188 protein-coding genes and 28 pseudogenes are annotated in these 208,970 nt (G+C 71.8%); 97 read left to right on the forward strand and 119 right to left on the reverse strand.

The genetic code is table 11. The annotated features are described in order from the left end of the window. Nucleotides 1-97 precede the first annotated feature (97 nt). Together ACH4F6_RS30085 and ACH4F6_RS30090 are read left to right on the forward strand one after the other, a co-directional pair. Nucleotides 98-673, forward strand: a complete 576-nt coding sequence (locus ACH4F6_RS30085) for a transposase (RefSeq protein ID WP_397963520.1) — start codon at nt 98-100, stop codon at nt 671-673. A 151-nt stretch (nt 674-824) separates the two neighbouring features. Then, on the forward strand, nt 825-2,768 hold the full coding sequence (locus ACH4F6_RS30090) for a hypothetical protein (protein WP_397963521.1): 1,944 nt from the start codon (nt 825-827) through the stop codon (nt 2,766-2,768). Between the two features lie 890 nt (nt 2,769-3,658). Here the strand turns inward: ACH4F6_RS30090 and ACH4F6_RS30095 are convergent. Beyond that, a complete protein-coding gene (locus ACH4F6_RS30095; protein WP_397963522.1) occupies nt 3,659-4,348 on the reverse strand; it encodes a FadR/GntR family transcriptional regulator in 690 nt (229 codons plus the stop codon). Between the two features lie 190 nt (nt 4,349-4,538). Between ACH4F6_RS30095 and leuA the strand changes: the two genes are divergently transcribed. The 3 genes from leuA to ACH4F6_RS30110 all read left to right on the forward strand — a co-directional run bounded on the left by leuA (nt 4,539) and on the right by ACH4F6_RS30110 (nt 7,569). Further along, nucleotides 4,539-6,344 carry a 2-isopropylmalate synthase gene (gene leuA / locus ACH4F6_RS30100; protein ID WP_397963523.1) on the forward strand — a complete coding sequence of 602 codons (1,806 nt, stop codon included), beginning with the start codon at nt 4,539-4,541 and terminating at the stop codon, nt 6,342-6,344. After that, nucleotides 6,341-7,162 (forward strand): ABC transporter ATP-binding protein, encoded by an 822-nt coding sequence (locus ACH4F6_RS30105; RefSeq protein ID WP_397963524.1) that lies wholly within the window; start codon nt 6,341-6,343, stop codon nt 7,160-7,162. The genes leuA and ACH4F6_RS30105 overlap by 4 nt, the downstream gene beginning before the upstream one ends. 128 nt (nt 7,163-7,290) lie before the next feature. Further along, nucleotides 7,291-7,569, forward strand: coding sequence for a hypothetical protein (locus ACH4F6_RS30110; RefSeq protein ID WP_397963703.1), 279 nt, complete (start codon nt 7,291-7,293; stop codon nt 7,567-7,569). Between the two features lie 872 nt (nt 7,570-8,441). On the opposite strand, the pseudogene ACH4F6_RS30115 reads toward ACH4F6_RS30110, so the two are convergent. From ACH4F6_RS30115 to ACH4F6_RS30125, 3 genes and pseudogenes are all read right to left on the reverse strand, one after another. Further along, a pseudogene (locus tag ACH4F6_RS30115) lies at nt 8,442-8,816 on the reverse strand (WG repeat-containing protein); the annotation flags it as partial. A gap of 72 nt (nt 8,817-8,888) precedes the next feature. After that, nucleotides 8,889-9,104: a hypothetical protein gene (locus ACH4F6_RS30120; RefSeq protein WP_397963525.1), complete on the reverse strand. Its 216-nt coding sequence runs from the start codon at nt 9,102-9,104 to the stop codon at nt 8,889-8,891. A gap of 179 nt (nt 9,105-9,283) precedes the next feature. Then, on the reverse strand, nt 9,284-10,252 hold the full coding sequence (locus ACH4F6_RS30125) for a proline dehydrogenase family protein (RefSeq protein ID WP_397963526.1): 969 nt from the start codon (nt 10,250-10,252) through the stop codon (nt 9,284-9,286). Nucleotides 10,253-10,423: 171 nt separating this feature from the next. On the opposite strand from ACH4F6_RS30125, the gene ACH4F6_RS30130 reads away from it, so the two are divergent. The 4 genes and pseudogenes from ACH4F6_RS30130 to ACH4F6_RS30145 form a co-directional block, all read left to right on the forward strand. Then, a complete protein-coding gene (locus ACH4F6_RS30130; protein WP_397963527.1) occupies nt 10,424-11,191 on the forward strand; it encodes a helix-turn-helix domain-containing protein in 768 nt (255 codons plus the stop codon). Between the two features lie 193 nt (nt 11,192-11,384). Further along, a pseudogene (locus ACH4F6_RS30135) lies at nt 11,385-12,917 on the forward strand (hypothetical protein); the annotation flags it as partial. Between the two features lie 404 nt (nt 12,918-13,321). Next, nucleotides 13,322-14,098, forward strand: coding sequence for a BlaI/MecI/CopY family transcriptional regulator (locus tag ACH4F6_RS30140; protein WP_397963528.1), 777 nt, complete (start codon nt 13,322-13,324; stop codon nt 14,096-14,098). Between the two features lie 369 nt (nt 14,099-14,467). Further along, nucleotides 14,468-14,626: pseudogene (locus tag ACH4F6_RS30145) on the forward strand (transposase); the annotation flags it as partial. A gap of 139 nt (nt 14,627-14,765) precedes the next feature. Here the strand turns inward: ACH4F6_RS30145 and ACH4F6_RS30150 are convergent. Continuing rightward, a complete protein-coding gene (locus tag ACH4F6_RS30150) occupies nt 14,766-15,632 on the reverse strand; it encodes a helix-turn-helix transcriptional regulator (RefSeq protein WP_397963529.1) in 867 nt (288 codons plus the stop codon). A gap of 114 nt (nt 15,633-15,746) precedes the next feature. Between ACH4F6_RS30150 and ACH4F6_RS30155 the strand changes: the two genes are divergently transcribed. Next, on the forward strand, nt 15,747-16,445 hold the full coding sequence (locus tag ACH4F6_RS30155) for an SDR family NAD(P)-dependent oxidoreductase (protein WP_397963530.1): 699 nt from the start codon (nt 15,747-15,749) through the stop codon (nt 16,443-16,445). A gap of 685 nt (nt 16,446-17,130) precedes the next feature. Here ACH4F6_RS30155 and ACH4F6_RS30160 read toward each other — a convergent pair. The 5 genes and pseudogenes from ACH4F6_RS30160 to ACH4F6_RS30180 form a co-directional block, all read right to left on the reverse strand. Further along, nucleotides 17,131-17,820 carry a type 1 glutamine amidotransferase domain-containing protein gene (locus ACH4F6_RS30160; RefSeq protein ID WP_397963531.1) on the reverse strand — a complete coding sequence of 230 codons (690 nt, stop codon included), beginning with the start codon at nt 17,818-17,820 and terminating at the stop codon, nt 17,131-17,133. 88 nt (nt 17,821-17,908) lie between these two features. Continuing rightward, nucleotides 17,909-18,502 carry a TetR/AcrR family transcriptional regulator gene (locus ACH4F6_RS30165; RefSeq protein WP_397963532.1) on the reverse strand — a complete coding sequence of 198 codons (594 nt, stop codon included), beginning with the start codon at nt 18,500-18,502 and terminating at the stop codon, nt 17,909-17,911. 753 nt (nt 18,503-19,255) lie between these two features. After that, nucleotides 19,256-19,510, reverse strand: a complete 255-nt coding sequence (locus ACH4F6_RS30170) for an antibiotic biosynthesis monooxygenase family protein (RefSeq protein WP_397963690.1) — start codon at nt 19,508-19,510, stop codon at nt 19,256-19,258. A gap of 13 nt (nt 19,511-19,523) precedes the next feature. Continuing rightward, a complete protein-coding gene (locus ACH4F6_RS30175; RefSeq protein ID WP_397963691.1) occupies nt 19,524-19,982 on the reverse strand; it encodes an SMI1/KNR4 family protein in 459 nt (152 codons plus the stop codon). A gap of 134 nt (nt 19,983-20,116) precedes the next feature. Then, nucleotides 20,117-20,263: pseudogene (locus ACH4F6_RS30180) on the reverse strand (IS5/IS1182 family transposase); the annotation flags it as partial. 606 nt (nt 20,264-20,869) lie between these two features. On the opposite strand from ACH4F6_RS30180, the gene ACH4F6_RS30185 reads away from it, so the two are divergent. Beyond that, on the forward strand, nt 20,870-21,688 hold the full coding sequence (locus ACH4F6_RS30185; RefSeq protein ID WP_397963533.1) for a DUF4253 domain-containing protein: 819 nt from the start codon (nt 20,870-20,872) through the stop codon (nt 21,686-21,688). A gap of 95 nt (nt 21,689-21,783) precedes the next feature. Here ACH4F6_RS30185 and ACH4F6_RS30190 read toward each other — a convergent pair whose 3' ends face one another. Further along, on the reverse strand, nt 21,784-22,227 hold the full coding sequence (locus ACH4F6_RS30190) for a transposase (protein WP_397963692.1): 444 nt from the start codon (nt 22,225-22,227) through the stop codon (nt 21,784-21,786). A gap of 175 nt (nt 22,228-22,402) precedes the next feature. On the opposite strand from ACH4F6_RS30190, the gene ACH4F6_RS30195 reads away from it, so the two are divergent. Beyond that, the gene (locus ACH4F6_RS30195; protein ID WP_397963534.1) at nt 22,403-23,923 is read left to right on the forward strand and encodes a hypothetical protein; all 1,521 of its coding nucleotides are present in this window, start codon (nt 22,403-22,405) and stop codon (nt 23,921-23,923) included. A gap of 1,008 nt (nt 23,924-24,931) precedes the next feature. Then, nucleotides 24,932-25,677: pseudogene (locus ACH4F6_RS30200) on the forward strand (transposase family protein). 251 nt (nt 25,678-25,928) lie between these two features. Here ACH4F6_RS30200 and ACH4F6_RS30205 read toward each other — a convergent pair. Continuing rightward, a complete protein-coding gene (locus tag ACH4F6_RS30205; protein ID WP_397963535.1) occupies nt 25,929-27,143 on the reverse strand; it encodes a hypothetical protein in 1,215 nt (404 codons plus the stop codon). A gap of 739 nt (nt 27,144-27,882) precedes the next feature. On the opposite strand from ACH4F6_RS30205, the pseudogene ACH4F6_RS30210 reads away from it, so the two are divergent. Beyond that, a pseudogene (locus ACH4F6_RS30210) lies at nt 27,883-28,225 on the forward strand (FAD-dependent monooxygenase); the annotation flags it as partial. A 47-nt stretch (nt 28,226-28,272) separates the two neighbouring features. On the opposite strand, the gene ACH4F6_RS30215 reads toward ACH4F6_RS30210, so the two are convergent. The 3 genes from ACH4F6_RS30215 to ACH4F6_RS30225 all read right to left on the reverse strand — a co-directional run bounded on the left by ACH4F6_RS30215 (nt 28,273) and on the right by ACH4F6_RS30225 (nt 32,006). After that, the gene (locus ACH4F6_RS30215) at nt 28,273-28,827 is read right to left on the reverse strand and encodes a DUF305 domain-containing protein (RefSeq protein ID WP_397963536.1); all 555 of its coding nucleotides are present in this window, start codon (nt 28,825-28,827) and stop codon (nt 28,273-28,275) included. Next, nucleotides 28,803-30,173: a DUF1996 domain-containing protein gene (locus tag ACH4F6_RS30220; protein ID WP_397963537.1), complete on the reverse strand. Its 1,371-nt coding sequence runs from the start codon at nt 30,171-30,173 to the stop codon at nt 28,803-28,805. Before ACH4F6_RS30220 ends, ACH4F6_RS30215 begins: the two co-directional genes overlap by 25 nt. A 102-nt stretch (nt 30,174-30,275) precedes the next feature. Next, on the reverse strand, nt 30,276-32,006 hold the full coding sequence (locus tag ACH4F6_RS30225) for a discoidin domain-containing protein (protein WP_397963538.1): 1,731 nt from the start codon (nt 32,004-32,006) through the stop codon (nt 30,276-30,278). 323 nt (nt 32,007-32,329) lie between these two features. Here ACH4F6_RS30225 and ACH4F6_RS30230 point away from each other — a divergent pair, with 323 nt between their 5' ends. Together ACH4F6_RS30230 and ACH4F6_RS30235 are read left to right on the forward strand one after the other, a co-directional pair. Next, nucleotides 32,330-33,322, forward strand: a complete 993-nt coding sequence (locus tag ACH4F6_RS30230) for a LacI family DNA-binding transcriptional regulator (RefSeq protein ID WP_397963539.1) — start codon at nt 32,330-32,332, stop codon at nt 33,320-33,322. A gap of 1,280 nt (nt 33,323-34,602) precedes the next feature. Next, entirely contained in the window at nt 34,603-35,208 is a 606-nt protein-coding gene (locus ACH4F6_RS30235) for a lytic polysaccharide monooxygenase (protein ID WP_397963693.1), read from the forward strand. A gap of 362 nt (nt 35,209-35,570) precedes the next feature. Here ACH4F6_RS30235 and ACH4F6_RS30240 read toward each other — a convergent pair whose 3' ends face one another. Further along, a complete protein-coding gene (locus ACH4F6_RS30240) occupies nt 35,571-36,086 on the reverse strand; it encodes an isocitrate/isopropylmalate family dehydrogenase (RefSeq protein ID WP_397963540.1) in 516 nt (171 codons plus the stop codon). 296 nt (nt 36,087-36,382) lie between these two features. Here ACH4F6_RS30240 and ACH4F6_RS30245 point away from each other — a divergent pair, with 296 nt between their 5' ends. After that, nucleotides 36,383-36,694, forward strand: a complete 312-nt coding sequence (locus tag ACH4F6_RS30245) for a hypothetical protein (RefSeq protein WP_397963541.1) — start codon at nt 36,383-36,385, stop codon at nt 36,692-36,694. Between the two features lie 4 nt (nt 36,695-36,698). On the opposite strand, the pseudogene ACH4F6_RS30250 reads toward ACH4F6_RS30245, so the two are convergent. The 3 genes and pseudogenes from ACH4F6_RS30250 to ACH4F6_RS30260 form a co-directional block, all read right to left on the reverse strand. Continuing rightward, nucleotides 36,699-37,650, reverse strand: a pseudogene (locus ACH4F6_RS30250) (IS5 family transposase). Nucleotides 37,651-37,712: 62 nt separating this feature from the next. Next, the gene (locus ACH4F6_RS30255; RefSeq protein WP_397963542.1) at nt 37,713-38,357 is read right to left on the reverse strand and encodes a hypothetical protein; all 645 of its coding nucleotides are present in this window, start codon (nt 38,355-38,357) and stop codon (nt 37,713-37,715) included. 93 nt (nt 38,358-38,450) lie between these two features. Continuing rightward, nucleotides 38,451-38,807, reverse strand: a complete 357-nt coding sequence (locus ACH4F6_RS30260) for a hypothetical protein (protein WP_397963543.1) — start codon at nt 38,805-38,807, stop codon at nt 38,451-38,453. Between the two features lie 412 nt (nt 38,808-39,219). Here ACH4F6_RS30260 and ACH4F6_RS30265 point away from each other — a divergent pair, with 412 nt between their 5' ends. Continuing rightward, nucleotides 39,220-39,963 (forward strand): SOS response-associated peptidase, encoded by a 744-nt coding sequence (locus ACH4F6_RS30265; RefSeq protein WP_397963544.1) that lies wholly within the window; start codon nt 39,220-39,222, stop codon nt 39,961-39,963. 1,102 nt (nt 39,964-41,065) lie between these two features. Continuing rightward, nucleotides 41,066-41,350: an alpha-amylase gene (locus ACH4F6_RS30270; protein WP_397963545.1), complete on the forward strand. Its 285-nt coding sequence runs from the start codon at nt 41,066-41,068 to the stop codon at nt 41,348-41,350. A gap of 161 nt (nt 41,351-41,511) precedes the next feature. Here ACH4F6_RS30270 and ACH4F6_RS30275 read toward each other — a convergent pair whose 3' ends face one another. From ACH4F6_RS30275 to ACH4F6_RS30285, 3 genes and pseudogenes are all read right to left on the reverse strand, one after another. After that, on the reverse strand, nt 41,512-41,766 hold the full coding sequence (locus ACH4F6_RS30275; protein WP_397963546.1) for a hypothetical protein: 255 nt from the start codon (nt 41,764-41,766) through the stop codon (nt 41,512-41,514). A gap of 114 nt (nt 41,767-41,880) precedes the next feature. Next, nucleotides 41,881-42,735: a phosphotransferase gene (locus ACH4F6_RS30280; protein WP_397963547.1), complete on the reverse strand. Its 855-nt coding sequence runs from the start codon at nt 42,733-42,735 to the stop codon at nt 41,881-41,883. A 239-nt stretch (nt 42,736-42,974) separates the two neighbouring features. Continuing rightward, a pseudogene (locus ACH4F6_RS30285) lies at nt 42,975-43,226 on the reverse strand (CGNR zinc finger domain-containing protein); the annotation flags it as partial. Here ACH4F6_RS30285 and ACH4F6_RS30290 point away from each other — a divergent pair. Continuing rightward, nucleotides 43,218-43,559, forward strand: a pseudogene (locus ACH4F6_RS30290) (MBL fold metallo-hydrolase); the annotation flags it as partial. The pseudogenes ACH4F6_RS30285 and ACH4F6_RS30290 sit on opposite strands and share 9 nt — an antisense overlap. Nucleotides 43,560-44,910: 1,351 nt before the next feature. On the opposite strand, the gene ACH4F6_RS30295 reads toward ACH4F6_RS30290, so the two are convergent. Further along, nucleotides 44,911-45,231: a hypothetical protein gene (locus ACH4F6_RS30295; RefSeq protein WP_397963548.1), complete on the reverse strand. Its 321-nt coding sequence runs from the start codon at nt 45,229-45,231 to the stop codon at nt 44,911-44,913. Nucleotides 45,232-45,487: 256 nt separating this feature from the next. After that, nucleotides 45,488-45,871 (reverse strand): annotated as a pseudogene (tpg, locus tag ACH4F6_RS30300) (telomere-protecting terminal protein Tpg); the annotation flags it as partial. Nucleotides 45,872-46,000: 129 nt separating this feature from the next. Here tpg and ACH4F6_RS30305 point away from each other — a divergent pair. Beyond that, nucleotides 46,001-46,144, forward strand: a complete 144-nt coding sequence (locus ACH4F6_RS30305; protein WP_397963704.1) for a hypothetical protein — start codon at nt 46,001-46,003, stop codon at nt 46,142-46,144. A 435-nt stretch (nt 46,145-46,579) separates the two neighbouring features. Here the strand turns inward: ACH4F6_RS30305 and ACH4F6_RS30310 are convergent, their stop codons facing one another. Then, nucleotides 46,580-49,126 carry a hypothetical protein gene (locus tag ACH4F6_RS30310; protein ID WP_397963549.1) on the reverse strand — a complete coding sequence of 849 codons (2,547 nt, stop codon included), beginning with the start codon at nt 49,124-49,126 and terminating at the stop codon, nt 46,580-46,582. A gap of 121 nt (nt 49,127-49,247) precedes the next feature. Between ACH4F6_RS30310 and ACH4F6_RS30315 the strand changes: the two genes are divergently transcribed. After that, a complete protein-coding gene (locus tag ACH4F6_RS30315; protein WP_397963550.1) occupies nt 49,248-49,535 on the forward strand; it encodes a helix-turn-helix domain-containing protein in 288 nt (95 codons plus the stop codon). Between the two features lie 82 nt (nt 49,536-49,617). Here ACH4F6_RS30315 and ACH4F6_RS30320 read toward each other — a convergent pair whose 3' ends face one another. After that, nucleotides 49,618-49,941 (reverse strand): hypothetical protein, encoded by a 324-nt coding sequence (locus tag ACH4F6_RS30320; RefSeq protein ID WP_397963551.1) that lies wholly within the window; start codon nt 49,939-49,941, stop codon nt 49,618-49,620. Nucleotides 49,942-50,093: 152 nt separating this feature from the next. On the opposite strand from ACH4F6_RS30320, the pseudogene ACH4F6_RS30325 reads away from it, so the two are divergent. Further along, nucleotides 50,094-50,297, forward strand: a pseudogene (locus ACH4F6_RS30325) (IS256 family transposase); the annotation flags it as partial. A gap of 73 nt (nt 50,298-50,370) precedes the next feature. Here ACH4F6_RS30325 and ACH4F6_RS30330 read toward each other — a convergent pair. Together ACH4F6_RS30330 and ACH4F6_RS30335 are read right to left on the reverse strand one after the other, a co-directional pair. Continuing rightward, nucleotides 50,371-51,612 (reverse strand): Ig-like domain-containing protein, encoded by a 1,242-nt coding sequence (locus ACH4F6_RS30330; protein ID WP_397963552.1) that lies wholly within the window; start codon nt 51,610-51,612, stop codon nt 50,371-50,373. A gap of 921 nt (nt 51,613-52,533) precedes the next feature. Continuing rightward, nucleotides 52,534-52,938, reverse strand: coding sequence for a type II toxin-antitoxin system PemK/MazF family toxin (locus tag ACH4F6_RS30335; protein ID WP_397963553.1), 405 nt, complete (start codon nt 52,936-52,938; stop codon nt 52,534-52,536). A gap of 212 nt (nt 52,939-53,150) precedes the next feature. Between ACH4F6_RS30335 and ACH4F6_RS30340 the strand changes: the two are divergent. Further along, nucleotides 53,151-53,682: pseudogene (locus ACH4F6_RS30340) on the forward strand (IS701 family transposase); the annotation flags it as partial. Between the two features lie 109 nt (nt 53,683-53,791). Further along, on the forward strand, nt 53,792-54,079 hold the full coding sequence (locus ACH4F6_RS30345; protein ID WP_397963694.1) for an ANTAR domain-containing protein: 288 nt from the start codon (nt 53,792-53,794) through the stop codon (nt 54,077-54,079). 130 nt (nt 54,080-54,209) lie between these two features. Here ACH4F6_RS30345 and ACH4F6_RS30350 read toward each other — a convergent pair whose 3' ends face one another. From ACH4F6_RS30350 to ACH4F6_RS30360, 3 genes are all read right to left on the reverse strand, one after another. After that, on the reverse strand, nt 54,210-54,938 hold the full coding sequence (locus ACH4F6_RS30350; RefSeq protein WP_397963554.1) for a DUF6766 family protein: 729 nt from the start codon (nt 54,936-54,938) through the stop codon (nt 54,210-54,212). A gap of 87 nt (nt 54,939-55,025) precedes the next feature. Continuing rightward, the gene (locus ACH4F6_RS30355) at nt 55,026-55,439 is read right to left on the reverse strand and encodes a hypothetical protein (protein ID WP_397963555.1); all 414 of its coding nucleotides are present in this window, start codon (nt 55,437-55,439) and stop codon (nt 55,026-55,028) included. A 301-nt stretch (nt 55,440-55,740) separates the two neighbouring features. Further along, complete coding sequence (locus ACH4F6_RS30360) at nt 55,741-55,986, reverse strand: DUF5133 domain-containing protein (protein ID WP_397963556.1); 246 nt, start codon at nt 55,984-55,986, stop codon at nt 55,741-55,743. 668 nt (nt 55,987-56,654) lie between these two features. Here ACH4F6_RS30360 and ACH4F6_RS30365 point away from each other — a divergent pair. The 3 genes from ACH4F6_RS30365 (at nt 56,655) to ACH4F6_RS30375 (ending at nt 58,248) form a co-directional block, all read left to right on the forward strand. Beyond that, nucleotides 56,655-57,044 carry a hypothetical protein gene (locus ACH4F6_RS30365; RefSeq protein ID WP_397963557.1) on the forward strand — a complete coding sequence of 130 codons (390 nt, stop codon included), beginning with the start codon at nt 56,655-56,657 and terminating at the stop codon, nt 57,042-57,044. Nucleotides 57,045-57,198: 154 nt separating this feature from the next. Then, complete coding sequence (locus ACH4F6_RS30370; RefSeq protein WP_397963558.1) at nt 57,199-57,558, forward strand: four-helix bundle copper-binding protein; 360 nt, start codon at nt 57,199-57,201, stop codon at nt 57,556-57,558. Between the two features lie 312 nt (nt 57,559-57,870). Then, the gene (locus ACH4F6_RS30375) at nt 57,871-58,248 is read left to right on the forward strand and encodes a DUF1330 domain-containing protein (RefSeq protein ID WP_397963559.1); all 378 of its coding nucleotides are present in this window, start codon (nt 57,871-57,873) and stop codon (nt 58,246-58,248) included. Between the two features lie 39 nt (nt 58,249-58,287). Here the strand turns inward: ACH4F6_RS30375 and ACH4F6_RS30380 are convergent, their stop codons facing one another. Beyond that, entirely contained in the window at nt 58,288-58,710 is a 423-nt protein-coding gene (locus ACH4F6_RS30380; RefSeq protein ID WP_397963560.1) for a hypothetical protein, read from the reverse strand. Nucleotides 58,711-58,873: 163 nt separating this feature from the next. After that, entirely contained in the window at nt 58,874-59,332 is a 459-nt protein-coding gene (locus ACH4F6_RS30385) for an ATP-binding cassette domain-containing protein (protein ID WP_397963561.1), read from the reverse strand. Between the two features lie 567 nt (nt 59,333-59,899). Here ACH4F6_RS30385 and ACH4F6_RS30390 point away from each other — a divergent pair. From ACH4F6_RS30390 to ACH4F6_RS30460, 15 genes are all read left to right on the forward strand, one after another. Continuing rightward, complete coding sequence (locus tag ACH4F6_RS30390; RefSeq protein WP_397963562.1) at nt 59,900-61,222, forward strand: tryptophan 2,3-dioxygenase; 1,323 nt, start codon at nt 59,900-59,902, stop codon at nt 61,220-61,222. Nucleotides 61,223-61,262: 40 nt separating this feature from the next. After that, entirely contained in the window at nt 61,263-62,126 is an 864-nt protein-coding gene (locus tag ACH4F6_RS30395) for a hypothetical protein (protein ID WP_397963563.1), read from the forward strand. 81 nt (nt 62,127-62,207) lie between these two features. After that, a complete protein-coding gene (locus ACH4F6_RS30400) occupies nt 62,208-62,495 on the forward strand; it encodes a phosphopantetheine-binding protein (protein ID WP_397963564.1) in 288 nt (95 codons plus the stop codon). After that, on the forward strand, nt 62,492-66,943 hold the full coding sequence (locus ACH4F6_RS30405) for an amino acid adenylation domain-containing protein (RefSeq protein ID WP_397963565.1): 4,452 nt from the start codon (nt 62,492-62,494) through the stop codon (nt 66,941-66,943). Before ACH4F6_RS30400 ends, ACH4F6_RS30405 begins: the two co-directional genes overlap by 4 nt. A gap of 84 nt (nt 66,944-67,027) precedes the next feature. Further along, a complete protein-coding gene (locus ACH4F6_RS30410) occupies nt 67,028-68,392 on the forward strand; it encodes a hypothetical protein (RefSeq protein ID WP_397963566.1) in 1,365 nt (454 codons plus the stop codon). Between the two features lie 53 nt (nt 68,393-68,445). Next, entirely contained in the window at nt 68,446-69,531 is a 1,086-nt protein-coding gene (locus tag ACH4F6_RS30415; protein ID WP_397963567.1) for a methyltransferase, read from the forward strand. A 2-nt stretch (nt 69,532-69,533) separates the two neighbouring features. Then, nucleotides 69,534-70,925: an MFS transporter gene (locus tag ACH4F6_RS30420; RefSeq protein WP_397963695.1), complete on the forward strand. Its 1,392-nt coding sequence runs from the start codon at nt 69,534-69,536 to the stop codon at nt 70,923-70,925. Between the two features lie 107 nt (nt 70,926-71,032). Next, nucleotides 71,033-71,776, forward strand: a complete 744-nt coding sequence (locus ACH4F6_RS30425) for a GNAT family N-acetyltransferase (protein ID WP_397963568.1) — start codon at nt 71,033-71,035, stop codon at nt 71,774-71,776. Nucleotides 71,777-71,785: 9 nt separating this feature from the next. Then, on the forward strand, nt 71,786-73,198 hold the full coding sequence (locus tag ACH4F6_RS30430) for a hypothetical protein (protein WP_397963569.1): 1,413 nt from the start codon (nt 71,786-71,788) through the stop codon (nt 73,196-73,198). An 11-nt stretch (nt 73,199-73,209) separates the two neighbouring features. Next, nucleotides 73,210-73,632, forward strand: a complete 423-nt coding sequence (locus ACH4F6_RS30435) for a cupin domain-containing protein (RefSeq protein WP_397963570.1) — start codon at nt 73,210-73,212, stop codon at nt 73,630-73,632. Next, the gene (locus ACH4F6_RS30440; protein WP_397963571.1) at nt 73,629-74,702 is read left to right on the forward strand and encodes a pyridoxal phosphate-dependent aminotransferase; all 1,074 of its coding nucleotides are present in this window, start codon (nt 73,629-73,631) and stop codon (nt 74,700-74,702) included. Before ACH4F6_RS30435 ends, ACH4F6_RS30440 begins: the two co-directional genes overlap by 4 nt. Nucleotides 74,703-74,769: 67 nt before the next feature. Then, nucleotides 74,770-76,191: a KamA family radical SAM protein gene (locus ACH4F6_RS30445; RefSeq protein WP_397963572.1), complete on the forward strand. Its 1,422-nt coding sequence runs from the start codon at nt 74,770-74,772 to the stop codon at nt 76,189-76,191. Beyond that, nucleotides 76,188-78,953 (forward strand): lysine 5,6-aminomutase subunit alpha TIM-barrel domain-containing protein, encoded by a 2,766-nt coding sequence (locus tag ACH4F6_RS30450; RefSeq protein WP_397963573.1) that lies wholly within the window; start codon nt 76,188-76,190, stop codon nt 78,951-78,953. The genes ACH4F6_RS30445 and ACH4F6_RS30450 overlap by 4 nt, the downstream gene beginning before the upstream one ends. Then, a complete protein-coding gene (locus ACH4F6_RS30455) occupies nt 78,950-79,777 on the forward strand; it encodes an OAM dimerization domain-containing protein (RefSeq protein WP_397963574.1) in 828 nt (275 codons plus the stop codon). The genes ACH4F6_RS30450 and ACH4F6_RS30455 overlap by 4 nt, the downstream gene beginning before the upstream one ends. After that, a complete protein-coding gene (locus ACH4F6_RS30460) occupies nt 79,774-81,387 on the forward strand; it encodes an amino acid adenylation domain-containing protein (protein WP_397963575.1) in 1,614 nt (537 codons plus the stop codon). The genes ACH4F6_RS30455 and ACH4F6_RS30460 overlap by 4 nt, the downstream gene beginning before the upstream one ends. Nucleotides 81,388-81,410: 23 nt before the next feature. On the opposite strand, the gene ACH4F6_RS30465 is transcribed toward ACH4F6_RS30460, so the two are convergent. Both ACH4F6_RS30465 and ACH4F6_RS30470 read right to left on the reverse strand, forming a co-directional pair. After that, complete coding sequence (locus tag ACH4F6_RS30465; protein ID WP_397963576.1) at nt 81,411-81,653, reverse strand: helix-turn-helix transcriptional regulator; 243 nt, start codon at nt 81,651-81,653, stop codon at nt 81,411-81,413. Between the two features lie 257 nt (nt 81,654-81,910). Beyond that, nucleotides 81,911-82,246 (reverse strand): hypothetical protein, encoded by a 336-nt coding sequence (locus ACH4F6_RS30470; protein WP_397963577.1) that lies wholly within the window; start codon nt 82,244-82,246, stop codon nt 81,911-81,913. A gap of 206 nt (nt 82,247-82,452) precedes the next feature. Between ACH4F6_RS30470 and ACH4F6_RS30475 the strand changes: the two genes are divergently transcribed. The 3 genes from ACH4F6_RS30475 to ACH4F6_RS30485 all read left to right on the forward strand — a co-directional run bounded on the left by ACH4F6_RS30475 (nt 82,453) and on the right by ACH4F6_RS30485 (nt 85,261). Beyond that, a complete protein-coding gene (locus ACH4F6_RS30475; RefSeq protein ID WP_397963578.1) occupies nt 82,453-83,427 on the forward strand; it encodes a LuxR C-terminal-related transcriptional regulator in 975 nt (324 codons plus the stop codon). A 346-nt stretch (nt 83,428-83,773) separates the two neighbouring features. Then, nucleotides 83,774-84,316: a hypothetical protein gene (locus ACH4F6_RS30480; RefSeq protein WP_397963579.1), complete on the forward strand. Its 543-nt coding sequence runs from the start codon at nt 83,774-83,776 to the stop codon at nt 84,314-84,316. 102 nt (nt 84,317-84,418) lie between these two features. Next, a complete protein-coding gene (locus ACH4F6_RS30485) occupies nt 84,419-85,261 on the forward strand; it encodes a BTAD domain-containing putative transcriptional regulator (protein WP_397963580.1) in 843 nt (280 codons plus the stop codon). Here ACH4F6_RS30485 and ACH4F6_RS30490 read toward each other — a convergent pair. From ACH4F6_RS30490 to ACH4F6_RS30570, 17 genes are all read right to left on the reverse strand, one after another. Then, a complete protein-coding gene (locus ACH4F6_RS30490) occupies nt 85,248-86,066 on the reverse strand; it encodes a thioesterase II family protein (protein ID WP_397963581.1) in 819 nt (272 codons plus the stop codon). The genes ACH4F6_RS30485 and ACH4F6_RS30490 overlap by 14 nt on opposite strands. Continuing rightward, nucleotides 86,063-87,352: an MFS transporter gene (locus ACH4F6_RS30495; protein WP_397963582.1), complete on the reverse strand. Its 1,290-nt coding sequence runs from the start codon at nt 87,350-87,352 to the stop codon at nt 86,063-86,065. The genes ACH4F6_RS30490 and ACH4F6_RS30495 overlap by 4 nt, the downstream gene beginning before the upstream one ends. Continuing rightward, complete coding sequence (locus tag ACH4F6_RS30500; protein ID WP_397963583.1) at nt 87,349-87,900, reverse strand: flavin reductase family protein; 552 nt, start codon at nt 87,898-87,900, stop codon at nt 87,349-87,351. The genes ACH4F6_RS30495 and ACH4F6_RS30500 overlap by 4 nt, the downstream gene beginning before the upstream one ends. Then, entirely contained in the window at nt 87,897-89,564 is a 1,668-nt protein-coding gene (locus ACH4F6_RS30505) for an amino acid adenylation domain-containing protein (protein ID WP_397963584.1), read from the reverse strand. Before ACH4F6_RS30505 ends, ACH4F6_RS30500 begins: the two co-directional genes overlap by 4 nt. Then, nucleotides 89,554-90,504 (reverse strand): hypothetical protein, encoded by a 951-nt coding sequence (locus ACH4F6_RS30510; protein ID WP_397963585.1) that lies wholly within the window; start codon nt 90,502-90,504, stop codon nt 89,554-89,556. The genes ACH4F6_RS30505 and ACH4F6_RS30510 overlap by 11 nt, the downstream gene beginning before the upstream one ends. Next, nucleotides 90,501-91,190 (reverse strand): 4'-phosphopantetheinyl transferase family protein, encoded by a 690-nt coding sequence (locus ACH4F6_RS30515; RefSeq protein WP_397963586.1) that lies wholly within the window; start codon nt 91,188-91,190, stop codon nt 90,501-90,503. Before ACH4F6_RS30515 ends, ACH4F6_RS30510 begins: the two co-directional genes overlap by 4 nt. Then, on the reverse strand, nt 91,187-92,281 hold the full coding sequence (locus ACH4F6_RS30520) for an acyl-CoA dehydrogenase family protein (protein ID WP_397963587.1): 1,095 nt from the start codon (nt 92,279-92,281) through the stop codon (nt 91,187-91,189). Before ACH4F6_RS30520 ends, ACH4F6_RS30515 begins: the two co-directional genes overlap by 4 nt. Beyond that, entirely contained in the window at nt 92,274-93,497 is a 1,224-nt protein-coding gene (locus ACH4F6_RS30525) for an acyl-CoA dehydrogenase family protein (protein WP_397963588.1), read from the reverse strand. Before ACH4F6_RS30525 ends, ACH4F6_RS30520 begins: the two co-directional genes overlap by 8 nt. Further along, complete coding sequence (locus tag ACH4F6_RS30530; RefSeq protein WP_397963589.1) at nt 93,494-93,760, reverse strand: acyl carrier protein; 267 nt, start codon at nt 93,758-93,760, stop codon at nt 93,494-93,496. Before ACH4F6_RS30530 ends, ACH4F6_RS30525 begins: the two co-directional genes overlap by 4 nt. Nucleotides 93,761-93,815: 55 nt before the next feature. After that, complete coding sequence (locus ACH4F6_RS30535; protein ID WP_397963590.1) at nt 93,816-95,003, reverse strand: acyl carrier protein; 1,188 nt, start codon at nt 95,001-95,003, stop codon at nt 93,816-93,818. After that, nucleotides 95,000-96,406 carry a TrpB-like pyridoxal phosphate-dependent enzyme gene (locus ACH4F6_RS30540; protein WP_397963591.1) on the reverse strand — a complete coding sequence of 469 codons (1,407 nt, stop codon included), beginning with the start codon at nt 96,404-96,406 and terminating at the stop codon, nt 95,000-95,002. Before ACH4F6_RS30540 ends, ACH4F6_RS30535 begins: the two co-directional genes overlap by 4 nt. Then, the gene (locus ACH4F6_RS30545) at nt 96,403-96,717 is read right to left on the reverse strand and encodes an acyl carrier protein (RefSeq protein WP_397963592.1); all 315 of its coding nucleotides are present in this window, start codon (nt 96,715-96,717) and stop codon (nt 96,403-96,405) included. Before ACH4F6_RS30545 ends, ACH4F6_RS30540 begins: the two co-directional genes overlap by 4 nt. Nucleotides 96,718-96,792: 75 nt before the next feature. Then, nucleotides 96,793-98,067, reverse strand: a complete 1,275-nt coding sequence (locus ACH4F6_RS30550; protein WP_397963593.1) for a glutamate-5-semialdehyde dehydrogenase — start codon at nt 98,065-98,067, stop codon at nt 96,793-96,795. Nucleotides 98,068-98,073: 6 nt separating this feature from the next. Next, nucleotides 98,074-98,859 carry an SDR family NAD(P)-dependent oxidoreductase gene (locus ACH4F6_RS30555; RefSeq protein WP_397963594.1) on the reverse strand — a complete coding sequence of 262 codons (786 nt, stop codon included), beginning with the start codon at nt 98,857-98,859 and terminating at the stop codon, nt 98,074-98,076. Continuing rightward, nucleotides 98,856-100,379, reverse strand: coding sequence for an amino acid adenylation domain-containing protein (locus ACH4F6_RS30560; protein ID WP_397963595.1), 1,524 nt, complete (start codon nt 100,377-100,379; stop codon nt 98,856-98,858). The genes ACH4F6_RS30555 and ACH4F6_RS30560 overlap by 4 nt, the downstream gene beginning before the upstream one ends. Nucleotides 100,380-100,400: 21 nt before the next feature. Next, entirely contained in the window at nt 100,401-103,637 is a 3,237-nt protein-coding gene (locus ACH4F6_RS30565) for an amino acid adenylation domain-containing protein (RefSeq protein ID WP_397963596.1), read from the reverse strand. Next, nucleotides 103,634-103,870: an acyl carrier protein gene (locus tag ACH4F6_RS30570; protein ID WP_397963597.1), complete on the reverse strand. Its 237-nt coding sequence runs from the start codon at nt 103,868-103,870 to the stop codon at nt 103,634-103,636. Before ACH4F6_RS30570 ends, ACH4F6_RS30565 begins: the two co-directional genes overlap by 4 nt. Before the next feature lie 339 nt (nt 103,871-104,209). On the opposite strand from ACH4F6_RS30570, the gene ACH4F6_RS30575 reads away from it, so the two are divergent. From ACH4F6_RS30575 to ACH4F6_RS30595, 5 genes are all read left to right on the forward strand, one after another. Then, entirely contained in the window at nt 104,210-105,691 is a 1,482-nt protein-coding gene (locus tag ACH4F6_RS30575) for an AMP-binding protein (protein WP_397963696.1), read from the forward strand. Next, nucleotides 105,688-106,938, forward strand: coding sequence for a type III PLP-dependent enzyme (locus tag ACH4F6_RS30580; protein WP_397963598.1), 1,251 nt, complete (start codon nt 105,688-105,690; stop codon nt 106,936-106,938). Before ACH4F6_RS30575 ends, ACH4F6_RS30580 begins: the two co-directional genes overlap by 4 nt. After that, on the forward strand, nt 106,931-107,467 hold the full coding sequence (locus tag ACH4F6_RS30585) for a cobalamin B12-binding domain-containing protein (RefSeq protein ID WP_397963599.1): 537 nt from the start codon (nt 106,931-106,933) through the stop codon (nt 107,465-107,467). Before ACH4F6_RS30580 ends, ACH4F6_RS30585 begins: the two co-directional genes overlap by 8 nt. After that, nucleotides 107,464-108,816, forward strand: a complete 1,353-nt coding sequence (locus ACH4F6_RS30590) for a methylaspartate mutase (protein ID WP_397963600.1) — start codon at nt 107,464-107,466, stop codon at nt 108,814-108,816. Before ACH4F6_RS30585 ends, ACH4F6_RS30590 begins: the two co-directional genes overlap by 4 nt. Nucleotides 108,817-109,014: 198 nt before the next feature. Continuing rightward, the gene (locus ACH4F6_RS30595; protein WP_397963601.1) at nt 109,015-109,407 is read left to right on the forward strand and encodes a peptidase inhibitor family I36 protein; all 393 of its coding nucleotides are present in this window, start codon (nt 109,015-109,017) and stop codon (nt 109,405-109,407) included. 112 nt (nt 109,408-109,519) lie between these two features. On the opposite strand, the gene ACH4F6_RS30600 is transcribed toward ACH4F6_RS30595, so the two are convergent. Continuing rightward, a complete protein-coding gene (locus ACH4F6_RS30600) occupies nt 109,520-109,783 on the reverse strand; it encodes a hypothetical protein (protein ID WP_397963705.1) in 264 nt (87 codons plus the stop codon). Beyond that, nucleotides 109,773-109,972 (reverse strand): annotated as a pseudogene (locus ACH4F6_RS30605) (IS701 family transposase); the annotation flags it as partial. The pseudogene ACH4F6_RS30605 and the gene ACH4F6_RS30600, both read right to left, overlap by 11 nt. Between ACH4F6_RS30605 and ACH4F6_RS30610 the strand changes: the two are divergent. Further along, complete coding sequence (locus ACH4F6_RS30610; RefSeq protein ID WP_397963706.1) at nt 109,936-110,193, forward strand: hypothetical protein; 258 nt, start codon at nt 109,936-109,938, stop codon at nt 110,191-110,193. The pseudogene ACH4F6_RS30605 and the gene ACH4F6_RS30610 sit on opposite strands and share 37 nt — an antisense overlap. A 288-nt stretch (nt 110,194-110,481) precedes the next feature. Here the strand turns inward: ACH4F6_RS30610 and ACH4F6_RS30615 are convergent, their stop codons facing one another. From ACH4F6_RS30615 to ACH4F6_RS30625, 3 genes are all read right to left on the reverse strand, one after another. Next, the gene (locus ACH4F6_RS30615; protein WP_397963602.1) at nt 110,482-112,263 is read right to left on the reverse strand and encodes a ThuA domain-containing protein; all 1,782 of its coding nucleotides are present in this window, start codon (nt 112,261-112,263) and stop codon (nt 110,482-110,484) included. 17 nt (nt 112,264-112,280) lie between these two features. Next, nucleotides 112,281-115,151: a PQQ-dependent sugar dehydrogenase gene (locus ACH4F6_RS30620; RefSeq protein ID WP_397963603.1), complete on the reverse strand. Its 2,871-nt coding sequence runs from the start codon at nt 115,149-115,151 to the stop codon at nt 112,281-112,283. Nucleotides 115,152-115,480: 329 nt separating this feature from the next. Continuing rightward, a complete protein-coding gene (locus ACH4F6_RS30625; protein ID WP_397963604.1) occupies nt 115,481-115,831 on the reverse strand; it encodes a hypothetical protein in 351 nt (116 codons plus the stop codon). 204 nt (nt 115,832-116,035) lie between these two features. On the opposite strand from ACH4F6_RS30625, the gene ACH4F6_RS30630 reads away from it, so the two are divergent. Together ACH4F6_RS30630 and ACH4F6_RS30635 are read left to right on the forward strand one after the other, a co-directional pair. Continuing rightward, nucleotides 116,036-116,518 carry a hypothetical protein gene (locus ACH4F6_RS30630; protein ID WP_397963605.1) on the forward strand — a complete coding sequence of 161 codons (483 nt, stop codon included), beginning with the start codon at nt 116,036-116,038 and terminating at the stop codon, nt 116,516-116,518. A 430-nt stretch (nt 116,519-116,948) separates the two neighbouring features. Next, nucleotides 116,949-117,557, forward strand: a complete 609-nt coding sequence (locus ACH4F6_RS30635) for a hypothetical protein (RefSeq protein WP_397963606.1) — start codon at nt 116,949-116,951, stop codon at nt 117,555-117,557. Between the two features lie 229 nt (nt 117,558-117,786). On the opposite strand, the gene ACH4F6_RS30640 is transcribed toward ACH4F6_RS30635, so the two are convergent. Continuing rightward, nucleotides 117,787-118,002, reverse strand: a complete 216-nt coding sequence (locus ACH4F6_RS30640) for a hypothetical protein (RefSeq protein WP_397963607.1) — start codon at nt 118,000-118,002, stop codon at nt 117,787-117,789. Nucleotides 118,003-118,314: 312 nt separating this feature from the next. On the opposite strand from ACH4F6_RS30640, the gene ACH4F6_RS30645 reads away from it, so the two are divergent. Beyond that, a complete protein-coding gene (locus ACH4F6_RS30645; RefSeq protein WP_397963608.1) occupies nt 118,315-118,512 on the forward strand; it encodes a hypothetical protein in 198 nt (65 codons plus the stop codon). A gap of 306 nt (nt 118,513-118,818) precedes the next feature. Here the strand turns inward: ACH4F6_RS30645 and ACH4F6_RS30650 are convergent, their stop codons facing one another. Continuing rightward, entirely contained in the window at nt 118,819-119,055 is a 237-nt protein-coding gene (locus tag ACH4F6_RS30650; RefSeq protein ID WP_397963609.1) for a hypothetical protein, read from the reverse strand. A gap of 285 nt (nt 119,056-119,340) precedes the next feature. Between ACH4F6_RS30650 and ACH4F6_RS30655 the strand changes: the two genes are divergently transcribed. From ACH4F6_RS30655 to ACH4F6_RS30670, 4 genes are all read left to right on the forward strand, one after another. Further along, nucleotides 119,341-119,742, forward strand: coding sequence for a YciI family protein (locus ACH4F6_RS30655; protein ID WP_397963610.1), 402 nt, complete (start codon nt 119,341-119,343; stop codon nt 119,740-119,742). Between the two features lie 13 nt (nt 119,743-119,755). Continuing rightward, complete coding sequence (locus tag ACH4F6_RS30660) at nt 119,756-120,988, forward strand: RNA polymerase sigma factor (protein ID WP_397963611.1); 1,233 nt, start codon at nt 119,756-119,758, stop codon at nt 120,986-120,988. A gap of 597 nt (nt 120,989-121,585) precedes the next feature. Next, nucleotides 121,586-123,070 (forward strand): alpha/beta hydrolase, encoded by a 1,485-nt coding sequence (locus ACH4F6_RS30665; RefSeq protein ID WP_397963612.1) that lies wholly within the window; start codon nt 121,586-121,588, stop codon nt 123,068-123,070. A gap of 180 nt (nt 123,071-123,250) precedes the next feature. Continuing rightward, nucleotides 123,251-124,135, forward strand: a complete 885-nt coding sequence (locus tag ACH4F6_RS30670; protein WP_397963613.1) for a DUF1963 domain-containing protein — start codon at nt 123,251-123,253, stop codon at nt 124,133-124,135. On the opposite strand, the gene ACH4F6_RS30675 is transcribed toward ACH4F6_RS30670, so the two are convergent. Further along, the gene (locus ACH4F6_RS30675; RefSeq protein ID WP_397963614.1) at nt 124,106-124,303 is read right to left on the reverse strand and encodes a DUF397 domain-containing protein; all 198 of its coding nucleotides are present in this window, start codon (nt 124,301-124,303) and stop codon (nt 124,106-124,108) included. The genes ACH4F6_RS30670 and ACH4F6_RS30675 overlap by 30 nt on opposite strands. Then, entirely contained in the window at nt 124,300-124,485 is a 186-nt protein-coding gene (locus ACH4F6_RS30680; RefSeq protein WP_397963615.1) for a hypothetical protein, read from the reverse strand. Before ACH4F6_RS30680 ends, ACH4F6_RS30675 begins: the two co-directional genes overlap by 4 nt. Before the next feature lie 294 nt (nt 124,486-124,779). Here ACH4F6_RS30680 and ACH4F6_RS30685 point away from each other — a divergent pair, with 294 nt between their 5' ends. From ACH4F6_RS30685 to ACH4F6_RS30695, 3 genes and pseudogenes are all read left to right on the forward strand, one after another. Next, a complete protein-coding gene (locus ACH4F6_RS30685) occupies nt 124,780-125,172 on the forward strand; it encodes a beta/gamma crystallin domain-containing protein (protein WP_397963616.1) in 393 nt (130 codons plus the stop codon). A 241-nt stretch (nt 125,173-125,413) separates the two neighbouring features. After that, nucleotides 125,414-125,684: pseudogene (locus ACH4F6_RS30690) on the forward strand (IS5/IS1182 family transposase); the annotation flags it as partial. 165 nt (nt 125,685-125,849) lie between these two features. Next, nucleotides 125,850-126,233, forward strand: coding sequence for a peptidase inhibitor family I36 protein (locus tag ACH4F6_RS30695; RefSeq protein WP_397963617.1), 384 nt, complete (start codon nt 125,850-125,852; stop codon nt 126,231-126,233). Nucleotides 126,234-126,905: 672 nt separating this feature from the next. Here ACH4F6_RS30695 and ACH4F6_RS30700 read toward each other — a convergent pair. After that, nucleotides 126,906-127,109 (reverse strand): cold-shock protein, encoded by a 204-nt coding sequence (locus ACH4F6_RS30700; protein ID WP_397963618.1) that lies wholly within the window; start codon nt 127,107-127,109, stop codon nt 126,906-126,908. Between the two features lie 327 nt (nt 127,110-127,436). Between ACH4F6_RS30700 and ACH4F6_RS30705 the strand changes: the two genes are divergently transcribed. Both ACH4F6_RS30705 and ACH4F6_RS30710 read left to right on the forward strand, forming a co-directional pair. Then, nucleotides 127,437-127,625, forward strand: a complete 189-nt coding sequence (locus ACH4F6_RS30705; RefSeq protein ID WP_397963619.1) for a hypothetical protein — start codon at nt 127,437-127,439, stop codon at nt 127,623-127,625. A 2-nt stretch (nt 127,626-127,627) separates the two neighbouring features. Continuing rightward, on the forward strand, nt 127,628-127,900 hold the full coding sequence (locus ACH4F6_RS30710) for a hypothetical protein (protein ID WP_397963620.1): 273 nt from the start codon (nt 127,628-127,630) through the stop codon (nt 127,898-127,900). Nucleotides 127,901-128,091: 191 nt separating this feature from the next. Here ACH4F6_RS30710 and ACH4F6_RS30715 read toward each other — a convergent pair whose 3' ends face one another. After that, entirely contained in the window at nt 128,092-128,862 is a 771-nt protein-coding gene (locus ACH4F6_RS30715) for a methyltransferase domain-containing protein (protein WP_397963621.1), read from the reverse strand. 7 nt (nt 128,863-128,869) lie between these two features. Between ACH4F6_RS30715 and ACH4F6_RS30720 the strand changes: the two genes are divergently transcribed. Next, a complete protein-coding gene (locus tag ACH4F6_RS30720; protein ID WP_397963697.1) occupies nt 128,870-129,352 on the forward strand; it encodes a MerR family transcriptional regulator in 483 nt (160 codons plus the stop codon). 49 nt (nt 129,353-129,401) lie between these two features. Here the strand turns inward: ACH4F6_RS30720 and ACH4F6_RS30725 are convergent, their stop codons facing one another. From ACH4F6_RS30725 to ACH4F6_RS30735, 3 genes are all read right to left on the reverse strand, one after another. Next, nucleotides 129,402-129,587 carry a hypothetical protein gene (locus ACH4F6_RS30725; protein WP_397963622.1) on the reverse strand — a complete coding sequence of 62 codons (186 nt, stop codon included), beginning with the start codon at nt 129,585-129,587 and terminating at the stop codon, nt 129,402-129,404. Nucleotides 129,588-129,851: 264 nt separating this feature from the next. Beyond that, nucleotides 129,852-130,262 (reverse strand): hypothetical protein, encoded by a 411-nt coding sequence (locus ACH4F6_RS30730; protein WP_397963623.1) that lies wholly within the window; start codon nt 130,260-130,262, stop codon nt 129,852-129,854. Nucleotides 130,263-130,391: 129 nt separating this feature from the next. Beyond that, nucleotides 130,392-130,532: a hypothetical protein gene (locus ACH4F6_RS30735; RefSeq protein WP_397963624.1), complete on the reverse strand. Its 141-nt coding sequence runs from the start codon at nt 130,530-130,532 to the stop codon at nt 130,392-130,394. A gap of 537 nt (nt 130,533-131,069) precedes the next feature. Here ACH4F6_RS30735 and ACH4F6_RS30740 point away from each other — a divergent pair. Next, a pseudogene (locus ACH4F6_RS30740) lies at nt 131,070-131,222 on the forward strand (GNAT family N-acetyltransferase); the annotation flags it as partial. Between the two features lie 559 nt (nt 131,223-131,781). On the opposite strand, the gene ACH4F6_RS30745 reads toward ACH4F6_RS30740, so the two are convergent. Together ACH4F6_RS30745 and ACH4F6_RS30750 are read right to left on the reverse strand one after the other, a co-directional pair. Next, the gene (locus tag ACH4F6_RS30745) at nt 131,782-132,645 is read right to left on the reverse strand and encodes an oxaloacetate decarboxylase (RefSeq protein ID WP_397963625.1); all 864 of its coding nucleotides are present in this window, start codon (nt 132,643-132,645) and stop codon (nt 131,782-131,784) included. 1,321 nt (nt 132,646-133,966) lie between these two features. Then, nucleotides 133,967-134,674 (reverse strand): PP2C family protein-serine/threonine phosphatase, encoded by a 708-nt coding sequence (locus tag ACH4F6_RS30750; protein WP_397963626.1) that lies wholly within the window; start codon nt 134,672-134,674, stop codon nt 133,967-133,969. Between the two features lie 468 nt (nt 134,675-135,142). Here ACH4F6_RS30750 and ACH4F6_RS30755 point away from each other — a divergent pair, with 468 nt between their 5' ends. After that, complete coding sequence (locus tag ACH4F6_RS30755; RefSeq protein ID WP_397963627.1) at nt 135,143-136,990, forward strand: glycoside hydrolase family 15 protein; 1,848 nt, start codon at nt 135,143-135,145, stop codon at nt 136,988-136,990. Nucleotides 136,991-137,035: 45 nt separating this feature from the next. On the opposite strand, the gene ACH4F6_RS30760 is transcribed toward ACH4F6_RS30755, so the two are convergent. The 9 genes from ACH4F6_RS30760 to ACH4F6_RS30800 all read right to left on the reverse strand — a co-directional run bounded on the left by ACH4F6_RS30760 (nt 137,036) and on the right by ACH4F6_RS30800 (nt 143,340). Continuing rightward, on the reverse strand, nt 137,036-138,469 hold the full coding sequence (locus tag ACH4F6_RS30760; RefSeq protein WP_397963628.1) for an MFS transporter: 1,434 nt from the start codon (nt 138,467-138,469) through the stop codon (nt 137,036-137,038). Nucleotides 138,470-138,922: 453 nt separating this feature from the next. Continuing rightward, nucleotides 138,923-139,348, reverse strand: a complete 426-nt coding sequence (locus ACH4F6_RS30765) for a hypothetical protein (protein ID WP_397963629.1) — start codon at nt 139,346-139,348, stop codon at nt 138,923-138,925. 557 nt (nt 139,349-139,905) lie between these two features. Continuing rightward, nucleotides 139,906-140,202, reverse strand: coding sequence for a hypothetical protein (locus ACH4F6_RS30770; protein WP_397963630.1), 297 nt, complete (start codon nt 140,200-140,202; stop codon nt 139,906-139,908). A 35-nt stretch (nt 140,203-140,237) separates the two neighbouring features. Continuing rightward, the gene (locus tag ACH4F6_RS30775) at nt 140,238-140,405 is read right to left on the reverse strand and encodes a hypothetical protein (RefSeq protein WP_397963631.1); all 168 of its coding nucleotides are present in this window, start codon (nt 140,403-140,405) and stop codon (nt 140,238-140,240) included. Nucleotides 140,406-140,632: 227 nt separating this feature from the next. Beyond that, complete coding sequence (locus tag ACH4F6_RS30780; RefSeq protein WP_397963632.1) at nt 140,633-141,175, reverse strand: Na+/H+ antiporter NhaA; 543 nt, start codon at nt 141,173-141,175, stop codon at nt 140,633-140,635. Between the two features lie 8 nt (nt 141,176-141,183). Next, entirely contained in the window at nt 141,184-141,690 is a 507-nt protein-coding gene (locus ACH4F6_RS30785) for a nucleotidyltransferase family protein (RefSeq protein ID WP_397963633.1), read from the reverse strand. 222 nt (nt 141,691-141,912) lie between these two features. Further along, nucleotides 141,913-142,350 carry a hypothetical protein gene (locus tag ACH4F6_RS30790; RefSeq protein ID WP_397963634.1) on the reverse strand — a complete coding sequence of 146 codons (438 nt, stop codon included), beginning with the start codon at nt 142,348-142,350 and terminating at the stop codon, nt 141,913-141,915. A gap of 29 nt (nt 142,351-142,379) precedes the next feature. Beyond that, nucleotides 142,380-142,832: an SHOCT domain-containing protein gene (locus ACH4F6_RS30795; RefSeq protein ID WP_397963635.1), complete on the reverse strand. Its 453-nt coding sequence runs from the start codon at nt 142,830-142,832 to the stop codon at nt 142,380-142,382. A gap of 202 nt (nt 142,833-143,034) precedes the next feature. Beyond that, nucleotides 143,035-143,340: a three-helix bundle dimerization domain-containing protein gene (locus ACH4F6_RS30800; RefSeq protein ID WP_397963636.1), complete on the reverse strand. Its 306-nt coding sequence runs from the start codon at nt 143,338-143,340 to the stop codon at nt 143,035-143,037. A 338-nt stretch (nt 143,341-143,678) separates the two neighbouring features. On the opposite strand from ACH4F6_RS30800, the gene ACH4F6_RS30805 reads away from it, so the two are divergent. Next, nucleotides 143,679-144,035: a carboxymuconolactone decarboxylase gene (locus tag ACH4F6_RS30805; RefSeq protein ID WP_397963637.1), complete on the forward strand. Its 357-nt coding sequence runs from the start codon at nt 143,679-143,681 to the stop codon at nt 144,033-144,035. Nucleotides 144,036-144,368: 333 nt separating this feature from the next. Here the strand turns inward: ACH4F6_RS30805 and ACH4F6_RS30810 are convergent. Together ACH4F6_RS30810 and ACH4F6_RS30815 are read right to left on the reverse strand one after the other, a co-directional pair. Next, a pseudogene (locus ACH4F6_RS30810) lies at nt 144,369-144,767 on the reverse strand (transposase); the annotation flags it as partial. Between the two features lie 77 nt (nt 144,768-144,844). Then, nucleotides 144,845-145,468, reverse strand: a complete 624-nt coding sequence (locus ACH4F6_RS30815) for a TetR/AcrR family transcriptional regulator C-terminal domain-containing protein (protein ID WP_397963638.1) — start codon at nt 145,466-145,468, stop codon at nt 144,845-144,847. A 68-nt stretch (nt 145,469-145,536) separates the two neighbouring features. On the opposite strand from ACH4F6_RS30815, the gene ACH4F6_RS30820 reads away from it, so the two are divergent. Beyond that, nucleotides 145,537-147,006 carry an FAD-dependent monooxygenase gene (locus ACH4F6_RS30820; protein ID WP_397963639.1) on the forward strand — a complete coding sequence of 490 codons (1,470 nt, stop codon included), beginning with the start codon at nt 145,537-145,539 and terminating at the stop codon, nt 147,004-147,006. A 511-nt stretch (nt 147,007-147,517) separates the two neighbouring features. Here ACH4F6_RS30820 and ACH4F6_RS30825 read toward each other — a convergent pair. Both ACH4F6_RS30825 and ACH4F6_RS30830 read right to left on the reverse strand, forming a co-directional pair. Further along, nucleotides 147,518-147,670, reverse strand: a complete 153-nt coding sequence (locus ACH4F6_RS30825) for a hypothetical protein (RefSeq protein WP_397963640.1) — start codon at nt 147,668-147,670, stop codon at nt 147,518-147,520. 272 nt (nt 147,671-147,942) lie between these two features. Then, nucleotides 147,943-148,851, reverse strand: a complete 909-nt coding sequence (locus ACH4F6_RS30830) for an alpha/beta hydrolase family protein (protein WP_397963641.1) — start codon at nt 148,849-148,851, stop codon at nt 147,943-147,945. Between the two features lie 100 nt (nt 148,852-148,951). Between ACH4F6_RS30830 and ACH4F6_RS30835 the strand changes: the two genes are divergently transcribed. The 3 genes from ACH4F6_RS30835 (at nt 148,952) to ACH4F6_RS30845 (ending at nt 150,190) form a co-directional block, all read left to right on the forward strand. Further along, the gene (locus ACH4F6_RS30835; RefSeq protein ID WP_397963642.1) at nt 148,952-149,521 is read left to right on the forward strand and encodes a TetR/AcrR family transcriptional regulator; all 570 of its coding nucleotides are present in this window, start codon (nt 148,952-148,954) and stop codon (nt 149,519-149,521) included. A 67-nt stretch (nt 149,522-149,588) separates the two neighbouring features. Beyond that, nucleotides 149,589-150,071 carry a hypothetical protein gene (locus ACH4F6_RS30840; protein WP_397963643.1) on the forward strand — a complete coding sequence of 161 codons (483 nt, stop codon included), beginning with the start codon at nt 149,589-149,591 and terminating at the stop codon, nt 150,069-150,071. Continuing rightward, entirely contained in the window at nt 150,059-150,190 is a 132-nt protein-coding gene (locus tag ACH4F6_RS30845; protein ID WP_397963644.1) for a hypothetical protein, read from the forward strand. The genes ACH4F6_RS30840 and ACH4F6_RS30845 overlap by 13 nt, the downstream gene beginning before the upstream one ends. 17 nt (nt 150,191-150,207) lie before the next feature. Here the strand turns inward: ACH4F6_RS30845 and ACH4F6_RS30850 are convergent, their stop codons facing one another. The 4 genes from ACH4F6_RS30850 to ACH4F6_RS30865 form a co-directional block, all read right to left on the reverse strand. Next, entirely contained in the window at nt 150,208-151,158 is a 951-nt protein-coding gene (locus tag ACH4F6_RS30850) for an alpha/beta hydrolase (protein ID WP_397963645.1), read from the reverse strand. Nucleotides 151,159-151,187: 29 nt separating this feature from the next. Next, nucleotides 151,188-152,132, reverse strand: coding sequence for an NADP-dependent oxidoreductase (locus tag ACH4F6_RS30855; RefSeq protein WP_397963646.1), 945 nt, complete (start codon nt 152,130-152,132; stop codon nt 151,188-151,190). A 96-nt stretch (nt 152,133-152,228) separates the two neighbouring features. After that, nucleotides 152,229-152,804, reverse strand: a complete 576-nt coding sequence (locus tag ACH4F6_RS30860; protein ID WP_397963647.1) for an NAD(P)H-dependent oxidoreductase — start codon at nt 152,802-152,804, stop codon at nt 152,229-152,231. A 49-nt stretch (nt 152,805-152,853) separates the two neighbouring features. Further along, a complete protein-coding gene (locus tag ACH4F6_RS30865; RefSeq protein ID WP_397963648.1) occupies nt 152,854-153,321 on the reverse strand; it encodes a cupin domain-containing protein in 468 nt (155 codons plus the stop codon). Between the two features lie 286 nt (nt 153,322-153,607). On the opposite strand from ACH4F6_RS30865, the gene ACH4F6_RS30870 reads away from it, so the two are divergent. Beyond that, nucleotides 153,608-154,111, forward strand: coding sequence for a MarR family winged helix-turn-helix transcriptional regulator (locus tag ACH4F6_RS30870; RefSeq protein WP_397963649.1), 504 nt, complete (start codon nt 153,608-153,610; stop codon nt 154,109-154,111). A 110-nt stretch (nt 154,112-154,221) separates the two neighbouring features. Here ACH4F6_RS30870 and ACH4F6_RS30875 read toward each other — a convergent pair whose 3' ends face one another. Next, entirely contained in the window at nt 154,222-155,205 is a 984-nt protein-coding gene (locus ACH4F6_RS30875) for a helix-turn-helix domain-containing protein (RefSeq protein ID WP_397963650.1), read from the reverse strand. A gap of 92 nt (nt 155,206-155,297) precedes the next feature. Next, entirely contained in the window at nt 155,298-156,176 is an 879-nt protein-coding gene (locus tag ACH4F6_RS30880) for an alpha/beta fold hydrolase (protein WP_397963651.1), read from the reverse strand. Between the two features lie 112 nt (nt 156,177-156,288). Here ACH4F6_RS30880 and ACH4F6_RS30885 point away from each other — a divergent pair, with 112 nt between their 5' ends. From ACH4F6_RS30885 to ACH4F6_RS30895, 3 genes are all read left to right on the forward strand, one after another. After that, complete coding sequence (locus tag ACH4F6_RS30885) at nt 156,289-158,226, forward strand: BTAD domain-containing putative transcriptional regulator (protein WP_397963652.1); 1,938 nt, start codon at nt 156,289-156,291, stop codon at nt 158,224-158,226. A 383-nt stretch (nt 158,227-158,609) separates the two neighbouring features. Then, a complete protein-coding gene (locus ACH4F6_RS30890; protein ID WP_397963653.1) occupies nt 158,610-159,110 on the forward strand; it encodes a cupin domain-containing protein in 501 nt (166 codons plus the stop codon). A 188-nt stretch (nt 159,111-159,298) separates the two neighbouring features. Beyond that, complete coding sequence (locus ACH4F6_RS30895; protein ID WP_397963698.1) at nt 159,299-161,317, forward strand: AAA family ATPase; 2,019 nt, start codon at nt 159,299-159,301, stop codon at nt 161,315-161,317. Here ACH4F6_RS30895 and ACH4F6_RS30900 read toward each other — a convergent pair. Both ACH4F6_RS30900 and ACH4F6_RS30905 read right to left on the reverse strand, forming a co-directional pair. Continuing rightward, a pseudogene (locus tag ACH4F6_RS30900) lies at nt 161,295-162,074 on the reverse strand (transposase family protein). The gene ACH4F6_RS30895 and the pseudogene ACH4F6_RS30900 overlap by 23 nt on opposite strands. A gap of 278 nt (nt 162,075-162,352) precedes the next feature. After that, nucleotides 162,353-163,138, reverse strand: coding sequence for a hypothetical protein (locus tag ACH4F6_RS30905; protein WP_397963654.1), 786 nt, complete (start codon nt 163,136-163,138; stop codon nt 162,353-162,355). 141 nt (nt 163,139-163,279) lie between these two features. Here ACH4F6_RS30905 and ACH4F6_RS30910 point away from each other — a divergent pair. Then, nucleotides 163,280-163,546: pseudogene (locus tag ACH4F6_RS30910) on the forward strand (FAD-dependent monooxygenase); the annotation flags it as partial. Nucleotides 163,547-163,957: 411 nt separating this feature from the next. Here ACH4F6_RS30910 and ACH4F6_RS30915 read toward each other — a convergent pair. The 4 genes and pseudogenes from ACH4F6_RS30915 to ACH4F6_RS30930 form a co-directional block, all read right to left on the reverse strand. Then, nucleotides 163,958-164,449: a hemerythrin domain-containing protein gene (locus ACH4F6_RS30915; RefSeq protein WP_397963655.1), complete on the reverse strand. Its 492-nt coding sequence runs from the start codon at nt 164,447-164,449 to the stop codon at nt 163,958-163,960. 260 nt (nt 164,450-164,709) lie between these two features. After that, nucleotides 164,710-165,111 carry a transposase gene (locus tag ACH4F6_RS30920; RefSeq protein ID WP_397963699.1) on the reverse strand — a complete coding sequence of 134 codons (402 nt, stop codon included), beginning with the start codon at nt 165,109-165,111 and terminating at the stop codon, nt 164,710-164,712. Beyond that, nucleotides 165,036-165,248: pseudogene (locus ACH4F6_RS30925) on the reverse strand (hypothetical protein); the annotation flags it as partial. The pseudogene ACH4F6_RS30925 and the gene ACH4F6_RS30920, both read right to left, overlap by 76 nt. A 223-nt stretch (nt 165,249-165,471) precedes the next feature. After that, nucleotides 165,472-166,032 (reverse strand): TetR/AcrR family transcriptional regulator, encoded by a 561-nt coding sequence (locus tag ACH4F6_RS30930; RefSeq protein ID WP_397963656.1) that lies wholly within the window; start codon nt 166,030-166,032, stop codon nt 165,472-165,474. Between the two features lie 115 nt (nt 166,033-166,147). Here ACH4F6_RS30930 and ACH4F6_RS30935 point away from each other — a divergent pair, with 115 nt between their 5' ends. Continuing rightward, nucleotides 166,148-166,834, forward strand: a complete 687-nt coding sequence (locus ACH4F6_RS30935) for an SDR family oxidoreductase (RefSeq protein WP_397963657.1) — start codon at nt 166,148-166,150, stop codon at nt 166,832-166,834. Between the two features lie 423 nt (nt 166,835-167,257). On the opposite strand, the pseudogene ACH4F6_RS30940 reads toward ACH4F6_RS30935, so the two are convergent. The 3 genes and pseudogenes from ACH4F6_RS30940 to ACH4F6_RS30950 form a co-directional block, all read right to left on the reverse strand. Then, nucleotides 167,258-167,782, reverse strand: a pseudogene (locus tag ACH4F6_RS30940) (transposase family protein); the annotation flags it as partial. Then, nucleotides 167,703-168,659: a polyphosphate kinase 2 gene (gene ppk2, locus ACH4F6_RS30945; RefSeq protein ID WP_397963658.1), complete on the reverse strand. Its 957-nt coding sequence runs from the start codon at nt 168,657-168,659 to the stop codon at nt 167,703-167,705. The pseudogene ACH4F6_RS30940 and the gene ppk2, both read right to left, overlap by 80 nt. A gap of 32 nt (nt 168,660-168,691) precedes the next feature. Beyond that, nucleotides 168,692-168,934, reverse strand: a complete 243-nt coding sequence (locus ACH4F6_RS30950; RefSeq protein ID WP_397963659.1) for a DUF6411 family protein — start codon at nt 168,932-168,934, stop codon at nt 168,692-168,694. Nucleotides 168,935-169,178: 244 nt separating this feature from the next. Between ACH4F6_RS30950 and ACH4F6_RS30955 the strand changes: the two genes are divergently transcribed. Genes ACH4F6_RS30955 through ACH4F6_RS30965 form a run of 3 tightly spaced genes read left to right on the forward strand, consistent with a single transcriptional unit; the run spans nt 169,179 to nt 171,846 of the window. Continuing rightward, nucleotides 169,179-170,012, forward strand: a complete 834-nt coding sequence (locus tag ACH4F6_RS30955; RefSeq protein WP_397963660.1) for a lysostaphin resistance A-like protein — start codon at nt 169,179-169,181, stop codon at nt 170,010-170,012. Continuing rightward, nucleotides 170,012-171,190, forward strand: a complete 1,179-nt coding sequence (locus tag ACH4F6_RS30960; RefSeq protein ID WP_397963661.1) for a sensor histidine kinase — start codon at nt 170,012-170,014, stop codon at nt 171,188-171,190. Before ACH4F6_RS30955 ends, ACH4F6_RS30960 begins: the two co-directional genes overlap by 1 nt. Next, nucleotides 171,187-171,846: a response regulator gene (locus tag ACH4F6_RS30965; protein ID WP_397963662.1), complete on the forward strand. Its 660-nt coding sequence runs from the start codon at nt 171,187-171,189 to the stop codon at nt 171,844-171,846. Before ACH4F6_RS30960 ends, ACH4F6_RS30965 begins: the two co-directional genes overlap by 4 nt. A gap of 326 nt (nt 171,847-172,172) precedes the next feature. Here ACH4F6_RS30965 and ACH4F6_RS30970 read toward each other — a convergent pair whose 3' ends face one another. After that, entirely contained in the window at nt 172,173-172,340 is a 168-nt protein-coding gene (locus ACH4F6_RS30970) for a hypothetical protein (protein ID WP_397963663.1), read from the reverse strand. A gap of 84 nt (nt 172,341-172,424) precedes the next feature. Here ACH4F6_RS30970 and ACH4F6_RS30975 point away from each other — a divergent pair, with 84 nt between their 5' ends. Next, nucleotides 172,425-173,576 (forward strand): SMI1/KNR4 family protein, encoded by a 1,152-nt coding sequence (locus tag ACH4F6_RS30975; RefSeq protein ID WP_397963664.1) that lies wholly within the window; start codon nt 172,425-172,427, stop codon nt 173,574-173,576. Here ACH4F6_RS30975 and ACH4F6_RS30980 read toward each other — a convergent pair. Further along, a complete protein-coding gene (locus ACH4F6_RS30980; protein WP_397963665.1) occupies nt 173,567-173,968 on the reverse strand; it encodes a hypothetical protein in 402 nt (133 codons plus the stop codon). The genes ACH4F6_RS30975 and ACH4F6_RS30980 overlap by 10 nt on opposite strands. A gap of 43 nt (nt 173,969-174,011) precedes the next feature. Further along, nucleotides 174,012-175,532 (reverse strand): FAD-dependent monooxygenase, encoded by a 1,521-nt coding sequence (locus ACH4F6_RS30985; RefSeq protein WP_397963666.1) that lies wholly within the window; start codon nt 175,530-175,532, stop codon nt 174,012-174,014. A 168-nt stretch (nt 175,533-175,700) separates the two neighbouring features. Between ACH4F6_RS30985 and ACH4F6_RS30990 the strand changes: the two genes are divergently transcribed. Next, nucleotides 175,701-176,300: a TetR family transcriptional regulator gene (locus ACH4F6_RS30990; RefSeq protein ID WP_397963667.1), complete on the forward strand. Its 600-nt coding sequence runs from the start codon at nt 175,701-175,703 to the stop codon at nt 176,298-176,300. A gap of 324 nt (nt 176,301-176,624) precedes the next feature. Then, nucleotides 176,625-176,774: a hypothetical protein gene (locus ACH4F6_RS30995; protein ID WP_397963668.1), complete on the forward strand. Its 150-nt coding sequence runs from the start codon at nt 176,625-176,627 to the stop codon at nt 176,772-176,774. Between the two features lie 353 nt (nt 176,775-177,127). Here the strand turns inward: ACH4F6_RS30995 and ACH4F6_RS31000 are convergent, their stop codons facing one another. Beyond that, entirely contained in the window at nt 177,128-177,541 is a 414-nt protein-coding gene (locus tag ACH4F6_RS31000) for an SRPBCC family protein (RefSeq protein ID WP_397963669.1), read from the reverse strand. Nucleotides 177,542-177,708: 167 nt separating this feature from the next. On the opposite strand from ACH4F6_RS31000, the pseudogene ACH4F6_RS31005 reads away from it, so the two are divergent. The 3 genes and pseudogenes from ACH4F6_RS31005 to ACH4F6_RS31015 form a co-directional block, all read left to right on the forward strand. Next, a pseudogene (locus ACH4F6_RS31005) lies at nt 177,709-177,894 on the forward strand (ATP-binding protein); the annotation flags it as partial. Nucleotides 177,895-178,316: 422 nt separating this feature from the next. Next, entirely contained in the window at nt 178,317-179,426 is a 1,110-nt protein-coding gene (locus tag ACH4F6_RS31010; protein ID WP_397963670.1) for a DUF3500 domain-containing protein, read from the forward strand. A 46-nt stretch (nt 179,427-179,472) separates the two neighbouring features. Continuing rightward, entirely contained in the window at nt 179,473-180,831 is a 1,359-nt protein-coding gene (locus tag ACH4F6_RS31015) for a sulfite exporter TauE/SafE family protein (protein ID WP_397963671.1), read from the forward strand. A 365-nt stretch (nt 180,832-181,196) separates the two neighbouring features. On the opposite strand, the gene ACH4F6_RS31020 is transcribed toward ACH4F6_RS31015, so the two are convergent. Together ACH4F6_RS31020 and ACH4F6_RS31025 are read right to left on the reverse strand one after the other, a co-directional pair. Further along, a complete protein-coding gene (locus tag ACH4F6_RS31020; protein ID WP_397963672.1) occupies nt 181,197-182,054 on the reverse strand; it encodes a carbohydrate-binding protein in 858 nt (285 codons plus the stop codon). Between the two features lie 33 nt (nt 182,055-182,087). Then, nucleotides 182,088-183,026 carry a helix-turn-helix domain-containing protein gene (locus ACH4F6_RS31025; RefSeq protein ID WP_397963673.1) on the reverse strand — a complete coding sequence of 313 codons (939 nt, stop codon included), beginning with the start codon at nt 183,024-183,026 and terminating at the stop codon, nt 182,088-182,090. A gap of 106 nt (nt 183,027-183,132) precedes the next feature. Here ACH4F6_RS31025 and ACH4F6_RS31030 point away from each other — a divergent pair, with 106 nt between their 5' ends. The 3 genes and pseudogenes from ACH4F6_RS31030 to ACH4F6_RS31040 all read left to right on the forward strand — a co-directional run. Then, complete coding sequence (locus ACH4F6_RS31030; protein ID WP_397963674.1) at nt 183,133-184,155, forward strand: LysR substrate-binding domain-containing protein; 1,023 nt, start codon at nt 183,133-183,135, stop codon at nt 184,153-184,155. Between the two features lie 68 nt (nt 184,156-184,223). Beyond that, a complete protein-coding gene (locus ACH4F6_RS31035) occupies nt 184,224-185,582 on the forward strand; it encodes a carbohydrate-binding protein (RefSeq protein ID WP_397963675.1) in 1,359 nt (452 codons plus the stop codon). A gap of 9 nt (nt 185,583-185,591) precedes the next feature. Then, nucleotides 185,592-186,219: pseudogene (locus ACH4F6_RS31040) on the forward strand (transposase); the annotation flags it as partial. 181 nt (nt 186,220-186,400) lie between these two features. Here ACH4F6_RS31040 and ACH4F6_RS31045 read toward each other — a convergent pair. Further along, nucleotides 186,401-187,240 (reverse strand): LysR family transcriptional regulator, encoded by an 840-nt coding sequence (locus ACH4F6_RS31045; protein ID WP_397963676.1) that lies wholly within the window; start codon nt 187,238-187,240, stop codon nt 186,401-186,403. 92 nt (nt 187,241-187,332) lie between these two features. On the opposite strand from ACH4F6_RS31045, the gene ACH4F6_RS31050 reads away from it, so the two are divergent. Continuing rightward, nucleotides 187,333-188,070 (forward strand): SDR family oxidoreductase, encoded by a 738-nt coding sequence (locus ACH4F6_RS31050; protein ID WP_397963677.1) that lies wholly within the window; start codon nt 187,333-187,335, stop codon nt 188,068-188,070. A 73-nt stretch (nt 188,071-188,143) separates the two neighbouring features. On the opposite strand, the gene ACH4F6_RS31055 is transcribed toward ACH4F6_RS31050, so the two are convergent. The 3 genes from ACH4F6_RS31055 to ACH4F6_RS31065 all read right to left on the reverse strand — a co-directional run bounded on the left by ACH4F6_RS31055 (nt 188,144) and on the right by ACH4F6_RS31065 (nt 191,968). Continuing rightward, a complete protein-coding gene (locus ACH4F6_RS31055) occupies nt 188,144-188,392 on the reverse strand; it encodes a hypothetical protein (RefSeq protein WP_397963678.1) in 249 nt (82 codons plus the stop codon). Between the two features lie 107 nt (nt 188,393-188,499). Next, nucleotides 188,500-190,722 (reverse strand): fibronectin type III domain-containing protein, encoded by a 2,223-nt coding sequence (locus ACH4F6_RS31060; RefSeq protein ID WP_397963679.1) that lies wholly within the window; start codon nt 190,720-190,722, stop codon nt 188,500-188,502. 748 nt (nt 190,723-191,470) lie between these two features. Further along, on the reverse strand, nt 191,471-191,968 hold the full coding sequence (locus ACH4F6_RS31065) for an SMI1/KNR4 family protein (protein ID WP_397963700.1): 498 nt from the start codon (nt 191,966-191,968) through the stop codon (nt 191,471-191,473). Here ACH4F6_RS31065 and ACH4F6_RS31070 point away from each other — a divergent pair. Further along, a complete protein-coding gene (locus tag ACH4F6_RS31070) occupies nt 191,912-192,073 on the forward strand; it encodes a hypothetical protein (RefSeq protein WP_397963707.1) in 162 nt (53 codons plus the stop codon). The genes ACH4F6_RS31065 and ACH4F6_RS31070 overlap by 57 nt on opposite strands. A 393-nt stretch (nt 192,074-192,466) precedes the next feature. Here ACH4F6_RS31070 and ACH4F6_RS31075 read toward each other — a convergent pair. The 7 genes and pseudogenes from ACH4F6_RS31075 to ACH4F6_RS31105 all read right to left on the reverse strand — a co-directional run. Then, nucleotides 192,467-192,610, reverse strand: a pseudogene (locus tag ACH4F6_RS31075) (transposase); the annotation flags it as partial. A gap of 44 nt (nt 192,611-192,654) precedes the next feature. Then, nucleotides 192,655-192,948, reverse strand: a pseudogene (locus ACH4F6_RS31080) (hypothetical protein); the annotation flags it as partial. Further along, nucleotides 192,869-193,477, reverse strand: coding sequence for a dihydrofolate reductase family protein (locus ACH4F6_RS31085; RefSeq protein ID WP_397963680.1), 609 nt, complete (start codon nt 193,475-193,477; stop codon nt 192,869-192,871). The pseudogene ACH4F6_RS31080 and the gene ACH4F6_RS31085, both read right to left, overlap by 80 nt. Nucleotides 193,478-193,676: 199 nt before the next feature. Further along, a complete protein-coding gene (locus ACH4F6_RS31090; RefSeq protein WP_397963681.1) occupies nt 193,677-194,012 on the reverse strand; it encodes a hypothetical protein in 336 nt (111 codons plus the stop codon). A gap of 482 nt (nt 194,013-194,494) precedes the next feature. Then, nucleotides 194,495-195,805: a hypothetical protein gene (locus tag ACH4F6_RS31095; protein WP_397963682.1), complete on the reverse strand. Its 1,311-nt coding sequence runs from the start codon at nt 195,803-195,805 to the stop codon at nt 194,495-194,497. Between the two features lie 917 nt (nt 195,806-196,722). Further along, nucleotides 196,723-197,254: pseudogene (locus tag ACH4F6_RS31100) on the reverse strand (transposase); the annotation flags it as partial. Nucleotides 197,255-197,304: 50 nt separating this feature from the next. Next, nucleotides 197,305-197,706: an SgcJ/EcaC family oxidoreductase gene (locus ACH4F6_RS31105; protein ID WP_397963683.1), complete on the reverse strand. Its 402-nt coding sequence runs from the start codon at nt 197,704-197,706 to the stop codon at nt 197,305-197,307. Between the two features lie 651 nt (nt 197,707-198,357). On the opposite strand from ACH4F6_RS31105, the gene uppS reads away from it, so the two are divergent. The 3 genes from uppS (at nt 198,358) to ACH4F6_RS31120 (ending at nt 202,067) form a co-directional block, all read left to right on the forward strand. Then, nucleotides 198,358-199,041 (forward strand): polyprenyl diphosphate synthase, encoded by a 684-nt coding sequence (gene uppS, locus ACH4F6_RS31110; RefSeq protein ID WP_397963701.1) that lies wholly within the window; start codon nt 198,358-198,360, stop codon nt 199,039-199,041. Nucleotides 199,042-199,127: 86 nt separating this feature from the next. Next, nucleotides 199,128-200,537: an oxygenase MpaB family protein gene (locus ACH4F6_RS31115; RefSeq protein WP_397963702.1), complete on the forward strand. Its 1,410-nt coding sequence runs from the start codon at nt 199,128-199,130 to the stop codon at nt 200,535-200,537. Between the two features lie 288 nt (nt 200,538-200,825). After that, complete coding sequence (locus ACH4F6_RS31120; RefSeq protein WP_397963684.1) at nt 200,826-202,067, forward strand: HEAT repeat domain-containing protein; 1,242 nt, start codon at nt 200,826-200,828, stop codon at nt 202,065-202,067. A 311-nt stretch (nt 202,068-202,378) separates the two neighbouring features. Here ACH4F6_RS31120 and ACH4F6_RS31125 read toward each other — a convergent pair. The 5 genes and pseudogenes from ACH4F6_RS31125 to ACH4F6_RS31145 form a co-directional block, all read right to left on the reverse strand. Further along, a pseudogene (locus ACH4F6_RS31125) lies at nt 202,379-202,531 on the reverse strand (FAD-dependent monooxygenase); the annotation flags it as partial. A 138-nt stretch (nt 202,532-202,669) separates the two neighbouring features. Then, the gene (locus ACH4F6_RS31130) at nt 202,670-203,350 is read right to left on the reverse strand and encodes a class I SAM-dependent methyltransferase (protein WP_397963685.1); all 681 of its coding nucleotides are present in this window, start codon (nt 203,348-203,350) and stop codon (nt 202,670-202,672) included. A gap of 347 nt (nt 203,351-203,697) precedes the next feature. After that, nucleotides 203,698-204,582: a class I SAM-dependent methyltransferase gene (locus tag ACH4F6_RS31135; RefSeq protein WP_397963686.1), complete on the reverse strand. Its 885-nt coding sequence runs from the start codon at nt 204,580-204,582 to the stop codon at nt 203,698-203,700. Between the two features lie 372 nt (nt 204,583-204,954). Then, nucleotides 204,955-205,356 (reverse strand): annotated as a pseudogene (locus tag ACH4F6_RS31140) (MFS transporter); the annotation flags it as partial. A 318-nt stretch (nt 205,357-205,674) separates the two neighbouring features. Then, on the reverse strand, nt 205,675-206,094 hold the full coding sequence (locus tag ACH4F6_RS31145) for a DUF6223 family protein (protein WP_397963687.1): 420 nt from the start codon (nt 206,092-206,094) through the stop codon (nt 205,675-205,677). A 218-nt stretch (nt 206,095-206,312) separates the two neighbouring features. Here ACH4F6_RS31145 and ACH4F6_RS31150 point away from each other — a divergent pair, with 218 nt between their 5' ends. After that, nucleotides 206,313-207,440, forward strand: a complete 1,128-nt coding sequence (locus ACH4F6_RS31150) for a sensor histidine kinase (protein WP_397963688.1) — start codon at nt 206,313-206,315, stop codon at nt 207,438-207,440. Continuing rightward, the gene (locus ACH4F6_RS31155; protein ID WP_397963689.1) at nt 207,437-208,099 is read left to right on the forward strand and encodes a response regulator; all 663 of its coding nucleotides are present in this window, start codon (nt 207,437-207,439) and stop codon (nt 208,097-208,099) included. Before ACH4F6_RS31150 ends, ACH4F6_RS31155 begins: the two co-directional genes overlap by 4 nt. Before the next feature lie 785 nt (nt 208,100-208,884). Here ACH4F6_RS31155 and ACH4F6_RS31160 read toward each other — a convergent pair. Further along, nucleotides 208,885-208,970 (reverse strand): annotated as a pseudogene (locus ACH4F6_RS31160) (IS5/IS1182 family transposase); the annotation flags it as partial.

The raw sequence follows: 208,970 nt of genomic DNA on the forward strand, positions 1-208,970 counted from the left end.
CACCACTTTTTCGACCATGGTCGACAAGGGGCGCAAGTCATGCCGGACCCGGAGACCGGGAGCCCCATTGCGGGGCCACGGAAAAGGTAACGGGGCGATGAAGAAACGTGCCTGGATCGTGTTCCCCGACGAATCAGGCGTGTCGCTGCTGCCCGAGGTGCGTCGCAGCTACGCGCCCCGCGGCCGCACCCCTACTCTGCGGTACCGGCTGGACTGGAAACGAGCCTCGATGGCCGCCGCGCTGGGCTACCACGCCGCCCACCCCGAACGCGGCCCGCGGCTGTGCTTCCACCTCAAGCCGGGCAGCTACGACACCACTTCCCTGATCGAGGTGCTGGAACAGATCAAGACCTTCCACGCCGGTGGGTCGGTGGTGTTGGTAGGGGACGGACTGTCCGCCCACTGGAGTCGGGGCATGCGGGCCTGGGTGGCCGAGCAGGACTGGCTCCCCCTCGAGCGGCTGCCGGCCCACGCACCCGAACCCAACCCGGTCGAACTGCTGTGGTCGGCCGTCAAGACCCGCGAGCTGGCCAACCTCGCCGGCGACCACCCCGTCGATGTCGCTGACGCAGTTGAACGCGGCATCCACCGAGTCTGCTCCAGCGAGCAACTCCCCTGGTCCTTCCTCACCCACACCGGCCTGACTGTTCATCCCCAACCACCACAGAACTAACGAAAAGCTCAGTAGTGAGCGCTTGCGTGCACTTCGGTCGAGGAGGCTTTGAGCTGCGGGCTTGTAGGGTCTGGGCATGTCATTGGTGAGTGCTCAGGGCGAGTTGATTCGTCTTTGTGGGAGGGCGGGGCTCAGCGAGAGACAACGGGCCGTGCTCGAGGCCGTGCTGGCGGCTGGTGATCCTGTGTCGGTGTTGACTCGGCATGTCGGCTGTGAGCTGACGGGTGTTGTGACGCTCGCTCGGGCGCACTCCGCTTTGGAGTCGCGGGCTCGGCCGGGTCGGGTGAAGGCGCAGCCCTACGCGAATCTCGCGTTCGGCCTGATCAAGGCCTCACTCGAGGAACTGAAGACGGTCAGTCTGCACGTACCGGCGGGCCGGCTCGATGCAGCCGTCGCCGTACTCAACTCGATTGCGGCAGGCGGCGCGGGGGGCCTTGAAAGTGCGGCGGACTGCCGGGCAAAAGCAGCGCTGGTCCAGGCTGCGCGGGCCGACCTGCGGGCCGCGGTTGTCGCAGGGCTTGCGGATGCGTGGCGAGAATGCGTGACACCGGATGCCGGGCAGCGGCTCGCGCGCGAGATGGCGGCCCTGTGCGTCATCGAAGGCCGCCAGCATTACCTGCTCAGCGCGGAGGTGCGCGCGATGTTGAGCAGGGGGCGCCTCGACGCCGATCAACTGTCGCAGGTATTGCTCCCTGCGGAGCGTGACCTGCGAGTGGCCGTGGTGGTCGAAGGCACCTCCAAACTGGAGGGGCTGGAGGATCTGATGGAACCGGCCTGCGCGCCTTCGGCGATTGCGCCGGGCGATTCTGTGGCCGGATGGGGCCAAGGCGCGTCCGACCTGAAGGCTCTGATCGACATGGCCAGACACGCGTCCGACGCACGCCGCACCTGGTCCCGGGACCAGGCAGGCGGCCAGGTTGTGCTGACCTTCAGTGTTCGTGCCCGGGACTTGGGTGCTGCAGCCCTTCTCGGTCGGCAAAGAGCCTCGGAACTGCTCGACCAATACGTGGCGGGCCAGCGAACATCGGAGATCCGGCTGCGTCCTGAGACGCTCGCCTTCGACCCGGTCGCGCGCCGAACACTGCGGCTTTCTGTACCTGCCCTGGGCGCGCGTCCGGTGCGGCCTCTGACCACGGGCTGGCCGTCCGCACTGCGTGAAAGTCTGCGCACCGCGCATATCGCCCGGGTGACAGAGGCGCCAACCACGGCCGCGGGGTTGTGCTGGGCCGCGTTGGAGGCATTGGAAGTGAAGCCCGACAGCGTAGGCAAGTTGGCTCGGGCTCTGAGTCTCCAGGCCGTCCGTCAGCAGGTCGTCGACCTCCACCAACGGACGCGTACTGCCGTGGCGGCAGAGGTGGCGGCCGCGCGTGCGACACATCATGATGCTCATGCCATGGCTGACAAGCTGGAAACTGCTGCACGCAAGGCCTCGGGCGAGCACGCCGTGACCGTGGCGAAGAAAGCGATCGCGGCGCGGGCCGCCGCAGCCGAACGGAGCGCCGCGCTCGAAGAAGCACAAAGGGCCGAAGCACAACTCGAGGTGCTGGACGCCTGGACCGGGGTCGGCGACGACGGTGTGCTGCGCAGGCCCGACCACTGGCTAGACGCGATTTCAGCACCCGTTGACGCGGATCCGGCACTGCAGACGGCGGCCGACGCTCTTGGCGGCCTCCTCGGCTTCCTCAAGGGAGAGACTGCGGTCCGGCTGCATGACTGGCGCGCCATGCTTGCCGACCCCGCCTCGCTTGCCGCATGGATCGAGAAGATCGCAAATCAGTTCGAGAAGAGTCTCGACTGGCTGTACGTCATACGGAACACTGCTCTGCACGACGGCCAATTCGTGTCCGCCTCCGATCTCCTGGACGTCCACTCGGGACGTGCTCTGGTGGACATGACACTCGAGTTCCTCGGCAACTGGTTCCAGCACGAGGACAAAGCCGCACCGGAACACGTCGCTTTGCCGGCGATCCGCGTCATAGGCCACCTGGCACAGCGTCAGGAAGAGCTCTTGGAGAGGCTGCGCGGCGGAAGCCGGGAGGGGTGGAACGTAGCCCGACTCACGAGTCCCACTTCCACGGGATGGGACCGGACCTGACATGCGATGCGAATGCGAGCGCGAGGGAAGAATGAGAAGGTGTCCTCCGTCCCGTTGTCGGATCGCTGATCCGCCAACGGGACGGAGGACGGGAGTGTCCTGCCAATTGGACGAGACGCCGTAAGGCGCTGGGGACTCGAACCCCAACTTCTCCCTGTGAGCCGACGCGATGGCGAATCGCCGCACCTGTCGTGCTTCGGCCCTGATCGCTACATCATACGTCCGCGTCCCCGCCCGGCAAGCGCCTGACCGACGGTGCGCCCAGCGGCCGCGATCGGTGCGGAAGAGCCGGCCAACGTCCGCTTCGAAGGTCCAAGTGGTGGGTCAAAACGTCTCGCACGGAACCGTCTTGGGGCGAGCAGGCCGCTGCCCACAGGAATGCGGCACCAGCCGGCTTCTCTTTGTCTCTGGTGCCCTCCGTGATTGCCCACTCCGTCTGGATGCCCGAGCATGACGGCTTCGAGCCGCGTGCGAGTCAGGAAGACCTTCACAAGATCGGTGTCAGCCTGCGGGATGAAGGCGACCGGCTGCGCATGGTCGTCTGTGTGGAACTGCTGTTCGGGTTGCTGCCTCCACCGCGGAGACCGTGCACTGTGACCTGATGTCGCAGAGCCAGGATCTCGATGTCCTTGTCCCGGTCCCTAACCAGGAGTAGGCATAGCAGCGCGGGCGCATTTGCTCACGCTCAGGCAGGACAGTCGCAGGAGCATGGGCGATCACGTTGCCGGGCTGATGGGCTTCAGCGCCAAAAGCGTCCTGCAGTGAGCGTCGGTCGCGAAGGCCGTCCGCCTTTTCTCACCTGCACGGAGGAGGTTTTCGGTAAGGACAGGTGTTGGCGTATCCAGGGTCCGGCGTTCATCATGCCCACCGTTTTCCGAGGGATGTCGGGGTCACAGGGAGTGCAGCAGGGCGAGTGTCTGTTCCAGTTCATCCCGTAGCGCGGCTCCGGCGGCCTCGGCGTCCCGCTCCGCCACCGCGGTCACGAGAGCGGCGTGGCCCTCCTCGCCGTGGTGCGGGTCCTCAGAGCGCAGATCGAGCAATTCGACCAAATCAAGGAGTCGTTGTTTGAGTATCGGCACGAACTGGGTGAACAGGCCGGTCAGCACGGGGTTGTGTGCTGCGGCGACCACCGCTTCGTGCAAAGCGATGTCGGCCTCGACGAACGCGGCGTTGTCGGCGTCCCCGGCGGTCCGGCGTACGGTCAGCGCCTTCCGGATGGCCGCGATGTCCTCGTCGGTACGCCGTCGGGCCGCCAACTGCGCGGCCTCCACCTCGACGAGCATGCGGACCTCGTAGACATCGGTGATGGCCGCCTGCCGAAGCTGTATGGACCAGTCCTCCTCGGGTGTGGTCGCGATGACGAACACTCCGGAGCCCTGGCGTGCTTGGACCAGCCCTGCACCGGCCAAGGCCCGCAGGGCCTCACGAACGGTCGAGCGCCCCACGCCGAGGGACTTGGCCAGGGTGGTCTCGCTGGGGAGCCTGGTCCCTACAGCCCACTCACCGCTGGTGATCTGCTCGCGCAGCCGAGCGGTGGCCTGTTCGACCAAGGGGGACGGGCGTAGGACGCCTAGTGACATGTGAGGTTCACCTTCCCAAATCTTTCAGCTTGTCTGAGGAGCTGAGGTGTCGTTACTGTACCCGCATGCTGCTGCACGAGCTTCTTCTCCTCGGCTGCCGCTGCGGGGCCTGACACACGACCGGCACCCCGCAGCGGGGTTCCGGGTCGAGCCGGTCTCCGGATGGCTGACTGAAAGAAGTTCCGCACCGATGGCTTCCTCCCCCCTTCTGCACGGTACGACGTTCCCCACCCTGCGCACCCCCTCCGGTGACCTCCCCGCGGACGCGCCCCGGTGGAACCCCCAGCGTCCGAGCGCGATGCCGCACCACCGTTACCAGTCCGCGCACGAACGGGTAGCCCTGCCGCTGACAGATCGCACCTGGCCGTCGCGCCGGCTGGGACGCGCCCCGCTGTGGGTGCCCGTCGACCTCCGGGACGGCAACCAGGCGCTGGCCGAACCGATGGACACCGAGCGCAAACGCCGGATGTTCGATCTCCTGGTCACCATGGGCTTCAAGGAGATCGAGGTCGGCTACCCTTCCGCGAGCCAGACCGACTTCGACTTCGTACGGCACCTGGCAGAGAGCGGAGCCGTCCCCGACGACGTGACCGTCTCCGTGTTCACCGCGGCCCGGCAGGACCTGATCGACCGGACCGTCGCCTCCGTCGAAGGGCTGCCCCGCACCCTCGTCCACCTCTACACCGCGACCGCGCCCACCTGGCGGGACGTCGTGCTGGGCCGCTCCCGCGCGGAGGTGCACGCTCTGATCCACGAGGCCGCCACCTATCTGCTGCGCCGTGTCGAGGAACGACCGCACGCCGACATCCGGTTCGAGTTCTCCCCCGAGGTCTTCAACCTCACGGAGCCGGACTTCGTGCTGGAGGTGTGCAACAGCCTGTCCGAACTGTGGGAGGCCAGCCCCGACCGGCCGGTGGTCCACAACCTGCCGGCGACCGTGGAGATCGCCACCCCCAATGTGTACGCGGACCAGATCGAGTACATGGACCGTCACCTGGCCCGCCGTGACGCGGTGATCCTCTCAGTTCACCCGCACAATGATCGCGGGACCGGCGTCGCCTGCGCCGAACTCGCCGTCCTGGCGGGCGCGCAGCGCGTCGAAGGATGCTTGTTCGGCAACGGTGAACGCACCGGCAACGTCGACCTGGTGACCCTGGCACTGAACCTGTACGCGCAGGGCGTCGACCCGATGATCGACTTCTCCGACATCGACGCGGTGCGCGAGGTCGTGCAGTACTGCAACCGTCTGCCGGTCCACCCGCGCCACCCCTACGGCGGCGACCTCGTGCACACCGCCTTCTCCGGCACCCACCAGGACGCGATCTCCAAGGGCATGGCCCATCACGCCAAGCAGGCCGCCGAGCAGGGCGTCCCGGCCGAACAGGCGCCGTGGCAGGTGCCGTACCTGCCCATCGATCCCGGTGACATCGGCCGCACGTACGAAGAGGTCATCCGCATCAACTCCCAGTCCGGCAAGGGCGGCATCGCCCATCTCCTCCACACCCACCACGGCCTGGACCTGCCCCGGGCCATGCGGCCGGACTTCTCCCGCACGGTGCAGCAGGTCACCGACTCGACCGGCGAGGAGCTGTCGCACAAGGAGCTGTGGGAGCTGTTCCACACCACCTACCTCACCCCGGCCCTGGACGGCCCGGTCACGTTGGAGTCCTGGAACACCGCCGAACCCGCCCCTGGCGAACACCAGTTCATCTGCACCCTGCGCACCGGCGGTCAGGAGCACCTCTGCGAGGGCACCGGCAACGGACCCCTGTCCGCCTTCGCCGACGCCCTGCACGGCATCGGCGTCACCGTCGACATCCTCGGCTACACCGAGCACTCCACCACCACCGGCCCGAACAGCCCCGCCATCGCCTACGCCGAGTGCCGCGTCGACGACGTGGTCCGCTGGGGCGCGGGCTGGGACACCTCGGTGCTCACTGCCTCCGTCCACGCGGTCATGGCCGCCGTCAACCGCTCCGGGCGGGTCAGCTCGTGAGTACACCCCCGGTTCTGTCCGTGCGGGACGTGGACGTCATACGCGACGGCAATCCGATCCTGCGCGAGGTGTCACTGACCGTCCGAGCCGGCGAACACTGGGCGCTGCTCGGGGCCAACGGGGCGGGCAAGAGCACGCTGCTCGCTCTCCTCGGGGCGCTGACCCATCCCACCCGCGGCTCCGTCGAGGTGCTGGGCCACCGGCTGGGCCGGGCCGACATGCGCCGGCTGCGTTCCTACGTCGGCCATGTCGATCCCCGGCACGACCCGCGGTCACCGCTGAAGGTGCACGACGTCGTACTGACGGGTCTGACCAACACCCTGGAGCGGGTGCCCCGCTGGGAGCCGACGCACGAACAGATCGCCATGGCCGACAGGCTGATCGCCCTGCTCGGCCTCGACGGCCGTCGCGACGCCCGGTGGCCGACCCTGTCCCAGGGGGAACGAGGCCGTGCGCTCATCGCCCGGGCTCTCATGCCCAGCCCCCGGCTTCTGCTGCTCGACGAGCCCGCCACCGGTCTGGACGTGGCCGGCCGGGAGCAGCTCATCGAACGGATCGACACCTTGCAGCGCACGTACACCGGTCTGGCGTCGGTGCTGGTCACCCACCATCTGGAGGAACTCCCCCCGGGGACGACCCATGTGATGCTGCTGCGGGACGGGCGCCGCCTCGCCTCCGGCCCGGCCGACGAGGTATTGACCAGCGACCAGATCAGCAAGTGCTTCGACCATCCCATGCGCCTCACCTGCATCGACGGACGCTGGAACGTGCGAGCGGACCGCCCAGTAGGGGGCCGCGGCGAACGGAGTGACAGGTGACAGGGTGACGATCGTGGTGGTGCGTCCCTCTCAGGTACGCGCACCACCACGGCCGGAACCGTCGCGCCAGTGATCACTTCACGGACGCGCTCGCCCCGCGCAGGCCCGGTTTCGACCGCGTCCGTGTCATGGATCGCATCGGCCTGGCTGCCGCACTTTTCACCGAGGGCGAGCCCGAGCAGGGCGCCGCTGCGGCTCACCAGGCGCTGGACGACGCCACCCGCGTCGACTCCACGCTCGTCGTCCTCGCCCGCTCCCCGATCCGCGCCCTACGGCAGATGCCGGATCCGCCCGCCACCACCCTGCCGTCGCCGCCCGCAGCCCGGATCTCCCCTCCCACCATGCCCACTCCAGCGCTCGCGGACGACGCACGGCACGACCGCTCACCTGGAGGCGATGCCTCGTGAACAAGGTGCCGAACTCGGCGGCGACTTCCGCTGCCACACCACCCGATCCCTTGGAGTGCACCGTACTGACCGACAACATCGTGCCCGTCGCGGACCTCCTGCCGCCGCAGTCCGCCGCCGACACCTCCGAGGCTGTGGCGGCCCGGGCCACGATGGTCGCCCGGCTTGAGGAGAGCGGAGAGCTCAGCCGCAGTCCGGTGCGAGAGGCTCTGCTCGCGCTGCCACGCGAGATCCTGCTCCCGCACGCCTACGTCCGGGTCAGCGGCCCGGGCGCGGACCCGTTCGACTCGCGCCTCCTCGACGGCTCCCATCCCGACGATCGTCAGGAGTGGCTCGAGTTGATCCACAGCGACGAGTCGATCCTGCTCCAGCGCGACGGCGAACCCCCAGACGCTCTCCCCCGCGGGCCGGTGACCGGCGGACGCATGACGTCCATGTCCACCTACACCCCTGCCACGGTCGAGGCCCTCCAAGCCATGGAACTGGGAGCGGCCCGGTGTGCGGCGTCGAAGCCGATGACCCAGCCCTTCTCGTCGGTGACCGCCTCGGGATGGGGTGCTGGGATGACGGAGCCGTCGGTGCGCAGTCACGCCCCAACACGATGTGGTGTGGTGGCGTGCGAGCGCGGCTCCCGCGGTGTCGAAGCGGCCGGTCCAGGAGTCCCGGGGGGTGATCGCCCATGCACTGGTCGCATCGAGGTGGCCGCGCAGGTATCCGTCACCTGCTGTGAGCAACCCGCTGCCCCACCGAGGGTCCATCTCCCCGTCGTGGGCCACGACCATCCGGCCGGAGGAGTTCATGAAGCCCGCGGTGGTGCGGCCGGGCTCGCCTTCCACCGCGCAGGCCAAGCCGCCGGCGTCGAAGGGGCGCAGCACGCGGAAACGCGGTTCGGTGATCCACTGGCCGGCGGTGTCCACCAGGCCCCGCAGGTCCCCCACCCGTACCGGGGCGGCCCCGTCGGCGCCGAAAGGATGGGCTCCGTCGAAACGGGCGGGGATGGCGAGGAGGCCCTGCCGGTCCACGTGGCCACAGCGTCTAGTGCTCTGCAGCCGTACGCCGCCCAGGCCCACCGGGCCGAACGGACCGGCGGCCGCGAAGGGGTCGACGATGACGATCGTGCCGGTGGTGTCGGCGTAGGCGGCGCCCTGTTCGGTGCGCCCTACGGCGAGATCGTGGTGGAACGGGTCGGCCTGGGCGAATTGGACGGGAATGCGGTGGTGGCCGTCGGTGTCGGCGTATCCCCACAAGCCGTCGTGCTTGAAGGGTGAGAGGCTGGCGCAGTCGAAGGGCCCGGCGTATTCGAGGTCGGGTGGGGTCAGCTACTGGCCGAGGTGGTCCAGGTGGCCCCAGCGCTTCTGGGTGTCCGCGGCGGGGGCGATCAGCCGGCCGGGGCCGGCACGGTGGAAGGGACCGGCTGCGCAGGGGTCCGGGGACCGCACGAGCCGTCCCGCGCCGTCGTCGAGTGCCAGGCGGCGGCAGAAGGGCTCCCTGCCTTCGATCGGCACAGCGATGAGAGCGGGCGGGACGGTGGACACGGGAGTCCTCTTTTCACACGATAGGTGCCGGCCACCGTATCCGGCGGCGCCCGCATCCCGGCGTGCCTCCCCTCCCGCGGCGGAGGGGCGCCGCGCTGCGCTGCCTCGGAGGGGGGGCCTGGGTCGGTTGCCGTCGTCGGCCGCTGTGGAGCTGCGGCTGGCTCCTGGGGTGGGCGGTGTCAGTGCCGGGTGGGGGTCGCGGCGTCGAGGACGGCGTGCAGGAGTCGTTGGGGGTCTTCGGCGAGACGGTTGCAGACGTAGAGCCACCATTCAGTGCCGAAGACGACGTACTCGCGGGTGGGGTGGCCGTGCTTGGCCATGGCGTCGAGCCGGTCCGGGCCCAGGCCCAGCAGGGTCTCGAACTCCCAGGGGGCAGTGTGGTGGTCGCCTGCTCCTCCGAGGTGCCGGTCGAGCTGTTCGATCAGCTGCCAGTCGTGGGTGGCGAAGGAGCACAGGTGGCCGGAGTCGGCGAGCATGTGTGCGTAGCGCAGGTAGGCGGCGGGCAGGTCGGCGGACCCGCGGGGCAGGGCGATGTCTTCGGGTTCGAGGAAGGCGCCTTTGACCAGGCGGATTCTGCCGGGCCGCTCCAGCAGGCGCGGCAGGTCTTCCTGGGTGCGGTGGAGCCGGGCCTGGACGGTGATCCCGACGTGGGTGAAGCGTTCGCACAGCCTTGCGTGGAGGGCCAGGATGTCGTCGGTGCGGTCCGAGCCCTCTGCCGAGATGACCATTTCTCGCCCGGTGCCGCAGGTCGCCTCGGCGATGCGAGTGGCGTTGGTCAGGGCCAGATCCGTGTCGATGGCGAGCCCGATGTGGGAGAGGTCGAGCGAGAGGGACGCTCCGGCCGGCAGCACTCGGGCGGCTTCCACGAACACGTCGGTCTCGGCGACGGCGCGCTCGGGGTCGCGGCAGCTCTCGCCCATGTACTCCACGTTCACCCGGTGGCCGCGGTCGAGCACGCTCGATGCCCGTTCCAGCGCGTCGTTCAGCGAAGGCCCGGCGACGTAACGGCCGGCCACCTTGCGGGCGAGCGGGCCCAGAACGGGATCGTCCGGGATCCGCCACTTGAGGTTCTCGTCAAGGGCGAGAGCGCGCAGGACCTGTGCGACCTGCTGCGCGGTGTCCGGGGCATGGGTCAGGGAAGCAGTCATTACGAACCTCACGAAGAACGGGGCCGGGGCCGGTGCGGGTGAGAGACCCGCAGTATGTTCCGGCGCCTCGGCGTGTCCTTGAGCCTGTCAGTCGGATGCCCCCGGGGGTAGTGGCAGTGATGCCAGGTAGGCTGCACATCCTGCCATCTCGACGAAACACGGTCCCCGCCGATGCTGCGCGACGTTGCTGTCCTTGCCCTTGAGGGAAGCCACGCTTTCGAGCTGGGCGTCTTCTGCGAGGTCTTCGGTATCGACCGCGGGGCCCGTGTGCTGAGCATCTGCACCGGCGCGTTCGTGCTCGGCCAAGCCGGCCTCCTCGACGGGCGGCGGTGCACCACGCACTGGCAGTACACCGACGAGCTCGCCCGCCGCTATCCCTATGCCCGTGTCGAGGCGGACGTCCTCTACGTCGACGAGGACCCTGTCATCACCGGCGCCGGCACCGCGGCGGGCATCGACACCTGCCTGCACCTGGTGCGCAAGGAGCACGGCAGTGCCGCCGCCAACATGATCGCCCGGCGCATGGTCGCGCCCCCGCACCGGGAAGGCGGCCAGGGCCAGTACCGCAAGCTGCCCACCCCGCGCACTCCGGACGGCACCCTTGCCCCCGTGCTGGCCTGGATGCTGGACAACCTCCACCAGAGTCTCACCGTGGCCGACATGGCCGCCCGCGCCGCGATGTCCCCGCGCACCTTCGCCCGCCGCTTCCGCACCGAGACCGGGACCACGCCCCTGCGGTGGCTGACCACCCAGCGCCTCCTCACGGCCCAGCACCTCCTGGAGACCAGCACCGAGCCCATCGCCACGATCGCGAACCGCACCGGTTTCGGCAGCATCGACACCTTCCGCCACCACTTCACCCACACCACCGGCATCACACCGCACGCCTACCGCAGCGCGTTCCGCGCGCCGGCCCCCGCCATCACCCGACACATGTGACATCACCGCCCCAGCCCCGCGAAGCGCGTGGGCACCGTGCACCGCCAGGCACGTCGGGCCCAGCGGGAGAACCTGCCCGGCCGGAAGGAGTGCGGCCGCGCAGTGCGCTTCATCGGAGCAGGCAGCCAGCCCTCGACACTGGGCTCGTGTCAGACCCGGTCGCCATGATCGGTCCATGGACGAGGAGCAGCGCGAGGACCTGCCGCAGTTGCTGCCCACCGCACGGATCGCCCACATGCGGCAGCCCACACACGCACTGCGCGACCTGAGTGAACGCCTGCTTGAGGCCCATCAGATGCCCGAGACCAGCCGCCACCCCTACGTGCTGCCGTGCGCATCGTCTCTGGACCCGGACATCGCTTGGGAATTCACCGACGTCATCGACAAGGCCGGGACGGTTCCCGTCACCCTCATCGCCCCAGCGAGCACGGCGGCCGCGCACTTCCCCGAGGCGGAGATCCTCAACGCCTCGCTCAGCACACCGCAGCAACTCGATTTCGCCGGCACCGACATCACGGTGCAGCGCCTCGAGCACGCCGCCTACCTCCAGATCACCACCGCGTTGAAGGTGTCCGCGCAGCCGCCGCACCCGGCTGAGGGCCCGTGGCAGGACGTCCCGGACGAGCCCGACAGCGTGCACCAGCCGAAGCAGACCAGGCATACCCAGCCCCAAAAGTCGGCCGGGCCCGCGCCCGGCGCAGGCACAAGCCCTTCGGTGACGCCGGCAGCAAACGTGAGCAGCGACGTCTTCCCGGCTCTGCTCGCCGCCACCACCGACCCGACCGGACTTCGCCTCCTGCCCACCGCCACACCAGCGTCTCAGGTCGAGGAGACCCACGCCTCGGCGGCCAAGTCTGCGGTGCCCCAGGCCGCAGACGATCCGGAGCCCACGGAAACCGGTCACCAGCACGCCGCGACGGAGGCCACAGCCCCGAAGGCGGAAGCGGTGGCGAGTGAGGACACACATCGTGACCCGCACGCCCCGGAGATCCGGGTTCTGGGCCCCATCGAGGTGACGGGAGTGGACAGCACCGGCCATGGCCCGCGAATGGCGCAGCTGGCCGCTCTGTTGTTCTTCCGGCCCGGGCGGAACGCGGACGCCGTGTGCTCCGACATGGATCCCGTCAGTCCGTGGGGACTGAGCGCCCTCAACGCCCGGATGCAGGGTCTTCGCCGGTCACTGGGCAGCGACCCGGCCGGCAATCCCTACGTGCCGCGCCGCAAGGCAGGCGCAGACCCCTACCGGCTCGCCCCCGGTGTGCGCTGCGACTGGACCCGCTTCCTGCAGCTCGTCGAACGCGCTCTGCCACTGGGACCGTCCGGCCTGCCCGATCTGGAAAAGGCGCTCGCCCTGGTCCGCGGCAAGCCTTTCGGCGGCCGGCCGCTGCCCTGGGCCGAGCCCCACGCTCAGGAGATGATCACGCGAATCATCGACGTGGCGCACACCGTGGCCACCTGCCGCGCCCCCGCGGGCCCGCACCACGATCTCAGCGCGGCCCGTCAGGCCGTCGCGACCGGCCTCGACGTCGACGACACGGCAGAGCTGTTGTACCGGGACTGGTTCAGGATCGAGTATGCGGCCGGAAACCGGCAGGGGCTGCATACCGCCATCGTCCTCGTCCAGCAGGTCAACCGGGCATTGGACTGTTCACTGGAGATGGAGACCGAGCAACTCATCAACGAGCTCCTCAACGACCCGGGCTCGCCGGTACACAAAACTCTGTAGCCGCTGGAGTCGGGGTGCGACGTCTCATGTCGAGGCTTTGGGCATTCCCAGAAGATGCCAGCGCTGCTTCCCCCATGCCGTCAACGAATCAGCGCCGTGAACAGCGAGGGCATCCGGCATGCCGGTGAAGGTCATGCTCGGCAACGAAGTGAGAAGTCGCAGTCACGGCGGTGTCGTCTTCCCGGGCAGGGTGTCTGCGCGGGACGGGTCGGGATGGGCCGTGGAGCGGGAGGCGGTGGGGTGTTTTCGTGTCCGGTGTTCCTTGCGGCGGACCGGTGCGCGGGGTGAGGCAGGGACGTGTACGGCGGTTCACGCGGGTGGTGCTTGCCCGAGGCAGCGGTGACGGCACCGTGTGGGTGGGTAGCATCCAGCAGCAACAACCCCGTGCAAAGGAGTGTGTCGCAGTGGCCGACGAGCCGGAAGTGCCCACCACCCAGAGCCTGCAGAGCCAGTACGAGGCCCAGTTCGCCCACCACCTCACGGAGAACCGGGAGGAACAGGCCCGTCTGCGCAAGCGTCTTGAGCAACTCGTGGTGGACGAGGCCTGGCTGGTGAAGGCACTGGAGGCGGTGTCCGCCCCGGCCAAGGACAAGGCCGATACCCAGACACCCGAGGACGAGTCGGCGCGGCCGCAGGACAACACGACCAAGCCCGCGGAGCCGGCCGACGTGGCCGAGCCGGCTGTTGAGGCTTCCTCCGCGCTGCCCAAGCAGCGGCGGGACAAGCCGGCCGCGGCGAAGAAAACGGCGGTCAAGAAGACCACCGCGAAGAAGACCACCGCAAAGAAGGCGCCTGCGAAGAAGGCACCTGCGGCGAAGAAGACCGCAGCGGCTGAGCAGGCACCCGCGGTGAAGAAGACGGCGGTCAAGTCCGGTGAGCCGCCCCTGGGGGAGTTGCTGCTGAGCATCCTGCGCCGGCACACCGGGCAGCCGCGCACCGCGGGTGAAGTGGTCAGCGACCTGGAGCGGGAGTATCCCGAGCGGGCCCGCGACATCAACACCGTGCGCAACGCGCTGGAACGGCTGGTGGCCAAGAGCCTCGTCGAGCGGACGAAGCAGAAGAACACCGTGCTCTACACCGTCGTGGCTGCGTCCGCGCCCGCCGCGGACGACACCGCCGCAGAAGCGTCCCCGGCCGCCGAGGCGAGCGAAGACACCGAGAAGGTGCCGGTAAAGGCCTGACTCCCTCGCCCGGCACGGTGACACCGGCCGCACCGGGCGCCCGTTACCGGGCGCCCGGCTCCCTCCCGCTCCCTTGAGCCTTGGTGGCGAGGCGCCGTCGGGTGCTTGTGCGCGGCCGCGCACAGGCATGCGGCGGCTGCCTGCCCCGGGGGGGTGCCTGCATGTTCTTCGTCAGGCGTGTGCGCAGCTGCGGTCCGGGATTCGTCTTCTTCGTAAGGTAGGAGAATGTCTCGTCGTGCCGGAGATGATAAATGGGTTGGGGCAGCCTTGGCTGAGGCTTCGTCTCCTTCGTAGTCGCAGCATGTTCGTGCCGGGCATGACCTTGCTTCTTTCGCTGATGTCCCTGAGGCTGCGGAAGCGTTGACGGGGCTCGGCCGCCAGTTCCCCAAGGTCAGAGAGAAGCTGCTGGAGGCGAAAGAGGACCTGACCGCGTTCGCGGACTTCCCACACCAGCACGGGAAGAAGATCCAGTCCACGAACCCGCTCGAGCGGCTGAACCGGGAAATCAAGCGCCGCGCCGACGTCGTCCTACACCGTCCAACCGATACGCCCCTGCCATGCCCAGGATGCCGATGAATGGGTGGTTCCCCCCCCCGGATCGACGGCCGGCATGGTGGCTCGGCGCTCGCCGCGCACATGCAGCCGGCCGATCGACGCGTGGGTCGGATCAGTTGTGCGTGGTGGCCGGTGGACCGGCGATGGCGGTCAGTCGGAGCTTGGTCTCGTCCTCGCTGCCGGGCGCAGCAGTCATGATCACGATCTTGAGTTCGCAGTCGCCGTCGGTCAGGGTGTCGCAGTCCACCGTGACAGGTCCTACCGAGGGGTGGTCGATCGTCTTGTGGTCCTGGCGGTGTGCGGCCACCTCTCCGGTCGCCCACAGCTCGGCGAATCTGGTGTTGTCGGCGATCAGTTCGCGGATCAGAGAGGCAAGGCGCATGTCGTGGGGGAAGCGGCCGGTGGCGCGGCGTAGGTCGGAGACGACGGCGGCGTCGGTGGCGAGCCGGTCCGTCTCTGTCACCGGCCACAGGGCGAGGCGGACGGGACTTTCGTCGACCGGGAATCTGTCACGGGCGAAGTTGCGCAGGTGCGGCGGCGAGGCGGAGGGATCGCCGAGGAGTGCGGCCCATCCGCGATTCCACCAGATCAGCTGCCAGTCCGCGGCGAAGACGGCGACCGCGACGTCTCCGAGGCGGGCGAGCACCCGCTGAACGCCGGGCGGGAGATGGTCGGGGACCGTTCCGTGCGCCGGTGGGACCAGGTCGGCCAGCCGGTACAGGTGGTCTCGCTCGTCCGTGGACAGTTGCAGGGCGCGCGCCAGGGATGCCACCACGCTCGCTGAGGGTGTGGTGGCGCGTCCCTGTTCCAGGCGCACGATGTAGTCGACCGACATTCCTGCGAGGTCGGCCAGTTCTTCGCGCCGCAGCCCGGTCGTGCGGCGCCCTCGTGCCGTCGGCAGTCCGGCGGCCGACGGGGGCAGCCGGTCACGCCACGTACGGATCATTGCGCCCAGTCCGCTCCCGGGTCTTGCCGTCATGTTCCTCATTCTCCCGCGTTCATGGTCGTCGGGGCGGGCGCGAGGGTGGTACTGCTCTTCCTACCGTCGAAGTCTCCCTGGTCCGTGCCTCCCGGCCGCAGGAGGATCGAAGGCATGACGATCACTTTCATTACCGGAGCCAACAAGGGTCTCGGCCGCGAGACCGCCCGCCGCCTGATCGAGTGCGGTCACACCGTGCTTGTCGGAGCCCGCAACCGCGAGCAGGGCGAGGAGGCCGCCGCAGCGCTCGGCGCACGCTACGTTCCCATCGACGTGGGGGACGACGCGTCCGTGGCCGCCGCGGCCGCGAATGTCACCGAACACGAGGGCAGGATCGAGGTCCTGATCAATAACGCCGGTGTGCACGGCGCCGCCGGCGATCCCGGCGACCTCACCGCCGCCGACGCCCTCGCCGTTTTCGACGTCAACCTCATCGGCGTCATCCGCACCACCACCGCGTTCCTGCCGCTGCTGCGCCGTTCGGGCGACCCTGTGATCGTCAACGTCAGCAGCGGCATGGGCTCCCTCGCCCTCACCCACGACCCCGACCGGCCCGAGTCGCACGTCGTCGCGCCGCTGTACACCTCCTCGAAGGCGGCGCTGACGATGCTGACCACGCAGTACGCCAAGGGGCTCAAGGGCATCCGCGTCAACGCCGCCGATCCCGGCTACACCGCGACCGATCTCAACGGTCACAGCGGCCCCCAGACCGTCACCGAGGGCACGGACGCGATCGTGGCCCTCGCCACCGAGGGGCCCGGCGCTGGAACCGGGCGCTTCGTCTCCCGCCACGGCGAGATGGCCTGGTCCTGAACCTGTCCGGGCTGGATCAGCCATTCAAGGCGACTACGAAGGTGTTGCGGTTTTCGGGTGGGTCCGAGGCGCACATCGCACCGTGACCGATGCGCGGGCTTCGCCTTTGCGGCGGCCGGACCGGTCGGTCTCTTTGTGCGACACGAGTACAGGCGGCGGACCATAAGAGGGGGTTCGTCCGGCCGTACCTGCTCATCGGCGGAAGCGGCTCCTGCTCTCGAGCGGCTGCCTCAGCCGCTCGAGAGCAGGAGCCGGCGGTCGTGATCGGCGGTGGGTGGAGGAAGACGCCGCAAGGAGTGCGGTGCCTGGTCGACCGTCCATAACCGCTTCGGCCGTGGCCTGACGGCGACGTAAGGAGCGGACCGGCGGCTGTCCGGACGACCGAAGGCCAACCAGCTACTTCCGCGACCCGGCTCACCATCGGTCTTCCGGGCAGACGGCGTCGGCACCCTCTTTGCGCAGAGCTCTGTGGGGTGGGTCAGCGCGATCCAGGGCTCGCGGAGGAGAACTGCGGGAGCTCGGGCCACATCTGCCCGAGGAATCTCTTTGTGTCTCCCGGCGGTATCGAGCGCCATGATTCCCCGCCCGGCTGCCCTCTTGACTGTGGTGAGGTTTCATCGGCCAGGCGCCCCGGCCGGTCCGGCCGGGGCGGTCGTGCGTCACGCAGGGAACGGGGAGTCTGTGCTCACGCGCTCATCTTGCTGACCAGTTCGACGAGGGCGTCGGCCGCCGGTCCCGAGGAGGCGGGGTTCTGGCCGGTGATCAGCAGGCCGTCCTGGACGACGTAGGGCTGCCAGTCGTCGGCCTTGGTGTAGTGGCCGCCCAGGCGCTTGAGTTCGTCCTCGACGAGGAAGGGGACGATGTCGGTGAGGGCGACGCCCTCCTCCTCGGAGTTGGCGAATCCGGTGACCTCCTTGCCCTGCACCAGCGGCGTGCCGTCCTCGTTGACGGTGTGGCGCAGGACACCGGGTGCGTGGCAGACCACTGCCAGCGGCTTGCCCGAGCGAAGAGTCGTCTCGATCAGCTGCTTGGAGTCCGGGTCCTCGGCGAGGTCCCACAGCGGACCGTGGCCGCCGGGGTAGAAGACCGTGTCGAAGTCGTCGGCCGTGACCGAGTCCAGGCGGACGGTGTTCGCCAGTGCCGTGATCGCCTCCGTGTCCGTCTCGAAGCGCCGGGTCAGTTCGGTCTGGAAGTTCGGCTCGTTGCTCTTGGGGTCCAGGGGCGGCCGGCCGCCCTTCGGGGAGGCGAGGGTGATCTCCCAGTCGGCCTCCTGGAAGCGGTAGTAGGGCGCGGCGAGTTCCTCCAGCCAGAAGCCGGTCTTGCGGCCGGTGTTGCCGAGCTCGTCGTGCGAGGTGAGAACGATGAGAACCTTCATGTCGCGTTTCTCCTGTGCAGTAGACCAGTCGTCTACAGTTGGGTAAAGGAAAGCCCGCACCTCTCGGCCGGGCGTGGAGCCGCCGGACTCAGAGGTGGAGCAGATGCCGGGTCGTAGTCATGGCGGTGTCGAGTGGTGCGAGGCTGCGATGGATCTTGGCCATGACGCTCGCACCGAGCCACATGTCGTACAGGGCCTGCGCCGTACCGCGAGGATCGCCGTCGATCACGATCGACCCGTCTTCGAGACCGCCGGCGATCGCGCGCTCGATACGGTCGACGATGGCACCGGTGCCCGCCTTCATGGCCAGCCGCATCGTCTCCGACAGGTCCGCGACTTCGGCACCGAGCTTCACAGCGAGGCACTTGCCCTGGCACTCGTCGAGACTCTGCGTCTCCCGCCACTGCTGCCAGTAGGCCATGAGCCGCTCGGCGGCCGCCTTGCCGGGCTGCGCGAGAACGCGGTCCATGTCGGAGACGTACTCGTCGAAGTAGTTCTTCAGAAGTGCTTCACCAAAGGCGTCCTTGGAGGTGAAGTAGTGGTAGAAGGAGCCCTTCGGCACGCCGGCCTCCGCGAGCACCTCGTTGATGCCGACCGCGGAGTAGCCCTTGCGGGCCATGATCCGCTGAGCGACATCAAGGATGCTTCGTCGGGTGTCGGTGCTGCGCGCGGTAGTGGGCATGAGGAAAACGTAGCATCCAAATAGACCGGTCGTCTAGAAGCGGGTGCGGCACAAGGGAGCCCTGGGGCAGGAAAGCTCCGAGGCAAGGAAGTCCCGAGGTAGGCCCGCTCCCCCGTCATGTCCTTCGCGGTCCTGCAAGAAAGCCGCTGCCCTCCGGGCCCGGCATGACTGTTGCCCCCTGTCGATGGGATGACCTGGCGGTGGTGCCACCGGGCCCGAGGGGAACCTCAGACGGTGGCCGGCCTCGCAGCGGGCCCACCGGCACACCAGCGGTCACCTGACCCGCCCACAACCACTCCCCCACCCTTGCGCGACTTGTGCGCACAGCCACACAGTTGTCGTCTTCTTGCCCCCTGCCGAGCCATCGCCCTGACGCCGCTCCGCCTGGTCTCGGCGTTGGCAACAGAGCCCCCTGAAAAGCCCTGGGCGGCGAAGTTCACGCAGCGGGAGACTACTGAATCGGGACACGGTCAACACCACCTTCCGGGCTACGAAATGGTGATGTCCGGTCCCTGCCAGGAGCGCCAGGCTTCACCACCACTTCGCCGATAGCGATCGGCCGGCCCACGACCGGCGTCGTCGAGCTGCGTCGCCCGACTCAGAGGCACCCCCGGCATGGGGCTGCGTATGCGACAGGACCGCCACTTCCCACGAAGCAGCGGTCACATTCGTGTCGTCTCTGATTTCGGCAGGGTCATCAGCCAAGGGGCTGTGGCTCAACTCGACTTGACCTGCACGGACCACACGCTCTGGTCAGGCGACGCAGATTCCTGGCACGGCCTGCGCTCTGAACAGATGCGGACTGGCGACCAGGGTTGCCGGATAGAGCTTGCGTGCTGCCGCGCGAACGGAGTCGTCGAGACGAGCTGCGCGGTAGTGGTCAACCGACTCCCAGACGGCGTGGTTGAGGAACGTACTGCTCCCAGCGATACCTCGGTACAGCTGCGTGGAGATGAAGCCCGGCCGGCCCTTCAGGACGGCCGCGTCGGTGGCCCAGGCATGCAGCAGTTGGTCGACCCGGCTACAGGATTCCCGGCTCGCCGTTGGCGACGAACTGTGTCAGGGATCGCTCCAGCAGCTCGAGAAGCTGCCGCAGGTCATCAGCGACCCGGTCGAGCTCGGGTTCGTCCAGCGACACCGTTCGCGTCCGGTAGATCGCTCCGCTGGGGCCGGCGACATAGGACAGGCCGCCACCGTTCGAGCCGATGACCAGGCCATCGTCCTTCTGGTCCGCGCCGACATCGACAGCGTCGTACTGCTTGAACCGCAGAAGGACATCAGCTGCCGGATCGATGAAGTAGCCGTTGCCGACGTCCGACCAGGTGACGTCGCCGATGCTGTCGTAGAAGGTGCCCAGGCCGGCAGGGACGATGCTGACCTGGGCAAGTGCGCGAGCCGCGGCCTGGTCGGCGTGATCGGCCAGCCGGACCTCATTGGCTCCCGGGGCAAAGCCGTGCCGGCGCTCGAACTCGTCTGTCATGGCCTCCAGGGCCTTTGAGACCGTGCTGGTCCACGAGGTCAACCAGGCGGGGGAAAGCGAACGGTCACTCATGAGGCCGGATCATGGCATGGGCCGCGGACATCCACGGGCGCCCAACGCCCCTGCCCTGAAGGTCAGCGCAATGCCCCGAGCTGCCCGCGGGTGATGAGGCAGCAGGCGAGTCCAAAAAAGACTTCGTGCATGTCGGCCCTGCGTTCCCAGCGGATGCGCAGGCGCCGGAAGTCGTGCAACCTGGCAAACGTCCTGTCGACCACCCAGCGGAGCAATCGAGCTGTTTCACTCGCGCTGCAGCCTGTGACGAAACCGGCGGACACCCTTGCCATTGACCGCTCCACGCCGCGCTGGGCGGAGCTCTCCGGGCCGTCGCTCGCGTGGCTAGGATGCGGGTGCCGGCGGTCCTCTGTGCGGGAGAAGGCGCCGGCATCTCACAGCAGGACGGGGCGGGGCCGTGAGAAGCACCGTCACCGCCCTGTCAGATTCCCCGGTTCTTAAAGCGGCGGCTGTTTCTGAGTTCGCTCAGGAAGAGCCCCGGCTCGCCCTCGTCCGTCGACGTCATCGACTTCCGGCGGCACTTGAAGCCCCAGCAGACGCGAGTCGAGCCGCTGCAAGATCGCAGATGCCCCACCAAACCGTGCTCGCTCACCGGGCGGCCGCACCAACCGACCTGCGACCGGTCCCGCCCGAGCCGCAGGCTCAGCGCCTGCCACCCGAGAGCCGTCTCCAGGGCGCCGCGAAGCACTGGCGGGACTGCATGGACGTGTGCGGCGGTCTGGACCAGATCCGTCTCCGGCCCGGCATGTGGCTGCCCGGCGCCTCATTCCAACACCAGCAGTTCATTGTCGGTGCATCCGCTTAGGGTGCCCGTCATGGACATGGGACTGCTGGCCGAACCACCTTGGGAGGGCCTTTTGCCGCCCGGTCGGTTGGTCACGTCTTTCGAAGGCAAGGGCGCCGTACAGCCCCTGTGGCTCAGTGACGGGCCGGCCACGGCCGAGCTGTGGACGCGGAGGCACGCTGAACACACGCGTTCCGGTCTGTGGCCGTTGCTGCTCGACTCGCTGGATCCGAGCGACGCCGAGTTCCGCCCGTGGGGTTCTGGGGAGGTCTTCCCCGAGAGGATGTCCTCTCCGGCAGGTCACGACCCTGCCGGCCTCCTCGCGCACTGGTGGGCGACCTACACGGCCGCCGACGAAGACGAGGACATGCTCGACACCAGAAGGCGTCTCGCCGTCACGGCCCCCTTCGGACAGACCTGGCCCGGCCTCGCGGCCAGCCGGCAGACGGCGATGAACCCCGATCAGCTGGCCGCCGAGTTCGCGCAGGTGTTCCTCGCCGACCAGCCGCAGACACGTCTGGGGCTGGTCGTTGCAGCGTCCGGTGCCGAAGCGCTGACGGCGGCGGGCTGGGCCGGTCCCGGCAACTACGGCAATGACACGGCGGAGTTCTCCGCGGTCGTCCGTGACTGGGAGCACCGGTTCGGTGCCCGTGTCGTCGCGGTCGGCTTTTCCACGCTGCATCTCAGCGTCGCCGCGCCGCCGGTGGACGAGCATGAGGCGCTCCTGGTCGCGGCCGAGCACTTCGCTTTCTGCCCGGACAACATCTGGCAGGGCAGCAGGCCCTACACGCTGGCCGCGTACGCCGAGCAGATCACCGGTGTCCATCGCTGGGATTTCTGGTGGGACTGACCCGCTTCCCCGGAACGCTTGCTCATCCCAGGTGAAGAGGCCCTCAAGTGCTCGCTGCGCTCCGGCCGGCTCCGCGAACTTTTTAAGGGGATGTCTCACGTGGTGAGTTTCGCGAGCTTCTTGTAGCAGGTGAGGGTGGCTGCGAGGCCGAGGAAGGCGAGGAAGCGTGATCTCTTTCCTTCGTACCGGACGGTGGGTCGGCGGTAGCCGAACAGCCAGGTGATTGACCGCTCAGTCTTCCAGCGGTACCGGCCGAGCCGCTCGCTCGGTTCGGTCCCGGGACGTGCGATGCGTGGGACGAGTCCGCGTTCGCGCAACCAGGTGAGGTGTTCGGCAAAGAAGTACGCCTTGTCCGCTCGGAGTTTGACGGGTTGGCGCCGCCGTGGCCCGCCGCGGGAGCGGACGGCGGGTATGCCGCGGATCAGCGGCTTGAGAGCCAGGCTGTCATGGGTGTTCACACCGGATACCGCGACGGCCAGGGGGATGCCCGGGGCCTCGGACAACACGTGCAGCTTGCTGCCCTTCTGGCCGCGATCGATCGGGTCGGCCCGGTCAGCGTGCCTCCTTCAGCCCGGACGAGGCAGCCTCGACGATCGCCGAGGCCCAGTCCAGCTCGCCCCGCGCACCGAGGTCGTCCAGGACTGCCCGGTGGAGCCGACGCCACAGCCCAGAAAGTCCCGACCTCATCATTCACGTTCCTGGCAGGATGCCTCTGTGCATCACATCCTGCGCGGGCTCGCCGCCAATCCAGCCCTGTCGCCCGACTTGGTCGACCGGCTGATATCCATCGCGGACGATGACATCGCCACGGAGCTCGCCTGTCGCGCGGACCTCAGCCGCGCCCAGGCGATCGCGTTGGCCGAGCGCGTCGACGAGAGCGCGGTGCAGCTCGCGTACGAGGGTCGGCTGACCACCGCCGACGTCGATCCCTTTGTCTGGCCGGATGCCGCCCTCGCCCTGCTCGACCAAGGTGTCGGCCGCCCGGAGTGGGCGCGTCTCCTCGCGGCGGACCCGGCCCGTGAGCGCCGGGAGAAGCTGGCAGCTTGCCCCGGTCTCCCGTCCGACGTGGTGGACACGCTCGTGGCGGACCCGGATGTACGTGTCGTCGCTGAACTCGCTTTGTGGACCACCCCGGACGTGGCCGCGAGGCTCGCCGCGCATCCGCACGCCGAGGTACGCCGCGCGGTGGCGGGCAACGAGGCGACGCCTCCCGCTGTACTGGCAGCGTTGGTGACCGGAGAGGGGCTGCCTGCGGCGCGACGCTGTCTGGTCTGTGACCGCGAGGAGACCCCCTTCGTTCACGATCCGCAGTGCCCACGGCTCGACTGCGATCTGCCGCCGGGCGCCTCCTGCGACGGCTCCCACGAGTCCACCGTCCATGACGTGCGGGAGGCGGCACTGCGCAACCCTGCCACCCCCATCGAAGCCGTCGTCGGCTTCGTGGACCATCCGTCGATGCTGTTGCGCTGGGCGCTCGCCGCCCGCCAAGATCTGTCCCGGCAGGCGTGTGCACGCCTCGCCTCGGACCCCGTTCCCGGTGTCCGCGCCGACCTCGCCGAAAATCCCGCGATCGACGATGCCCTGATCCGCGCGCTGGCCGGTGACCGTGACCCCGGCGTGCGCCGCAGGGTTGCGCACCATCCCCGCGTGCCGCTCGACGTGCTCACCCGCCTGGCCCGAACTGCCAAGATCGGCAGCACCCTTCTGCCCCGTATTGCCGCCGCTTCTCCCACCGAGGTGGAAGAACTGGCCAAGTCACCGGACCCGGCTGCCCGAATGCTCGTGGCCCAACTGCGCAATTTGCCGTCCGCGATACGCGACCGGCTGGCCGACGACCCCGACGCGAAGGTGGTCAAGGCCCTCGCTCCGCACCCCGGCCTCGGCGAAGCGCAGTTGCGCGCCATGGTCGACCGACACGGCGTCCGTGTCCTGGCCAAGGTGGCGACCAACCCGGACGCGCCCCCGGCACTGCTGGAGGAAGTGGTCCGGCACAAACCAACGGTGCAAAAGGTGTTCCGTGAGGTTGCCCGACATCGGGCGGCAACGGCCTCGGCGCTGCTCGTCTGTCTCGCGGACAGACAGGCGAGAGCCGTAGCCGCCAGGCATCCAGCACTCCCGCCACCGGTCATCGTAGAGCTGCTCGCCGACGCGGACTGGCAAGCAGCGGAAGCAGCAGCAGCCAACCCATCCCTGCCGCCTGCCGTGCTATCCGATCTGGTGTGCCAGCACGGATGAGCAATGCCCTCAGCCGCAAGGCAGAGGCAGCACGCCGCGAAGTCCTCGGCGACCTGTAACACCCCGGCCCACGGGGAGAGGAACCCGTGCATCAGAGGTGCCGCCTGTCGCAGCACGGCCGCAGGCGGCAGGAAGAGTTGCAGCGCGCCGACCTACCTGGCTTCGGGCGGCTGTTGTCGTCCAGCCCGGTCGGCTTTCCGGGAGCTTTGCCGCTGTTCGGGGAGGCCTCGGTGCAGATCGGGGAAGCGACCAGAACCTGCGCGGGGGCCCGGTGCGCGGATCGGCGCTCTGAAAGGTCTGCTTCCTTGACGAACAGGCCCGGCCCGTTGCTGCGGGCCGTGACCACTTCCCTGATGCCGGGTGGTGGTTCGCGGCGTGCAGAAACATGAAGTCGGCACGGGTGAAGCCGAGCATGTCACCGCAACCGCCGGTGAAGAAGCGGACCGAGATGTGCTCGCCGGACTGAGCTGTCAGCGCAAGCCCCCCCCCGAACGAGGGGTGTGGTGAGCGCCGGGCAGCGAAGGCCGGACGGTGACGGCACCTTGAGAATGGGCAGGGTTGGACCAGCAGTCGGCCGCGCGCAGGGGCGGGCGCGGCAGACACGGCACGGCCCCGCACCGCAGGGGTGCGGGGCCACAGGGGTGCGGGGCCGCAGGGTGGGGCCTGTCAGGACATCGCCGGGTGGACGTCGATGCCGGTCCGGTCGATGCCGTCCGCGCCGGAGGCGAGCTGGTGCAGGACGGCCCGGGCCTGGACCGGGTGGCGGAAGCCCTAGAACAGCCAGGTGGCATCGGCCTCGGTCAGATCCAGCTCGACGAGAGCGACCTCGTAGACGGGGGCGGGAGGGTGGCCGGGCTTGTAGGCGAGCGGCACGCCGTCGTCGAGGGTGAGTGAGCTCTTTCAGAGTGGCCACTGATCGGGTGACCGGCGGGCGTCCCGCAACGCACGAGGCTCCTGTGCCGTTGAGAGAGGTGTTCGACGTCTCAACTCATCAGCTCAGGAGCCTCGTTGGTTCCCTATCCTGCCTCACTCGACCTGCCTCACGCGCTGGTCGAGTGGGTAACCTCATCGTCACCCGTGAGGGTGACCGCCGCTGCAAGCTCCGGCCGCACCAGCGTGCTCTCGTCGCCCTGGTCTACCTCCGCCGGCACGACCCGCTCACGCAGATCGCCACCGGCTTCGGCATATCCGTCGGCACCGCCCACGCCTACGTCACCGCCGTCGTCGGCCACCTCTCCCGCCGAGCGCCCGGCCTACTGCGGGCCCTGCGGGAGACCGAGCCCGAGTACGTCCTGCTCGACGGAACGCTCGCCGAGTGCGACCGGGTCGGCGACAGCCGGGCCGACTTCTCCCACAAGCACCGCCGCCACGGCGTGAACGTGCAGGTCGTCGCCGATCCTGCGGGCAACCTGCTGTGGATCTCGTCTGCCCTGCCCGGCCGCACCCATGACCTGACCGCGGCCCGCGCCCACCGCATCATCCGGATCTGCGAACGCCAGGGCGTGCCCGTCCTCGCCGACCGCGCCTACATCGGCGCCGGCTCCTGGGTGACCACACCCATCAGACGCCTTCCGCACCAGGACCTCACCGCGACCCGGCGGACGATCGACCAGGCCCTGTCGGCGGCACGAGCACCCGTCGAACGAAGCGTCGCGCGACTGAAGTCCTGGCGCATCTTCCGCCGGTCCCGTTGCAGTCCCAACCGGATGACCGCCATCACCGCCGCCGTCCTCACCCTGGAGAGGCAACGCTGAAAGAGCTCACTGACTCAGTGACGACATCCCCTCAGTGGCACTGCAACGGCACTTCACAAGTGCTGAAACTTCTCACCGATGGAACATCGAGGTCAATAGCGCCCCTGCGCCAGCCCGCCCAGGAGATCGCCAGGGACTTGTTTTCATGAACTGCTGCATGGGGTTGCGGGTCACTTGATGGTGTCGGCGGAACCGCAACCCCAACGGACGGAGAGGTACCTGCGCGTGTTGGCGTGACTGGCTCAGACGCGTCATTGGTTTGGGAAATCTCTGGAGGGCCGGAAGATCTGAATGAGAAGCAGTCTCACCGGACCACGGCCCGGCTGGTGGACAAGTTCCTCGCCAACCCGCCCGACGGGCTCGGAGCCCTGTGGCACGCGCTGCCGAGGCCCTGGGAGGAGCCGCCACGGCCGGGCAGGACGGTCCTGCCCGGCCGTGGTCTGCGTCCGGACGTCAGCCGCGGAAGCGGGAGAGCCAGGTGCCGCCGGTCTTCTGCTCGGGCACGTCCTGGTCGTGCTGCTGGTGCTCGGGCCCGGCCTGCACGGCTTGACGCTCGGCGGTGATGGCGCGCTGCTTGCAGTCGTCGCACAGGTGCGGGTGGGTCTCACGCGGGGCGCTCCACCCGGCGGGCTCGATGGCCTTCCACCGTGCGTCGGTGAACCGGGTGCCGCAGTCGGCGCACACGGGACGGCGGGCCTCCCCCGTTCGGCCTTCTCCTGTGCGGTAATGCGACGCGGCTGCTCCTTGTACTCCTGCTGGCGGGCGGAGTGCTTGCGGGCGTCGTGGGCTTCGCGGCGCGGGTTGTCGATCGCCTCGAGGAGCGTCTGGTTCTGCGGTCGGCCGAAGCGCCGGAAGACCGCTCCGGCCGGGCCGTGCTCCTGGAGGTGCTCCATGCCGGTGACCACGATGGGCAGCTTGCCGTCGTACGTGTGGAAGCCGCCCTCGTAGGCGGTGCCCTTCCAGTGCCGCTGGGTCAGCTCGGCCAGCTGCGCGATGTCGGTGCCCGGGTCGCGCGGGCCGATCCGGTTGAAGACGAGCAGCGGCGGCGGGTGCGGCTGGTCGCCGTGGCGGCCGTCGGGCGCCCACCATCGGGTGCGCCACATCGGCCGCTCACGGCCGTCAAGGTCCTTCACCTTCCGCTGGCCGAACCGCGTGTACTTGTCGGTCTTCGCGGCGAGGACCTGGGCGGACTCGAAGCAGTTGCCGATCTCCGCGAACAGCAGCGGCACCCCGTCCCCGGACGCGGTGACGACGATGTCCGCCTGGGCGCCGCCCCTGCCCGGGTCGGACCAGGTGCCCGTCGCGGGCAGCGCCACCTCGGTCGCACAGGAGGCGACGGTGCCCAGCCCGTCCGGCGCGTCGACCGCCGTCTGCGCGGCGGCGAGGACGCCGGCCGGCTCGCCTGTGAGCTGGGACAGGTCCGGCTTCGGGCACAGCAGGGCGAGCACGGCTTCGTCGGCCGTCATCGGGTGGGAGGCGCCGGTGCGGGCCGCGCCGCGGGCCGCACCGCCCCTCTCCCCTCTCCCCCACCGGCCGCCCCAACCCGCGAGAAGCGGCCTTCAGGCCCGTGGGCGTCAGGTTGCGCAGCGTGCCCCCGTCCGGGACCTGCCCGCCGTTCTCCGCCAGACCGTGCTCGCGCAGATCGGACAGCGCACCCGTGTGCGAGGCGGTGCGGGCCTGCTTCCGCTTCGACGGGGTCGGCTTGTCGGTGTGCCGGTAGCTCAGGTGCGGGGCTGAGATCTGCTGGGTCTGTTCGAGCGTCGCGACCTTCAGCACCCCGAGCACGCGCGGCACGTCACCGCGCAGGTTGTTCGACGACCTCGCCGGGTTCTCCTCACGCTTGACCGCCATCAGCTGCGCTCCCTCCCCGTCGTCTGGCGCGCGCGGCCACCTGCCGAGCGCCGGCCGCGCCCGGCCGCAGGGGCACCCGGCCTCCGGACCCGATGCTCTCCTCCTCCACAGGCATCACCCAGAAGTTCAGGAGGAGAGAAGAGGGGTGTGGCAGCGCGGCGCACGTCCGAATCTGGGCGGTGACCTGGGGATTTCCCGTCCGGCTCGGTGCCGGGCACCGAAGTGGGTTCCGCAGTGCTCTCCCGAGTGCGCACCGCAGGAGGCCGGGGCGGCTTGCCCGGACTGGCCGGGCCCGTGGTCGGGGCGGGCGCGCCGGGTGCCTGCCGGGGGTCGGTGGGTGGTCACCGCGGTGGCTCCTTCCCGCGGCGCATCCACGCCCTGCCCGTCGGGCACCGCTGGGAGCGCGTCCCCGGCGTGGCCCTGCTCGGCGACGCGGCCCACCTGGTGTCCCCCTTGGCCGGCGGGGGCGCCGACCTGGCGATGCTGGACGGCGCCGAGCTCGCCGAGCTCGCCGAGGCCGTTGCCGCCCGCCCGGGCGACCCGGAGGCGGTCCTCGCCGCGTACGGGGGGAGGCGCTCTTCCCGTACGCGGCGGGGCGTCCGCCGCCGAGTCCGCCGTCAGCCTGGGGACGATGTTCGGCGAGAAGGGGCTGGAGCGGATGCTCGAGTTCTTCACGTCCGTGCGGGGCGGTGCGTGACGGCGGCTCCGCCCTCGCCCGACGGCGACGGCCGGGCGCGGGCGACCTCACGTGACCGCGTCGAGGCGGGTGATCTGCTCGGCCGCGGTCCTTTCGATCGCGGCGGCGAGGTCCTTCGCCTGCTCGGCGCTCCCCGACGTGCGTTCGCTCGCACACAGCATGCGGACCTGCACGAGGTGGGCCCGCATGCTCTCGGTGAGGAGGCGGTCGAAGTTCTCCCCGGACACGGTCTTCGCCCTGCGCACCGTGTCGAGGCTGACCATGCCGGGCATGTCGTGGCCCTCGTGGGGGCGGGTGTCGGGCACGCCCGAGAGCCGCAACAGCTCGCGCAGATCGACGAGTTCGTCCTCGAGTCCCCTTCCCGCGTCCTTCGCCCACCCGGCCAGGGCCGGGCGGCCGGCGCGTGCGGGCGCCAAGTCGGTGAGCAGCTCGGCCCGTTCGTCCATGGGAATCATCAGCTGGATCCACGCGGTGTCGGTGTCGTTGAAGGCGGCGGGCGCGGGCCGGTCGGCCGCCGGCTGCGGGGTGCAGCCGGCGACCGCCAGGCCCAGGAGCAGGGCGGCCGCCGTCCGCCGGGTCAGAACGTTCCGGCGGAGTTGCACTTGGCGCTCTGCACGATGCAGTCCTTCACGCGCTGCCCGAGGGCCGCGGTGTCCCAGGCGTTGAAGAAGTCCCCGTGGATGGACGAGGCCATGCCCGACGCCAGGGAGAACCCGTCGGCGCTCCCGCTGGTCGGGTAGCTGATGACGAACGAGACCGACGGGATGGCGACCGGGTAGGCGCCGCTGCACTTGCCGTCGTAGGTGAAGGCGACGTGCGACTTGTGGTCCGGGCTGTCGAGGTGCTTGCCGTCCCAGCAGTCCGGGAACACCAGCTGGTACACCAGCTTGGCGGTCGGCGCGCACAGCGGCCAGTTGCCGTCGCCGCTGCGGCCGGTCTCGCCGCCCGGTCCGGCGCACCAGAACTGGTTGGGCGAGCCGGCCGGGGTCGCCACCTGCAGCTTGGCGTTGCCCGCGATCATGCGGAAGCCCTGCGGGAACGGCACGGTCGCCGTGGGGTCGGGCAGCCGCGACCCGTAGTAGACGATCATCCCGTCGGGTTCGACCGCCTTGCCGCGCTCGTAGAGCGTGGGGATCCAGTAGGCGGAGAGGTCCTTGGCGGGTGTGCAGCTCGTGCCCGTGTTACCCAGCAGGCTCTGGGTCGTGGAGAAGGCGTCGGTGCTCTTGTTGCCGAAGAAGCTGTGCATGTGGGACGCGCCCGGCAGACCGGGGGCGACGATCGGGTCGTCCGGCTTGGAGTGGCTGTAGGTGCAGGTGGCGTTGAACTCGGGGACGCGCACCGCGTTGGCGGGCACGGGCGCCGGGGTCATGGCCCGGAACTGGGTCAGCTGGGCCTGCCACTTGGCCTGGTCGACGTCGACCCAGCCCGGCGCGGGCTCGTCGCCGCCGCTGACGAACGACAACCAGTTGATGTTGACGAAGTCGCCGGGCGTGGTGCTGCGCAGCACCGCGAACACGGTCTGGGGCCCGCTCGGGTGGGTGGTGACGTCGGCGCTGCGGGTCGCCCAGGTCTGCCAGCCCCCGGTGGGGCTGACCTGGATCACGGCGAGCAGGGGTCCGGTCAGGGAACCGGTGCGCAGCTCGACGGAACCGGTGCCCGTGGCGGAGGCCACGCGCGCCGACACCGTCAGACGGCCGGCGGCCCCGAGGTCGACCTGGTCGAACCGCATCCAGTCGCCGTCGGCGAGGTAGGCGGCGTTCTGCCCGCCGCCCATGTCGGCGGTCGTCTCCAGGGCGACGCCGGACTGTGCCGCGTAGGACTCGGCCTGGACGGTGATCGTGGCGGCCCGCGCGGCGGGGGCGCCGAGGGTGATGCCCAGGGCGGCGGCCAGGGCGATCGCCAGGGCACCGACCAAGACGGGAGAGAGATATAAGGGGTATCTGCGCATGTCACTTCCTCATCGGAGGGGGCGGGGCGTGGTGCGGCTGCGGTCCGGCCCGCGACCGAGGTGTCCGGGCCGGACCTGACAAGGGGGCCGGTGCCGGCTGCGCTACTGGTACACGCGTACGTAGTCGACGAGCATCCGGGACGGGAACGGCGTCGACGCGTCGGTCGGGCCCGGCCAGTCGCCGCCGACCGCGAGGTTGAGGATCATGTAGTGCGGGTGGTCGAAGATCCAGGGACCCCGGGTGCGCTCCACCTGGTCCTTGTCCAGGGTCAACACGATGCGCCCGTCGAGGCTGAAGACGATGCCCTTGCTGTTCCAGTCGGCGGCCCAGGTGTGGAAGTCGTCCGAGAAGTCGGCGCCCGACGGCAGCCGGTACGGCGAGCCGATCCCGCCGCCGCCGTTGTAGGCGGGGGCGTGCACCGTCGAGTAGGCCGTCTTCACGTCCTTGCCGAGGACCTCCATGATGTCGACCTCGCCGTTGTACGGCCACGGACGGCCGGTGAGGAAGTCGGCGCCCATCATCCAGAACGCGGGCCACAGCCCGTTGCCCTTGGGCACCTTGATGCGCGCCTCGACACGCCCGTAAGTGAACTGGAAGGTGGCACCGGTGTTCATGCGGGCCGAGGTGTACTGGCAGGTGGTGCTGCCGGTCAGCGGGTCCGGCGGGCAGGCCCGGCCGGGGCTGGCCTCCTTGCGGGCCTCCATGACGAGGTGGCCGCCGCCGTCGAGCGCGGCGTTGCGGTGGTCGGTGTAGTACTGCAGTTCGCCGTTCTGCCCGGTGCCGGGGTCGGCCCGCCACTTCGCCGGGTCGGGCTTGCTGCCGGCGGCTCCGTCGAAGTCGTCGCTCCACACCAGCCGCGGCGGCTGCGCCGGTTCCGGCGGCAGCGGCGGCGCCGGGACGGGGGCGCCTCCGGTGCCGTACACCTGGAACTCCCACAGGGAGTAGCCGTAGGGGGTGGCGCGTTCGGTGCCGTACATCCGTACGTGGCGTCCCGTGCCGGAGACCGCCAGAGTCTGTTTGAAGCCGGTGCCGGACGTGGTCGAGTAGACGGGCGTCCAGTCGGTGCCGTTGGACGAGACCTGGATCTGGAAGGACTTGGCGTAGGCCGGGTCCCACTGCAGGACGACCTTGCTGATCTGCGCGGTCGCGCCGAGGTCGACGGAGATCCAGCCGGGGTCGGTCCAGCCGGTGGTGGAGCTGGTCGCCCACCGCGAGGCGGGGTCGCGGTCGAAGGCCCGGGCGGGCGTGCACTCCCAGCAGTTCTGGTCGCTCTGGGAGGACGAGGCCGCGCCCGTCTTCCCGTACGACAGCAGTGTGTCCCCTCCGCCGCCGCCCGGGTCGCCGCCGGTGCCGCTGGTACCGAAGACCTGGAACTCCCAGAGGGAGAAGCCGTATCCGGTGCCGCGCTGGGTGCCGTACATGCGGACGTAGCGGCCGGTGGCCGAGAGGGTCAGGTTCTGGGTGCCGCCGGTGCCGTCCGTCGTCTCGTGGACGGTGGACCAGGTCTCGGCGTCGTCCGAGACCTGGATGCGGAAGGCCTTGCCGTAGGCGGCCTCCCACTGGAGGGTCACGCGGCTGATGCGGGCCGGGGCCCCGAGGTCGACCCTGATCCACTGGGGGTCGGAGAAGGCGCTGGACCAGCGCGTCGCCGGGTTGCCGTCGACGGCTCCCGGCGCGCCGAACGGGTCCTCGGTGCTCGACGCGACGACGGGCCGGCCCTGCGACAGCAGGGTCTCGGCGGCGTGCGCCCGGGGCGCGGGCAGGCTGACGAGGGTGAGCAGGACGGCCGCGAGGACGGCGGGTAAGCCGATGCGGCGGAGCAGGGGATGCACGGGCGACTCCTCAGTGGGGGAAGGGTGAGGGAGCGCTCCCTGAGGGGTGAGAATGAGCCGGTCCCGATGGACTGTCAAGACTTTGAGCAACAGGCCCGTAACACCCCTGACGCACACGGGCCGTGCCGGGGAACGGTTTCTGAGATCCACTTCGGCGGTGCGCACGGCACCCGTCGACAGGCGGCCGGAAGGAGTCGGTTGACGGCGAGTTCCCCCACCGGGATGCGGAAAAAGGGGCCGTTGACAGGCGGATCGGGCCGAGGTCATCCTGAGGGGAAAACGCTCCCTGGACTCGAGGACCGGGCACCGGCGATCGGAAGGCGATGAAACGACCCACGCTCGCGGTGGTCGCCGCCCGGGCCGGCGTGTCCAAGTCGAGCGTCTCCCGGGTCATCAACGGGGAGACCACCGTCGCGCCGGAGATCCGGGACGTCGTCATGCAGGCGGTGCGGGAACTCGGGTACGTGCCGAACGCCGCGGCCCGCAACCTGGTCACCCGCCGCACGGACGCCGTGGCCGTGGTCGTCTCCGATCCGCCCAAGGGCGTGGTGTCCGACGACCCGCTGTTCTCGACCGTGGTGCGCACCGTCAGCCGGGAGTTGGAGGCCGTCGGCAGACGCGTGGTGCTGATCCTCGCCGAGTCCGACGAGAGCCGGGCCCGGGTGGAGCGCTACGTGGCGGGGGGCCACGTGGACGGCGTGATGCTCGTGGCGCTGCACGGCGCCGATCCCCTGCCGGCCGCGCTCGCCCGCATGGGCCTGCCCGTCGCGTCCTTCAACCGCACCGCCGCGACGGACGTCCCGTACGTGGCGCTGGACAACGCGGGCGGCGCGGAGCTGGCCGTACGGCACCTGCTCGACCGGGGCAGACGCCGCATCGCCACCATCACCGGGCCGCTGGACCTGTACGAGTCCCGTGAACGGCTGGAGGGGTACCGGGCGACCCTGCGGGACACCGGGCGCCGCTCGATCGTCGCGCTGGGCGACTTCACCCGGGTGTCGGGCGCGGAGGCCATGCGGCAGCTGCTCGAGGACGACCCGGACCTCGACGCGGTGTTCGCGGCCAACGACCTGATGGCCATCGGGGCGTTGCGCACCCTGTACCGGGCGGGCCGCCGGGTCCCCGACGACGTGGCCGTCGTCGGGTTCGACGACATCGAGGCCGCCGCCTACACCACGCCCGCGCTCACCTCGGTGCGCAGTTCCATGGCCGACCAGGCCACCGCGACGGTGCGTCTGCTGCTGGCGCTCATCAAGGGCGGCCCGAGGAAGCCGGTCATCATGCCGAACGACCTCGTGGTCCGCGAGTCGAGCTGAACGGACGGCGGACCGTTCGGGACCCCGCCGCTCTCGCGTGCGTGGTCCGGCGTCGTGCTGCGACGAGCACGGCGCCGGGCCGGAACGTGCACCCGCCGCGCCTCAGCGCGTGGCGGTCGGTTTCAGGGTCGCCGGACGTCCGGCGGACGCTTCGGGTACGCCGGTCTCCGCCTCGTCGGAGGACGCCGCGAGGGGCTCCTCCACCTTCCCTGCGGAGATGCCCTGTCGTGCGGTGACCGGTGCCGGGACGGGTGCGGGCGTGGCGGTGGAGCCCGGTCGCCTGCAGCAGCAGGTCCCGCCGTGACGCCTCGCCCTTGAGGTGGTCGAGCGCACGGATCCGGACAAGCCGCTCGGCGTTCGGCAGCTTCGGCCGGGCCCGGGCCCAGAAGTCCTGGAGCGAGGTGGAGGGCTGCACGGCCGCGATCCGCCTGCCGCAATCGGACGGCAGCTCCTGGCGGGCCTGTCCCGGTTACCTGGCGTCGGCCGCGCGATGAGGACGCACGACGGCACCGGCTCGTGCAGATCCCTTGTCGCGCTCACCGGCGGCCGGCACCCGCCGACCGAGTTCCGCGGGCGGCGGTGTGACGAGCGGGGGCCGGGTGCGGGGCGCCGCTGTGGTCGGCGAGTGCGAACGGTGCCGGCGGTCAGGCGGGGCACGGCGTGGAGGAGGACGTGTCCGGCGGCGACCGCGAGTGCGTGGGCCCGGACAGCGGTCAAGGTGGGGGCAGACGACGACATCGGTCCCGGCCCGCGGGGCGTGGCCGACGTGGAACTCGGCACCGCGGAATGGGCCGACCGGTTCAACCGTCAGCGCCTCCACCGTGCGATCGGTGACGTTCCGCCCCACGAGCATGAGCAGGAGACCGACCACTACGCTCCACGCCAGTCCCCACCGGCGGCTGGAGCCAACGCACAGAGCCTGCACCGGCCCCGGAGCGGTTGATGTGGTGGAACCGGACAGCCCTCACGCCAGAACCAGGTCCCGTTGCCGTGCTGCGCACTCCCCTCCCCGGCATCGCCCCGCACACCAGTCCAGGCCGCGTCCTCGCTTTCCGGTCCCGGGAACGGTTCTGACTCCCGGCTCACGGCAGGTTCCCTGCTCACCGCCCGCCCCTGTGATCAACTTTGTTTGTTTCATTGACATTTCACTCGGAAGACGTACGTTGGGAGCGCTCCCATGACAGTTTTGCCACTGGAAGGAGTCCCCCCACATGCGCAAACAGAGTCCGTTGACCGGGCGTTCACGGTCGTCCCTCCGCCGGCCTCTCCAGGCGCTCGTCATGGTGTTCGCCGTGGTGGTCGGCGCACTGGCCTGGTCGGCCCCCGCCCAGGCTCACGGCACCATCGTCAACCCCGCCTCCCGCGCGTACCAGTGCTGGAAGACGTGGGGCAGCAACCACACGAGCCCGGCCATGCAGACCGAAGACCCCATGTGTTACCAGGCGTTCCAGGCCAACCCCGACACCATGTGGAACTGGATGAGCGCGCTCCGCGACGGCCTCGGTGGCCAGTTCCAGGCGCGGACCCCCGACGGGACGCTCTGCAGCAACAACCTCTCGAGGAACGCCAGCCTGGACAAGCCCGGGCAGTGGAAGACGACCAACGTCAGCAACAACTTCACGGTCCAGCTGTACGACCAGGCGTCCCACGGCGCCGACTACTTCAGGGTCTACGTGAGCAAGCAGGGCTTCAACCCCAAGACCCAGACCCTGGGCTGGGGCAACCTCGACTTCATCACGCAGACCGGCCGCTTCGCCCCGGCGCAGGACATCAGGTTCAACGTCAACACCTCCGGCTACACCGGACACCACATCCTGTTCGTGATCTGGCAGGCCTCGCACCTCGACCAGGCCTACATGTGGTGCAGCGACGTGAACTTCGGCTGAGCCGGAGAGCGCCGCACACGGTACCGGCCCCTGCCGGGCGCCGGTGACCCGCGCCCGGCCGACCGAGCCCCGTCGGGGCAGGAGACCCATCTGGTCACCCTGCCCCGACGGGGCTTCCTGCGCTCTTGGTGTGAACACACCCGAGCGACGTTGCCGGCGTGCCGCACGGAGGGCGGCGCGCTCCCGGCCAAGGGCCCGGCGTCATCGGCCGGCGAGCAGGCCCGCAAGGACGCCGTGCCCGTACGACACGTGCCCGGCGAGCGGGCGCACCGGGTGGCCGCGGTGTGGCACGCGCCGCACCGCGTACCGCCCGCCCACGGCGGTCTGCTTGCCCTTCCGGCGACCTTGCGCGCCGCTTTCGGTCAAGCGTGACGAGCAGCTCGCCGAGACGAACCGGCCGCTGTGCTTCGTCGACGAGGTGCCCGCTTACGTGGGGGGAAGCCGGCGGGGCCGTCAGTGACGAACAGGGCGGAGCCCGAGGAGCCGGTCAAGGCCGACGACCACGGCTGCGACACCGCCCGGTACGTCGTCGCTGGACTCGACCTCGTCGGCGAGGCGCGTATTCGGTCGCCGCGCCGACGGGGTTGGCCAGGGCCCTGTCCGGCGATGTCGGGGGCAAAGCCGTGGACGGGTTCGAACATGCTGGGGAAGCGGCGTTCGGGGGTGAGGTTGGCGCCGGCGGCCGGGCCGAGGCTGCCGGCCGGGGCGCTGCCGAGGTGGCAGAGGATGTCGGCGTTGAGGTCGGAGGCGACGACGGCCGACAGGTCCTCGGGGTGCAGGACGAACTGGGCGGACATGGCGTCGACCAGGACGCTCTCGGTCTCGACGCCGGGGCAGTCGGCGGCGGCGCGCTGGAAGACGTCGTCCCACAGGACCATGCCGTACTGCTGGGCGTTGCTCCTGGTGTGGTGACCGAGGAGACCTTGCAGCGGGTGCGGGTGCGGGTGCGTGCGAGGCCGAAGGCGAAGCGGACGATGCGTTCGCAGCCGATCTCGGTGAACAGGGCTGACCAGGACTTGTCCGGCCGATCATGGCTGTAGGCAGTCGGGCATGATGCCCGGGTGAGCGTCATCGTGAAGTTCTTCATGGCGCCGGACGACACCTGGCCCTCCAGTCCGGGCCGGGACGGGCATTCGAGTCGCTCTCCTTCGGCAACTTCGATCCCGAAGAGGCCGTGGTGGAGTGGGAATGTCTTCTGGCCGACGGCAGCTTCGAGGAACTCGTCGAGGCTGGTGAGCCCCGCATCGTCGCCGGCCAGGACAATGACGGGTGCGTCGTCTTCGCATTCTCGCCTCGCCTGTCCACTGCACTCGCGGACGCCGGGCACGCCAGGTTGCGAGACGTCGCCGCCTCGTGGATTCGGCTGCGTGCGGAGGACGGCGAGGTCATCGGCACGAAGATCGCCGACGCGATCATGGGCGATCTGGCTGCTCCCGTCAGCAGCGCCCGGCGCCAGAACCAAGGCGTCTACTGCTGGGTCGCGTAGTAGTTCATGTTCGGAGCCAGATTGCGACGGCCACGGCGGTGGCGGTGCCGGGGAAGACGTAGCCGCGTTTGTCGTAGCGAGTGGCGACCGCTCGGGACTGTTTCATGAGGTTGATCGCCCGCTCGACGGTATTGCACTTCTTGTAGCGGTCCTCGTCGAAACTGGGCGGCCGTCCACCGCGTGCGCCTTTGCGCAGGCGGGCCGCCTGGCTGTCGGTCTTCTCCGGGATGGTGTGGCGGATTCCCTGCCGCCGCAGGTACTCACGGATGGGGCCGTTGCTGTAGGCCCTGTCGGCCGCAAGGCTGTCTGGCTTCTTGCGTGGTCGTCCCAGGCCCGGTCTGGGCACTCGGATCTTCTCCAAGACCGGCTTGAACTGGGTGCAGTCCGCCCGCTGACCTGGTGTGACGACCAGAGACAGCGGGCGGCAGCGGCCGTCCGCGCTCAGGTGGAGCTTGGTCGTGAACCCGCCCGCGAGCGGCCCAGGCCCTCACCTCCCGCACCACCTCCGCCAGGCGGGCGACGAGGCTCTGCCACGGCGTCTCGTCCTGGTGTTCTGCCGGCACGTCCCCCTTTGAGGAGGGAGCCGGCGGCGGGTCGGTGCGGGCGCCGGCGGCGTGCTGACGCGCTCGCACAATGGTGGAGTCGACGGAAATGTCCCAGTCGATCTCACCCGTCGCATCGGCCCCGGCCTGGACCTGCCGGAGCAGGCGTTCCCGGGCCCCGTCCGCCGGCCCCAGGCGGTGGCGTTCACAGACCGTCTTCCACGGCCCGAACCGTTCGGGCAGATCACGCCACCGCACCCCGGTCCGCACCCGGTGCAGAATCCCGTCAATCACCTGCCGGTGATCCCGCCACCTTCCACAACGACCGTTACTGACACGCAGAAACGACCGAAGTCGCTCCCATTCGGCATCCGTCAGGTCACCCCGCCCATGACCACGTGAACGATTCGACAACGGAGTAGTCACATGATCAGCTGGAGGTGACAATCTTGCCGACCTCGCCGCCGGGGGCGTGGTCATCGGTCGGAACGGCTGATGGTCCCCGGTGCGCGGCCCGCGAGCCAGACGGCGATCCGCTTCTGCAACTCCTTGTCGGCGCGGGGACAGTCCCAATGTGCGTACCATTCCAGCTCCTGCAGGACGTTCTCAGAGCGGGCCGGGTGGCACACCGCGACCACGTCGACACCGACCTCGCCGGTCGAGCAGCTGATGTACACACTGCTGTCGAGCGCCATCATGCCGAAGCCCGGGTGGCCCGCACGTACGCCGAGGAACGCCGATGCCGCACCCCGGCCCATGATGTCCCAGCGGTCCATGAGCCGGACCCGGGTCCAGACCTCCGGTGCGGCACGGCGGCCATAGGGCTGGTTCCTCTTCTGCAGGGCGGCTTGGTGCGTGTGCATGCCGTGGGGAAGCAGGACGAGGAACTCGCGCCGGGGGTCGAGAAGACCGGAGGAGACCGCCAGGTCGTACCAGTCCTCGTTGAGACGCTCGACGAGCCGTGGGGTTTCGTACCGGTGGGAGAAGCGTCCGACGATGTCCTCGGGGCGATATCCGAAGACGAACGGCATCGTGCCGTCCGGCACTGCGTCCGGGATCACCTCGAGGCCGGCCCGCCGCAGCGGCCGGTACATCTTGCGTTCACGCTCCTGGATACCCACCAGTCACTGTTTACCAGGGCCAGCGCGCCAAGAATCCTCCGGCCCGGCGCTTCCTTGTGTCCCTCCCGACCCCCGGATCAGACCGGTACAGAATCAGCCGCATGATCGGCCGGACAGGCCTGAGACGGCGACTTCGCCACCGGGCCCGCGGCCAAAGAGGTTGCAGCCGCCGAGACCGGCGTATTCGCCCTCGTTGTTCTCGCGGACGACGACCCAGTCGAGTTCGGTGTCGTCGGCCTTGCGCAGCGGGCTGGTGATGCCGGGCAGGAAGTGGAACGGACGGACGTCGGCCCACTGGCCGGATCTCTGGCAGATCTTCAGCCGCAGTCCCCACAGGCTGATGCGATCGGGAACGGCGGGCCACGACGACGATGCCCACGGCGCCGGACCCGACCGGCACCCCCCACCGCCAACGGGCCAGTGAAACCGGCCACACACGCAGAGGTCCACGACCGAAAACCGATGCCCCGCACAGGCACAACCCATGAGCCTGCCCGCCCGCGGCCCGCCACTAAAACCATCCCGGCCGCCAGGCGGCCTCACCCGCGCGGCGGCCGGGCAGCCTCGGCGAGCGGCCGTCGTGGGCGGAGAGGCCGTCCCCGACGCTCTTCACGATGTTTCCTTTCCGCCCGGGGGCCGGCGGGAACACAGAACGGCCGCGCCGTCACCGTCTCGCCCTGCCCGGCCAGAAGCGCCGGGCGGATACTCCGGGTACGGCACGAAAGAGGCGCTCAAGGGGGTCTGCAGGCGACAGGGCGGGATCGCGGCACTGCCTCTCCCCCGGCGGCCCGGCAAAGGACACGTCCGCCCGGTCACCGACCCGGTGCCTCGTCGAGGGGCCGGTCGGTGAGAGAGTGGTCGCATGTGCGGTCGGTACGTCTCCACCCGGCGCCCGCAGGACCTGGCGCAGTTGTTCCACGTCGCCGAGTGGCCCTCCACAGAGGCGCTCGCACCCAACTGGAACGTCGCCCCGACCAACGACGTCTGGGCCGTCCTGGAACGCGCCCCACGCGACGACGGCGGTGCCGCAGCGCCCCTGAGGGAGCTGCGGCCGCTGCGCTGGGGCCTGGTGCCGTCCTGGGCGAAGGAGCCGAAGATCGGCGCGCGGATGATCAACGCCCGGGTGGAGACCGTGCACGAGAAGCCGGCGTTCCGCCGCGCGTTCCTCAAACGCCGCTGCCTGCTTCCGGCGGACGGCTTCTACGAGTGGCAGCCCGGCAAGGACCCGGCCACCGGCAAGGCCCACAAGCAGCCCTACTTCATCCACCCCGAGGACGACCAGGTGATGGCGCTCGCCGGCCTGTACGAGTACTGGCGCGACCCGGCCGTCACCCAGGACGACGACCCGGCCGCCTGGCTGATGACCTGCACCATCATCACCACCGAGGCCACCGACGCAGCCGGCCGCGTGCATCCGCGCATGCCCCTGGCGCTCGCCGAGGACCACTACGAGGCCTGGCTCGACCCCACACACCAAGACCCCGACGAACTGCGCGCACTCCTCGGCCGGCCCGCCGGCGGACACCTCGATGCGCGCCCGGTCTCCACGGCCGTCAACAACGTCCGCAACAACGGCCCCCACCTCCTCGACGCGGTCAGCCGGTGACGGCAACCGCACCGTGCCGACGCGTACGGCCGGCTTCACCGCGCACCCGAAGTGAGCAGCAGCCGCGTCGGTGGCGAGGACGCGGCACCCACGCACACACCGCACCGCGGGCCGCCCCGGCCCGGGCCCCGAAGGACGTGCCGTGCTCAACGCCGCTGGAGCGGCGGAGGCGTCGACCGGGTTCGGCTACATCGGTTGTGGGGTCGGCAGCAGTACGCACGGATCACCGGCCCCGTCAGGGAAGGACGCCGGAGAAAACCTGAACAGACAAGAGCGCGCGGACGTGGTGGACCGGGAGATCACCGCGCGGCTGCTGCCCGATGCCGTGGTGACGGCTCCGGGCCGCTGGTGGACAAAGACCGCGGCAACGTACACGGACGAAGCGCCGGGCCCGCACGCCCTCCACCCGCTATCCCCCGGCCGGTGGGCGCAGATCACCCCGCGACCCCAGGATCCGGCCCACCCTTCCCACACCGGTGATGCCGGGATCCGCCGGGCACGGGAGACCTCGGCCGTCACCGACGCGCTGCGCCACGAGGCCTTCCGCGAGTCCCTCGCCGCCACCCACACCGGAGAGAAGAACAAGCGCGGCACCCCCTGGCAGCGGGCCGGTCGCAAGGCAGAGGATCCCGGCCGCCGGAGGCCCGGACGCGGCCCGGGCCCTCGCGGTGCCGGTGCCGCGCCCCGACGGCGGGTGAACGCACGGAAAGAACCGGACCGATGCGTCACCGAAGTCCTTGCAGGACCCGGCAGGCCCTTGCCCGCCCACAAGGCCGCGACCTGCGGATCATCACGCCTGTCCTCCTGGTGTACACGAAACGGTTGAACGGTCACCCCGACCGTTCCACTGTCCGCGCCGCGTTCGCACAGGTCACGTGAGCGCGGGCATGAAACTGCCCCCTGACCGGAAGCACGGACACCGTGTTGCGCCCGACCACTCCCCCTGAAAGCTTTCGGCTGTTGAACGCATCGCTCCCTCACAGGGGCCTGTGTGTTCAGGAAATGACACACTCTCAGGGAAAGAAAGCGACCAGTCATGCGCATGCAAATCTTTCGTCGATGGGCCGGTGCGGGTACAGGAGGGGCGCTCCTCCTGCCGCTCATGGCGGCCGGCCCGGCCTCCGCCGCGTTCCCGGCCACGGAGCCGGCCCCCTCCTGTCTCGCCGTGCACGAGAGCTGGCGGTACACACAGGCCGAGAACGCCTGCGCCGAAACGATGACCGTGAAGGTCGTCTACCAGGACGGCGCCGAGGGACCGTGCCACACCGTGCAACCCGGTGCCATCACCACCATCGGCGAGGGATACCTCGGCCGGCACGGGCACGTGCACCACGTCGCCGTCTGCGCCGCGCCCGCCACGGCCGCCGGTGCCGCGTCCGCGGAATGAGCCCCGTCCCGGCACCCGGCCCGCACTCGCTGTCACCATCACCGTCACCGTCGCCGTCGCCGTCGCCGGACAGGACGGCGTCATGACGGCTGATGACACGCCTCTTCCTGAACCTGCGACCCCTGCGCCCGATCTCGAGAACGACTTCACCGCTCCACGGCTCAGAACGGACCGCCGGGCCGATCACCACCTGCCGCACCGGCCCCCTCCACCCGCACCACCTCATGGGGCACCGGTTCGCCTGCCGGCACCGCACCGCTTCCTCCCCTTTCCTCGCCCCCTTCGGTGCCGGGCCAGCCGACGCCGCACCCCGCCCGGAGACCCTCATGTCTGCGGTCCGGCAGATATTCGAACAACTCGACCTCACCGACGACGAGCGCGAAGCCCTCATGGCCCGCGCAGAACGCCTCACCCACACACCCACTTCTGCCGGCCCGACACCCAAGGAGCTGGACATTGAACGCGCCTTCATCACTCTGACCGACCTGCACAGAAAGCCTCCCCGGCCCGGACCGACTACCGCCACGCGCTCACTGCAGTGCACCTTCCAAAGCACCCTGGTGATCGGAAACCCACTGACAGGCCCTCTGGACTTCCCTCACCACCCCGCCATCACGAAGCCGGACCATGGCGACGTCTCCCGCATCAGCCTCAGTCTCGATGCCCCGCCAACACCTGTCCTGCCACCACAAGACCGTGGGCACAAGACGTTGCCGGTCCGACAACTCGTAGCTGTCAGCGATCAGCCTCATGCGCCGGGCCGCCTCCCCGACATCGGCCACGGCGGGGCCGAGACCGAGGTACTGCCAGCAGACATGAGCGACGTCATGGATCCGGGCGCCCGGCGCCGCAAGGTCCCAGTCGATGAACGCCACCGGCCGAAGCGCGCCACTGACCAGCCGATAGACCGTGTTCTTGGGCGACAGGTCGTTGTGACAAACGACCTCGTGGTCTCCAGCCAGTGGGGTGCCGGCCGTCAGATCGTGGAACTCGCGCACCAGCCGGGCGACCGCCACCAGACTCTCGTCCGCCGACACGGCAGCAGGCTGCCGCGGCTCCCACGCCACGTGCCCATCAAGGTAACTGAGCACTTCACGACCCGTGTCGTCCGCACCGAGATATCGCGGAGCTCCGTCCCAGCCACCGGTTTCGAACAGCCTCAGCAGATCACCCACGAACTTCGTGCGCGCAGAGGCCGGACGGCGCACCGTGTCCCCGACACGCACCACAGCATTGACGAAACCCCCCGGCAAGGACGACTCAGGCATCCCTCCACCCTGCCCGATCGTCACCTCGCATTCTCGACAGCTTGCCGCCTCCCCGTCTCCATAGACGCGCTGCCGGCCCACCTCATGCGTTCCACCGAACGCGTCGGCGTCGGCCACCCCTCCCTCGCCTGATCCCTCTCCCCCCGGCCGGAAGGGGCCCACTGGTCCGTGTCCAGGCCCCGCTCCATGTCCGTCTGGAGACCACGCATGACGGCCCAGCCGCGTCCGACGGGCGCATCGCTGACCGCGTCCGCACCGGCCGGTCAGCTCTGCCTCCGCGCCGGCGGTGCGCCGCCGAAAGAGATCGCGGGCGGATGTGCTCGGTCTCCGCCCTCGCGACGAAGACGTGAAACGCGTCAGGTACCGCTGCGGCGGGCGTAGGCGCGGGCGGCGCGGGCGCGGTCGCCACACCGGGTGGAGCACCAGTGCCGCCGGCCGTGGGTGCGCAGGAGGAACCGGTCGCAGGGGGCGGAGCCGCAGGCGGCGAGGAGACCCGCGTCCGGGCCGGTGAGCAGGTCGGCGGCGTCGGCGGCGAGGGTGGCCAGTGCGTGGCTGACGGCCTGGTCGGTGGGGTGTGCCTGGATGCGGCGCGGTCCTCGGGCTTCGTCCTGACCGGGGAAGGCCTGCCCACGGTCTACGTCAGTGGCGACAACGCCTCCCTCGACGCCGTCAAGGAGATCGCCGAGCGCTTCGCCCCGGTCGACACCGCCGTCCTGTTCGCCGGCGCACCCCGTTTCCCCATGATCTTCGACGGCGAGTTGATCGTCCTGGACAGCGCCCAGGCCGCCGAGGCCACCCGGATCCTCGACGCCCGCCGCGTCGTCCCGGTCCACCACGACAGCTGGGCCCACTTCACCGAGGGCCGCGAGGACCTGGAGGCCGCCTTCACCGCCGCCGGCCTCGCCGACCGCCTGGACCAGGACTGGACGCAGCGCGCCTGAGCCCGAACCACCGCCCCAAAAACCGAGACCTCGTGCCGGTCGGGACCCCCAAACGCGCCGGGCCCCGACCCCGGCAATGACCCCCGCGGCGCCCCGGCGCCCCGGCGCCCCACCAGGACGACCGAAAAGGACCTGATCACGGGTCCAAAAGCCGTCTGCTCGCCGCCCCGCCCCCGGCACCGTCCTCCCGGGCGACGGCCCCGATACGGACCTGCGGGAAAGACAAGTACGCCGCACGCTGCAGCAGCCGCCCCGCCAAGCCGTCCGCCTCGCCGCCCAGCACCACCCGACCGGTGCCCTTTCTCACCGCCCTCGAGGAGGGACGCTGCTCATGATGACGACCACCCAGCGCCTCCTCGACCTGGCTGCGGCCGCCCCGGCCACCGACGCGGCGGGGATCTCCCGAACCTGCTGCGCGAAGGCAACGTCCTGCACCACCAGAGCCTGCAGAAGACGCACCAGGCGACCGCGGCCCGCTTGCAGCGGCTGTCCATCGCTGGTCTTGCGGCCGCAGCCGACACGGCCGAAGTCCCCTACGACGCCTCACGGGACCGCGAGGCGACGGTGCCGCTTCTCGCCCCGGCCGAATGAGACATGCCCCCGCCGCCCTGGCCCACTCCACCAGGGTGCAAGACGCCGCCCGCCGAGGGATCAGCCTCCTTTCCGAGGAGTGCCGTCTCATCCAGGATCTCTCCCCCCGGCAGACGGTGGGTATGCGGCCCCCGGCATCCGGCACAGGCGGACCGGGCACACCAGCGGGCCGATCGGATGACGCCCACGCCATACCGGGTGGAACGCCCCGGAATCGAGAACATCCCGTCGCATAGCGCGAATCCGACTCACCCGGCCCACGTCACCCCGGCCACTTCGAAAAGACGACCAAGCCGTGGCCCACGACCCCACCACGCGATGCACCAGTCACCGACACCCGAAGACATCACCACCACACAGACAGGCTGATACCTGGGGGCGGGCTCGGGCCGGCCTGCGGCCACTCTGAGCAGTGAGCGTCTGGCGGTGAAGCTGATCGAGTACGCGCGGCCGCATCAGTACGAGGCCCGACCCGTCGGCCGGCTGACTTTGCCGGTGGACAGGCGAGCGCGCCCCGGACCGTGTCTGAGCCGAAGCACGACAGGTGTCACCTGCGGCACCGGCTGACCTGCGGCTTCGACCGGGCGAAGCACGACGGTCGTCACCGGGGCGGCGCGCTGTCTGTCACCAGCAGCGCGCGACGCAAGATCGGTGTCACCGGCTCCGGCGCTCCGCCCATCGCCTGAGCTGCCCAGCGTCCCCGGCGGACAGAGGCTGTGTCAGAACCCGTGCGCCAGGCCGCGACGGACGCTTCAACCGGTCACAGACCGGCGACGTCCCCGGCCTTCTTGAGCACGGAGTCGAGCGCGTCCACCACGGCGTTGTGCTGCCTCGCGCGTGCCGCCCGGTCGGCCGGCACCAGCCGCGCGGCGGCCTGCACGGCGTAGGCGTCCGGGTCGCCGAAGGCAGCCCGCGGATGCTCTCCCGTATCCGCACAGTGGGCCGTGACATCCTTGACCGCCTGAAGCACGACCGCCCGGTCCACGCCCGGCTGCATGGCCAGCCGCACCTGGAAACGCGCCATCCACTTCTCGCGGTCCTTCTCCCTCGCCGCGTCCGTCCTCTGGTCCTTCTTCGTCACGTGCTCTCCCGGGTGATCGGCAGTCGTCCGTCATGGAGTTGGACGCCGGGTCGTCGAAATGGGTTGCAGAAGCGAGAACCTGATGAGTCTCAAGTGGCTGCCGAGGAGCCGCACCACGGGACAGCGCTCTACCGACCGGTCCACTGATGCAGAACGTCACAGATCACGGGTTCGGGCACAGCTTCCAGCCTCGCGTGCCCTGTCCGGAAGTCCTGGTGACAACAGTCTGCCTTGGTGACAACTATCGTGCTTCGGCTCAGTAGCGGTCCGGCGCGCGCGCCGTGTGCGGTGGCGGCTGCAGCTCGCACTCCAGGTGTTCGATGTCGGTGAAGCGGACCTCCTCCAGGCTTCCGGCGCGGCGGCCGCCGTCCGGGGACTACACCTCGCGCGGCGCGTCGGCGGCGACCTGCTGGAGCTGCTGCTCGCCGACGCCGGCTTCCTGGGCGTCGGCGAGGCGAGCCGCATGCTGCGGGGGCAGGACGACGGTCAGGTGCCGGACGCGGTCCTCGTCCGTCGACCCGATCGGCGCGGTGCAGCCGAGGCGGGCGCGGGCGTCGATGACGATGCCGCCGGTGGTGGTCGCCTTCTGCCGGGCCTTGGCGCGGATCTGCGCTTGCCACCGCTTCTTCATCTCGCTCTCCGATTGCCCCTCTGGCCCAGGACGGTGTGCCGTTCGGGACCGGAGGCCGCTCGTCGAACCCCCTGGTGAACGTGTCGAGTTCTCGGCGCCAGCCCGGCGTCGTGCCGGACCGGACCGGAGGAGTTCCTCGTGAAGTTCTGTTTCCCGCGGCTCGCCCGCGCCCTGCACGCGGTCCGTGATCACCCCGCAACCTCGACCGTCCTGCACGTCGTCCTCACCGCCGCTGCAGACAGCGCGGTCCGCGCTGCGGCCGACCTCCTGACGCACCGATGACGCCGGCGAGCAGACGATGACGACCAGAGACCGTCTGGTCGCCGGATTCCAGAGGGAGCGGCCGGTCATGGACACGCCGCTCGTCGAGCGGCCATCCCGCTTCGGGACGACAACCGGCTGCGCGAGTCCGAAGAGGCTCGCCAGTCCGCCGTCGCGGAGGCTTCGATCACGGACACCGACGAGCATGCCCGCCAGACCGAACTCGCCGCCGACTGCGGCGACACCACCGTCACCTGCCTCCCCGCCGGGTAGGCGACGGCACGCACACCGGCCCGGCCGCCGGAACGACGGCCGGGCCGGCTGTGGTCACGGGTTCCGCCAGCGATTGTCCAACGGCTCGCACCGGGGCAGCTGGGTCCGGCGCGGCGTGTGCCGGGGCGCACGCCATGGCACAGCTCAGGGTCGTCCGGGCGGTCTCCGGCCAGGTCACGGACTTCAGGTGCGCACTACGAAGTAGAGCCAGCCGCCCCACGTGCTCACGTTGCTGAGGTCGTTCGTGGAGCGCTCGTACTTGGGGCGGACGCGGAACTTCTGGTTGAGCGCGTTGGTGAGGCTGAGCTGTGCCTTCGCGCTGCTCGTCGACGACAGGGCGTAGCAGCCCGACGTGGTGAGCGTGTGCCAGGCGCCGCTGTAGTACTGCTGGACGTGGAAGCGCTCGCACTGGCCGGACTTGTTGGGCGTGACGGTCGCGGTCACCGTGGGCTTCACCGTCTTGTGGAAGACGCGGTAGGTGATCCCGCTGTACGAGGTGCTTGTGTAGGAGCCGCCGAGCGCTGTCGCGATCTTCACGTAGCCGTTGACGGCGCGGGTGGCCGTCGCGGGGGCGTAGCGGTAGTCGCCCGTGAAGGACGCGGTGAAGGTGGTGTTGCGGGTGACCTTGTAGGTGGTCCTCAAGTTGCCGTAGGTGTCCACAGTGCCCGTGGTGACCAGGGTCTTCGCCCCGCCGTAGGGCGTGGCGTAGATCGACACCGTGCGGCCGTTGTACGTGGTGCCCAAGTGCGCGGTGACGGTAGCCGTCACGCCGTACGCGTACGAGGGCGCGCTGCTGGTGAGGGTCAGGGCGGTCGACGCGCGGGACACCTGGACGGTGGCGACCGCGGTGGCCGCCTTGTGGGAGGTGTCACCCGGGTAGGTCACCGTGTAGGTGTTGGCGCCGCCGGTGTCGGGGGTGTCCTTCACCGTGATGGTGCCGTCGGCGGCCACCGGCGTGGTCCAGGTCACCGGGGTGCTGTGGGCGGCGTCCTTGCGGGAGACGGTGACTGTCCGGCCGGTGGCGTACGGGCCGCCACTGAGCTTGCCGCCGAAGGACAGGGCTGCCCCTCGGACGGCGGTCGCCGGGGCGCTCAGCGTCAGCGCCGGGGCGTACGGGGCGACCACGATGCTCGTGCCGCTCTCGGACGACTGGTGGGTGGCGTCCCCGGCGTATGTGAGGACGTACGTGAACGAGCCGGCGGCGCCCGGGGCGTCGGTGACGGTGAACCGGAGGGTGGCCGGGTCCACGGGTACGGATCCCAGGGGCACGGTCTGCTGGGTGGCCTCGTCGCGCCGGGCCACCTGGACGGTGGTGCCTTGCGGGAAGGCGCCCAGGCCCAGCTGGGCCATGAGGCGGCCGGTGATGACGACCGAGCCGGGGTTCGCCGAGGTGATGTCGGTGCCCACGACATCGGTCGGCAGCTTCGCCACGTTCACGGTCAGCGAGGCCGTCGCGGGGCGGTGGGCGGCGTCACCGGCGTACGCCACCTGGTAGGTGTACGTGCCCTCGTCCTGCCGGAGGTCGGTGAACGTGAACGTGCCGTCCGCGCCGAGTGTGGTGTCGGGCAGGGCGGTGCCGTCCCTGGTGACCTTCAGCGCGGCGCCGGCCGGCAGGAAGCCGCGGGTGCTCAGTGAGCCACCGACCGTGTACCGCTCGGTCGGTACCGCGTACTGCGGGTGCCGCAGGGCGAGTTCGGTGTCCGTCAGCTTCGGGGCGCCCAGCACGTTCAGGCTGTAGGCACCCGAGGAGTCCTTGGTGACGGCGTAGAGGGTCGTGCCGTCGGCGCCCCACTCCAGGCCGTCCGGGGCGACCGTGCCGAACGGCAAGGTGAGGTGGTTCTCGGCGAGGGCGTTCGTGCCGGCGTAGAGGTAGACGCCGGAGGTGCCGGCGACGGCAACCGTGCCGTCGGTGTCGACGGCCACCGAGCCGGGCGCGGAACCGGAGCCGCCGGTGAAGTACGCGGCGGGGTCCGCGGCCGCGAGGTCCGTGCTGCGGTACGCCCGCAGGGCGAGCTGCTGCGGGGCGGCCAGCAGCACCCGCGTGCCGTCGCCGGTGACGGCGAGCCCGGTCGCCGTGCCGCCGTAGACCAGGGTGTCCGCCTTGACCGACGCCGTACCCGAAGCGACGCCGAAGGTCGCCACGTGACTGAGGCTGCCCTGCGGTTCCTCGGCCACGAGCACATCGCCACCCGTGGCGAGCAATGGTGCGGTCGTCCACTGCGACAAGGCCGGCTGCGGGATCGCTGCCGGCGCAGGCGCGGACGGGTCGACCGAGCCGATGCCGCCCCTGCCGTCGGACGTGTAGCCGTACCAGACGCGGCCGCCCGCCACCGCGACGGAGACCGGGGAACTGCCGGCGCCGGTGGACCAGCGGGCGGTCTCGGTGAGCGTCGCGGTGTCGATCGCGGCGATCGCGCCGCCGTCCGCCAGCGCCGCGTACAGCGTGCCGCCGTCGGGCGACAGCGCCAGACCGGTGGCGCCCTGCTCCCCCGCCACAGTGGCGACCGGGGTGCCCGACAGATCGGTCACCACGATGCCGGTCGAGCCGGCGCCCTGGCTGACGAAGACGTGCTGGTGGGCGGGGTCGACCACCAGGTGCGCGTAACCGGACAGCGCCAACGCGGCCGCGTCGTCGGCGTACGCCGCAGAGCCGGCCGGTCCGACGGTGGCGGCGGTCAGGCCGGTGACGAGCGAGAAGGGCACGACCAGGAAGGCCTGTCTGAGGCGCATGTGGCTCCTGTGAGAAAAAATGGAACAAACAGCTGGACGATAGCCCGCCGGCCCCACACGCCCGGAAGCAGGGGCCCGCCACGGGCGGGCAGTCCGCGCGGCACCTTCCGTCGGAGCGCCGGTGCCGCGGCGACATCCGCCGGGTAGCCCTTGGTCTGGAGTTCCTCGTACAGGATCTTTGCGTTGTCTACTGGCCATCCCGAAGTACGTCGGCCTGCCCGTCTCCGCCGTGGCGGCCCGGTGCGGCTTCGCCGGCCCCAGCCACTTCACCCGCCGCTTCCGTGCGGCCTACGGAGTCACCCCCCGAGAATGGCGTCGCCTGCACCACCAGGACTCCGCACGCACCGTACCGACGTCGGCAGGTCCCGTCACACCGGCCGGCGGCCGCCCCGCCGATGCGGACCGATGACCTGCTCCCTGGTGCCGGTCCGTGGCCATCACACCGGGGAGCAGGAGCTGTGTGCGGGTGGGGGTGTCGGCGAGTTCACCGGTCAGGGTCCGGGTGAAGGCGACGGTCGCGGCCTTCCCTGGCGCTCGGACCGGGAGCGCGCGGCGTGGCCGCGTGCGGCCGGATCGCGGTGCCGGCGCAGCACGGTGTCCGGACGCACCACCAGCCGTATCCTGCGCGGCACCTGCGAGGGCGGGCGGTGCAGCGACGCCGCCAGGAACGCGCGACCGTTCGGGGAGGACCGGACCTTCTCGCCACCGAGTCGGCGCTCCAGCACCGTGATCCGATGCCGCAGGGCGAGGATCTCCGTGTCCTTGTCCCGGTCGCTCATGGGCAGCGGGCGCAGCACGGCGAACGTGTCCGTCACGGTCGGGTAAGCCGGTCGCAGCAGCGTGACCAGCCATCATGCCGGGGTGATCGCCAGTCCCGCGAGAGCACCGGTTCCAGCGTCCGTGCTCGAGAACCCGCGCGTCTCGCACACCGGCTCCCGCCTCGGCGGATGAGGTTTTCGGCAAGGGCACGGTCAGCGCGCGGATCCGGCGAGCGGTCAACGCCCGCGGGCGCTTCCCCGACGAGCAGGCCGCCCTGAAGTGCGTCTATGCGGCGTTCATGTCGCTCGATCCCACCGGCAGGGGACAGGCCCGCTGGACCGTGCGCTGGAAGACCGCGCTGAACGCCTTCGGCATCACCTTCGACGGCCGGCCCTCAGCAGCCCGCCAGTAACCCGACCACCCTGGTCGTACCGTGCGTTTGACAGGCTCCGACCCCGACCGGCCGCGTGGAGAGGGGCGTGGTGTCAGGGCGTCGTGCCGCCCGTGGCCCACTCGCTCCATGCCATGTTCCAATCGCTGAGGCCGTTGTCCGGGGCCAGCGTGGTCTTGTCCTCGGAGTTCTTGACGATCACGACGTCACCGATGATCGAGTGGTCGAAGAACCAGGCGGCGGACTGCGTGCCGTCGCCGCCGCCCTTGACATCGTTCAAGGCTACGCAGCCGTGGCTGGTGTTGGCCTTGCCGAAGACCGAGTCGGCAGCCCAGTAGTTGCCGTGGATGAACGTGCCCGAGTCGGTCAGGCGCATGGCGTGCGGTACGTCCTTGATGTCGTACGAGGGCGTGCCGTCCTTCTCCGTGAGGCCGACGCTCGCAGCGTTCATGTGGATCTGCCGGAACTTCTCGGAGATCACCATCTGGCCGTTGTACGTCGGGTGCTCGGGACTGCCTGACGAGATCGGGATGGTCTTGATCGTCTTGCCGTCCCGCACGACGGTCATCTGCTTCGTCCGTGCGTCGACGGTGCTGATCTGGCTCCGCCCGATCTTGAACGTGACCGTCTTCTGGATGCCTTGGCGGTTGAGCGTGACGGTGACGGTGGAGCCGGGCCTCCAGTAGTTCTCGGGGCGGAAGTCCAGACGGTGGTCGTTGAACCAGTGACCGAGGACCCGCTGGCCGCTGCTGGAGCTGACCTGGATCTCGGACTGCACGGCGGCCTTGTCGCTGATCGCCCGGTCGAAGTCGACCGTCACCGGCATGCCGACGCCGACGGTCGAGCCGTCCTCGGGAAAGACGTGCCCGATGAAGTCGTTGGCCGGGGAGACCGTGGTGATCGTGGCGTTACCGGTGACGGAGCGGCCCTTGGTGTCCTCGGCTTCTGCGGCGATCTGGTACTTGGTGGCACGCTCGAGCCGGCCGTTCGGCTTCCAGGAGGTGCTGTCCGCGGACAGTGTGCCCGGGATCTCGGCACCGGTCGCGACGGCGGTCATGGTCACCTCGGTGAGCTTGCCGTGGCTGACGGTGACACGGACCGGGCCGTTGATCTCGACGTTGTGGGCACCTTGCCCGGGCGTGATCTCTATTCGGGCGTCGGAGGCTTCCTGGGCGGCCGCCTGATTTGCCGGCGTCTGCGAATTCGGGGGGCTCCCGGCCTCGTTGCCGCCGGTGGCGGCGTTGCTTGTACCGCCGAGGGCAGTGACTGCGAGTGCACCGCCGAGTACGACGGCCGCAGCCGCCAGCCCGGTGTGCCGTTTACGGGGGGTGATCAAGCGCTTCTCCCTGCTACTGGTCTTTGCGTGCCTGCACCGATCGCCAAAAGAGGGCAACCAGCCTTGAAACTACTTATAGACCCACCTATGTCCATAAATGGGTAAATTGTGCTGAAGGCCACGTGCTGTCGAGCCGGACGCCGAGGTTTCGGACCCGAACGGCTGCCAGGCGCTGTTCGCCGCCGGCTTGCGTGCGACCCGCGCCACCAGGCGCCGCACCCACACCCGCTGCACGCTCCCTTCGAGTAGCGGTGCGGTGGTCCATGAGCCGCGCAGCAGGTTCTGCGGTGACTCGGCGACGAGGGAGCGGAGGGCTCGAGCTGCTGTGGTCCCGGCCCGCGGGCACGTATGCCGGCCCGGATGTCGACCACGCGTGAGAGCGGTACCGCCGATGTGTGGCGAACACGATGGCGGGAACCGGTTGCTTCACTTCTCTTCGCCGCCTCGCCGACCCAAGCCGCTCCCTCTGGCGCTGCCGCGTGCACGTCGGCGAACTGGAGATCCCTGGACGGGACGGTGGCATACCTGACCCAGGACGGAGTCGTGCTGCACCAAGCGGGTCCGTATGGCGACTGCACACCTGGCTACAGCCTCACCAAGCAGACAAAGGTCGTCTACGACTGCTACACGGAGAACTTGTACGGGAACACGTGGACACACGTCACCGCGTACTACAGCAATCTGGTGCTCAAGGGTTGGATCTGGGACGAGAAGCTCCCGGGCCATGGCAGTAGCGTGAAGTGCCCGAACTAGACCAGCATCGGACGCGCAACCCGAGGGCGGAACGTCAGTGCCGGGGCTCTGATACCGCAACGGTGCTCAGTACTCCAGCCGTAGATCGTGATCTTGTTGCTGGAGTGCGGTGGAGAGGGGGCCGCGGTCGGTCGTCGACGAGATCGAGCTGGGCGGCACAGGCGTCCGCTACTCGAGTCCTTCGAGACGGCGGGCATCTTTGATCTCGTGGAACCTGGCAGCCGTCATCGGGGTCCACTCCCTCCTCCGTCCAGCGGCACGGAGGGCTTCTCCAACCTCGCTGAGCTTCACGGAGGACAACACGCCCGCCCGCTCGATCAGGTCCTCCCGGGCCACGGTGGTCAGCCATGTGCACGGAGTGAAGCCTGGACGCGGGAACGCGAACCGCAGCACGCCTTCGAAGGGCAGTCCTTCCGGGGCTCCTACGGCCACTTCAACGCCCAGGCCGCTGATGTCGACGCCCGCTGGCGCAACGACCTGCATCGCCTGAAACCCGGATGACTCCTCGTCCGAGAGCAGCACGACCGGGCGTCGCTCGTCGAAGTCGACCCACCAGACTTCACCGCGTTGCATGTGTCCTCCTGGCACGAGACGGCGGGCGAACGCTGCGTGCCCCGTGCGGGACACGGAAGGGATGCGGCCCCGTCTTCGCACGTCGTGACCGAGGGGCGGTGAAGACGGGCGCGGCCACCGTTGATCATCGGTGTGTGAAGACTGAAGATCATGCGGTGGCCGCGAGTCACAGCGTAGACCCTGCCCGCCGGCAGGAGGCGTTCGAGGTCCTGATGTCCCGGACGGCGGGCCGGTTCGCGCGGGTCGAACCCCGGCGTCGGGTGCGGGACTTGGTGCTGGGGCCGCTGTCGGACCTGCCGCGCAGGAACTGCTGGAGCATCGCCGAGTGGGCCGGGCAGGCCAGTCCGCATGATCGGCCGGTTCCTTGACGCCGGGCACCGTGTGGGCTGGGTCGCGGGCGATGAGGTCTACGGCGGCAACCCCGAGCTGCGGGCCGCGCTGGAAGAGCGCCGGGTCGGCTGCGTGCTCGCCGTTGCCTGCTCGGCCGAAGTCACCGCGGGCGCGGGGAAGTTCCGTGCGGAGGCCCTGGCCGTGAAGGTGCCGAGGCGGGCCTGGCTGAAGCTGTCGGCAGGGGCCGGCGGCAAGGGGCACCGCTTCCACGACTGGGCCGTCATCGACCTGGTCGAACCCCGCCTCGGCAGCCACCGACTGCTGATCCGCCGCAACCGCACCACCGGTGAACGGGCTTACTACCGTTGCTGGTCGCCGCGGGTCAGTGTGGCTCGGCGGCCGAGTGCCCGATGGTGCTGTCCGGGTTCGTCCTGGGTGGGCTGACGGCTACGCGTCCCTCCGGTTCGGAGTGGCCTCCCGGGTGAGTCCGCGGCTCATCAGGTCGATCATCGCAACGCGGATCATGCTTCGGAGCGGTGCGGGGTGGTACAGACAGCTCAAGCAAGCCCTCGCCTCACACGCCGTGGTCGACCAGGGCATCGGCGTTCTGACCGTCCTGGGCCGGACAGAGCCGTGCCAGGGGTTCACGGTGCTGCGAGAGATCTCCCAGCACACCACCGTCAAACTCTCCGCCGGTCGCGGAACAGTTCCTCAAGCACGCCCGGGGGGCGCTGCCCGACCTCCTGCTGGGGGAACTGCGCGCGGCCTGGCCCGCCATGGCGCCGGCCCGTTGCCCGCACCGGTTGGCTGAGCGCCTGCCACCGACGCCGGCTGAACACCGCCGTACGGCCGACGGTCCCACCGGGCGCCGGCCGGGGTTCGCCTTCGCAGGCGTGCGGCGCCTGACGGGCGAGCCCGTGGCAAGGTCGCCACAGGGGCGTTCAGCCCTCCACGCCGGTGGCGGAGTGCGGCGCGCCAACAGGCTTGGACTCCGGTGATCCACGCTGCCTCAGGTAGATCGCAAGGATGGCCATCGAGGCGACCGCCAGCAGCTCGGACTGCCAGTTCTGCAAAGTGCGGCTCCAGAAATCCGCGGAAGACAGGTACTCGGTCCAGCCGACGGGAGACTGCAGCTGACGCAGCTGTTGCTCGTTGTAGGCGGCGACGCCCGCGACGGACTGGGCCAACCAGGACAGCAGGAAGATACTGCCCATGACCAAGCCGAGCGAGCGGGAGTAGACCACTTGGCGCCAGCCCCTGTCTGCGGCCCAGCGCGGGGAGTCGTCATGGGCATGCTCGCCGACCATCTGGTCCTCGTCGGACTCGGTACCGGACCTGTCGAGTTCCTCGGATTCCGGAGAGCCCCGTTGCAGCAGGTAGACGGTGGCAAAGATGTAGAGGAAGAACTGCAGGTACTCCGACTGCCAGTTCTCGGCGACATCGACGGCGAAATCCGATGTGGTGAGGTAGGCGCCGAAGCTCAGGGGTGCCATGCCATCGGTTTTGAGCTGGTTGTTGAACTCCGCATGACCTGCTGCCGCCTGGCCTGCCAGGCAGATCAGGAACGCCGTCATGAAAAGCAGGCCCAGGCTGTTGTGGCGCAGGAACCGCCGTATGCGGCGCCCGGCCGAAGTCGTGTCCTGCTCGGGGACCGGCGCCGTACTGCTCATCGACGCATCAACCCCAAGGCCATGAAATATGACAAACCGGCTGCTATCACCAAGACCGTCCCCGTGAACAGCGTTCTCACGGCCCTCTCACCCGCCCTTGATCTCGCACCGGTACGGCTGTTCAGGACGTGGCCGGCATCCGGCCGCGGTCACCTTCCAGCCCGTGGGAAACCTCGCCAAGAAGACGGTGTCGTGCTCCAGGACCACCCGGGCCTGGCCGCCGTACACGTCCACACCCCGCACCGCCCCGGCCAGTGGCAGCTTCTGCTTGCCTACTGCCTGCTCGCATCGGCTTCCGGCCGACTGCTCCAGTTCCTCCCTGGTGGAGGGCGCGAGGGCGGCACACAAAGACGCGTGCCGCCCGGCCTGCAGCGCGCTCTCGAACCGGGTGACATCCTCGGTGACACGATCACGCCGCTCAGACGCCGCTCCGCACGAGGTGAGGACGGCAACCGCCATCACGCCCGCAGCGACACCCGAGCCGTACCGCCGCCTCGGCATCCTGCCTCCTTCGTGCCCCCGGGGCCGATCGAGTCACCCGGTTGATCGTGCGCAGAGCGTGTACCCGCCCACAGGGCGCGCATCCGACCACTCCCCGACAGCGGAGGAACGGGCCGACCGCCGACCGGGCCACCCCGACCCTCGAAACGTACGCAGCAGGCCGACCCAGCGGCACGGCCTCCCCGAACAGGCCGGCCGGCGCCGCTCCCACGGCCCGGCAGGGCGAAGCCACCGATGCGAGACCGAGAAACCCTGCCGCGTACCGTCGCCTGACGGAGTGGCGAGCAGGGGGAACGCCGCCTTACGCGGCCAGCGTCCCGTCCTTCGGGGAGATGCTCACGCAGTCCGCCCCGTACTGCTCGAGCAGTGCGTCTGCCGCGAGCAGGGCCTGCTCGGCGGTACGAGCTCCGGTCATCACACACAGCGCGTACGTGGAGTCCTCGAGATCCCGGCTGGTGCGGCCGGTGGGGCGCACGTCGTGTTCGATGCGTGCCTGAGCGAACCGGGCCAGCACAGCCCGCAGTTCCTTCTCCGCCGGAAGAATCATGATGGTACCTCTCCCCAGAACCCGTCCCACGGGACAGCCGGCCGCACCACGAGGAACTCGGCTGTTCCCTGGCCTCCAACCGCCGCGGCTCACTGCCGAGCAACGTCCAGCAGGCCTTCGAATGCCCCGCACCGAGAGGTCCATGCCCGTGCTCACTGAAGCTCCTGCACATCGTCGAGCCGTCTGCGGTAGCGGTCTGCGGGTTCGGATCGTGTGGGACAGGTGGCGCGGGCCTCGCGGGCCACGAACCGTTCGGACAGCGGACGATGCCCTTCTTGATCACGCCTTCAGCGGTTCGTCGGGCAGCGCGGTTCCGGGTGCGCCGGTCGCGTCCCGTGTGGAGCAGCACATGGGTGTACAGGGCGTTGTCGACGCGGTCGCCGCCGCGGTCGGGGTGGGGGCGGTTGGTGTGTCCGGGCGAGGCCGGGACCGGTGCGGCTTCGCAGAGGTGGGCGAAGGCGGCTTCCGAACGGGGCAGGCCGGGGCTGTCGTCCACGCCGGCCGGCGGCCGACCGTGCGGTGGGGGGCCTGCGAGCGGTCCTGACGGCGGTACCGCGCAGTGGTCGCAGAGCCCTGGCCGGTGGACAGGGACGGGAGCCGTGCGCCGGACCGGGTACTCGGCCGTGGAACGGGACACAGGGGGGCATCGGCTTGCGGAGGTGCCAGCCATGCGCATTGCACTGCTCAGAGCACTCGGAGCGGCGACGTGCGCGTACGGGGTCGCCGCCGCATACCGGCCGGGCCTGCTGGCCCGTCCCCTGGGTCTTGTCCATCCGCACGGCGCCCTGGTGGTACGTCCCATGGCGTGGCGGGACGCCGCCACCGGCCTGGCGATGCTCGTCGCTCCCGAGGGCCCGGCTCTGGCCACGGCGACCGCCGTGCGCATCGCCTCCGATGTGGGTGACGCCCTTCTGTTCGGCGCCGCCCTTCCCGGCCGGGTCCGCCGTGTGGGAGCCGCCGTCAGCGCTCTGGGCTGGGCCGCCTTGGGGGTCGCAGGACTGACCGGGAGCCGCCGCACCGTCGAGGACCGGTCGAGCGGGTGCCACGGGCCGCGCTGACCGCGCCGGCCGGACGGGTGCCGTCCTGGCTGACGGGTGCCGTCCTGGCCCTCCGCCCGTACGGCCTCCCGGCCTCCCGGCCGCCCGGCCGCCCGCGGAACTGCCCGCTTCCGTTCCGGCCACGTTTGCCGGACAGGTCGGCGTCCGGGCCGGGATGGACGAGAACGCGGCCGGGCGCTGCCCTCCGACGTCCGCTGCCCGCTGTGCCCAGGCGTGCACCGCGTGCGCGGACGCCTGCATGTCGGAGGACATGGTCCACGAGCTGACCAAGTGCATCCGCACCAACGCCGACTGCGCGGACATCTGCAACGCCACCGGCGCCGCGCTCTCCCGCCACACCGGCTACGACGCCGACGTCGCCCGGGCGATCCCCCAGGCGTGCGCCACCGTCTGCGAGGCCTGCAGCGACGAGTGCGCGAGCCACGCCGACCAGCACGAACACCGCCGTGTCTGCGCCGAGGCGTGCCGCCGCTGCGAACAGGCATGCAACGACCTGATCACCTCCCTGGGCTGACAGCCGGAGACTCGACTCCCGTCCCGTCGACCGGCCAAGGCCCTGCGACCACTGCGCGATACCTCCGCCACCGGGACCTGCCGGTGGCGGAGGCCCGCTACGGGCCTCACCCACCCCTCTCCTTCAGAACCGTCAAGGCCGCTCGCGGGCCCTCCGCGGGCACGACAGGTCGCGGCGGTCCCGGCACAGGGGACACCCCGAAAGGCGGACCGACCAGACGGTATGCAAAGGGGTGCGTCACCCCTAGGCTTCTGCCTGACACCTCGCCCCTGCCGGAACCAGCACGCCGCCCCCGACGAAAAGGAGGAGCCCATGGCCGTCGACCCTCGGGGAGCCGATCTCGCACGGTTGATGGCGGAGGATCCCGGTGGTCCCGTCGTCATGCTCAACCTGCTGCGCTTCGCTCCCGACGGCCGCGCCTCCTATGAGGAGTACTCGCGACGGGCAGCCACCTTCCTGAAGCGGTACGGAGGCGAACTGCTCTACGCCGGCGACGGCGGCACTCCCCTGGTCGCCGAGGACGGGCAGGCCTGGGACGCGGTGCTGCTCGTCCGCTACCCCGATCGCGCGGCGTTCAGCCGCATGGTGGCCGACCCCGAGTACCAGGAGATCACCGGCCTGCGCTCCCGGGCTTTGGCCGAGGCCGTGCTCCAGCCGACCAGCCCCTGGCCCTCCGGTCGCGACCGGTGATCACGAGGTCCGTGCCGTGTCCACGCCCTGCGGGCCCGATCACCGGTAGCGGGGCTTGACGCCCATCGGCTCCTGGTCGCGGTCGTCGTCCGGCTCCGGCGGTGCGGCGGCCTGGCGTCGGGCGGCTTCCTGCCGGGCGACGTCGTTGGCGTGGCACGGCCCGCACGCGGACAGGTCGCCGGCCTTCCATGCGCCACCGTGCGCGGTGGTCTCCTCCCCTCGTTCGTCGGTGAACTTCGCCCCGCACCGCTCGCGCACCGAGCGTCGGGCCTCCCGCCCAGCCGCCCGGCGGCGTTCGTCCTCCGCGTCGGCCTGCACGGCCTGTCGGTGGTCGCGGGCCGTGATGCCTCGGTGGTAGCTGTCGTAGCGGCGGGGTGCCCAGTAGCGGCGGCCAGTGCTCTCCGGCACGGCAACCGTGTTGGCGACCTTGGCGGCCGTGGCGGCCGCGAACACGAACGCCACTCGCCACCAGCTGCGACGACACCGCCGTCGCCTGCACGCCCGCGGCACAGACGTCCGCTCACGCCTGGCCCGGCCGGTGAGACGACGGCCGGGCCAGGCCGGCTCAGGACAGCAACCGCGTCAGCCAGACACCGTCGGCTCGCCCGCGCGTGGGCCTGTCGGCTCATTGTCCGGGCGGCACGAAGGCGTCGTAGCCGCCGGCGTCGTCCAGTGCGGTGAGCGTGCCGTGGAAGACGACATTGCGGCGGTACAGAATGATCGCGTCCGTGCAGACGCCGCGGACGTCCTCCGCCATGAGCTGAGTGGACAGCAGGACGCAGGACGTACGGCCCGGCTCGCGCACCAGGGCGTGGAAGCGGGCTCGCCGCCCCACGTCCAGGCCGACCGTCGGCTCGTCGAGGAACAGCAGCTGGGGCGAGTTGATGACGGCTTGGGCGATGCCGACGCGCTGTTTCTCCCCGCCCGAGAGCCGGCCCAGCCGTTGCCCGAGCCGGTCGCCCGGCCCGACCGCTCGCGCGGCCCACTCCACCGCCGCCGGGATCTCGTCGTGGGGCATCTCCCGCAACCAGGCCGCGTACACGAGGAACTCACGGACGGTGTAGCCGCGGAACAGGCCGAACACCTCCGGGTGAAGCCGGGCATCACGGTGACCGTCGCGGTCAGCGCGGCAGCGATGATGCCCGGCCGGTACTCGGCGCGCGGCCTGGCGGCGCGCCCGCGGGCCCGTGGTCGCTGTCACCGGTCGTCCCCGGCGTCCAGGGACCGCCGGGCGGGACTGTGAGCCCGCCGGACCCGTCCGAACACGACGTCGGCGAAGTGGCTGCCGAAGCGGATCGTGTCGGGCTCCTCCAGCTCGGCGACGGGACGGTGACGGTGGTCGGCGGGCTGGGCGGGATCATGGTCGTAGACGCAGGATCATGCCGTGCGAGGGCAGCAATGACCTCCTCTCCGGGCACCGGAGAACGCGGCCCGTCACGTGGTTCCGTGACCGGTAAACGGTGACTGTCCCGAACCCCCGGGCGGATGGAGGATCGGTGACGCACAGGAGATCGCCGCCGGGCCCCCGAGGAGGCCCCCGGCTCTCCGGCTGTCACCGCCTGCCTCCTTGAGAGAGGGGCCCGCCCATGCCCACTCCCCCTTCCCTTCCCGTCCCCGCCCGTCGGCGGACCGTCCCCGAGGGGACCGGACGATGAACGCGGTGCCCATCACGGCGCCCCCGCCGACGGACTCGCTCGCCGACACGATGCGCGCGCTCGACGCCTGGCAGCGCACCGCCGAGCCGCGCGTCTTCCCCTACCTCACGCTCCTGGGCCACCTGCGCGCCGTCGGCAAGCACTTCCTGACCGGGGATCTGCTCGACCGGCTGGCCGCGGTCAGGGAAACGCTGCCCCGCGTCGCTTCCCCGGGCTCCTTGCCGCGTGGCGGGGCCGCCTCGACGGCGCAGCCCTCGGCCCGGTTCCTGCGGACGTTCCTCGACGTCGTCCTGGACAAGCACGACGGCTGCTACGACTACCCCAGTTACACCGCCCTGCCCCTGCTCGCCCGGCCCGCGCCCGGCCCCTGGCACGAGGTCCGCCGGGTGCGGGACGAGACGCTGCTGCTCCTCCTGGCCGACCTGGTGCGCTTCGAGCAGCGGGCCCTGGGCGACGATCCCGTCGCCCCGCACGGCATGCCGCCCCGGGCCGACCTCGTGGCGAAGCGCATCCGGCTGGCCGTCCGCGTCATGGAGCCGGCGGCGCTGCGGATCCTGCCGCCCGGGATCGTCGACCCGTCCGCGGTGGCGGCCGTGCCCGGCCGCACGCCGGGCGTGCCGCTGGCCCGCGCCGTGCTGCGCACGGCCACCGCCCACGACGAGCTGGTGCTCTCGGCCAGCATGCAGCCGGTCTACGTGCTGCACGACGAGTACCTGTTCCTGCGGACCCTGCAGTCCTTCGAGACGACGTTCTCCTTCATGTCGGGCTCGCTGGCCGCGGCCGTGCGGTGCCTCGGCGAGGACCGCTCCGAGCAGGCCGCCACGCTGATCGACGCGGTCGCCGGCGTCCTCAAGGAGTCCCTGCCGCTGTTCTCGCTGCTCGCCACCATGCGCCCGGAGGCCTTCCGCACGTTCCGCGAGTTCACCGAGGGCGCCAGCGCCATCCAGTCCGCGGCCTACAAGACCTTCGAGTCCCTGTGCTCCACCCCGGCCGCCGCCCGCCTGGACTCGCCCGCCTTCACCTCCGTGCCCGCCGTGCGCGCCCGCGTCCTGGACGGGCGGCCCACCGTGCAGGACACCTGGCGCGACCTCGCGGCCGCGCACCGGCTGGCACCGGAGGCGGACGCGGCGCTGGACACGGCCGCCGCCCGGCTGGAGGCGGTGCACCAGCGGTGGAAGCAGACGCACTACCGCCTGGCCGTGCGGATGCTCGGCGAGCGCACCGGCACCGGCTACACCCAGGGCGTGCCGTACCTCGCCTCGGTCCTGGACAACCGTCTCTTCCCCGCCGCCGACCGCGACAGCGTCCTGGTCGGCTGACCCTCTCCCCCGAACCCCTTCCCCGGAGGCGTCCACCACCATGAGCAAGCGTGCCCAGACCGGGCGGCCCGGACGGGCCCGCCGGGTGATGAACCCCGGCGAAGACGACCCGCTCTTCCGGTACGAGTACGACCGCGGCAGCAACTACGAACAGGACACCCGGCTGACCGAGGCCCTGTCCGTACTGCTCCCGGAGGACACACTGGTCCATCCCGACCAGCGGCTCTTCCAGACGATCCACCTGATCACCGAGTACGCCTGGTGCGCCATGCACTACGAGATGCGGCGCGCCGCGGCCTCGCTGCGCGACGACGACGACCTGCTCGCCGCCCGGCTCCTGGAGCGCGCCGCGGCCCTGGGAGAGCTCACGGCGCGCGCGGTGCGCGTCCTCCAGGACCATCTGCCGCAGGAGAGCCTGCTGACGATGCGTGAGACGTTCCCCGAGAACACCACCGGGCTGGACTCGCCCGGCGCGCGCAACCTGCGCCGCGCCGCCACCGCGCTGTGGCGGGAGATGGAGGCAGCCGTCGCCCGCGCCGGCCTCCGCCCGCGCGAACTCGTCGCCGCGCAGGGCCGTCTCGACCCGCCCGCCGACGGGGACCGGGCGCCCGCCCTCGCTTTGGTCCGCCAGGCGCTGCTGCGCCTCGACGACTCCGTCGCCGCCTGGAAGCACCACCATCTGCGGATGGTCTGGTCGCAGCTCGGCGGCCACCCGGAGGCCGTCTCGCCGACGGCCGGGCCCGCCCCCGGACGGCCCGCCTCCGCACAGGCTCGCGACGACCTGCCCAAGAGCCTGCGCGGGCAGTCCACCGCCGGCGTGCGGGCCATGGCCGACCGCAGCCTGTTCCCGCGGCTGTGGGACGCCGTGGACGAGACCTACCGCGACCTCGTCCCCGACGGCTAGCCCCGGTTCCCGCGGTGGGCCGGTCCCGGCCGCCCCGTGCCACAGCCCCGCCCCCTCGACTCGAAGGACATGACTGACGTTATGGCGACGCAAGCAGCGGTGCAGAGCACCGACGCACTCATCGCACTGGTGCACCACGCCTGGGCCGACGTCCTCGGCCACGAGGAGTTCACCGACGACGACCACTTCTTCCAGATCGGCGGGCACTCCCTGGACGCCGTCGAGATCATGCGGCGGCTCGGCGGCGACCTCGGTCGCCGGCTGCCGGTGCGGCTGTTGCTGCGCCACCCCACCGTGCGCTCCCTGGCCGCCGTCCTCGCCGCGCCGGACCCCGGCACCTCGACCGCGGTCCGGGAGGCCGGCGCATGAGCACCACCGCGCCGGCGCCCGTCTCGGCCGCGCAGACCGAGATATGGCTCGCCGACCGCTGCGAGCCGGAGTCCGGCCGCTACAACGTGCCCGTGGCGCTGCGCTTCGAGGGCACCCTGGACCTGCCCGTGCTGCGCCTCGCCCTGGCCGACCTGCTCGTGCGCCACCCGGTCCTGGCAGGCCGGTTCGACGTGGAGGAGGGCGAGCTGCGGTTCGTGCCCGAGCCCGCGGCGGTCGTGCCGCTCGGCAGCTTCGCGTGCCCGGGGCCGATGCGCTCCGACGCCGCGCGGCGCGCGGCCGTCGAGGCCGCGCAGCGCCCCCTCGACCCGGCTGCGGGCCCACCGGTACGTGCCGACGTCCTCCACCACGACGACGGCGCCGTCGTCGTCCTGACCGTCCACCACATCGTGGCGGACGGGCGGACCCTGGAGATCCTGGCCGACGACGTGCTGGCCGCCTACCGGGCCCGCCGCGCGGGCCAGGAGCCACCGGTGGGCCGGCCCGGCGCGGTGGCCCCGGCCGCCTCCCCGGCGACCGCGCCCACCGGGCCGGCGGCCTACTGGGAGCGCCTGCTGGAGGACGAGCCCGTCGCCTTCGCGCCGCTGCCCGACCTGGTGCGCGCCGAGGACCGGCTGCGCGGCGCGGCGGCCTGGGCCGAGCGGACCCTGTCCGGGCAGCGGCTCGCCGCGGTGCGGCGCATCGCCGTACGCGACGGCGTCACCCCGGCCGTGGTTCTGCTCGCCGCCTGGAGCCTGCTGCTGCACGCCTGGTCCGGGGAGCACGACGGCGTCCTGGGCGTGCCCTTCGCCGGACGCCACGTCCCCGGGACCGAGGACGCGGTCGGCCTGTTCACCCGCGTCCTGCCGGTACGCAGCCGGCTGGACGCAGGTGAGACCTTCGACGCCTACGCCGCGCGCATGGGCGAGCAGGTCTGGGACACCATGGAGGCGTTCGCCGACACCGGCGAGCCCCCCACCGCGACAGCCCCCCGCTACGCGGCGGTGTTCCTGCACCAGCCCCGCGCCGACCGGCCGCGCCAGGTCCCCGGTGCCACCGTGCACGTCACCCCCCTGGACACCGCCTCGGCCAAGTACGACCTGGCCCTGGCCGCCCAGGAACACCCCGACCGGCTGGTGCTGCGCGTCGACTACGACGCCGCCCTGTACACACCCGCCTCGGCGGAGCTGATGGTGCGCCAGCTCGACGCCCTCCTCGCCGCAGCCGAGCGGCCCGGGGCCGGCTGCCGCGACCTGGTCGCGGCCCTGGCGGACACGTCCGCCGTCGGCGGATCCGCCGACGAACCGCGGCCGTTGCCGGCGGCCAGCGTGCCGGCCCTGGTGCTGGCGCAGGCGCGCAGCGTGCCCGACGCCGTCGCCGTGGTCCACGGCGACCGGCGGATCACCTACGACGCCCTGGTGCGCGACGCGGCCCGCGCCGCCCACTGGCTGCGCCAGGAGGCCGGCGTCGACGAGGGCGACGTGGTCGCACTGCTGCTCGACCCCGGGGTGCGCACCGTCACCCTGATGCTCGCCGTGTCCCTGGCCGGCGCGGCCTACCTGCCGCTCGACCCCGCTTACCCCGACGCACAGCTCCACCTCGTCCTGGACGACGCCCGCCCCCGGCTGCTGATCACCGAGCCGTCCGGGGCGCACCGGGCCCCGCGGGGCGTGCCGGTGCGCAGCGCGGACGACCTCGAGCGCGCGGCGGCCGGCCTGCCGGACACCCCGCCCGCCACCGGCCTGGGCCCGCGCAGCCCCTTCAACGTCCTGTACACCTCCGGTTCCACCGGCCGGCCCAAGGGCGTCGTGCTGCACCACGGCGGTGTGCTGCGGCTGATGCACCGGCCCGACTTCCTGCCGCTCGGCCCCGACGACACCCTCTCGCACCTGTCCCCGCTCAACTTCGACGGCGCCACCTACGAGATCTGGGGCGCGCTGACGCACGGGGCACGGCTCGTCGTCCTGGACAAGGAACTGGTCCTGGACCCGGTGGCCCTGCGCGGTGCCGTGCGCGCCCACGGCGTCACCACACTGCTGGTCACCACCCCGCTGCTCAACCGCATCATCGAGGACGCCCCCGACCTGCTGCAGTCGCTGCGCCGGGTGTACTTCGGCGGTGAGCTCGTCTCCGTGCCCCACCTGCGCAAGGCCCTGCGCTGGGCGCGGCCGGGCACGCTCCTGCACAGCTACGGTCCCACCGAGAACTCCTTCACCTCCACCTGGTACCCGGTGGAGGAGATCCCGCAGGGCGCCCGGACGGTGCCCATCGGGCAGCCGGTGCCCGGCACCCGGCTGTACGTCGCGCTCGACGCCGAGGACGGCTCCCTCGTCCCCGCCCCGGCCTACGTCCCCGGAGAACTGGTGCTCGGCGGCGAGGGCGTGGCCCTGGGGTACCTCGGCGATCCCGAGCGCACCGCCGAGCGCTTCGTCCCCGACCCCTTCGTCCCCGACCCCGGTGCCCGGCTGTACCGCACCGGTGACCGGGTGCGGTGGACCGCGCGGGGACAGCTGGAGTTCATCGGCCGCGACGACAACCAGATCAAGATCCGCAGCCAGCGCGTCGAACTGGGCGAGGTGGAGTCCGCGCTGCGTGCGCACGCCCAGGTCACCGCCGCGTTCGTCACCAGCCGCCGCAACCGCCGGGACGAGAAGGAGATCATCGCCTACGCCGTCTTCACCCGGCCCGACGCGCATGCCGAGGTCCTGCGGCACCTGCGCGCCTGCCTGCCGTCCTTCGCCGTGCCCGCGCACCTGGTGGCCGTGGACGTGCTCCCCCTGACCGCCAACGGCAAGATCGACCGCCGGCGGCTGCCGCGGCCCGAGGAGACGGCCCCTGCTCCGGAGCCGGCCGTCCCCGCGGCCGCCACGGTGCCCGCGCCCGGCGGGCCGCGGACCGACCGCACGGTGCACGCCGCCTGGCGCGAGGTGCTGGGAGAGCGCCCCTTCGGACCTGACGACAACTTCTTCGACGTCGGCGGGCACTCGCTGCTGCTCGTCCGGCTCCAGGCGGCGCTGCATCGCGCCACCGGCACCCGGCCCTCCGTCGCCGACCTGCTGCGCCACACCACCGTGCGCGCCCAGTCCCGGCTGCTCGGCGGCGCGGAAGGCGCCACGCCCCCGCGGCCCGGGACGCGGCGGCGGCCGGCCGCCGGGCCGGGCACCGACGAGGACGCCGTCGCCGTGGTGGGCATGGCGGCCCGGTTCGCCGGCGCCCTGGACCTGGAGGCCTTCTGGGACAACCTGCGGGCCGGCCGCGACTGCTTCACCGAGGGTCCCGGCCCGCTGGTCACCGAACTGCCCGGCGGGGAGCGGCGGGTGGCCCGCTGGGGCATGGCGGCCGGCGGCCGGTCCTACGATCCGGGCCTCCTCGGCTTCAGCGAGGAGGACCTGCGCCACGGCGACCCCCAGCAGGGCCTGCTGCACGAGGTGCTGTGGTCGGCGGTGGAGGACGCCTCCCTGCGGCTGTCCGACATCGCCGCCCGAACCAGCCTGTACGCGGGGTGCTCCAAGGTCCTCGCCACCGACCCGCAGGCCCGGGTGGACGACGTGGTCAACGTCGACCCCACCTTCGCCGCCTCCCGCTTCGCCTACCTGCACGACCTGTGGGGGGAGGCCCTGCTGCTGGACACGGCCTGCTCCACCGGCCTGTACGCGGTCCACCTCGCCTGCCGCAGCCTGCTCAGCGGCGACAGCGACTACGCGCTGGCCGGAGCCGTGTCCCTCGACGCCGCCTCGGACGGCAGCTACCGCTACCGGCCCGGGTTCCTCTACGCCGACGACGGCATGTGCCGTCCCTTCGACCGGCGCGCCTCGGGCACCGTCGGCGGCTTCGGCGCCGGAGCGGTGCTGCTGCGCCGCCTCGCCGACGCCGAGCGCGACGGGGACCCCGTCTACGCGGTACTGCGCGGCAGTGCCGTGAACAACGACGGCGCCACCCGCATCGGCTACTCCGCCCCCGGCATCGACGGCCAGGCGCGGGTGATCCGCGACGCGCTGCGCGCGGCCGGGCTCGACGGCACCGACATCGGCTACGTGGAGGCCCACGGCACCGGCACCCGGCTCGGGGACGCCATCGAGATCACGGCGCTGGCCGAGGCGCTCGGCACGGACGGCCCGCCCGTGGCGGTGGGCTCCGTCAAGGCGTCCATCGGGCACTGCGACACCGCCGCCGGCATCGCCGGACTCATCAAGGCCGTGCTCGCCGTGCACCACGGCCACCTGCCGGCGACCCCCAACGTCGCCGAGCCCATCGAGGAACTCGCCGGCGCCGGCGGCCGGTTCTCGCTCCTGCCCGAGGGCCGTCCCTGGACCGACCGGGGTGGGCGCCCGCGCAGCGCGGGGGTCAGCTCCTTCGGCGTCGGCGGCACCAATGCCCACGTCGTCGTCCAGGAGCACCGGCCGGCCGTCCCGGCCGCCTCCGCCGAGCGCCGCGAACTCGAAAGGGTGTGACGTCCCGTGACCACCTCCCCGGCTTCTTCGGTCCCCTCCGCTCCCCCGTCCCGCACGGCCGATCCGGTGGCTGCGGTGTCCCGGGTGGCTCCGGCAGCTCCGGTGGAGTCGGCCCGCCGGTCGCCGTCGGTGCCCCGCGTCCTGGCGCTGTCCGCCCGGGACGCCCGCTCCCTGACCGTTCTGTGCGACCGCCTGGCCGACCGGCTGGCGAAGGCGCGGGACATCGACCTCGACGACGTGGCGCTGACCCTCGACAGGGGCCGCGAACGCTTCCCCTGCCGGCACGCCGTGGTCGGCGAGGACCTCGCCGAACTCGTCCGCCAGCTGCGCGAACCGGTCCCCCCCGAGGCCGGGGCCGCAGCGCCGCGGCCGGAGGGCACGGCCGCCGGCGTCGTCCTGCTCCTGGACGGCTCGGCCGTCGACGGCCCGGTGGCCGATCTGCCCGGCACCGCCGAGGTCCCGCGCCTGGCCGAGGACGCCGTCCGGCACGGCGGGAACGTCGCTGCGGCGCGCTCCGTCGCCGTCCTGTACGGCGCTGCCCGCTGGCTGCTGGACCGGCGCCTGACGCCGGTCGCCGTACGCGGCGAGGACCGCACCGGCGCCCTGGCCGCCGCGGCGGTGCGCGGCGACCTGCCGGTGGCCGAGGCGCTGCGGGCCGCCGCCGCGGGTCTCGCCGCGCCGCCGGCCGGGGACGCGCCCGGCCCGCGCGACGCCGTGGTGGTACGGATCGGCCGCGGCGTACCGGACGGCCCCGCCCCCGGTGGGCAGGAGCCGCTGGTGCTCGACCCGGCCGACGGGACGTCCGCGGCCCGGCTCGTCGCACGGCTGTGGTGCCGCGGCCTGGACGTGGACACCACGCTCGGCCGCCCCGGCCGCAGGCTGCGGTTGCCCGGCCATCCCATGTGGCGCCGCACCCCCGGCGAGTGCCGCGCGCAGGACACCGGCCGCCCGCTCACCCCGTACGAGCAGCGCTGGCTCTTCTACGACCTGGTGCGCCAGGGGACGTCCGGCGACCACGCGGAGGTCTCCGTGCGCTCCGTCCGCGGGGCGGTGCCCGAAGCGGCGGCGCTGGCCGTCGCCTTCGCCGAGCTGCAGCGCCGCCACCCTGCCCTGCGCACCGTCTTCGGTGAGCACGGCGGGCGCTGGCGGGCGACGGTGCTGACCGGACCGCAGGCCGGCCCGGACCTGCTCCCCGCCGACCCGTCCGCCACCCCCGAACGCCTGGCGGAGGCCGTCCGCACCGCCGCCGCCCGGCCCTTCGTCCTGCGGGACGCCCCCTTGGTGCACTGCTGCGTCCAGGAGGGACCGACCCACTGGGCGCTGGCCCTGGCCGTCTACGAGCCGCTGACCGCGTCCGTCACCCCGTCCGACCTGACCGCCGAACTGCTGACCCTGCTGAACCCGACCGCACCCTCCCCCGAGGCCGCCTCCCTCACCCGCCCCGCCTGAGCCCGAACCGTCCCGCCGGGCGCTCGGCGCCCTCCCACCGAACGGAAACCTCGATGACACTGCTGCACACCGCCCCGGCCGTCCCCGGCACCGGCCCCGCCGCCCTGCCCGCCGACTGGTACGGCGCCGCGCCCACGCCCATCGGCGTCGACCAGGCCTTCAACGGCTTCGTCGCCGCCACCGTCGTGCACACCCTGGACCGGCTGGGCATCTGGGACCGCTTCACGCAGAGCCCCTGCCTGGACGTGCCCGCCTTCGTCCGCGCCGTGGGACCCGCGGCGCGCGAACGCGTCGTGCGCGAGGTCCTGCGCGCCGCCGCCGTGTGCGGCTGGCTGCGCCTGGAGGACGGCGGCGACGCCGCCGTCCTCACCGACGCCGGCCGCGAGACGCTGCGCATGCGCGGTTACTTCACCTGGGCCGTCGGCGGCTACAGCGACGTCTTCTCCCACGCCTTCCGACTGGCCTCCGGCGAGGCGTCCTTCGGAACGGACGTCCTGCGTGACGAGGCGATGGTCGCCCTCGGCTCCGGGCAGAACGACCGCAACTTCATGTCCGGCACCCTCGACGAGGTGCTCGCCGGCGTCGACTTCGGCACCCTCGCGGACCTCGGCAGCGGCATGTCCGCCCGCCTCACCCGCGTCGTCGCCGACCGCCCCGGCACCCGGGGCCTCGGCCTGGACATCAGCGGGCCCGCCACCGAACTGGCCCAGCGCACCATCGCAGAGGCGGGCCTGAAGGACCGGGTCCGGGCCGTCCGGGCCGACGTGCTCGACGTCTGCCACCTCGAGGCGCACCGCGAGGCCATCGCCGAGGTGGACACCGTGATGAGCTTCTTCCTGCTGCACGACCTGCTCGCCGACCCGGTCACCCGGCCGCACCTGTTCACCCGGCTGCGCGAGGCCTTCCCCGCCGCCCGCACCTTCGTGCTCGCCGACACCATGCTGCGGCCCGACGCCGAGAACTCGGCCACCCTGCCGGTCTTCTCCCTGGGCTACGAGCTCGCCCACGCGCTGATGGGCGTGCCCCTGCACACCAAGGAGACCTACGAGGAGCTGTTCGCCGCCGCCGGTCTTCACCCCGTGCGCACCGTGCCGTTCGGCACCCCGCACTCGTGGCTGTACGTCCTGGAGGCACGTTGACCATGCGCATCGTCGCCACCGTACGGGAGTTCTCCCCGCGCACCCGTGCCGTCCTGGCCGTCAACGCGGTCAACTCCTTCGGCGGAGGCCTGGTCCTGCCGTTCCTGTGGATCTACCTGGGCCAGGTACGCGGCCTCCCCTCCTGGGTGCCCGCCGCCACCCTGGCCGTCCAGGCGGCCACCGCCGTCGTCGGCGGCCTCGTCTGGGGCGCGGTCCTCGACCGGGTGGCCCCGCGTCCCGTCGTCACCCTGGTGATGTGCGCGGCGGGCACCGGCACCGCGCTGTACGCCGGCGCGGTCTCCGCGCCCACCGCGCTCGCCGCCGCGCTCGTCTACGGGCTCGGGATCAGCGGCGTGGGCACCGTCCTGCGCTTCCTCTACGCCGGTGCCGCCACCGCCCGGGAGCGCGGGCTGGCCTTCTCCGCCGACTACGCCGTCTTCAACGCGATGACCGGCCTGGGCGTGCTCGTCGGCGGCCTGGTCGCGGCCGGGGGGCCGGGGAGCGACGCGGCCCGGTTCGCCGCGCTCTACCTCGCCGACGGGGCGACGTTCCTGCTGGCCGGGCTCGCCTTCCTGGTCCTGCTGCCGCGCATCGACGCCGCCGCGCCGAAGTCCGCCGCGCAGGAGGGGGAGGGCGTCTCCCCCACGGGGTACCGCGAGGTGCTGCGGCAGCCCGTGCTCACCGTGCTGTTCGCCACGCTGGCGCTGTGCTCGCTGGTGTCGTACGGGCAGCTCCGGTCGGGACTGCCCGGCTACCTCACCGCGGACGGCGCGGTCGGGCCCGAGGGGCTGTCCGGCACGTTCGCCGTGAACATCGTCGTCGCCGTCCTCACCCAGGTGGTGCTCGGCGAGCGCGTCCAGCGCGTGCGCCGCAGCGTCGTCCTGTCGGCCACCGGCGCGCTGTGGACGGCCGCCTGGCTGCTGGTGCTGGCGGCCGGCCGCCAGCAGGGCACGGCGGCCACCGTGTCGGCCATGCTCGGCGTACTGCTGCTGTCGGTGGGCGAGGCCCTGGTCTTCCCGGTGCTCACCGGGCTGCTCAACGACCTCGCGGCGGAGCGGGTACGGGGCCGGGTCAACGCGATGCTGTCGGTGGCGGTCTCGGCCGGGTCGGTGGCGGGCCCGCTGCTCGCCGGCGCGACGCTGCCTCTGGCCGGGGGCGTCGTGCTGATCGCCGCCCTGGCCGGTGCGGGGGTCGCCGTGGTCCTCGTGGGCACGGCCCTGCGGCGCGCCCTGCCCGGCGCGGCCGACCTCCCGGCACCGGACGGCGGGGCGACGGACGCCGCGGACGCGGCAGGTGCGACGGGCGCGGCGGATCCGGCCGACGCGGCCGAACCGGCCCGCACCGGCGAACCGGCCGCTGAGGCCGGGACGGCCCCGGCCACCGCCGTCCCCTAGGGCTCTCACCGCAGGGGGTCCGCGGTCGGGCGGCCCTCCGGCCGGCGGCCGGCCCGACGGCCGCCACCGGCCCAGACGTCACCAGCAGTGAAAGGAGACACGCCGTCATGAACAACTGGCCGCTGAGCAGCCTGCGCGTGACCACGCCGCTCGTGGAGCTGCGCTGGCCCACCTCCGAGGACCTCGACGCGCTCGCCGACCGCGCCGCCGAGGGGGTGCACGCACCCGGTTTCATGCCCTTCTTCTCGCAGTGGACGGACGGCGACCGCGAAACCGTCGCCCACCGCGTCCTGCAGCGGCACTGGCGGGCGGCGGCGGAGTGGCGCCCCGACGACTGGACGCTCTACCTGGCCGTGCTGCACGACGGCGAGGTCGTCGGCTCGCAGTCCCTGGGCGCACGGGACTTCGCGGTGACCCGCGAGGTTCTGCTGACCTCCTGGCTGGGCCTGCGCCACCAGGGACGCGGCCTCGGCGGCCACGCCCGTGCCGCCGTGCTGGAGCTCGCCTTCACCGGCCTGGGCGCGCACGACGCGTTCTCGGTGGTGCGGCGCGGCAACGCCAACTCGCAGGCGGTGTGCCGCAAGTTCGGCTTCGCCCCGGACGGGACGCAGGTCAACGCGGTGCGCGGCGAGCGAGTCGTCAGCGACCGCTACCGCCTGGACCGGGCCGCCTGGCAGGCCTCGCGCGGCGTGCCCGTGGAGATCACCGGTCTGGACGCCGCCCTGCACATGTTCGGCGCCGCCCCCGCCCCGGACGCCCCCGCCCCGGCACGCCGGGGCACGGAGACGGACCTCGCCTCCCTGCTGTCCGGGGTGCGCTACGCACCCGACCCCGACCACGCCCACCTCTGAGAGGCCGTCATGCCACGCCCCGTCATCGCCGTCGTCTACGACTTCGGCGCGGTCTCGCCCGTCGACGCCGTCGAACGCCTCGAACCGCTCGGGGACGTCGTCCTCGCGCAGGTCGACTCCCCGCACACGGCGGACATCGCCCCGCTCCTCGCCGAACTGGCCCCGGTGGTGCGCGTGGACGCCTCCGGCGAACGGGGCCTCGACGCGGCGGCGGCCGGGCTGCGCGCCCACGCGCCCGCGGCCGTCCTGACCTTCAGCGAACGCCGCCTGGACACCACGGCCGCCCTGGCACTCCGGCTGGGCCTGCCGGGCCACACACCGGACACCGTGCGGCTGCTCACCGACAAGCACGCCCAGCGCCGCCGGCTCGCCGAGCGGGGCGTGGACCGGGTCCGCACCCATCCGCTGCGCTCCCCGGCGGACTGGGCGCCGGCCGTCGCGGCGGTGGGACTGCCGGCGATCCTGAAGCCGGTGCGCGGCGAGGGCAGCCGCAGCACCCATCTGGTGCGCGACGCCGCCACCGGCGCCGCCCTCGCCGACCGCCTCCTGGCCGTGGCGCCGGACCAGGGCGGCGAGGAGGTCCTGGTCCTGGAGGAGTACCTCATGGGCACCGACCGGAAGCCCTTCGGCGACCACGTGTCGGTGGAGAGCGCCGTCGTGGACGGCCGCGTCACGCACTGGGCGGTGACCGGCAAGTTCCCGCTGGCCCCGCCCTTCAGGGAGGTCGGCCACTTCTGGCCCGCCCCGCTGACCGCGGAGGAGCGCGCCGCGGTGCTCGACCTGGCCGGTCGTGCCGTGCGTGCGCTGGACGTCCGTACCGGCATCACGCACACCGAGCTGAAACTGACACCCCACGGCCCCCGCGTCATCGAGGTCAACGGCCGGATGGGCGCTTACCAGAGCGGCCTGGGCCTGCTGGCCGGCGGCCCGGACCCGGTCGCGCTGGCCGGCCGGGTGGCCCTCGGCGAGGACCCGTTCGACGCCGGCCCGGCCCCCGCCGCCCCCGTCCGGGACGTCACCGCCGCGTGGATGCCGCAGGACCGTGTCGTGTACGCCCGGGCCGTGCCCACCCCCGCCGGCGGCGGTCGGCTCACACGGGTGCGCGGCGTCGGCGAGGTTCTGGGCCTGCCCGGTGTGAAGACCTACGAGGGCAGGGTGCGGCCCGGCACCCGGGTGCCGCCCGATGTGCGCACGGCAGAGCTGGCGGTGCTGTGGGGGACAGCCGGCGACCACACCGAGATGGTCGATGTCCTGGACCGGGCGCTCACCGCCCTCACCTACACCTTCGACGACCCCGCGGCCGGCGCGGCCGGGCGCACGCTGTGCGCCCGCGACCTGGGTACGGCGCCGGCCGCCCGGCCCACCGTCCCCGACTCCCACGGCGGCCGGGCCACCACCGGTTCCCCGCACCACCGACCTTGAGAGGCACCCCCATGAGCACCGAGACGACCGCTGCCGCACCGGCCGCCGGGACGGACCTCGGCCGCGCCCCGGCCGAGGTCCGCACCGACATCCCGCGGTTCCTGCCCGTCGCCGGACACCATGATCCGGCCCCCTTCTACCTGACGTCCGACATGTTCGGCGGCGTCCCCGTGCAGGTGGCCGGAGGCCCCGTGGACCACCTCGTCGGCAGGCCGGTCGCCGACCCGCACCGGCACGAGGTCGACGAGATCTACTTCCTGGTCTCCCCCCACCCGGGAGGCGCCCGCATCGAGGTCCACGTCGACGGAGCCCGGCACGAGCTCTCCTCACCCGCGCTGCTGCGCGTCCCGGCCGGCGCCGAGCACTGCTTCCTCACCCTGGAGGCCGAGCCCGGCAGCTACTGCTTCGGCCTGCTGATGGGAGAGCGGCCGTGACCGTCGCCGCGCCCCCGCCGGCCGCCCCGCCCGGCCTCGTCGCACGCCTGCACCTGAGCGAGAGTCCCTACGGCCCGAGCCCGCTCGCCCTGGCGGCCGCGCACGAGGCCGTGGACGCCACCGGCACCTACCCCGACCCCACCCGGTCCGCGCCCGCCCGGGCCGTCGCAGACCTGCTGGGCGTGGCGGCCGAGCAGGTCGTCGTCGCCAACGGCAGCGACGAACTGGTCCTGCTCAGCGCCCTGGCCCTGGGCGAGGCGAGCCGTCCCGGTGTCACCACCGCCGGCACCTTCCCCGGTTACCGGATCTGCCTGGAGAACGTGCGGCGCGGCTGCCGCGAGGTGCCCCTGGCCGGGACCCGGCCCGGCACCGCCGCCCTCGCCGACGCGCTGGGGGACGCCGGCATCGCCTACGTCTGCAACCCGCACAACCCCACCGGGGGCGCCCTGACGCGGGCCGAGTTCGACCGGCTCGTCGAGCGGTCCGCCGCCACCGGCACCCCGCTGGTGGTGGACGAGGCCTACCTCGACTTCGCCCCGCCCGGCACCCCCGGGGTGCTCGACTACCTGGACACCGGCGCGCCGGTGGTGGCGCTGCGCACCTTCTCCAAGGCGCACGGCCTGGCCGGACTGCGCATCGGCTACGCCGTCGGCGAGGCCGGCGCGATCGCCCGGTTGCGGGCCGTCCAGGGCACCATGCCGTTCAGCGTCAACCGGGCCGCCCAGGCCGCGGCCGTCGCCTCCCTCGCCGACCGGGGCCACCTGGACCGGGTGCGCAGGGCCAACGCGGCGGCCCGCGAGGAGTTCCGGGCCGCCCTGGCCGCCCGGGGGCGGCGCGCCCTGCCGTCGGTGACGAACTTCCTCGCCGTGCCCGTGGAGGACTCCGCCACGGCTGAACTCCTGCTGGAGCGTGACCACGGCATCCTCGTGCGCGACGCGGGCCGCTTCGGCCTCCCGGCGCACCTGAGGATCTCCGTGGGCCGCCCCGGCGAACTGGCCCGGCTGCTGGACGCGCTGGACGTCGTCGCCCCCGTACGCGGCGGTCGCGGACCGGCCCCGTCCGGCACCTGACCGCTCCCCACCCCGCACCCCAAGCCCACTCGCCCCGCCGCCTGGCCGGGAGAAACCGAGGCACCTGGTGAAGACCGCATCCCTTCCGGGCCCCCGGCCGGTGGCCGATCCGCTCGCCGGGCCCGACGTGGCCCAGCCCGCCGCCGTCCAGCCCTACGTCTACCGACGCCACGAACCGCAGGAGCCCGACTGGCGCCGCTTCCCCGGCTGGCGCGACGTGACCGCCGCCCAGTGGCGCGACCCCCAGTGGCAGCGCGCCCACTGCGTGAAGAACGCGGCGCAGTTGCGCCGGGTCGTCGGAACCGGCGTCGACGACGCCTTCTTCGCGGACCTGGAGGCCGACCAGCGCCAGTACGCGACGATGCCCGTGCTGCTCACCCCGCAGGTGCTCAACACCGTCGTCCCGCACACCGAGCCCACGACCGCCGCTCTGTACGCCGACCCGGTCCGCCGCTACATGCTGCCCGTCGCCACCGACCGGCACCCGCGCTGGCCAAGCCACCCCCTGGCCTCGCGCGACTCGCTGCACGAGGCGGAGATGTGGGCCGTGGAGGGCCTCACCCACCGCTATCCGACGAAGGTCCTGGCCGAACTCGTCACCACCTGCCCGCAGTACTGCGGGCACTGCACCCGCATGGACCTGGTCGGCACGTCCACGCCACAGGTCGACAAGTACCGCTTCGTGCTGCGCCCCGCCGACCGCCTCGACCGCATGATCGCCTACCTGCGGGACACGCCCGCCGTCCGGGACGTGGTGGTCTCCGGCGGCGACGTGGCCAACGTGCCCTGGCCCCGGCTGAAGTCCTTCGTCGACCGGCTCCTGGACATCGACTCCGTGCGCGACATCCGCCTCGCCAGCAAGGCACTGGTCGGCCTGCCGCAGCACTGGATGGCGCCGGACGTCCTGGACGGCATGGCCGAACTGGCCGCCAAGGCGTCGGCGCGCGGCGTCGGTCTGGCCCTGCACACCCACGCCAACGCCGCCCAGCAGGTCACCCCGCTGGTCGCCGAGGCCGCCCGTGCGCTGCTCGCGGCCGGACTGCGCGACGTGCGCAACCAGGGCGTCCTGCTGGCCGGCGTCAACGACACCCCCGAGGCGCTGCTCGACCTGTGCTTCGCCCTGCTCGACACGGCCGGGATCATGCCGTACTACTTCTACCTCTGCGACATCGTCCCCGGCGCCGAGCACTGGCGGCTCCCGCTGGAGCGGGCGCAGCGGCTGCAGCACGCGATCATGGGCTACCTGCCCGGCTTCGCCACGCCGCGCCTGGTGTGCGACGTGCCCTACGTCGGCAAGCGGTGGGTGCACCAGGCCGACGCCTACGACCGGGAACGCGGCATCTCCGACTGGTCGAAGAACTACGTCACCTCCGTCGAGCACGGCGACACCGAGGCGCTGCGCCGGGTCTACCACTACTACGACCCGCTGCACACGCTCGGTGAGGCCGGGCAGGCGTACTGGGCCGACCGTGCGCGGGAGGAGCGGTGACGGCGCCGGCGGAGAGCTCGCCGCTGGGGCTGCACCGCGTGGTCGCGCCCCACGGGGTGCTGCCGCAGGCGGCCGACCGGCTCGACCCCGACCCGCGGCTGCGCGAGGACGAGGTGCGCGTCGACGTCGAGTACCTCAACCTGGACGCGGCCTCGTACCGCCAGCTGTACGAGGAGCACCACGGTGACGGTGACGCCGTCCGGGAGGCGGTGTGCCGGATCGTGCGCGAGCGCGGCAAGATGCACAACCCGGTCACCGGCTCCGGCGGCATGCTCATCGGCACCGTCGCCGAGGCGGGGGCGCGCTCCTCCCTGGGGCTGCGCCCCGGGGACCGGGTCGCGAGCCTGGTGTCGCTCACCCTCACGCCCCTGGAGCTGACCGACGGGCTGCGCTCCTGGAACGGCCTGAGCGAACGCGTGCCCGCGCGCGGGCACGCCATCCTCTTCGGCCGGTCGGTGGCCGCGGTCCTGCCGCCCGACCTGCCCGACGAGGTGTGCCTCGCCGTCCTGGACGTGTGCGGGGCGCCGGCGCTCACCGCCCGCACCGTGGCCGAGGCCGCCGCCCGCACCGGGCGGGCGCCGTCGGTCGCCGTCCTGGGCGCGTCCGGCAAGTCGGGCGGACTGGCCCTGGCCGCGGCGCGCCGGGCCGGCGCCGGACGGCTGGTGGGTGTGGTCCCCGATGCCGCCGAGGAGGCCGCGCTCACCGCGGCGGGCCTGGCCGACACGGTGCTGCTCGCCGACGCGCGCGACGCGGTGGCCCTGGACGGGGCGCTGGCCGGGTGCGGCGGACCGGTCGACATCACCGTGGTGTGCACCGACGTCCCCGGCTGCGAGCACGCGGCGGTCCTGGCCACCCGGGACGGCGGCACCGTCGTCTTCTTCTCCATGGCGACGTCTTTCCCGGCCGCGGCCCTGGGCGCCGAGGGCCTCGGTGCGGACGTCACCATGCTCATCGGCAACGGCTACCAGCCCGGCCACGCCGAGGCGGCCCTGGACCTCGTACGCACGCAGCCGGCCGTGCGCCGCCTGCTGGAACGCCGCGTCGAGGCGGCGACGGGGCCGGGCGGGGCGGAGCCCGCACCCGCCGCCCCGGCCGGCCCCCCGGCACCGGCCGCCCCGCGCGCCGCCTGCTCGCCCCGGCCGGCGCGCCTCGGACTCGACCCCGACCTGGTGCGCCGGGCGCGGACGCTGGCCGCCCGGGCCGGGCGGCCGGTGGTCGACATGGCGCGCACGCACACCACCGTCGCCGTGGAACGTGCCGCGCTGCGGCTGGCCGGGTTGTCGGGCGCCGACCCCGAGGGCATCCCCTGGGCGAACCGGCTGGTGGACGCGGTGCGCGACCAGGTGGGGCTGGAGCACGGGGTGGCCCTGCCGGTGTGGCACGCGCTGCGCGAGGGCGCCGCGCCCGACCTCGTCGGCCTGGCGGCCCGCGCCACCGCCCGCGACATCGGCTTCCGCGTCCCGCAGGGCGCCGACGCCGAGCACGCCGTGCGCGACGCCCACCGTGCCATGGCGCGGGGTGTCGCCGTCATCGACGCCCGGCGTCTGGAGCGTGAGCGGCTGATGCGGCGCTGGGGCCGGCCGTCCGGGCCGCTGATCTACCTGATCGTGGCCACCGGGGACATCCACGAGGACGTCCGCCAGGCGGTGGCCGCGGCCCGCGGCGGCGCGGACGTCATCGCGGTGATCCGCTCCACGGGCCAGTCCCTCCTGGACTACGTGCCCGACGGCGCGACCCGCGAGGGATTCGCCGGCACCTACGCCACCCAGGAGAACTTCCGCCTGATGCGGGCCGCCCTGGACGACGTCTCGGCCGAGCTGGGCCGCTACGTCCGGCTGACCAACTACGCCTCCGGCCTGTGCATGCCGGAGATCGCGGTCCTGGCCGGCCTGGAACGGCTCGACATGATGCTCAACGACTCCATGTACGGCATCCTCTTCCGCGACATCAACCCGGTGCGCACCTTCGTCGACCAGCGCTTCTCGCGCCAGTTGCACGCCCGCGCCGGCATCGTCATCAACACCGGCGAGGACAACTACCTCACCACCGCCGACGCCATGCGGGCCGCCCACACGGTGACGGCCAGCCAGCTGCTGAACGAGTACTTCGGCAAGGAGGCCGGACTCACCGACGCCCAGCTCGGCCTCGGACACGCCTTCGAGATCGACCCCGACCTGCCGGACTCCTTCCGCATGGAGCTGGCCCACGCCCTGCTGGCGCGCGAGCTGTTCCCCGACGCGCCCCTGAAGTGGATGCCGCCGACGAAGCACATGACCGGCGACATCTTCCGCGGCTACCTCCTCAACGGCTTCTTCAACCTGGCCGGGGCGCTGACCGGGCAGGACATCCTGCTCGTCGGCATGATGACCGAGGCCGTCGTCACCCCCTTCCTGTCCGACCGCGACCTCGCCCTGCAGAACGTCCGGTACGTGATGCGGGCGGCGGGCGCGCTCGAGGAGGACTTCCGGCCCGCCCCCGGCGGCACCATCGCGCGGCGCGCGGAGTCCGTGCTGCGCGAGGCCGTCGCCCTGCTGGAACGCATCTGCGAACGAGGCCTGCTCGACGCCATCGCCGCCGGCACCTTCGGCGGGACGCACCGTCCCGCGGACGGCGGCCGGGGTCGCGACGGGGTCGCCGAACGCGCCCCCGGATACCGCAATCCCGCCATCGAGCTGCTGGAGAGCCCGCCCGCCCACCCCGCGGCCGCCGGATCCCCGGCCGCCCCACGCCCTGTCCGACGGGAAGGAGCCAACCGGACATGACCCGCTTCGACGCCGGCCGCGAAGCCGGCCCCGACCAGCGACCGAGGGTGATCCGCCCCTACGGCGACACCACCGACGACGGCATGGTGCAGTTGTCGTTCACGCTCCCGCTGCCCCACGGCCCGCTGGCCGAGGGCGCCGCGCTGCGCATGGCCACGCTCATGGGCGTCCGGCGCCCGCTGCTGGTGCACGCCCGCCCGGTGGGCACCGAGTTCAGCTTCTTCGTCGTCTACGGCTCGGTCGTCCACGGCGTCGACCTCGACGCGGTGCATGTGGTGGAGCGCGAGTACCCGCTGCTGTCCGCCCAGGAAGCCGACGAGGCCATCCGCGAGGGACTCGGCCGTGACCTCGTCGTGGTCGGCGCCTGCGTCGGCACCGACGCCCACACCGTGGGCATCGACGCCATCCTGAACGTCAAGGGCTTCGCGGGCCAGAAGGGCCTCGAGTACTACCACGGGATGCGGGTGGTCAACCTCGGCGCCCAGGTGCCCGTCGGCGTCCTGGCCCGGCGCGCCGTCGAGGAGGACGCCGACGCGGTCCTCGTCTCCCAGGCCGTCACCCAGCGCGACGCCCACCTGACCAATGTGCGGGAACTGAGCGCCGAACTCGACGCGGCGTTCGCGGACCGCGGCCGGCGGCCGCTGCTCGTCGTCGGCGGCCCCCGCTTCGATCCGCAGATGGCCGCGGAACTCGGCGCGGACCGCGTGTTCGGGCGCGGCACCACCCCGAACGACGTGGCGAGCTACCTGGTGCACGCGCTCACCGCCGGCCGTCACCCGGCCGCGGCCGACGCCCGCGCCGCGGACGAGCGGAGCACGGTGTGAACGCCGTGGGCGCCGTCGGCGCTCCCCCGCGCACCGCTCCCCCGCCCGCCGCCCCGGCGCGGCCCGGCGGTGTCACGCCCGCCGACCGGCTCGACGTGCGCTTCCACCGCCTGGCCGCCAGGCACCCGGATCGCCCCGCGCTCACCGACGCCGACGGCACGGTCACCTACGGATGGCTGGCCGAGCAGGCGCGGGCCGTGACGGCGGCTCTGCGCGGCAGGGTCACGCCCGGCGCCCCGGTCGCGCTGCGGGCCGTCGCCTCCCGGCACGCACTGGCCGGGCTGCTCGGCATCCTGGGCGCCGGCGCCTGCTACGTGCCGGTCGATCCGGCCTATCCTTCCGAGCGGCGGCGCCATCTGCTGGAGGACTCGCGCGCCGCCCACGTCCTGGCGCGGGACGAACCGGACCCGGACACCGGCGAGCGGATCGTGGACCGGATCGGCGAGCTGGTGCTCACCGCCCGGCCGGATGCCGCCGCCCCGCACGAGATGCCCGGCGACGCCGCGTACGTCATCTACACCTCCGGCTCCACCGGCACCCCCAAGGGCTGCGTCGTCGGGCACGCCCACGTCCTCGCCCTCCTGGACGCCGCCCTGCCGCTGTACGGGGCGGGACCGGACGACGTGTGGACGCTGTTCCACTCCTGGAGCTTCGACTTCAGCGTCTGGGAGATCTGGGGAGCGCTGCTGACCGGCGCCCGCACGGTGGTCGTCGACCGGTCCGTCGCGGCCGACCCGGAGACGTTCGCCGGGCTGCTCGCCGAGGAGCGGGTCACCGTGCTCAACCAGGTGCCCTCCGCCTTCGGCGCCCTGGTGACCGAGGCCGCCGCCACCGGGCTGCGGCTGCCCGCCCTGCGGCACGTCGTCCTCGGCGGGGAGGCGCTGGTCCCCGACGACGTACGGCGCTGGTGGCGGGCGGACATCGCCCCGCACTGCGCGGTCACCAACATGTACGGCATCACCGAGACCACCGTCCACGTCACCCATGGCCCGCTCACACCCGCCGTACTGGACGAGGCAGCCGCCGGGCGCACCCCGATCGGCCGTCCCCTGGCCCACCTGACGGTGGAGCTGCGCGACGAGCAGGGCCGGCCGGTCGCGCCGGGCGAGCCGGGCGAGCTGTGGGTCGGGGGCGCCGGCGTCAGCCACGGCTACCTCGCCCGCCCCGGGCTGACCGCGTCCCGGTTCCCCACCGCGCCGGACGGCCGCCGCCACTACCGCAGCGGCGACTGGGCCGTGGCGGACGAGGACGGCCGGCTGTACTACGTGGGACGCATGGACGGGCAGGTCAAGCTGCGCGGGTTCCGCATCGAACTCGGCGAGATCGAGGCGCAGTTGCGTGCCGTCGAGGGGGTCAGCCAGGCGGCCTGCCTGGTCGAGGCGGCCGGTCCGGACGGTGGTGCGGAGCAGTTGACGGCCTGTCTGGTGGCCGACCGGACCGTCACGCCGCCCCGGGCGGTGCGCGAGGCGCTGGCCGTCCGGCTGCCCTCGCACATGCTGCCGCGGCGCCTGGTCTACCTCGACCGGCTCCCGCTGACCGCCCACGGCAAGCTCGACCGCCGGGCCCTGGCCGCACGGTCGTCCGCCGACGCGGGCCCGGCCGGGGGCTGACCGCTCCCCCGTCCGCCGCCGTCTCATCCCTGGAGCGGGTCGAGGCCCGCTCCACGGGAGACCTGGAGGGCGAGGATCATCAGGTGCGCCCGGTTGGTGATCCCCGTCTTCCCGCGGATCCTGCGCAGGTAGGTGTCCACGGTGTGCGGGCTCAGGTCGAGCTTGCGGGCGATGGAGAGGTAGGTGTACCCCTCGGCCAGGTAGGACAGCACCTGGCGTTCGCGGTCACTGAGGGTGTCCAGGACTTCGACGGCGATGGGACTCACGACGGAGGCCTTTCGTGGGAGGCGGAGTCGCACGGCGCGGTGGTGCGACACGTCGGGCACGAGCCGGCCAGCTCAATCGCCAAATCTACGGCCCGAGTTAAGGTATGAGGGTTTGGTGGAGGACTACCGAGGGTGCGGACTGACACGTGGAGGCTTGGTTCGAGTACGAGCGACGCGTGGCCGGCATCCCTACGGGGCGTCCGCGGCGGCACCGTCGTGCCACCGGCGCGGACGCCGGCCACGCGTCGTGCGCCGGGTCAGATCGAGCCGCTGACACCGTTGTCGCCGGCGGCCGTGGGCACTGCCGCGGCGGTGTCCGTGCGGCCCCAGCCGCTGTCGCCGTCGTCGCCGGCCGCCACCACGCGGCCCCAGCCGCTGTCGTCGCCGGCGGTCACCACACGGCCCCAGCCGCTGTCGCCCTCGGTCACCACGCGGCCCCACCCGCTGTCGTCGCCGGCCCGGACGGCCGACGCGGCCGGTGCGGAGTCCGGCAGGCCCGCCGGGGCGGAAGAGGTGTTCACTCCGCAGATTCCGACCGCGAGGATCGCGCTCAGCGGGGCGGCGACGGCAAGGTAGGAACGAACGGACTTCATCGAGGCACTCCTGACGCTGTGTTGAGGAACCGGCGGGGCGGTTCCGCTGAGCTGCGGTGCTTCAAGATTGCCGCGTCAACGGGTCCGCGACCACGGATCAAGGTGTTCACCAAGCTGTCCGGCAGCAAGACGAACAGGGGCCAGAAGTGTTCATAGCGGATGAAGGCCAGTCAATCGAACCCCCGATACGGCCGAACGAGCGAGAAGTGACCCTCTACCGCTGGGTGGCTCGCAACCAGCGTCTGGAACCCGACCGCGCCGCGCGCGAGCTGGGCCTGGACCGGGAGGCGATAGACGCCGCCCTGCTGTCCCTGACCGACATGGGGCTGCTCAAGGCGGACGCCGAGGACCCCACCCGGCTGCGACCGGTCGACCCCGACCTGGTGGGCGCCGCCGTCACCGGCCGCCTGGAGTCCACGATCCGCGCCCAGCAGATGGAGTTAAGCCGCATCCGCGAACGGTTCTCCGATCTGCGCGGCCCCTACCTGGACAGCCTCAGCCACGCCTCCGCCGACGTGGAGGTCGTACCGCGCGTGGAGGAGGTGCGCGCCGCCCTCAACCGCGCCTCCGCCGAGTGCACCGAGGAGATGCTGACCAGCCAGCCCGGCGGCCAGCGGGACCCCGCGATCCTGCAGGAGGCCCTGGGCCGCGACACCGCCCTGCTCGCCCGCGGCGTGCGCATGCGCACCCTCTACCACCACACCGCCCGCTTCAACGGCCCCAGCCAGGCGTACGTGGCCACGGTGTCCGCGCTCGGCGCCAAGTACCGCACGGTCCACCAGCTGTTCGGCCGGCTCATCGTCTTCGACCGCAGGATCGCCTTCGTGCCCGAGCAGGGCGACTCGGCGGGCGCCGTGGTGGTGCGCGAGCCCTCCCTCGTGCACTACCTGTGCGAGGTCTTCGAACGCACCTGGTCGCTCGCCGAGCCGTTCTCCGAAGCCGCCGTCGACGGACTGGAAGCCGTCGCCAAGGACATCGACCGGACCATCGTGCGGCTGCTCGCCGCGGGGTTGAAGGACGAGACGATCGCCCGCCGCACGGGCATGTCGCTGCGCACGGCGCGCAAGCACATAGCGGACATCATGGAGACCCTCGGGGCGGAGAGCCGCTTCCAGGCCGGCGCTCTGGCCGCCCGCAGCGGCCTGCTCGACTCCGCGGAGCCCGAAGCCCGCAAAGGCTGAGAACGTCCGGACACCGGTGGCGCCGCCCGCCCGCGGTCTCGGTACCGTGAGTTCGGGGCTGGCGCGACGCGCCCTCAGAATGCACAGTGTCCAGCACGCCACGCCGGTGCGCCGGAGCCGAGTTCCCCACGTGGCAGCCGCCACGTGTGGAAGGGGACGAGCGGATCATCCTCCCCGGGAGCGCCTCACGCCTTCGGGCGGACGCGCGAGCACGCCCCGTCCCTGGGCGGCGGCCCGGCCCACGGGTCACGCCCGCCGGACCGGGGCAACGTGCTTCAGGGGGCATGCGTCGTGGCCCTACGGCTCGCCGGTGGACGACGCGACGAGGGGGAAGCAGCACGTGGACATGGAATCTGCTCCGGTCACCGGCAGATCCGCCCTGGAACGGTTCGCACGGGACCTGGCGATGTGCCTGTCGGTCCATCGCGACCGCGGCCCGGCCCTCGTCTGGCCGGACGGGCTGGAGGCCCTCGTGGCCGAGTCCTCCGTGGCCGGTTTCGCGCAGGCGACCGCCGGGGCCGGGCCCGGCTCCCCACCGGTGATGCCCTCCGGCCCCGCCCGCGCCGAGGAGCTGGCCGGGGAGGTGGGCCGGCTGCTGGGCTGCGAGGTGCGCAGCTCGCTGCTGCTGCTCCCGGCCGGTGCGGAGCGCCCCGGCCACGAGGCCGCCACCGACCTGGTGCTGCTGTCCGTGCGGGGCGGGTGCGACTGCCGGGTGGAACTGCGACCGCGCGGCGCGGGCTGCGCCGCCCGCGGGCAGGACCCGGCCCTGAACCTGCGGCTGCGGGTGGGCGAGGCGCTCTACGTGCCCGGCGGGCTGACCTACGCCCTCGGCGGGGTGCGCGCCCCGTGCATCCTGCAGGTGATCTCGCTGCACGCCGCCTCCTGGTGACCGCCGCGCCGGTCCGCCCGGGGTGCGGGGACCGTGAACCCGTGACTACCTTCCTGCCCCGCCCTCCGGCGACGATCGCTGTCGTCACGAAAGGTGGGTCGCATGAAGTTCACCGTCCTTGGACCGCTCACGCTGAGCGATGGCGGCTGCCTCCGGGCCCTGCCCACGGCGCCGAAAACCCGTAGCCTGCTCGCGCTGCTCGTGCTCCATGCCGGCCGGCCGGTGCCGCAGGACGTCTGCCGGGAGGAGCTGTGGCCCGAGGAGATGCCGCCCACCGCCGTGCAGAGCCTGCACACCCGGGTGCTGCACGTGCGCCGGGCCCTGGCGGACCTGCCGTCGGTGGGCTCGCTGCGCGCCGCCAAGCAGATCCTCGCCACCGAACCCGGCGGTTACGCGCTGCGGCTCGGGGAGAACGAGCTGGACCTGCACGACCTGGAGCACCGGCTGCGTCTCGCCCGCCAGGCCGAGCTGGCCCGCGACGACCGGAAGCTGTCGTTCGCGCTGCGCGACGCCCTGGGCCTGTGGCGCGGCCCGGTCCTCGGGGACATCCAGGCCGGCCCGCTCCTCGAGGCTCATGTCACGGGCCTGGAGGAGCGGCGCGTCACCCTGCTGGAGAAGTGCGTGGAGGCGGAGCTCCGCCTCGGCCTGCACCGCGAGCTGCTGCCCGAACTGCGCAGTCTGACGGTGTGCTTCCCCACGCACGAGAACCTGCACGCCCAGTACATGGTCGCCCTCCACCGGTCCGGCCGGGTGGCCCAGTGTCTGGAGGTGTACCGCCGGCTGCGCGACCGTCTGGTGTCGCAGCTCGGCATCGAGCCGTCGTCCCGCCTGCGCGAACTGCACGCGGCCGTCCTGGCGGAGAGCCCCGACCTGGCCTGGCCCGGCCCCGGGCCGGACGGCCGGCTCTCGCCCCTGCCCGGCTCGCGTCTGCTCAGCGCGGGCTGAGCGCGGCCGGCCGGGAGCTGCTCGCGGGTCCTCGCACCGAGGCGAGGACCCGCCGTTCCACGTCCGCCACCAGCGTCCGCAGCACGTCCTGGAGGTAGAAGTGCCCGCCGGGGAAGTCGACGACCTCGGTCGGCCCGGTGGTGTGCCGCGCCCACGCGGCGGCCGCCTCGGCCGTGACGTCCTTGTCCTGCCGGCCGTAGTAGACGGTGACCGGGGCGTCCAGAGCGCGGTCCGCGCCGGTGAAGGCGTAGGTCTCCATCAGCCGGTAGTCCCCGCGGATCGCCGGCAGCAGGAAGGCGCGGAACTCCTGATCGGCCAGCAGCGCCGCGTCCGTTCCGCCCTGTTCCCGTATGTCGGCCAGCAGCGCCTCGTCCCCCTCCAGGTGGCGGCGGCCCGGCGGCACCAGGTGCGGCGGCACCATGCCTGACACGAACAGGTGGGCGATGTCCTTGCCGTGCGTGTGGCGCAGCAGCCGCGCCACCTCGTAGCCCAGGGCCGCCCCCATGCTGTGCCCGAACAGGGCCAGCGGCCGGTCCGTCAGCGGCAGCAGCGCGGCGGCGACCTCCTCCGCCAGTACGTCCATGCGGGTGATGCACGGCTCGTCGAAGCGGTCCTGACGGCCCGGGTAGCACACCGGGACGACATCGAGGGAGCCGGCCAGCCGCTCCGCCCACGGGCGGAAGAACGTCGGCGCCCCGCCCGCGTGCGGCAGGCAGACCAGGGTCGCCGCGGGCCGGGCCGCGGCGGGGACGTAGCGGCGCAGCCAGGGGCTCGTGCCGGGTTCTGCGCCGTCGTGCGCGCTCATGCTCGGTCCTTCGCTTCGGGGGTGGGTACCGCGGTCAGTTCCCCGGCGGGCATCCACCGCAGGAACGGGATGATGAGAACGGCCGCCGCCAGCGCGAACACCGCGAAGGCGACGGACAGGCCGGCCGCCTGGGCCAGCGCGCCCGCCAGGGCCGAACCCAGCGGCAGCGCGCCCCAGCTGAACATGCGCAGTGCGGCGGTGTAGCGGCCCAGGAGCGCGTCGGGCACCAGCGACTGCCCGATGGTCCGGGAGTTGACCGACCACAGGACGCCGCCCATCCCGCCCAGGAACGCCGCCACCGTGTTGAGCACCAGCGACGACGTCAGCCACGGCGTGCCGACCAGGACCAGCGTGCCGACCAGGTCGGCGAACATCGCCGCCTTGCGGCCCAGCAGCCGGTTGACCGGGCCGACGGTCACCGCGCCGACCACCCCGCCCAGGCCCAGGGCGCTCATCAGCACTCCGTAGCGGCCGTCGTCGGCGCCCATGGACCGGGTGGCGGCCAGCGGAATCAGTGCCATCCAGGCGCCCCAGCAGGCGCACATCACGGTCAGGGTGAGCGCCATGGTCCGCAGCACCCGGTTGCCCCACAGGAAGGCCAGCCCCGCCCGGATGTCGCCGTGCACCGAGCGGATCGTGCCGCCCCGGCCGGCGTCCGCCCGGAACCGGTCCGCCAGCGGGACGAGCGGGAGCAGGAGCAGCGTGCCCAGCACATAGGTGGCGGCCGTCGCACCGAGCGCCGCCGCCGTGCCCGCGGCCAGCAGCGCCGCGCCCACCAGGGGCCCTGCGAACTGGTTGCAGACGGTCTCCGCGCCCGCCATCCACGCGTTGGCCCGCTCCCGGCCGGGCTCCGCCACGGCGGCCGGTACCAGGGACGCCGCGGCGGTGAGCGCCACCACCTCGGCGATGCCGAGCACCAGGCCGCACGTGAACAGCAGCGGCACACCCGCACCGCCCCGGGCGACCGCGGCCGTCAGGGCGAGCACCGACAGGGCCCGCACTCCGTCCGCGAGCCACAGCAGCAGCCGTCGGTCGAAGCGGTCGACCAGGACGCCGACGTGCAGCGAGGTGAGCAACCACGGCAGGGTCAGCGACAGGGTGACGGCGGAGACCGCCAGGGGCGAGTCGGTGACGTGGGCGGCCATCAGCGGGACGACCAGTTTCGTCACACCGTCGGCGAGGTTGGTGACGGCGGTGAAGACCGTCAGCAGTCCGGTGTTGCGCCGGCTCACCCGGTGCGAGCGCGCCGCCGCCTCGCCGGCGGCGGGAGCGGGCGTGGCGGTCATGCGGGGAGCTCCGGGGTCGAGGGCCGGCGGGCGAAGTGCACCAGAGGTGTCACGCCGTCGTGGACGCGGGCGTGCAGGACCCGGCCGGAGACCAGGATGTGGTCGTCCAGGGGCACGCAGTCCGCCACCCGGCACACCACACCGGTCACGGTCCCCTCCAGCAGGGGGGCGTCGTGGACCGTGTCGTGGGGGACCCGGTCGAAGCGCAGCTCGGCGGGCAGCCGCGCGAACCGGTCGGCCAGGTCGCGCTGCTGCCACGACAGCACGTTGACCGCGAAGGTGCCCGCCGCCCGCACGGCGCGCAGTGTGCCGCTGTGCGAGGCGAGCGAGACCACCAGCGTGGGCGGGCGGTCGGTGAGGGAGAAGACCGCGGTGGCGGTGCAGCCCACCGGGCGGTCCCCCGCCAGGGCGGTGATCACCGTCACGCAGGTGGCGAAACGGGTCATCGCCTCCCGGAACTCGGCGGGCGCGACCGTGCCGGTTCCCCCGGGCACGGTTCCCCCGGGCACGGGGCCGGCGGTGGCGGTCTCCGCGGTGAGCGCGGTCATCGGCGGTCTCCTTCCGGTCGGATCCCCGGGGAGCTTGCTGCTGCGGGCCACGGTACCGGTTGCTTTCTCCCGTCGTCCCGGGTGCCGGCACGCGGGGCGCCGTCCGTGGTGCCGGGCGCCTGCAGGACGCGGCGCAGGGCCGTGCGGTCGGTCTTGCCGTTGGCGTTCAGCGGCAGGGTGTCCAGGACCGTGAGCGAGGCGGGGACCATGTACGCGGGCAGCCGTGAGCGCAGTGCGCCCAGCACCCGGGAGGAGTCGACGCCGTCGCCGGTGCAGGCGGCGGCCAGAGCGGTCTGTCCGCCGGGGTCCGGCACGGCCAGGACGACTGCGTCGCGCACCCCGGGCGCGTCGCGCAGTGCCGCCTCGATCTCGCCCAGTTCCACCCGGTAGCCCTGGATCTTGACCTGCTGGTCGAGGCGGCCCAGATGGACCAGGCCCGCCTCGGTCACGCGCACCCGGTCTCCGGTGCGGTAGTACAGGGCGGGCTCGGGGGGCGCGGTGTCCGTCACGACGGTGGCCTTGCCGTGCGCGTACCGCACGAAACGGCCGCGGTTGTCCTCCGGGTCGAGGTAGCCGGGGAAGCGCTGGACGCCGCGGACGCACAGCTCGCCCTCGGCGGCCGGCCGTCCGTCCTGGTCGAGCACCAGGTGCTCCAGGCCCGGGTAGAGCGTGCCGATGGGCACCGTCGCCCCCGAGCGCGCCGGGGCGTGTGCGCCCTCCAGACGGAACTGGGCGCAGCTCAGGGTGAGTTCGGTGGGCCCGTACAGGTTCTCCGTCGTGGCCGCCGGTGCCGCCGCCTGCCAGGCCACCGCCTGGGCGCGGGTGAGCGGCTCGCCGCAGAACAGGCTCCAGCGCAGTGTCGGCATGGAGTTCGGGCGCAGCTGCCGCAGCCGGGCGGCGAGCGAGACGACGGAGGGCACGGAGAACCAGTGCGTGATGTTCTCCCGGGCCACGAACCGGGCCGGGGCGAGCAGGTCGTGCGGGCCGGGCACCACGACGGTTCCGCCGGACGCCCATGCCCCGAACAGGTCGAAGACGGACAGGTCGAAGGTGAGGTCGAAGGTCTGGCTCAGGCGTGAGCCCACGCCCAGGCCGTAGCGCGGGACGACGTGGTCGAGGTAGGCCCCGACACTGCGGTGCCGCACCGGGACGCCCTTGGGGGCGCCGGTGGAGCCGGAGGTGAACAGGATGTAGCACACGTCGTCGGGACTGACCGGGCGGGCCGGCGGCGCCGGCCGGGTCGCCGCGGTGTCCGGTGCGTCGGCGGTGAGCGGGGTGACCACCGGCACCGGCAACGCCGCCGCGGCCTGGTCGGGCTGGGCCAGGACCACGTCGAGGCGGGCCCGGGCGGCGATGTCCGCGGTGCGCGCCACCGGGAAGGCGGGGTTGAGCGGAACGACGACGGCGCCCAGGCGCTGCACCGCGAGGTAACCCGCGTACGCCGTGAGGGTGCGGGAGGCCAGCAGTCCCACGGTCCGGGGCGCGGTGCCGCCGTGCGCGTCGAGGAGCAGCCGGGCCAGCCGGCCGGCCAGCGCCTGAAGCCGCCGGTAGGTGTAGGACTCTCCCCCGACCTCCAGGGCGGTCGCGTCCGGATGGCGGCGTGCGGTGGCCGCGAACCGCTCGTACAGCCCCGCCGGGGTGTTCGTGGCGCTGTCAGTGCTCATGGCTCAGGTCCTTGGTGTGCGAGGGGGCCGTCGTCTCCAGGGCCCGTACGGCTTCGAGGAGTTCGGTGAACGCCCGCTCGACCACGGCCGGCCGGGGCCGGCCGCGTGCAGCGGAGGCGGTCGCGAAGCGGGCCGCGCGCGGGAGTTCCGCCCAGGCGGCCGCCGCACGCCCGACGGCCTGCCGGGTCCCGGCGCGGGTGCCCGGCGCGGTGAGCCGGTACCGCTGGTGGCGGGCCGCCGTCCACAGGTCGTCGGCGTGCGCGGCCAGGGCCTGCGGGTCGTGGCACACCCGCTCGGCGACGTGGCGCAGGGCGGAGGCGCCGGTCACCCAGCGGCCCTCGTCGGCCGGTGGCCGCACGGCCCGGGCGCGTTCCAGCCACCGGTAGTGCCGGGCCTGAGCCGGGCTGCCCTCCTCACCCAGCGCGTAGCGGTCGCGGTTGGCGGCCTGCGCGCTCAGGGCGGTCGGCGGGGTGAGGGCGGTGCGCAGTTCCGCGTCGGTCAGTGTGCCCGCCCAGGGGGCGTGGGGGCCGTGCGGGGTGAGGGCCTGGAACGGGTCGTGCACCGCCCAGCGTCCGTCGGTCAGGGGCTCGACGAGCAGCCAGTGCGGGGTCTCGGTCCCGCCGTACGCGGGCGACCAGGGAAGGTGCCGGGTGTTGCCCACGGCGATCACCCGTCCGCGGCGGCCCGCCTCCTCGCTCAGCGCCGCCCGTGCCCTCTCCCAGTCGGCGGCCGAGCGGTGGACGAGGCCGGTGCCGTGGGCGTCGACGTCGATGCGGGTGTGGTGGGAGAAGGCCATCCCGCCCTCGGCGGGGTCGGTGCGTACGGCCAGGCGTACGGCGGCGGCGAACTCGGCGTGTATTCCTGGGCGTTCGGTCTCCAGGTAGGGCAGCAGCGCGGCTGTGTAGCAGCTCAGCTCCGGTGCGGCGGCTTCGGTGGTCATGGCGTCTCCGGTACGCGGGTTCGGTCCGGCAGGGCGGTGTAGGCGACGGACAGCGGGACGGTCGTACGGCCGCGCAGGCTGGTCCAGTGATGGGGGCCCCAGGTGCCGTGGGTGGCGGGCAGCGGGACGTCGATGGTCCAGGGCCGGCCGGCGAGGCCGGTGCCGGCGGCCTTCACGCATGCCTCCTGCACGGTCCACAGCCAGGCGAACTCCCGGGCGCGCAGCCGCGGCGGCAGCCGGCTCAGGGCCTCGGCGCGCCCGCGTGCGCAGCGGCGCAGCAGGGTGTCCGGCACGGACGGCGGCGGGTGCTGCACGTCCAGCCCGACCGCGTGGCCGAGGGCCGCGCAGGCGGCGACCGCGTCGCCGTCGTGGCTGACGCTGATGCCGATGTCGGGCCGGCCGGCGAGGGCGGGGCGGCCGCGCGCGCAGTAGACCACGTCGGCGTCCTGGGCCTCGGGGAAGCGGGCGGCGAGCAGCCCGCGCAACGCCCGCCGGGCGGCGAGGCGTTCGGCGGCGCGGTGCGGGGGCAGTGCGGCGGCACCGGCCAGGTCCGCTTCGGTGAGGTGGCCCCGGGGCGGGCAGCCGTCGGCGAGCGCCACCCACACTCCGGGCGCCGCCTCGGTGAACAGCCGGCCGCGGGTGCGTGCGGCCCGCGGGGCGGTGGGGCGCACCACGGTGCCGTTCATGCGGCCAGTCCCTCCACCAGGGGCACCAGCCGGTCGGCCACGGTGTCCAGGACCACCTCGGTCGCGCCCCCGCCGATGCCGAACAGGGCGGCCTCGGCGCGCAGTTGCTGGATGCCGCCGGCGGCGAACCCGTCCGCGCCCCACAGGTGGGCACAGGCCGACAGGACGTGGTCCACCGTGGCGCCGGACGCCGCCTTGAGCACCGCGGCGGCGGTGGCGTCCCGCTCGCCGGTGATCCTCTCGCACGAAGCGGTCCACAGCGCGTCCAGCGCGCTGATGCGTACGGCGCACTCCGCGAGCCGCTGCCGTACGGCGGGGTTGCGGTCCAGCGGGGTGCCGTCGACGGTGCGGCCGGCGAGCCGCGCGGCGGTGCCGGTGAGGACCCGGCGGCACAGTTCGGTGCCCCAGGCGGCCGAGGCGAGCCGTTCGACGGCGATGTGGCGGGCGAACAGGGCCAGGCCGCGGCCGGGACGTCCGAGCAGGTGGCCGCGGTCCAGCCGGCACCGGTCGAAGGTGACGTGGCCGACACCGGACGCGGCGAACAGTTCGGTGTCGGCCGGGCGGACCGTCACGCCCGGGGCGTCGAGCGGTACGAGCAGCCAGGTGAAGCTGGTGAAATGGCGGCCGGGACGGTGCCGGGCGAGGACCAGGGCGTGGTCGGCGGTGGTGACCGAGGTCACCCAGCGCTTCTCCCCGTCGAGGACGACGGTGCCGTCCTCGCCGTCCGCCGCCGTGAGGTCCACGCGGGTGGCCAGACCGGCGAGGTCCGAGCCGGCCTGCTCGTCGGTGGCCGCCAGCGCCAGCAGCGCCTGTCCCTCGACCGCGGCGCGCAGCGCCTTCTCGGCCACCGGCGTCGACGCGGTCTGCGCCAGCAGAGGCAGCGCGGTGGCCAGTTGGACGAGCAGCGCCAGCACCAGCCCCTGCGGGCCCCGCGCGTCGGCGGCGCCCAGCAGGCGCCGCAGCAGCACCGCGTCGATCGGTCCGGCGGGGCCGGCGGGGTACAGCCGGCCGAGTACGCCGGTGCGGGACAGCCCCGCCAGCACCTCCCGGGCGTCCCGGCCGGGGGGCAGGACGCCGGGTGTCTCAGGCATAGCGCACCTCCTGGTCGAGCAGGGTGAGCCGGCCGTCGGCCAGGTGCAGGCGGTCGTTGCTGTAGTTCAGGGCGGCCGACCTGAGGTCGCGCAGGGCGCGTTCGAGGCCGGTGGGCGAGTCCTTGAGGTATCCGTGCCGCATGCCGAGCGCGGTCACCAGGTCGTCGACCGCCCGGTGGCACTGCTCGGACGCGGTCAGCTTGAGGGCGTTGACCAGCAGCTGGTGGCGGGGGTGCGACAGGTCGGCGTCCTCCTCGACGGCCCGGCGGACGGCGCCGGCGGTGTGCCGCAGCATCGCGTGCACCGTGTCCAGGCGCTGCCGTGCCGTGGAGAGCCGGGTGAGGAGCAGTTCGGAGGAGAGGTCCGAGCGGCGGCGCTCGGGGCCGCGCAGGACGGACACCACGCGTGACAGGGCGCCGCTGGCGGTGCCCAGCCAGGCCGCCGACCAGCCCAGGTGGGCCAGCGGGCCGAAGGTGTTCATCGCGATCCGCCGGAAGGCCCCGTGCTCGCCGACGACCTGGTCCTCGGGGACCCGGCCGGTCAGCTGCAGCGCGGTGCTGTGGCTGGCGCGCATGCCCAGGGGGTTCCAGGTGCCGCGCTGCGCCACCTCGAGCTGGTCGCGGTGGGCGAACACGAGGGAGACCTCGCCGTCGGAACGGGCCCGCGGGCTGCGCATGGTGATGAGGTAACCGTCGGCGTGCAGTCCGCCGGTCACCACCGGCGCGAACCGGTCGATCTCCAGCAGGCCGTCCTGCGCGCCGAGTTCGGCCCGCGCCGACAGCAGGTGGCCGCCCTTGCCGGCCTCGGTGGTGACGGAGGCGAGGTACATCCGTCCGGCGGCGATCTCCGGCAGCAGTTCCGCCGCGAGACGGGGGCCGGCGTGCCCGGCGATCGCGGCGACCTGCTGGCAGTGCATGGCGAACACCATGGCCGTGGACATGTCGGCGCGGCCCAGTTCCATGGTGACGTCGACCAGGTCGTCGACGCTGCCGCCGGGGCCGCCGTGCCGGGTGGGCACCAGCAGTCCGAGCAGCCGGGGCCGCAGGGCGTCGAGCACGGCGAGGGGGAACTCGGCCTGTTCGTCGCAGTGCGCGGCGTGCCGGGCGGCCAGGGCGGCCACCTGGTCGACCTCGGCGCGCAGCGAGGCGGACAGTGCGGACGAAGGGGTGGACGAGTGTGCGGCCGGGGTGGGCGCCGCCGGTGCGGGGGCGCTCACACCGACTCCGCCGTGGCCGTGGCGGCGTCGGCACCTCGCGCCGCCTGGGTGGCCCGCCACAGGTTGCCGGCCGTGGTGAAGGTCTCCTCGACCAGGACCTCGTCGGGCAGGGAGACGCCGAGGTTGTCCTCCAGCGCGAACATCAGCTCGATGGCCTGCATGGAGTCCAGCCCGTAGGTGCGCAGGGGTGTGTCCTCGGTGATCGTCTCACCGCGCAGGAACGGCAGGAACGGCGTGAGCGTCTCGACGAAGCGTGCGTCCATCGTGATCAGTGCCTTTCTCGTGAACAGCCGGGGGAAGGGGAAGCGGTCAGTGGGCTCAGGGCGCCGGTGGTGCGGCGGGCGAGCGGCGGATCAGGGCGCACAGGTCGTCCACCCGGTGCAGGTTCTCCGGCACCAGGTCCTCGGGGGCGAACTCGACGGCGAAGCGCTGCTCCAGCCGTTCCACGACCTCGACCATGCGCAGGGAGCCGAACTCCGCGAGCCGGCTGAGGTCCCCGTCGAAGCCGCCGGTCCCGACGACGAGGGTGTCCTCGTGGACGTTCAGCACCTGCGCGACGACGGAGCGCACCTCGTCCTCCAGGTCCTGCGACGGCCGGGTGCCGAACACCGCGGTGTCGGCGCGCAGCGCCTCGCCGGCTCGTTCGAACAGTCCGGCCGGCTCCGCCCGGCCGCGGGCCACGCGCCGGTAGGCGAGATAGGTGTGTTCGACCACGCCGTCCCAGCGGGTCAGGTGGGCGCGCACCGTCTCGTCCGGCTCGCCGCCGGCCAGGCCGGCGGCGTACGCGGCGTGCAGGTGCCGGGCGCGGGCCAGCAGCCAGGTCTCCAACGTGAACCGCTCCAGGGCGAGGACGCGGTCCGCGTGGTCGGCGTAGGCCCGCAGGTAGGCGTCGATCAGCGCCTCGTCGGCGGGGGTGTGCTCCGGCGCCGGGGCGGGTCCCGGCGTCCGCGCGGACAGGCGCACCGTGACGGTCGTCCGCGGCAGCGCCGCGAACAGGGCGTCCGCCTCGTCGCGGCGGTAGGTCAGGCGCAGGGGGCGGGCCCGCCCCCAGGCGGTGTCGTTGTGGTAGGCGTCGGTGATCGTCACCCCGTCGGCGCCCGGTTCGAGGAGGAAGCTGTGCTCGACGTGCTTGTGCCCGTGGTAGGGCAACCACGGCAGGTGGTAGGCGTCGGCGACGACGTACGACGGCTGCGCCGGCGCGCCGGGCGCCGTGCCGGGCCGGCCCGTCGCGCGGTCGGTGACGACGAGACCGAGCCGGTCCGCGGCGGCGGCGAGCTGGTCGTCGAGGGTGGGTTCGACGGTGGGCAGGCCGCCGGGCCCGTGCGGGGCCGGGGCGAAGCGCAGAGCGGCGCCCAGCCGCAGGTGGGTGTCCGGGCCGTGGTGGCGGTCGGCGAGCACGGCGAGGTTGGCCTGGAGGCAGTCGAGCAGCTCGGCCCGTACCCGCGGCGCCTCCTGCGCGCGCGGCCCGGCCGTCCGCGCGGCGTCCCGGGGGGTGAGGGTGGTCATGCCGTGCCTCCCGGCAGCCCGGCCGCGTCCGGTCCGTCGCCGATGCGGGTCAGGCCGCGCACCGCCTCCCGCAGTCCCTCGGGGTCGGGTGCGCTGTCGGCCAGTTCACCGGCCAGCAACTGCTGGTAGGCGCCGAGGTCGAGGTAGCCGTGGCCGCTCAGGCAGACCAGCACGCCCCGCGGGAGGCGGTCCGCCTCGTCCCCGGCGGCGAGCCGGGCCGCCACGGCCAGTGCGTGCCCCGACTCGGGGGCGGGCAGCACCGCCTCCGACAGCGTGAACCGACGGCCCGCCTCCAAAGCCTCCACCTGCCCGACGGCCACCGCCTCCACCTCGCCGGAGTGCCGCAGCGCCGAGACGAGTTTGGCGGCGCCGTGATAGCGCAGCCCGCCGGAGTGGGAGTCGGGAATGCGGTAGTCGCTGCCGATGGTGTACATCGCCTCGCGGGGGCCGGTGCCCGTCGCGTCGGTCTTGTCGTACGCGTAGACGCCCCGGCTCAGTTTCGGGGAGGCGGCGGACTCGGCCGCCACCAGGCGTGGCGGCACGGTGCCGGCCGCCCGGGCGGAGGCGAGGAAGGGCAGGGCGATGCCGCCGAAGTTGGAGCCGGCGCCGACCGCGCCCACCACGGCGTCCACCGAGGCGCCCGCGGCGGCGAGCTGCTCCTCGCTCTCCAGGCCGATGACCGACTGGTGCAGGATGCTGTACGTCTCGCCGCTGCCGATGCAGAACGCGGCGCCCTCGTGGGTCCGGGCGTACTCGACGGCCTCGCCGATGGCCAGCGAGAGGCTGTTGCCCTGGCTGCCGTCGTCGGCGGCGGCCACCGCGGTCAGCTCGCTGGGGCTGGCGTGCACCCGCGCGCCGAGCATCCGCATCAGTACGCCGCGGTAGGGCTTCTTGGCCAGGCTGGAGCCGACCATGAAGACCGTGCAGCGCAGGCCGAACATCGCGCAGGCCGCGGCCATCGCCGTGCCCCACTGCCCGGCGCCGGTGCCGGTGACCAGCTCGGTCACCCCGGCCCGCTGGTAGTAGTAGGCCTGGGCGAGCGCCGTGTTGAGCTTGTGGCTGCCGGAGATGTTGCCGCCCTCGTACTTGACCCAGACCGGGACGCGGGCGCCGATCGCCCGCTCGAAGCCGCGGGCCCGCCACAGCGGTGTGGGCCGGAAGGAGCGGTAGGCCTCGGCCACCTCCTGGGGGATGTCCCAGAACTCCCGCGGCTGCAGGCTCTGCCGCATCAGCTCCATCGGCAGGTTGATGTGGATGCCGGAACCGGGCGCGGCGTTCTCCGGCGGCAGGTCGGCGGGCAGGGCGGTGTCCAGGTGCGGCAGGACGCTGCGCCAGCGTCCCGGTACGCGGATCCCGGGCACGGTCGGGGGCGCGGTGACGCGCTCGGTGACGGGCGCGCTCATCGGGCGGTCTCCACGGCGGTGGCGACCAGGTCGATCAGGTCGCGTACGGTGGTGAAGCTGCGGCCCACGAACAGGTCGTCGGGCAGGGCCAGTCCGAGGTCGTCCTCCAGGCGGATGAGCATGCCCAGGAACCCCAGGGAGTTGACCTTCAGCAGGGGGCCGTTGAGCGGTTCGTCCTCGGAGACGGTGGCAGGGTCCACGGACAGCCGGGACTCGGTGACGACCAGGCGCCGCACGGCGGCGGCGATGCGGTCGTGGTCCGGTGCGGTGGACGCGGGCGGCGCGGTGGACACGGGCGTTTCGCTGGACATGTTCGGGTGAGCCCTTCTCGGCCCGGACGTGCGCGGGCCGGATGGTGGCGGGGGTGGCGTCGGGTGGCGCGGCGGTCAGGTGCGCAGGGCGCCCCGGGCCTCGACCACCCACTGGCTGGTCAGCAGCGAGCCGAGGGCGACCGGGCCGCGCACGTGCAGCCGGCCGGTGGAGATGGACAGTTCGGGGCCGAGCCCCATGGTCGGGCCGTCGTGCAGGCGCAGGGAGCCGTTGACGATCAGCGCGGCGGCGTCCACGGCGGCGGTGTAGGCGGCGACGGCCGCCTCGTCGGTGGCGACGACGCCCTCGGTGTGCCCGGAGCCGTGGCGGCGCACGTGGGCCACCGCCGCGTCCAGGCCGTCGACGACGTGGACGCCGATCGCCGGCTCCAGCACCTCGCGGCCGAAGTCGTGCTCGGCCAGGGGCTCCTCGTGCAGGCCGTCGGCGGCCGCCCCCTCGGGGTCGGCCAGGGGCGGCAGGGCCGGGTCGGTGCGCAGGGTCACCGGCCCCTCCCAGCGGCGGGCCGCCTCCCGCAGGTGCGCCGTGAACTCCTCGGCCACCGACCGCTCGACCAGGACCAGTTCGAGGGCGTTGCAGGCGGTCGGCTCGGTCATCTTGCTGTTGAGGGCGATCGACGCGGCCAGCGGCAGGTCGGCGCTGGCGTGCACGAAGAGGTGGTTGACCCCGCCACCGCTGGCGATGACCGGCAGGGTGCTCGCGGTGCGGCAGTAGTCCACCAGCGACGGGCCGCCCCGGGGTACGAGGACGTCCGCTGCGTCCGGCCGGGCCAGCAGCCAGCGCAGCTGGGAGCGGTCGGGGTCGTCCAGCACCGTGGCCAGCGCCTCGGGCAGCCCGGCCTGGACGCAGGCGGTGCGGATCGCCTCGCCCAGTTCGGCGTTGGTCGCCGCGATCTCCTTGCCGCCGCGCAGCAGCACGGCGTTGCCGGTGGCGACGCACAGCAGGGCGCCCTCGACGGTGGCCGTCGGCCGCGCCTCGTACACCATGAGGACGACGCCGAGGGGCTTGCGCACCTGCCGGCGGCTGCCCCAGTCGCCGACCGGGCTCGGCGGACCGGGAGCGGTGACGTGCGGCAGTGCCTCGTGCACCTGCTCGGTCAGCCGGGTCAGCACCTGGAGGTGGGCGTCGCGCAGGCGCAGCCGGTCCACCAGCGTGGGCGGCATGCCCCGGCGCTCGGCCGCGGCGACGTCCTCCTCGTTGGCCTTGCGGATCCGTGGCCACCGGGTGCGCAGTTGCTCCCCCAGGCGCAGGCAGTACTCCTGATAGGCCGGGGCGCCGACGGGGGGCGCCTGCACGCAGGCCTCGCGTGCCGCGCGGGCGACTTCTTCGATCATGACTCCCTACCACATGAATTGGCCGCCGTCGACGATCAGCTTCTGCCCGGTGATGTACGAGCTGCGGGAGTCCACCAGGAACTCCAGGGCGTCGGCGATCTCGGCGGTGGAGGCGATTCGTCCTTGCGGGATGGTGCGCAGCACGGCCTCGCGTGCCGCGTCGTCGTCCAGGCGGAACCGGGTGACGACCTCGTCGGTCCGGGTGAAACCGGGGATCAGGCAGTTCACCCGGACCGCCGGCGCCAGTTCCAGGGCCAGGCACTTGGTCAGGTGCAGCAGGGCCGCCTTGGCGGCGCAGTAGGCGGCGCCGTCGGTGCGCGGGCGCAGGCCGGTCGTGGCGCCGATGTTGACGATGCTGCCACCGGGTCCGTCCAGCATGTGCGGGGCGGCCGCGTGGGTGAGGTTCAGGGCGCCGAAGAGGCTGGTGCCGATGACCGTGTCCCACTCGGCGGGGGTGCTCCGCAGGAAGGGCTTGTCGATGTTGACGCCCGCGTTGTTGACCACGACGCCCGGCGGTCCGTACCGCTCGACGGCGTCCGACACGGCGTCGGCCACGGCACCGGGGTCGGTGACGTCGGCGCGCACGGCGCGGACGGCGGGGCCGAGGGCGGCCTCGGTGGCGCGGGCGGCCTCCTCGTCGGCGCGGTACAGGGCGACCACCTGGTGGCCGCGGCGGGCCAGGCGCTCGGACAGGGCGCGTCCGATGCCCCGGGTGCCGCCGCTGACCAGGGCCAGGGAGCCGGCGCCGGCGAGGCGGCCGGTGGCCTGAACCGGCGTGGTGGCGGTGCTCATGTCCTGCCCGTCCGCGCCAGTACCTTCGCCCGGTCGACCTTGCCGGTCGCGCCCAGCGGCAGTTCGTCCAGGACCGCGATCACTTCGGGGACCATGTGGACGGGCAGCCGTTCGCGCAGCGCCCGGCGCAGCCGGCCGGTGAAGACGTCCGCCGGCACCGCCGCGTCCTCCGGCACGACGTGCGCCTCCAGCCGGTCCCGGCCGCCGGGGCCCTTGCCGACGCCGACCACCGCGCCGCGCACCTGCTCCAGGCCGCGCAGCACCACCTCGATCTCCTCCGGCTCGATCCGGAAGCCGCGGATCTTCACCTGCCGGTCGACGCGTCCCAGGAACACGAGGTCCTCGCCGTCCCGGCGGACCAGGTCGCCCGTGCGGTAGTAGACGCCCTCGCGTCCCGGGAGCCGTACGAAGCGCTGGGCCGTCAGGTCAGGGCGGTTGAGGTAGCCGCGGGCCACGCACCGGCCGCCGAGGTACAGCTCGCCGCCGGCGCCCGGGGACACCTCGCGGCCCTCGTCGTCGAGGACCACGGCCTCGTGACCGGGCACGCAGGTACCGATGGGCACCTGGTCGCCGCCGTCCCAGCCCTGCCGGATCCAGTACCGGGTGGCGGCGATCACCGCCTCGGTGGGGCCGTAGCCGTTGCACAGCGGCACGTGGCCGAGCGGCCCGGCCGCCCACCGCCGCACCACGGCGGCGCTGGGCGCCTCCCCGCCGAAGAAGACGGCACGCAGTCCGCCGAGCAGCTCCACGTCGCGCTCCGACAGCTCCTCGCCGAAGAACGTCTCGAAGTAGGCGGTGGTGCACCCCACGTAGGTGACGTCGTGCTCACGGACCCGGGCGAACAGCTGCGGGCCGGTCCACAGCGCGGAGCCGCGCAGGAGCACGGTGCCGCCCGCCACCAGGCCCGCCCACATCTCCATGACGGTGGCGTCGAAGGCGGGCGCCGAGAAGGACAGCAGCACGTCGTCGTCGGCGAGGCCGTAGGCCTCCACCGCGCCCGCCAGGTGCGCGGCCAGCGCCCCGTGGTCCACGCACACGCCCTTCGGGGTGCCCGTCGAACCGGAGGTGTAGATCACGTACGCCTGGTCGTCGGGGCCGGGGCGGCCGTCCGGCACGCCGTCGTCCGGTGTGCCGGACGCCACCGCCTCGGCCACGTTCAGGACCGGGGCCCCGCACAGCCCGGCGGGGGCGGCGGATCCGCCGGTGGCGAGGACCAGTGGTGCGCCGGTGTCCGCGAGCACGTGGCGCTGCCGCTCCTCGGGCCAGGCCGGGTCCAGCGGCGTCCAGGACGCCCCGGCCAGCCAGCAGCCGAGGACGGCGGTCATGAAGTGCTCGTTGCCGGGGCCCAGCACCCCCACCACCGAGTCCCGTACCGGGCCGTGTGCGGCCAGCGCCCGCGCCACGGCCCGTGCGCCGTCCCACAGTCGGCGGTAGCTGAGCCTGGCGTCGGCGCAGATGACCGCCGTACGGTCCGGGGTGCGCCGCGCCCGCTCCTCGATCGCGTCCAGGGTCGTCGTCACGTCCGTCCTTCCCTCCATCGCTCAGGCACCCCCGTCCAGGTGGGCGGCGAGCGCCCGGACGGTCGGCCGGCGGAAGAAGTCGCCGACCGTCGGGGGCCGGTCCGTGGTCTCGCGCAGCGCCGCGATCAGCTTCAGCACGTCGAAGGAGTTGCCGCCCAGGGCGAAGAAGGAGTCGTCGGGGCCGCTCGGCTCGGTGCCGAGCAGCGTCGTCCACAGGTCGCGGACCATGCGTTCGGTCCCGGTCGGCTCCCAGCCGGATGCCTCCCCGGCCGGCTGGGCGGTGCGCAGCCGGCCCGCCTGGAGCGCGCTCGTCAGGGCGGTGCGGTCGACCTTGCCGTTCGGGGTCAGCGGCACCGCGTCGATCAGCCGTACGTGCCGGGGGAGCATGTAGGGGGGCAGGATCCGCTCCAGGTGCGCCCGGACGGCCGCCTCCTTCGGCTGTGCCCGCCCGGCCGGCCGCAGGAACAGGCACAGGGCGGCCTGTTCGCCGGCGCCGGTCACCGCCGCGACGGCCTCGCCCACCTCGGGAAGGCGCTCCGCGGCGGACTCCAGTTCGCCCAGCTCCACCCGGTGGCCGCGCACCTTGACCTGCGCGTCGCGGCGGCCGAGGAACACCAGGGCGCCGTCCTCCGCGAGCAGGGCCAGGTCGCCGGTGCGGTAGACCCGGGCGGTGGAGCCCCGCGGCGCGCCCGGCGCGGGCAGGAACGCCGCCGCGGTGCGCTCGGGGTCGTTGACGTAGCCCACCGCCGGGCACACCCCGCCCAGGTACAGTTCGCCCACCGCGCCCGGCGGCACGTCCCGGCCGTCGGGGGTGAGCAGGTGGACGTCCACGCCCGGCACCGGCAGGCCCACGGGGACGTGGTCGTGGGCGGGCAGGTCGTCGCCGCGCACCACGTGCCAGGTGACCGCGGTCGTCTCGGTCGGGCCGTAGAGGTTGACCAGCTCGCGTGCGGTGTCCCGGGCCAGCAGCCGCCGCAGCCTCTCGTCCAGGTTCAGCTGCTCCCCGGAGACGCAGAGGTACCGCACGGTGGGCAGGTCCAGTCCGGCCTCCTCCATGGCGCCGGCGAACGCGCCGGCCACCGCGACCGGCAGGTAGACGTGGGTCAGTTCCTCCCGCTCGGCCAGACGGGCCACGGCCGTCAGGTCCCTGCGGTCCAGTCCGCCGAGTCCGACCACCGTCCCGCCGCAGGCGAGGGTGGGGAAGATCTCCTGGTAGGAGACGTCGAACCCGAGGGGCGCGTACTGCAGGAACCTGCTGTCCGGACCCATGCGCAGCTCGCGCAGCTGCCAGTGCAACAGGTTCACCAGCGGGCCCTGTCCCATGTGCACGCCCTTGGGACGGCCGGTCGAGCCGGAGGTGAACATGATGTACACGGGGTCCGTGCCGTCCGCCGCCCGGGGCGCCTCGGCCGTGCCCGCCTCGGCCTCCAGCTGGGCGGGGGTGGCGCGCGGCGGCCCGTCCGGCACCGCGTCCCGGTCACCGACGGTGAACCGGCATCCGGACCGCTCGATCATGTAAGCCAGCCGTTCGGCGGGCAGGGAAGTCTCCAGCGGCAGGTAGGCCGCCCCGCGCCACAGGACGGCGAGCATCGCCACCACCGTCTCCACCAGGTCGCCCGGGACGACCGCCACGGTGTCGCCGCGGCCCACGCCACGCCCGGCCAGGCCGGTGGCGGTCCGCTCGGTGCGCCGCAGCAGCTCCGCGTAGGTGACCTCGCAGCCGCCCGGCTGCCGTACGGCGACGGCGTCGGGGTGGCGGCGCGCGGCCTCGCGCACCAGGCCGAGCAGGCCGCCCGGCGCGTCGGTGTGCCCGTCGGCGCCCCGCCGCAGGATCCGCTGGATCGTGCCGCGCCGTGCGCTGAGCCCGGCCAGCAGGCTCCCGGTGCCCGCCGACGGCGTCTCGACGGCGTGCAGCACCAGCTCCCGGTACTCGGTGAGGAAGCGGCGCGCGTAGGACTCGGGCAGCAGGTCCTGGTCGTAGTCCAGTTCGATGCGCAGGCCGTCCTCGACGGCGGTCGCGCCCAGCCAGAGGTCGAACTTGGCCGAGCCGTTCTCCAGGATCTCGATGCGGCCCTCGCTCCACGGCGTCAGCGGCACCCGGGTGCGCAGCTCGTCCTGCATGGCGAACATGCACTGGAAGACCGGATTGCGGTTGCTGGAGCGCTCCGGGGCCAGCCGCGTCACCAGGGCGTCGAAGGGCACCGACTGCCGGGCGCGGGTCTCGCGCACCGTCGCCGCCACCGCACGGCAGTGCTCCTCGAACCGCACGTCCCGGGCCGGCAGCGCCATGGGCAGGGTGTTCACGAAGAAGCCGCACAGCTGGTGCGAGGCCACCGTGCGCCGGGTGGCGAACGGGCTGCCCACCACGACGTCGTCGGTGCCGGCATAGTCGCCGAGCAGCAGTCCGTAGCAGGCCAGCAGCAGCGCGTACGGCGTGGTGCCGAGGTCCCGGGCGGCCCGCTCGACGCGCGCCCGCTGCGGCCGGTCGAGCAGCAGCCGCAACCGCCGGGCCCGGTGGGCGGTGTTCTCGGGCCGGCCGGGCACCGGGTAGAGCGTGGTGGGGGCCACCCCGGCCAGCGGTGCGGCGAGGGTGTCGGCCTCCCCCGCGTCCACCGCCGTCCGCGCCGCCGCGCACTGCGCCGCGAGTTCCGCGCGCAGCGTGCGCTCACGCCTTTCGGCCAGGGCCGCGGGGTCCTCCTCGCCGTCGGCGGCCGGGCGGCCCAGGGCCTGCCGGTATCCGGCGCAGATCTCGTCGACGAGGACGCGGACCGACACCCCGTCGCTGACGGTGTGGTGCACCGTCGCCAGCAGGGCGGACCGGGCGGGCGCGTCCGGCGCGGACGTCAGCAGCCGGAACCGGCACAGCGGGGCGCGGGACAGGTCCAGGGGCAACCGTACGAACTCCTCGGTCTGCTCCTCGAGCCAGGTCTCCCACGCCGCGCCGCCGTCGTGCCCGGCGGTCTCCCAGGGGAGATCGGCCGACCGGGCGATGCGGGCTTCGGGGCCGGCAGGACCGGCGTGGAACTCGGTGCGCAGCGCCGGCTGCACCAGCACCAGCCGCTCCAGGGCGGAGCGCATCGCGTCGGCGTCCAGTGAGCCGTCGAAGACGATGCGGAAGCTGTTGTTGTACAGGTCCTTGCGGACAGCGGCTTCCTGGATGAACAGCAGGCTGCGCTGGGCGTCGGTCAGGGGGAGCGTCTCCCCCTCGTCCTCGGGTCGTGTCCCGGGCGTGTGCTGCCGCAGGTCGAGGGCGGTCACGGGCGCGGCCCTCCGTTCCACCGGCCGACGAACTCAGCCAGGTCGCCGACAGTGACGAGTCGTGCCAGGTCGTGCGGCTCGATCTCCTGCGTCTCGTCCGCCGCCAGGTCGGCGATGATGCGCAGCAGCAGCAGGGAGTCGACGCCCAGGTCCGTCAACTCGCTGGTCTCGTTCATCGGTTGGTCCCCGACCCGGCGGGCTATGCAGGCCTGGACGTCTTCGGTGGTCGTCATGCGGAGCAACCGCCCTTTCTGCGGAATCCGGCGTCGGTGACCAGCACAGCAGTCCGTCCTAACGATCCGGTTGTCGAAGGGCTACCGGCCGGGCGGGCACGGCCGCCGACGTGCGTCGCTAGTGATCCGGTAGCCGCCGGTGAGCCGAACGTCAGGAGCGGCTGGTGTGCTGGGTTGCGCACCCCGGGGGCGGTTCCGCGACCCATGCCCGGCCCGCGCCGGCCGCGTCCGCCCCCGCCCACAGGCCCGCCGGGCCGGAGAACGGAGAGCGGAGCATTGGGAACCCCGAATGACCTGATCGAGCGACACACCGCGCCCGGGGCGGCCGGCGGTCGGACGGTGCACGGCCTGTTGGACGAGGCCGTGGCCGAGACCCCGCACCGGCCGGCCGTACGGGATGCGACCGGCACCTGGACCTACGCCCGACTGGCCGACGAGGCCGCACGGCTGACCGCGTGGCTGGCGGCCCGCGGGGTGGGCCACGGCGACCGCGTCCTGCTCCAGCTGCCCACCGACCGGACGCTGGCCGCCCTGTTCTACGCCACGGTGCGGCGCGGGGCGGTCTTCGTGCCGGTGCACCCCGCCATGAAGCCGTTCCACCTGCGGTCCGTCGTCGCCGACGCCGGCCCCGCCCTCGTCCTGACCGACGCCGAGGGCGTCCGGCGTCTGCGCCCCCTGACCGATGCCCCCGTCCACGACATCGCCGACGTCCTCACCGAGGCGGCGGCACAGGAGCCCGGCCCGGTCGTGGCGCCGGAGGTGTCCGGCGACGACCTGGCCACCCTCATCTACACCTCCGGCAGCACCGCCGCCCCGAAGGCCGTGGCCTGTCCGCACGCCGCCGTGGTGTTCGCCTCCACCGCCCTGGTCGGCGCCCTGGGCTACCGCTCGGACGACGTCGTGTTCTGCCGGTTCCCGATGTCCTGGGACTACGGCCTGTACAAGGTCCTGATGACCTGCGTCGCCCGCTGCGAGATCGTCCTCGCGGACGGTGACTCGGACTTCACCGTGCTGCGCCGCATGCACGAGACCGGCACGACCGTGGTGCCGCTGGTCCCCTCGTACGCCACGATGATCGTCTCGCTGGCCCGGCGCCACCCCGAACGGCGGCCGCCCGTACGGATGTTCACCAACACCGGGGCCGCCCTGCCCGCGGCCACCGCCGACGCCCTGCGCGCCCTCTTCCCCGGCGCCCGGGTGGTGCGCCAGTACGGGCAGACGGAGGCCAAGCGGATCACCGTCATGCCGCCCGAGGAGGAGCACGAGCGGCCGCACAGCGTCGGCCGTGCCCTGCCCGGCACCCGTGTGCTGATCTGCGGACCCGACGGTGCTCCCCTGCCGCCGGGCACCGTCGGCGAGATCGTCGCCGTCGGCCCGCACGTGATGCGCGGCTACTGGCGCAACCCCGAGGCGACCGCCCGGAGTTTCCGCCCCGACCCCGACGACCCGGCCGTCACCCGGCTGCACACCGGCGACTACGGACACCTCGACGACGACGGCTACCTCTACTTCGAAGGCCGCCGGGACGACATGTTCAAGCGCAAGGGCTTCCGTATGAGCACCCTGGAGATCGAAACCGCGGCCCTGGACATCCCCGGTGTGCGGGCCGCCGCCGCGCTCCCCCCGGACGACCGCCACGACCTCACCCTGTTCGTGGAGAGCGACCTGGACGAGGGCACGGTCGTGCGGGAGCTGATGGAACGCCTGGAGACCGCGAAGATGCCCGACCGGTGCCGGGTCCTGGCGGAGTTCCCGCTCACCCTGCACGGCAAGAACGCCCGGCGGGAACTGGCCGCCCTGATCGACGGAGAGCGCCCGTGAGCCTCAGCCCCCACCTCCACGACCTCGCCGAGCGGTACGGCACCCCGCTGTACGTCTACGACCTGGCCCGGGTGCGCGCCGCCCGCCGCGACCTGTTCGGCTTCCTGCCCGAGGGCGTGGAGGTCTACTACGCCTTCAAGGCCAACCCCCATCCCGACCTCGTGCACGCCCTGCGCGCCGGCGACGGGCCCGCCTGCAAGGCGGAGATCAGTTCCACCGGCGAGCTGGCCACCGCGCTGCGGGCCGGCTACCGGGGCGCGGACATCCTCTACACCGGCCCCGGCAAGACGGCGGGCGAACTCGACGAGGCCGTCCGCGCCGGCGTGGGCCTGTTCTCCGCGGAGTCCCTCGGCGACCTGGAGCACATCGGCCGCGCGGCCCTGGCCCACGGCACCACCGCCCACTGCCTGCTGCGCATCAACAGCGTGACGGCGAGCGCCGCCAGCGGGGTGCGCATGACCGGCAAGCCCACCCAGTTCGGCATCGACAGCGAGACGGTCCGCGAGGCCGCCGCCGCGCTGACCTCCGTGCCCGGCACGTCGGTGGAGGGGCTGCACCTGTTCTCGCAGAGCAATGCCCGTGACGAGGAGAGCCTGGTGGCGGAGTTCCGGCACACGCTGGAGACCGCCGCCCGCATCCAGGACGAGCTGGGGGTGCGGCTGCGCGTGCTGGACATCGGCGGGGGCTTCTCCGTGCCCTACGGCCGCACCGGCGAGCGCGCCGCCTACCCCAAGCTGCGCGGCGAACTCGCCGCCGCCCTGGACGTGTTCTTCCCCCAGTGGCGCCAGGGCCTGCCGCGGATCGCCGTGGAGTCCGGCCGTTACCTCGTCGGTGACAGCGGCCACCTCGTCACCGCGGTGACCAACCTCAAGACCGGGCGCGGCCACACCTTCGCCGTCCTGGACGCGGGCATCAACCACTTCGGCGGCATGTCGGGGCTGGGCCGGCTGCTGCCCGTCTCCGTGGAGGTCCCGGTGGACCAGGACAGCAGGCAGGTCACCCTGGCCGGTCCGCTGTGCACCCCGGGCGACGTCCTGGGCCGCAACGTCACCGTACCGGCCGGCCTGGCGCCCGGTGACCTCCTCGCCGTGCCGAACACCGGTGCCTACGGGCCCACGGCCAGCCTGCTGATGTTCCTCGGCCGGCCCAGCCCGGTGGAGGTCGTCATCGACGGCGAAGCCACCGTCTCCGTCACCCGCATCGAACGCACCCGGGTCCCGTACGCCGCGGAGCGCGCACATGACTGACCTCTCCCCACCGGCCGCCACCGCTCCCGACCGCGCCCGGGCCACGGTCGTCGTCACCACCGTGGCCTCCGACTCCCACACCTGGAACCTCGTTTTCCTGCAGCTGCTGCTGGAGGAACTCGGCTACCACGTCGTCAACCTGGGCCCGTGCGTCCCCGACGAGCTCCTGGTGCACCACTGCCGGGAGATCCGCCCGGCCGCCGTGATCATCAGCAGCGTCAACGGCCACGGCGCCCAGGACGGGCTGCGCGTCATCCGCGCGCTGCGCGAGGACGAGCTGACCGCCGCGCTGCCCGTCGCCATCGGCGGCAAACTCGGCGTGGACGGCGGTGCCACCTCCCACGCCGAGCGGCTGCTGGCCGCCGGTTTCGACGCCGTCTTCGAGGACGGCACCGACACCCTGGCCGCCTTCCGCCGCTTCCTGAACGACCTGGGCAGCGGAGCGGACCGCGCGCTGGGCACCCGCCCGCGGCGCGCCGGCGACGGGCGCACGCGCCAGGCCGACGAGCAGATGGGCGTCCCCGCATGAGGCCGCCCGCGCCGGGCGCGAGGCCGGACCGCCGCCCGGGCTCCGCCCCCGCCGGTCCGGCCTCGCGCGGCTTCGGCGACTTCGTCCGCGCCCACGGCGGCAACGGCCGCCTGGTGGTCCAGCCCCGGATGGGCTTCAGCGACCCGGCGGCCATGCGCGCCGGCCTGGCCGCCACCCGGGCCGCCGCCGCCCGCACGGTCGGTACCATCACCCTGGACGCCCACACCCGCGTCGGCCGTCTCGACGCCGCCGCGGCCGCCCTGCGCCAGGGCACCCCCCTCAATGGTTACCCCGTGGTGACCCACCCCCCGGCCGTCACCGCGCAGGTCCTCGACGGCATCCGAAGCCCCGGTTTCCCCGTCCAGGTCCGGCACGGCTCCGCCCGACCGGTCGGCATCTTCCGGGCGTTGGCCGCACTCGGCCTGGACGCCAGCGAAGGAGGTCCCGTCTCCTACTGCCTGCCCTACGGCAGGACTCCCCTGGCCGAGTCCGTCACCCAGTGGGCCACCGCCTGCGAACTGTTCGCCTCCCTGCGCGAGACCGGCCGCGAACCCCACCTGGAGACCTTCGGCGGCTGCATGCTCGGGCAACTGTGCCCACCGAGCCTGCTGGTGGCCATCAGCGTCCTGGAAGCGCTGTTCTTCCTCCGGCACGGCGTACGCAGCCTGTCGGTCAGCTACGCCCAGCAGGGTTGCCCGGAACAGGACACCGAGGCGATCGCGGCCCTGCGCCGCCTGTGCGCGGAGCTCCTGCCGACCGACGACTGGCATGTGGTCGTCTACACCTACATGGGCGTCTTCCCCGAGACCGAGCGGGGCGCCCGGCGGCTTCTGGCGAGCAGCGCCGAACTCGCCGTGCGGACGGGGGCGGAACGGCTCGTCGTCAAGACGGTCGCCGAGTCACGGCGCATCCCCACCGTGCGGGAGAACGTCGATGCCCTGGAACTGGCCGCGGCCACCGCGGAGACCGCCGGGCGGACCGCACCGACGCCGCTCCCCCAGCCGGCCGACAGCCCCACCTACCAGGAGGCCGCCGCCCTCGTCCACGCCGTCCTCGACCTGCACCCCCACCTCTCCCAGGCCCTGCTGCTCGCCTTCCGCCGCGGCTACCTCGATGTCCCCTACTGCCTCCACCCCGACAACCGGGGCCTGACCCGCAGCTACATCGACCCGGCCGGCCGGCTGTGCTGGGCCGCCACCGGCAACCTGCCCATCAGCCACCTGGTACGCCCCCGCAGCGGTACCCGCCTCACCTCCGCCACCCTGCTCGCCGACCTCACCCGTGTCCGCAACCACTTCGACGCACCCGCACCCCCGGCGGTCGCCTCCCGCGCACCGGCGGGGGGCTGAGCCGCCCCGGCGGGAGCGCGGCTGAGCACGTCGGGCGCAACCCCCGGCTCGTGTGGTGCGCAGGGGGCGTGCGGTGCCGCCGGGAGTGCCTCACGCGCCCACACGCACGCTCTGCACACACCTGGCCACTTTAGGTGACGATGGGGGTCGCCCTTCCGATACGTCCCTCACGGAACCAGGGGAAAGAGGACGACTTCCATGCGCCATGTCACTTCGCTCGCCGTCGCCTCGGTCGCCTTGGCGGCGGCCCTCGGCACAGCGACCCCCGCCACCTCCGCCCCGGCCGCTCCGGCAACCGGTGGCGCCGCCGCCGCGGCCTTCCGCTGCGACCCGGGGCACTTCTGCATCTACAGCGACTGGGACGGCGGCGGCACCCGCTGCCAGTGGACGTCGGAGAAGGTCGCGAACACCGCCGACTTGTGTTCCTTCATCCGCAACGGCAAGAACGTGCGGTCCGTGTGGAACGGCACCGGCCACCGCGTCCAGTACTACACGCAGACCAACTTCAACGCCCGCGTCGGCTCGACGGCCGCCGGCCATGGGGGCAACCTCCAGGGCACTTACCAGATCCGCTCCTTCAAGAAGCAGTAGACGGGGTACGACCGGACCCGCCCCGGACCCGTCCTGCGACGGAGGGTGGCCGCCCGGGCGGCCGTCGGCCCGGGCGGCCACCCTCCCGGTGCCGGCCGGTACCGCCTGCCGATCATGGAGTCAGCGCGGCGGACACCCGCGCCAGGCGGTCGTCCGCCAGGGCGAAGTCGTTGCCGGGGTTGTGGAAGGAGTACCTGCCGTTGTCGACACGGACACCGCCTTGGGCAGTGGTCCAGCGCGCAGGACCTGACGGCCGTTGGCTCTCCGAGAAGACGGCGGCCAGTGGCTGCGCGGCCTCGACCCCCAAGCGGGCGCTCAGCGCGGCCGCCGGACGGAAGACGGCTTGCTCGGGGACGGTGTCGTCGCAGGACGGCACTCCGGTCTCGGAGGTGTTCGACGACGCAGTCCCGCAGGTCGTCCAGGACCTCGTCGGCGTCCCACTCGATCCGGTTCAGCAACCGCTGGATGTGATCGGGCCCGCGTACCCGGCCTCCTCCGCCAGCGTCCAGCCGTTACTCCGCTCCAGCGGTGCGATCAGCCCCCGCACACAGGCAGGCGCCGACTGACCCCGAACGGGCGCAGTTCGACTCCACGGCCGTGCTCGTGAACTACACCCTCGGCGTCGCCGGGCAGAACGCCGCGAACGCACGCGCGCACGCGCACGGCACCGATCGAGTGGCTCTCCTCAGCGCGGTCGCCGCGCAATGGGAGCAGCTCGATCCTGCGCGGTACCCGTTCGTGCACCAGGTGGCGGCGCAGCTGCCCGAGCACGACGACCGTGAGTAGTTCCTCGCGGGTATCGACCTCATCCTGGCGGGCGTCGAAGCCGGCGGCTAGCGCCACGACCGCACGGGTCGGTCGGGTGGGTGGACGCGGCGGCTGGACGTGCGGTGACGTCCGGTTCGACCGCCGACGAGCGCGGTGGCCGAGCCCGCCCCTCGACGAGCGAGCGGGCTCGCGCCCGGCGACTGCTGCCGCCGGGCGCGAGTCCCGGAAGAGGCGGGGTCCGGCTGCTGCCGCCCGGGAGTCGGGCGGCAGTGTCAGCGCGGCCGGTTCCTCACCCTCCCCCGCTCATCAGGGGAGGGTCCACTTCTGGTTGGATTCGCCGTGGCAGGTCCACAGGTGGACGGCGGTGCCGTCGTTCCAGGTGCTGCCCGAGGCGTCCAGGCACTTGCCGGACTGCGGATTGCGGACCGTGCCGTCGGCCTGGACCGCCCACGCCTGCGCCCCGGTGCCGTTGCAGGTCCACAGCTGCACCTTCGTACCGTCCGCACTGCCGCCACCGGCGACGTCCAGGCACTTGCCGAGGGCTTTCAGCGTGCCGTCACCGGAAACTGTCCACCGCTGCGCGGAAGTGCCGTTGCAGGTCCACAACTGCACCTTCGTACCGTCCGCGCTCTGAGCGCCGTCCACGTCCAGGCACTTGCCGCCCACACCCTTCACCTCACCCGAACGGGGGTCGGGCTGCTGTGGGCCGCCCTGCTTGATCCGGACGTTGCGGAAGGACACCTCGTCGCCGTCGCCGTGGTTCTGGATGCCGATGTGGCCCTGGCGCAGACTCCGGGCGGGGTCCGTGCTGGTGAAGTCGTTGATCTTGCGGCCGTTCAGGAAGATCTCCAGCCGTTCACCGGTCACCCGGAGTTCGTAGGTGTTCCACTCCCCCGGCGGGTTCAGCGCCGCGTCGCGAGCGGCGAGGTCCGCGGACCGGAAGCCGTAGACGGCGCCGGTGGTGCGGTCGGCGGCGTCGGTTGCGTCGATCTGGATCTCGTAGCCGTTGTTCACCGCCGACCAGGGGTCGTCGGAGGCCGGGAAACCCACGAGGACACCGGAGTTGTCGTCCCCGGCGGCCCGCCAGTCGAGCTTGAGTGAGTAGTCGCCGGTGAACTCCTCGGCGGAGTACCAGAGCATGCCCATCCCGCCCCGGGAGGTGAGGGTGCCGTCCGCGAGGGTGAAGCCACCGGGACCGGCCTGCTTCCAGCCGGTGGTGGAGGTGCCGTCGCACAGAGGCCGGTAGCCGGTCTCGGGCCGGCAGTCGGCGTTCGTCATGCCGGCCGCCCAGCGGATCCCGCCCAGAAGGTGCCGGCGGAAGGCGGGCTCGGCGTACGACCCCTCGGTGTGACCGCCTCCGGTGTAGAACGCCCGGCCGCCCTGGTGGTCCTTGCACCAGGCGATCGGGTGGTCGCCGGACATGTTCCCGCCCGTGTAGCTGGACTCGTCGAGGGAGGCCAGGACGTGCGCGGTGGTACGCGGGTTCGTGCGGTAGTTGTACCACTCGTCGGTGCGCTGCCAGGCGGTACCCAGATGGGCGGTGGCGTCGTGCGCCCGGTCCTCCACCCTGACGGTGGCGGACTGGACGGCCGGGTGCGAGTGGAAGAGGGCTCCGGCCAGCCCTTCGTAGAAGGGCCAGTCGTACTCGGTGTCGGCGGCGGCGTGGACGCCGACGTATCCGCCGCCGCCGCGCACGTAACTCTCGAACGCGGTCTGCTGGGCGGCGTTCAGCACATCGCCCGTCGTCGACAGGAAGACGACCGCCTTGTACCGGCTGAGGTTGCCGGTGGTGAAGGACTGGGCGTCCTCGGTCGCGTCGACGGTGAAGACGTTCGCCGCGCCCAGTTCGCGCAGGGCGGTGACACCCTCGTCGATCGAGGAGTGCCGGAAGCCCGCGGTCTTGGAGAAGACGAGGATCCGGTACGCGGGGTCGGCGGCCACGCGCGGTTCGGTGGTCTGCGCGGTGACGGACGAAGCCGTCGTCGACGGCAGGGCCGCGGCCTGGGGAGCCAGGGCGAGCACGACTCCGGCGAACAGGCCGGTGATCGCTTTGAGAGGGGTACGGGTGCCTTCCCGAGAAGTACGCATGTGAGGTCGCCTCCTTTCTACGGCTGCGGAAGGGTCCACTTCTGGTTGGATTCGCCGTGGCAGGTCCACAGGTGGACGGCGGTGCCGTCGTTCCAGGTGCTGCCCGAGGCGTCCAGGCACTTGCCGGACTGCGGATTGCGGACCGTGCCGTCGGCCTGGGCCGCCCACGCCTGCGCCCCGGTGCCGTTGCAGGTCCACAGCTGCACCTTCGTACCGTCCGCACTGCCGCCACCGGCGACGTCCAGGCACTTGCCGAGGGCTTTCAGCGTGCCGTCACCGGAAACTGTCCACCGCTGCGCGGAAGTGCCGTTGCAGGTCCACAACTGCACCTTCGTACCGTCCGCGCTCTGAGCGCCGTCCACGTCCAGGCACTTGCCGCCCACCCCCTTCACCTCACCCGAACGGGAGCCGGTGGTGGGGGTGGTGAAGGAGAACTCGTCGAGGTCGAACAGGGAACCGGTGCCGCCCTTGAAGACGAGGTACAGCACGGTCGGTCCGGAGGGCCCGCCGGAGAGCGGGGCCGTCACGTCCTGGAAGGTCTCCCAGTCGCCGGTGACCGGGACGGCCGCCGTGCCGAGCAGGGTGCCCGTCGGGGATCCGGCGCGCACCTCGATGGTTCCGCCCGCGCCGTCGGAGGAGACACGGGCGGTGAACCGCGTCACGTTGCCGAGCGCGTACGGCGTGAAGGAGATCCAGTCGCCGTTCTCGATGTGTCCGACGGTCCTGCCGCCGTGCGCGGGGGCGTGCGTGACCACCTGGACGCCCGCGGAGGTCCCGTAGTGCTCGGCCTGCCGGTGGGAGGGCTGCGTGACGTGCTGGTCGTGCACGGTCAGCGCCGGCTGGCCGCTCGCGCCCTTGTCGGTGTACTCGGCGTCGATGACGCCGAAGATGTTCGCGTTGGGGTCGTGCTCGCCGTCCGCGAGGGTCTGCAGCGTGCCGGCGCATCCGGTGGCGGAGGTCTGCGGGTGGCCGTGGCTGTCGTGTCCGACGATGAAGGTGACCTTGACCTCGGAACAGTCGATGGTGCCGTCCTCGGGGTCGGTGACCGTCACCTTGAAGGGGATCGCGGCGCCGAAGTCGTGGATGCTGCCCGTCACCGGGAGGTCCAGCCTCACCGTGGGGGCGGTGTTGCCGACGGTGATCTGCACGGAGGCGGTCCCGGACCTGCCGGTGGTGTCCGTGACCTTCAGGGTGGCCGTGTACCGGCCGTCGGCGGTGTAGGTGTGGGAGGGGTCGGCGGCGGTGGAGGTGGCGCCGTCGCCGAAGGCCCAGGCGTAGGTGAGGGAGTCGCCGTCCGGATCCGTGCTGCCGGCGGAGGAGAACGAGACGGCGAGGGGCGCCTTGCCGGAGGTGACGTTCGCCTTCGCCTGCGCGGTCGGGGCGCGACCGCCGGTGACGTGCTCGATGCGGTACAGGGCGGAGTTCTGGTCGCCGCTGAAGTAGCCGGTGCCGTAGTCGAGGACGTACAGGGCGCCGTCCGGGCCGAAGGCCATGTCCATCACCTGGGTGCCGCTCCAGGGGAACGGGTTGATGGACTGTACGGTGCCGTCGGCGCCCTTCTCGATGCGCTTGATCCAGCGACGGCCGAACTCACCGGCGAAGAAGTCGCCGTCGTACTCCTGCGGGAACTTCACCTCGGACGTGGAGGCGGCGTCGTAGCGGTAGACGGGGCCGCCCATCGGGGACTCGGAACCGCTGCCGAACTCCGGTACGGACCCGCCGTCGTAGGGAATCCAGGCGGGCTGGACGGGAGGCAGGTCGGTCAGGCCTGTATTGCGGGGCGAGTTGTTCTTGGGGGCCGCGCAGCTGAACCGGGAGCCCGAGGTGCTGTCGGCGAAGTCGTAGTCGACGTAGGCCTCGTTGGCACCGATGCAGTAGGGCCAGCCGTAGTTGCCCGCCTTCGTGATCCGGTTGAACTCCACCTGGCCCGCGGGGCCGCGCGTGGAACTGGCGCTGCCGGCGTCGGGGCCGTAGTCGCCGAGGTGGACGATGCCCGTGGCCTTGTCGACACTCATGCGGAAGGGGTTGCGGAAGCCCATCGCGTAGATCTCGGGGCGGGTCCTCGCGGTGCCCTGCGGGAAGAGGTTGCCGCTCGGTATCGAGTAGGACCCGTCGGGGTTGACCTTGATCCGCAGGACCTTGCCGCGCAGGTCGTTGGTGTTTCCAGCGGAACGCTGCGCGTCATAGGCGGGGTTGCGGGAGGAGCGCTCGTCGATCGGGGTGTAGCCGTTCGAGGCGAACGGGTTGCTGTCGTCGCCCGTCGACAGGTAGAGGTTGCCCGCGGCGTCGAAGTCGATGTCACCGCCGACGTGGCAGCACAGGCCGCGGGAGGCGGGCACGTCCAGGATCTTCTTCTCACTGGCGAGGTCCAGGGTGCCGTCCGTCGTCAGGACGAACCGGGAGAGCCGGTTGACGCCGTCGAACGGCGTGAAGTCGGCGGAGGTGCCGTCGGCCGGGGCGTCGCCGCTCGGTGTGCTGAGCTTGGGCGCGTAGTAGAGGTAGACGTACCGGTTGGACGAGAAGCCGGGGTCCGCCGCGACGCCTTGCAGCCCCTCCTCGTCGTGGCTGTACACGTCGAGCTTGCCCGCCGTCCTGGTCGTGCCCGCGGCGTCGGTCCGCCGGAGCGTGCCGTCGCGTGAGGTGTGCAGGACGGAGCGGTCGGGGAGCACCGTCATCGTCATCGGTTCGCCGGTCTCAGCTACGCCCTTGGCGAGCGTGACTTGCTGGAACTCCGGTTCGGCGGCCGGTGCGGCCGCCGCGTCGTGGTGTGCCGCGTCAGGGTGCGAAGCAGGGGCCGCGGCGGCCGGGGAAAACGGCACGAGACAGCCGATGGTGCAGGCCACGGCGGTCAGGAGCAGACGGACGCGCTGATGTCTGAGCGTTCTCATGCGCACAGAGGTCTCCCTGGATGAGAGGAAGGAAGGCAGCATCATCGGGCTGCCGAAGCCGACTACCGGCGTGCGCCGTCACGCCGTAGGGACCGGCCACAGCTCCATGACCGGTACATTTCAAGGAAATTAGCGGGCTTTGCTGAAGCCCGGAACCCGGTACGCACAACTTCTCGCAACTTTCTCCGACTTCAGGACAAAGGATGGACGAAGCCGGAAGAATTCCTTACCGTGTTCGTCGTGACGGACGGGGAACGCCTCCGGCTGCATCTCGCCCACCGACGGGCGGACGCCCGCCGCGACGTCCCCCAGGACCTGTACCGCGCAGATCAGCCGTCGGCCGCCCTCGCCGTGGTGAGCGTCCGGGTGACGGTGTCGGTGTGCGTGGCACCGTCGATGGTGGCGGTGACGGTGTCGGGCCCCGGACGCAGGGTCACGCCGGTCCAGGTGAAAATACGGTCCCTGCCGCTCCGCCTCCCCAGCGAAGTGCTGTTGAGGACGGCGGTGACGTCCTCGGCGTCGGAGGAGACCTTCAGTTCGGTCGCGGTGTCGGTGCGTGAGGCCCAGTGTCGGCTGGTGACGTACAGGGTCGGTGTGGAGACCCAGTTGGCCTCGTACCAGTAAAAGGCGTCCTTGCGGATCGACCGGTCGCGGGTGTGCAGCTGACGTTGGTCGATCACGCCTGGGTCGTGGTCTTCCGCTTGAGGCGTTCGTAGGGGGTCTGGCCGCCGAGGCCGCCGTGGGGGCGATGGTGGCTGCAGGAGTCCTCCCACTCGCGCAGTTGTCGTTGACGACTTCGGCGTCGTCGATGACGACGCCGTCCAGGAGCCGGTAGAACTCCTCGGCGTCAATGCGGTGGGAGCGTTCGACCTTGCCGTCGGGCCGTGGGGCGCGACGTCCCGCTGCAGGACCGCACCAAGGACATCGGCCACGGCCGCCCGGGGATTCGCCGGATCAAGGTCGCCAGCGTGAACAGCCTCCTGTTCCCCGGAGCCCGCCAGGCCGTCCAGATCGAGCGCCGCCGCACCGACCGCAGGACCGGCGGTACCACCGTCCAAGCCGTCACCAGCCTGACCGCCGGGCAAGCCACCCCGGCCCAGATCGCCCGCCTCGTCCGCGATCATCGGAAGATCGAGGCCCTGCACCACATCCGCGACACCACCCTCGCCGAGGATGCCTCCCCTCTGCGGACCGGCGACGCACCCCGCGCAATGGCCATGTGGCGCAACCTCGCCCATCGGCGCCCTCCGGGCAGCCGGAGCCACCAACATCGCGGCCGGCCTCCGTCGCAGCGCCCGCTGCCGAACCCCGCCCGACATGGCGAGACGTCAGCGACCGGGCGTCAGCCGACCACGCCGAAGTCCTGACCGAAGAGGGCGCGGCAGTACGCGACTTCCGGTTCGCGCTCCCTCCGGATGTCGCCGGTGGGGGTCTCCGCTGTTGCGTTGTCGGACCATCCGGTGGGCTTCCGCTGCGCTCTTCGAGATGTACGACGAATGGATCGCCTTACCTCGCCGACACCTCCGCGAAGGTGATATGGGCGATATCCACCACAAACTCTCTTTTAGATCCTTCGTGCTACCCAACGCACCGAAATGCAATCGCCAGTTGATCCCCAACACCATGACGAGGGATACTATTTGCCGGATGCGCGTTCCCGACCGAGTGGCACTCGCTTCAATATCCTCCCGTGCAGGCCACCGGAGCCCACTTACCCAAAGATTACTGGGCAGTTGACCTCAAGGTTTCGTGGTAATGTCCTTGCCCGGAGGGACAGTGCAACCTGAAAGGGAAATCGTGAACACGGAGAAGATCACCGCTCGCCGCCTCTCACTGGAAGAGGTGACGAAGCTCGGCGTGAAGGACAGGCTCTTCGTTTCCGCCGACACGGCAGAACTCAAACTTCCCGACTGCTACGTCCCTGCTTTTCTGACCAAGTCCGGTGAGAATTTCGAGGGCGGCTCGATCACCGCGAGAACCGTATTCCAGGAAGAGGTCTCCTGCCTTCCCGACGACGAGAATGAAGCCGGAATCTACTTGGCCGACGAGAACGGCTCGGTGACCATCGAGGTCCTCCAGTCCGCCGGTGTCGTGCTGGACCTGGCGCTTTTCGTCCCTGGTGGGGACAAGGGGGCCCTCACGGCCCTCTACGCTGCGGCCCGGCAGGCGTTCGGCGCCGACATCGTGCAGATCTGGCGCCAGGGCCTCAAGGAGGTTCCCGACGTGAAGGTCGACATCTTCGAGGAGCAGATTCCCCGGGGGCGCAAGGGGAGCGACAGCCCCAAGCGTGACCGTCGTGCGATCGACACCTACCCCACCCGTGCGGACTTCATCGAGTTCTCCGCCGGGTGGAAGCCGGTCGTGGAGATTCACAAGCCGATTGTTGACGACACCCCGACCATCTGAGGCGGCGTTACCTCTCGTCTCGGCCTGAGAGAACGCCGAGAACGCATGCGCCGGACCCGGTCGACCCCTGAGCGGCCCAGGGAGCCGTCGGAAAACAACTCACGGACGCCGAAGCGCCGTTCCACTCGATGATCTCGCGAGACAGCCCGCCTGACCAAGATCAAAGCGTGAAGTCGTTCTGCGACAGCCCTCAGGGTTTCGGCGTAGTCAAGTGACGTCCACTTCGCGCTCAGGCGAGGTCGAGGAGCGTGAGGGGACGGCGGGCGTCACGCGCATCGTGGCGACGGCCGGAGGCGATGTCTTCGCGCCGTTCAGTCGCGGGGCGCCGGCCGCGAGGTCGTGCCAGGTCGCCGTAGCGCGGGGCGCGCTGTCGGTCCGCCACCGCGCACGCGGTCAGGTCGAGGACGACGACCAGCGCGTGCCGCGCTCCTCGCAGCCGGATCATCTGCTATCAGCCCGAACGCCCAGCCCAGCCGCTCATCCCCTGCACGAGCGTCGTCCGCATCTGCACCTGTCTCTTCAGCCACGCAGGGGATCATCCCCGGCACCGTCGGCCGGCTCCGCCCGACGGTGCCTGGAGACGCAGGCCACCGAGGCGCAATGGGCATGAGGCAGGAACCGTCCGCTCGCGCTCCCTTCACCGCGAGTGGTCACGAAACGGACGCCCGCCGACCACGCCGAAGCCCTGGCCCTGCCACCCACCGCTTCCAAAAAGCGTGCCGCACCGGTCACTTCCGCCCCTACACCGTCCCCCGACGTGACCGGCTGCGAGCTGGGCGGAGCGGTGAAGAACGTCATCGCCCCCGTAGCCGCCGGCATCGGCATGCACGCCGCCTTCACCTGCCTCAAGCCCCGCCGGCTCCTCACCTTCTCCGGCCTCGCCCTCGGCACCTACGTCGCCTTCGCTGACTTGCCCCCCGTGCCCTTCGGCCCGCCTTCACCGTCTACGAGATGAGGCGCCGCGGCCGCGACACCGCCGAACTCACCTCCCTCGCAGGCCACCTCACTGCTCACGGCCTGGTCCTGGAGATGCTCGCCGGCCCCCTGCCCCACATCTACGACCCCACCGGGTCGGCCTCGGTCGCCCCGGAGAGCGACCGCCAGCAGCGTGCGGACCACGGCCGTGACGGAAGTGACGGAAGTGACGGAGAGTGTGCTCGGCCCGTAGGCGTGCCCGGTGGCCCAGCGAGCACGCCCCGGCCGGCCGTTGCCGATTCCGGTGAGTGGACGGCCGGCCGGGCACGCTGATCGCCGGAGTTCCTCAGCCGACTGAGGACCGCTCCTCTGGTCTGGGCCTTCTTGGCTGATCAGCCCAGTTCTTCGGGGCAGCGGCTCGGTGGTGCGCGGCCGGGTAGACCAGGGTGTCCATGACCTCGTGCCGGTGGCGGGCGACGGCGGCGGCCGGCGCGCCGTAGTCAGTGACGTCGGGGTCGCCGGGCACGAGGTTCTGCGCGACATCAAGCAGCCATCGCTCGTCGACGAGCACGACGGGCGGCATCAGGCGGCGTGGCTGCTGGGGCCGGTCCCGATTCGTGCCCCTGTGGCGTCCCGGCCCGTGCAAGAACCCCGGGTGCCAGGCGTACGAGGCGGAAGAGGCCGAGTCCGGGCCCGTCCTCACGACGGAGAGCGGACCGGCGGTCGACAGGGCCGAGCAGCGGGACTCCTGACGCTCTTCCCGCGAGCCTGAAAAAACTTCCGCGAGCGTGTAGAAAAGCGCGGGCCGGCTCCGACGTCCCGTGTGAGAGCCTCCCACCACGGGCGGCCGAGCCGAAGGAGCGGACTCATGAAGTACCTGGTGATGGTGCAGGGCACGCAGGCGGACTACGAGGCCCAGGCGGGCAAGCCCGCCGCCGGTCTCCCGGCCTGGAGCGACAAGGACGTGCAGGCGATGTTCCAGCACATGGGGGCGATCAACAACGACCTCGCCGAGACAGGCGAGTTCATCGATGCCCAGGGGCTGGCCGAGCCTGCCAGGACCCGCCTCGTCAGCGCCGGCGCGGACGGCAGGCCCGTGATCACCGACGGCCCGTACGGCGAGACCAAGGAAGTGATCGCCGGTTACTGGCTCCTGGAGTGCGAGAGCCTGGAGCGGGTCACGGAGATCGCCGCGCGGGTCACTCAGTGCCCCGTTCCCGAGGGCGCGAACACGTACCCCGTCGTCATCCGGCCGCTCGGCGAAGTGTGAGCAGGGGAGACGTTTGAGACGTACGAGCGAAATCGAGGACCTGCTGCGCCTGCACGCGCCGCAGGTCCTCGGCGCGCTCGTACGCCGGTACGGGCACTTCGACGCCGCCGAGGACGCCGTACAGGAGGCGCTGCTGGCAGCGGCCGGGCAGTGGCCCGAGTCGGGGATTCCGGACAATCCGCGGGGCTGGCTGATCAGGGTCGCCTCGCGGCGGCTCACGGACGCGCTGCGCAGTGATCAGGCGCGGCGGCTGCGTGAGGAGAAGGCGGCGGCGCTCACACCGCGCGACGCCTTCACCATGCCGCCGCCCGGGCCCGATCGTGCGCCCTCCGAGGACGACACGCTGACCCTGCTCTTCCTCTGCTGCCACCCGGATCTGCCCCCGCCCGCCCAGATCGCGCTGACGCTGCGGGCCGTCGGCGGTCTGACGACGGCCGAGATCGCCCGCGCGCATCTGGTGCCGGAGGCGAGGATGGCCCAGCGGATCAGCCGGGCCAAGCAGCGGGTGAAGGGCACGCGTTTCGGCCGCCCCGATCACTGGGAGGAGCGGCTGCCCGCCGTCCTCCACACGCTCTACCTGATCTTCAACGAGGGCTACACGGCCACCTCCGGAGCCTCCCTCCAGCGGGCCGAACTCGCGGGCGAGGCCATCCGGCTGGCCCGTACGGTGCACCGCCTGCTGCCCGGCGACCGTGAGGTCGCCGGCCTGCTCGCCCTGATGCTCCTCACCGACGCCCGCCGCGCCGCGCGGGCCGGGGCGGGCGGCGAACTGATCCCCCTCGACGAGCAGGACCGCGGGCTGTGGGACAAGGCGGCGATCGAGGAGGGCGTGGCCCTGGTGACCTGGGCTCTGTCCCAACGTCGCCCCGGCCCGTACCAGTTGAGGGCCGCGATCGCCGCCGTCCACGACGAGGCGGACTCGCCCGACAGCACCGACTGGCCCGAGATCCTCGGCCTCTACGACGTCCTCGTCCACCTTGTCCCCAGCCCTGTCGAACGCCTCAACCGTGCCGTGGCCATCGCCATGGTCCACGGACCGAAGGCCGGTCTGACCGAACTTGACGAGCTCGCACCGGAGTTGACCACAGGCCACCGCCTGGACTCGGTCCGCGCGCACCTCCTGGAACGCGCCGGCGACCCCGAGGCCGCCCGAGCCGCCTACGAGTCAGCCGCCGCCAAGACCCTGAGCCTCCCCGAACAGCGCTACCTCCGGGCCCGTGCGGCCCGCCTCGGCGACATCACTTGACGTGTCGCTCATGCCCGAGCCGACGCACATCACCGAACGCTCTCTCCGGGACGTGGCCCGCGAGAGCGGCACGTACGAGATGTCGACGCGTGGCCGCGCTCCCCAGGAGCAGGGCTTCGTCCACTGCTCCACCCGCGCCCGGCTCCCGCGCCTGGCGGCCTTCCTGTACGGCTCGTACGAGGGCCCCAGCAGACCACCAACTGCGGACCGGCAGATTCCGCCCGCGCCCACACCATCAGGCGACGCAAGAGCCACTCAAAAGCTGACGAACCTCCCTCTCGACACCGGGTTCGTCACCGTGCGAGGGGCCGAGCACCCGCGGACCGCTACCGCTCCCGCCACGGCGATTGCGGGACACCTCTTGGAGCGCGTATCGAGTCGTGATCATCGGGTGGTCCGGATGAAGACTGTGATCCAGGTCATCGAGGTGCGCAGGAGCAGGCCGGCGAGGTCCGATCGCCCCTGACCGGTCCCCGCCCCGACCCGGAAAAGCCCCTGACACGGGCACCACACGGGCGACAGTGGACCTACCGTGACGACGGTGCCCCGGCCGGGTCCGCACGCCTGACACCACCACTGTCTTCACGAGGAGGATCCATGCCGTCAAGGGGCAGATCCGCACTGCGGCGCGTCGCCGCGCGGGGCACGGCCATGGGTGTGGGAGCCGCCATGGCCGTCATCACCGGCGCAGCCGCCGCTCCTGCGCTCCACGCGTCGCCGCCTGCCACAGGGGCCCTGCGGTGGACACCGTGTGACGACCCGGAGAAGCCGGGAGCCGAGTGCGCCACTCTTTCGGTGCCGGTCGACTGGGCCCACCCGGACGGGCCGAGACTCGACCTGGCCGTGGCCCGCCGCAAGGCCGCCGACCCCGGCGCACGCGTCGGCTCGATGGTGTTCGGCCCCGGCGGGCCGGGCGACTCGGGCGTGGAGATGGTGGTGGGCCGTATCGGCCGGTTCAGCCCCGAGGTCCGCCGCAGGTTCGACATCGTCAGCTTCGACCCGCGCGGCGTGGGCGGCAGCAACCCGGTGACCTGCTCCGGCGACCTGCTCGCCGAGCGGCCGTCACCGGAGCTCAAGAGCCAGGCGGGCTTCGACGCCACCATGAAGTACAACAGACGGCTCCGTGCCGACTGCCGGGCCCGTACCGGCCCGGTGTTCGACCACCTCGACACCGCCCAGACGGTCCGGGACGTGGACGCACTCCGGACCGCCCTCGGCGAGCGGAAGCTGACCTTCCACGGCAGCTCGTACGGCACGCTGCTCGGCGCACAGTACGCCGAGACCTACCCGCGCCGCGTGCGCGCGATGGTGCTGGAGAGCGTCATGGACCACAGCGTCCCGACCACCCGTGACTTCCTGCAGTCCGAGGCGGCCACGGCAGAGGATTCATTCCAGGAGTTCGTGAAGTGGTGCGACAGAGCCGCCGACTGCGCGCTGCACGGCCGCGACGTCCGCGCCGTCTGGCAGGGCCTGCTGGACCAGGCCGGACGCGGCGAGCTGGAGGACCCGGTGAAGCCGGGCACCCCGCTGTCGTCTTCGGACCTGGTCAACAAGATCGCGTTCCGGAAGTTCTACCAGGCCGACTACGCCGGCCTGGCCACGGCGATCGCGGGCATGGCCGCGAGCAGGCCGCTGCCCACCTCGCCCACCTCGATAGCGCCGCTGCATCCGGCCACCCCGGTCTTCTGCTCGGACTGGCACCTGCCGGTGCGCGACTACCGGGAGTACGCCTCCCTCGTCGCCATGATGAACACGACCGCGCCCGACCTGCCCTACCTGCTGCCGATCCACATGGCAGCGGCGTGTCTGGGCGCGCCGACCGCCAACCCGCAGCACCGCCTGGACGCACACGGCGCCCCTCCGATCCTGGTGTCCAACGCGCTGCACGACCCCGCCACCGGCTACCCGTGGGCGGTCTCGGTGGCCCGGCAGTTCGGACGCAGCGGTGTGCTCCTCACCTACGAGGGCCACGGTCACGGCAGCATCACCAGCGGCCCGTGTATGGAGGATGCCATGGACAGCTACCTCACCGACCTGGCAATCCCCCCACGGGGCACCAGCTGCCCCGCCATGCCGTTGTGACAGCTTGCCGATCCGGATCCGGAGGGCATGCGCGACCTCGCCTTGGAGCTGCGCGGCTTCCTGGAGGCGGATCCGCCGGGATGATCCGAGGCGACCGACCGCTCGCTCCACCACGTACAGCCCATGCCCACCAATCCCCCGACGCCACAGTCGGGTTGGAAAGGGTTTACCTTCTCGGGCATGGACCATCAGGGAGAGTTTCGTCGGGCAGCGCTTGAGTTGGGCATCCCGGGCGACGAGATCAGCAGATTCAGCCGGCACCTTCGTTTGTCGATCGGGTTGTCCGTGGGCGGTGGTTCTCCGGTCGGGCAGTTCGGTGGGGTGCCCCGGCTGCCGGTGGGCATGAAGTGGCCGTCCGCCGGGGACATTCCGTTGCCGTTGCTCCTGTCCGTCGATTGCGGGGCGCTGCCGAGAGTCGACGGCTTCGACCTGCCGGCGGACGGGACGCTGCTCTTCTTCGTGAACCAGGAGATGGACCATGAGGACAGTTCCGGGAAGTACGCGCGCGTCGTGTATGTACCGGACGGCACCGAAACCGCGGTCGCGGAAGCCCCCAGCTCCACGTGCGTCCGCGAGCAGTTCGACGTCAGCGCCGAGCTCAGGGCCGAACTGCCCCTTTGGCTCCAGGAGGGCGACGAGGACTGGCACGAGTTCTGGGAGGATCTCGATTGGGAGGACATGTCGCCCTTCCAGCAGCAGTTGGTCCGGTACATGGAGCGTGACCTGCCGCACCTGGACGAACTCCGGGCTCTGGCCCACGACCTCTGGCCGTCCGGCGCCGGCGTCGTCATCGGCGGGTATGCCGATGACGAGGTGATCAACAGCATTGCGGAGCAGACCCTCGCGGGACGCGAGAAGGCAGGCAAGGTCCCAGCCGTCCCGATCGCGGAATGGCATTCCCACCTGGAGAAGGAAAAGCACCGGCTGACCAGCGAATGGATATCGCTCGCCAGTGAAGCCCGGGTCTACGAGGAGTACTCCACGAGTTTTGTGATCCGCCACGACGACTTGGCCGCCGCTCGGGTGGACAAGGCGCTAGCCGTGACCACTTTCGAGGCCCCGTGACCGGGTTCGACGCACCTCTACCCCTGGGAGGGGGCCGGCGAAGGCTGTCCAGGCGTCCGCACCGATGTCCGCGACCGGATCGGTGGGGTTCTCGCTGTCGCGGACGGGAACGGTGGGGCAGGCGTCGCTCTGGGCTGCCTGGACACACTGAGCCTTTTCCAACCTCACTTCGAGCCGGCCAGAGGTAGGGCGAGGCCGGCCAAGAGCTCGACGGCCTGCCGGAACGGTGGTGACCCGACCACCGCGGACCGCACCTTCGCCCGGTCGATGATGCTCGCCGCCGGGCAGGTCACCGTCCCCCTCCCCCAGCAGTCCGAACCGACCACCATGACCGTGAGGCAGGCAGCCACTGAAGTCACCTTCCGCTCCAGGGTCATGTCACGACAAAGCCTGCCCCGCCCTCCGACCGGAGACCACGAAGTCGTACTGGAGTACCAAGCGCGCTTCACCGCGGCTACGCACAGAGGCAGGGAGCCTGTCCCCCATGGGAGCTACGCCCCGGTTGGCTCTGTGTGGTGACGACTGCGACCCGCACTCTCCGTAGCCTTCCACCTGGCCGCAGCGCTCGCGCCGGGCCGACGGCGAAGAGATCCGACAAGTTCACACGATCATTTCCACGCCTGTCCCAGAGAAGGGGAACAACCATGAAGCAGGTGGCCAAGAGGGTTCTCGTCGCAGCGGTGGCCGCTGCCGGCTTGACGTTCGCGACGCCGGCGACCCCCGCCTCCGCGGCCAACGAGACTCCTTGCGGAGACCCCACTCTCCCCCGGCGCACCGACCTCGCATGGGTGGAAACGAGCACCGGCAATCGCATGTGTTTCGCCAACGCCGGCAGCTTGAGGGTGTCCTTCAACGACGTCAGATATTTCCACTCGGGCGACAATATTGTTACGTTCAGTTACATCATCGAGGAGAACGAATACGCCACCGAGCGCACCTTGCGCAAATGGCAGGACTACACCATCGACTGGGGTCTGCACGCCCGCGTGTACAACGTGCGTATCTGCGGAGGTCCCGTGGAATGCCCGGTAAGTTGAGTCGGGGTTCGGTGAGAGGCACCTCGGCGATGCCGTTCACGGCGCAGTACAGCAATGCCCTGATCGTGGACAGCGAGGGTATCTCCTTTTCCGCCTCGAGCCCGGTGGCGGCGAACCAAGGACATTGAGCTTTTCCGTCTCCGCCAGAGACTTCGTGCGCTTGTCCACCCGTGCGGCGTCGACGTGTCCAGCCCTGCCCTGCGCCTCCTGTCGGACAAGCTCCGCCGATACCGCCGGGAGCACCGACCGGGGCTACGGCTGCGACAAGTACCGCCGCCTTCGCCGGGCCCGGGAACATCAGCGCGAAGATCGCCCGAAGAGGCACCGCTCACGGCTCCGGCCCGGGCAAGACCCGCTGGGTCGTCGAGCGCGCCTTCGCCGGGATCCACCGGTTCCAACGGCTACAGACCCGCTACGAAACACGTGACGGCCTCCACCTCGGCCTGCTCCGACCCGCTTGCGGCATCATCCGCCTGCGACGACTTCGAACGTCATGCAGAAATGATCGGTAGGCCGCGAGAACGTCACGGCCACCCCTTGCGGAGACCACGACCGACGTCATCTCTGCGAACCACGTGCGCGCGGCAACCGTTTTACGACCGGAAGCCCTCGAGAAGCACCATCTGGACGCGACGACCATGACCGCGCTTCCACCGGCACCAACAGAAAGGACACTTGTGAAACTGACAGTCAAAACCGCGGTAGTAGGAGCAGTCCTCGCCTCCACCGCCGTACTGGCGGCTCCGGGAACCGCAGCGGCTGATGACCCCAAGGACGGGGGCGTGACCCGCTGTTCAGAAGGCAAAGTCTGCCTCTTTGACGGCCACGACAATACCGGGGACGTCCTGCAGCTCGATCCGGTGGACATTCCCAACATCGGTTGGGCGTGGAACGACCGGGCCAGCTCGGTGTGGAACCGCAGCGACAAGTTCGCCTGTATCTGGACCGATGCCGACTACTACGGCTACTGGTTCACCATCCCGCCGGGCGCGAAGCAGGAACTTCTGTTCGCCTACGACAACGCGGTGACCGCCCTCGGGTTCGGTGGCTGCGGGGGCTGAGCCGGCTGGTCGACCGCATCCCGCCGTCCGCCCGCGCTTCGAGGGGGGTGGCGGGATGCGGCCGGATGGCGTCCCGCGTGGGACACCGTTGGCGGATGAACCGCTCCGGGTCTGCTCGATGGGTGTGAGCCTGCCGAGCGCAGTGGGTCGAGCGGGAGGGAGCGGACCGGCCGGTACCGCGGAAGGCGGTCGAGGTTCTGCCCGACGGGACCGAAACGAAGCTCGGCGTATGGGGATCGAAGACCCGCGCCAGGCGCGACAGGCTCAGTGGGTGGTGAGCCGGGCGTGGGTCATGGAGTACACCAGGGCGGCACCTGCTCCGGGCGCTGGGCGAGGTCGCGGAAGGCCTCGACCTGGAGGAGCCGGAATCCTCCGCTCCTGCGGACAAGACCGCTACGCCCGTGGACGGAAAGCCAGGGCCGTAACCGGCATCCTGAATTCGAGACCGCGCGCCACCAGACACAGGGTCCGCCCGGCGAAGCACGATGGTTCCTGGGCGGATCCCCTCGCTCGCGCTGCCTTGCCACCGGCCCGGGCCGAACACGACACGAGGTCGAGGCCAGGTCACCGGGACCCGTGTTGCCGGGCCGGAAGGGCGGACAGCGTCGTCCCCGCCCCGCCATCAGGGCCCCGAGCAGAGGCGCTCCGGACCCTGATGGCGTTCTGAGGCCTTTAGGCGGGGGTGATGTTCTCCGCCTGCGGGCCCTTCTGGCCCTGGGTGATGTCGAAGGTGACCGCCTGGCCTTCCTGCAGTTCGCGGTAGCCGGAGGCGTTGATGTTGGAGTAGTGCGCGAAGACGTCCGGTCCGCCGCCGTCCTGGGCGATGAAGCCGAAGCCCTTCTCGGCGTTGAACCACTTGACGGTTCCGCTGGCCATGCTGGTGCCTCTCGGTCGCTGTCAGGGACCGCACCGCGCGGCCCCTGGGGGTGATCGTCCTGGTCCGGCACCGCACAGCGAAACGCCCGCGCGAAAAGGCGCGGGCGGGTACGTCGAACCACGACATCCGCCAGCGACGCTACACGCCGAAAGCGGACCGCACCACCGAGTCACAGCCACGATTGCAGCCGAAAGTTGATGTTCAGCCCTCTTCGCACGGGACGAGACGCAGACGAGGGCCGGATCCTTGCCGGGTGCGGGGGGCCAAGTACCAGGACGCGGCCGGCCGGCCTGTCCGCGACGGACGCAGCGCTCCGACAGCGGCCCGTGATCGAGCGCAACGTCACGGCCGTCGCTCGGCAGCCCGGCGTGCAGGCCCGCACCGCCTGGAACTACTTCGATCCGGAGGCCTTCGCCCAGGGCCCCGCCGGGAAGGTGGCATCCGCCGAGCCGGGCGGGGAACTGCGGCAGGGCGAGCCCCGTTCCCTCCCTACGGCGATCCCGAGCCGGCGCTGATCATGCATGACGCTCTGGACAGTCCCACCGGGACAGGTGACCTGTTCACGGCCCTGCTCCGGGTCGTGCTGAACTCCTGGATGGCCGGGCACCTCCACGGCGAGGACGGGTGTGACAGCTGCGCACGCGGCACCGGCACCCCTGGCGGTCACGACTGGGAGGCCCGCATGCGGTCGATCACGACCGCCTCACCCGGCATCGAGCGCCGGCTCACCCCCGACGTGTGGAACGACGCGTTCAGACAGACCGGCTACGCCCTCCAGCCAAGGCGATAAGAGCTGCCAGGTCGTGCAGGGGTACGCCGGGCCTGCCGTGCTCGAGCGCGCGATCTCGTTCCTCGCCCGCTCCTCTCCAGCGCGCGGGCGAACGCCGCCCCCGTCGTCCGTCCTGCCCAGGTGTGGTGTCTCGGGACGTCGGCTCCACGAAGTTCTCGAACGGCTTCGGATGCAGGGGGTCGGACAGCAGCTCAGGCGGAAGCGGAGGCCACGAAAAACGGAATGGCGATGAGGAAGAGGCCTGCCTCGGCGCGTCGGCGCTGCTCGGCGAGCCACTCGTCCGCTTGGTCACGGCTGACGGCGCCGCCGGCGCAGGCCGGCTCGGCGAGCCTCGCGAGCAGCGACAGCATCGCGGGGTCGGTGAACACGCTGGTGTGCACCTCGACCGTGACATCGTCGAAGCCGCCGGCCAGGAGCAGGCTGCGGTACTGACGGCCGGCGCGGGGCGTGCCCAGGAGGTCGGCGCGGGCGTGCACGATCGTGCGGGTGGGTGTCGCGTCATCCGAGTCGATCATGATGGCGTCCCAGTCCTGACCGACCAGGACGATCCTGCCGCCCGGGCAGAGGACCCGTCGCGCCTCCGCCACCGCGCGCCCTGGCTCCTGAAGCAGGTGGAAGACCTTGTCGGCGCGGTAGCCGCGCACGCTTCCGTCGGCGAACGGCAGATCATCCGCCCCCGCCTCCCGGAACTCGGCCTGCGGCCACCGTTCCCGGGCCGCCGACAGCATCCGCGGGTCGGGATCCACGCCCACCGCGTGGACGCCGCGTTCGGCCAGCTCGGCGACGGCTCGCCCGGCGCCGCAGCCGACGTCCACGACGGTCGAGCCGGGGACGAGAGAAAGCAGTTCGTAGGAGCGGGTTCGCAGCCGAGTGGCGCTCGGCATCTGGTCCGCGGAGTCGAGGACGGCCAGCAGGGTTTCGGTGTCGCGGTGTCCTTCCACCGCTTCCTGATTCTTGGACATGGACGTCATGCTGCGACTTGATGTCGGCATGAAGTCAAGCGAAGACGGCGGTGCCGGCACCTTGAGCATCGGCGCCCTCGCGGCACGGTTCGGCCTGGCCACGCACGTGCTGCGACATGGGGAGGCAATGGCTCTGCTGCGCCCCGGACGGGACGCCGGCGGGCGCCGCCGCTATGGTGCGGACGACCTCACCCGCGTGGCGACGATCCTCGTCATGAAGGAGGCCGGCCTTGGCCTGAACACCATCAGAAGCCTGTCCGCAACCGTCGACCGCGCCACCCGGCACGAGATCCTGCGTCCCTCGGCAGAAAAGCTCCGGTCGACAATCGCGGCGGCCCAGGCCTCGTTGGAGCTCATCGAGGGCGGCCTGAACTGCGAGTATGAGGACGTCACCCGGTGCCCGAACTACCGGCGGCTCATCGCCGAGCGGGTCGGCCCCCGAAGTCCGGCCGGAGAGCCGGTGATCGACGCCGTGGCACCAACCTCATGAGACGGCACACCCAGGTCACGGAACGGCCGGTTCCCCGGGACCTGAGTCCTTACAGGGCGGTGGGAGGCACCTTCGGGGCGAAGACGCTCTGCGGCGCGCTCGGCTGAGGGGTGGACGCCTGGCGCAGTACCTGGGCCAGGTCGCGGTGGATCCGGTCGGCTTCCCCACGGACCTGGACGGGGATGTCGCCGCGTTCGGCGACGAGGCGGTCGTAGACGGGGGTCTGCTGGAACACGGCGGGGCGGTTTCCCTTCAGCGGGCGGTTCGCGGACTGGCGCAGCATACGCGCCCGGGTCACGCCCTGGTGGAGGCGGGCGTTCAGGTCAGGAGGGCGGGGACGGCGGCCTCGGTCGTCCAGTCGCCGTCGGGGAGCCGGGCGGCGCGGTGTCGGGTACGGGCTGTCGCTCTGTGTCGGCCGACGGCCCGCTTCGTCCAGTCTCCGTCAGGCACACGGCACAGGCCCGGCTCGTTCCACGTGAAACCGGACCTATCACTATTATCAGGGCGCAAGAAAGCGGGCGTTGTCCGGCAGTTGCTCGCGGAACCGGTCCGGGATCGAGCCCATCAGCCACAGCCAGGGCGCGCTCCGCACGATCTCGTCCTCGAGCAGGAGGTACGGGCGGTCGACACGGCTGGTGTACCCGGTCTCGGGCGGACGCCCCTGCTCCTGGGTCCACGTCATGTAGTGCCGCCCGTCGACCCGCAGCACGCGCCGGCCGTCGGGGTCCTGGTCGCCGAGCACCCGGTAGCCCACGCACGTCAGCCAGAAGTCGCACGAGCGGCACACCCGCCACCGCGCCATCCGTTCCCCCACGCCGCCGATCTCCGCCGCCGTCCCCCTGCCCGGGCACAGCTTGCAGTCGAACAGCTCGTACCGCACGTGCGGGGATGTGCCTGCCCACCGAACCACGGCTCGCCTTTCCTCACGTCCCGGCCGTCAGCACCCGCGCGGGGACGGCCGGCCCGGCGTGGGCGCCGTGACCGGCTCGATCGCCCTAACCGGCGTCGTCCACTCGATGCCACCGCCCGCGGGGACCAGTCAGGCTACCGGCTTGGGTGCGTCGCCGTCCGGGGCGACGGCCCGCAGCACACCGGTCCGCCCGGACACCGTGTCGCGGACCAGACGGTCGATGAGCCGGCGCTTTTCGTGCAGCACGTCCGGCCACGGCCTGGTCGTCACCTGAAAGCGGGTGACGGCCACCCCCTCCGCAGCCGCCGTCCAGGCATACGAAAACCCCGTCTCCGACATGATGGAGACGGGGTTCGTGTGGAGCGCCGGGCAGGCCTTGCACCTGCATCTCCCCGCAGGAAGCGGGACGTCTTTCCTTGGACCACCAACGCGTGAACGGGCGACCGGAGTCCCGGCGACCAGCTCAAGATCAAGTATAGCGTGTCCGTTCACGCGGGCCCCGCACCGGCCGGGCCCGGCTCTTCGACGGCGCTGAGGATGAGGGGCGGTCCCTGCCCGGGGCGCGAAGGTGCGGGCTCCCAGGCCCTGCTGTCCTGTCAGCGCAAGGCACTACGAGGCCAGAGCCTCACCCGCGGCACCGCTCGCCCGGTGCGCCGGCCGGACGGCAGCCACTGCCGATGCCTCACGCATTGCGGCGGAAGACGCCGACGGGGCCGATCGCGTCCGGAGCCCGCCGGCCGCGGACGGCAGGGCAGGGACTGAGGAGTTTCCGCGTTCACTGTCAGCCGGCCGGAGCGGCGCCGGTTCGGCACCCTGACACTGGTACTGCCGCCCCTGCCGTCCGGCTTGCGGGCCCGCGTCGAAGACGTGGTCGTCGACAGCGCGGCGCGTGGTCAGGGAGTCGCGGGCCTGCTCACCCAGGAAGCCCTGCGGCTCGCTCGGGAAGCGGGTGCCCGGTCTCGGGGGAGGTGACGCCGTGGCTGGCGCGGCGTATGGCCTCGTGCAGCGCGCCGCCCTCCGGCGATTCTGGGAGCGGGACGCGGGCCGGAGTCTGGAAGGACTGGATCGTCCACGCCACGAGGCGGCGCCATGCGCCGGCGCCAAGGCCCACCGACGCACCGCAACCCCTGTCGGCCGGGGCCGCGCGGTTGCCGGATACGACCGCGATGGACGGGGTCATGCGATCTGTGAGGGTGTCTCGCCCGCTCGGTGTCCATCCGCTGTGCCGTATCGCGGGCGGTGCTTCGGACGGTCATGCCGTTGGGACGTCGAGGCACGGGCGGCCGGCGGCGGGGAAAGTCGCTCGACGGCGGCGACGACGGGACGGCGGGCGTCCAGCGTGGGTTTGAAGCGTTCCGGGATCGGTGGAGGCTCTATGGCGTTGGCTCCGGCCGCCGGTTGGGGCTGGTGTTTCCCTGGCCGGTTTCGGGACTGCCGTCCGCGGCCGCCGGAGCGGCCGCGGTGCTCAGCAGAGCTGCCGTCAGGACGATCGCCTCACTCAGCCAGGGCGCAGCTGTGCTCATACGCCCGCGTCCGCCCGCTCGAGCCGTCGGTGGACCATGTTGAGTTCCAGCAGGCTGGTTGCGGCCTTCACGCCGATGCCGTTGTCCGCGTCCACGACGGGCAGCCGGCCGTCGTCCTGCCTGAGTTCGGCGAGGGCGTTGTTCATCGCCTCGTGTGCGGCGAAGAGGCACGGGGTGCTGTAGATCGCGACGTTCACGCCGAGTTCGGACAGCTCGGGCAGGGACAGGCGGGGGGACTTGCCGCCGGCGATCTGGTTGAACAGCAGTGGTTTGTCACCGACCACGTCGCGCACCCGGCGGATCCACTCGACGCTGCGGATGCCGTCGACCAGGACCACGTCGGCATCGGTGGCTGCGAGGGCCTTGGCCCGGTTGAGGATGTCGACCTCGTCGGTGGCGTCGGTCCGGGCCACCACGACCAGGTCCTGCCGGGTCGCCAGGACCTGCTCCAGCTTGGTGAGGTACTCGTCGAGAGGGAGCACCTGCTTGCCGTCGGCGTGCCCGCACCGGCGGGGCCGCTTCTGGTCCTCCAGGATCACGCCGGAGGCGCCGATGCGCTCGAGCTGTTCCACCACGTGGCAGGCGACTTCGGGGTCGACGTAGCCGTCGTCGATGTCCACCAGCAGGTGGTGGGTGGGGAACGCGCCCCGCAGCCGCTGGACGAAGGCCACCATGTCCGGCCAGGCGATGAAGCCGATGTCCGGGAGGCCGTAGTACGAGGCCGCGAAGCCGAACCCGGAGACGAACATCCCGTCGTAGTGCTTGGCCGCGATGGACGCCGAGTACATGTCGTGCACACCGATCAGCGGGGTCGTTTCCGGTCCGGTAATCCGCGCGCGCAGCTTCTTTCCATACGACAAGGCATGACTCCTCAGGTGGGGGTGAGACGCGCGGCGCCATTCGGCCACCGAGCATCGGGCCGGCCGGCGCGCCACAACGACCAGCTGGGTGCGGACGAGCCGCGACACGTCGCTCTTTGCCAAGACGAAATAATCTCCACGACGACACAGAACGCCACCCTCGCGGACTCTTTACTCACCCCGTCGGCTCAACACATTCACCGCGGAAACGTTACTGAGCCGCCCCGCGGCGATCTGGCCCGCGAGGGCATCGCTGCCTGGAGCAGTCGTGCGACACGAACGCCGGTCCGGCTCGTCATCGAGCCGGACCGGGTACGGCTTTGGGCACAGCAGTGCGCGCAAGCGCGCCGCCTGCGACCACCGCCGGCCGGAGCGCCCGTCGTCGTGGCAGGACGTACGCCGGGGCGCGACACGCTCAGGTGGATGCTCCCGAAGCGCTCGCCCCGCCCTCCTGGGCGCCGCCGCTGAAGCAGAAGACGTCGGCGCGTAGCCGCACAGGTGCACGGTCTACGGAATGTGTACGCACTATGTACGCGCGATGTGGTGAGCGGCGCTGCACGGTCAGCGAGGGAGAGCCCCGCTGTGCAGGAGAGCGCCTCAAGGTCGGCACTCGGTACTGGTCGCTGCCTCTCAGGGAACTGCGCACGGCGCGGGCATCGCGGCGCGTATGCGTGGGCGATGGCAGCGGTGTACCGGGCTGGGGGCTCACGCGGCGCGCTGCGCAACACGCGTCTGGAGCCGGATGAAGGGGATTGCGTTCCCCATGCACAGCAGCGGGCGCCGTGCCGACTTTCCGAGGGCCTCTCATGTGGTGGTGCAGTTGGCTCCCGGGACGCTGCTGATGTCGTCTCCGAGGCCGGCTTTCGTGCAGTGGTATACCGGTTGCCGCGTGTCCGGTCGGCAGAGGAGAACAGGCTCGCCGGGGCTTCCGGTACACCAGGTGCAGTGGAAGCCGACGGTGCGGCCGTACTGGACGGGCGTGCAGGTGGCGCAGGTCCGGTCCGTCGGAGCAGCGGCGGCCGGGGCGGTGCCGGTGGCGAGAACGGTCGCGGTGGTGAGGAGCGTGGGGGTCGCGGCGATCGCTGTACGTGCCAGGGGGCGCACGGTGTCTTCTTCTCGGTGTGCGGAGGGGCCGGGACTTGTGGTGCCCGGCTCCTCCAGGGCCGCTGCCGCCGTCCGGGAAGGGGGCGCGTCGGCGGCAGCGGGCTGAGGCGTGAAGTCCTCCAGCCCGGCGCCGGAGCAGTAACAGCTGCCGGGCGCCATGTCCCGGGGCGACCTCGCGTCAATCAGGTGAGCCAGGCCGGTGCCGGGCGGCGCTTGATCAGTGGTCGGCGGTCAGGACGAGGGCGGCCTGGTCGTCGTCGACGCCCCTGGCACCGGTGTAGGCGTGCACGGCCTGGGTGAGGGCGTCGATGATCCCTTCGGGGCTGGTACGGCGCCGGTCGGTGAGGGCTTGGAGGAGGCGTTCCTCGCCGAACTGCTCCCCGTCCTGGTCGCGGGCCTCGGCGAAGCCGTCGGTGTAGAGCACCAAGCTCTCGGCCGGGCGGAGGCGGAGTCGGCGTGCGTCGAGGGAAGGGTGGGCTGTGATGCCGAGCAGTGAACCTTCGCACTCGATGGGGCGGGGGATGCCGCCCTTGTCGATGTGCAGGGGGAGGGTGTGGCCGGCGCGGACAAAGGTGATGTCAAGGCCGCCGCCGGGGGCGGGAGCGAGGTGGCCGTGGACGAGGGTCACGAAACCGGTGCCGTGGCTGAGCGGCCGGTCGAGGAGGGCCTTGTTGACCGCACGGACGACGGCGTCCGGCCCGGGCAGCAGTGCTGCGACGGCGCGGGCGGTGTGGCGGACGAGGGCGGTGGTGGTGGCTGCGGTCGCGCCGCGTCCGCAGACGTCGCCGAGCATGAACGCCCAGGTGTCGTCGCCGAGGGGGAAGACGTCGTAGAAGTCGCCGCCGATCTCCAGCCCTTCGCCGGCGGGGTGGTAGTACGTGGCGACCCGCGCGCCGGGCAGGGCGGGGACTTCGGGCAGGAGCACGGTTCCCGCGGCTTTTGCGCCCCGCCTGCGTAACCGCGGCATCGCGCACGTCGTCCCCGAGAAGACCGACCGGCGACGGCACCGACACACCCGAGACCGCCGCGGCGGCAGGCCACCAGGGCCCGACCGGGAGACCTACCGCCGACGCAACACGACCGAGCGCTGCTTCGACCGGCTCAAAGGCCTCCTCGGCATCACCACCCGACACGAGAAGACCACCACCTCCCACGAAGCGGCGGTCCCCCTCGCGCCATTCCTTCTCTGGGCAAGATCCGTCTGAAGACGGACCCCAGAAGTGGCTGGGGGCGCCCGGCGTGGCGATGATAAGGAGACCGGTCGGCGCTTGGTCGGGGCGCAGGCGCTGTCGGCCACGTGTGGGATGCCACCACTGGCGGAACCGCGCCGGTGCCGCGCTGATGCGGGGGGCTCCGTGCCTCTCTCGCCGCCGCAGAGGGCCGAGGAGGCACTGTGAACGAGTACCCCCCGATCGCGGACCACGGCATGGTCGGCGACCTGCAGACGGCGGCGCTGATCGCCGACGACGGCACCGTCGACTGGTGGTGCGCGCCCAGGTTCGACTCCCCCAGCGTGTTCGCCTCGCTGCTCGACAGCGACCGTGGAGGTTTTTGCCGTCTGGCCGCCGATGTCGGCGGCGCCGCCACCGTCCGCCAGCTCTACCTTCCCGACACTGCCGTCCTCATCACCCGTTTCATGGCCCCGAGCGGGGTCGGCGAAGTAGCCGACTTCATGCCGCCCGACACCTCGCCGACGGCCTCCGTCCGGCACCGGCTGATGAGGGTCGCACGGGTGGTGCGTGGGAGCATGCCGTTCGAGCTGATCTGCCGGCCCCGCTTCGACTACGGCCGGGCCGCACACGCACTGACCCGTCTCGACGACGGGTCAGTCCTGTTCCGCGGTCCCGGCACAGATCTGCACCTGCAGGCCACCGCCCAGGTCGCCCTGCATCCGGACGGCACGGACGTGTCCGCCCGCTTCACACTGCACGCCGGGGAGCGCGCCGCCGTGGTGCTCACCACTGAGTCCGGCGAGCCGGGCACACTGAGCGGGTGCCCCGGAGGCAGACCCCCCGCCGTCGACACGGTCAACACCGAGCTCGAGGCGTGCACCGCGTTCTGGTTGGACTGGCTGCGCGCCTCCCGCTACCGCGGCCGCTGGCACGAGATGGTCACCCGCTCCGCCATCACCCTCAAACTCCTCACCTACGCCCCTACGGGCGCCCCGATCGCCGCCGCCACCATGGGCCTGCCTGAACAGATCGGCGGAGAGCGCAACTGGGACTACCGCTACACCTGGGTCCGCGACGCTTCCCTGTCGGTGCGGTCCCTGATCGATCTCGGCTTCACCGCGGAGGCGAACGCCTTCCGCCGGTGGCTGCGCGAGCGTATCGACGCAGGCGGCACCGCCTCCGGAGAACCGCTGCAGATCATGTACCGCGTCGACGGTGAACCGCACCTGACCGAGGAGGTGCTGGACCACCTGGAGGGCTACCGCCGCTCCGCCCCGGTACGAGCCGGAAACGCCGCCGCCGACCAGATCCAGCTCGACATCTACGGCGAGGCCGCTTACGCCCTCGCCCAGGCGGAGGACATCGGTGCCGTCCGCGGCTGGCATGCCTTCGCCAACGTCATCGACTGGCTCACCGACCACTGGGACCGCCCCGACGAAGGCATCTGGGAGACGCGCGGCGGCCGCCAGAACTTCACCTACAGCCGGCTGATGACCTGGGTCGCCTTCGACCGCGCCGCCAAACTCGCCACCGCTCACTCCCGTCCCGGCGACCTGACCCGCTGGCTCGACGCCCGCGACGCGGTCCTGCGGCAGATCGTCGACCACGGCTGGAATGAAGAACGACAGGCGTTCGTCCAGCACTACGACACCGACGTCCTCGACGCCTCCCTGCTCCTGATGCCCAAGGTGGGCTTCCTCACCCCCACCGACCCCGACTGGTTGACCACCCTCGACGCCATGGACAGCGAACTCGTCAGCGACAGCCTCGTCTACCGCTACGACCCAGGCGCCTCCCCGGACGGCCTGCGCGGCTCGGAGGGCACGTTCAACCTGTGCAGCTTCCTGTACGTCGAGGCGCTCGCCCGTGCCGGACGCCTCAACCAGGCCCGCTATGCCTTCTCCAAGATGCTCACCTACGCCAACCACGTCGGCCTGTTCGCCGAAGAGATCGGCCCCTCCGGCGAGCAGCTCGGGAACTTTCCCCAGGCCTTCACTCACCTGGCCCTGATCGACGCGGCCCTCGCCCTGGACGAGGAGCTCGACCGCGCCGAGGGCCGGACCGGTTGACCTCATGAACCGTCGGCTGGCAGCCGACGCACGTGCGGTGCAAGGTCACTGCTGCGGCGCCCCTGGCGGAATCGTTGTCGCGGCTCCGGCAGCCGGGGGCCGGCTGGCGTGCGGTAGCAGGGCCGCGGCGGTCAGCCCGCCCAGACCGACGGCCGCGAGCGCCGCCATGGCCGCCGCGTACGCGCCCTTGCTGAGACCCGCCACCAGGATCGTGCCCGCGACGGCCGTGCCGAGTGAGGAGCCGAGGTTGGAGACGCTGCGGGACAGGCCGGAGATCTCGCCCTGCTGCGTCTCGGGGAAGCACGACTGGACCACGTTCACCGAGGGGGTGAGCATCACCCCCAGGCCCAGCCCGATCAGCAGCAGGCCGGGGGCGAACGCCCAGGCACCGGGCTTCCAGGCGACCAGGGCCAACAGCACGGCGATGCCCGCGATGGTCACGACGAAGCCCGCCATGACGAGGGTGCGCTGAGCTCGGCGCCGGGCCAGCTTCTCGGCGGCCAGTGAAGAAGCGAGGATGCCGAGGGTCGCGGCGGTGAAGATGACGCCCGTCTCGATCGCGTCGTAGCCGCGGACGACCTGCAGGTAGGCGGCGACGGTGAACGAGACGCCCATCAGCATCAGCCACTGTGTGTTCTGGGTGACCAGGCCGAGGTTGGAGGTGCGGTTGCGGAACAGGTCCGTCGACAGCAGCGCCTCCCGGCCGGCGTGCTCCCGGCCGCGCACCCAGGCGAAAAATCCGACCAGCACCAACGCACCGGCCAGCAGCAGGCCCAGCGCCAGCCAGCCGTTGTTGTCGACGGCCAGGATGCCCGTCACCAGCAGCACCAGGCCAGCCGCCGACAACACGGCCCCGACCGTGTCGAAAGGCCGGGCGGGATCGGGCGGCAGCGGATCGGCGATTCCGCGACTGAGCACCACGATCACCACGATCACCAGTGCCTGGAACGCGAACGCGGCCCGCCAGCTGATCGCACTCGTGATCAGCCCGCCGATCAGCGGACCGGCGGCCGCCCCGATCCCGCCCATCGCCATGATCGCGCCGAACGCACGCGCCCTGGACGCCGTGTCGGTGAACAACAGCGTGGTCAGGATGTAGACCGGCGGGATCAGCAACGCCGTACCCACACCCTCCAGAATCGAGTTCCCGAGGATCAGCACGCCCAGTCCCGGCGCGGCCGCACTGAGCACCGCCCCCACCCCGTAGACCACGAGGCCCGCCAGCAGACAGCGCTTGCGCCCCCACTTGTCGGTCAGCTTCCCACCCGGGATCATCAGCGCGGCCATCACCAGCAGGAAGATCGTGATCGCGACCTGGACACCCTGCACAGTGGTATCCAGGTCCTCGCTGATGTCGTTGATCATCACGTTCATGTTGGAGCCGGCGAAGCTGCAGATGAACTGCGCCAACGCCAGTGGGGCGAGCACCCGCCGTGCCCTCGCCGCACCCCCCTCGACTCCCACCGCCGTCCCCGCCATGCGTCACCTGCTCATTCGCCACATTCGATGTCCAGAGGAACTGCGGCTTCGTCCGCGAGCAACCTGGCTCTGACAAAACCAAACCGCCGCCACGACCGTCGCACGGCCAACCGCCGTGGGGTCGCAGGCGCGCAGCAGTAGCCATCTTCAATGAACCAACATTCTCTGAAGATCGCCCGGCGGAGCGCCGGGAGGCCCCCAAGGGCTTCGAGACCCCCTTCAAAACCCGGGGGGTATCCAACAACTCCGGACCACCGCTTTCTGACATGATCCGTGCCCATGAGCGCCCTTGAACCGGCCGGCCGGCCGGACCTCCTCGCCGCCGAGCCAATCGTCCGCACCGAAATCAAGAGCTGCCGCTCGGGCCCGGCAGGGTTCCCGCTGGGAGGGGCCTGACCTCCGGCCGCGCTGCCCTCCTGCCGAGGCCGTCCGCGACTGGCCGGACGGCGCCCCCTACGAGGGCGGGACGCCGGTCACACGCGGAACATGCCGGGCTACGGCTCCCGTGCCACCGGCGATGACTCCAGGGGCCTGCCCACATCGCTGTGCGGCTTCACCCGGTCGGAGGAGGAAGACCATCCCGTGAGCGGCTTGCCGGACTGCCTCGAATGCCTCCGCGAAGTCCGGCTCGGTGCCGAACGGCCCCGCGGCAATCGGTGAACAGCGACGCCGGACGTCGAGGTCGTCGGCCATCAGCCCGAAGACCGCCTGACGGCAAAGGGCGATGGCGATGACCAACTGCCCGCAGCCGTGGAGCTGCGGGCGGCGGACGGGTTTCCGATGGGTGGGAAGCACCCGATCGCGGGTCATCGCCGCCACATCCGAGGCGGCGATGGGCAACGCCGGCAGAACGACTGGTGTGCCGAGGTAAAGCCTCATGTCCCCTCCCCGCGGGCTGGACCCGCGCCGAACACGCGCGTGATCACGACGTCCCCTGTGGTGTGCGTCCGTGTGCTTCCTCGCGGGTGGCGATGACCGGGGCGAGCACCGACGGGTGCGGGGCGACGAAGCCGCCGAGCTGTCAACGTCAACATGATCATCCAGTGGCCGGGCACGCCGGGAGCGGGCGACCTGGCCACCGCCGCACGGACAAGCGCGCGGAAGGGAGCCCTCGGGCCCGCGGCGACGAGGAAGCCGAGCAGCCACGCGGCACCGATCAGGACATACCACCGACGAGGGAGCACAAGTTCACCCCTGCACGTGCCTCGAACGGGACCGCTTGGCAGTGGGCCCTGACGGTCCACGGTGAGTTGCCCGGCGTCGACGCGGCCGGTCACCGATCTCCCCCATGCCGATCAGGAACGCCGAGGAGGCGACGCGTGCCGTGAGGGAAGAGGTCTGGCCGACGGCCTGGTCAAGGAGCCACAGGGTCAGGTCCGGCAGCAGCCGCCAGGCAGTGAGGGACCATGCGTGCCGCGGCAGGCGTGTACGGCCGGTCATGGGGTGGCCCGGGTCTGCCGGGTGGCGACGATCACTACGGCGCATCCCGTGAGGGTCGCCACCATCGACAGGCCGGTGGCGGCCAGGATGGTCAAGGGCGAGGCGTCGGCCAGGCGGGGAGTGGTGTCGAGCGGCGCACCAGCGGAGAAGGCGAGAAACGCCAGACCGCGCGGACGCATCGGAGCCAGGCGGGGGCGCAACCGCTGAGGTAGGCGGCCGGTGAGCAGGGCGATGCCCGCGGGCAGCAGGGCGACGGAGAAGACGGCGAGGCCGATCCACTGCCGGATCATCATCGGTACCGGGGTTTCGGTCGAAGGCGTGAGGGGGGTCAGTTCCGGCGGGTCACGGCGAGTACGACCACGCCGGCGGTGAGCGCGGCCAGGCCGAGCACGAGGACGGGGAAGCCAGGACCGGGCAGGACGTACAGCGCAGCCCCGGCCAGGGACAACAGCGCCCCTGCGGCGGTCAGGGCGGTGCCTGTCTGTCGTGCGGTCATGTTGCTCCTCGCCCGTAGGCGGTCGGCAGGCTCATGGGCGGGGCCTGCGGTGGTGGACCAGGTGAGCGGTGAGTGTCCCGACGAGCAGAGACCGGGCCGCCGCGGCCGGCCCGGCCTGGGACCGGCCGAGCCGGACGACGGCCGCGCCCGCGACGGCTCCGCCGGCCAGTGCGGTGCCGTCGGTGGAAAAGGCCCCCCGCCGGCGCGTGCTGCCGGGTCGGCGCACCTCACTGATGGCCGTCCTTACGGTCAGAGCGGCGGCGATGACGACGGGGGCCGGCCAGGAGGCGACGGCGGTCATCGGCCGGGCGCCCGGTCGGGATGCTCTGCTCCGGTCGGCTTGAGACCACTGCGCTGGTAGATGCCGGGGATGCCGTCGGCGCCGGCAGATCCGGTCGCGTCGGCGCAGCAGCAGCGCGGCCAGGAGGGCTGAGGTCGGGGAGCCGGTCGGGGACCGCGGCCTTGACGTATTCGCTCAGCTCGCCGGCAGGCGACGTGAGTTCGCCGATGAGCAGGGCGACGGTGAACCCGATCCCGGCGAGTGCGGCCAGGCCGAAGGCGTCCGCCCGGGCCAGGTCCGGGTTGAGCTGGGCGCGGGTGTACCGGGCTGCGGGGCAGGTGCCGCCGCGACCGAGGGGCAGCGCGACATCGGAACACCGCGTTTCACCAGTACGCCGACAGCGTGGAGCCTGCCGAACGCCGGGTCCGGACACGCGCGCCCCTGACCCCCGTGCGCCCGTGGACGGCGTTCCGTACGATGCCGTGCCCATCGAGCACCTCACGCCTTCACCCGTTCAGAAGACGCTGGGGCTGCGACGACCGTCCGATGGGGCGCTGGCGAAGGCCAACTGCCCGAGGCCGTCGTCCAGCCGGCCTGCACTGTCGCCGCGCACCGCAGGGGCACGCGAGCATCGGCGCCCCGGCGCCGTCGCCCTGGCTCTTCCCCAGCGGCCAGCCCGGACGGCCCATCAGCACCACACGGCTGACGCAGCCATCGAACAACCTCGGCACCCGCCCCAACCAGGCCCGCAGCACCACTCTCTTCCAGTTCACCACCGAGATCAGCCGACGGGCAAAGCCGACCTGACGCTCCCGGACGGCCCCCCAGAACCATAAGTTCAGGCCACAGTTCACACCACCGCGCCGCCTTGCTCTCATGGACCGACCGCGGCGCGCGCACCGGGTGCGGACGAATCACGAGGTTGGATACGTCCGACAGGCCGTGCGGCGCGTACACGCACCGCCGGCCGTCCGCTCCCGCCCAAGAGGCAGGCACGCAGGGCATGAGGTCAGAACACGTCGTGGCTGGGGCGGTCGGCTCCACGGCTTCAGGCGGTCGCTTTGGCACGAGCCTCGAAGATCATGGCCCCACCGTCGTGCTTTACCGGGCAGGTCCACAGACTGTTGGACGCGCCGGAAGCTCACGGGGCCATGATCACTCGTGCCGGAGCAGCTCCCGCTCCAAGCCGCTCCACCGATCTCGTGGTCGTCTGCCGCAGCAAGCCTTTCAGGTGCCGCGCGATGTGCCACGGCGCGGGACGGCGCCTTCGGGCCGGGCCACGCACAGGGCCCAGATGACGACCCCGGAGAAGGCCATCATCAGAGTGGACCACAGGGGGGCGTACGGCAGGGACAGGAAGTTGGCGATGATGATCAGGCCGGCGATGACGATGCCGGAGATCCGGGCCCACATCGCCGACTGGAACAGTCCTATGCTCACCACCACGGCAACGGCACCCAGGATGAGGGTGACCCAGCCCCAGCCGGTCAGGTCGAACCGGAAGATGTAGTCGTTGGTCGCTATGAACACGTTGTCCTTGGCGATTCCCATGATGCCGCGGAAGATGTCGATCACTCCTGCGATCATCAGCATGACGGCACCGAAGAGCATCAGCCCGCCGGCCCACTGCTGCTTGCGCGCGTGCGTGGTGCGTGTCGTGGTCATCTCTCAGCCCCGCTCGCTTCGTCCGCTGCTCAGCGTGCGTTGGGCGCCATGACCGAGATGGCGCCGTTCGCGGGGCGGGGGCCGGAGAGGACCAGTGCCTTCGCCCGCTGGAACTCCTCCTGCGTGATGTCGCCGCGGTTGCGCAACTCGGCGAGCCTGGCGAGCTCGTCGGTGCTGCTGGGCCGGTCACCGGCCGCCGTCTCACGAACGTAGGAGTCGAACATCCGGCGCTGGGCCCGAGCGTGTTCGATGTCACGGCGGCCCATGTCCTTGCCTCGTGCGATGAGGTAGACGAAGACGCCGAGGAACGGCAGCACGACCACGAACACCAGCCAGCCGGTCTTCCCCCAGCCGCTCAGCGAGTCGTCCCGGAAGATATCAACGACGATCTTGAAGAGCAGGAAGAACCACATGATCCAGAGGAAGAACCAGAGCATGGTCCAGAAGACGCTCAGCAGGGGGTAGTCGTACGCGAGGAACATCTGCGCATTCCCTTCGTCTCCCGCCCGGGCCCTCACCCAGGTGGTGTTCTGAGCCCAGACTGCGCCCCAAGCAGGCCGGCGGCATCACACCGCCCGGGTGATTTCACGGCCGGGCCCCAAGGGCCTGGCCAGGCGAGCGCCACCGCCGAAAGCGTGGAGGGCGGCTGTCCGCGAAGCGTCGCTGGTGGAGTACTCACGTCCCTCAGGCGTGGATGCTGCCCGCCTCCTGGCGATGGGGGGTGGAGCCGGGTGCCTGGCGCGCATCCCCGCGATCACCTGCCTCGACTTCAGCTGCTGACTCGAGGATGGACCGGGCACGGCGTTCGGCGGGCACGGGCACGGAATCACGGATTCGGCTGTCCTTGAAGTGCTCCGCAGCAGCAGATACGGCCGCGTCCACCCGCTGGGAAGGCCGTCGACCTCGATGGGCGGCCTTGCGTGCTTCGACGACTCGCCTGACGGCTTCTTCGGTCGACCCCGGCGACACCGCGTCCTCCCGTGCTGCCATGGTGCGTCCGAAATTCCCGCGAGCCACCAGCAACCAGGACTGCTCTGCCGGCCGGAGGCCCTGCCCGCTCCCGTCGGCGGCACAGCGGGCCCACCGACACGGCACCGGAACAGCGAACCCGCTGTGCCGGACGCCACCGTGTGACACTCCTGTTCCGGCACAGAGTGCGTCACTGCGGTCAGTGCAAGATCACCACGCCGGGTCCGACCGCCCACCTCGACGCGCGCCGTGCCCTGAGGGTGCCTACGCTTGAGTCGCAACCGCCGGGCAGGGGGAGGAGCTTGCTTCGTCGAGCGGGTGGCGGTTCAACTCCTACGGCACGAGAAGGCGGCCCCACCATGGCTACTGCATCTGAGACTCCGGTACTCGACACGATCGCCGCCATGACGATCGACTCCATCGAGCACTGCCACATGGACGAGCGGTCGCTCATCCTCGCCCGCGTTGCCGCGCTAGTGGCCATGGATGCACCGGCGATCTCCTACCTGGCCCACATCAACCCCGCGGTCAAGGCCGACTTCACGGTCGAGCAGCTGCAGGACCTTCTCGTCGCGATCGCCCCCGTCGTGGGGACGGCGCGTGTCATGTCAGCCTCAGGCCACATCGCCCAGGCGTTCGGCGTCGCACTCGCACTGGCCGACAGCGAGGCCGAGGCCATAGCGCGGGCCGAGGCCGACAGCCGTAACGCCTCCTGAGACAACCGTGTGCCGCTCGCTGCACAGCGGCGCAGTACAGCAATCACCCCAGCCGCAGCCGACTCCCAGCAGGGTCGTGTCGTCCTCGTAGGTCCGGGAATGGCCGGTCTGCCCCTCCGGGAACGGTCACCGAGGGCGCGACCTCGTACGGCACCGTCGAGACCGGTGTGAGGACCCCCAGCGGCCCGGCCAAGCCGTTCGTCAACGGCAAGGCCTTCTGAGCGAACCGCACGACGGCGGTCCCCGGCCCGACCCCGCGGCCGGGGACCGCCCCCTCCCACGAGGAAGCCGCGCCGGAACGTGCGGGAGCCACGGGGAACGGCGGGCACCTGCCTACCGGCCCTGACAAAGTCTCTGGACGTGTCGGTGCGTGATCAGGCGGACGGCGAGGCCGAGGAAGGCCTCGTGGATGTCGTCGCGTCGCTCCCGGCGGATGCGGAGCCGGCGGAAGCCGTGCAGCCAGGAGATCGTCCGCTCGACGACCCAGCGGAAGGCGCCCAGGCCGGTGCCGTGGGGCTGCCCGCGTTCGGCGATCACCGGGCGTATGCCCCGCTCGCGAAGGAGCCGGCGATATTCGTCGTGGTCGTGGCCGCGGTCGGCGAAGAGCACGTCCGGGCGGCGTCGGGGGCGGCCGGCCACCCCGGCGACCGCCGGGATCTCGGCCAACGGGGGCAGCGGCTGGGTGACGTCGTGGCGATTTCCGCCGGTGAGCGTAACGGCGAGCGGGGTCCCTCGATTTGAGGGACGTGGCTGGTGAGCCGCGTTCTCACCTGGTTCGGGGCAGCATGCCGGACAGCTCGGGCAGGCTGTCATGCGCGGATGCGGGAGAGGATCGCGTCCAGGCCGAAGGTGAAGCGCTCCTCGAAGTTCTGCCGGAGGTGGGGCAGGACCCGTTGCAGCGCCGGGTGCGTTTCGGGGTCGACGGCCCGGGCGAGCCTCTCGTCGCCCTCCTCGGGGGCGGCCTGTTCCTCCTGGGTCAGGCCGAGGAGGAAGTAGGCGACCGTCCAGGCCGTCCATGCCGCCTGCCGCTCGTCGGCCCCGGCGCGCAGGAGCGCGTCGACGAGGTGGTCGGCGAAGCGCAGGGTGTGCGGTTCGGCCGGGTAGGTGCCGGTGACCAGGGCGGCGCCGTCACGGTGGGCGAGCAGGGTGCGCCGGTAGCGGGCGGCGAGTTCGCGGGCGCGTTCCAGGGGGGCGTCGGGCAGGTCGTCGTAGCGGATGCCGCCGAGCACGGCGTCGGCCATGAGTTCCAGCATCCGGGCCTTGGTCTTCACGTGCCACAGCACGGTGTTCATCCGCACGCCGAGGCGGTCGGCGACCGCCCGGGTGGACAGGCCGTCCAGTCCGCGCTCGTCCAGTACGTGGAGGGCGGCGTCGATCACGGCGGCGCGGGTGAGCTGGCCCGTGGCGTCTTCCCCGATTTGCTTCTTGGTCACTGACCTAGTTTACTGCACCGCGGGCAGTTGGTCACCGACCAAGAGTTGCGTCGAGGAAGTGAAAGATCATGAACTACCAGGTTGTCGTCGCAGGTGCCGGGCCCGTGGGCCTGTGGCTCGCCGGTGAACTGCGCCGGGCGGGTGTCACCGTCGCCGTCATCGAGCCGCGCGTCGAACGCGACCCCCGCTCCCGCGCCCTGACCGTGCACCCCCGCACCATCGAGACCTTCGCCTCCCGCGGGGTGCACCAGCCCTTCGTCAGCGAGGGCATACCGCTGCCCGGCGGCCACTTCGCCGTCCTCGACTCCCGACTCGACTTCCGCCGCCTGCCCAGCCCCTTCCCCTACACCCTCGCCCTGCCCCAAGAACGCACCGAGGCGCTGCTGGAAGCACAGGCCACCGGCCTGGGCGCGGACATCCTGCGCGGACACGAGGTCACCGGCTTCACCGAGCACCCCGACCACATCACTGTGCACACCACCGGACCGCACGGTTCCGCCGCCCTCCGGGCGGCCTACCTGGTCGGCTGCGACGGCGCCCGCAGCACCGTGCGCACCGCGGCCGGCATCGACTACCCCGGCACCCCGTCCACCGTGCTGGGCTGGCTCGGCGACGTGGTCCTGGACCACCCGCCCGCCCCCGGCTACAGCCGCTTCGGCCCCGCCGGCACCCTCATGGCCGTTCCCCTGTCCGACGGCATCCACCGCCTGGTCGGCGTCACCCCCCGCGACCTGACCACCACCTGGCCCGGCGACCTCACCCTGGACGAACTGCGCGAGAACGTCATCGCCGTGGCGGGCACCGACTTCGGCCTGCGCGACCCGGTCTGGCTCTCCCGCTACGGCAACGCCACCCGCCTGGCCGACCGGTACCGCAAGGGCCGCGTCTTCCTCGCCGGCGACGCCGCCCACCAGCACTTCCCCGCCGGCGGCGTCGGCATGAACGTCGGCATCCAGGACGCCGCCAACCTCGCCTGGAAGCTCGCCGCCACCCTCAACGGCTGGGCGCCCGACGGCCTGTTGGACACCTACCACGCCGAACGCCACCCCGTCGGCGCCGACCTCACCACCACCAGCCGCGCCCAGGTCGCCCTGATGACCGCCTTCACCCCCGAGGGCCTCGACCTGCGCGGCCTGCTCGCCCGACTGATCACCACCCTGCCCGACCTCAACGACCACCTGGCGGCCCAGGTCAGCTCCCTCACCGTCACCTACCCGCCCACCACCCCCGACGCCCACCCGCTGACCGGCACCCGCGCCCCCGACCTCACCTTCGGTGACACCGGTCTGTTCGCGTTGCTGCGCGTCGACCGCCACCTCCTGCTGGACCTCACCGGCAGCGGCCGCCTCACCGGGTACGCGCGCCCCGGACTGCACGTCCACAGCGCCACCCCGTACCGGCCCCCGGCCGACTTCACCGACGTGCGCGCCGTCCTTGTCCGCCCCGACGGCCACATCGCCTGGGCGAGTGCCGAGCACGACGGCACCGCCCTTGCCGACAGCCTCACCGCGGCCCTCGCCACCACGCACCGGAAGTGAGCCGCCGGTGATCGTCCAGCACGAACTGACCCACGACGGGCTGCGCGGGCCGCCGAGGCCAAGGGCGACAAGGGCGGGCGCCGCCCGGCGCGCACGGCCGCGAAGGCCGCCGCCGCGCGCGCCGGACACCTGGGCGGCCGGTCGAGCGCCGTCCGGTCCGCGACCACCGCGTCAGCCGGGGCGCCATCCATACCGTCGTCGCAGACCTCCTGCCCGAGCACGTCGCCGCCGACGGGAGCGCCCCAGCCCCGGAACCGCCCGTCACCCTCGACGTGCCCGGCAAGGTCGCGGACTTCCTTCGCGCCACCGAACCGGACGACGCCGAGCGGGCCTCGCTCGACAACGGCCGGGCCGTGCGACGCGGCACGGGCCACACCCTCCGCGTCACCGCCGTGCCGGCGATCCACCGTCGACTCCTCGACCGCTGTCCGGTTCTCGACGGCGCCGGGGCGATCCCGGCCCAGCGCGAAGCCCGCCGCAAGTACCAGTTCCGCAGGGACCGTTCCACCGCCTACGCCGAGGCCGGACGCCTCGGCGCCAGGACGCGGTGCACGACGAGTGGATCACCCGGGTCCAGGCCGACGACCTGCCCGCCCTGCACACCTTCGTCACCGGACCGGGCCAGGACCTCGACGCCGTCGTCGCCGGCCTCACCCTCCGCCACAGCTCCGGAGCCGTCGAGGGCCAGAACAACAAGATCAAGATGCTGAGACGGCAGGTGTTCGACCGGGCCGACGTCGGCTTCCTGCGCAAACAGGTCCTTCTCAGCGCGCGAAGCCGTGCGCGATCACGGTCACCCTCCATGGCTCCGGCACTGAAAGTGATCCAGGCCCACTTCTCGGCCGTCGCCGACACGCCGCCCCCTCGCCGGTCGGACCGGGGCGTCCTTCTGCTCGACCGTTCGGCGCCGGGCATCCCCCGGCTGTCGGGCTGGGCTCACTTGCTGGTGATGCTCCACGTACCGTCGCCGTCCTCGGCGGTGCCGGCGAGGACGGTCCACTCGGCGTCGTCTAGGCCGAGTGCCGCACGGAGGTAGGCGGAGATCGCGTCGGCGAGAAGGGCGACGCGGGCCGGGTCCTCGTCGGTGGTCTCGGCGACCGCTTCGCCGGCGATGCCGCCCATGGTGTGCTCGGCCTCGGCGATGGTGAGGAGGCTCTTGGGGGCCGGGCTGAGGTGGTAGGCGTCGGTGAACCACTCCGGCCCCCGGGTGGACAGCTGCGACTGGTCCTTGCCGCCCGCGACGATCAGGGCCGGAGTGCCCATGGTGGAGAAGTCCGGCTTCATGAACGGGAGGTTCTCGGCGGCGAACGGGGTGAGGGTGTCGCCGGTCCCGGTCGCGGCGATCAGCGCGCCGGCCGACACCGAGGAGTGGGAGAAGTCCTCGCCGGGAACGCCGTCGGCGTCGAGTACGCGGGCGCCGAGGAGGGCGCCCGCGGTCTGGGCACCCCAGGAGTGGCCGACCACGGCGACGCGCTCACGGTCGACGCGGGTCTCCAGGCCGGCCTGGGCCAGGATGTCGCCGAGGTGGTCGAGGATCGCGTGGAGGTCGGCTATCCGCACGCGCCAGATGGTGGCGAAGCGCGGGTCGTCCCAGCCGATCGCGTTGCGGCGGGAGTCCAGGTGGGTGGGCTGCACCACGACGAATCCGGCGGCGGCCCACCGGTCGACGAGGGGCTCGTACCCGTCCAGGGACCACGCGTTGCCGTGGGAGAAGACGATCACGGGCAGGTTCTGGTCCGACCGGGGGGCGGTGACCTTCACCTGCAGATCGAGGCCGCGGCCAGGTGCGGGAACGTGGATGGGCTTGACCGAGACGATCTGCCGGCCGAGGGCGCGGGAAGACATGGGAGACCTGTGCTTTCTCTGCGGTGGCTCTGCCATACTTTGGCGGAACGACGTTCCGCCAATTTAGCGGAACAATGTTCCGCGAGCAAGGGAGTCATCCGTGTCGGAGTCGGTCGGGGTACGCCAAGCACAGGCGCAGCGCACCCGCAACGGCGTACTGGAGGCTGCTGCGGCGGTCTTCGTCGAGCAGGGCGTCCAAGCGCCTGTCCGTGACGTCGCCGAACGAGCCGGCGTCGGTGTCGGCACGGTCTACCGGAACTTCCCGACCCGCGCGGACCTCGTCACCGCCGTGTATCGGCACCAGATCGACGCCTGCGCCGCTCTCGCGCCCCGGCTCCTCGAGGAGTCCGCCTCGCCGTTCACCGCGCTGTCCCGGTGGACGGACGCGTTCGTGGACTTCCTCGTGACCAAGCACGGTCTCGGCGCGGCGCTGGGGTCCGGAGATCCGGGGCTGGAGAACCTCCACGCCCTCATGCTCGACACCCTGGTCCCGGCCTGCGCGACGCTGCTGGACGCCTGCGCCGCCGACGACGAACTTCGCCCCGGTATCACCGCCTACACGCTCATGCGCGCCATCGGAAACCTCTGCATCACCGGCCCCGACTACGATCAGGCCGACGCCAAACGCATGGTCTCCCTCCTCCTCACCGGATGTCGCAACACGGCATGACAACAGGCCCGGCGCCCGTGCCGCCCGAGCCCGCCACGCCGGTCTCCGTCCACTGCGAAGCCGCAGCGTGGACGTGGACCACGGCTGGATCCACTGCCCCGAGCCGGTCCTGGTTCTGCTGCGCCACGCCGAACAGCCTTGCGTGGCCGGCTGGCCGGCACGGCAGCGGGGCTGCTGCCGCGCGGCCAACAGCCGCATCCTCATCAAGCTCGATCAGCGCGAATTGATCACACGCGGGCCCCACCGGGCGGACCGCCGTGCCGCACCCGTCCGCGTGGCCCCTGCCGGTGCCGCGTTCCTGGACGAGGTGTTGCCCCGGCAGCTGTCGCTCGAGGCCGGACTTCCCTCGCAGTGGCAGGGTGAGAAGCGGGAAGTCGTTGTCCAAGCCCTGGACGCCCCCGCGGTGCCGGGCCCCCTGCTGGACGAGATCCCGGCGGTCGCGGGGTGGTCGGCCGGCCACGACGCCGACCGGACGTGCTCTTCGCCGACCGCGGCTACGACCACGACAAGTACCGTCGACTCCTTCACGAGCGAGGCATGCGCCCAGTGATCGCCGAACGCGGTCAGCCCCGCGGCACCGGCCTGGGCACCTTCCGCCGGTTCACCGAGTGGACCGAGGCCAGAGCGTGGTCCAAGCCGCGCCGCCTGGTCCCGGTGCGGGACCGGTGAGCACGCTCGGCGTAGGTTCAGATCGACTTGAGGACTCGGATGCGGTCGGTGACGGCGCGCCGTGCGACGTCGGAGTTGAAGGCGATGGAGTCGAATTCGTGCGGGGCGCCGGGGTGCAGGTGGAATTCGACCGGCACCCCGGCGCGGCTGAGTTTGGTGGCGTAGGCGGTGTCCTCGTCGCGGAAGACGTCGAGCTGGCCGACCTCGATGTAGGCGGGCGGCAGGCCGGTCGCGTCCTCGAGCCGGGCGGGAGCCGCCGTCGCCGGGACATCGGGCCCGCCGGCGGCTTCACCGAGCAGGGCCGGCCAGGCGGTGAGGCTGTCGTCGTAGGACCACAGGAGATAGGGCGCGATGTGCGGGTCCGGGGTGGTGGTGCGGTCGTCGAGCATGGGCATGAGCAGGATCTGGCGGGCGATCTTCGGGCCGCCGCGTTCGCGGGCGAGGATCGTCAGTGCCGCCGCCATGCCGCCGCCGGCGCTGTCGCCCATCACGCCGATCCGGTCGGGGTCGACGTCGAGTTCGTCGGCGTGCTCGTGCAGCCAGCGCAAGGCGGCGTAGGCGTCTTCGAGCGGGGTGGGGAAGGGGTGTTCGGGAGCGCGGCGGTACTCGACCGACAGCATCGGCACGCCGCTGGTGGACACGTAGCGGGCGACGGGCCCGTCGAACAGGTCGATGTGGCCGAAGATGTACCCGCCGCCGTGGAAGAACAGCACAGCGGGGCCCGTGGCCGCGCCTTCCTTGGTGTACCAGCGCATTCTGATCCGGGCACCGTCGTCCGAGGTCGCGTGGTGGTCGCTGGTCTTGACGTCGGCAGGGATCGGCTGAGCCGTTCCCGCGGCGCCGATGATCGGCTCCCACAGCGCGCGGCGCGCCGCGATGTCGCCTACAGCCGGTGGTGTGACGTCTGCCATTGCGCCGGCCATCGGGGCCAGCGCCGCGGCGATCTCGAGGTCCAGGCTGAGTGCCATGGCCCTTTCCTTTCGGTGGAGGATCGGTGTCAGGCGGCGGACGGGACGACGATGACCTTGCCGTGCAGCGCGCCCTGGGCGGCACGTGCGTGGAGCGTCGGCAGCTCGGCCAGCGGCACCCGCTCGGCGACGTCGACGCGCAGCTCGCCGCGGTCGATCGACGCCACGAGCTGTGCCAGCCGGCCGGCGTCGCTGCGGACGAACAGGTCGATGCCCCGCACATCGCGCTCCTCGTCGCTGGGAGCGGGCATCCACACAGTGGTGTTCACGAGGACCCCGCCGGGACGGACGAGGGTGACCAGCGCGGCCAGTTCGGCCGGGTCGACCGGTGCGAGGTTGAGTGCGACGTCGACCGGTTCGGTCACCACCGCGGTCACGCCGGTGGTGGTGTGGTCGATGACTTCGTCGGCGCCGGCGGACCTGACCGCTTCGCTGCTGCGCGGGCTGGCTGTGGCGATGACGTGGGCACCCGCGTTCTTGGCCAGCTGCACGGCGTAGCCGCCGACCGCTCCGCCGGCGCCGTTGATCAGCACGCGCTGCCCGGCCGTCAGTTTGCCGTGGTCGAACAGCGCCTGGTAGGCGGTGAGGCCCACGAGCGGCAGGGCGGCGGCATCGGGCAGCGGGACGCTCTTGGGAGCCGGCGTCAGGACCTCGGCCGGCGCGAGGACGTACTCCGCGGCGGCGCCGTTCCCGTCCATCGGCAGGAAGCCGATGACGTCGTCGCCGACCGCGATGCCGTCCACGCCCTCGCCCAGCGCGTCGACGGTGCCGGCGACGTCGATGCCGGGGGTGTGGGGCAGCACCACCGGGATGGGGCCGCGCATGAAGCCGCCGCGGATGTTGCCGTCGACGGGGTTGAACGACGTCGCGGCGACGCGGATCCGGACCTCACCGGCGCCGGGGGCGGGCTGCTCCACGTCCTCGTGGCGCAGGACGCCGGGGTCGCCGTACTCGTGGAAACGCACTGCCTTCATGTCGGTTCTCACCTTCACTTCGATGGGAGTTGCTTCGAATTCGAAGCAACTGTCGTGATGGTATCCCTGCTTCGAATTCGAAGCAAGTGGGGCCGGTCATGGCCGGCGCGAGCGGATCGCCGCGGCGAGTTCGGCGGCGGCTCGGCCGATGCAGGCATGCAGCCGCCCTGCATCGCTGCGAGCCGCGGTCCGCCAGTCGGCGGGGTCCGCGACGACGACCGTGGGCACGGGGTCGGCGTGCACGTCGGTCAGGCGCCTGCGTACCACCTGCACGAGGTCGGGTGGCTGCCAGCGGGAGCCGCTGTTGAGCGCCAGCAGCACCGGCATGCCGGAGAGGACTCCGTCCCCGAGGACGGCGAAGAACGAGTCGAACACCTCGCTCGGGGACGCGGCGAGCACCGGGGTCGCCACCACCAGCCCGTCGGCCGCCACGACCGCCGCGATCGCCTCCCGCAGGTCGAGGCTGGCGCGGCCCCGGGCGGAGTGCTGCGCGAGGTCGGCCGCCAGCCGGTGCAGCTCCAGCACCTCCACCTCGGCGCGCGCGCCGCCGGCCGCCAGTGACCGGCACACAGCCTCCGCGACCCAGTCCGCGAGCAGACGAGTCGGACGCGCATAGCCGACGCCGGCGCTCACGACGGCCAAGGACACCGGACTCCACGCGGCGGTGCTCATCCCGGCATCGTGTTCGTGGATTCTTCCCTGCGGCCGGGCTGTGGTGCCGTCACCGCGCAGGGCCGAGGACGACGCTGCCGGACAGTTCCGCGGCTTCGGTGAGCAGCTGCGCGGGGATCACGAAGCCCTCCGGGCGTGGCTCACGAAGGTCACGGCCCGTGTGGCGGAACATCTTCTGCGGCCCTCCGGGAGCCGAGATGAGCAGGAGGTCTGCCTTCTCGGAAGTGATGCGGCAGCCGTGCGGGACGCGCCGGGGCAGGAAGACGATGCCGCCCTCCTGCAACTCGTGCTCCTCGTCGCCAGCCCGGACCGGCGCCGAACCGGACAGGAGCAGGAAGACCTCGTCCTCGTCGTTGTGCACGGGCAACGGCGGCGCTTCGCCCCTGCCGGCGTCGAAGCGGCCGACGGTCGGCTGCCCACCGGTCGCCTCGGCGCCGAGCAGGGCGCTGAAGACGCTCCCGCCGATCCGCCCGCGTTGCCGCTGGTCCTCATGCGGTGCGAGACAGGGGATGCTCATGGCCGGTCCTCGGGATCCGTGGGCGGCGGCGCCGTCCTCCTTTCCGCAACCCTGCGCCGCGCCACTGCCCGATTTCCATGTTCTGCGGTGCTCAGTCGGGCCCAACGCTGCCCACACCGTGCGCTCACGAGGTCACGGCATCGGGCCGGTGAAACCCTCGCGTCCGCCCACTCCACCCGCCCGGGACGGCCCCGCGGTGCGCGCAGGAGTTCAGTTCCGGCTCCGCCTGGAGTGGTGGGACGGCGGCAGACCACACTCTTCGAATTCGAAGCAGTAGACTCCGGTCATGCCTGATTCACCGCCGTCGCTCGACCCCGTGCAGCTCGGCGCCTACTTCGACCTCGTCGAAGTGACCAGCCTGCTCCGGCACGCGGTCGAGCAGCAGCTGCGCGAGAGCGGCGATCTCAGCTATGTGCAGTTCCAACTGCTGGCCCGCCTCGGAGACTCGCCGACGGGCAGCCACCGCATGACCGACCTGGCCGACGGCGTCGTCTACAGCCGCAGCGGCCTGACGTACCAGGTGGGGCTGCTCGAGAAGGAGGGCCTGGTCGTCCGCGCTCCCTCACTGGACGACGAGCGGAGCATCACCGTCACCCTCACCGATGCCGGACGTGAGCTGCTCGCGAAGGTGCTGCCGGGTCACGTCGAGGTGGTCAACGGCCTCCTGTTCGCACCGCTCTCGCCCGACGACGTCCGGGCACTCGCCGATCTGCTGGCGCCGGTGCGCGACCACATGCGCTCGACGCCGCCCCGCTCGGCCGCACCTCGCCGCCGCAAAGGCGGAGCGTAAGGGCCCGACAGGCGTCGGAGCCCCGGCGACCGCGGCGGATCAGGACACGGCAGGACGCCGGGCGGCCCGCAGTCGCCGGTGCACCGGAACGGGATCAGAAGGCCGAGTCGTCAGGTTGGCCGGCGTGCGAACTGCGCCGGTGTCACCTGGTACTGCTTCTTGAAAGCGCGGATGAAGTGGCTGCTGTCGGTGAAGTGCCAGCGCGCGGCGGCCTCGGAGACGGTGAGGCGTGATCCGGGGCCGGTGAGTGCCGTGGCTGCTTCCTCCAGGCGTCGGCGGCGTATGTAGGCGCTGAACGACTCGTCCAGACTCGCGAAGGCCCGCTGCAGGGTGCGCAGGGAGACGTGCAGGTGCGCGGCGACGGCGGTGGGAGACAGGTCGGCGTCGGCGAGGCGGGCGTCGGCCAGGTCCTTGGCCGCTTGGGCCAGCGCCGGGGTGAAGGTGGGCTCGCGGTCGTCGAAGTGGTCGAGGACCAGCCCCTTGGCCAGTTCGAGCAGGGCGTTGCGGGACGCGTGCGCGGCTGCCGGGCCGAGGTCGCTCACGGTCCGCTGGACCATGGTGGTGTGTGCCATGAGGACCTGCGCCGCGGGCGAGGTGGCCTGCCCGGCGCGTGGTTTCCCGGTGACCAGGGACCGCAGAGCGTCACCGGGGAAGATGAAGATGCGGTTGCCGATCTCGGGTGTGGTGTGGAAGTGGTTCTCCGTCACGACGTGGTGCATGAAGTAGGTGCCGGCCGAGACATGGGCGTCACCGCCCTGGTCGTGCGGGTCCTGCAGGGTCATCGCACCTCGCAGCCCGACGTACAGCCTGATGTGGTCGTGCTCGTGCGTACCGACCGCCTGGGTGCTCACGGATGAGGAGGCCCAGAGTTCGTTGACGGCGGTGTCCTGCAGGGTCACCGAGCGCATGGTGCCCTGGAAGCCGTCGACCGTGGAAGTGCTGAACTCCGGCAGGGGGTACAGGCCTCCCATGCGGTCGTTCCAGGTGTCGACGAACGACTCCCATGTTTCCCGGCCGGAGCCGGTGCAGTCGGCGTCGGCGGTGAACGTGCCCGCCTTGCCGCTCGTTCCGGGGGAACGTGGTCCGCTGCTCATGTGTCCTCCGCGCCGACGAACATGCCGCCAGGATCCCCCATCCGGTGTCGCAAACATCCCGTGGCCCAGCCGACGAGCCGAAAACAGGAGGCTCAGCGGGCCAGCAGGTGCTGGATCGCCGCCGCGATCTCGTCGGGCGCCTCCTCGGCCATGAAGTGTCCCGCTCGGGTCAGCCGGTGGTCCAGGTCCGGCGCCCACGCCTTCCACACCCCGGCGGCGTCGTAGCCCAGTTGCGCGCCCCAGTCCTGCTGGACGACCGTCACGGGCATGGCCAACTGCGATCCGGCGTCCAGGTCAGCCTGGTCGTGCAGGACGTCGATGCCCGCCGAGGCCCGGTAGTCCGCGACGATCGACGTCACCGCCGCGGCGCTCGCCCGCAGGTATTCGGCACGCACCTCCTCGGGCATGGCGGTCGGGTCGTCGGCCCAGGCGTCGAGGAACGAGCCGAAGAACGCGTCCGCACTGCCCGCGATCATCGCCTCCGGCAGGCCCGGCGGCTGCGCCATCAGGAAGAGGTGGTAGCCGACCGCCGCCGAAGCACCGTGCAGGACGTTCCACATGTCGAGCGTCGGCACGATGTCGAGGATGCCCAGGTGCGTGACGGTCTCCGGGTGGTCCAACCCCGCCCGGAAAGCGACCAGGGCGCCCCGATCATGGCCGACGAGGGCAAAGCGCTCGTGGCCGAGCGCCGCCGCCAGGGCCACGACGTCAGCGGCCATGGTGCGCTTGGCGTACACATCGGGGTCGGTGGCCGCCGGCTTGTCGCTGGCGCCGTAACCCCGCAGGTCAGGACAGATCACCGTGTGCTCGCCGGCGAGCCGCTCGGCGACGTGCCGCCACATCAGGTGCGTCTGGGGAAAACCGTGCAACAGCACGACCGGGCTGCCGCTGCCCCCGACGGCGGCGGCCAGCTCCACACCGTCCGCACCGGGCAGGCGGACGTGATCGAAGCCGGGAATGGTGAGCATCACGAGGGACCATCCTTTCGAGTCGGGCACGTGACCGGATCAGCTTGGACGACGGCGATCAGCAGCCGATCAGTACGGTTGGGCACCGCCGGCCCCTGGCACGGAGGATGGGGGCATGCGAATCGACGTGCTCGGTGCGGTGCGGGCCCTCCGTGACGACAGCAGCCCGGTTGACCTGGGCGGACCCCGCCATCGTGAGGTACTCGCCCGGCTCGTCGCCGCCGAGGGACGGATGGTCACCACCGACACCCTGGTCGATGACCTGTGGACCGATCCGCCGGTCCGCGCCGTGGGCGCTCTGCGTACGTTCGTCGCCGCGCTGCGCCGCGCCCTCGAACCCGACCGGCCGCCCCGCAATCCGCCACGCGTCATCGTCACCGAAGGTCCCGGCTACGCGCTGCGCCTTCCGCGCGAGGACGTGGACGTCCATCGGTTCCAGGACACCCTGGCCCGAGCCCGCCGCGACCCCGGCGCGGTGACCGACCTCGGCGCGGCACTCGCGACCTGGCGCGGACCCGCCTACGCCGATGTGACCGGCTCCGCCTGGGCGCAGCGCGAGCGGACCCGGCTGGAGGAGTTGAGGTTGGAGGGGGTGGAACTGCGCGCCCGTATCCTCCTCGACTCCGGGGAAGGGGCCGATCTCGTCGCTGAGCTGGGTGCCCACGTCGCCGAACAGCCGTGGCGCGAGCCGGCCTGGGGGCTGCTCGCCCGCGCGCTGTACCGCGCGGGCCGTCAGGCCGACGCGCTGGCCACCCTCCGCCGCGCCCGCGCGATGCTCGTCGACCAACTCGGACTCGACCCCGGTGCCGGCCTTCGGCGCCTGGAGACGGACATCCTCAACGGGGCCGCGCTCCCCGAAGGAGCACGTACCACGTGGACCGGTCATGGTGTCCGGCTCGGCCCGCGCACCACCGTGGATCTGGCCCGCACCCTCGCACTGGCGGGTGGCGACGCCCTCGTCCACTCGCGGCGCGACCGCCTCGCCGCCATCCAGGCGGCGGAACGCACGGGAGATCTCTCCCTGACCGCCCGGATCATCGGCGCCTACGACGTGCCCGCCATCTGGAGCCGGGCCGACGACCCCGAGCAGTCCCGCGCCGTCGTCGCGGCTGCCGAGCGCACGCTCACCGCGCTCGGCCCGGACGGCCCCGCCGACCTGTCCGCCCGCCTCCTGGCCACGATCGCCACCGAGAGCCGCAGCGCCGATCTGTCCGGGACTGAACGGAAGCGCGCGCAGCAGGCGGCGAGCCGAGCCGAGGAACTGGCACGGAACCTGGCCGATCCCGCCCTGTTGGCCTTCGCCCTCAACGGGGTGTTCCTGCAGTCCTTCACCCGCCCCGGGCTCGCAGCGGCACGAGACAGGACCGGCGCCGAGATCCTCGACCTGGCCACCCGGCACGAGCTGCCGAACTTCGCCGTGCTCGGCCGACTCGTCCGCCTGCAATCCGCCTCGGCCCTCGGCGACCTCCACGCCGCGACCTCGCACGCCCATGCAGCCGACCAGCTCGCCGCCACCACCGAAGCGCCCCTTGTCGGCGTCCTCACCAGGTGGTTCAGGGCCCGGTCCGCGGCCGCCCGCAGCACCGAACCCGGCGGACCGACCGCCGCCACGGCCGCAGCGCACTACCGCGCTGCCGAAGAAGCCCTCCGGACGGCCGGAATGCCAGGGCTGCACCGCGGCCTGTTCCCGCTCGCCCTCCTGGGACTGCGCCTGCTGCACGACCGGCCCGCGCCCACCGACCCGCACCTCGACTGGGGACCGTACCGACCCTGGGCGCGACCCCTCGTGCTCCTCGCCCAGGACCGGGGCGAGGAGGCCCGAACCGCCCTCGCCGCGGTACCCGAACCACCGCATGACCACATGCAGGAGGCCATGTGGTGCCTGACCGCCCGCGCCGCCGTACGCCTCGACGAGCGCAGAATCGCCGCGCGCGCTGCGGCTGCCCTGCGCGATGCCTGCGCGGAACACGCCGGTGCCGCCGGCGGAATGCTGACCCTGGGCCCGGTGGCCCGATATCTGGCAGAGGCGGAAGCGTGCGCCGGAACGGGATGAGCGGCCCAGATCCGCGAACCCCGAGCCCGTCCGCGCTCACCCCACCCCCACGGCCCCGGCGACATCAGGTCGCCATGACGTTCAGGGGGCATCCGTCGCCCGACGCCAGGCGGTCGGTGTGCCGGCGACGGCCTCGACGCCACGCGGCCGATGAACATGTCGCCGGAATCCCATCCGGTGTCGCACACGTACGCGCTTCCTCCGCACGGCCGTTCCTACTCTTGGCTGCAGTCCAACCGTTGACGATCTTCCGCCCGCGGGTGCCGCCGACCGCGCCGCCGCCCTGCACGCCGGCGCCGCCGCGGGCGCACTGCCCGGTGGCGACGTCGTCGTCGCGCCGGCGACTGATACCCCCCTGACCGACCTTCGAGGAGACAACCGCGATGATTCCCGATGACGATCCGTCCCGGTCGCTGACCGTGGCGCACCCGGACGACCCCGGCACGACGTATGTCTCGCTGGTGGGCAACACGTACGCCATGCTGGTCACCGGCGAGCAGACCGACGGCCGGTACTGCCTGATCGACATGCGCGTGCCCGACGGCGGCGGTCCGCCGCCGCACCGGCACGACTTCGAGGAGATGTTCACGATCCTCGAGGGCGAGATCGAGTTCACCTTCCGCGGCGAGAAGCACACGGTGCGGGCCGGGTCCACGATCAACGTTCCGGCCAACGCGCCGCACAACTTCCGCAACGTCTCGGGTGCGCCGGCCCGCATGCTGTGCATGTGCACCCCCGCCGGCCAGGACGAGTACTTCCTGCGCATCGGCGATGTCGTCGCGGGCAAGGACGCACCGCCGCCGCAGCTGTCGGAGGACGAGCTCATGGAGCGTCGCCGCCGTGCGGCCGAGCTGGCCGCGACCTACCGGAGCGAGTTCCTCTAGCCCACAGGGCCGGCGGGCCCGGGCGGCCCGCCTCCGAGAGTTCGACGTGGCCTGGGACCGGCACACGGGCCCGGGCCGGTCACGGATGCGGCCGTGTCAAGTGGTGTGACCGTGATGAGCAGTCCAGCGGCGCGACCGCGGACAGGCCGACTGTTACTGCTGTCTCCGAGGAGCACAGATTGGGAGCGGTGAGACTGGCGGACCGGCTGGCCGCGGCACGAGCCGGTGCGCTGGTGGGCAGAGAACCGGAACGGGCAGTGCTCGACCGGATGCTGTCGGGCGCGGCGGACACCCCGCCCGTGGCCTACCTGCACGGTCCCGGTGGCATCGGCAAGACCTCGCTGCTGCGCTACGCCGCGTGGCAGGCCGAACTCAGCGGCCGCCGCGTGGTGCACGTGGACGGCCGGTTCCTCGACGCCGATCCGCGCCGGCTGGAGGAGGCCGCGGCCCCGGCGTGCACCGAACCCGGCACGGTGCTGCTCATCGACACCTTCGAACAGTGCCAGCCCCTTGAAGCGTGGCTGCGCGAGACTCTCCTGCGGCGGCTCGCCGACCATGCGATCGTGATCCTGGCCGGGAGGATCGCCCCCGACATCGAATGGTCGCTGGACCCTGGATGGGCTCAGCTGTTCACCGCGTTGACCGTGCGGCCGCTGGACGCCGCCCAGTCCCACGCCCTGCTCGCCGCGCGGGGCGTCCCCGCCGAGCAGCGTGACCCCTTCGTCACCTTCGCCGGAGGCAGCCCGCTCGCCCTCTCACTGGCCGCCTCCGTGCCCGCCGCGGCGCCCGGCACACCGTGGGAGCCGACCGGCGACGTCCTGACGACCCTGGTCGAGCGGCTCGTGGGCGACCTGCCCAGCGCCGTCCACCGACGCGCCCTCGAGGTCGTCGCACAGGCGTACGTCACCCGCGAGCCCCTGCTGCGCGCAGTGCTGGGCGACGAGGACACCGACACGGTGTTCCCCTGGTTACGTCAGTTGCCCTACATCGAGGCCACGCCCGAAGGGCTGCACCCGCACGACGCGGTGCGGGCGACCCTTGGGGCCGACCTGCGCTGGCGGGACCCCGAGCGCCACGACGACGTCCGCGTCCGCGTCTCACTCGCAGGTCTGCAGGCCGTACGCGGCGCCGCCGAGGACGAGGCGCTGCTGCGGGTCGCGGAGTGGATGTTCCTCTTCCGCGATCAGGGAGGTCCGAACGACCTGTACGACTATCGGACGTACCCGCACATCGAAGACGCTCCGCTCCGGCCCGAGGACGTGCCCAGCGTGTTGCGCATGGCCGAGGAGGCGGAGGGCCCGGCATCGGCGGCCGCGGTCGCGCACTGGGTGCGCCGCCAGCCGGAGGCCTTCCGCGTCCACCGCTACGCGGGCTCCTGCGCGCCCGTGTCGTTCATGGCCGTCCTGCGGCTGGACGCACCACGGGCCGAGGACCGTGCCGCAGACCCGGTGATCGCGGCGGTCTGGGACCTCGTGGAGGCGGCGGCCCCCCTCGGGCCGGGCGAGCATCTGGGCATCCGGCGCTTCGCGGTACAACCCGGCGGGCACCAGCGGCCCTCACCTCTGATGGAGCTCACCAGCCGGCGCACCATCGGCGAGGAGATGAGGACCCACGGACGCGCGGTGACCTTCACCGTCTTCGAAGACGCCGACCGGTGGGGGCGCTACCTCACCGAGGCCGGGATGCCGGAGCTCGCGGCTGTGGACGTCGGCGGGCGGCGACAGCACATCTTCGGCCGGGACTGGCGACGGCAAACAGTGGAACAGTGGGTGCAACACCGGGCTCGCGCAGCGGTCACACCCGTGACGACATGGCCCACACCTGCCGCCACGAGCGGCCCAGGCGACCAGCTGCCGCGCGCGGCGTTCGCGGAAGGCGTGCTCGAGGCGCTGCGCACCTGGCACACCCCCCGCGAATTCGCCACCAGCGTCCTGCTGCACTCACCTCTCGTGCCGCATGGCTCACCCGACCCGGCCGCTGACCTTCGCGGCGCCATCATCACCGCCCTCGACGCGATACAGACCGATCCCGCGGGCGTCAAAGCCCACGAAGCTCTCACCACCACTTACATCACGGCCTCCCACACCCACAAGGCCGCCGCCCGACGACTCGGGGTGCCCTACGGCACCTACCGGCGCCACCTCGCCCTGGCCAAGGAACGCCTCATCGAGCAACTGAGCGCTTTCAGCGTTGCCTCTCCAGGGTGAGGACGGCCTCGGCGATCGACGTCACGTGGTTCGGGCTGATCCGGGATCTTCGGAAGATTCGCCAGGACTCCAGCAGTGCCATGCCCCGTTCGACGGGTGCCCTGGACGTGGCCAGTTCTCCCGGTTGACCGGCTGCTGTGCAGGGGACAACTGCCCGCCGGGCGGCTGTCTGCGCCCGGTGGTGACCCAGGGGCCGGCGCCCTGGTAGGCGCGGTCGGCCAAGACGGGCACGCCTTGGCCGACCGCGGATCCGGATGATCCGGCGGGTGCGGGCTGGGGGCTCCCCCGGCCGAAGGCTGGGGGAGGTCAGGTCGTGGCACCGGCCTGGCAGGGCCGGGGAGATCCACAGCACCTGCCCGGCCGGGTCGGTCACGCCCCGCATGTTCACGCCGTGGCGACGATGCTTGTACGAGTAGTCGGCCCGGCCGTCGCCCACCCGGTCGCACTCGGCGAGCGTCCCGTCGGGCAGCACGCACTCCGGTTCGTGCTCGCGCAGGACCTTCAGCGGGCCGGGCGCCCGGGCGGCCAGGAGGTCGGTCACCGCGGTGATGCGGGCGTGGGCGGGGCCGACCGAGATGCCGAAGCCGGCCGCTGTCCGGGCCAGGGTGTCGTGCTTGCGCAGGTACACCAGCCCGACAAGCGCGCGTTGGTGCGGCGGGAGCGTGCGGCGGCGGTCACCCTCGCGGGTGACGATGAGCACGGTGACCCGTTCGACCAGCGCATGAGGCAGGTCGGGTGCGGCAGGACAGTAGACCAACGAGGCACCCGCGCTGATGAGTCGAGACTTCGAACACCTCCCTCAACGGCACAGGCGCCTCGTGCGTTGCGCCCACCCCGCCGTCACCCCATCGGTGGGCGCTCTGAAAGCGCTCGGTGGAGAAGAGCCGAAGGGATCAGGGACGGCACCGGATCTGTGAACGGGAAGGACGGGCCGCGCTCCCGTCGGGCGGGGCGTGGGATTCGGAGTTCGTGGAAGGTGCCGTCGCGGAGCGTCGTGGAGAGCACGTCGCCCCGTTGCCCCGCTCGGGTCCGCGATCAGTTGTGCTCCTCGTCGATGGTGACGGCGACCCCGTCCTCGACCTGGACGGCGACAGCCACGCCGCCCTTCTTGGCCGCGGCTTCGAGGTCTTCCTCGGTGCAGGGCGTGACGGTCTCCGCGTCACCGCAGATCCAGCCAGCGCCGTTGATGACGGTGTCGGTGGCGGTGAAGAACGCACGCTCGTCACCGTCGCGGCTGAGGGAGTACTTGCCCGGGGCCATGTACCCGAGCGTGCCGGAGAAGAGCCCCGACCTCTCGCCCTCGCCCGTGCCGTTGCCGCCGCCGGTACCGGTGCCGCTGTCGGTGTGGTCCTCGATGATGCTGACAGCCACTCCGTCCTTGACGTCGACCGTCGCTCCGAACCCCTTCTTGGCCGCGGCTTCGAGCTGCTCCTCGGTGCACGGCGTGGCGGCCTGGCCGTCCGCGTCACCGCAGATCTTGCCCGCGCCCTCGATGTCGGTGTCCTCGGAGGTGAAGAACGCCTGCTCCACGTCGTTCGCGTCCGTGACGGTGTACTTGCCGGGGGCGAGGTAGGAGACCGTGCCGACCCACTTGCCCGACACCATGCCGCTCTTCGAGCCCTTCTCGCCCGACGGGGACCCGCTGCCGGTGCCACTCCCGCCGTCGTCGGACTTCCCCTTGGCGGCCGAGCCCGAGGCCGTGGCCCCGGTCGACTTGCCGCCGTCCTCCGTGTCCTCTCCCTGACAGGCGGTCAGCAGCATCGTCGTGGCCACCAGGGCCGCGGCGGCGAGGACGGACTTGCGGCGGTGCGTGCGAAGCATGGTGGGACTCCCCCTGCTGATGGTGATGTGGCCGGGCCGGACTGGTCATTCCGGCTGGTCTCTGCCTTGTCGATCACCATCCTGAACGGTGCGGCGACCCCCTGGGAAGCGCGGTTACGGTGTCATGACACTCCTGTCGTGATCACGAGACGCCGCTCCTACGTCCCCGAGCCCATGCGGCACGGCCGCCCCTTCCTCGCCGGTGACGCCGCGCGCATCGTGCCGCCCACCGGCGCCAAGGGCCTCAACCTCACCGTCGGCGACGTGGTCACCTTCGCGCGGGCCCCGGCCCACCGCACCGAAACCGGCTCCGACGAGCTGCTCGACGCCTGCTCCGCGACCTGCCTGCGCCGCGTCCAGCAGGCCGAGCGGTTCTCGTACGACATGACGCCCATGCCGCACGGCGCGCGACCCCAAGCCCCTGCACGTGCGGCAGTGGACGTGCGACCGGTGCGCCACCGTGCACGACGGCGACCACAACGCGGCCCGTAGCGTCCTGCTCGAAGGACGCCGGATCGTCGCCGCCGGACGGGCGGAGACGCCAAACGCCTGTGGAGCGCCGGTAAGACGGGCACGCGTGCCCGCACAGCGCGGTGAAGCAGGAAGCCACCGGAAGGGTCCCACGACCCAGGCCGGAATCCCTGGACTTTGGGCCGGGGAGCACGTCAAACGGATACGGAGAGCCCGTTCGGAGTGCGTATCGGTGTCACGACTGCGTTCCCGCACGAGGCCGCTGATCACGCACAAGGCGAAAGCCCCGACCCAGGTCTGCGCGGTGGTCGCCGGGGACGCCGGTTCCCAGGCCTTGTGGCGATGCGGTCAGGACTTGACGATGCGGCGCACGTTGTCGACTGAGCCGCAGCCGGCCTTCAGGTGACGCTCGCGCTCCTCCAGGAACGCCGCTCCCAGTTCCTCACGCCGCTCCATGGCCACGTTCTCGCGCGCACCGTTGAGGATGGTGCGTTCCTCCTCATCGGCGTGATGGGTGACGGCCTCCGCCAGTTCCTCCAGCTTGGAGTCCCACTCGTCGGACCCGACTTCCTCCACCTCCAGGAGGGCCAGGAGGGCCTCGTTGCCCTCGTCGTGCTCGTGCTCGCCGTGCTCGACCTCTTCGTCGTCGATGTTCTTGTACCTCTTCAGGGCGGGGTAGACCTTGGCCTCCTCGGCCAGCGCATGGGCGATCAGCAGGCCGGCGAACTCCTCGAGTGCGGCGGCGCGGTCGGCTTCGATGCTGCGCATCAGGCGGAACAGGTCCTCCATGCGCCGGTGGTCCTGAAGGATGAGCTCGACGACGTCCTGTGTCTGGGACATGGCGGGGCACCTGTCTTCCTTGCGAGCGGTCATGGTCACTACCCCTTACCCCCACCGCCTGCGTTAATGGCTTTCGGACGCCACTCACCACGACCGGTTTCCTCGGGGGGTGCCCAGGAGGGAGCGTCCGCTGGAGGAGGGGGGCGGACCACTGCTGCGTCTGGCTGCGGGGCTACGCCGATTACCGGGACTCTTGCAAAAAGCCCCGGCGTTCACGCCGGGGATGAATGCGTCTCAAGGCTGCTTTGACGTGAGCCTTGCTACTCCAGCAGGGGCAGGAGTTGGGTGACGTCGTGGCGGTTCCCGCCGGTCAGCGACACCGCGAGCGGGATGCCCTGGCCGTCGGTGACGAGGTGGTGCTCGCTGCCCGGGCGTGCGCGGTCGACCGGGCCGGGTCCGCTTTGGGGCCCCTGCGTGCGGCCCGGACGGGGGTGGGGGTGCCCCCGGCGAAGCCAGGAGGAGAGTCGATCACCACCCGGGACCAGTCCAGCTGGTTCTTCGACCGCATTTTGTTCAGCAGCAACTGGTGGAACCGGTCCCAGACGCCGGCCTCGTTCCAGGCCGCCAGGCGGCGCCGGCAGGTCATGCCCGAGCCGAGGCCGAGCTCCTGGGGCGGGTACTCCCCCTGGATGCCGGTGTGCAGGACGAACAGGATGCCACACAGGGGGCCTGATGGTCGGGCACCCGAGGCCGTCCCTCCACCTGCTTCGGCGGCGGCTCGGGCAGCAACGGCTCGATGAGCGACCCCAGTTCGTCCGACACGGTCCACGGCCGCGACCGACGCCTCCCCCCTTCCCACACCAACGAGCGCTCAAGCCGACAGTCACATGATCGAACCGCTTTTGTTGGAGCCGGTAAAGACCGGTTCCCGCGTTGCCGTTCCCGGAAGACTGGATCCGGCGGGGTGCACCGGGCCACCATCCGGTCGTACCGAACGCGCTGGGGAAGCCGACTGTGCCGTCAACGACGTGGCAGTGCATGTCCCGCGCGGGCTGCCCGGCAACGCGGCAGCCCGGCACTGATCAGCCGGATGCCGTCAATGCCGCGCGCGCGGTGGTGAGGATCTCCTCGGAGAGCGGGGAACCCTTGGTGGCCCGGGCCAGGATGAGCGCGCCGAGCATGGTGCACAGCCGGGTGATGCCGTCCTGGTCCTCGGTGGTGAGCCACTCGGCGAAGTCGCCCACGCCCTCGGTATAGATCCGGCGGGCCTCATGGTCTTCGCCTTCGCGCGCCATGTCGGTGGCGAGTGCGGCGACGGGACACCCGTCCGCCGGGCTGTCGCGGTGTTCGGGGGAAAGGTAGGCGTGGATCAGTGCCTGCTGGGCGGCGCCACGCTGCCCGCCGTGCTGCTCGAGTCCGTCCTTGTGGTGCCGGGCGAATTCGTCGAAGGCGTGGGCGGTGGCTTCGTCGATGAGCGCCTCCTTGGAGGCGAACTGCTTGTAGAAGCCGCCGTGGGTCAGACCGGCCGCCTTCATGAGGTCGGCGACGCTGACGTGCGTCCCCTGTTCCCGGAACAGCCGGGACGCGGTTTCCACGACCCGTCGGCGGTTCTCCTCCGCCTGCGCCTGTGACACGCGGCCCATCGGCCACCTCCCGATTGGATGTCGACTGGCATCTATCCTAGATCGGTGTTTAGATTGCATCCATCATCTAATTGGTGCGGGCCGCTCGACGGCGGCCGTGACGCTGGGAGTGGGCATGGAACTGAAGGACGCGGTCGCGGTGGTCACCGGTGCCAATCGCGGACTCGGGCGGCACCTGGCCGCCCAGCTCGTGGAGCGCGGAGCGAGGGTGTACGCGGCGGCCCGGCGCCCCGAGGCGGTGGACCTGCCGGGGGTCGTTCCGCTGCGGCTCGACGTGACGGACGAGGAGTCGATCCGGGCCGCGGCCCGCACCGCGTCCGACGCGACGCTGCTGGTGAACAACGCCGGAATCTCCACCGGAACTCCGCTGATCGCGGGTGACCTGGACGCGGTGCGCCTGGAGATGGACACGAACTTCTTCGGTCCGCTCGCCGTGACGCGGGCCTTCGCTCCCGTCATCGAGTCCAACGGCGGCGGTGCCGTACTCAACGTCCTGTCGGTCCTGTCCTGGCTGCATCCGGCCGGCCTCGGAGCTTATGCGGCGGCCAAGGCGGCGGCGTGGGCGCTGACCGGCGCGGCCCGGGAAGAACTGGCGGCCCGCGGTATCGTCGTCTCGGCACTGCACGTCGGCTACATGGACACCGGCATGGCCGCGAGCGTTCCCGCCGGTCAGAAGGTCGACCCCGCCCAGGTCGCCGCCCAGGCCTTGTCCGGCATCGAGGCGGGGCTGCCCGAGATCCTCGCCGACGAGACCACCCGGTACGTGAAGCAGCGCCTGGCCGCATCGCCGGACGCGGCGTGAGGCGCACATCCCCCACCCGGCGGCCTTGAGGCCCGGCGACGGACACCGCTCCGGTGACAGCCGCCTGCCGCGCCGGCGGGGGCACCAGGAAACCGAAACAACCTCCACGAAGCGTGTCGTACGGGCGGATGCCCGGGACGAACAGAGGCCACGTCTCCCTTCGGCCAGCCGGAACAGCGACTCCTTCACCGTGAACGGCGCCTCGCTCTTCTCCTGGCCGCCGTACTCGTGCATCGGCTCGGCTTCCAGCGCGCAGTCGCCGATATCGACGTCGATGACGCCCTGCTGGTCGGTGGAGCAGCGGTGGTTCCTGCTCGGGGCGGCCGGGCTGCGGTCACGGGTGGGGACCAGGGCGCCGTCCACGGTCAGCACCGTGCCGGCCGGACGCCGGCGCCGCACCGGGGTCAGGGCCGGAAGCGGAGCGGTGTGGTCGATGACCTGGTCCGCGGCCGGCTTCGAGATCCCGAACAGAGGTCCGAGCTGCCGCCTCGCGAGGTTCGTCCGCCAGTACGCGGCCACCAGTGGTATGCGGCTCTCCAGGGGCAGAGTCCACGGTCGGCCGCCGGTGGGCCTGCCGCCACCCCGGCGCCGCACGATCCCGACGAGCTTCCGGAACCGGCGACCGTTCGGTCCGGCGAACAGGCCCACCCACTGCGGCTCAGCCGCCGTCACCACCACGCTCACACCACGGCCATCACCTGCCTGACCAGGACTTACGGAACACCGTTCAATGGTCTGGACCAACACCGTCAAGACGTGTGCATGCCAAGAAGGGACGGGTGGCGACACGAGGGCGACCGCAGCCCGTGACGTGGTACTGACATGCGTCAGGGCCCGCCGTGCCGGGCGGGTCCTGACGTGTGAGGGGTCAGTCGTTGGTGGGGTGCTTGCCGGGGACGCCGACGCCGGGCGACAGCGGAGTGGGTGAGAGCGTGGTGTCCTCCTCACCGGGCTCCAGGAGGGTGTCGGCGGCGCCGACGATGAGAGGGTCGGGTATGCCCACCGCGTCGTGGTCCTTGCTCGCGTAGTCGATGCGTGCCAGCAGACTGCGCATGGTCTCCAGCCGGGCCCGCCGCTTGTCGTTGCTCTTGACGACGGTCCAGGGGGCGTGGATGGTGTCGGTGGCGCGGAACATGTCGACCTTCGCCTCCGTGTAGGCGTCCCAGAGGTCCAGCGAGGCCAGGTCGGTGGGCGAGAGCTTCCACTGGCGCACCGGGTCGACCTGCCGGATCGCGAAGCGCGTGCGCTGCTCGGAGCGGGACACCGAGAACCAGAACTTCACCAGCAGGATCCCGCTGTCGACCAGCATCCGCTCGAAGGTCGGGCACTGGTCGAGGAACAGCTCGTACTCCTCCTGGGAGCAGAAGCCCATCACGCGCTCCACGCCGGCCCGGTTGTACCAGGAGCGGTCGAAGAACACGATCTCCCCGGCCGTCGGCAGCTGCGCGACGTACCGCTGGAAGTACCACTGACCGGTCTCGCGTTCGGTGGGCTTGTCCAGGGCGACCACGCGGGCGCCGCGCGGGTTGAGCCGCTCGGTGAGCCGCTGGATCGTGCCGCCCTTGCCCGCCGCGTCACGCCCCTCGCACACGACGACCACACGCGAGCCGGTGTCCTTCACCCAGCGCTGGAGCTTCAGCAGCTCGATCTGCAGGACGCGCTTGGCGCGCTCGTACTCCCCGCGCTCCACCTTGCGGTCGTACGGGTAGTTCTCCCGCCACGTCCGGATCGGGCGTCCGTCCGCGTCCAGCACGATCGGCTGCTCCCGCCGGCTGGTGTCCACGGTGAGCCCGTCGAGCAGCTTCCGTGCGTCTTGCGCGTTCATCAACAGGCCTTCCGTTCGGCTCTCGCGGGGGATCAGAAGGGCATACGGCTGCGGGAGCGGCGACCGGCCGAACCGCTGCGGCCGACCGCGCGCGCACTGCTCCGGAACGGCTTGCTGAACAGCCGGCCCAGAACGCCGGGCGCCTTGCCACCGGCCCGCGCCCCGGCGCCGAGCGTCCGTTGCGTGCCGCGCTCGGGACGGCGCGAGAGGCGTGGGAGGAGGAACGCCAGAACGGCCAGGACCACACACAGGGCGACGACGGCGGCTATGACCACGATCGGGCTCCTTTCGCTGGTGAACGGACACACGAGTGCCCCGTCCGTTCCTGTCCATGTGGGGGTACCGCGTCGCCGCGGTGGACGACGACCGCCGCAGTCCCTGTCCCCCGTGGGGACTACGGGAAGGTGTCCACCGGGAGGTGACGATTCCTGATCCCCGTTTCCCTAGCGTTCCCCTCAGCCGCGGTGACCTGGCCGTGGACGGACAAGGAACCGGAAACGGGACCGAAGGAGCGTCGTCATGAAATCGGTGTGGCAGATCCTGGCCGTGGTCGCGGTCGGTGCGGTCGGGGGTCAGAGTGTGACCGCCGTCAAGGACGACCCGTGGCTCTCGCTCCTCCTGGGCGCTCTCACGGTCGTCCTCTCGGTCGTCGTCTACCGGTGGGTGGTGGGGCGCACCGAGGGGCGCCCGGTCGTGGAGCTGGCCCGGGAGGGCGCGCGGGGGGCGGTCCTGCGGGGGATGCTCATCGGTGTCGCGATGTTCGTCTGCGTCATCGCGAACATCGCCTTCCTCGGCGACTACGAGGTGCACGGCTTCGGCTCGCTGAGCGGAACGCTCGCCCTGGTCGGCTTCATGGCCGGCGCGGCCGTCACGGAGGAGCTGATGTTCCGGGGCCTGCTCTTCCGGCTCGTGGAGCGGGGCACGGGCACGTACGCCGCGCTCGTGCTGTCCGCGGTGCTGTTCGGCGCGTCCCACCTGCTCAACGAGAACGCCACCCTGCTGGGCGCCGTCGCCATCGCGATCGAGGCCGGCGGCATGCTCGCCGCCGCCTACGCCGCCACCCGCTCCCTGTGGCTGCCGATCGGCCTGCACTTCGGCTGGAACTTCGCCGAGTCCGGGATCTTCGGTGCCGAGGTGTCGGGCAACGGCGACGTCCACGGGCTGCTGGACAGCTCGACGTCGGGCGCCACGCTGATCACGGGCGGCGAGTTCGGGCCGGAGGCCAGTGTCTACGCCATCCTGGCCGGTGGCCTGCTGACGATCGTCTTCCTGCGGCTGGCCCACCGGCGCGGCACCGTGGTCCCCCGGCGCCGTGCCGAGCGCGTCGACGCCCTGGCTACACTCCCCCGGTGATGAGCCTTCAGACGGCCGGCCGGCTGTGGCACCGGCTGGACGTCGTCGTCCGCGACCTCCTCCTCGGCGTCCTGTTCCTCGTCGCGTCGTTCCTGCCGGGACTGCGCGGCCACGGGACGCAGGTCGGGGACCTGCCGACCCGCCCCTTCGACGCCCTCGCCGTCGTGGCCCTCGCCCTGGAGTGCCTTCCGCTCGCGGTGCGGCGGCGGTGGCCGGTCGTCTGCCTCGCCCTGGTGACGTGCGGCTTCGCGCTCGACCAGCTGCGCGGCTACCACTCGACCGCCGGCAGCACGCTGCCCCTCGTGCTGATCAGCACGGGCTCCCATCTGGAACACCGTCGCCGCACCACCGTGCTGCTCCTCTCCATGGCGTACGTGGCCCTGGCGATCGCGCTCTTCGCGCTGGGCTCGGGCGGCGAGACGCCGGAGGAGTTCGTGACGTTCTACCTGGTGCTGGCCCTCGCCTGGGGAGCCGGGGCGTGGCTGCGGTCCACCCGGGTCGCCGAGGCCGAGCGCCGCGAGCGGGTCGCGGCGGAGAGCCGTATCGCCGAACGCACGCAGATCGCCCGTGAGTTGCACGACGTGGTGACCCACCATGTCACCGCGATGGTCGTGCAGGCCGAGGCCTCACGCTACTTGGCCGCCGCGCCCGAGCGGCTCGACCGGTCCCTGGCCGCCATCAGCGACACCGGCCGCCGCGCCATCACCGACCTGCGCCATCTGCTCGACCTGCTCAATCCCGACTACGGCAACGGCATCGGCGCGGCGCAGGCCAGGGAGCCCAGGACGCCGGCCGTCGGCCGGATCCTCACCCTCGTCGAGCAGACCCGCCGGGCCGGGCAGCCGGTGGAGTTCACCGAGCAGGGCACGCCCCCGGTGTCGACCGGCAGCGCCGACCTCGTCGCCTACCGGGTGGTGCAGGAAGCACTGACGAACGCCCTCAAGTACGCTCACGGCAGCCGGACTTGCGTCCAGGTGCGGCACGGCGAGAGGGAGGTCAGCGTGGAGGTCAGCACGGACGGGACCGGCTCACGCAGCGCCGCCGCCGTCGGCGGCGGACGGGGCCTGGCCGGGCTGCGCGAACGGGTCCACGTCCTGGGCGGCGACTTCAGCGCCGGCCGCGGCGCCGACGGCGGCTTCACCGTACGGGCCCGCATCCCCGCCGGCGGCCCCTCGTGAGCGCACCGATCCGGGTCCTGATCTGCGACGACCAGATGCTGATCCGCACCGCTCTGGTCACCATCATCGACGCCCAGCCCGACATGGAGGTGGTGGGCGAGTGCGGGGACGGGCAGACCGGAGTGCGGCTCGCCCGCGAGGTACGGCCCGACGTCGTGCTGATGGACATCCGCATGCCGGTCCTCGACGGTCTGGAGGCCACCCGCCTGCTGGCCGGCGCGGGCGTACCGCACCCCGTCAAGGTCCTGGTCCTGACCACGTTCAACCTCGACGAGTACGTGTACGAGGCCCTGCGCGCCGGCGCCGGCGGCTTCCTCCTCAAGGACGCGCCGCCGGACCGGCTCCTCCACGGCATCCGCACCGTGGTCGGCGGGGCGGCCCTCCTCGATCCCGAGGTGACGCGCCAGCTCGTGGGCCGTTACGCCGCCCGCATCCGCCCCACCGGGAGCACCTCCGCCGACGTCCCGCTCACCCCCCGGGAGTTGGAGGTCCTCCGTCTCATCGCGGACGGTCTGTCCAACGGCGAGATCGCCGCGGTCCTCGTCATCAGCCCGGAGACCGTCAAGACCTTCGTCTCCCGCATCCTCACCAAACTCCAGCTGCGCGACCGCGTCCAGGCCGTCGTCTACGCCTACCGCCACGGCCTGGCGACCTGACGCCACGACGTGGGCGGGGCACCCCAGGGGCGTGGTGTCCGGCGGTGGTGTCCGGCGTTCGCCGCCTCGGCGCGGCAGGCCGGGACGACGCGCGCATGACGGCGGAACCGGCCACCGTCCCGCGACGGCGACCGGCCCCGAACCGGTTTCCTCGGCGCGGGGGGACAAGTGAGCGGGGCGGGCGGCTTGGCCCGGGGTCCGGTGAGGCCGATGCCTGTGGTACGAGGACTCGAACGCGCGTAGGGCGTGGAGCAGGCGGTGCTGGTTCCAGGTCAGGATGTGGTCCAGGACCGGGGATCTTCCGAGCTGCGCCGGTTCGGTCGAAGTCAGAGACAGGCCCCGTTGAGCTCTCCGAGCCGGGCGAACGGCACCCCTTCCGGAAGCGTCGGGGGCGGGGCCAGCACCTGGTGGAGCGGCTCCCCGTCCGCGCCGGTGACGTTCGTGTCCACGTGCAGGGAGAGAACGCGGGGCCAGTCCGAGGTCAGCTGTGCCACCAGGTCCCTGTCGACGACTGGCCCGGCCGGCAGGGCTGGTGGGCGGTGATCAAGCTGTCAGTGTCTGCCCTTAGGGTCACCGCCATGACGAAAGACCTGGTCCAGGATTCATGGAACCGTATCGACGAGTGGCTGCGCGAGCACGCCCCCCGCACCTTCGCCACGCTCGGGCAGCCCGCGGGGCATAAGGAGACAGCAGCCGCGCAGGAGGAACTGGGTGTCACCTTCCCTCCCGACCTGATCGCGTCACTGCTCCGGCACGACGGGGCAGTGGACGGGGCGGGGGCTTTCCGGTTCAGCACGCACGACCGGCTGCTCGGAGTGGCGGGGATCCTCGAGGACACCAGGTTCATGCGCTGCGTCGCCGAAGACCTTGACGAGGAGGAGACCGAGTCCTACTGGCACCACGGCTACGTGAAGTTCGGTTCCTACGGGTCGACGTCCGACGGTCTCGTGATCGACTGCCGCCCCGGGCGGGACTCTTTCGGTGCAGTCGGACGGTTCTTCGACGAGACCGGTACCACTTTCGGGCACGCTGACTCACTGGGTGGGTATCTGGCAGAGCTGGCCGACCAGCTCGAGCGCGGCCAGGACGGGGGTGCCGTCACGTTCAACGGCCGGCTGTTCTGGGAGTGGGCCTGCCCTGCCCGCCCGGAGTGGGGCAGCGCCGACGATCCCCTTCCCGCACCGGACGAGCAACTGCCGGAGCTGGACCTCTCCTGCCGCCCCACCGACCTCCTCCATGCGAGCTACCTGGACGGACTCGAGGAACTCGGTGCACTGCTCGCGGTCCTGCCGCGTGAACAGGTGGCCGAGGCCGCGCGGAAGCAGCTGCGCAGACTGGCCGTCGAGACGGGCCTGAACAAGTACCCGGAGGTCAAGTCGGCCCTGGACGCGTTGGAGCGCGGCGAAGCTCCACCTCGGCCGGAACAGACCGACCCGCTGGTCATGCGACTGCGCAAGGTACTGGTGCAGGCGAACACCCACCGAGACGACCCTCGCAGGTGGGCCGCGGAGAAGACGGTCCACGGGATCTGGGGCTCGCCTTACAGGTCCGTGTACGAGATCGCGAGGATCCGCAGCCGCCTCACTGTCGACTGGCGTGCGGATCTGCACGCGGACCTGGGCAACCCGCCACTGCCGTCGATACCTGACGAACGCTTCTGGGGGACCCTCCGCAACCCCGCCATCGACTCCAGCTGGTACGCAGCTCAGTACACCCAGGATCAGTGCTGATCCCAGAGGGCTCCCGTTCCGCGTGAGCGCTCCGTCTCGCAGGGCCCGCCGGACGAAGTGCCCAGTCGCACCGGGACCGGCGGACAGAGCGTGCAGGGCAGGCCGCCCGGCACTACGTCTGACTCGGCCTCCTCCTGACGCACGGTGAGGCGCTGGGCCCGTTCGAACCCGTCGGCGAAGGCGTCGACGGACTGCTCGACGACCATGAGCAGGCCGAGAGTCGTCCTCCTGGACAGCAGCTGCTCCGGCCAGGCAGCACGGACAGCGGCCAGGTGATGGCCGGTCGATTCCCGCAGGGCGAGACCCTCACGCGCGGCCTGCTCACCGCGCTCCCGGCGCCGCTCCACCTCGTCCCGGTTCGGACGTCGCCCGCTCGCCGTGACATCACGCATACCCAGCGAAAGAGGAATCCAGCACGGGGCCCTGTCGTTCGGATCAGCCCGGCCGTGAGGTGCGGCGTCCCTCGATCTCCCTGACCCCGCGACGCCGGGATGATCCAGCCGAGAGGGCCTGGCCCAGATACCGGGTCACCGCCTCCTCGATCCCCGCCGCGTCCGCACCCTCCGCCGCCCAGGCCACGTATCCGTCGGGCCGTACCAGGACGGTCGTCCGGCGGTCGCCCGCCCAGCGTTCCACGGTCAGCCACCCCTCACGGACACCGGGGCCTTCGTACGTCCCGGGCGTGATCAGCACGAAGCGGCCGCCGCGCAGCGCCTCGTGGAGCCGGCCGTCCCTCAGGGCGACGTCGGGGACGCGGGTACCGGTGAGCCGGTGGGCGCCGCGGGGGGCGGGGTAGGCGTAGCCGATCCCGGTGATCTGCCCCAGGGCCTTGCGCCGGACGGGCGGGGCCATGTCGACGAACGCGGAGACAAGGGCGCGGGCGGCACGCAGCAGCGGATTCCGCGCGCGGGCCAGCCGGACCAGTCCGCCACTGCTGCGCAGCACCGTCCTGCCGATCGGGTGGCGCTCGGCCTCGTAGCTGTCGAGGAGCTTCTCGGGCGCCCGGCCCTGGACGACCGCGGCGAGCTTCCAGCTCAGGTTGGCGGCGTCCTGGAGGCCGGTGTTCATGCCCTGCCCACCGGCCGGGGAGTGGATGTGCGCGGCGTCCCCGGCGAGGAAGACCCGCCCGACCCGGTAGTGGGGTGCCTGGCGCTCGTCACTGTGGAAACGGGAGAGCCAGCGGGCGTCGTGCATGCCGTAGTCGGTGCCCAGGGCACGGCGGGTGATCTCCTTGACCTCGTCGAGGTCGAGCGGGGCGTCGTCGGAGACCTCGTTGCGGCGGTTCCAGCCCATGACCCGGTACCAGCCGTCGCCGAAGGAGGCGATCATCGCGAAGGCGTCGCCGCGGCCGTCGACGGTGAGGACGCCCTCGGGCTTCTCGGCCAGCCGGACATCGGCCAGGATCAGCGACTTGATGACGGAGACACCAGGGAAGTCCAGGCCGATCGCCTCTCGCACGGCGCTCCGGTGACCGTCGGCGCCGACGACATAGGCCGCCCGGCGGGTGACGACCGCCCCGTCCGCGCCGCGCACGTCGAGGTCGACCCCCTCGTCGTCCTGCCGCAGCCCCACGACCTCGCTCTCGTACGCGAACTCGACCCCAGCCTCCCGGGCCCGCCGCTCCAGGAGCCGCTCGACCTCGTACTGCGGGGTGATGAGCAGGAACGGGAAACGCGAGGGCAGCGTGCTCAGATCGAGGGAGAGGCGGCGGAAGAGCCGCAGGCCGGTGACGGTGTCACCGGTGGTGAGGAGTTCGTCGGCGAGGCCGCGGGCGTCGAGCTGCTCCAGGGTGCGGGCGTGCACCCCGAAGGCGCGGGAGAGGTTGCTGATCTCGCGCGGCCGCTTCTCGACGAGGGTCACGGTGACGCCGGCTGTGGCGAGGTCACCGGCGAGGAGGAGGCCGGTGGGGCCGGAGCCGACGACGATCACGGTGCGGTGGGTGGCGGTGCCGTTCATGGTGGCCTCCTATTGCCAGCGCTTACTTGCCATCGCCATTGCCAACGAATGTTGGCCAACGCTTGTTGATGACGATAGCGAGACACCAAGGAAGAAGTCAACGACCGTTGGCAAACAACTGTTGGCGAACGCTTGTTGACCTACATCTGTTGGCCTACGCTCGTTGGCATGAACAGCAGCGGCAGCACCTCCACGGTTCCCGGTTCCGGCGCCCCCCGCCGCTCCGACGCCACCCGCAGCGCGATCCTCGCGGCGGCCCGCGAGCGCTTCGCGACCGACGGCTACGAGCGAGCCACCATCCGCGCCATCGCCAAGGACGCGAACATCGATCCGTCGATGGTGATGCGGTACTACCGCAACAAGGAGGGCCTCTTCGCGGCGGCCGTCGCCATCGACCTGCGGCTGCCGGACGTGAGCGGGGCGGACCGCCGGCAGGACGCGGGGCGGATCCTCGTCGAGCACTTCCTCGACATGTGGGAGAACAACGAGGTCCTCACCGCCCTGCTGCGGGTCGGCGTGACCAACCAGGCCGGGGCGGAGCGCATGCAGGGCATTCTGCGGGACCAGCTGCTGCCGGTCGCCCGGCAGGTGTGCCCCGACCCCGAGCAGGTCCCGGCACGGGCGGCACTCGTGGCGTCGCAACTGCTGGGGCTGGCGCTCACGCGGTACGTGCTGCGGATGCCGCCGGCGGTGGGGCTGGCGCGGGAGGAGATCGTGGCATGGCTGGCCCCGACGATCCAGCGGTACCTGACCGCGCCGACTCCCTGAGGCTGGCCGAGCACGCGTATCCGCAGGGGCCACGGGACCGGTAAGGCGCCGGAAGGCAGCCCCGCACATGAGACCCGCCGGGCGCCGAGAAACCCGAGCCCAGGAGGCCGGCCAAACCCCGAGAACCCGCCGAGCCCTTGACGCGCCTTGGTGTGCTGTCCTGGCCAAGCGCGCCGGCTACATCTTCTACGTCAGCCACCTCGCGCTTCAGCGGATCCACGGCTACCGGGCGGGCACCCGCGCCCTGGCGGTGGACCGGGCCCGGGCACGAGGCGCCTGCGAGCAACTGCTCGGCCTGCGGATCATCCGCCGGCCGTCGACCGGATGCGGCTGTTCGTCGACGGCGAGGACGGCCTGGAGCCGGTCCGCGGACTGCAGCTGGAGCCGTTGCTGAACGACGAGGAGAACCCGGTCGACGCGGAGAAGCGCGCGGCGCCGGCGGCGCGCACCGGCCTCATCCCGGACGTGGCGTGAGCGGCCGGGGCCGGAATGCGGCGCCCCGCCTCGTTCACCCCGCCGGACGATGTGCCACACGCTGCAGGACCGCCGATGAGAACAGGCCGGTCCGTGCCAGTCGCGACTGGAGTTCCGGCCGGCAACCGACGGCCGCCGCAGACCGCCTGCCCATCCTGGATGATCAACACGCGGCTGGGGACAGCATCCCTGAGCACGCACCCGACCAGCGTGGCCGCCACCCGGCGGGCGTGCCGACACCCCGCCCCGGCCCTGCGGGCGAGGACGGCAGCGGCACAGTCGAAGACGCCCGCGGCCGCGGACCGACGCTCACGCAAAAACGCGACGGAGAACGTCCCGCGCTGACACCCGGTTCACCGTTCAGCGCTCTCCACCGCCTGCTTGACACCGCTCAGTGCCTCCCTGAGGCCGTGGTCGACCTGCTCGCCCTCCGTGTGCCCGGTGTGCAGCTCCACCGTCAGACGGCAGGTGTCCGCCTCCTCACCCACGTCCACGTGCAGCCGGCCCCGGTAGTCGTGCGGCCCCGGCGCGCCCCATTCCAGGCTCTTGCCCTCCTCGACCACATGCAGCCACGCCTCACTGGTGACGTCCTGCTCCGGGGCGTCGGCGGGATCGATGTGGGCGGTGACGGTGACCTGGTCACCGCCGTGAGGGTGCACGGAAGTCAGCCGCGGCATGTAGGAGGGCAGGTGCTCCACGTCGGACAGATAGGCAAAAAGCCGGTCCGGCGGTACCTGCACGGTAATGCTGTCGCTGTAATCACCCATAGCCAACGGGGTCCCCGACGCGCCCGGCCGACAAACCGAAACCCGCCACGCCTCACCCGGCACGCGCACCACTCACGTCCCGACCGTCACGACGAGCAACGGAGCCGACCCCCACGCCGCACAACGCAGCGCAGACGAACCGGTAGCCCGGCCACGAGCAGGGCTCGGTCATGGTGACCTCGAACCTGCCCTTCGGACGCCGGGGAGAGACTTCCTCCGACGACGTGGTCGCGGCGGCGATGATCGACCGCCTGGTCCACCGCGCCGAGGCCCTCATCCTCACCGCAGGCTCCTGCCGCACCCGTCGGCGGCGCGAACTGCTGAACAAGGACAACGGCGCCGGACACCGGTGAGTCACAGGGCCCACCAGCAATACAGCCGCCGGCCGGAAGCCTGAGCGGAGGAGCGCTGCCCACCGTCCTTCACCGTGACCCTGTTTCGCTCGGGGAATCCGGTGTCGGCGATACGTTCGTCGGCCACTCAGCGATCAAGGACGATTTCATCAAAAGGTGCGCATCGATCGAGCGCGGCGGACGCCTCTCCGCCCACGAGAGGTCGCCGCATGGCCGAGTCGGATCGGTCCCCTCGGTCCCACCGGGCAAAGTGTTGACGTTTTTGTTGGCACGTGCGCATCATCTCTTCCGTGTGACACAGGGGCGGCGACATCGCTCTCCTGTCATGTACGCGTCAATTCGGGACTCGCGACCTGGGTTCCCTTCCCTCTCCGGTGCGCCCGACCGGCCGCGCCGGCCCTCCTCCCCCACAAGGAGACGCCGTGTTCTCCCCTGACACCGGCACCAACCCGCTCCGCCGCAGCAGGCGCACCCGTCCTGGCTCCTCGGCCGTCGTCGCGGCCGTCGTGCTCGTCACCGGCTCCCTGGCCGGGGCCACCGGAGCCACCGCGGCGCCCGGTACCGTCGCCGACCCGTCGGCCCGGACCGAGGTGGCCGCGACGGCCGCCTCCCAGGTCTTGACAGCGACGAACACCTTCCTGGCTACCCTGAGTTCGTCCCAGAAGACGGCGGTCCAGGGGACGCGGACGCAGGCCAACCTCTCGAAGTGGTCCAATCTTCCCGATGCCCTGTTCAAGCGGGCCGGACTGCGCATGGACTCGCTGACGTCGGCCCAGCAGGCGGCAGTGCTCGACATCCTCGAGCCGGCCCTGAGCGACGCCGGTTATCAGCAGGTCGCCGGCATCACCTACGGCGACGGTGTCCTCAAGGCTCAGGGAGGCATCGACCTCGACTTCGGGGCGGACCACTACTGGATCCGCATCCTGGGGACCCCGTCCAGCACCGGCAAGTGGACCGTCCAGTACGGCGGTCACCACCTCGCGGTCAACATCACGCTCTCCGGCGGCACCATGACCCTGGGCCCGACGCTGTGGGGCGCCCAGCCCGCCTACTACACCAGGAGCGGCGCCACGATCGAACCACTGGCCGGCGAGACCGACGACGCGTTCGCCGTCATGCAGTCGCTGAACAGCGCCCAGCAGGCCGCCGCCGTTCTGGACACCCCGGTCAAGGAGATCGTCCTGGGCGCCGGCCAGGACGGAAAGACCCTGGCCTACGACGGCGTCCGGGCCTCGACCTTCACAGCGGCCCAGAAGACGCTGCTGCTCCGTCTGATCGACGAGTGGATCAGCCCGCTCAACGCCGAACAGGCCGCGGAAAAGCTCGCGAAGGCACAGGCCGACCTCGACCAGACCTGGTTCGCGTGGTCCGGTTCCACCGCCGCCGACCAGCCCGTCTACTACCGGGTCCAAAGCCCTGCGTTCACCATCGAGTTCGCCCACCAGCAGGGCAGCGGCGCCAACGCGGGCGGCACCACGCACATCCATTCCATCTACCGCGAGAACGGCAACGACTACGGCGCCCAGGACTGATCCCGTGTCCTTGCGCAGACACCGCCCGGCCCGGTGGACGGCGGCAGTGACGCTCGCTGTCGCCGGGGCGGGCCTCGCCGCTGCTCCCGCACAGGCACATCCCAGCGACGAGATCCTCCAGCAGGTGTACCTGACGCCCACCCGTGCCCGCCTGGACATCGAACTCGACGTCACCCCCGGGGTGCTGGTGGCCCCCGCGTTCGCCCGGACCGTCGACACCGACGGCGACGGCAGGTTCAGCGACCGCGAGACGGCCGCGCACCTCGACCGGGTGGCGTCCGCCTTGCACCTGCGGGTCGACGGCTCACCCGTCGCGCTCACGGTGACGGACAGCTCTTACCCGCCCCGTGAACTGCTCGCCGCGGCCGGAGGCACCGCGGTAGTCCGGCTGAGCGCCGGCCTGCCTCAGGGCGGACAGCACGTCACCTTCACCGACGCGTACGACCCCGGTGGCCGTACGACGGTGCAGGCGAGCCTCATGGTCGCGGCCAAGGACGCGACATCCACCGGCGCCGCGGAACGCACGGACGGCGGCCGGAGCATCTCCTTCAGGGTGGGCGGCGGAGAGACTTCGGCCACGGCACAGGGCCCGCCGTCCCGGACACAGTCCGGGGCACGACGGACACCATCGGAGTCCGAGGCCGGCGGCGGAAGACTTCTCGCCGCACTGCGGACACCGCTGTCGTCGCCCTGGGCGCTGCTGGCCCTGATCGGCACGTGCGCTCTGCTCGGCGCGTTCCACGCCCTCACCCCGGGACACGGCAAAGCACTGCTCGCCTCCTACCTGGTCGGCTCACGCAGCACACCGCGGCAGGCGGTCGCACTCGGGGCCGTCATCACCGTCACCCACACCTCCTCGGTGATCGTGCTCGGCACGCTCGCCCTGCTGGCGGGGCGGTACGTGATGCCCGGGACACTCGTACCGGCCCTCGAAGCGGCCTCCGGGACCGTCGTGGTCCTTCTCGGTGCACGGCTGCTGCTGCGCCGCCGGCGGTCCCGAAATGTCCACGATCACCCGCACGACCACCATCACCCACTCCCGCACCACTCCGACCACCCGCATGCGCACGCGCGGCGTGAGTGGCCCTCGTCCTTCAGAGGCATCGCAGCCCTGGGCGTGTCCGGCGGGATCATCCCGTGCCCGGAGGCACTCGGCGTCCTGCTGCTGGCCGTCGGACTCCACCGCACCGCCCTGGGGCTCACCATGATCGTCGCCTTCAGCGTCGGACTGGCCGGGGTGCTCGTCGCCCTGGGCCTGCTGCTGGTCACCGCCAGAACCACGCTGACCCGATTCCGGCACGCCCCGCCCGGGCTCCTGGTCAGAACGCTGCCCATGTGTTCCGCCGTCTTCGTCACCGCACTCGGCCTGACGATCGCCCTGCACGGGATGAGCGGACTGGCCTGATGTCCGGGGCGCACCGACCGGCCCCCGCTCGAGCCGTTGCTCCCGGACGACCTCGGTCACCGTCACCGGCAACGCCACGGCGCGCCGTGGCGCGCATACGGCAGCAGGGAGCCGAGCGGGCCGGAGCGGGCACCGGGGTGCGGCCCTGCTCCGGCCTCGTTCTCGCGCGAACCGGCCGGTCCTGTTCGCGCGAGAACGGCTGCTTCTTGTACCCGGTCACCCTGGCGACCCACTTGACGAAGTCGCCCGGGTCGGCGTTGGTGGCGTGGCCCTGGTCCCGGGAGTACCCGTGGTCGACGTCGTCGCCGATGTCGTCGAGGGCGGGGGTGTCGTTCCTGAGGCTGTAGGCCGTGAAGTGGCGGGCCTCAGGCCGCCCGCCACAGGGCCGGCACGGCCGGCGGCTCCCAGCCCGGCTGAGCCGTGTGCGGCTGGAGGCAGACGTAGGCACGGCCGGCGTACGTGACCCGGTCACCCGCCCGGTAGGCGGCGCCCACGGCCCAGGTTCCCCCCGGCGGCGGGGTGGGACCGGGCCCGGGGTCCTGCGCGACGTCCAGGACGAAGTCGAACGCCGCCTCCCGGCCGCCGCCCCCGTCCCGTACGGTCATCAGCAGCCGCGGGTCGAAGATCGTGTCGGTGTTGTTGCGTGGCTCGTTCGGGAAGTAGAGCTGCGTGGTCAGGACCGAACGGCCGGGCGCCTGCAGCTTGACGTGCAGGTGGCGCGTGCGGCCGGGATAGAGGCCCGGCACGATGGTGGTCAGCGTGAAGGAGCCGCGGGAGTCGGTGAACTGGTGCCCGCGCAGCCGGAAGCCCGTGTTGTCGTAGGCGCCGTTCGCGTCGGCCTGCCAGAAGTCCAGCAGGACGCCGGCCAGCGGAAGGCAGGCGCGGCCGAAGACGTAGCCGCTCACGGTGAGCGGGGTGCCGGGCATGCCGGGCTCCAGCAGACTGGTGCGCCGAGGCGAGTTCGGCTTGAAGTAGGGGCCCTCTGTTTGCTCCGGGGTCGGGTGGTCGCCGTCGTCGCAGGACGGCGTGAGGTCCGGAGCCGTACCGCTCGCCGCCGCGGTGCGGGCGAGGGCCGGGCCGCCGGCCAGGGCGACGGGGATCGCGGCGGTGGCGGCGAGCGCCGCGCGCAGCACCGTCTTGCGGCGCACGAACCGGGGGGATTTCGCCTCGCGGTCGGCACCGGGGTCGTCCGGGCCCGCGCCGTGCCTGCCTGCTCCGTCCATGTCTCCTCCTCGTGGGGGCGGTGGGCAACGAAACTAGGCGCGCCCGGACGGAGCTTCGAGGGACTGATGGTGGCGGCTGTGGTGTTTTCGGAAGGCTCCCGGACTGCTTCCGGTCTCGCGCCGGAAGAACCGGCCGAAGTAGGCGGGGTCACTGAACCCGGTGCGCGCGGCGACCTGCCGGACCGACAACCGGGTATGGGCCAGGAGCTGTTGCGCCTGATACACGCGTGCCTCGATCAGAAGCCTGCCGGGCGGGCGGCCGATGGCGGCCCGCACCGCCTGGGTGAGGTACCCGGGCGTGACCCCCAGCCGGCCGGCGCACTGCTGCACGCTCCACCCCGCCGCCTCGGAGCGGGCGATCAGTTCCGTGAACGCCTCGGCCACGGCGGCCGCACGGCCCTGGGCACGCGGCCCGGCGCCGTGTCCGGCGGGCCTGGGGAGCCGGGCGGCGCGCAGGACGAGCACGTGCAGCAGGGACCGCAGCACGCTCTCGTGTCCCGCCGCGCACTGCCGGTGTTCCGCGACCAGTTCGGCGAACAGGCACCCGATCGCCCGGTCGTGCCCCGGATCCAGCGCGAACAAGCACCGCGTCCCGAGCTCCCGCAGCACCTCCCGGTCGCCGGGGTGGTCCACCAGGAAGTCGTCGGTGAACAGCACGAGCGATCCCTCCGGGCCCCGGCCGCCCTCCCAGTGGTGCACCTGACCGGGCAGGATCACGGCCAGCTGCGGAGGGCGTACCGGCCACCGGGCGAGATCGACGACGTGGGTACCCGAACCGGCGGTGACGTGCACCATCTCGTAGAAGGTGTGCCGGTGCGGCCGGTCCCACCGGGAGAGCGGCCCCACCTCCTCGAAGGAGCCCGTGGCGAACGGAGGGGCGCCCGGGCCGGCCACCTCCAGCCGGTGCAGCGCCACGTCCCCCGCGCCGGGGGGCAGGCTCGGAACTCCTGGTAAGACCGTGGTGCTGCGCATCGGGCGCGCTCCTTCCTCGGACACCGGCCGGGTCGCGCACATCCGTTCCCGCTCTGGTCTGCACCAACCCCTTGCCCCTCGCCCTCCGGCGTCGCAAGCTCCCTGCATGGAGCTGGAGTTGCGGCATCTCAAAACCATCCGGGCCATCGCCGACGCGGGCAGCCTGACCAGGGCGGCCACGGCCCTCGGCCTCGCCCAGCCCGCCCTCAGCGCACAGCTGAGACGCATCGAACGGGCCCTGGGCGGGGCCCTGTTCGAACGCGGCCGGCACGGCGTGCGCACCACCGCCCTCGGTGAGCTGGTCCTGGAGCGCACCCGGATCGTGCTGCCCGCGGTGAGCGAACTCCAGCGGGAGGCCGCCCGGTTCGCCCGAACCCGGCGGGTCGGGCAGCGGCTGCGTCTCGGCGGCACCCACGGACCGCTGCTGGGGGCGCTGGTGGACCGACTGGCCGACACCGCACCCGGCACCACCGTGACCACCTGCGCCTCCTGGTCGGAGCGAGAACTGGCGGAACTGCTGGCCGAGGGACGCCTGGACTTCGCGCTCACCGGCACCTGCGGTTCCGCCCCGCCGCCCGACCCGCCGCACCTCGTCTGGGAGGAGATAGCCGTCGACCCCGTCTTCGTCATGCTCGCCGACGGTCATCGGCTGGCCCACGAGCGGGAGATCGACCTGGCCGCGCTCGCCGACGAGGAATGGGCCTGCGTCCCCGGCGACGGCTGTTTCGCGGACTGCTTCACCGCGGCCTGCGCCCGCGCCGGCTTCACCCCGCGACGCATGTACGAGACGGACACCGCATCCTGCGTGCACCTGGTGCAGGTGGGCCGGGCGGTGGGCCTGTGCCGGGCCACGTTCCCGCCGACACCCGGTCTCGCCATCCGCCCGCTCATCGGGACGCCCCTGATGTGGCGTCACCTGCTCGGCCGTCACTCCGCCGGACAGCGGCAGGACACCGCGGACACCGTGCTGACCCAGGCCCGCGCGGCGCACGCGGGCGCGGCGGCCCGCAGCGACAGCTACGTGCACTGGCTCGCGCAGCGCCGTCCGGCACCGGACACCGCGCCCCGACCGGCGACGGCGACGGCGTCCCGAGCAGCTTCCATAACACGGGGACAGGGGGTCGGCTGACGTCTTACGGAGCGAGGCGGAGCCTTCCTACGGTGGCGCCACCCCACCGAATCCGAGGAGAACTCCCCATGCTCCAACGACAGCTCAGGGCCGCGTGCGCCGCCGTCGCGGCGGCGGGCGCCCTGCTCGTGGCCGGGCTCAGCGGCTCCGCGAGCGCCCTGCCGTCCCCCTCGTCCGCCGCCCCCACGGCGGCCGAGACCCTGCGCACCGACGCGGCCCCGCCCGGCCTCCTCGCCGCGCTCCAGCGGGACCTCGGCCTGAACCGGCAGCAGGCGGACCGCCGGCTGGCCAACGAGGCCGAGGCGGGCGCCACCACCGGTCGGCTGCGCACCGCCGTGGGCGCGCACTACGCGGGCGCCTGGGTGAGCGGCACGCTGTCGGACACCCTGACCGTGGCCACGACCGACCCGGCCGACGTGCGCGCCATCCGGGCCCAGGGCGCCGACGCGGTGGTCGTGGACCACTCGCTGGCCGCGCTGGACGCCGCCAAGGCGCGCGTCGACCGTGCCGCCGCGTATCACGGCACCACCGACACGCCGGTCTGGTACGTGGACGTACGCACCAACACGCTGACGGTGGAGGCGGTACGGGCGCAGGCCGCCCGCTCCCTGCTCGACGCGGCGGACGTCGACGCCTCCCTCACCCGGATCGTCCGGTCCACCGAGCAGCCGCGCCCGCTCTACGACCTGCGCGGCGGCGACGCCTACTACATCGGCAGCGGCAGCCGCTGCTCGATCGGCTTCCCGGTGACCCGCGGCACCCAGCAGGGGTTCGCCACGGCCGGCCACTGCGGACGCGCCGGCAGCAGCACCACCGGCTCCAACCGGGTCGCGCAGGGCACGTTCCAGGCGTCGGTCTTCCCCGGCAACGACATGGCGTGGGTGACCACGAACGCCAACTGGACGGCGACGCCGTACGTCAACGGCTCCAGCACGCAGGTCGCGGGGTCCACGCAGGCCGCGGTCGGCTCCTCCGTGTGCCGCTCCGGCTCCACGACCGGCTGGCACTGCGGCACGGTGCAGCAGCTCAACTCCAGCGTGACGTACCAGGAGGGCACCGTCGCCGGCGTCACCCGCACCTCGGTGTGCGCCGAACCGGGCGACTCGGGCGGCTCGTTCATCTCCGGCAGCCAGGCGCAGGGCGTCACCTCGGGCGGCTCGGGCAACTGCACGAGCGGCGGCACGACCTACTTCCAGCCGATCAACCCCATCCTCCAGAACTACGGCCTCACCCTGAAGACCACCGCCTCCGGCCCCGGGGACCCGGGCGACCCCGGCGACCCGGGCGGCACCTGGGCGGTGGGCACCGTGTACCAGGCGGGCGCGACGGTGACGTACGGCGGCGCCACCTACCGCTGCCTGCAGACCCATCAGGCCCAGCCTGGCTGGGAGCCCCCGAACACCCCGGCGCTGTGGCAGCGGGCGTGAGCGGCTGACCCGCCGGGCGGAAGGCGGCCCCGGTCCCCGGACCGGGGCCGCACCGGGATCTCCTGGCGCGACCTGCCGGCCCGTCACGGCCCGTGGAAGACGGTGTCACCCGCTTCCGCCGCTACGCCCCGGACGGCGTGTTCACCCGGTCCCTGCAGCAGATCCAGGCCCAGGCCGACGCGGCCGGTGACGTCGACCGGCTGGTCCGGATCGACTCCACCGTCGTCCGCACCCACCAGCACGCCGCCGCCACCGGCCGAAAAAAAGGGGGGCGGCAGCGGGCGGACGAACCGGACGATCACGCCCTCGGCCGATCCCGAGGAGGCCTGACACCAGAATCCACCTCGCCTGCGACGGCAAAGGACGCCCGCGCGCCGCCCTCCCGACACCGGGCCAACGTCACGACAGCACCTGCGCACGCCCTCCGCCGGAACGGACCCGCGTCCCCCGCACCCGCCCGGGCCGACCACGCCGCAGACCCGACCGGGAGACCTACCGCCGACGCAACACGACCGAGCGCTGCTTCGACCGGCTCAAAGGCCTCCTCGGCGTCACCACCGGACACGAGAAGACCGCCACCTCCCACGAAGCGGCGGTCCCCCTCGCCCCATTCCTGCTCTGGGCAAGATCCGTCTGAAGACGGACCCCAGGACCACGTCGCGCCGTCGGCCGTTGTGGCGGCCGATGCGCTCGCGGGCACCTCTTCCACCTCTGGCCTGGGCTCGCACCATGGGTGTGTCGGGTTGTTTGACGATTTCGTTCGTCGACGATCTGCGGTGGTCGGCCGTATCCCACGTGAGCGGATGCGGAACGGCCGGTCAAAGACGTGTTGCTACGCGGATCAGGTCGGCGGCTGCGCGAAGTCGGCTCTGCGACGGCCAAGCGATCACGGTTGTCACGGGCGGGGCGTCCAGGGCCGGCACGGCGGCGAGATCCCGGCGCAGGTCGGTGCCGGCAGACTCGGGGATGATCACGGTGGTGTGGCCGAGCGCGATCAGCTGGAAGAGCTGTGTCAGGTTGTGCACCTCTGGCCCTGGTCCCTCCGGGTAGCTGCCGCCGTGGTCCGGCCAGCGTGCCATCGGGAGTTCCGGCAGTGCGGTGACCTCGGCCACCCGGATCTGGGAGCGGCCGGCGAGGGGGTGAGAGGCGGGCAGGATCGCCACCTGTCCCTCGGTGTACAGAACTTCGGTGTCGAGTCCGGCCGCCGAGTCGAAGGGCAGGTGCAGCAGAGCCACATCGGCTTGCCCGTTGTGCAGCAGTTCCTGTTGCTGATGCGCTTCGCAGAGCAGCAGATCGACGGTGGCTGCGCCGGGCTCCGCGCGGTAGGCGTCGAGCAGTTTGGCCAGCAACTCGCCGGCAGTGCCGGATTTGACGGCGAGGACGAGGCGGGGGTGGCTTTGCGCGGCCTGCCGGGCACGCCGCTCGGCAGCGGCTACCGCGCTGAGGATCGAGCGTGCCTCGGACAGCAGGACGGCCCCGGCCTCGGTGAGCGTGACCCTGCGGCTGGTGCGCTCCAGCAGCGTGACCCCGAGCTGTCGTTCGAGCCGGGCGATGGCGCGGGACAGGGGCGGCTGGGCCATCTCCAGACGCTGGGCGGCCTTGCCGAAGTGCAGTTCCTCGGCGACGGCGACGAAGTACCGCAGCTCGCGTATCTCCATACATGCACGGTAACCGTGGGGAGGGCCGATTGATACCGTCCGGGTATCGCTGCGCTGCCGAGACGGTGTTGGTGCCTGGTCGAAGCGCAGCCATGCTCGGTCTCATGAGTGAGAAGACGATTGCGCTGGTCACCGGCGCGAACAAGGGAATCGGGTACGAGATCGCGGCCGGGCTGTCCGCGTTGGGTTGGAGCGTCGGTGTCGGCGCCCGGGACGAGCAGCGCAGGACGGACGCTGTGGCGAAACTGCGCGCGGCAGGCGCCGACGCGTTCGGCGTGCCCTTGGACGTGACCGACGACGAGAGCGTGACCGCCGCCGCGCGGTTGATCGAGGAGCGGGCGGGACGCCTTGACGTGCTGGTCAACAACGCCGGCGTCGCGGGCGGCCGGCCGGAGGAGCCTTCGACCGTCGACCTGGAAACCGTGCGGCGGCTGGTGGAGACCAACGTCATGGGCGTCATCCGGGTCACCAACGCGATGCTGCCGCTGCTGCGCCGCTCGGCGCACCCGCGGATCGTCAACCAGTCCAGCCATGTCGGCTCTCTGGCGCTGCAGACCACGCCCGGCGTCGACCTCGGAGGGATCAGCGGGGCCTACGCGCCGACGAAGACCTTCCTCAACGCCGTCACCGTCCAGTACGCGAAGGAGCTGAGCGGCACCGACATTCTGATCAACAATGCCTGCCCCGGCTACGTGGCCACCGACCTCAACGGGTTCAGCGGTACTCGGACCCCTGAGCAGGGGGCGGCAATCGCCGTCAGGCTGGCGGCCCTGCCTGACGACGGCCCCACCGGTCAGATGTTCGACGACAGTGGAGTCGTGCCCTGGTGATGTCCTGACGCGTTCCCGCTCGACCGGGCTGCCGCTCGACACGCCCCGCCGGCGTCGCGTGAGCAGCCGTCTGTCACGGCCTGAGCGCGGCCTCCTTCCTCCCCACTCGAACAAGAGCCCGTACTTGACCGCCCGGATGGGGAACCGCCGGCAAGAGATTGTCGTCGGCCGGGGAGCTGATGCCGACGACGTACACCCCGCCGTGGAGGGCGAAACCGTGATGCACAGCGTTCCGACCGGCCGGGGTGCAGAGAGCTTCAGCAGGGTGGGTGGTGCCGTCGTCGGCTTCGCTGGTCTCGATCTCGTACAGGGCGGTGGTCACGCGTTCACCCCCGCGATGGCGTCGGTCAGGAGCGTGACGATGTCGGCGCCCCGCCGTCCGGAAGCATGAGGCGTCCGGACGGCGGGGCTGAGGGATCGAGCGGGGTGTCAGGGCGCCATCAGCGATATCCCGAACGGCACGGCCTGCGGGGCCGATTCGGTGCCGTCTGCGGCCACGGCGGTGACGACGTAGTAGTAGTACGCCCGCGCCAGACCGGGGTCCTTGTACGTCAGTGCCGTCACGCCCGTGGCGATGCGGTGCTCAGGGGTGAAGACGTCCGAGCCGGACGTGGACCGGTAGACGTTGTACGAGACGGTCGCACTCTGGTCGCACGCTCCGACCTCCCAGTTGAGCTGGACGTAGTCCGCGCCCCTGCCGCCCCCGGTGATCCGGGGGGTGGCCGGTGCGGTCAGGACCGGGCAGGACAGGGTGACCTCGGCCATCGGCGAGAAGTCGGACCACTGGCTGTGCGTGCTGACGGCGCGTACCACGTAGTACCAGGTCTTTCCGGCGGGCACGTTCTCGTTCGTGAACGTCGTCCCGGTGATGAGCGGGGAGACCGAGTAGGCCGTCGTCGGGTCCGTGCCGGTCGTGCGGTAGACGTAGTAGCCGGCCACATCGGCCGACGTGCTCGCGGTCCATTCCACCTTGACGTTGCCGTTGTCGGCCGTCGCGGTGACCGAGGCGGGCGCGGCCGGCTTCTCGTAGACCGGCAGGCGCTTGCCGTAGACGGTGCCGTAGCCGGGCTCGGGCATGGGGGAGACGTTGCCGGCCGCGTCGACGGCGCGGACGGTGTAGCCGAACTGCACGTCGGCCGGGGTGCTGCTGTCCAGGTAGGTGCCGTCCCGCACCACGGCGATCTGCTCCCACGCGCCGAACATCGGCTTGCGCATGACGAGGTAGTGGTCCGTGTCGTCGGTGTTGGGCGTCCAGACGAGGTGCACACCGTCCGTGCCGTCCCAGGCGTCCAGGCCGTACGGCATGTGCGGCGGGGTGACGTCACGGGTGCGGGTGGCCGAGGCCGTCGCTGACGGGTCCGACTCCGTGCCGAGAGGCGTGACCGTCCTGACCTGGTAGGAGCGCGCTTCGCCGACGGGCGCCGCGTAGTCGTCATAGCCGGGGCCGGTGACCGGCGTCCCGGTCAACCGGGTCCACGGGCCTGCGGCCGAATCGGCGCCATAGACGTGGAACCGGTGGGACGCGTCACCGTCGTACCGCCAGCCGACGGTGTTGCGGTCGACCCAGCCGTTGGCGGAGACGGCCGTCGGCGGCAGCGGCTTGGCCTCGGCGGCGTCGAGCTGGATGAAGGCGGAGTACGCGGAGGCGTTGCCCGCGCTGTCCTTGGCCCGCACGCGGTAGTAGTAGGTCGTGCCCACGGCGGCGGACGGGTCGGTCAGGGCCGCGCTCTGCGTGGGCGTGCCGACCGAGGCGAACGGTCCCTCGGGTACGACGGCCCGCTGCACCTCGTAGGAGCTCGCCCCGCTCACCGGGGACCAGGAGAGCCGGGCGCCGGCGGACGGGTCGTACGTGGCCGTGAGCCCGGTGGGCACGGCGGGAGCCGTCCTGTCGGCGCTGACGACGCTCGTCACCGCGGACAGCGCGGAGACGTTGCCGGAGCGGTCGACGGCACGGAGGGCGTACTCGTAGGTGGTGCCGGTGGCCGGGGGCGCGTCGGTGAAGGTGGTGCCCGTGATCGGGGTGGAGTTGAGCAGGCTCCAGCTGCTGGTGCCGGCGATGCGGCGGTAGACGCGGTAGCCGGTCAGGTCCATCTCGTAGTTGCGGGACCAGGTCAGGCTCGTCTTGAGGGTGGACGCCGAGTAGCTGGACTTCACGCCGACCGGGGCCAGGGGGACGGTCTTGTCGTACGTGGCGCTGATGACCGGCTTGTAGGAGAAGGAGATGTTGGCGGTGCCGGTGAAGGCGGCGAAGTCCACACGCAGGGTGTGGGTCCCGCGCGGCATGGTGAGGCGTACGGTCTTCCGCTGGGTCGAGCTGACGTTGCGCCACAGGTCGATCTTGCGGTAGCCGTCGATGTAGACGCGGGCGCCGTCCTGGACGGCGACGCTCAGGTCGAAGGGGCCGCCGGAGCCGAAGTTGCGGGTGGTGGTCCAGCGGACGCCGAAGTAGTCCTTCGGCAGGGTCACCCCGGAGGGGTCGCCGTAGCCGTAGTTCTCGGCGACGGCGGTATCGCAGACAGTGGCCTTCGGCGTGCCGGAGAGGGTGGTGTTGGCGTAGTACTGGGCCTTCCACACGCCGGCCGAGCAGGTCACGGCCGCGTGCGCGGTCGCGGGGAAAGCGAGCCCGGCCAGGGCTGTGGCCAAGGAGAGCACGGCCGCACCACCTGTACGGCGCGCCGCACCGCAGGATATTCGCATCTACGGATGCTCACACTTTCGATGAGGAGATGAGGACAAGGCGTGTATGCCGCCCCAATGGTGCCATTGGAAAGATCACTTGCGATAGGTGCTTTGTGCGGTGAAGTCACCGATGAAACGGGGCTGCGCAGGGGACGAAACCCAGTCATCGAAGAGCGTTTTGTCCCGGCGAGGTTGTTTGGTGACGCTTCGGTGGCGAGTGGGTCTGTGACTGCTGGGGCGAGAGTGCTCAATGCGGGTCGTACGACAGGAGACGTCGCGCCTCGGTCCGTTCGAGTCGAGTCGCTCCTGTCTGATCGCAAAGCGCCCCCGATTGCCGCCGTTTGCTCCCTGGGGACGCACCATGCCCGACGGCACTACCGGAACATGACGCGACAGCGCCCATATCCCAGCGACCTCTCCGATGCCCGCTGGGGACTGATCGGATCCACGCTCACCGCCTGGCGAGCCGAAAGCAGAGTTAAGGGTCGGCGATCGCGCCGGAGTGCCGGCGCGATCGCCGGCACCGCCTACCGGGCCCGCTACGACGAGAGCGGACAACTGCGGCCCGGGCAGGCGGCGCAACGTGCCGTGCCCGCCTCGCCGTTCGTCGGGCGGGGGCCCGGGCTGCGGTGAGCCGGACGGCCCGGACTGTTTTTGCTCCGGGACGCACGCCTGAGGACGGTGTGCTTGGACGGTGTCAGCTCTTGGCCGGAGAGCGGCCTCATCTCAATTGGTACCAGTCGTCGCCGCCGGTTCGGAGCGAACGGCCGAGGTGGTCCTGCAGGTTGTTGGCGACCCATCGACGGCTGTCGTTCTCGTGCTCCCAGACGAAGATGTCGGGACGCTCAGGCCTCTGCACGAAGGCGAACTGGTCGCCGCCTCCGTTGTCCCCTAAGAAGAGAAGGGCGTTGAACGGCATGTAGAGCTGTGCGAACGTCTGGTCGGACCAGAAGGGCAGGTTCCGTTCGACGATCTGATCGATGGACCAGACGGTGTCCACGTGAGTGCGTCCGATCACCCCGTTGCTTTCGAGGAGCAATTGCCGAAGCTCCGTCGGCAGCGTTCGCCTCAGTCGCGTCTCCGCCGCAGCGAGATCGGATGCCTGGGCCGGTTCCCGGAAACCTACGCCGGGAAAGACCGATGGATCGTTCACCGGCTCCTGATGGCCGACCCGGAGAGCGACTGCTGTCTGCGGCTCCTGGAGGCGAACGTGTCGCATCCCCGGGTGAGCGACCTGGTCTTCCACCCCTCCGAGGCCCCTGCGGACGTGTCTGCGGAGCGGATTGTCGACGAGGCGCTGACGTACCGACCGATCGCGCTCTGAGCTACGGAGACGGTCAGCCGGCCGTGGGCTGCTGTTCGGCGCGGGCACGGACCGGCCTCCTGTCGCGGCCAGGGCCGGGCACCACCGCGGCTGGGCCCGTTCGGTAGCAGGCACGGGCGCGGGGCGGGTGTACACGGGCGGCCCCGCACGCGGGGTGGGTGCGGGGGCGGGCGGGCCGGGAGCGTGAGACCGGGCGGGCCCGGGCCCGGGAAGGCGTTCGCAGCTTCGGAAGCACGGTGCCGCCTCGCGAACGTCCGAGTGCCCGGCGTCCCCTTTTCGGGCTCCGGCGGCGTGGTGGTGGGCCCGCACGATCGTGGAGTCGACCGACGCCGGCCAGTCGATGTCTCCGGCCGCGTCCGCCTGGGCCTGCGCCGCCTGGAGCATCCGGGTGAACGTGCCGTTCTTGGCCCACCGGCGGAAACGGGTGTGCGGCGTGGCCCACGGCCCGTACCGCTCGGGCACGTCCCGCCAGGACACCGGCCGGGCCGCCGTCCGGCCGGCCGTGACGACAAAGAGACACCGGCGCCCCACGACCATGCTTCACCGATCACGCCCAGGGCCAGCTGCCACTTCTCCCCACACCCCACCCGGGCGGGGATGACACAGGGGCCACGACGGGCGACCTCGGCCGGATCAGCCTCGGGCACAGCCGAACCCCAGCCCGCCGGCACGAACAGCCACCAGCCGAACGCAGCCGAGGCCCAGCCGTGGGCCGGCTGCGGCAACACACCCACCTGACAGCCGATGACCTCACCCGTAGTGCCGGTGCACTGCCCCGACACACATGCCCAGGCCCTACTGATAACTGTCGTGGCCGGGCTCACCGTTCGGCCGGTAGACGCCGACGACGGTGCCGCCCTTCGTCGTCGAGACACTGACCGGCTCCAGCGCAGTGGGGACCGCTCCGCCGGCGAACAACCGCTTGCCGGTACCGATGATCACCGGATGGATGGTCAGCCGGTACTCGTCGACGAGGCCGTGCCGCATGAGGGTCTGGGCGAGGTCCCCGCTGCCGACGACGTTGATGTCGCCGCCCTCGGACGCCTTCAGCTTGCGCACGGCATCGACGACGTCGCCCTCCAGCAGCGTGGAGTTCTGCCACTCGACGGAGGTCAGGGTCCGGGACGCCACATACTTGCGCATGCTGTTCATCCGACGGGTGAACGGGTTGTCGGGATCGGCGGTCGGCCAGTACGACGCGAAGATCTCATACGTCTTACGGCCGAGCAGCATCGCGTCGGAGGGCTCATACCACCCGGCGATGACCGCGCCCACCTCGTCGTCGGCCACCGGCTTCTGCCAGCCGCCGTGCTCGAAGCCGCTCTCAGCGTCCTCGTCCGGACCGCCCGGCGCCTGCATGACGCCGTCCAGCGTCAGGAACGTGCAAACGATGATCTCGCGCATGGTGCGCTCCCTTCGTCGAAGGGCAGACCGCACCACCGCCGCAAACTCATCGGCAGAACTTCCCGGGACAGCACATCCGGCGCCAGACTGCGGTGACTCCCCTCCCCCGACGACCGCTCCCTGCTCGACGGGACTGCCGATGATCGACGCGGGAGGCGCCACGGCATGACGTGCTCCTTGCCCGAGCCGATACCGCCCGTCACCGACGGAACCGATCCGACTCGACGCGAGTCCCTGGAAGAGTTCCCGGAAGGCTTCGGGCTGATCGACAATGCGTCCTGAGCGGTTTCAGGGGGAGAACAGGACGCGCTTGCGTAGAGGCGGTGGCGCGTTCGGAGAAGTCGGCGAGCCCGTCGAGGAAGCGGTCCACGTCGTCGCTGGTGTTGTAGGGGGCCAGGCCCGCACGCGGGGCGGGGTCCTCGGGCTTGAGCGCGGTGAAGGGTTCGTGGGCGTAGAACGACCCGGCCGGTGCCACCACGCCGCGCGCGGCCAGGTGTGCCTGGACCTCGCGGGCGTCACGGCCTTCGATGGACATCAGCACGGTCGGTGTGCGGCCGGGGGCCTCCGCGTGCTGCTCATCAGGAACCGGCCCCGCGGAACCGGGCCCCGGCGCCCGGGGTCTCCGGGCACCGGCAGGCCGTTTCCGGGCAGTGAACGTCCGCGGTCATGTCCGATGCGCTTGCCACGGCATTCCTCGCTGCCGTAGGACCCGTCGCCCTCCCGGGCCGCCTCAGGACGAGACACGCCCCCGGACAAACCAACCCACGCCGACACGTGACACAGATCAGCAGACACACCTCAACCCGCTGCGTCCACGCCCACGACAGGGAGCCGGTGCCTGCCTGCCCGACCAGCCTGAGAGCCCCGTGGTCGTGGTGGCCGAACACGCGTGGACAAGCCCTCCCGGCGGCGCTGGGTCGTACGGTTCACGCCGCACCCAGCGGGTGTGGGGCCGGTACCCCGCAGGACACCGGCCCCACACCTTTGTGACGGGCTCGGGCGAACTGCCTGGCCTGGTCAGCCCACGAACTCGACCATCACGGTCGCCGTGCCGGGCACATGCCGGGCGTCGCCCGCGTAGGTGACCGTGTACTGGGGGTACGTGTTCCAGTCGGGCGGGGTGTCCTGGAAGCGGAAGGTGCCGTCCCGTGCGACCTTCACATCCGGCAGCGCCACGCCGCTGCGCGTCACCGTGACCGCTTTGCGCTTGGGGAAGGGGATCAGGGAGGTCAGCTTCCCCGTCACGGTGACCGGTGTGCCGACGGGGTTCGTCGGCGGGGCGGACAGAGTGATCGTGCTGGACGCCTTGGCGACGTCGGTGACGATGTCGAGAACGACCTCGCCCGAGTAGGGGAAGCGGGTGGTGAACAGCCTGTTGCCGTCGGGCGCCCAGGCCACGCCTCGGGCGAGCAGGTCCATGTACGGCCACGACAACGCGACCGTGCGGTACGGGGCGGTCTCTCCCGGGCGGTAGAGGTAGACGTCCCAGTCACCTCCCGCCACGTTCCCCGCGGCGACCGTGCCGTGGGAGTCGACTGCGACGGAGTTGGGGTACGGGCCGGTGTCGTACTGGACCTCCTGCGTCAGGTCCGACAGACGCCACCGCTGGTGGTAGTAGTGGGAGCCGCTCGCGGTGATCACGCTGCTGCCGTCCGGCGTCACCGCGACGTCATCGACGTTGCCGACGGCGTCGCTGTAGGCGCTCTCCTGAAGCGTTCCGGAGCTTACGTCGTACACGCGCATGCCCAGCGCGAGCTGGCTTTCCGCGGCGACGAGCCGGTCGGGCGCGCCCGGCGACGAGGCGAGTCGCGGTTTGCCGTACCAGACGGGGTTGTCGTCGAGGTCGACGGTCGGGGTCGCTCCGGCCACGGCGACCGACCCGATGCCGGCGTCGAAGACGGTGGCCTGGTAGCCGAAGAACAGCCGGTCACCGACGAGGGCGAGACTCTCCGGTTCGGTGTCGGCCCCGGTGGGGATGCGCCGCGTCTCGGTCAGGGTCGCGGTGTCGATGACGGAGATCGCGTCGGCGTCCGGGAGCGCCACGTACAGGGTGGACTCGTCGGCCGACTCCGCCATGCCGCGGGCCCCGTCGAGACCCTCCACCTTCTTCACGACCTGCCCGTCGTGGTCGGTGGCCAGTACCGCGTCGTCGCCGGGCGCGCTGACGTACACGTGCCGGCTGTCGGCGAGGGTCTGCCAGTGCGACCGCACGGGCAGGACGACGCCGCCCTGGGGCTGTGCCGCTGCCGTGCCGGGCACACCGAGCAGAGGGATCGACGCGGCCGCCAGGGCCAGCGCGACACCCGCCGCACGTCTTCGTATACGCACTTCGAGAACTCCTTCGGGTGCGGATCCGGCCGCACGGGCGCGCGGCCGACGGAGCAACTGTAGGGATCCGCAGTGCCATTGAGCCCGCGAAATAATCGCGGGCGGAGCCTCCGGGCACACCCACCTCCTGGACGCCGGCATCGACGCCTCCAACAGAGCCTCCACCGATCCCGGGACGGTTCGCACTGCCCGCGTCCGGTCGGCGTGACGAGGATGCCGAAGACCAGGACGATGATGATCGCGAGCGGCACCGCCCCATTGATCGTCAGCACGGACATCCCCCGTCCAGCGCGTACGCCTTGCGTCCCGGTGTGGTCAGCAGCGGCTCCTGAGGCAGCCTTGACGGCCGCTGTCGGCGGCAGAGCACACCTGGAGGTACTGACCACGAGCGTTGTCGGCAGTGGACAGGAACGCCTCCCGCCTCTGCGACCGTGGTCGGAGGAGTTCTGTGCTGACGCGAGCTGAACCGCACGCGCGTCACCTCACCCGTCGAGGCACGTCTTGGCGTAGGCCTGCCGGACGACCACAAGCTGCTCTGCGAACTCTTCCCAGCGTTCGCACCGGGCGACTTCCTGCTCCTCGGCGGACCTCAGCCCGACGCGGAGGCGGCGTGGGTGCAGGGCACTCGCGAGGAGTGGGAGGTCGTCGCCGAGTGGTGTGCTGATGCCGGTCTGACCGTTCCGCTCCAGCCGTAGCCGGCAGCAGGTGGTCTGCTGCCTCGGACAGCTTCCAACGGGGGCGGCATCTTCCTGTGGAAGACAGGCCCGACCGGTCCTCGGGAGTGGACGGTCACTGTCGCCTCCCGTAACGGCGGGTGGTGGCACTACACGGGCGGGGCGGTCCCGTTCACGGCTGATCTGGTCAGTGGCGCGCTGGAGCCGTGGGGCTGCCGAGTGTGCGGCCTGAGGTGAGCCGGGTCATGCGGTGAGTCGGCGGTAGCCGGTCAAGGCCGCGGCCATGCCGACGAAGGCGAGGAGGTGTTCGGCCTTGCGTGCGTGGCGTCGGTGCAGGCCTCTGCACCCGGCCGGCCAGGACACGGTCCGCTCGGCCCCCCACCTGGGGCGGCCCAGCCGCGTGGAGGACTCGATGCCCTTGCGGGCGATGCGGTGGCGGATGCCCCGCTGACCGATCCATCGGCGCAGACGGTCGTAGTCGTCTCCCTGGTCGGCGTAAAGCTTGGCCGGGCACCTGCGGCGCGGCCCGCAGCGGGAGCGGACGGGTGAGGTGCCCTGGACGAGCGGCTTCAGCCCGAGGCTTCGTGCAGGTGGGCGCCGGAGATGCCCAGCGAAAGCGGCAGCCCGTTCCGGTCGGTGATCAGGGGGATTTTCGATCCCGGCTTGCCACGGACGGTCGGATTCGGTCCGGTCAACGGCCCCCTCGTGCGGCGCGCACGCTGACGGAGCGGACGAGCGAGATCGTCGGCGTTCTGCCGATGTCCAGCTCCCCCCTCCGTGGGCAAGCCCGAGCGAGACGTCGCCGCGGATCGTTCGGGCGGGTCCTCATGCGACCCGCACTTCGGTGTTCTGGCCGACGTGCAGCAGCCATGTCCCGTTCTCCTGCTTGGTCATGACGTACAGCGGGGCGCCCTCCGTGTCGCCCTCTGCCGAGTGGTAGACCTGCCGGACCTTGACGGCCGCCACGTCGGGCCGCAGGAACTGCGTGTGCACTGCCTCGTAGGTGACCTCGCCGTCCCAGCTCGCGTCGGGCAGGACGGTGCGAGTGAACTCCGCGATCGCGTCGAAGCCGATGAGAACCTTGCCGTGGGCGGTCGTCCAGAGGGCGTCGGGGTGGAAGAGCGCGAGGAACCCCTCGACGTCCTTGGCGCGCTGAGCGCGCTCGACGGCGGCCACGACCTCTTCGATGGCCTTGATGTCTGCGGTTTCGGTGTTCATGCAGATCATCCTGAGACCTCAAGTCAGCTTGAGGTCAAGGGCCGCAGTCGCCGAGACCTCCCGGACAGGTCCTTGGTTGATCGTTTCAGTATGAGATTGCCCGGTGGAGGGAGTCGTGATGGGGCGTCAAGGCGCTGAAGGACCTGGGTGAACTCGTCGCCCTCGACCATGCCGAGGCCTCGGTCGTGTCGCTGATGCCGACGTCGCGGACGACGAGTCCGTCCGAGCACCAGAAGCAACGCTCCACGATGCGCTGCGAGATGCCGAGCGCGTCGTCGGCCGCGCGGCCGACGAGGACGTCACCCTGCGGCTTCCCCCGACTGACACGGAGCCCGGCACGGGGAGGCCCTCACCAGGTGCGCCGCGGCGACCGTCGGGCGGGAGTTCTAGGGGTGAAGGGGACGCCGCACCGTCGTTCCCCGGCTCCCCCTGCTGGCACTCTGCTGGTGGTGATCGTCAACGGGCCCGGCACCGGGCGCGGGACCGTGCCGTCCTGCTGCCACGACCGGCGACATCACCGCGGGAAGACAACGGGTTGCAGGGGGGACGAGCGTGGCAGCAGGACATACCGTCGGCGACACACGCACGGAGCCGGCCGCCGCGCACCGGCCGGCCGACGGCGGGAAGGCGCGCGGGGTGCCGCGCCACGTCGCCTGTGTCATGGACGGCAACGGCAGATGGGCAGCGCAGCGGTCGCTGCCACGCACCTCCGGGCACCGTGCGGCCGAGACGACGGTCATCGACGTCATCGAGGCCGCGCGGTCGGCGGGCGTGGAGTGGCTGAGCATGTATGCCTTCTCCACCGAGAACTGGACCCGTCCGAGCGCCGAGGTCGACTACCTGATGCAGCTCGTGCGCGGGGTGGTCCGCAAACACGCGCCCCTGCTGCACGCGCGCGGCATCCGCTGCCGCTTCCTCGGGGTGAGCGACCCGAGGATCCCCGCCGAGCTCAGGCGCGACTTCACCGACCTGATGACGCTGACCGGCGGCAACCGGGGCATGACCCTGACGGTCGCCTTCGACCACGGCGGTCGCCGCGACATCGTCGAAGCCGCCCGGTCCCTGATCCGCGCCGGTGTGTCCGCCGACGCGGTCGACGAGCGGGCCTTCGCCGCGCACCTGCCCTTCCCGGACACGCCCGACGTGGATCTGGTCATCCGCACCTCCGGCGAGCAGCGCATCTCCAACTTCATGCTCTGGCAGGTCGCCTACGCCGAGTGGGTCTTCCCTCCGGTCCTCTGGCCGGACTTCCGTGCCCCGCACTTCCTCGAGTGCCTGCACACCTACCAGCAGCGCGACCGCCGTTTCGGCGGCGTGCTGCCGCAACAGAACGGAGCCAACTGACCATGTCCAGCCCAGCAGGCGGCCGCCCCGGCGACACCCCTCATGAGCATGCCGGTCACCAGGACGCCGCGAGCGGCCAGGAACCGATGTTCGGGGCCGGCTCGCAGTTCCGGAAGTTCTTCAACGACCCCCGATGGGCGCTGGCCCTGATCCGCGCCACGGTGCTGGAGGCCGCGCACCCGCAGGTCGGTGCCGCGTTGATCGACAACTCCACCTTCGTCACTCACCCCTGGCGACGGTTACGCAACACCTTCCGCAGCGTGCAGCGCATGTTCGCCGAGGACGAGCGGGAACGGCTGCGAGAGGCGGCCCGCCTGAACCGCCTGCACGCCCGCATCGCCGGCGCCGACGGCCGCGACCGGCCCTACGACGCGATGGACCCCGAAGTACGCGCCTGGGTGGTGACGACCCTGTTCGAGAGCGCCGTCACCATGTACCGCCTGTCCGGACAGCCCCTCCAGCAGGAGGAGATGGAACGGCTCTACGCCGAATGCCGGGCGTTCCTCACGATGCTGGGTGATGACGGCGGCCATCTCCCCGCCGACGTGGCCGACTTCTGGCCGTACTACGACCGCGTCGTGGCGGAAGTGCTCGAGAACACCGACGCGATGCGGATCATCCTCTTCAAGCTCTTCGACCATCTGCCGGTCCCGTCCGTCCTCGGCGGGTTCCCCACCCTGTGGGCCGCGGGCCGCAGCCTTGCCGGTCCGCTCCTCGGCGCCGTGACGGTGGCATCCCTGCCGGAGTCCTTCCGCCGACGCACCGGCCTGCCGGAACTGCCCGGCGCGCAGGCCTTGATGCAGGGCGCCTACGTGACGGCCGGGCTGACCCGCTTCCTGCCCGAGGGCTGGATCCGCGCGGACGCCATCGCCGACCTGCTCACGCTCTCCCCCGACAGCGACGACCCGCGCATGCGAACGATCACCGAGCTGAACAAGCAGATCAAACGGGCCGGTGCCCTGATCCGGCTGATCTCCCCGCTCCCGCTCCCGCGTGAGCCCGAACCCGAGAGCCCGGTCCAGCGCAGCGCCGAGGAGTTCTTCGGCGAGGTGCTCGACCAGACCGGCGACGGCTTCCTGGACTGGCCCGACCTGGCCGCCATGGCCCGCGAGCTGTCCACCCGCCTTGATCTGGACGAGCCCCAGGAGACCAGGCTCTACAACGCCTACGCCGACTGGTGGCGGGAGCTGCAGTCGCACCTCGACACCGACGGCGACGGCCGCATCAGCCGCCAGGAGTACGCCGCCGCCGTCCCCTCCCTCGCCGGACCCGCACTGATCAAGGTCGCCGAGGTGCTCTTCGACGCCACCGACAAGGACGGCAACCAGCGCATCGATGCCGACGAGTACCGCGCCCTGTTCCGCGCGGGCTTCCACCGGGACCTCACCACGGAGGACGGCACCTACAGCCGCAGCGCGTTCATCAACGACTTCCTGTCCTTCATGTCCGGCCGCCACCGCACCACCCCCTACGACCCGCTGCTCACCCAGGCCTGAGCCTCCGCCCGCGAGCCCGGGCGTCCGGAACGTGCCCCGATCCGGTCGCCCGGGCTCGGGCCGCACCCGTCAGCGCCCGAGCGGCGAGGACACGACGGGGCGGCCACCGCGGCCGCGGAACGCTCAGCTCGTCCTTCAGCCGGTCCGGCGCCTGACGCACCGCACTGACGCGTCGGCACTGCCGGGCTGCGACCCGCCGGCCGTCACCACGCTGGACCGGGTGCTCGGCGGGGCGCTGAACCGGGCTGAGCGGACCGGCTGTCAGTGCCGTGTGAGACATTGCGGAACGTGACGGAGATCAACGCACCCCTGGCCGGTCTGGACGCGATCGGCTGGTCCGAACTGGAGCACGCGTACGGGCCCGCGGACGACGTGCCCGGGCAGCTGCGCGCCCTGTGCGCCGAGGATGCCGAAGCGCGGCGCGAGGCCCTGCACGCCCTGTACGGCAACATCTTCCACCAGGGCAGCCGCTACCCGGCCTCTGCCGCCGCGGTGCCCTTCCTGGCCCGCATGGCGGCCGACGTCACGCTGCACGACCGCACCGAGCACCTGGAACTGCTGGCGGCGCTCGCCATCGGCTACGACGAGGCGCATCTGCCCGTCGGCCTGGACATCGCGGGCTGGCGGCGCGAAGCGGCGGAGTTCCGGGGGCAGGACCCGGAGGAGATACGCGCCGAGTACGACGCCTGGGTCGAAGCGGCGACCGACGAGGGCGAGCGCCGGGTGCGCGAGATGCGGCGCGCGATGTTCGACCACGCGCAGCAGCTGGAGGCCGTGGAAGCCGAACTGGGAGCCTACGACGCGGTGCGGAGCGAGGTTCCCGTCCTGTCCGCATTGCTCGGCGACGACGATCCGGACGTACGCGCCGCGACCGCCTACCTGCTGGCCTGGTTCCCCGAGGAGGCCGGGGACACGCTGCCGCGGCTGCTGGACGTGCTCGACGGCGAGACGGAACCGGCGGTCGTGGCCACCGCGCTGGTGTCCGCCGGGCTACTGGGCGACGCCGGGCTCGTGCAGCGGCTGACTCCGTTCCTCACGGACGGGGAGCCGGTCGTGCGGTGGGCCGCAGCGACCGCCCTCGCCCGGCTGGGCGCCACCGGCGCCGAGCACGCCGTGAGCGCCGGGGTGCTCGCCGAGCTTGCGGCCACCGAGGCGGAGCCGCCCGGGGCCGGGGTCCTGTTCCACGAGGGCGACCTGCGGGGGTACGCCGCGACCTCGCTCACCCTGCTGGCCGACCGATTCCCTGAGGAGGCCCTGGACGCCGTGACCGACGGCCTGTCCGCGACCTCCGGACCGGCCGGCTTCCCGGTCGCCATGGCGGCCCTGCGGCTGGCCTTCGGGGAGCCGGGACCAGACGGCCTCCCGGAGTTCGAGGAACTGGACGAGCGGCAGCAGCGGCTGATACGCACGCTCGGCTCGTTGGACGCGGACACCTGGCGTTGGGCGAACTTCTGGGAGATCGTCCGCAGATGGGGTCTGCCCCAGCAGCGCGAGGCGATACGCGCCTACGCCGGGATGCCGGAAGAGTGATCGCGCAGATCACGGCTCATGGCTCATGGCTCATGGCTCCGTGAACGTACCGCGTCGCCCGGCCCCGGGTGCCGACCGGACGGCCCCGCCCGTGTTCACCCCTGCCGCGGCGCTGCTCGCCGCCCGAGGGTCTTCGTCCGCCTCGAAACCCCGGGAGATCGCGGCCGGTTCCGCGACAGCACAGGCACCTCGTGCACCTCGGGTACCTCGTGCACCTCGGATGACCTTGCCCGAAGCTGCGGCAGGTGCAGCATGGTCGGCTGGAGGTCTCGATTCCGCAGCGGCACCACCAGGTCACCGGGGCGAGAGCCGCCCCCTGGACAGTCGAGCCTCCCGCCCCGCGCACGAGCCGTCGGTGAGTCCTCCGCCTCGTGGACCGTGGCCGGTATGCCGTGGACGTGCAGAACGCGAGCCGGAGTCAGTCCCCCGAGCCCGGCGCCGGTGATCGTGACGTCAGTGATCATGCTGCTTCCTTACCGGTCGCACGCCTGCCGCGCGGCACCCGGCTGGCTCCCTGGAAAGGTGCCGGAGCCGGCCGGCGAACCGCCGCCATCGGACCGACAGCCCCCGATGGGTGCCCGAGACCGCGCTGCGGAGCGGTCTCAACGCAGCCGGCGCGCGCGCAGCACCAGGTCGTGGGTGTGGTGCGCGCCGGCGCCGCCGTCGGGTACTGCGCGTGGCCGCTGTTCGTCCACCTCCACCACCCAGTCGTCGTCGAGCCGAGCGGCGACCATGGAGGGCCAGACGTAGTCGGCCGGGTCGAAGTCGCTGTCGTGCGCCTGGTGGGTGTCCATTCCTGCGTGGTGCACGAGCAGCAGCAGCCCTCCGGGCGCGACGGCCGCGAGCAGCGCTCGCTCGGCCGCGGCGTCCGGGGTGCGCAGCAGGGCCGGATACTGCGCGGAGACCAGGTCGAAGGAGGCCGGCGGGAGCGCCGCCTCCGTCAGTCCCGCGTGTACCCAGCGGACGGTGACGCCGGCGTCCCGTGCGTGTCCGGCCGCCCGCTGCAGCGCCACACCGGAGACATCGAGCGCGGTCACCTCCCAGCCGCCGCGCGCGAGCCAGACGGCGTCCGCGCCCTCGCCGCAGCCGACGTCGAGCACGCGTCCGGGGCCGAGTCCGGCGACCTCGGCCACGAGCGCACCGTTGGGCCGGCCGCTCCACAACTGGTGCCGGTCGGCGTATCGGTCGTCCCACTCCGCGCGCACCGCGGGATCCCCCACGTACGCATCGGCGGTCGAGGGCATGGCGGACACGTACGGTTCTGCTGCGATGTCGTCGGTCATGGACCCACCGTCGCCCAGCGGCTCCCCGCCACGCCATTCCTGTTGCCGATCCGGCAAAACGCCCACGGGGGCGGTGGAACTCCGTTGCCCGCCGGCAGGGCATCATCGTCGGCAGCGACCTGCGGGTCCCGCGAGGCCGGCATCGAGGGTCCGGCTCTTCGAACCCGGGAACCTTCATCGGCTCGGTCCTGGATCCGTTCGGGTACGGGCGGGCCGGCTCCGACGGCACCACCACCATCGACCGCACCGGCCGGAGCCCGGTCTGCGACCAGCGCCTCAGGACCGGTGGCGCCATGGTGAGCGAGAAGGTCCGGCCGCAGTTCGGCGTCTCCGCGATCCGGTCCACGTCATGGCGGCTCCAGCCGGTCCGGGCGGGCACCCTCGCCGGGGGCGTCCCGCGGACCACCACCGAGGCCGCCGCGACACGTCGGGCCGCCCGGTGTGGACCCGCTCACCGCCCAGGACCTGGCGGTGAGCGTGATGGAACCGTCTGCTGCCGTGGGCACGGTCGCACCGAGGGCGCTTCGAAGCTCTTCCCTTTCGTTCGGGGAGAGGGCGGCAACGTAACCCGGTGCAGGGCCCTGCCCCGCCATGAACGGCTGCCAGAGGTCGTCGAAGTCGGCGAACACCGTGGGCACCTCGAACGAGGTCACGGCCACATCGAGGAGTCCTGAGTCCGCCCACAACGTCCGCAACGGCTCCGGCCGGCAGACGGGGAACCGACGGCCCTCGTCCCGTGCTGCCGCAGCGGGATCCACTGAGGAGGCCGCGTCCCAGAACCGGCGCAGCAAGGCCATTTCCCCGGCGTAGTCCCACACATAGGCTGCCACCAAACCGCCCGGTCGGACGGACCGGACCATTTCGTCCACGGCTCGGCCCGGCTCGGGCAGGAAATTCAGGGTCAGAGCGCTGACGGCCACGTCGCACGCCGCATCGCGTACGGGCAGCGTCACCGCGTCGCCTACGGCGAACCTCGCCGAGGCGGGAGCCGCCGCCGCGGCCGCACCCACGAACGCCTCTGAGCGGTCGATTCCCAGTACCGCCCGGGGCCGGCACCTGCTGCTCACCACTGTGGTGAGTGCGCCGGTACCGCAGCCCACATCCAGCCACCGCAGATCGGCGGAGCAGCCGAGCCAGGAGACGAATGCCTTCGCGACGAGACGACTCCACCGGCCCATGTACCGCTCGTAGGCGTTCCCGGACGCCCACACGTCGAAGCGTTGCTCGCTCATGTCGTCCATGGTCCCGGCTCGGTCACCTCATCGCAGGAACAGGCTGAACGCCAGGAAGTGTCGGATGTGCTTCCGTGGGCCCGCCGATCCGAGGGCGGATCCGGGCGGTGGCGGCGCGACTCGGTGTGAGGGGCGACGTCGCCCGCAGGTGCGGCAGTGCGGTGAGGACGGTTTCCTCGGGGCCGCAAGGCAGCAGGACGCGGGAATCGAACACCTTTCTCAACGGCACAGGAACTTCGTGCGTTGCGGAACGCCGGCCCGTCCCCCGACCAGTGGCCGCTCTGAAAGGGCTCAGTGGACGAAAAAGCCGGCAACCGGGCACTGACTCCGGTTCTGCCTGGCGGACTCCGGTCCGTAACGCTGCAACCGCTCGCCGAGCAGCACCGCGCAGGCCGCGACGGACAGCGCCCCGACCGCACGCCCACGGGACTCGGGCGCGAACAGGCCCACCGCGACCGGTCCCGTCCCGGCCCAGAACAGCGCCTGGGCGAGCGCCGTCAGCAGCCGTGCCGCGAGGAGCGGCCCGTAGGAGGTCGACGGCGCCGCGACCAGACCGGACACGACGAGCGCGGCCAGCAGTCCAGTGAGTACGTGCCGTCGGGGCGCAGCCCGCACGCAGTGAGCGAGGGGAACAGACGCCACAGCCACCGTCACGCCGTGACCGGTGACCAGGAGACCGACCGCTGACAGGGACACCCGAGGGCTCTCGGAGATGAGCTCCAGGAGGCCGACCGGCAGGTTCTCCGCGGTGTTGAAGGTGAAGGCCTCCAGCATCAGGGCCATGAGCACTGCCGGCGCGTGCCGGGGAGCCGGTTGCCCTGTGACCGCACCGCTTCTTCCTGCCCTCGCCCGCCGCAACGGAATTCGTCTTCAGGTCCGGGCGCTGCCGGCGTCAGGACGCGCAGACAGCGGCGGTCGGCCAGGGTCGAAGGCAGACGCTCGGGGCGATGGCCGTACCTGCGGGTCAGGCCAGGGGTCTGCTCCGCGAAGGTCTGGCGCGGACCCTTGGTGTGCCGGCACCAGAACCGCCGGCGGGCGGGGCATTCGATCGGCCTTCAGGCAGACGCGGACGCGCGCTCGTATGCGCCGAGGTCAGCCGGTGCGGCGGGAGCGGGCCAGAGCCAGCCACCCGAGGACCGTGGCGATCAGCCCCAGGAGCAGGGCCCCGGCGCCCGCGACCACTCCGTTCCCGGTGCCGGGGCCACCGTCGGCGACGGCCAGGTTCAGCGTGCCACCCACCACGGCGATCGGTCCCGCCACCAGGGCCGCGACCGCCCCCTTCGTCCCGCCGTGGCCGATACAGCGGCTTGAGCGGGCCAGAGCCAGCCGGCCGACGACCACGCCGGCCAGCGCCAGCAGCGCGGCCGCGGTCGCCCAGAATCGCGCGGCGGTCAGGGTGTACGCGCCGGCCTCGGCCGCCCGGGCCGAGGCGTGCGCGGCCGCCGGTGCGGCGAGTCCGATGCCTGCGAGCAGGGCGGCTGCGGCTGTGGCGAGCAGGCGACGAACAGACATCAGGATGCTCCTTCTCTTCCTGCGACGGGGTGTGGCCCGAGCATGTCTGCCGGAACCGCCCCCGTCGTCCGGCGGGCGGAGACACTTCGCGCTGCCGCCGATGCCGCATCCGGCTGCCACGGACGCCGCAGGCGCCGCGAAGGTACTGCGGGGGCGGTAGTCGGCTGCTCGTCCACGAGGGGGACTCGCCCGCGGCGGCAGCCAGCTAAGGTGCGCGCATGAGGGCAGGTGAGACCGGTGTCCGGGACCGTGTCGGAGACTGGGTCATCGCTGTGGGCGTGGCGGCGGCGCTGCTGGTCACCGGGCTGTCCGAGCGGCACTCCCCCACGAACCTCGGCCTGCTCGGCTACGCGCTGCTGACGGCCGGCGGCCTGGTGCTGGCCGCGCGCCGCCGGGCTCCGGTAGCCGTGCTGGCCGTCGCCGGCCTGTGCGCGGTGGGGTACCAGGCGGCCGGTTTCGACGTGCCTGCTGTCGCGTACCTGTTCGCGGTGTACGCAGCCGTACGGGCGGGACACCGCACCATCACGGTCGCGGTGAGCGTGGCCATGCTGGCCGCTCTCCCCTTCGCGGCCCTGGCCTCGGGCCTGCATGACACGGGCGAGGCGTTCGCGCGGGCCCGAGGCGCCCTGGAGCTGGCCTGGCTGATCGCGGCCGGTGCCGCTGGTGAGGCGCTGCGGCAGGCCGAGCGGCGCGCGGACGAGGCCGAGCGCACCCGGGAGGAGACCGCGCGGCGCCGCGCCGACGAGGAGCGGCTGCGCATCGCGCAGGAGCTGCACGATTCCCTCACCCACCAGATCTCGGTCATCAAGGTGCAGTCCGAAGTCGCCGTCCACGTGGCCCGCAAGCGTGGCGAACAGGTACCGGAGGCCCTGCCGGTGATCCAGGAGGCCGCACGTGAGGCCACCCGGGAGCTGCGCGCGACCCTTCAGGCGCTGCGCGACGACGACACGGCCCCGCCGCGCGGCCTCGACCACGTCCCGGAACTGGTGGAACGAGCGAGCAGGACCGGCCTGGAGGCGACGCTGACGATCGAGGGACAGCGGCACGACGTGCCGGCCGCGGTGGGGCGGACCGTCTACCGGATCGTTCAGGAGTCGCTGACCAACATCGCCCGTCACGCGGACGCCGGCACGGCGTCGGTCCGGATCGACTGCCGTCCGGACGTTCTCGCGCTACGCATCGATGATGACGGCAGGGCGACGCCGGGCACTGCGCCGAAGCCCGGCGTGGGGCTGCTGGGCATGCGCGAACGCGTCACCGCCCTCGGCGGCCGGCTGCGGGCGGAACCGCGCGGCGAGGGCGGCTTCACCGTTCAGGCCGAGCTCCCCCTGGACCGAAGGTCATGATCCGTGTCCTGCTGGTCGACGACCAGCCGCTCATCCGCAGCGGATTCCGCGCGCTCCTCGATCTCGAAGACGACATCGAGGTGGTGGCCGAGGCCGCCGACGGCAACGAGGGCCTGGAGCTCGCCAAGGAGCACCTGCCCGACGTCGCGCTCGTCGACATCCAGATGCCGGTCATGGACGGCATCGAGGCGACCCGGCGCATCGCCGCGGACCCGGCCCTGGCCGGGGTGCACGTCGTCATCCTGACCAACTACGGCTTGGACGAACACGTCTTCGACGCGCTGCGCGCCGGCGCCGCCGGATTCCTGGTCAAGGACATCCTGCCGGAAGACTTCCTGCACTCCGTACGCGTCGCCGCGCGCGGCGACGCCCTGCTCGCACCGTCCATCACCCGCAAACTGATCGACCAGTACGTCGCCCAGCCGCTGTCCACCGGCACCGGCACGGGGCTGCAAGAGCTGACCCGCCGCGAACGCGAGGCCGTCGTGCTGGTCGCGCACGGCCTGTCCAACGACGAGATCGCGGGCCGTCTGGTGATCAGCCCGCTGACCGCGAAGACCCACATCAACCGGGCCATGGCCAAGCTCCGTGCCCGTGACCGCGCCCAACTCGTGGTCCTCGCCTACGAATCCGGCCTGGTAGGCGCACGCGGCACTTGACGCCGGCGGTCCGGGTCCGTGCCCCCCTGCTGATGATCCTCACAACGGCGCCCCTCACAAGCCGCACCATGCCCCCGCTGCAACCGTGAGTGACCCGACCGTGGGCCTGACCACAACGGGTCGGCACACTGTCCCCGGGCGCTCGAGGCCCCGAGCCCGTTACGTCCGGTCAGCACGAAGGGTGAGTACGGCCGTCCCACAACTGCTGGTCATGGGTGACGTACCTGGTCGCTTGAGCTGGTTCAGCTGGGCAGGTGAACTCGCTCCGCGAGTGGTCTCGTGGCCTTCGTTCATCGACCGTCGGCGTTGTCGGTGCCTCGGGACACGGCGCGGAGCGATGGGCCGGACGGAGATCGTGAGGGACTCGCGGCCATGGGGGGTGGGAAGGTCCCCGGCATCCAGCCCGGGACCGGATCGGTGTCCGTGTCCCCGCCCCCCGGCTCCGCCCACCGGAGTCCGGACTGTGCGGTGAACGGTGCAGGTGGCCAACCGTGCCCTCCGAAAGGCCGGCCACGAGTGGGACGATCTTGTCGTGACCGGTGTGATCACGGCGTCGGCCCCTCCTGGACGGCCCGTTCACCGGGCCGGGGTACCGAAGCCGGCCGCGGCGGTGACGCTCGGGTGGCTCGACGGCGACGTGGGATGCGCCCGGCACCTCGACGGCCTTCCGGCGCCCACGCGTCGGTGGAAGAAGCGTTGCAGGGCCGGCAGGACGGCCTTGTCGGCGCCGGCCACCAGTACCCGGGAGGGGATGGTGTGCCGGGCGTCGGCGTCAGTGAGCTTCTTCAGCGTTGCCGCTCCAGGGTGAGGACGGCTTTGGTGATTGACGTCATCCGGTTGGGGCTACATCGCGATCTGCGGAAGATCCGCC

It is taken from the genome of Streptomyces sp. NPDC017936 (assembly GCF_044328485.1).
Classification (GTDB): Bacteria; Actinomycetota; Actinomycetes; order Streptomycetales; family Streptomycetaceae; genus Streptomyces.

Excerpts from the sequence above, each read along its gene's own strand:
- ACH4F6_RS30760 (WP_397963628.1), bottom strand. The coding sequence starts at position 138,469 with ATGGCGGGGACGGCGGTGGGAGTCGAGGGGGGTGCGGCGAGGGCACGG.
- ACH4F6_RS30365 (WP_397963557.1), top strand. The coding sequence starts at position 56,655 with ATGCGCATTGCACTGCTCAGAGCACTCGGAGCGGCGACGTGCGCGTAC.
- ACH4F6_RS30780 (WP_397963632.1), bottom strand. The coding sequence starts at position 141,175 with ATGGGCACGGCATCGTACGGAACGCCGTCCACGGGCGCACGGGGGTCA.
- ACH4F6_RS30515 (WP_397963586.1), bottom strand. The coding sequence starts at position 91,190 with ATGAACGGCACCGTGGTGCGCCCCACCGCCCCGCGGGCCGCACGCACC.
- ACH4F6_RS30235 (WP_397963693.1), top strand. The coding sequence starts at position 34,603 with ATGGTGTTCGCCGTGGTGGTCGGCGCACTGGCCTGGTCGGCCCCCGCC.
- ACH4F6_RS30550 (WP_397963593.1), bottom strand. The coding sequence starts at position 98,067 with ATGATCGAAGAAGTCGCCCGCGCGGCACGCGAGGCCTGCGTGCAGGCG.
- ACH4F6_RS31130 (WP_397963685.1), bottom strand. The coding sequence starts at position 203,350 with ATGACCGACGACATCGCAGCAGAACCGTACGTGTCCGCCATGCCCTCG.
- ACH4F6_RS31045 (WP_397963676.1), bottom strand. The coding sequence starts at position 187,240 with ATGGAGATACGCGAGCTGCGGTACTTCGTCGCCGTCGCCGAGGAACTG.
- ACH4F6_RS30765 (WP_397963629.1), bottom strand. The coding sequence starts at position 139,348 with ATGAGGCTTTACCTCGGCACACCAGTCGTTCTGCCGGCGTTGCCCATC.
- ACH4F6_RS30530 (WP_397963589.1), bottom strand. The coding sequence starts at position 93,760 with ATGGACGCACGCTTCGTCGAGACGCTCACGCCGTTCCTGCCGTTCCTG.
- ACH4F6_RS30470 (WP_397963577.1), bottom strand. The coding sequence starts at position 82,246 with ATGAAGTCCGTTCGTTCCTACCTTGCCGTCGCCGCCCCGCTGAGCGCG.
- ACH4F6_RS30820 (WP_397963639.1), top strand. The coding sequence starts at position 145,537 with ATGAACTACCAGGTTGTCGTCGCAGGTGCCGGGCCCGTGGGCCTGTGG.
- ACH4F6_RS30310 (WP_397963549.1), bottom strand. The coding sequence starts at position 49,126 with ATGCGCCTCAGACAGGCCTTCCTGGTCGTGCCCTTCTCGCTCGTCACC.
- ACH4F6_RS30960 (WP_397963661.1), top strand. The coding sequence starts at position 170,012 with ATGAGCCTTCAGACGGCCGGCCGGCTGTGGCACCGGCTGGACGTCGTC.
- ACH4F6_RS30870 (WP_397963649.1), top strand. The coding sequence starts at position 153,608 with ATGCCTGATTCACCGCCGTCGCTCGACCCCGTGCAGCTCGGCGCCTAC.
- ACH4F6_RS30795 (WP_397963635.1), bottom strand. The coding sequence starts at position 142,832 with ATGTTCCTCGCGTACGACTACCCCCTGCTGAGCGTCTTCTGGACCATG.
- ACH4F6_RS30770 (WP_397963630.1), bottom strand. The coding sequence starts at position 140,202 with ATGATGATCCGGCAGTGGATCGGCCTCGCCGTCTTCTCCGTCGCCCTG.
- ACH4F6_RS30555 (WP_397963594.1), bottom strand. The coding sequence starts at position 98,859 with ATGAGCACCGCCACCACGCCGGTTCAGGCCACCGGCCGCCTCGCCGGC.
- ACH4F6_RS31155 (WP_397963689.1), top strand. The coding sequence starts at position 207,437 with ATGATCCGTGTCCTGCTGGTCGACGACCAGCCGCTCATCCGCAGCGGA.
- ACH4F6_RS30165 (WP_397963532.1), bottom strand. The coding sequence starts at position 18,502 with ATGCCCACTACCGCGCGCAGCACCGACACCCGACGAAGCATCCTTGAT.
- ACH4F6_RS30240 (WP_397963540.1), bottom strand. The coding sequence starts at position 36,086 with ATGGTCCTGTGGGACGACGTCTTCCAGCGCGCCGCCGCCGACTGCCCC.
- ACH4F6_RS30615 (WP_397963602.1), bottom strand. The coding sequence starts at position 112,263 with ATGCGTACTTCTCGGGAAGGCACCCGTACCCCTCTCAAAGCGATCACC.
- ACH4F6_RS31090 (WP_397963681.1), bottom strand. The coding sequence starts at position 194,012 with ATGTCCATCGAAGGCCGTGACGCCCGCGAGGTCCAGGCACACCTGGCC.
- ACH4F6_RS30480 (WP_397963579.1), top strand. The coding sequence starts at position 83,774 with ATGGAATCTGCTCCGGTCACCGGCAGATCCGCCCTGGAACGGTTCGCA.
- ACH4F6_RS30390 (WP_397963562.1), top strand. The coding sequence starts at position 59,900 with ATGAACGCGGTGCCCATCACGGCGCCCCCGCCGACGGACTCGCTCGCC.
- ACH4F6_RS30700 (WP_397963618.1), bottom strand. The coding sequence starts at position 127,109 with ATGGCCAGCGGAACCGTCAAGTGGTTCAACGCCGAGAAGGGCTTCGGC.
- ACH4F6_RS30535 (WP_397963590.1), bottom strand. The coding sequence starts at position 95,003 with ATGACCACCCTCACCCCCCGGGACGCCGCGCGGACGGCCGGGCCGCGC.
- ACH4F6_RS30995 (WP_397963668.1), top strand. The coding sequence starts at position 176,625 with ATGCGGCTGTTCGTCGACGGCGAGGACGGCCTGGAGCCGGTCCGCGGA.
- ACH4F6_RS30650 (WP_397963609.1), bottom strand. The coding sequence starts at position 119,055 with ATGCCGCCCGTCGTGCTCGTCGACGAGCGATGGCTGCTTGATGTCGCG.
- ACH4F6_RS30830 (WP_397963641.1), bottom strand. The coding sequence starts at position 148,851 with ATGTCTTCCCGCGCCCTCGGCCGGCAGATCGTCTCGGTCAAGCCCATC.
- ACH4F6_RS30220 (WP_397963537.1), bottom strand. The coding sequence starts at position 30,173 with ATGCGCAGATACCCCTTATATCTCTCTCCCGTCTTGGTCGGTGCCCTG.
- ACH4F6_RS30865 (WP_397963648.1), bottom strand. The coding sequence starts at position 153,321 with ATGAGCATCCCCTGTCTCGCACCGCATGAGGACCAGCGGCAACGCGGG.
- ACH4F6_RS31050 (WP_397963677.1), top strand. The coding sequence starts at position 187,333 with ATGCTCGGTCTCATGAGTGAGAAGACGATTGCGCTGGTCACCGGCGCG.
- ACH4F6_RS30585 (WP_397963599.1), top strand. The coding sequence starts at position 106,931 with ATGACTGACCTCTCCCCACCGGCCGCCACCGCTCCCGACCGCGCCCGG.
- ACH4F6_RS30935 (WP_397963657.1), top strand. The coding sequence starts at position 166,148 with ATGGAACTGAAGGACGCGGTCGCGGTGGTCACCGGTGCCAATCGCGGA.
- ACH4F6_RS30775 (WP_397963631.1), bottom strand. The coding sequence starts at position 140,405 with ATGACCGCACGACAGACAGGCACCGCCCTGACCGCCGCAGGGGCGCTG.
- ACH4F6_RS30430 (WP_397963569.1), top strand. The coding sequence starts at position 71,786 with ATGCCACGCCCCGTCATCGCCGTCGTCTACGACTTCGGCGCGGTCTCG.
- uppS (WP_397963701.1), top strand. The coding sequence starts at position 198,358 with ATGGACGGCAACGGCAGATGGGCAGCGCAGCGGTCGCTGCCACGCACC.
- ACH4F6_RS30345 (WP_397963694.1), top strand. The coding sequence starts at position 53,792 with ATGCTTCGGAGCGGTGCGGGGTGGTACAGACAGCTCAAGCAAGCCCTC.
- ACH4F6_RS30855 (WP_397963646.1), bottom strand. The coding sequence starts at position 152,132 with ATGAAGGCAGTGCGTTTCCACGAGTACGGCGACCCCGGCGTCCTGCGC.
- ACH4F6_RS31065 (WP_397963700.1), bottom strand. The coding sequence starts at position 191,968 with ATGCGACACGTTCGCCTCCAGGAGCCGCAGACAGCAGTCGCTCTCCGG.
- ACH4F6_RS30150 (WP_397963529.1), bottom strand. The coding sequence starts at position 15,632 with ATGACGGCAAGACCCGGGAGCGGACTGGGCGCAATGATCCGTACGTGG.
- ACH4F6_RS30715 (WP_397963621.1), bottom strand. The coding sequence starts at position 128,862 with ATGTCCAAGAATCAGGAAGCGGTGGAAGGACACCGCGACACCGAAACC.
- ACH4F6_RS31150 (WP_397963688.1), top strand. The coding sequence starts at position 206,313 with ATGAGGGCAGGTGAGACCGGTGTCCGGGACCGTGTCGGAGACTGGGTC.
- ACH4F6_RS31070 (WP_397963707.1), top strand. The coding sequence starts at position 191,912 with ATGGCCGACCCGGAGAGCGACTGCTGTCTGCGGCTCCTGGAGGCGAAC.
- ACH4F6_RS31135 (WP_397963686.1), bottom strand. The coding sequence starts at position 204,582 with ATGAGCGAGCAACGCTTCGACGTGTGGGCGTCCGGGAACGCCTACGAG.
- ACH4F6_RS30890 (WP_397963653.1), top strand. The coding sequence starts at position 158,610 with ATGATTCCCGATGACGATCCGTCCCGGTCGCTGACCGTGGCGCACCCG.
- ACH4F6_RS30980 (WP_397963665.1), bottom strand. The coding sequence starts at position 173,968 with ATGCGTGATGTCACGGCGAGCGGGCGACGTCCGAACCGGGACGAGGTG.
- ACH4F6_RS30270 (WP_397963545.1), top strand. The coding sequence starts at position 41,066 with ATGGCGGCCGGCCCGGCCTCCGCCGCGTTCCCGGCCACGGAGCCGGCC.
- ACH4F6_RS30905 (WP_397963654.1), bottom strand. The coding sequence starts at position 163,138 with ATGCTTCGCACGCACCGCCGCAAGTCCGTCCTCGCCGCCGCGGCCCTG.
- leuA (WP_397963523.1), top strand. The coding sequence starts at position 4,539 with ATGGCTTCCTCCCCCCTTCTGCACGGTACGACGTTCCCCACCCTGCGC.
- ACH4F6_RS30510 (WP_397963585.1), bottom strand. The coding sequence starts at position 90,504 with ATGACCACCGAAGCCGCCGCACCGGAGCTGAGCTGCTACACAGCCGCG.
- ACH4F6_RS30370 (WP_397963558.1), top strand. The coding sequence starts at position 57,199 with ATGGACGAGAACGCGGCCGGGCGCTGCCCTCCGACGTCCGCTGCCCGC.
- ACH4F6_RS30785 (WP_397963633.1), bottom strand. The coding sequence starts at position 141,690 with ATGCCCTGCGTGCCTGCCTCTTGGGCGGGAGCGGACGGCCGGCGGTGC.
- ACH4F6_RS30885 (WP_397963652.1), top strand. The coding sequence starts at position 156,289 with ATGCGAATCGACGTGCTCGGTGCGGTGCGGGCCCTCCGTGACGACAGC.
- ACH4F6_RS31105 (WP_397963683.1), bottom strand. The coding sequence starts at position 197,706 with ATGATCTGCATGAACACCGAAACCGCAGACATCAAGGCCATCGAAGAG.
- ACH4F6_RS30175 (WP_397963691.1), bottom strand. The coding sequence starts at position 19,982 with ATGACAGACGAGTTCGAGCGCCGGCACGGCTTTGCCCCGGGAGCCAAT.
- ACH4F6_RS30850 (WP_397963645.1), bottom strand. The coding sequence starts at position 151,158 with ATGGCACTCAGCCTGGACCTCGAGATCGCCGCGGCGCTGGCCCCGATG.
- ACH4F6_RS30710 (WP_397963620.1), top strand. The coding sequence starts at position 127,628 with ATGCATGACGCTCTGGACAGTCCCACCGGGACAGGTGACCTGTTCACG.
- ACH4F6_RS30095 (WP_397963522.1), bottom strand. The coding sequence starts at position 4,348 with ATGTCACTAGGCGTCCTACGCCCGTCCCCCTTGGTCGAACAGGCCACC.
- ACH4F6_RS30685 (WP_397963616.1), top strand. The coding sequence starts at position 124,780 with ATGAAGCAGGTGGCCAAGAGGGTTCTCGTCGCAGCGGTGGCCGCTGCC.
- ACH4F6_RS30455 (WP_397963574.1), top strand. The coding sequence starts at position 78,950 with ATGACCCGCTTCGACGCCGGCCGCGAAGCCGGCCCCGACCAGCGACCG.
- ACH4F6_RS30670 (WP_397963613.1), top strand. The coding sequence starts at position 123,251 with ATGGACCATCAGGGAGAGTTTCGTCGGGCAGCGCTTGAGTTGGGCATC.
- ACH4F6_RS30130 (WP_397963527.1), top strand. The coding sequence starts at position 10,424 with ATGCTGCGCGACGTTGCTGTCCTTGCCCTTGAGGGAAGCCACGCTTTC.
- ACH4F6_RS30930 (WP_397963656.1), bottom strand. The coding sequence starts at position 166,032 with ATGGGCCGCGTGTCACAGGCGCAGGCGGAGGAGAACCGCCGACGGGTC.
- ACH4F6_RS30400 (WP_397963564.1), top strand. The coding sequence starts at position 62,208 with ATGGCGACGCAAGCAGCGGTGCAGAGCACCGACGCACTCATCGCACTG.
- ACH4F6_RS31025 (WP_397963673.1), bottom strand. The coding sequence starts at position 183,026 with ATGCGCAGCACCACGGTCTTACCAGGAGTTCCGAGCCTGCCCCCCGGC.
- ACH4F6_RS30540 (WP_397963591.1), bottom strand. The coding sequence starts at position 96,406 with ATGAGCGCGCCCGTCACCGAGCGCGTCACCGCGCCCCCGACCGTGCCC.
- ACH4F6_RS30360 (WP_397963556.1), bottom strand. The coding sequence starts at position 55,986 with ATGATTCTTCCGGCGGAGAAGGAACTGCGGGCTGTGCTGGCCCGGTTC.
- ACH4F6_RS30265 (WP_397963544.1), top strand. The coding sequence starts at position 39,220 with ATGTGCGGTCGGTACGTCTCCACCCGGCGCCCGCAGGACCTGGCGCAG.
- ACH4F6_RS30545 (WP_397963592.1), bottom strand. The coding sequence starts at position 96,717 with ATGTCCAGCGAAACGCCCGTGTCCACCGCGCCGCCCGCGTCCACCGCA.
- ACH4F6_RS30620 (WP_397963603.1), bottom strand. The coding sequence starts at position 115,151 with ATGAGAACGCTCAGACATCAGCGCGTCCGTCTGCTCCTGACCGCCGTG.
- ACH4F6_RS30955 (WP_397963660.1), top strand. The coding sequence starts at position 169,179 with ATGAAATCGGTGTGGCAGATCCTGGCCGTGGTCGCGGTCGGTGCGGTC.
- ACH4F6_RS31035 (WP_397963675.1), top strand. The coding sequence starts at position 184,224 with ATGCTCCAACGACAGCTCAGGGCCGCGTGCGCCGCCGTCGCGGCGGCG.
- ACH4F6_RS30570 (WP_397963597.1), bottom strand. The coding sequence starts at position 103,870 with ATGACGACCACCGAAGACGTCCAGGCCTGCATAGCCCGCCGGGTCGGG.
- ACH4F6_RS30230 (WP_397963539.1), top strand. The coding sequence starts at position 32,330 with ATGAAACGACCCACGCTCGCGGTGGTCGCCGCCCGGGCCGGCGTGTCC.
- ACH4F6_RS31020 (WP_397963672.1), bottom strand. The coding sequence starts at position 182,054 with ATGGACGGAGCAGGCAGGCACGGCGCGGGCCCGGACGACCCCGGTGCC.
- ACH4F6_RS30435 (WP_397963570.1), top strand. The coding sequence starts at position 73,210 with ATGAGCACCGAGACGACCGCTGCCGCACCGGCCGCCGGGACGGACCTC.
- ACH4F6_RS30125 (WP_397963526.1), bottom strand. The coding sequence starts at position 10,252 with ATGACTGCTTCCCTGACCCATGCCCCGGACACCGCGCAGCAGGTCGCA.
- ACH4F6_RS30985 (WP_397963666.1), bottom strand. The coding sequence starts at position 175,532 with ATGAACGGCACCGCCACCCACCGCACCGTGATCGTCGTCGGCTCCGGC.
- ACH4F6_RS30505 (WP_397963584.1), bottom strand. The coding sequence starts at position 89,564 with ATGAGCACTGACAGCGCCACGAACACCCCGGCGGGGCTGTACGAGCGG.
- ACH4F6_RS31085 (WP_397963680.1), bottom strand. The coding sequence starts at position 193,477 with ATGCGCGAGATCATCGTTTGCACGTTCCTGACGCTGGACGGCGTCATG.
- ppk2 (WP_397963658.1), bottom strand. The coding sequence starts at position 168,659 with ATGAACGCGCAAGACGCACGGAAGCTGCTCGACGGGCTCACCGTGGAC.
- ACH4F6_RS30975 (WP_397963664.1), top strand. The coding sequence starts at position 172,425 with ATGACGAAAGACCTGGTCCAGGATTCATGGAACCGTATCGACGAGTGG.
- ACH4F6_RS30425 (WP_397963568.1), top strand. The coding sequence starts at position 71,033 with ATGAACAACTGGCCGCTGAGCAGCCTGCGCGTGACCACGCCGCTCGTG.
- ACH4F6_RS30185 (WP_397963533.1), top strand. The coding sequence starts at position 20,870 with ATGGACATGGGACTGCTGGCCGAACCACCTTGGGAGGGCCTTTTGCCG.
- ACH4F6_RS30845 (WP_397963644.1), top strand. The coding sequence starts at position 150,059 with ATGCGCCCAGTGATCGCCGAACGCGGTCAGCCCCGCGGCACCGGCCTG.
- ACH4F6_RS30720 (WP_397963697.1), top strand. The coding sequence starts at position 128,870 with ATGCTGCGACTTGATGTCGGCATGAAGTCAAGCGAAGACGGCGGTGCC.
- ACH4F6_RS31115 (WP_397963702.1), top strand. The coding sequence starts at position 199,128 with ATGTTCGGGGCCGGCTCGCAGTTCCGGAAGTTCTTCAACGACCCCCGA.
- ACH4F6_RS30790 (WP_397963634.1), bottom strand. The coding sequence starts at position 142,350 with ATGACCACGACACGCACCACGCACGCGCGCAAGCAGCAGTGGGCCGGC.
- ACH4F6_RS30335 (WP_397963553.1), bottom strand. The coding sequence starts at position 52,938 with ATGCAACGCGGTGAAGTCTGGTGGGTCGACTTCGACGAGCGACGCCCG.
- ACH4F6_RS30350 (WP_397963554.1), bottom strand. The coding sequence starts at position 54,938 with ATGAGCAGTACGGCGCCGGTCCCCGAGCAGGACACGACTTCGGCCGGG.
- ACH4F6_RS31030 (WP_397963674.1), top strand. The coding sequence starts at position 183,133 with ATGGAGCTGGAGTTGCGGCATCTCAAAACCATCCGGGCCATCGCCGAC.
- ACH4F6_RS30160 (WP_397963531.1), bottom strand. The coding sequence starts at position 17,820 with ATGAAGGTTCTCATCGTTCTCACCTCGCACGACGAGCTCGGCAACACC.
- ACH4F6_RS30155 (WP_397963530.1), top strand. The coding sequence starts at position 15,747 with ATGACGATCACTTTCATTACCGGAGCCAACAAGGGTCTCGGCCGCGAG.
- ACH4F6_RS30860 (WP_397963647.1), bottom strand. The coding sequence starts at position 152,804 with ATGAGCACCGCCGCGTGGAGTCCGGTGTCCTTGGCCGTCGTGAGCGCC.
- ACH4F6_RS30590 (WP_397963600.1), top strand. The coding sequence starts at position 107,464 with ATGAGGCCGCCCGCGCCGGGCGCGAGGCCGGACCGCCGCCCGGGCTCC.
- ACH4F6_RS30915 (WP_397963655.1), bottom strand. The coding sequence starts at position 164,449 with ATGTCCCAGACACAGGACGTCGTCGAGCTCATCCTTCAGGACCACCGG.
- ACH4F6_RS30800 (WP_397963636.1), bottom strand. The coding sequence starts at position 143,340 with ATGGCAGCACGGGAGGACGCGGTGTCGCCGGGGTCGACCGAAGAAGCC.
- ACH4F6_RS30500 (WP_397963583.1), bottom strand. The coding sequence starts at position 87,900 with ATGACCGCGCTCACCGCGGAGACCGCCACCGCCGGCCCCGTGCCCGGG.
- ACH4F6_RS30485 (WP_397963580.1), top strand. The coding sequence starts at position 84,419 with ATGAAGTTCACCGTCCTTGGACCGCTCACGCTGAGCGATGGCGGCTGC.
- ACH4F6_RS30110 (WP_397963703.1), top strand. The coding sequence starts at position 7,291 with ATGGATCGCATCGGCCTGGCTGCCGCACTTTTCACCGAGGGCGAGCCC.
- ACH4F6_RS30375 (WP_397963559.1), top strand. The coding sequence starts at position 57,871 with ATGGCCGTCGACCCTCGGGGAGCCGATCTCGCACGGTTGATGGCGGAG.
- ACH4F6_RS31000 (WP_397963669.1), bottom strand. The coding sequence starts at position 177,541 with ATGGGTGATTACAGCGACAGCATTACCGTGCAGGTACCGCCGGACCGG.
- ACH4F6_RS30655 (WP_397963610.1), top strand. The coding sequence starts at position 119,341 with ATGAAGTACCTGGTGATGGTGCAGGGCACGCAGGCGGACTACGAGGCC.
- ACH4F6_RS30520 (WP_397963587.1), bottom strand. The coding sequence starts at position 92,281 with ATGCCTGAGACACCCGGCGTCCTGCCCCCCGGCCGGGACGCCCGGGAG.
- ACH4F6_RS30205 (WP_397963535.1), bottom strand. The coding sequence starts at position 27,143 with ATGACGGCCGACGAAGCCGTGCTCGCCCTGCTGTGCCCGAAGCCGGAC.
- ACH4F6_RS30085 (WP_397963520.1), top strand. The coding sequence starts at position 98 with ATGAAGAAACGTGCCTGGATCGTGTTCCCCGACGAATCAGGCGTGTCG.
- ACH4F6_RS30640 (WP_397963607.1), bottom strand. The coding sequence starts at position 118,002 with ATGATCCGGCTGCGAGGAGCGCGGCACGCGCTGGTCGTCGTCCTCGAC.
- ACH4F6_RS31145 (WP_397963687.1), bottom strand. The coding sequence starts at position 206,094 with ATGTCTGTTCGTCGCCTGCTCGCCACAGCCGCAGCCGCCCTGCTCGCA.
- ACH4F6_RS30665 (WP_397963612.1), top strand. The coding sequence starts at position 121,586 with ATGCCGTCAAGGGGCAGATCCGCACTGCGGCGCGTCGCCGCGCGGGGC.
- ACH4F6_RS30420 (WP_397963695.1), top strand. The coding sequence starts at position 69,534 with ATGCGCATCGTCGCCACCGTACGGGAGTTCTCCCCGCGCACCCGTGCC.
- ACH4F6_RS30395 (WP_397963563.1), top strand. The coding sequence starts at position 61,263 with ATGAGCAAGCGTGCCCAGACCGGGCGGCCCGGACGGGCCCGCCGGGTG.
- ACH4F6_RS30875 (WP_397963650.1), bottom strand. The coding sequence starts at position 155,205 with ATGAGCAGCGGACCACGTTCCCCCGGAACGAGCGGCAAGGCGGGCACG.
- ACH4F6_RS30595 (WP_397963601.1), top strand. The coding sequence starts at position 109,015 with ATGCGCCATGTCACTTCGCTCGCCGTCGCCTCGGTCGCCTTGGCGGCG.
- ACH4F6_RS30405 (WP_397963565.1), top strand. The coding sequence starts at position 62,492 with ATGAGCACCACCGCGCCGGCGCCCGTCTCGGCCGCGCAGACCGAGATA.
- ACH4F6_RS30495 (WP_397963582.1), bottom strand. The coding sequence starts at position 87,352 with ATGACCGCCACGCCCGCTCCCGCCGCCGGCGAGGCGGCGGCGCGCTCG.
- ACH4F6_RS30990 (WP_397963667.1), top strand. The coding sequence starts at position 175,701 with ATGAACAGCAGCGGCAGCACCTCCACGGTTCCCGGTTCCGGCGCCCCC.
- ACH4F6_RS30490 (WP_397963581.1), bottom strand. The coding sequence starts at position 86,066 with ATGAGCGCGCACGACGGCGCAGAACCCGGCACGAGCCCCTGGCTGCGC.
- ACH4F6_RS30355 (WP_397963555.1), bottom strand. The coding sequence starts at position 55,439 with ATGCCGAGGCGGCGGTACGGCTCGGGTGTCGCTGCGGGCGTGATGGCG.
- ACH4F6_RS30415 (WP_397963567.1), top strand. The coding sequence starts at position 68,446 with ATGACACTGCTGCACACCGCCCCGGCCGTCCCCGGCACCGGCCCCGCC.
- ACH4F6_RS30805 (WP_397963637.1), top strand. The coding sequence starts at position 143,679 with ATGGCTACTGCATCTGAGACTCCGGTACTCGACACGATCGCCGCCATG.